Source organism: Neobacillus solisequens, from assembly GCF_051233465.1.
Classification (GTDB): domain Bacteria; phylum Bacillota; class Bacilli; order Bacillales; family Cytobacillaceae; genus Neobacillus.
This window is the reverse complement of the sequence record NZ_JBKFGJ010000003.1, coordinates 57,672-288,357: the sequence shown is the minus strand read 5'-3', so window position 1 is coordinate 288,357 and position 230,686 is coordinate 57,672. Positions and strand designations below refer to the sequence as shown.

Sequence of the window (230,686 nt, the reverse complement as noted above, 5' to 3'; positions counted from 1 at the left end):
TAATTGGCTTACTTTGTTCTTCCAAAATCAAATTGTCTCTAGAACCTGAAACAACGAATAAATTGGCTTTGATATTCTTTAAATCTGCCTTTTTATTGCCAATCATTAATTCGCCTTTTACCAGTTTGTTTTCTTTAAACAATTCCTTTGCCAATTGACGGTAAGCTTCCCCGGTAAATGGAACCTGATCAAGGGTCCATCTATTCATCCTGCGCCATTTATCAACATATCGATGATCATGTGCACGATGCAACAGCATGGTATAATTGGTAAAATAAATGGGTGCTCCAATGGCTCTGAACATGCCTTCTACATATTGAGGAGGTACATTTCCATATACATCAATAAAGTGATCAATATTAAAATCACCCTGTCTTAATCCTTCTGCCCATTTATCTGGTCCCATAAATGGTCCAAAATCAATCGGAACGGTTGCAACAATTAAGTTTTTAATTGGCTCTTCAGCAATGGAAGCGTAAATAGAAGCGATGGTACCGCCTAAGCAATACCCAACTAAGCTAATCTCTTCTGCACCAGAATGACGGATTGCGCGTTTAACGGCTGTTCTTAGGTATTTTTCAATATACGTATCCAGCCCAATATTTTTATCCTCATATCCAGGAGTACCCCAGTCAAGTAAATACACTTCATAGCCCATATTTGTTAAGCCCTCAATCACACTTGCCTTAGGGGCAACATCTAAAATGTATGGTTTATTAAAAAGGGAGTAAACAAAGAACAATGGGATTTCGTATTTTCTTTCCTTTGCAGGGTAATGCCAAAGGACGGATTTATTTTTTCTCCACACTTCGGTCCTGGGTGTGTGTCCCATTTTAGGCTCAGGTTCTGTCAATGCCTTATAAATATTTTTCCATCGGCTCATTTCTTTTTCATAATCTAATCCTGGAATTTTTATTGGTGATTCAACAGCCACTTCTTTCCCTCCTTTTTACGATTATTTAGATGAACCTGTTCCTGTTAACTCAGGTTCTGCTGTTTTTTCCATGAACTGTTTCAATGTTACAAACTCTTCCTTAAATTGGTTTAATTTCAGCAATTCAAATTTCATTTCTTGTAGCTCTGCATGGAGGCTCTTCGTATCTGCCACTTCTTTTTTGGTCTTCGTTAATTCTGTTTTTAATTGCTTTGACAGTTTAATAACTTCCTTGGAAATCTCAACAACACTTTCAAGATCTTTGCTCTGAGATTTTACCGAATCCTGCAGTTCCCAAAGCTGCTCCTCGAGGGCTTCGATTTTCTCCTCTGCCTGAATGGTTAGATTGGCAACATTGGTAATATCACTTTTAGTAGGCAAATTAAGGACACTGGCCATCATTTCTTGGTTCTTTTTTAATTGCTCTAAATACCGAGAATGAAGCTCTGTTCCCATATTGCTTACTTTTACAAATTCATTGTTATTGGTCCATAGATAGATAAAATCATTGATTTGTTTTTCCCATAACAAGCTCATCTTATGAAAAGCCTCAAATGGATCAAACGTTTTGTGATCAGACATGATTGGGTCACCTCTTTAAGATTTGGTTAATTCTGAAACGTTTTGTATATATTTTTGAAATGGAAAAATGGCTGACTTTACTTGCTTGGAAACTAAATCTACAATAACCTTTTGGTTCTCGTATAATACAGCTGTTGTTTTCTTTACACTATCAATATACTTTTGACGCGCTTTCTTTCTATAATTGATATATTGCTCAACTGCATCCAAATATTTGTCAAGCGCCTGCAAATTATTTAATGACTGAATGGGAGTTAACAAAATCGATGCTGTTTTATTTTGAATATCATCGACAACTTGATTGATTTCCTCATATGATTTAACCGGGAAAAAATGCTGGAGAGAGGTAGTGGTTACCATAAGCTCTTCTCTCGCAGCCTTTTCCCATTCCTTTAATTCCCTTCCAAATTGTTCACTAACAGTTTTTACATTTTCTTGATTTCTCTTTACTGTTTCAACATAGCTTTTAACCATTTCCAAAAATTTTTCGTCACGTTTGTTATAGCGTTCTGCCCATGCATCTACTTCATCTAACCCAATTTTCCAGACTAGATCTAAACTTGAAAACTGCTTTTCTACTGTATTTTCTTTTTCCGTCATAATCGATTCTCCTTTATTTCACATCTGATTTAAATAATTGTTTTAATTCAGCCAATTCTACTTCTAAAGTTTCTATTTTATTTTTCTGAATATCACTTATTTCCTTTTCCAAAACCGCTAATAATAGTTCTAACGAGCTTTTGAATTGTTTGATGCTGCTTAGGTTTGCTTTTTGTTCCTTATTAATTAAAAAAATCACTTCATCTTGAAGATCTAGTTTTTCCTCGCAATCTACTAATCTGACCGAAAGGGAGGCTAATTCATCTTTATTCGCAAGATTTAACTGGTTTAACCACCTAGTTGTTAATCTTTTGTGACGCTTTAAACGTTTTAGATGTCTATCTAAAGCTCTCCCATATGCGGTCGTAAATGTGCGGTTATTGGTTGACTGATGAATCTGTTTATTGAGTTCTTTTTCTAATTCTTTAAAAAATTCAATAGGATCTTCGGGTAATTTTTCCATTGGAAACCCTCTAACTGACTAGTTGGTATGTTTTGTTTAAAAAATATATCTATTTCCATCAAAACATATTTTTGCACTCCCTACAAGTCAGCCAATTTTAAATTCGGAAAAATTTCAGAATCTTTACTGAACCCCTGCAGTTGTTCCTCCATCTACAACCAATACATGTCCGAATACATAATCAGAAGCAGGTGATGCTAAAAATAATGCAGGTCCCTTCATATCGTCATCTGAACCAAAGCGTCCAGCTGGTGTACGTTCAAGGATTTTCTTTCCAGAATGGTCCAAAACCATCTTTGCCATTTTTGTTGGGAAGAATCCTGGGGCAATCGCATTTACGTGAACATTGTAAGGAGCTAGCTTAACTGCTAAATCTTTCGTAAAGGAGATCACTCCGCCCTTACTTGCAGAATATCCAATTGCATCCATAATGGAAGCATCCTGACCGCCCATTCCTGCAATAGATGCGATATTAATCATTTTTCCAGATCGCTGTTCGACCATCACTTTTCCAACTGCCTGTGAAAAAAGGAAAACAGCCTTTAAGTTAATGTCCATTACCTTGTCCCATTTATCTGCAGGCATTTCCAAGGCGTTAGCTCCCCAGCTGGTTCCACTGTTATTAACCAAGATATCAATTCTCCCAAATTCCTTCAGCGTTTCGTCGACAACATGCTGTATATCTTCTTGATTGGATACATCACATTTTAAAGCAAGAGAGCGAACACCCTTCTCTTTAAAGACCGCGGTCAATTGTTCACAAGCATCTAGATTCCTCGAGCAAATCACCACATTGGCTCCCGCTTCTGCATAGGCAATGGCAATTTGTTGCCCTAAACCCCTGCCGCCTCCAGTGACAATGGCTGTTTTGCCCTTTAAGCTAAATAAGTCCTGTATTTGCATTCCTAAATTCCTCCCTCAACAATCAAACTTTTAATTTTGATTTTTCTTGATCTCTCAGTACTCTTCGTAATAATTTTCCTACTGATGACTTTGGCAATTCTTCAAGTATTTCTACCTCTTTCGGTGCTTTATATGGGGCAAGATTGTCCTTACCAAACTGTTTAATTTCCTCTTCTGTAATAGAATACCCTGGCTTCACTTTCACATAGGCTTTGACTGTTTCTCCGCGATATGGATCCGGAACTCCAACAACAAGTGCTTCTTCAACCGCTTCCAATTGATATAGAACTTCTTCAATCTCACTTGGATAAACATTGAAGCCGCTTGCGATAATCATGTCCTTCTTACGATCAACAATATAGAAATAACCGTCTTCATCCATTTTGGCGATATCACCAGTGTGGAGCCAACCATCTTTAATAACTTGTGCCGTCTCCTCAGGACAATTCCAATAGCCCTTCATGACTTGAGGACCTTTAACAATCAGCTCGCCTGCTTCACCTACTGGTGCATCCACATACCCTTCGTCCGTTTCCCAAACAATTCTTATCACTGTGCTTTGGACAGGGATTCCGATACTTCCATATTTTCTTGGAACGAATGGTGGATTAAAAATAACGGTCGGTGAAGCTTCTGAAAGGCCGTAGCCATCAAAAAGGGTCGCACCAGTTCGCTTTTCAAATAATTTAGCTGCCCCCACAGGAAGAGGCGCTCCACCGCAGCTTATATAGTAGAGCTGATCAAAGCCGCTTTCCTCTAATCCAGGTTGTGCATTTAAGGCAAAAAACATGGTTGGTACACCTGACATTTGGAACGGCTTTTCTGTTTTGACGATTTCCATAACTTCCTTTGGATCAAATCGAGGTAATACAATTTGATTAGCGCCTTCACGGATTCCACACAACGCCACACTAGAGAGGCCGTAGACATGGAACATTGGGAGGACGGTGATCATTTTAAAATCTTCAGGCTTGTTATCACATGCTTTATAAGCAAAATCACAAACCATATTAAAATTAGATAATAGATTGCTATGAGTCAACATAACACCTTTAGAGAGTCCTGTTGTTCCTCCGGTATACTGTAAAATGGCAACGTCTTCATCTCGATCAATGTCGATATGAGGAATTTGGATTTGTTGATCAAGGAATTGATCAAAATATACATCACCTTCCGGTAAACTGACTCTTTCTCCACCGAAGCTGACAACAATAATTTTTTTAAGAGAAGTATTCGTTTGAATTTTTTTTACTTTTGAATAAAGCGCATCAAGCACTATCATATACTCTGCACCTGAATCATTTAATACGTGCTCTATTTCTCTTTCCACGTACATCGGATTCACTTGTACAGCGATTCCACCCAATCGAAAAATGGCAAATAAGGAGAAAATATAATGAGGAGAATTAGGCAACATAATTGCCAAACGATCACCTTTTATGAATCCTGATTTATGTAATGCTGACGCCAACTGATTTGTAATAGCCAAGGTATCGTTATAAGTAATTTCCCTTCCGAAAAAGGTAAAGGCAGGTTTCGTATTGTAACGGTTTACTGCATCTTCAAGGAAATTATAAAGGGAATTATGTTCGATACTTACATGTTCAGTAATTCTTGGATCATAAAACTTTAGCCACGGCTTTTGCTGATAAACCATAAAACTCAATGCCTCCCAATAATAATATAAGATTAATATTCCAAATTCACAGGATGCAATCGTTCTTGTTGTCGGTCTTGTCAAAACTATTAGAATATTAATATAATTTTAATTATTGTAGGAAAATGTAGATTTGTAAACCCTTCCTTCTCGACAAATTCCTCCATCTATTCTCAAATATTCGTTTGTAAATATTACCAAATATTAAACAATGTTCCAACCTAACCAGCTTTATTCAACAGAAAAAACCCAAGGGAAATGTAGAATTCAGTCGAAATATTTTACCTACCCCCCTTTAACTACACCTCCCATACTAAAAACCCCCACAGATAACACCATTACCACCGCAAACGCTTACAAAATCACTCCCCCCTAGTTAATATATTCCGATAAGACTTTAGATGGTGCCAGGCACCACTAAAAGACATTTGTCCACACCAGGCGGACATTCATGGAGAGTGAGCTTATGATTTTGTCTGCTAGTTTGGTTTTCTATTTATTTGGTTCTTCGTGTTCAAGCTAGTTCATATAATCTACTAATATTGGTAAATGAGGAGTTGTGATGGGATGCCTGTTACGAAGGTTAATGGGATTGATCTTTATTATGAGGTTCATGGTGAAGGTGAACCGTTATTATTGATTATGGGTTTATCACTTAGTTCAAGGTCTTGGTTTAGGTCGGTGCCTGTTCTGAGTGAACATTATCAGGTTATTATTTTTGATAATCGTGGTGTTGGACAGAGCGGGAAGCCAAACACGCCATATTCAATCGAGCTGATGGCAGAGGATACTAGAGCTGTTCTGGATGCTGTAGGTGTTGAGTCTGCACATGTATATGGTATTTCTATGGGAGGAATGATTGCTCAAAGATTTGCACTCAAGTACCCGAATCGAGTCAAATCTTTGATATTAGGGTGCACGACTTCCGGTGGAGCAACACATGTTCAACCGGGAGCTGATGTTTCGATGTTAATGATGTCAAGGGCATCTTCTACAGCAACACCGGAAGAAATGGCCTGGGCCACTGCACCCATTTTATACAGCCAATCCTTCATAGAAAATCACCGACAGCTAATTGCCGAAGATATTGAAAAGAGAATTGAACAACCTATCCTTCCACATGCCTATGTGCTGCAGCTTCAAGCTTGTATCGGACATGATACTTCCGAAGAAATCAACACGATTCAAAAACCTACTTTAATTATTCACGGAAATGAGGATAAATTAGTCCCATATGAAAATGGCGTTGTTTTAGCTGAAAAGATTCCGAATGCTGAGTTTCTTACCATTCAAGGGGCAGGACATATTTACGTTACAGAGGCCATAGATTTGGCTAATCAAAAGGTGCTGGAATTCTTAAACAAGCAGCGATAATCATTTCATGACAAACCTATTAAAAATGCCCGATCGGATGTGATCGGGCATTTTTCTACACATGGATTTCCGTGTCAGAGACTTTTTAAAATCTTCCAGATTTAAATATCGAAAAAAGCAGCCAAAGAAAGAGAGTTGTGGCAATGCCTAGTCCCATTTCGACTATAGGAATCTTAGTTAACAATGGTGCTGACTTTCCTGAGAGTGAAGTCCCAATTATGATACCAGCCAGTAATATGCAAAAGGATAGCAGGATAATACTAAAGGATATTCTGTTACTGGTGCGGTTTAGCCTTTTCAAAAGCATGTCTGCCTCAGGAGTTGATAAATCTATTTTCATTTTACCCTTTTTCATGATAGAGGTAATTTCCTTGATCGTTTTGGGTAATTCGTTTATGATTTCCCCATAATCATTCACCTGATTGCGCATTTTTTCCGCCATATTTTTAGGATTCATTCGCTCCAGTAATAATCTCTGACCAAACGGTTGGGCAATTTTTATGATACTTAATTCAGGATCCAGCTTCTCAACAACTCCCTCGATGGTCAACAGTGTTTTACCCATAATGGTTAAATCTGTCGGCATTTTTATCTTATGGTGATAGGCTACTGAAAACAATTCATTTATCGCCTCTCCAATGCTCATGTCACTAAAGGGAACGTTACTGTATTTCTCCCGAAGGTGATCCGCATCTTCTTCCAATTTCTTCATATTCACATCTTCTGGAACCAACCCCATGCTGGTGATAGCCCGAATGACTTCAGTAGTACTCTGATTCATCATCGCAATCACAAATGAGGCAACATTATTTCTCATTTCTTTACTGAGGCGTCCGACAATGCCAAAATCCATAAATGCAATCACTTCATCCGGCATAGCAAGGATATTACCCGGATGGGGATCTCCATGAAAAAAACCATCCATTAATATTTGCTTTAGAATTGCATTAACTACTGCTTCACCGAGTTTTTTATTGTCATAACCTGCTTGAAGCAGCTGTTCAGTTTCATTTAGTTTTATTCCTGAAACAAATTCCATCGTTAAAACCTTAGATGTTGTGCATTCCCAATATATTTTTGGAATAAATATCTTGGGATCATCTTTAAATTGGGTGGCAATTTTTTCGCAATTTCTGGCTTCATTTTCATAATCCAGTTCCTGTCTAATGGATCTGGCCAATTCTTCAATAACCTCTCGGACCTGATACCTTCTTGCCCACTCAATCCTTGCCTCTGCAAGTCTAGCCAACTCAAAAAGAATCTCTAAATCCGTTTCGATCAAACTTTTAATATTTGGGCGTTGTACTTTAACAGCTACCTTTTCTCCCGTAACGAGTACCCCATAATGTACCTGTCCTATTGAAGCTGCTGCAATCGGAGTCTCATCAAATTCTGCAAAAGAACTCTCCAAAGTATCAGCTAATTCTGCTTCAATAATCTCTTTTACCTCATTAAATGAAAAGGGTGGAACTTGATCTTGAAGTTTAATTAACTCCTGAATAATATCTTCAGGTATAATATCAGGTCGTGTGCTGGCGATCTGCCCGATTTTTATAAAGGTTGGACCAAGTTCCTCCAAAAATAATCTAATTCTTTCACCCGTAGATTTGTTCGCAATTGTTTTATTGCCTTCCACAAAGAGCCTTCTAGGCACAGACAAAATATCGAGAATTCCCAATTCCTTCATGATATACCCAAATCCATGGCGGGTAAAAGCATAGACAATATCACGAGAGCGCCCGATATGACGAATTCTTTTCTTAATCATTTCAGATCCCACCAAGTAGTTTTTCTTGATAAAACCATCTCATGGTTTATGGGGGCATTTCAAGGTTGTTTCCATTATTTCTTAAAATGTTCACTATTTGGCAAAAAGGGACGACTCCTTTATAAGAATCGTCCTTAAAACATAGATTACTTATTGATCATGTCAAAAACCTGTTCGACATCCTTATCGCCGCGTCCAGAAAGGTTTACAATCAATAGATCATCCTTTGATAATTCCTTCGCCAATTTGATTGCATAGGCAACGGCATGAGAGCTTTCAAGTGCAGGAATAATACCTTCTGTTTTACTAAGTAACTGAAACGCTTCTAATGCTTCTTGACCAGTAATGGTTACATAGTCTGCTCTACCACTGGTTTTTAAGAAACTATGCTCCGGACCAATCCCCGGATAATCTAGACCTGCCGCGATGGAGTACGTTGGTTTAGGCTCACCGTTTTCATCTAATAAGGTAATGCATTTAAATCCATGAATTACAGCCGGAACACCTTCTGTCAATGTAGGAGCTTCTGCTGGTTCTACCCCAATTAAGCGTACATTTTTTTCATCGATATAATGTGCAAAGGCTCCAATTGCATTACTTCCGCCACCAGCGCATGCAATTATAGCTGTTGGCAGTTTTCCTTCTTTTTCTATGATTTGTCTTTTCGATTCCTCACTAATGATAGATTGAAAATGTTTTACCATTGTTGGATATGGATGTGGTCCAACAGCAGAGCCAAGCAAATAGAACGTATTGGTATAGTTTTGCACCAAATCACCCAATGCCTCATCTACTGCATCTTTCAATCGTCCCTGCCCTTTTGAGACCGGGACCACCTTTGCACCAAGCAGCTCCATTCTAAATACATTCAATGCTTGACGTTCTGTATCCAGCTTGCCCATATAAATGACACATTCCATTCCAAACATAGCGCAAGCGGTAGCAGTTGCTACACCATGTTGTCCTGCTCCCGTTTCCGCAATGATCCGCTTGGCTCCCATCCGTTTTGCTAATAAAATCTGCCCAAGGGCATTATTAATTTTATGTGCACCAGTATGATTCAAATCTTCACGCTTTAAATAGATCTTTGCTCCATTTACTTTCTTTGTTAAATTTTGCGCAAACGTTAACGGGTTTTCTCTACCGATATACTCTTTTAGATAATATTTATACTCAGTTATGAAATCCGGGTCATCTTTATATTTTAAAAATTGTTCCTCCAACTCATCTAACACGGTCTGCAATTCTTCGGGGACAAAACTTCCGCCAAATTCACCAAAATACCCTTTACTTGCTACACTCGTATTTTCCATTCTCCACTCGACTCCTTCTCCTCTATTTTTTCAACCTACATTATACTATTATCTGAATTTTCCATCAAATAATCAATATCAAAAAAATACTTATCATGATAATAAAAAATGCAATAGCCACGTATATATACCGACTATTGCACCCTATACCTTTATAATTTTCTTCTAAATACTTTAAAATCAAAAATTTCCGGATTAAAGAACTCTTGCGACCATAGAATAGGGAAGTTACCAGCACTGTAACCCACCTCATCCAAGAAAAGAAGGACATCACCCTCATTTATTTGAAAAATATTCGCCAACGAGTCGTCTGCTTTTACCGGTTTAACATGTGATAAATCAGATTCAATTTGGTCAGAACATTTTTCCTTCATGAATTCAAAAATGGATCCTTCAAAATCGCGAATATCATATGGAGCCCGAATAAGTTTAACCGGTATTTTATCAATAATATGTACCGCAGGAATTCCATCTGCACATATAATACTTTCTACCTGTAAGATTTCTTCATCTGGATTGAGACGAAGCAACTCTGATACCTTTTCATCTGCAAGTTTTCTCTCGAAGTGGATTCCTTCAACCGAAGGCGTGTATCCCTTCTGAACCAAAACTTCTAAAATCTCTTGATCAATGTCAAGCCGTGCAGTTGCTTCAAGAACATGTTTATTAATAATCGTTCCAATGCCTCGACGCCTGCTAATAAAGCCTTTCGATTCCAAATCAGAAAGAACATCCCTTACTACCGTTCTGCTTACTCCCAAATTTGCAGCCAGGTCAGCTTCTGGAGGTAGTCTGTCTTGCTGACTTTCCGATAATTGTTTAATTAGCTGAATAACTGCTCTTTTTACTTTTTGAAAAAGTTGTTCATTATCAATTTTTATAAAAATCCCTTTATCCACGATAATCAATCCTTTTATGGATGTTTCTCTTATTTCACTTTAAGTGGCCCATGATTATAATCATAATATAATAAGAAATAAAATCCAATTTATCATAATAGATTTTTTTCAGATTTGCAAGTCAACTAACAACCTACCTACATTGGATTTAATTATATTCGATTTCAATAAAAGAAAAAAGACTTACCTTGTGAGTAAGTCTAAAAAAGTAGCTATAGTTTTCTGCGGAACACCACAAAATCAAATAAATCTGGATTAAAATATTCTTGTGACCATAAAACAGGATAATTTCCTGCGCAATACCCGACCTCATCTAAAAACAGAAGCATTTCGCCTTCCACGATTCGAAAAATATTGGCTAATTTGTTATCTGCTTTTACAGGTTTAATCCTAGAAAGATCTGTTTCAATTCGATCAGAGCATTTCTCTTTTAAGAAATCAAAAATGGAATCCTCAAAATCTTTCATACTGTAGGATCCACGAATAATTTTCACGGGAATCTTATCAATGATGTGTACAGCAGGAACTCCATCAGCACATATCACCTTTTCAACCCGCAAAATTTCTTCGCCAGGATTAAGATGTAACAGTTCAGCAACCCACTCATCGGCTTCTGTTTTTTCATAATGGATCTGTTCCACAGATGGTTGATAGCCTGTCTTGGCCAAAATTTCCTTTATTTCTTGGTCTATATCCAAACGGGCCGTTGCTTCAAGTACATGATGGTTGATGATTGTTCCAATTCCTCGTCTTCTGCTGATAAATCCCTTTGATTCCAGATCTGAAAGTACATCCCTTATTACAGTTCTACTCACCCCTAGTTGGGAAGCTAAATCAGCTTCAGGTGGAAGCCGATCTTTATTTGTAAGCGACAATTGGGATATTAGCTGTATGACAGCTCTTTTTACCTTTTCAAATAGCTGTTCATTATCAACTTTGATCAATAAGTCCATTTTAACCAATCCTTTACGGACGTTTCTTAGGCTGTTGCTGGTAATAAAGTGAATATTGTCTCCACCTAGAATAATCTCTCCTGCAAATCTAAGGAATTTGCATTTGAATAGTTTTTCAGCTTCAAATAGTAGTTGTATCAATTTTATGTAATTGTGATCACAACTTTTTATAATCCTTGTCACACGGTTAATCTTGATTCTGATTACATCATAATGAGTTCCCTGTTCAATATCTGTTCTATTTTTTCATGGTATTTTTCTTCTTCCTCTTTTGTTCCTACTCTAACCGTTGGGCAAGTTAAATAGACGAGCAAGCCCATTTGTGCAGTTAAACGGTTTTCAGCCTCATCAAAAACAATAGACGCAGGGGAATCAATCACCTCATCCAGTACTTCTACATTCCTCGATGCTGGCAGGCAATGCATAAACTTGGCCTGTTTACCGGCCATTTCCATTACTGCACTTGTGACTTGATAGGTTGGCTTGAAAGCGGCAACCCTTTCTTCAGCTTCATCCTCCTGATCAACCCACCACCACAAATCGGTATAGATAAAATCAGCGTCCTCTACCGCATTCATGTTATCTGTAATGGTTAAAGATCCACCATTTTCTCTAATGTTGCTCTCTGCAATTCTTACCCATTCTCCTGGTGCTTGATATTTTACTGGGGCAATTTGAGTAAAGTGCATACCCATTTTTGTTGTCATATGCATAAGTGAACTGCAGACATTAGTCCGGTCACCAATGAAAACTACTTTTATATCCTCAAGTCCTTTTCCAAATGGCATGTGCTCTATCATTGTAAATACATCAGCTATTACCTGCGTAGGATGGTTATAATCTGTTAATCCGTTTATTACGGGGACATCTGCAAACTCGGCTAAATCAGTAATCGTTTTATGAAATAGGGTTCTGGCCATGATGACATCTGCCATTCGTGATAAAACCTTAGCTGTATCAAATAGTGATTCCCTTACTCCTAGATGAATTTCCCCCGGTTTTAAATAGAGAGCATGTCCTCCTAAAAGGGTCATAGCTGTCTCAAAAGAAACTCGTGTACGTGTTGAAGGTTCTTCAAAGATCATGGCTAACGATTTGTTTCGCAACAATTGTGGAATAGCCCCCTGCTTTCTGGATTCCTTCAAAGTACTCATCAAATCAAAAATCTGCAGTAATTCTTCCTTTGAAAATTCCTGGGTGTCAATAAAATGGCGAATCTTTGACATAATTTTCAACCTCCTGAGTTTTGCGTAATGCACTCACATTTTCTTGAGGAATACCTTTGTGCCTTATCGTTCATGTAAGTAGTAAGCCAAAGAATATTGATTCATTTCACTTTATAAAGCTCTCTATTTATATGATAATACACCCACTTCTTTAAACAATACATAATAGGTATTACTTATTACTATTTTGTTATTTTGTCGTTTTTCAGTCACGTAATGTTCATAAAAAAAACCTACAAGATAAACTTGTAAGTTCTTTATATCTATATCTTATGCTAGAACTGGAGCGCCCTTTAACGAGACAACTGTCCCAGCTTTACCTTCGATTGCTTGTAGTGCTTTGTCAAGTGAGGTAATGATTGTTTTTCTTTCCGGGCTGGTTTCTGCAAAGCTAATAGCTGCTTCTACCTTTGGAAGCATGCTTCCCGCAGCGAAATGTCCATTTTCAATATAACTTTTTAATTCATCTACACTAATTTCTTCTAATTTCTTTTGAGTTGGTTTATTAAAATCAATGAAAACGTGATCAACCCCAGTAAGGATGATTAATGCATCTGCATCGACAAGCTCAGCAAGCTTCTGTGAAGCAAAATCTTTATCGATGACAGCTTCAACTCCAAGCAATCCCTTCTCTGTTTCTACCACTGGAATTCCGCCTCCGCCAACAGAAATGACAATATTTCCTTGATCAACTAGGGAATTAATGACTTCGTACTCCTTTATACTGACTGGTTTTGGTGATGGAACTACCCTTCTCCAACCACGACCAGAATCCTCTTTAAAGCAAGTATTTGTTTCCTCCATAATTTTCCTAGCTTCCGCTTCTGAATAGAAAGGTCCTATCGGTTTAGAAGGGAGGACAAACGCAGAATCATTTTTATCCACTAGGACTCTTGTTACAACCGTTACAACATTCCGAGCAATCCCTTTTTCTTTAAGAGCCTTGTCCATCGCATTTTGCATCCAGTACCCAATCATTCCTTGAGTCATTGCCCCACAAGTATCTAGTGGCATTGCAGGGTTTTTTTCTGAATCTGCTGCCTTTTGCTGCAATAAAATATTCCCTACTTGAGGACCATTACCATGAGATATAATGATATCAATACCATTTTCAATAAGATCTACCAATTGCGTTGCAGTTTTTTCTAATGCTTTTTGCTGGGCCTCGGCAGTAGCATCTCCTGACTGAATGGCGTTACCACCTAATGCAATAACAACTTTTTGTCTTTTCATTTTAATCGCCTCTTTTTATTTGGTATGTTTTCTTTGGAAAAGGAATAATTAGTATAGGTTGGAAAATTTTATATTCTTCCTTTTGGCTGCTGTTGCGTAATGCAGTGAATATTTCCACCTCCCAAAATAATTTCTCGAGCGTAAACTCCGACTATCTCTCTATCAGGATATATTTCTTGTAGTTTTGTCATTGCGAGCTCATCATGAGGATCATTAAATAATGGCATGACCACTCCACCATTTGCGATATAATGGTTAATATATGAACCTGCTAAACGATCCCCTGCTTGGCGTGGCATCGTTCCATCCATTGGATGTACACCTTCTGCTTCTTCAGGCGTAATAATTATTGGGTTAGGTTGATAGATTGTATGAATTTTAAGTCTACGGCCTTTTGCATCTGTAGTATTGGCCAATACATCGTATGCTTCTCGTGAAATGGCATATTGTGGATCATTAATATCATCTGTCCATGTTAGTGCTACTTCACCAGGACGAACATAACAAAGAAGATTATCAACATGTCCATTAGTCTCATCATTGTAGACTCCGCGTGGAATCCAGATGACTTTTTCGACACCTAAAAACTCCTTTAATAAATATTCGATTTGTTCTTTTGTCAGATCAGGGTTGCGATTTGGATTCAACAAACATTCCTCAGTCGTAATACAAGTTCCCTCTCCATCAACGTGGATAGATCCTCCTTCTAAAACAAATGGTGCATAATAAAGGGCTTTCCCTTCAATATCACACACTTTTGCAGCAACTAAATCATCCTGATCCCAAGGAAAATATAATCCCCCTCTTAAGCCACCCCAAGCATTGAAATCCCAGCTAACCCCTCTAATTTCACCACCATTGTTAACTACGAAAGAAGGCCCAACATCACGCATCCATGAATCATTATTAGTCATTTCAATGACACGGATATGTTCAGGAAGCATTCCACGTGCAACCTGCCAATTTTCAGGAGAAACACACATCGTCACTTTTTCAAATCTGGAAATAGCCTTGGCCACTTCAACAAAAGCTTTTTGGGCATAATAGCCACCATACCGCCAGTTGTCACCTCTTTCTGGCCAGATCATCCAGCAGCCTTCATGCAACTCGTATTCCCCAGGCATTTTGAATCCTTCGCTCTTGGGAGTTACTGTTTCTAATTCCACCCGTGCCAATGTAGCTAACATAATATTTAACCTCCTTAATTATTAATTAATTTACTTCCTACCCTGGAACCTAAGCAAAAAGAACCATTCTATTGCTACTGATGCAGGTACAAGATCTATAAAAAGACAGCATAGAGTGTAAATGGTGTAATTTGTAAATTTATCAAGGATTTCTTTTTAGTTTTCTTGAGACATGATCAACATCTCCCATTATGTAGAAAACAATTACAAAAACTACTATCCATTAATTGTTTTTATCTTGAGATTTCGTTATTCCGGTAAACGACATCATAATGTGAATGATTTCCAGCCTACGTACCGAATCACCTCCCCGAGTTAATTGCGCTATCATTTTTTTAGAAGAAAAGAATTTGTTAAATAAGGACCCTTATGAGTTACCTCGGTTAATACGTTTATCAAGTAACTCTACCTTTATAATAATATATTTATTTTTATTAGCAATACGTAATAGGTATGACTTATTACTTTGTCGTTTTTCTGCCTTAATTTCTTCAATAATTGTTCAAAAAATTCATGTTGAAATAATGAAATCAGGTGTGCCTGACTTACTGGATTTTTAAAATGATTTTTAGTTTGAAAGATTATTGATTAATTCTTTTAATAAATTTGGCAGAGTGTTTAGCGTATAAGGTAAATAAAGCCGTTCTATCTTTTTATGAGCGTCTTTGCCGATTGGGCCCAAATTAACGATAGGAATATTTAAAAAACTGGATTGTTCGAATGGGTATACGAAGTCCACACCCCAGCCGGCAAAGTTTGACGATAATACTTCCATATCTTCCTTTGTACCCTTAAAGCCAAATTCACTTAAATCTGAGATGCCCTCATATACTTCACCAATTGAAATTGACATATTATATTGAGAATGTGCGAGTTCTACTATTCTTTCAGCCGCTCTGACAATTTTAATTTCATTTGCTGCTATTCTTTCATTAAATCCAGAAGGGCAATATGGAGGAAGAAAGCCTATAATAACTGTTGGACCATTTAGCCCTGTTATGTCAACAAGGTGATTGATTAGTTTCATACCACGGTCCTGAAGTTCAAGTTCTTGAGACAGCCCTTCTAGAAATGAAGAAGTAATGTGTTGAGCTGTATCCCCAGTTTTCTGTTCTGCCAGATGAAGCAATTCGCTAAATTCAAGAACACGGGTGGTAAACTTTTTCTGTTTCGTGCGAGTTTGCTGTTCTTGCCAATTTTGTTGATAAACAGCCAGGGATTTCTCTAAAGCTTCATTAGCTGCAGCCTTCATTAATTCGAGGACCTCCAAAGGGGTCTTGGTGACAAATAAACAATTATAATACATTGCCACACGTTCGATTATAGTTACCGAATAAGTCGGTTTTAAGTCATATACCCTAAGGCAAGTTAACGGTGGATAGGTTACATTCTTAAATACATCAGCAAACTTCCCACTCCCTTCCAAAATATTCCCAAGTTGAAAAGCAATTAGGGATGCAGGGATCCCTTCAAAGTATTCTCCAACATGAGTCTCCCTTCCAATTACAAACGAAAATGGTGTATACATACCAACTGTTCCAAGATGAACCCACCCATGATTTTTATTCTCCTGGGTAATACTTGGTTCACTGTCTATACAGCAAATAAACTCATACCCTTGCTTCTTTAGTTCAGCCAGATAGTGGACTGCCTCATGGATGCCAGATGCATTATTCTCTTCATCTGCTACGGCTAGATAAAGCAAGTTGACTTCCAGTTGCTCCAACTTTACTGCAAATTCAGACAATACAGCAGCTTGAACGACTAGACCCGATTTCATATCTGCTGTCCCACGGCCAAAGAGCCATTCCCCCGAATCTAGGTCCTCTCTTGCCTCAGTTGCAATCATTTCATCCTTCATTAAATTTGTATAAGTTTCAGGGTCAAACGCCTCTTCTCGTAAATGACCGCACACATCAGTATCCACTACATCAAAGTGCCCCATTAAGATAATGGTTCTATTCGTTTTCTTTTTAGGCTTCACCCAAGCACAAAGATTAGATCGGCCTAAACGATCTTCCCGAATGGGCTGAATAAAGAGATCTTCCGGGTGCTCTTGAAAATATGGCCATTGCTTTAATTCTTCAAATAAAAACAACGGTGCCTCTTTTTCCCCTGCCGAGTCAGTGACACTCTTAATCTGGCAAAAACGCAGTAAGGTTTGATAAATGGATTCTGGTGAATTATTTAGTATTTTTGACATTGTTCATTTGACTCCCTTCCATAAGTCTGCATTTATGCATTTGTAGTGTAAATGTAAAACTTAATTAATAGATTTACGTATTGACATGATTTTTACTATAGGCTTTGTTAAACTTGTCTGTTGATTTCCGCTCCAGGTGCTTCGCTTTCCGTGGGCGTTTCGGCGAGCCTCCTCGGCGCTTGCGCCTGCGGGGTCTCTCCAGAACCGTACTCCCACAGGACATTGATTTTCTTCCTGGAATTCGCCCACGCACGAAGGAAATGCGTTAGCATTTTCGAGGAGTCTTCGCACCTTCCGCTCCAATCAACAGAGTGGAAAAATCAACACTGTTCTTTAACACAGCCTTACTATAAAAAAAAGCTATCCCACTCAAGGTCTCAAATGACCCCTACTAGTGAAACAGCCTTTGTATATTAAAGAGAGAGGATTTTAGAATGTTGCAACTAATTCCTTTTCAGGTTCAAATGTTGCTGCCAACAGTCTTTCCAATTCGAATTTAGACTCTGTTACCTTTTCTGCATCAGGCTTATCTAAGCCTAGAAAGTATACAAGTAATCCGCGCATAGCAGTAAGTCTGTTTTCAGCTTCATCAAATACAATTGAAACATTAGAATCAATTACTTCATCAGTCACTTCTTCATTGCGTGATGCTGGTAGGCAATGCATAAATTTAGCCCCTGGTTTTGCCAGTTTCATTAATTCAGATGTTACTTGATATTTAGGATAGAAGATGGCTAATCTTTCCTCTTCAGATAGTTCTGCATCGTATAATCCGTACCATACATCTGTGTATACGAAATCTGCATCTTTTAGTGCTTCTTCTGCATTATCACTGATAAGGAAGCTTCCGCCAGATACTTTGCAGTTTCCTTCTAATATATTTCTGTGGTTTTCACTTAATTGGTAACCTACAGGTCCGAATTGAGCAAAACGCATTCCTACTTTTGTGGAGATAAATCCAAGGGATGCACAAACTTGGGTGGCGTCACCAACAAATGCTACTTTGCAGTCTTCGATTCTCTTTCCTTCAGGAAGGTGCTCAATCATTGTGATCAGGTCTCCGATTTCTTGTGTAGGGTGGTTATAGTCGGACATAGCATTAATAATCGGGATGGATGCATATTTTGCCAAATCTACAACTGATTGATGTCGATCAACACGGGCCATCACGATATCCACTAATCTTGAAAGAACGCAACTAGTATCTTCTAAAGTTTCGTGACCGCCGAGTTGGATTTGTCCTGGTGCAAGATATTGAGCATGTCCACCTAGTTGTTCCATAGCCGTTTCAAAAGAGACACGGGTTCTAGTAGAGGATTGTTGGAATACCATTCCCAATGTTTTATTTTTTAGAAGCTGTGGATAGTAGCCAGCTTTAATACATTTTTTTAGTGACAATGATAGGTTTACAATTTTCATTATTTCTTCTTTAGAGTAGTCGTTGGTATTGATAAAATGTTTCACTGTCATGATAAACACCTCCAAATAATATTGTTAATATGGATCACTTGAATTACTTTCTTTAAGTAACTCTACTTATATAATAAAACACATCGTTAAATTAACAATACGTAATAGGTATTACTTATTACTTTGTCGTTTTTCTGCCTTATTTTCTTCAATAAATGTTCAAAATATGGAACTTTGACAAAATAAAAACCCCTTTCAACAGGGGTTAATAAAGATACCATATTTATTCATACCTTAAAGATTCTATTGGATCGAGTTTAGATGCTTTATTTGCTGGTAGGATTCCAAATACTACTCCGATTACCATTGAAAATAGGACTCCTCCTAACACCACTTGCCATGAAATTAATGATGGCCATCCAGCAAAAAAACTAACAATAGTGGCTGCTCCCCACCCTAGTCCGATACCGAGAATTCCACCAAGGAGCGTAAGTGTCATCGACTCAATTAAAAACTGGGTTAAAACCTGGCCTCTGGTAGCTCCCAATGCCATACGTATACCTATTTCTCTAGTTCGTTCAGTTACGGAAACAAGCATTATATTCATGACACCGATGCCGCCAACAAACAGAGAAATTCCCGCGATGCTCCCAATAATTAAGGTCATAATGCTTGTAACCTGACCAATTCCTTGAGCAATTTCTTCCATATTAATCACTTGATAAGATTTTTCCGTATTATGCATTTTGTTTAATAGGTTTGCTGCTTTTTTTCCAGTTGCCTGCATTTTCTCAGCAGACACAGCTTGGATGGTTACTTGAGTATAGTCACTACTTCCGTAGATTACCTTCCAAGTCTGGAATGGCAAGTAAACCTCCATAGAGCCAAATGCAAGCAAACCTGTGGGTTTTTCAAGCACACCTATAATTTCAACAGGCTGATTAGCCACCGTTATGATTTTTCCTAGCGGATCTTTCCCTTTAAAAAGTTTTTCCTGCAGTTTTGAACTAATAACAGCAACTCTTCTTCCTCCTAAAAAATCTGCTGAAGAAAAATTCCTTCCCTTTTCCACCTTTAAATCATTCAATTTCATGAATGCCTGATTAATACCGGTTGAACTGACATCAGCAGTATCGGTTTGAAACCTTGCTGCAGACATTTGGGTACTAGATGCAACTACTTGCTTTATTTCTGGCAGTTGTTCAAGAGCACGTATATCTTCTTGTTTAAAGGGTGCTTGCATTAGAGCATTGCGATTTGCCCGCATTTCCTCATCAGAAGGTTGATAAAACATCTCCATGGTATTACTTGTACCAGCGATTTGTGATTTCAACATTGCTTCTCCACCTTGTCCAATGGCGACGACAATGATTACTGCCCCAACCCCAATCACAATCCCAAGCATTGTCAAAATACTGCGCATCTTATGTGCTTTTAATGAGCTGAATGCCATCAACAAATTTTCCACAAAGCTCATGATAATGGACTCCTTTCAATGGCAGAAGCAGTCTGTATAAGTCCGTCTCTCACCATAATCGTCCTATGGGCATATGTAGCAACCTCAGGCTCATGGGTAACCACTACCACTGTGACACCTTCTTTATTCAGCTGGCTGAATTGCTCCATTATGGAAATGCTAGTTTTTGTATCTAATGCTCCTGTTGGTTCATCAGCCAGAATTAATTTCGGTTGATTGACAATTGCCCTGGCAATGGCAACACGCTGCTTTTGTCCTCCTGATAAAGCATTTGGTAAATGATCCATCCTATCGGATAATCCAACCTTCATTAGGGCTTCTGCCGCTCGCTCTTGTCTCTCCTCTTTGCCAATTCCTGCGTAGATCATCGGCAATTCAACATTTTTTAAAGCTGTAAGTCTTGGAAGCAAATGAAATTGTTGAAAAACAAATCCGATTGATTGATTTCTAACATTTGCGAGTTCTTTTTCACTGTAATTTGAAATATCCACGCCAGCAAGTAGATATCTTCCTGTGGTCGGTTTATCAAGGCAGCCAATAATATTCATCAAGGTGGATTTTCCTGATCCCGATGGACCCATGATTGCTGTAAATTCTCCATTTTCAATAGTGAGACTAATGCCATTTAAAACACTAATTTGTTCTTTACCCAGTGAGAAGGATCTGGTAATGGACTCTAACTGAATCATTTAATCGTCACATCCATCCCATCCTTCAATTTATCAGGACCATCTATAATGACTTGGTCGTCCTTTGATATTCCATTTAGGATTTCAATCTTTTCCCCAGAAGTGATTCCAGTTTTAACCTTTTTTTGTTTAGCTTTTCCGTCTTTTACTAGAAATACATACGGCTGATTACCATCATCGTGCACAGCTTCGATCGGTAAAACATTAGATTGCTTTTTATCCGTTTCAATTTCCATTATCATCTGGAATCCCGGCTTTAAGGAATTTACATCACCAGTTATTTTCACTGTAACGGGATATTGAACAGCTTGATTTCCAGTTTGAAGACTATTCTGATCAGATTGTGGCAAATAGGCTAGCTTATCAACCACACCACTCCACTCTTTGCCAGGGACGGCATCGGAGCGCAGGATTACTTTCTGCCCATTATGTACTTTCAATGTATCATATTCCGATAAAAGCCCTGTCGCAATCATTCCTTCCTGCTTTCCAATATGAATGTATGGGCTTAAAGCTGTAGTTTGGTTCGTTGTTTCCGGTTTTTTCGCTGTCAAAACAACCCCATCTATTTCACTCTTAATCTCCAAATCAAGTTGTTTTTTGCCAATGATATCTTTTTGTAGATTTGCTTGTTTTAAATCTAGACTGGCCAATTTTTTTTCGGTGTCCAAATTAGTATATTCAGCGCTAAGCTGATTCTTGGCTTCCACTTTCCCCACCTGTTCAGCCAATGTTTTTTCTTTATCATTTAATTGCTTCACTTGTTTATCGAGCTGAGCTATTTTTAAATTTGCTGACTCAATGGCAATTTTATTTTGCTCTGCTTCGAGATCCAGTTGGGAATTTTGAAGTCTGGCTATAACGGTTCCTTTTGTCACCTTCTGACCCTCAGTAACAAGGAGCTCCTTGAGTTCTCCCTTTTCAGGAGCAGGATAAACGAGCTGCTCCTCTTCTAATTTTATTGAGCCTGGAATCATGAGCAGTGAAGATATTGCCTCCTGTTTCATTTCAGCTGCCTTTACAGTTGGTCCTTTAGCAAAAACCTGGCGGTAGACACTGACAGAAATCATCAAAAGGAGCAATACTACGATTCCAATGGCCATCCATATTTTCTTTTTCATTATGTACGGGCAGATTCCTTACGTAATAGAATCTGCTCTTGTCTCCCCTCTTTTTATAAAAATAGTTTCATTGATTATAGTTTGGGCGCCCCTTGAAGAACAGTTCCCATTAAGGCAAAGCCAATTTGGATTAAAAACATGACAATTGCAATAGTCCAAGCTAGGCCCTTCGAAAATTCGGCTGTACGATTAAGACCAATCGCTGTTAAGATGGTTGACCAAATACCAAAAACCTCCAAAGAACCTAATACACCTGGCTTATCCAGATTCAGCAAACCTGCTACACTAGTAATATAAATTTGTGGATTTCCGCCAATTCCAAATTTAATAGCCATGTTTAGCAATAAACCAACTGCCCCAATAATTGAAATAAAAGCATTCATTGAAAATAATTGCTTAAACGTTACAGGAGAACTGGCAATTTTAGCGATAATTAATTGGATGACCGTGCTTATTAGAATTCCAAATACCGGAGTAAGGATTCCTGTAACTGCCATCGTTATCTTGGTGATGCCTAACACCATCTCTGCTTGATCTTTTGGGACTCCCTGATCAATTAAAGTGCTAACATCCATAGATGCAGCCATTAATCCCATGCCCACAGCATAAAGAACACTTACCACAATAAGCGGTACCCAGAATTTCGGTTTCCGTCTTATCCTTTCAAATTGAGTCCCAGGGCTAGCAAACATTCCAAATAATCTTGGACTTTCTTCCTTAACATTCATCTCTTTTTCTAATTCCATTGTTTAAACCCCCTATTTTCCAATTATGTAAATCTTTACAGTTCAATTATACGTTAACAGGAAAGAAAAAGTTTCATGTAATATGATCCCTTTATAGTAAAAAAAACGGACTGATATAGTTCAGACCGTTTATAGTTATATGTAATGAAACCAGAAAAGGTAAAAGAAACTAAAAGGTACACTCAGAATTAGAGCTTTTCTGTAGGACAAAAAGTGCAGGCGCATCATCGGAAACATGATAATGTTAAATAGAAATGACCATCCCAAACTCCAGCCATTTTCATATTTAATCACACCAAAAAAGTGACCCGCCAGCCACTCAACAAATGTGAAAATGAGAATCCATTTTACGATATGGAGGATTCTTTCTCGAGGAGTAGATGGATAAGTAGCCAGGTAAATAAGAATTCCCGGACTTGCAATGAAAAAAAGTAAAATAAAATCAGCAACGATTTCTGGAAAATAGCCTTTGCTATCCATATGCCAAAGATGAAAGTAAAAATGTGCAATACACTCATAAGCTAAATTGCCTACAGCAAAATACAACAAAGTTGGATAATAGCGATCTAGATGTCTCCATGCACCTTTGATGATGGAAGCAGCAATGGATGTAACGGCAATGGCCAAAACAACTATTTTCGACACCTCCTTCATTTCATAGTCATTTTAGTGTTATTATTTCCATTTTCCTTCCATTTTTTCATAAATATAAAAAAATAGGGAGAGCACCCTGTTTGAGCGCCTCCCTTATTAACAATTTATATTTATAATTTTTATGGAACCATATTTCCAGCAGCCTTATAAAGCTGATACCATTCTTCCCGTGTCAGTTTGATTTCTGATCCTTTACATCCTTCTTTCAACCTTTCGGAATTTGTTGTTCCGAGGACTACCTGGATATTAGCAGGATGTCTGGTAATCCAAGCAACAGCAATAGCTGTTGTGCTTACACCATATTTTTCAGCCAATGTATCTAATGTTTTATTTAACTCCGGATAACGTTTCAGATCTCCAAGGAAGACTCCTTCGAAGAATCCATGTTGGAATGGTGACCACGCTTGAATGGTTATATCATGTAAACGGCAATATTCTAGAATACTGCTATCCCGATTTATGGACTGATCTACATTCATATTTAAGGCGATGCCGGAATCAATCATTGGAGTATGAGCAATACTGAATTGAAGCTGATTGACTACTAACTTGTATGGAATTGATTTTTGCAATAACTCAATTTGAGCAGGATTAAAATTTGAAACACCGAAATATTTTACTTTACCAGCAGTATGAAGTTGCTCAAAAGCTTCTGCTACCTCTTCAGGCTCCATTAACGGATCCGGTCTGTGTAATAATAAAATGTCCAGATAGTCTGTTTTTAATCTGTCCAAAATGCCATCAACAGATCGTAAAATATGGTCTTTTGAAAAATCAAAATAGCCCTCAGGCACTCGAATGCCACATTTACTTTGAATAATCATGTTTTCACGGATGTTGGGAGTCATTTGAATAGCATTTGAAAATACTTCTTCACTTTGCCCTCTTCCATAGATATCGGCATGATCAAAAAAATTGATCCCTTCTTCCAGGGCAGTACGGATTAATTTTTCGGCTTCTTGCAAATTAAGCTGGGGTAAACGCATATTGCCCATGATGATGTTTGAGGTTTTTAGTTCAGTGTTCGCGATAGATATGTACTTCATTCTTATCCCTCCCAATCAAAATTCTTTTTCATTATACTATTTTAAACAAAAGGTCGTATAAAATATGGCTCTTTTTCAAATAAATAAATTGAACTAAACCGCCTTTACTACTTCACTTTACCTTGGAAGGGGCTAGAATAATGTGGCGAACCCGAAAGAAACCCTATTATGGAGCATTGCCCTTCCAGGGTTTGGGCAATTTTTAAACAAGAAATATCTAAAAGGTCTGTTATTTGTTATATTAGAGTTTCTTATTAATGTGAAATCTAATTTCAATACCATTATTTTACTTAGCTTTCATGGGAAAATCGATCAGGCAATTGGAACGACAAATTATCAATGGCTAATGTTTTACCCTTGTTTATATTTCTTTTCCATGTGGGATGCTTTTAAAGATGCTGGTGGAGGAAGAACTAAACATGCTTATTTGCCCTTCGTCTTTTGCGCCTATTTTGTCACTGTTGGATGTATCTATTCCCCTAACCTTAAGATCTTTGGGATTTTATTTGGACCTGTTTGGCTGCCCATTTTATTCGTAATACCGGGGATCTTGGTAGGATTTCTTATAAAAACCATTATTTATAAAAAAGATCCTACATGAAGTTAGGATCTTTCACCTCAATTCTTTACAACTATGAAGTTACACGGATCGCTTCACTTTTGATCTCTTCATTACCACATGCCCCTAAAATAAGGAGTTATCCTTCTATTTTTGTAACTAAAAGAAGTTTTCCTTCTTTATCAATATAACCCCATCCGCTAAATGACGAACAAATATACATATTTTTTAATAAACCCATATTCCGTAGTGTTCTACTTGTTTCTTACTTTTTGAACCAAATCCTAAGTCGATTATTTTATCAGGAAACATGCTGCTTCATCGGCAATGATAATCACATTTTCATGCTTTTGTAAAATTGATGCCGGGAAATCTTCAGTTATCGGCCCATTTATTAATTTTGACAAAGCCATTGCCTTGTTCTCTCCGGAAACCATTATTACGATCTTTTTGCTTTCCATAATTGTTCCTATTCCCATCGTAATTGCTTTGGTTGGAACTTCGCTTATATCATTAAAAAAGCGGGCATTGGCCTGAAGGGTTGAAGGCGTTAGATCGATAACATTGGTTCTGCTTGAAAACGATGTTCCCGGCTCATTAAAACCAATGTGGCCGTTGATTCCCAGCCCTAAAACCTGGATGTCAATTCCACCTGCATGACGGATTTTTTCTTCATATATTTCACACTCCTTGAGTGGTTCCGCTGCAACTCCATTTGGAACATGAGTCTGCTCAAGAGGGATGTCAATATGATAAAATAATTTTTCATTCATGAATGAATGATAACTGTTTCGATCCTCATTCTTCATCCCCACATACTCATCTAAATTAAAGGTGATGATGTTTTTAAACGACACCTTTTTATGTTGGTATTTTTCAATTAAAGATCGATACAGTCCCTCTGGTGTAGAGCCAGTGGCTAAGCCCAAAACTGTATTGCCGCCTTCTTCTATCATTTGCTGCACAATTAAGGCACACGCTTTTTGACTCATCTCTTCGTAATTTTTCACCTTAATTAATTCCATTTTACTCATCCTTTTCTTAAAGATATGATCATGTCATCATGTTGTCATTACCAGTATAGGTGAGCATTGAAATAGATCAACGCTCCTCCTGGTACACGTTATAGATTTAATTCAGTGGTATACTCATACTTATTTCCTCGTGCCACAGAGAAGGTATACTCAATCGCACGCCCATCAGAAAAAGCGACACGCTCAATCCGCAAGGCAGCGGAACCAACCTTTTCATGCAAATAAGCGGCCTCTTCTTCAGACATATTTACTGCTCTGAAGTTTTCTTTTGCCTTGCTGATTCGATAGTTATACTTTGAAAGGAACAATTGATACATTGCTTTTTCTTTGAAATCATTCTCTGATAAGTTAGGAAAATACTTTACAGGCAAATAACTGGTTTCAAAGATGATTGGCTCTTCGTCCACTAAACGAAGTCTGGACATTTCAAATACTTCCTCACCCTCATCTAGCAATAGGATAGCCGTTGCCTTTCCGAATACCTGCTTAATGGCAAAGTTAATCATCACAGCCCGGGGATGTTTCCCAAGTTTTTCCATTTCTTCAGTAAAGCTATACATTTTGACTAAGCTCTGTGTAAAAGTGGTCGGTGAGACAAAGCTTCCTTTTCCATGTTCCTTATAAATATAGCCTTCCTTCTCCAACTCAATCATAGCCTGCCTGATGGTTGTCCGGCTTATATCAAATTGGTCACACAATTCCCGTTCGGAAGGAAGTTTATCATGCTCCTTTAACTCACCCGAATTTATTTTATGAAGAATAATGTCGATTAATTGAGCATAAAGGGGAATGCGGCTTTTTTTATCAATCACCCTACAAACCTCCTTTTAATTAGTCATGTTGTCATTACCAGTTGCTTTAAAAATAATATATCAGAAATCCTAGGTATAAGCAATGAGCTCTTCAAAATTACGCTGTTAGCCTACAATGTTTAAAAATCTGACACTAATAGTGTTATGGATTTTTCGGAACATCTACTTAATGGAAATAATCATCATGTAGATAAATGAATGCAACGAAAAAAAGACTACTTCAAGCAGTCTTTTTTCAAAGCGCCGACTTCCGAGGGATCTACAGGTTTAGAACCAAATGACCTGTTCATGGATCGAAACTGTGACCTCAACCATGTCAACTACTAAACAAGGGACTATTTTAATGTCAACTTATAGTTGCACAAAGATATCAAATCAGCATATAGTAAATATTTTCTTATTTAGGTGAATTCTTTTATGAAAAGGTTATCCTTTCTTTGTTCTTAGTATCATATTCTCCTTCTGTAGAGCACGAATATGTTTCTGAAAGAATTTAAGTCGTTGAAATTCTGTCATTTGAGGGAGAGTTTCATGAATGAATTCCAGGGCATATTTCTTTTTCCAACTATAAAGAGTATTAATATTTATACCCGTCTCTCTTGCAACCTGTGCTACTGACTTGTTCTGTTCCATCATCATTTTAACAATCCTTTTTTTCAATTGCTTATCACATATTGATTTACTCACTAGCACTCACCTCCAACATTTTGTAATGGACGTTATCTGATCAGCATTTGAAAGAAAGGTAGTGTAACATGAGTCATTATCTTAAACTATAGACTTATTATCCACCATATCTAATTAATACTATCTGAATAAATCAAAAAAACACAGGTTTTGTCTAAGCTCCCAAAAGTTCTTTCTCCTTTTCAACAGGGGACAATTCTAGATGTTTTTTCTTTCTTTTATAAACGATTGTTGAAACAAAGATACTTATTTCATAAAGTAAAATTAGAGGGATCGCTACTGAAATATGAGAGACGAACTCAGGTGGTGATATCATACTTGCAATAATTACTAAGATAAAACAGGCATATTTACGAAACTTAGCAATTGTTAAGGGATTAACAATTCCTAAAGATGTCAAGAACATCATAACTAACGGCAGTTCAAATGCCACTCCAAAGGGTAAAGTAATGTTTAATAAAAAACTAAAGTATTTTTCTGCCGTAAAGGTGGTAGACATTATACCGCTGCTTAAATTTAGTAGAAACCTTAAGATATTTGGAAATATAAAAAAATATCCAAATACTAAACCACTAATAAAAAGGATAAATAGAGCTGGTATATAAGCTAATGTCGTCTTTCTTTCAGAGATTTTTAAAGCAGGTTTTACGAAAAGCCACAATTGCCACGCTGCTACTGGAATTGTACCTACAAGAGCAACAATACCCGCTAGATTAAAATATACCCTTACTATATCACTTGGCCCCAATGCTAAAAGTTTGTAATGAAAATTTCCCATTAAAAATTGATAAATATCTTTTACATAATTAAGCCCCAGAGCCATGAAAATGATGAAAGTAACAGCAGTAATGATTACTCTATTTCTAAGTTCATCTAGATGCTCAATAATACCTTGTACTTTTTCCATTTCATCCAAGCTGCATCACCACGCTCAAAATTCTCAATCAATTTTTGGAGAATAATCCTCCCCCCTTATAGGTATTAATTCAGGAGTTAAGGGGGGAATATAGAAATGCTTCTGAAAAAAAGTTAAAATGGCCTTTATTCACCTGTTTTTACAGCAATAGCTACTAATCTTGCTCTATTTTTTTGAACTAAAGGAATCAGGTAATTTTTCCATCCATGAGAATTCATGACAATTGGCACAATAAACTTTTGAAGGTTCATGCATCCTATGGCATTTGTTACAATCCAATTGCCCATTATGTGAATCATGTGGATTGGAGTCCTTAAAGTTTGTTTTCGCTTTGACTTTTTCATAGTCGTGGCATTTTAGGCACATGCTCTTTGAAAACTCCCTTGTTTTCATTGGATCCTCATAGTCACCAGTTACATATTTCACACCTTCCGAGCTCTTTTTGGCCAGTGAATCCTGATGGCAATCGTGGCAAACCACATCCTTCTTTTTGTGTGCATTAGCCAGCAGGTTACTATGTTCATAGGAATCATACATAGGTTCCATATTATGACATAAGGTGCTACAAAAAGCTGGATTATCACTTGCCTTTATAACACCAAATCCACTAAGCATTAACAAAACAAATACAGACAGAAGAATGAAGATAAGCCTTTTACGCGATAATTTTTTAAACAGCTTTTTTTTCGATTTTTGTTCGCTTGTACTATTTTCTGTCGCCATTTCTATCCCCCTATTTTATTAAAAAATTGTATAAATTTAGTAAGATTCACTTTAATATTTTTAATTTTCAGTCAACGAAAAATGGTAAACTGTTTTATTAATTGCTTGGGATACACTCATATGTAAAAAACTCTCTAATATTTCCCTAAGCTTATTTGTGAGTATTAATTTGCAAAATTAACAAAGAATACTGGAATCACAAAGAAATCCTATTCAACCTATGATAGATCTTTTGGTCCTACTTCCTTTTTTTCTACTTCTTGCTTATCTTTATCAGTTTCTTCCACTAAATCACTAGTTAAATGACGGGCAGAATTTTTAAATTCAATTAATGTTTGACCCACAGCACGGCCCAATTCAGGAAGCTTTTTTGGGCCAAAAATGATAAAAGCAAGAACTAAAATTAAGATTAAACCAGGGATCCCTATATTGGTAAACATAAAAATCAACTCCTCTTCTTTGACAGATGCTTCTTAAAAACAACCCTTGATATAAGGGGAATTTGTCCAAACCGATGATGGCTATTAGAAAAAGGCCACCATAATTTAATAGTTATTTTACTTTCCCATAACATATTCTGCGACGAGCCTTCCGCCAGTTGCACACCAGCCCTGCTGAGCTCCAGAAAGGATGCTGACATCGTAATCAGGACCATAGATCATACCTGTATCGTTCCCAAGAGCAAACAGTCCTTGTATTGGCTTTCCTTTGTTGGTTATAACCCGTAGATACTCATCGACACGAAGACCACCGACGGTAGTGTACATAGCCAGTTGTAGCTCAGCCACATAGAACGGAGCCGTTTTCATAGGATGAAGAATCGAGGCTGGCGCACCAAACTCAACATCTTTACCAGTGGCGCAAGCATTATTGTATTTATCAAGCGTTTCCTGGAGTGTTTTGACGTCACAACCTATAACTTTAGCTAGTTGTTCAACGGTATTACACTTATGAATTTGACCTTTTTTAATTCCCTGCTCGACCACTTTATAAGCCTCAGGAAATGGCTCACCTGTATTTGCTCCTTCGTTTTCAAAGCCGACCATAATTTCTTTATCATGGAAATAATCCAGTAATGATTGATCAAGCATTGAGAATACTCTTTGCTGAAGTCTCATCGCATTACAAGTAACAGTAAAGTCTCCCGCATAGTTTTCGTTAATGAATCGTTCCCCACGCTCGTTAACACGAAGAATTGGTTGCATTGAGAACAAAAAGGGAACTCCACCACCAAAAGGCTTGTAACCGACTACCTGAGGATATCCATACATGACCGTACCAGGAAGATGAAGAGCAGCATCTAACTCTTCTGCCCATTTAATACCATCACCATCTCGGCCTTCAGGCAGACCATAGTTACAAATAGGATCTGAGTCCATATAAGTGAATCGCTTAAACATCTCTTTATTGTTAGAGTATCCGCCAGTGGCAAGGACTACATTCTTAGCTTTTATGGCGTATTCTTGGTTTTTATCCTTATCTTGGACATATACCCCCTTGACGGTACCATTTTCAACAATAAGCCCTGTTGCAGGATTTGATATTCTTATTTTAAGACCATGCTTCTTACCATACTTGATAAGTGGTTTGTGAACAGCTTGGCCAGTATAGGCAAATTCACCGTTTACCATCCCTAGATGCCATGATGGATAGGATGTCGGTGCACAAGGATCTGCCGAAAGGAACTCGACACCACAATCGAAATGGAGCCAGTCGATTGTCTTTCCACTTTCTCTTATAAATCTCCGAAAAACTATGGAATCTGCAGACCAATGGGCATATTCCATGCTTCGTTGTAGAGCTTCATTAAGATCAAAAGGTTTGCCACCTTCACCCATGTTTTTATTCATGTAGGAGTTTAGCGCTCCGATACCTTCTGTTAATGCCGAGGTACCACCAATAGCAGGCATTTTCTCAAGTAAAATGACTGAAGCCCCCAGTTCGGCTGCACGAACGGCTGTACATAAACCAGCTGTACCACTGCCAACTACCACTAGATCACACTTTTCAGTTCGGACCGGGTTATGGGTGACTTTGGTATCTTTTTTATTTTCTTTATTATCAGCACATCCCCCCAAGAGGCTGATAGATGCAACTCCTACAGCACCAATGGCAGTGTTCTTCAAAAAATTCCGTCTGCTAATTTCGCTCACAGTAAACACTCCTATTTATCTATATATTTATTATTAATAACCTTCATGGCTAATAAACAATTCTACGCAGAAAGATAGATCTGAGGATTTCATCTATCGAAAACAGTTATATTTTCTTTACTTCCTTGCTTACTTCTTTACTTACTTCCTTAATTTCTTCCAGCGTATCGCTGGTTAACTCATGTGCTGACTTTTTGAACTCCCTTAGTGTTTGACCAACAGCACGGCCCAATTCTGGAAGCTTACTCGGTCCAAATACAATAAGAGCTAAAATTAGAATTAACATTAATCCCGGGATTCCGATATTTGATAGCATATGAACAGCCCCTCTTTAAACTATTTTTTGAACTTCTATGACAACGATTTTCCAGAAAAGAAATAGTTGATTACGGAATAGGATCAGACGGGGTCAGTCAGATTGGCATGAAATGGGTGGAAGTCTTTTTTGTTTAGCAATTTCCCCTAAAGTGCACCAGACGAGAGATCCCATTGCAGAATAACTACAGCACTAACTGGTGTCATGTAATAAACCCTTGATCTCACTCCTTTGTAAGTAAACGTTATGGTTCTTCATTGAAGTACGCTAAATTTTTAATTATCCAATACACCCCATCTAGACCAAGTATAGGAGATTTTGTTTTTAGGATAAATTGTACAAAAGTGTACTTTGAAAAAGAAAATACCACTTTAGTGGTATGGATTTTTGGGAGATTCCTATTTTCAAATAGAATGTTGGAGTTGGTTCAGAATAAGATTATGAGGTTGGATGGAAACTATAAAGTACTTCTTCACGATGTAAACAATCAAGAACTGTGTGCTAGTCCAAATAGTCATATTTTCATCAATAATTGATAATTTTTGCACCTATAATATATGGTAGACTACCATTAGGTTTTTTTGATTTTTGAAGATATTATGTTTTTAAAATCTGTATACATGTTGGTGACAGATATTCAATTTCATGAATGTTACAGTAAAGTTATTTCATTAAGAAAGGTGATAGATTTGTCTTCACTCACAAATAAAGAATGGTTGGTTATGTCAGATATCATACTCACCATAAATACTGCCAGCGATGATGAAATGAGAATGTCATTTTTGAAGAAACTAGAAGGTGTGATTCATTTCAGTTGTGGTGTCTTTTACATGGGCAGCAATACTGATAACCAAAAAAAGCTTATCAACCCCACCTTCTATAAGCATCCTTATCAAAAAGTAAGTAATCCTAATGACCTGTGTAATGAATACAATAAATTCCAAAACAGGGATTATGGCAACTATATGTATTGGCTACATAACTCAATAGTTTATCGTGATTCAGATATGTTACCAAATTCCGTTATTCCTGAAAGTACTGAAATGTATCAAAAAATTTACAGTCCCCTTGGAATGCATTATGGATGCGGGATTACTCTAATTTACGATAAAGTTTTCTTAGGAGAAGTTATTTTATTCAGAGAAAAGGGACATCCGGATTTCACTGATAAAGACTTATTTATATTAAATTATTTACAACCCCATTTAACGCACCGAATGTATCAACTACATCCTCAAGGAAAGTATCAAATTAATGCTAAAGGTACTATTTGTAAAGAATACGGGTTGACCCAAAGAGAGTTTGAGATTATTACTCTTATTTGCAAGGGATACAGTAATAAAGAAATTAGCATGAGTTTATTTATTTCCGAAGAAACAATCAAAAAACATACCCAGCACATATTTAGTAAAATGAATGTCAAATCGCGTTCAAAACTCATTAGAAAATGCACAGAGGAACAATTTAAGTTAAATATTTTAGATTAATTTTTAACTAGTTTACGTATTCTGAATGGTTCTTACTTTCCAGAGTGCTTCACAAATGGCCTTGAATTTAGTATTAAGCCGGAGTAAAGAAAACAAAGCTCAAACCCCTGATTTATCAGTACAATGGACTCCTGGTGACCCTCTGGAGAAAAATTCTTTTGTAGATTGGAAAGGTTATTGTTAAAAAAGAGAGGTAAATCGAGGAATTTATAGGTTGGCTAATTCATAAAAAGTACGCATGGAAATGAAAATAAAAAAGACCACTTCCGAAGAAGTGGTCTTTTGTCAAAGAACCCTTTGTTCCGAAGGGTTCTACGGGTTTGGCACCCAATGACCTGTACAGGGATCGAACCTGTGACCTCAACCCTGTCAAGGTTGCGCTCTCCCAGCTGAGCTAACAGATCTTAATCAATACAAAATTAATTATAGTTATTAAACGAAAAAAAGTCAATAGAATTTTCATAACAGAACATACGTTCGAACAATACTTGAATATAGAACTAACGTTCGTATATAATAATACATAAAGACAAGGAAGGTGTGACAATATGGATGGATTGTTTTTACGTTCGCTAGAGGAAAAGACACCACTGGAGATGATATATCTTGCTGACAATCAAGAAATCACTCAGCGGAAACTTATTATAACAGAAGTGAATGTTGGCTACATTCGTGCCTATTGCCTTCTTAGAAAACAAGTACGCACCTTTAAACGTGATAATATACTCTCCATCATGCCGGAAACATATTCCACAATGCGGATTCTGCACTAATTCAAATTAATCCCCTTCCCATTACCTTACCCTTTCAACACACATATGTTAAAATGCAATTGTATCAGTAGAATCAGGGGGGAAACTTATGGAATACCCAAAAGGTAGCATGAAGGAAATAAGTTTTTTTAGTATGGAACTTCAAGAGGAATTGCAACTGTTAATCTATCTACCTGCCAATTTTTCACCGTTATATAAGTATTCATTACTCATTGCCCAGGATGGCAGAGATTACTTCCAACTAGGCCGTATTGGTCGTATTGCTGATGAACATCTTTTTAATCGGGAAATGGAAAATTTAATCATTGTTGGGGTACCCTATAAAAATGTAGAGGATCGTCGTCAAAAATATCACCCTAAAGGATCTCAAAATAAACAGTATATTCGTTTCCTTGCCCACGAACTAGTACCATTTCTTGACCAGGAATTTCCAACTTATCAAATGGGGACTACCAGAGCATTAATCGGAGATTCTCTTGGGGCCACTGTTTCACTAATGACAGCTATGCAATATCCGCATACATTTGGAAAAGTGCTCTTGCAATCACCTTATGTGGATCAACATATTTTCGAGTTGGTTAAGAACTTTTCAGAACCACAGCTTATCGAAATATATCATGTTATTGGTAACCAAGAAACAGAAGTACATATGACCAACGGAAAAGTTGGTGATTTTTTAACTCCAAATCGCAAGCTATCCACACTTCTATCAAATAAGTTTTTTTCTTACTTTTATGAAGAATTTAATGGAAACCACACTTGGACCTATTGGCAGCCCGATTTAAAAAGAGCACTTAAAAAGATGTTCTAAACTAAGGCTTTGTTAAAGAATACTGTTGATTGAAGCGGTAATAAACATACAAATTCAACAAAGCCTAAACTAAAAAAACGGGCAGGACGGATTATTTATTATATTTAGAAAATTTGATATAATTGGACGAGTTCTTTTCAAATACGATACTCAAATATTGTAAATTGGGGGTATTCATCATATGAAATTTGGAGTTGTTATTTTTCCATCAAAAAAGCTTCAAGACTTGGCAAATTCCTTTCGTAAACGCTATGATCCACATTACGCTCTAATTCCTCCACATCTGACATTAAAAAATGCTTTTGAAGCAACGGATGAGGAAGCAAAAGATTATGCTGAAAAATTAAGGCAAATCGCTCAAAACACTAATCCATTCAACCTAAAAACAACAAAATTCAGCTCCTTCTTTCCCGTTAATAATGTCATCTATTTTAAGGTAGAACCTACAGATGAACTTACTGGACTTCACTCAAAAATCAATAGTGAATTTATTGATCAAGATCAGCCATATGCATTTGTTCCACATATCACTATTGCGCAAAAACTTTCAAATGATGAATATTCTGATGTTTTTGGCGCGTTAAGCATGAATAAGGTAGAGCATGAAGAAACGATTGATCGATTCCATCTTCTTTATCAATTGGAAAATGGATCTTGGTCCGTATCGGAAACTTTTCGTCTTGGAAAGAAATAACCATTGTGACAGTAAAAATAGTTGAAAACAAAAAAAGAACTGAATGATGCCCTACTGTTCGAAAGGTTGTATTCGTAGATGAGCAAAACGTGCCGGTTGAAGAAGAAATTGATCAATTTGAAGAGGACTCTACTCATTTTGTCATGTACCACGATGGTCATCCGATTGGTGCCGGGCGTTTCCGAATTCTAGATGGGATTGGAAAAGTAGAACGAATTTGCGTGTTAAAGGATGCTAGACAACTCGGGGCAGGTAAACAAATCATGAATACGATAGAAACTTATGCAAATCAAAAGGGTATTCATAAGTTAAAGCTTAACGCGCAAATACATGCTATTCCTTTCTACTCCCGTCTCGGCTATACAACCTCCTCTGAAGAATTTTTAGATGCTGGTATTCCTCATAAAACGATGATCAAAACCATCTAACTCAAGAATGCACCTGCCAAAATTGGCGGGTGCATTTTTTGGTAATTAATTTTTCCCCTTTTTGATACCTACATGTTTTGTTATGATTAAAGTTGTCTCATTTTCTATATTGGAGTTTTTAAACATGAAAACAGCTATTTACAAAAATCAATTGATCTTCCTTGATCATTTACAACGTGATGAATTTCAAAAAATCTATCTTGCCGGAAAGAATAACGAAATAAAATGTCCAACTTGTAACGAACGAATGCAACTTTTTCTAGGAATTCAGGAACAGCCACACTTTTTCCATGTCCATTCTCCTGAAAAGAAATGCCAAGAGCCTGAGCATGAGAAAACCTCAACACCCGTTAGCGTTCAAACCATCGAAAGGAACGGTTTTATCCTTCCACAAAGCCGGACCATTACTGTCCAAGATAATAATGTTCAATTGTTCAGTCCCGCTAAACCAGTTCGTCACACAGTTCCTTTCATACCTCCAAATACATGGGACCATAAAGTCAGTGTTCCCTATTTTCAGGAACTCGCCGAACAAGGTGTCAGCTTAGATCAAAATCAAGCTTCCGCGGTAACCATGACAGAGGGTTCACTATTAGTACTTGCTGGGGCTGGTAGTGGCAAAACCCGCGTTTTAACAGCAAGAACCGCTTATATGCTCATTGAAAAACGAATTGACCCGCGGTCTATCATGCTAGTTACCTTTACATCGAAGGCTGCAGCAGAAATGAAAGCCCGGTTATTATCTTATCCAAACGTTAACAAACAAGCTGTTCATCAGCTGGTTACAGGAACTTTCCACAGTATTTTTTACCGAATTCTAATGTACCATGATGGTGCTAATTGGGCATCAGATAAACTTCTTAAAAAAGATTGGCAACGCGATAAAATCCTTAAAGAAGCCGGGAAACAGCTCGATTTGTCAGAAAAAGAATTTGCGTATGATTTAGCACTTCAACAGATCGGATTATGGAAAAATACGATGGTAATGCCGGATCAGATAACTCCATCTTCAGAATGGGAAGAAAACACAGCCCAGTTATTCAAACTATATGAAACGTTTAAACAGCGGGAAGGTTTATTTGACTTTGATGATATGCTCATTGGCTGCTATCGACTGCTGCAAACATCTGCTGATTTGCTTGAATTTTATCAGGAGCGTTTTCATTATTTTTTGATTGATGAATTTCAGGATATTAATAAGGTCCAATATGAATTAATTAAAATGTTATCAATGAAACATAAAAATGTTTGTGCAGTCGGTGATGATGATCAGGCTATTTATTCCTTTAGAGGAAGTGACCCTAAGTTTTTGCTGGATTTTGAACAGGATTTTCCATTAGCCGAAGTGATTAATCTGGACCAAAATTACCGTTCATCCCATGAAATCGTCACTGCAGCAAACCAGATGATTGCCGCTAATAAAGTTCGTAGAATTAAAAAAATGAAAGCACAGGTATCAAATGGCCTGCTTCCCTATTTATTTTTCCCTTATGATGAAGAGGAGGAAGCAACCATGATTGTGACGGATATTCAGCAACAAATTACGGATGGTGCCAACCCATCGGACTTTGCTATTTTATATCGGACTAACGCTGCTTCACGGGCAGTATTTGAACGATTGGCAATCTCCAATCTTCCGTTCAAACTGGATCTGGATGCCGAGGCCTTTTACGACAGGTATATTGTCAGATGTACCCTATCTTTTTTAAGAGTCAGTATCCATGAGGATGACACCCAGGGTATATCAGAAATATTGCCATTATTATTTTTAAAGCAAACTGCACTTAAAGAATTAAAAGCTTTGAGTATCCTCCAGGATTGCAGTCTCCTTGAGGCACTCTCTTACATTAAAACAACCCATTCTTTTCAAGAAAAAAAATTAAAAAAAGTTGTACCGCTCATTCGTTCTCTAAAAGCATTGGCTCCAGTCAAAGCGATTGAAAAAATTGAGAAAGATATTGGATTTCTAGATTTTCTAAAAAAACGCGGAAATGAATCTAATCAATTGGAGAAAGGCTCTGATGATTTAAAGGATTTAAAAGTTGCCGCAAAAAGTTTTGAATCCATCGATTCCCTTCTCGCCCATGCAGAGCACATGTCTGCAATGAATCGAGAAATGAAAAATTTAAGTAAACACTTCCGTGAGGCCATTACCCTAAGCACCATTCACCGAGCGAAGGGTCTTGAGTATAAGACGGTCTATCTGATTGGGGCTGTTGATGGAAGTCTTCCGCATGACTATGCATTAGAAAGCTCACGTAATGGAGATTTTGCCCCATTAGAAGAAGAAAGACGTCTATTCTATGTTGCGATGACACGAGCCAAAGAACAGCTATACATTTCCGTCCAAGAGAACAGACGCGGAAAGAAAAGCTATCGTTCACGATTTCTGGCTCCGCTGCTAAAAGCAAATAAACATTAAACAAAAAGGCCCATTTCCTTTAAGGGAAACGGCCTATTTGTTTATTTTTTGTTCATCATATTTGATATGGTATTGAAATCCAAGCTTTTACCATCTTTTACAATCGTATTAACGATTTGATCTTCCAACTCTTTACTTACCGGTTTATTAGCTAATTGAGAAACCTTACGGATAACCCCGCGCACTGTTTTTTCATCTTTAAAATTAGCATTCTGTAAGGAATTCGCTAAATCAAAAATATCTTGCATATTTACGCCAGTTTTCTTTTCTATGTTTTTAAAGAAACCATTATCCATGTTTTTAGATTCACACTCCTTCATAAACTACTTTATTGTATGAAGGAAGTGGAATTTGGTGAAAAAAATGCAAAGAAAGGGCTGGCCAAATTTTAGCCAACCCCATCTTTGTTAAGCTAGGGATTAATACCAGCTAGCTCCAACAATGATTAATAGAATGAACAAGACAACGATTAAAACGAAAGTTGAGCCACCGCCATAACCGCCACCGTAGCCATATCCGCCGTATCCGAAACACATAGATAAATTCACCTCTCTTTAGTAGTTTCAATAATAAGATATGAAATCACTAAAGAAAGTGTATAGGCACGGACAAGCTTATTCATAAATAGACTAAAAAATGAGCATTTATCCTTTCGGCTTGAACACAAGGGCGCCTATGAAACCAAATATAATCGCAGCTGAAACGCCTGAGCTTGTTACTTGAAACATTCCGGTTAACACACCAATGATTCCATGGCTGTTGGCATCCTGAAGTGCACCATGCACTAATGAATTTCCAAAACTTGTTATTGGAATCGTTGCTCCGGCCCCTGCAAAATTGACCAACGGTTCATATAAGCCAAAGCCGGACAATACAGCGCCCATTACAACCAACAAGCTTAAGGTATGGCCAGGAGTAAGCTTCGCAACATCAAACAGTAGTTGACCTATAACACAAATAAGGCCACCAATCACAAATGCCCAAAAAAACATTGCTAACATAGAACCACCGCCACTAATTATTCATTTCCATTGCAACTGCGTGAGCAATGCATGGTATTGATTCTTTTTGCTGAAAAGTTAGCGGAGACAACAAGGCACCCGTTGCCACCAACAAAATCCTTTTATAAGTCCCTTTTTTCATTTCATTCAGCAGGTGACCATATAAGACAGTGGCTGAACAGCCTGCACCACTCGCACCTGATTGAACTGGCTGATTATCCTTATAAATAAGAATTCCACAATCCTGAAACTGCTTTCTTTGCAGGTTGAGTCCACTCTTATTTAACAATTCAAAGGCAACGTCATGTCCAACCCTGCCTAAATCACCAGTAATAATCAGGTCATAGTAGGAAGGATCGAGTTGCATATCTCTAAAATGGGCCATGATCGTGTCAGCCGCCGCCGGTGCCATGGCACCACCCATATTAAAAGGATCCGACAACCCCATATCAATGACTTTCCCGATCGTGGCTGAGGTAGTTACGGGATAATTTTCCCTTGGATCATTTGGCTGGAGCAGTGCTGCACCGGCTCCAGTTACCGTCCATTGGGCGGTAGGAGGCTTTTGGCTCCCATATTCGGTTGGATAACGGAATTGTTTTTCAACTGCAGCATTATGACTTGAAGCACCAGTCAATACATACTTCGCTCCCTGATAATTTATGACAAATGAAGCGAGTGCCAAGCCTTCCATAGAGGTAGAACAGGCACCAAATAGTCCAAAATAGGGAATTTGCATGGTTCGGGCAGTAAAACTTGATGGTGTTATTTGATTAATTAAGTCACCAGCAAATAAAAATTGAACTTGTTCCTTCTCCATATTTGCTTTTTTCATAGCAATTTTAATGGCTTCTTCCATTAATACACGATGTGCTTTTTCATAAGAGTCTTGCTCCATCCACAAGTCCTCATACAATAAATCAAAATCATTGGCCAAATTACTATTTGCCTCAAATGGGCCCCCAGTCACTCCTGTTGCCCTTATCATTGGCCGTTTGTCAAATACCCATGTTTGATGCCCTTTTAGCAATTATATAACCCCCCAAATTGAGAGCAGTGTTCTGATTAATGCCACTATAAAGGCTGAAAATACCCCAAAAAGCAATACGGCCCCTGCAAGCTTAAACATATTTCCGCCGACTCCGAGTACAAACCCTTCCGTCCTATGCTCAATGGCTGCTGAAATAACCGCATTCCCAAAACCAGTCACTGGCACTGCACTTCCAGCTCCAGCAAATTGGCCAATCCGATCATAGACACCAAACCCTGTTAACAACATGGAGATAAACACCATCGTGGCTACGGTTGGATTTCCGACACTTTGTTCTGTAAAATTGAAAAAATAAATATAAAAGTAACTGATGGCTTGGCCAACTACGCAAAATAAACCGCCCACGAAAAATGCCTTTATACAATTTTTTAACACAGGCCTTTTTTTCTCGTGCTTTTGCTGCAGTTGTTGGTAACTTTGCTGTTGTGGCGTCATTTCTTTTTGTTTACTTGCCATCCTCATTCTTCCTTTCCTTACTTTATATCCTCTGTCATTTTAACGATTTCATTAAATCTTTTATCAGCATCTTTCCGAGAAATTTTATCGGCTTGCATTTTTTCATCCAGCCTGACTACCTCAAGGAAAATTTTATAATCACTCGAAACAGTAAATTTTTCCTTTGGGTATCTTTTTTCTAAAAGCTTAGTTACTCTTTTTTCAATTTTCTTCATTTTAAAACGTTGTAAATGTTTGACCTTGTAAGCAACAAGGGTACCCTTATGTCCCTTTATAACAGCAACATCGTATAATTCCGGTAATGAGCTGACCAAATCCTTTATTTCCTTCACATTATCTTTGTTTTGTTCATGATCAGTAATGACCGGATTCGGGTTTGTGGTCTTAATCAGTGCCAGTTGACTATCCTTAACCTGCTGATTTTGACTGCAGGAAGTAAGAAATAATAATAAAGCAAATGCAATCCATTGATTTGTTTTTTGCATCTAGTCCCTTCCCCTTTTAATGAAGTATCCTGCCATATAGTTTTTTCGACATTCCCTAAATTTATGACCTAAATGGAAAAATAAAAAAAAACTGCCTTTAAATCAGCAGTTTCGAAATGATTATTTACTCGTTTTCTTTCCGCAGCCGCAACCGCCCTTTTTGATTGGTTTGGAAGGCTGATAAACCTTAGATGATGCTGCTTGCAAGCTTTTCTTCTTATTCACCTTACTCTCTCCCTTTTAATACAATTGATTAGCTAATAAATAAGATATGAAAAAAGTGCAAGTCTTGTCTAAGGCAAAAAACCTTATTTATCCAGAAAGAATTGTACAATTGTTTCAATAATTGAGGCTAAACCAGCTATAGCTAGTATTGAAATAATGGGAATAGTTATTTGGGAAAAAAAATAATGGAGAAATACGATAACTGAAGTGGTCCATATGCCCGTGCACCAATAGCAGCTAAGTAGCTCTCCAAAAAATCGCTTTATCCCTGTTTGTTTAGGGATGTAATAGGTTTCAAGTTCTCCATTCTCAGTTTCCTGCTGAATTTCATCAAAAAATGGGTTTCGCAGAAATTCAGTAATTTTATCATAAACCAGTAGTCTTGTCAGACGAAAGCTTGCCAACGATAGCAGAATCAATTGTAAAAAGCTTAATTCCATGTCCGTATGTCCTTTCTTTATCGAGTTGAAATAATATCCGCCTAATTTTGTTAAAAAAGGCAATTGTCCGTAACCCATAAGGGCTAAGTGAAATATGTTAGTAATGTAAGATATATATATTACGGATTAAGGAGGAAAAATAATGGGTTGTGGAAGAAATCATCACGATGACTTCAATAGTGGCAATTGCGTATGCCAAGTAGTTCGCGCCATTAATGATCTTCAACAAAACGTTGCGGGTGAAGAATGTCAAGCGTGCACCAGCTGCTTTAACGAACCACTTGGTTCACTTGTATCACCTGTGAGAGAGGCCGTTGATACTCGTGTTTTTGTATTAAAAACAGCAGATGGATCACCATTCCATGCGTTCTTTAACGACGACTTCAATGCATGTGTTTCTATCTATTTCCGCGTTGAAGATGTATTTGACAACTGCTGTGCAACGCTTCGTGTATTAGTTCCTGGTAAAAGAGAAGGTGGAAACTTTGTACCGGTGAATCTTGTATCCGGAGATGATAAATGCTGCATTAATCTTTCAAGAGTCTGCCAAGTAACGAGTTTTCGTGCCAGCAATGATTGTGTAACAGTTGACTTGAGCTGCTTCTGTGCCATCCAATGTATCGCAGATGTAAACTTGGGAATTTGCAATTAAATAAATTAGCCAGTCGGTTAGTCGGCTGGCCTTTTTTTGTGCTTATCAAAGTTTATTTTTTTAACCCGATCATCATGATACTTTTTATTTCATCAACGCATAAGGTTTTGGTTTTTTCATTATGAAATTGGATGATAGCTTCATCATTTTCATAACCAATTAAATAGCCCTGATAACTTTCCTTATCTGTATAAAAAACACATGGGACCATGGGCAGAACCTTCGGATAATGAATCAAATAATCTAATTGCTCAGAAACATTCATTTCCTTAAAAGGTTTTACTCGATTCATGGAGGAATGAGGTTTGACTTTCTTGGAAGAAGTGGTTGTTTCCAAGGTATTATCTTCTGAAGAGGTGACCTGGACGGGAACTCTCTCCTCGACTTTTGGTTTTTGATCAAACTCAGGGACATCATCCATGTTCTTTTTATTCTTAAAAACCTCTTGCATATTGTAGTTAGACGGTGTCCTTGAAAAAGGTTGATAAATATACATTAACGGCCCTTGTTCCTTTCTTATTGCCATGAAAAGCACCTCCTTTTACAGTTTCCTACACTTTATATGTATGCGAAAAGCCCAGAGGTGTTAATAAAATAGATAAATTCATACAAAAAGCCCGCAAACAATTGCGGGCTCTCACAACAAATGATTAAAGAATATGGAATCCTGAATCTACATGAATATTTTCACCGGTAATACCACGGGAAAGGTCACTGAACAGGAATACTGCAGTATCCCCGACCTCTTCTGGAGTTGTAGGTCTACGTAAAGGTGCTTTTTCTTCAATTTCTTTTATAATTAAATTAAAATCACCTACACCCTTTGCAGACAAAGTACGAATCGGTCCTGCAGATATAGCATTAACTCGAATATTGTCTTTTCCAAGATCAGCTGCTAAATAACGAACGCTAGCTTCAAGAGATGCTTTGGCAACACCCATAACATTATAGTTTGGAATGGCTCTTTCTCCGCCCAGGTACGTTAAGGTTACAATGCTGCCACCCTCTGTCATCAAGGCACGTGCTTCTTTTGCCACTGCGGTCAATGAATAAGAACTGATATTTTGTGCCAGTAAAAAGCCATCACGAGTTGTATTCATGTATTCACCTTTTAATTCCTCAGTCTTAGCAAAAGCAATACAGTGGGCAACACCATGAATGGACCCTACAGCCTCTTTAATTTCAGCGAAACATTTGTTGATATCTTCATCACTTGTCACATCACATGGTAACACCAATGTTCCTTCCGCTTCTAAAGACTCTGCTAATTCCCGGACACTTTTCTCTAGTCTTTCTCCTGCATACGTAAATACAAGTCGAGCCCCAGCATTATGAAGAGAACGTGCAATTCCCCATGCTATACTGCGTTTATTGGCAACACCCATAACAACATATGTTTTTCCAGCTAATGATATCATTTACGAAAGTCCCCCTATATATCAACTGATATTAGTACTTGGTACTAATTTTACACTACTTTTAAAAAAATGAAAAGAGCAGCTGCTTCAATAATAATTTTTATCAGGCTTCTCACAAAACTCCAATTCCTGAATTAAATCATCCACATACTCCTTCGATCCCGTAACAATGAGGCGATCATTCAACTGCAGTTCCGTATCGCCATGTGGGACGATTGAATCATTGCCTCGAAAAATTCGCACAAAAATAATATCTCCCATGAACGGAAATCTTCTAAGCGGCACTCCGTCAAATTGGTCATTATTCATCACTATTTCGTATAGACCCGTTTCCTGGTTCGTTAGAATATTAATCACTGTCGGCGACTCTATTAACGCACGCAAAAGTGTTTTGGTCGACATAAATGATGAAAATACTTCAATCCCATGTTCTCGTAAACTCTCTTCTAATTCAGGAATCTCTATTCGGGCTATGACCCTAGGAACTCCTTTCGTTTTAACAGCTCTGGCCAGCTCAGCATTTAACTGATCAGTGCCTGTTGATATCACGACAATCTCTGAAAGAAAAATGTTAGTTTCCGCAATCGATTCTATTGAATAATCATTTATTTCTACTATTTCAAATAAGGAATTGGTCATTTGTTTTTCTCCATCTCTCAATTTTGGAGAATAGACAATTGGCTCATAAAGTCCCGACTTCAACTCGCGTGAAATCGGAAGAGTGATTTGGTTTGCTCCCAAAAAAGCAACTCGTACCTTTTTTCCAGCAAGGATCTCTTTTGGGAATAATTTCTTAAAAACGATTGGCGTAAAAATGGAAGTAATGACAGCGACTAAAATTAATGTCCCCTTCATTTGCTCAGAGATTACGCCAATTCGTTCTCCTATTGTTGCCGCCGCAATAACCAGTGATAGGGTTGAGGTTAGTAAAAATCCAGAAGCAAGAACAGTTTTTGTATCATACCAACGCTTTAAAAGATAAACTGGAACAAGTTTTGATAGTAATAAACCAATCAGTAAAAAAGGGATTAGCATTAATAGTTTTTTCTCAGAGAACAATGACCAGATATCAAGTTCAACCCCCACCATTACAAAGAAAATGGGAATGAGGAACCCATATCCAAAGGAATCAAGTTTATGAATTAATTCCTGATTCGGAGAAAGTAAGGAGACCAGTACTCCAGCCATAAATGCACCTAGAATATTTTCTGCCCCGACTGTTTCTGACAACCCAACTAACACGATAATCAAGGTAAAGACGGCTCTTGTACCGATTTGCACCGTCCCTGTTGCCAACGATTCCATAAAAGTTCGGTTTTTAAATCTCTTTCCAAGTAAATACAAAATCATACCACCGATAAATAAAAATAACAGCAACCATGTACTGCTATGCCCTGGTTCATAAATAGAAACAAATACAGCGAGAAGGATCATCGTTACCAGGTCAGCAATGACTGCGACTAATAAGATAATTTGCCCAATAACCGTCTTCATCAGATGGGCTTCCTTCAGGGTTGGCACGACAACACCTAAAGAAATAGTTGATATGATCAAGGTCATTAAGAAGGCATTATCAATAAATCCTACTAGTACAAATAAGTAGGATAATCCCAGTGAAAAAATAAAAACTCCAATAAAAATCAATGAAGCTGCAGTGAAAGAATTAGGCTCCCTTTTTCCATTGGGAAGTTTCCCACGTTTATTGCTTCCTGTAAAAGCAGTAAAGTCAATTTCAAGTCCGCTTAAAAACATCAAAAAAATAAATCCTAATGTAGACAGAGTGGAAAGCCACATATCTTCATGGACAACATTTAACCCACTTTTTCCAATGATTAAGCCTACAATAATCTCTGCAACGACAACTGGAATAAAATTCAGCTTAAAACGATGCAGAATGATTGGGGTCAGAAATGCCACTGTAACAACAATGAGTAATGAAAATACAGATACGTGCTGTTGCAATTTATATCGCCTCCCATTTGTTTAGCTCATAATGATTTGTTAATCTAATAAAAACACTTAAAAAAGGAGCATATTTTCCATGCAAATTGATATCATCGGAGATATACACGGATGCTTCAATGAATTTAAGGAACTCACAATAAAATTAGGTTATTCCTGGAAAAATGATATTCCTATTCATCCCCAAAATCGGATACTGGGATTTGTCGGTGATCTGACTGACCGTGGACCTAATTCTTTAAAAGTGATTGAGGTCGTTTGGCAACTGGTGATAAACAAAAAACAAGCTTATTACGCACCAGGAAATCATTGTAATAAATTATATCGTTATTTTCTTGGGAATAAAGTCCAAATTGCTCACGGACTAGAAACGACCGTCGCGGAATACGAGGCATTAAATAAATCTGACAGGCATTCCATTCGACAAAAGTTTATGAACCTTTATGAAACTGCTCCACTGTATTTATCGCTTGACCAAAACCAGTTGATAATCGCCCATGCCGGCATTAAAGAAGAACTGATTGGTAAAGACAATAAGAGAGTGAAAGATTTTGTACTGTATGGAGATATTACAGGTGAAAAGCACCCAGATGGAACACCCGTCAGGAGGGATTGGGCAAAGAATTATCGTGGCATGAACTGCATCGTTTACGGACATACTCCTGTAAAAGAACCAAGAATCATTCATAATACTTATAATATCGATACTGGTGCGGTATTCGGCGGTAAACTTACTGCCTTGAGATACCCCGAAATGGAATTGGTTTCTGTTCCTTCTACTATGCCATATATTGAAGAAAAGTTTAAACAATTTGATTAAGATGAAATGAAAGGCTGACAATCAGCGATTGTCAGCCATGATAACTTCTTGCATATCCTCAGGAAGAGATGCTGTAAACATCATTTCCTCCTTTGTAAAAGGGTGTATAAATTTGATTTTTTTACAATGAAGTGCCTGCCTCGAAATCAATTCATGATTTCCACCATATAATTCGTCACCCAAAAGCGGATGTCCTAAGTAGGACATATGAACTCTGATTTGATGAGTCCGGCCTGTTTCAAGTTCAAGCTCAAGATGAGTAAATCCAGGATAATGCCTGACTACCTTATAATGCGTACAGGCATATTGACCATCTTCACGAACTTCTCTTTCAATAATACTAGTAACCTTACGGCCAATCGGTGCCGTTACTGTACCTTGATCAACAGAAATAACCCCTTCAGAAAAGGCTTCATAGGTCCGCCTCACGACTCCATCCTTTTGCATCTTACTAAATAAATGATGCACGTGGCGGTGTTTGGCAATTAACACAATTCCTGATGTATCCCTGTCAAGCCGGGTTACAATATGGGCGGTTGCTTGTATACTTTGTTTTTCATAGTAACCTACTAATGCATTTGCCAGACTACCAGTAGGATGTTCTCGTGAAGGTATGGTATTCATATAAGGAGGTTTGTTTACCACCATTAAATACTCATCTTCATACAATATCTTTAGTGGAAGGCTTTCCCCTTTTACTCCTTCACTTGGATTTTCAGGTGGGAACCTTACCAATAAAACATCATCAACCTCAAGCTTATATCGAACATTAACGTGCTCTCCGTTTACAAGAATGCTTCCGCCTTTAAACTTTATATCGGTTAAAGCAGCTCTGGAAATTTCCTTTTCCTGTAAAAAGTCTCGAATCAATTTTCCTACACTAAATTGATCAATCATCCACTGCATTTGAAAACTTTCTGTCATCTGTTCTCCTTAACACTAATCAGAAATAAATGAGTCATGAACCCTTTTCCAAAATGGAAATGGCCTAAAACGGGCAAAACGGATTTTTTCTTCTGGTACCCTAAATTGGATCGACTTTACATCTTTATGTAACAGAGTAAGGTGATCAACTGTTACCTGAAAATCTGTTCGGTTTACCGGCTTTAACATACAGGTATGATGTGCTGGCAAGATCAGCGGAGATCCCACTGTTCTAAACACCCGATTGTTTATGGATGCCATCTCAGCCACTTGCAATGCTGAAATCGATGGATGGATGATGGCTCCTCCCAGTGCTTTGTTATAAGCAGTACTACCTGAAGGAGTGGAAACACAAAGTCCGTCACCACGAAAACGTTCAAAATGCTGTCCACGAATTTCCACATCCATGACAAGAGTACCTTCCACACTTTTAACTGTAGATTCGTTCAATGCCAAATATCTTGATTCCTTACCGGCATGGGAATATCGTATAATCACTTCAAGAAGCGGATATTCAACAACCTGATATGGAGTTTTGGCAATGGCAATAACCAGCTTTTCAATTTCATCAGGCGTCCAATCCGCATAGAAGCCCAAATGCCCTGTATGAATCCCTACAAAAGCAGTTTTATTTAAACGGCTGCTATAGCGGTGAAAGGCATATAATAATGTTCCATCTCCGCCAATCGATATCACAATATCAGGCTGGTCTTCGTCATATTTTAGATCAAAATCAAGTAAATAGGTGCGCATTTTATGCATTAAAATATTTGAGTTTTGATCTCCTTTTGAAGTGATCGCAAATTTCATTTTGATTTACTCCTTGTATTAAAATACTTGACATGCAGGGACAGGTTTAGTCTTAGTCTTCTTGGGCGGATTCCTTTTTTCGTGTAAAAAATGCTTGAGCATCTTGGATTTCCCCACGGATTAATGACATTTCTTTATCAAGACGGAAAGCTGCTTCAGCGGCATGTTGAAGCCGCAATTTAATATCTGCTGGGAAAGCACCTTTATATTTATAATTTAATGAATGCTCAATTGTAGCCCAAAAATTCATGGCTAATGTTCTAATTTGTATTTCTGCTAAGATTTTTTTTTCACCTTGAATCGTTTGTACTGGATATTGAATAACAACGTGATAGGATCTGTATCCGCTTGTTTTTTCATGAGAAATATAATCTCGTTCCTCCACAATTTCAAAATCATTTCGAATTCGTAATAATTCCACAACCCGATGGATATCTTCGACAAACTGGCACATGATACGTAATCCGGCGATATCCTGCATTTCTTCTAACCTGTCAAGGGGAATACCTTTTTGGTTCGACTTATCCAAGATACTGGCAATAGGTTTAACCCTTCCAGTTACAAATTCAATTGGAGAATGGGATGCATTAAGTTCAAACTGCCCCCGCATACCTTTTAATTTTATCTTTAATTCATCAATCGCCTGTTTATAAGGAGCTAAAAATTGGTCCCATTGCTTCATGATTACACCTCTTTATGTCCAAAAAATTCTCTCCACCTTAGTAACCATTTCATCTCCATAATTGTGATTTCCCTTTATATTGTTAATGATAAACTCAAATTCATCATGAAAATGAACTAGTTCTATTTGTTGATTATTCCATTCAATCCAAATAGGCAATTTCTCTTCATAAGCTATTTTTAAATCTGGCCATATTTGTTCATTAAGACTGATATATGTATATTCTTCATCGGTTTCCATTAAGTAGATAAAACTAATATGATCGGAATCCACCAGAATTTGACCGGCCGGAACTAACCCCTCCAGTGACCCGTTTCCATGCAATAACAGTTTAATATCAGTAAGATTTGCTTTTAAAACTTCCATTCGTTTTTTCACTTTTTTTTACCTCCAATATTCACTTACTTATTTTAGCATAATTCAGCCATTTCTCTCAAAGTTTGAAGTATTGGGGATAAAAATGAGATAATAAAGTCATGGTATCGGAGGGAAGGATAAAAATGTCGCAAAACGTAGAAATTGAATTTAAAAATATACTTTCTGAATCAGAATATGAAACATTAAAAAAAGCGTTTCAAATCCCCGATTCGCAAATATTTCTTCAAGAAAATCATTATTTTGATACTCCAGAATTTGGTCTTAAAGAACAAAATTCAGCGTTAAGGATCAGAAAAAAACAAGCTCATTATGAATTAACGTTAAAACAGCCTGTTAAAAAGGGGCTGCTTGAAACCAATCAAGAGTTGAGTGAATCAGAAGTTACCCTGGCTCTTAACGATGGAATTCTTCCATCTGGCGAAATTAAAAGGATCCTGGAAAGCATTAGAATACCTTTGGAAAGAATAGAGTACTTTGGTTCGCTATCAACCTATAGGGCCCAAATTGAATATAAGAACGGTTTACTTGTTTTCGATCATAGCGTCTATTTAAATACGGAGGACTTTGAGTTGGAGTATGAAGTCCAAAACTATGAAGCAGGAAAAGAGAATTTTATACTTTTGCTCGAACAATATAAAATTCCAAATCGCAAAACGAAAAATAAAATCCAACGTTTTTATGATCAAAAAACACAAGAAAAATAAATACTATATCAACGGTGTTTAAATGGTTTTCAAAGCAATTCATTTGAGATATCGCTAGGGCATTGATAAAATAAAGAAAACTCAATATGTCATTTATTTGAGTTGTATACATGATTTAAAGAATTTTTGAGGAGTTGTCAACATGATTGGTAACAAACGTACACCCTTTGAGGTTATTGGGGAACAAACACTCCATCGTCTTGTAGACACTTTCTATGGTCTAGTTGAACAACATCCTGACCTGGCACCTATTTTTCCTAACGATTTCTCAGAAATTGCTCGTAAACAAAAGCAATTCCTTACTCAATATTTAGGTGGACCGCCATTGTATACAGAAGAGCATGGTCATCCTATGATGAGGGCTCGCCATTTACCTTTTCCGGTAACTCCTACTCGGGCAAAGGCATGGCTCTCTTGCATGACTCAGGCAATGGATACAGTTGGTCTTGAGGGACAAATAAGGGACGAGTTTTATTCCCGACTTTATTTAACAGCTCAGCATATGATTAATACACCTGATGATGAAGTGAATTTTGGTGACGATTGTGAATAATTATTGGTCAAAAGAATCTAAAGCGTCTTGCCATGGCAATGATCGAAAACCGATTGAAATTTATATGTTTATTGACCCACTATGTCCTGATTGTTGGACACTTGAACCCATAATGAAAAAATTACTTATTGAATACGGGCGTTATTTTTCATTGAAGCATGTGCTAAGCGGAAAAATTGCCCATTTAAATCTTACACGGAAAAAGATTTATGATAACTTTTCAGATATATGGGAAAAGGCAGCTTCTAGGACCGGGTTGGTTTGTGATGCAAAGTCTTGGAATGAGAATCCTGTTGATGCACCTTATCATGTTTCAATCGCGCTTAAAGCTGCTGAGTTGCAAGGAAGACGTGCAGGAATTCGCTTTTTACGAAAGGTCCAGGAAGGATTGTTTTTAGAAAAGAAGAATCTTTCTTCTTTTGAAGAATTACTTAAATGTGCTGAGCGTGCCGGTTTGGATGTAAAGGAATTTGCCAATGACTTTCATTCCGAAAGTGCTGCTAAAGCCTTCCAATGCGATTTGCAAGTTACCACTGAAATGGATGTACAAGAAATTCCAACACTTGTCTTTTTTAATGAAAACACAGAAGACGAAGGGATTAAAATTACTGGCAGCTATCCATATGAGGTATATGTGCAAATTTTAGAAGAAATGCTATCGGAGAAACCGGAAAAAGCAACGCCCCCACCATTGGAAACCTTTTTAAAGATTTTTACATTTGTTGCAACAAAGGAAATTGCCGTCGTCTACAATATGTCCATATCCCAAATTGAAAGGGAAATGAAAAAATTGCTTCTTAAACAAGTTGTAGAACAGATCCCAGCGAGATATGGAACATTTTGGCGTTACATTGAGGAATAGACATTGTCAGTGTATTTTCACTGAACACTGTCTATTTTTTTATTGACCAAAACAAAAATGCCTTGCAGAATCTCTATCTGCAAGGCATTTTTCTAATACGAACAAAGGGGATGGGAGAAATTTTTCACGGTCAAACAAAGGGGTATATGTTTGTTGTGATCAACTTCACGCATTTAATATACCATGGTAAACAAGATGATGACAATAAGTATGTGCTTTATTTCACATAATTGTCAAATTATCATAAATTCACGAAATCGACAATAGACATAATAATAGCGGTTGTACTAAATATTATTTATAGGGTGGTTATCATGAAAAGAAGATTCCCTTATTTGTTAATGGTACTATTTTTTTTGATTGCTTTTTCACTACACATCTTAGCTTTAATCCATATTTTTCCTTTGATCGTTAGTATTCCATTATTATTTATTGCCATATTACTTCCGATCGGTTCCATCAGTCAACGAAAAAGATTTAAGGGGTTTTAAAGGGGATGGTACACATCAGGTACCATCCCCTTTTACATCTTGTTTACTGTAATAACTGTTCAAGCTCCGCCAACTTTTCTTCAAATACCTTACATGCATTTTTAATTGGCTCAGAGCTTGTCATATCGACTCCCGCTTTTTTCAGTACTTCAATTGGATAATCTGAACTTCCGGCACTTAAAAAGCCAATATAGCGCTTAACAGCAGGCTCCCCTTCGTCAAGGATTTGCTTACTTAATGCGGTTGCTGCTGAAAATCCTGTTGCATATTGATAAACATAGTAATTGTAATAGAAATGAGGAATCCTTGCCCATTCCAAACCAATTTCTTCATCAATGATAATATCCTCTTCACCAAAATACTTTTTATTTAATTCATAGTACATTTGTGTTAATGAATCTGCCGTTAAAGCTTCATTATTTTGTACCTTTTGATGAATGAGATGTTCGAATTCAGCAAACATTGTCTGTCTGAACACTGTCCCTCTAAAACCTTCTAGATAATGATTAAGCAGATAGATTCGTTTTTGTTCATCATCGATGGTTTTTAATAAATAATCGTTAAGGAGCGCTTCATTACAGGTTGATGCCACTTCTGCAACAAAAATGGAATAATCTCCATAAGCATATGGCTGAGTTTTTCTTGTGTAATAACTATGCACAGAATGACCGAATTCGTGTGCTAATGTAAATAGATTATTGACATTATCCTGCCAGTTCATCAAAATATACGGGTGGGTACCATAAGCGCCTGAAGAGTAGGCACCGCTTCTTTTTCCCTTGTTTTCATGAACATCCACCCAGCGATTTTCAAATCCTTCTTGAAGAATTTTCGTATATTCTTCTCCAAGCGGAGCCAATCCCTTAAGAATAAGATCCTTTGCTTCCTCATATTTAATTTCCATTTTTACATCCTTTACTAAAGGAGTGTATAAATCATACATGTGAAGCTCGCTTAAACCCAATACCTTTTTACGAAGCTTTATATAGCGTTGCAATAAATGAAGGTGATCATTTACTGTGCTCACTAGGTTATCATAAACGGATTCCGGGATATTATTCGCAGCAAGGGCTGCTTCCCTTGCTGATTGATACTTCCTTACTCTGGCGTTGAAATTATCATTTTTAACATTACCGCTTAATGTACTAGCAAACGTATTTTTAAAGCTGCCATATGTTTTATAAACAGCTTGAAAAGCATCATGTCTTACCCGCTGATCTCCACTTTCCAAAAAACGAATATAGCGCCCATGAGTGATTTCTACCTCTTCTCCGTTCTCATCTTTTATGGTCGGGAAGACTAGGTCAGCGTTATTAAGCATACCGAACGTATTACTAGAAGCATTCATCACCTCTCCTGCTTCAGCTAAAAGTGCTTCCATATCTGCTGTTAATACATGGGGTCTTTGCTGATTAATTTGTTCAAGAGCATGCTCATATAGTTTTAACTCTGGTTTTTCTTTTAAAAACTCTGTAATCTTTTTTTCATCAATGGATAAAATTTCAGGGACAATAAATGCAAGTTGGCTGGATGCTTGTGAATACAGGTTTTTCATCCGATCATCCAACCCTTGATAGAAGGAGTTGGTCGTATCCTGATCATACCTCATATGTGAGTATGTATAGAGCTTGCCAATCCGTTCAAGCAATTGATCTTGATACTGTAGAGCTTGATAAAGTGTCTCTGCATTTTCACCAAGTTTTCCTTCAAACTCCTTAATTCCCGGAAACATACCTTTTACCTCTTGAAATTCAGCTTCCCATTGCTCATCAGATGCAAATATATCCTCTAATTTCCATGTATCCTCAACTGGAATTTCACTTCTTGCAGGCAATGATTTTACAGCAGAGTCATTTGCCATTTATTACTCACCCTTTCATGTGAATTTGATTGATTACCCTTAAATATATTCTTCTAAATTCCGCTTTTTTCCTCTTATTGTTTACTACTTTATTATGCCCATTGCTGAAATTTCATAATAACCAATTGTTCTTTAGCAAAAATAACTGTTTTACTTCCTCCCTTTCCCGGTTTGTTTTCGGGACTACTATTTTATTTATTATCACAAACGAAGCATCACCTTTTTGGGTTATTAAATTTAATCTACATAATAATTGAATATATTCCATTACAGGCTTCATCGGATTCACATCAGGAATTTGCGGTAAATTTCGCAATAGGATTTCTTTTCGGTTAATCCTTTTAAAAACATGCCCGTATATCTCCTTTATAGAAATTAAAGCTCCTGGTTCCTTATTCTTTATGAAATCGAGAAATAGATAGGATTGCCAAATAACTGGTGGTGTTTGGATGAAAAAAGAGTGAGGAACAGGAAGACCTAATTCAGGAGGCAACAGAAAAAGATTAAGATTGTGCCTGTAGAGTTCGCATAAAAACGGATTTCTAATAGTATCAGAGCGCAGTGCCCAATTCCGGTTATACTGCTCAAGTTCATTCACCCATCCTGTCATACTTACTTGGCTACGGCTTTGTTTGGGTGATAATAAATTTTCAATTTTGATTGTATTCAGCGGGAATTGCACTTGCTGGGTGAAGGTATTTTTAATCGAATAGGGTTTGAGGGATTGAAGCAAATGAAAGACTTTTGTCTCTGGACAATAAACGGGAATTTGGTAAATGTAATTGGAGGTTAGTTGTAAAAATAAATAGGCAAAATTGGTAAGTGAAAGTTGGTTTTTTTTCTTCTTTTTTATATTCGGCAAAGATACAATCCAAAGCGGTGAATATCCATTTTGAAGATAGTATGTTGTTCGCTTTATAAAAAGTTCTTCCGATATCATGGAGCACTGAAATTCTAATGCGTATCTATGCCCATTGTACGTAAACATGACATCAGGCCGTTGCTTTAGATCCTTGTCATAGTATTCTAATACACATGGTATACCTTGGCTTTTGATCCATTGAAAAAGTTGAAGTTTACCTTTCATATGGTATATGGTTTCCCCTTCATGACATTCACTGCAGCAGTGTTTATTCTGATGAGCAAAATGAAAAATACGCTGATCTCCTAATTTAAGTACAACTGGCTCTCCACATATTGGACAATAGAATTGTTCCAACCTGCGAAGCTCCAATAGTTCCTCTTTTTGGTGATCCCCGCCTAGAGTAATAGGTTCACCAGTTTTTGTTTTAGCTGTTAACAAAAGAATCTTCCTCCTTTCTATCCTTACCTATTCGACAATTTTTTTCAAAAGTCCTTTCCTTAAAAAAATAAAACTCGCCAAATTGACGAGTTTCGTTTTTTATAAGAGAGGGGATAGTAATCGTGCTGTTGATTCCAATAATTTAAAGCCTAGATGGCGTTCCTGAAATGTTTTATACTCTAACAGTTTTGAGTAATCCAAATCATTAATAAACTCAGCCACAAGTTTTTGAGTGCTTTTTGTTTTAAACAAGAAAGCATTTACCTCAAAGTTTAAATGAAAGCTCCGCATATCCATATTTGATGTGCCAATTGAGGCCAATTCCCCATCAACGATGACAATCTTACTATGCATGAATCCGCGTTCGTATTCATAAACCTTCACTCCCGCCTCCAGAAGCTCCGGGAAGTACGATCTAGAGGCGTGGAAGACAATCCTTTTATCTGGACGATTCGGGACAAGCAGTCTTACGTCAATACCACTTAATGCAGCAATTTTTATTGCAGAAAAAATGTCTTCATCTGGGATAAAATAAGGAGAAGCAATCCAAACCGACTTTTTTGCCGTGCTAATCATCGAAAAGAAGATATTCTTAATAACACTCCATTCATTATCAGGGCCACCCGCAATTAACTGAACACCACCGTGACTACGATCATCAACCTGCGGCGATAAATACTCAGCTGTCAAAAAACTATGATTGGTCATATAATACCAGTCTTGTAAAAAGATCAATTGAAGCGTTCTTACCGCTTCTCCTCTAAGCATTAAATGGGTATCTCGCCAAAATCCAATGTCTTTGTCTCTTCCTAAATATTCATCACCAATATTTAATCCGCCAACAAATCCTACTGTTCCGTCAATGACAATGATTTTACGGTGATTTCGAAAATTAAATTTATTATTTAAAAATGGTAATTTAACAGGACCGAAAGGCAATGCTTCGATTCCAGCATTTTTTAAATCATGAATATACGCCGAAGAGAGCTTCCAGGAGCCCACGGCGTCAAACATGAAGCGAATCTTAACCCCTTCTCGCGCTTTTTCGATGAGAATATTTTTTATCTCCTGTCCGATTTGGTCATGTCTGACTATGTAATATTCTAAGTGTATATGATGCCTTGCTCTTTTTAATTCCGCAATGATATGACGAAAAGTTTCCTCTCCATTTGTTAGCACCTTTGTGGCAGTATCAAAAGAAATGGGACTGTTCCCTAGTTTTTGGGCAAGGGTAAATAATGTTCCTTGATGTTCACCCATTAATTTTCGTTTTTCTTCATTTCGTGGGTCATCCTCACCTTCTACCGTTAAAAATGCCTGTTTATCAAGGAAATATTTTTTACGAAACATTTTTTCTTTTCGATAATTGCGACCAAATAACAAGTAGAAAATAAACCCCACGAGCGGGAAGCTTCCTAAAACTACCAGCCATGTTATCGTTTGGGTAGGATGGCGATTTTCCAAAAAGATTACAAAGCCAATAAATATGACTGAAAGCGTAATTAAAACACTAAGAAATCCAAGTACTCCACTTTCCAGCCTATCCTTAAATAAAAATAACAAACTGGACAGCACAGATAGAAATAGGATTACCCTAAATGTATTTTTCAGTGCTCTCACCTTCCAGATCCTTTATTTTTTCATTCATGTAAAATACCGATTTCAAAATTGAAATCGGCAGTTTTTTAGCTAAAATGTTTTCGAATTTCCTCGAATACCTGTTCAGAAATGATTTCTTTCCCATATTCTTGAACGCGATGAATCGTAACTTGAGTTTCATATCCAAATTCAAGCAAAACACTTAAAATGTCATCGATTTCATCTTCTTCGAATAAATCTTCTGGGAATTCTGTATATAAGTAATATTTCCCTTCGAAATAATAAAGTTTGGTCATTAACTCGTCTAAACCAGGGCGTTTCGAAAGCATGATAACATCTTCAAATTCCCTAAAGACAAGCATAAACTCTAATGAATCATCCTCAATCAATATTTCATCATCATCTGAGTAATTTGTATTGAAATGCTGATCCAAAAGTTCTTCTATTTTTTCATCGACCGGTAAATCTTTACTTTTTTCACCAGGAATCGGAAGTTCAAATTTTTGACCATCTTTTGAAAGCTGTGCCTTTGTAACCAGTACTTCCAACCCTTTATCAAGTGCCTGAACCTGAATCCACAATGGACCTTCAACAGCAAATTCTTCCTCATCATGGACTTCATCCATCATTTCCCAGAAGAGTTCTTCACTACGTTCACGATTGTACCAAATTTCCTCCCGGTCAAATCCTCTTTCTTCTATATCACCATAAGAAATATAAAATTTTACGGTATTTTCATTAATTCGTTCAATTTCCATATCAACCTCTCCCTTCCGTCGTCGATAATTGAAGGGACTAAATACCCCCAAGCAGATAACCTATAGCATTGACTCATATAAAAAGGTTTATACAAACTGAACTTTAGACAAAAAACTAAGTACTCTTGTACTTTCATTTTATGACAAAAGCTGTGATTAGGGAAATAAAAATATCTAAAATCACTAAAACCATCATATAGCCTAGTTACATAAACCAGAGGATCATTTGGGAGTTCATATTCATCAAGATATTCCTTTTATTATAACAAATAAACAAAAAAACTACAAATATTTATGCAAGAAAAAGACCTTCAAATGTGAAGGTCTTACACTTAGTTTACCATACGTTGTGCTTCACGCAATTGGTAAGTACGCACCTTTCTTGGTAGAAAGCGGCGAATCTCATCTTCATTATATCCAACTTGTAAACGTTTCTCATCAATAATAATCGGACGACGCAATAATCCAGGATTTTCTTTGATTAATTTAAATAAATCCTGTAAGGGCATTGAATCTAAATTTACATCTAATTTTTGAAATGTTTTTGATCTGGTTGAAATAATTTCATCTGTTCCATCTTCAGTCATACGAAGAATTTCCTTAATTTCTTCTAACGATAATGGTTCAGAAAAAATATTTCTTTCTTTGTATGGAATCTCATGTTCTTCTAACCATGATTTTGCCTTCCGACATGATGTGCAACTTGGTGAAGTGTATAGTGTTACCATCCGTCTTCACACTCCTCTAATATTTACAATAATGTATTAACCGTAAAATCAGGATACGTAATAATATTTAAATAATCATTAATTAAAATAATTATAAATAAAAAATTTATATTATTTATTATACACCACAGATTTAAAAAAAGGTATCCCTTTTTAAAAATTATTAATAGAGTTAATCGGTATAAAATAAATCATTTCACAATATATTAGACGAATAATTAACTAAAAAGTTTCATACTTTTTTATTTTTTTATCTTGATTTTTACAACTATACTTTAATGGTCAATATAATGTTCGCTTTTTAGAATGAATCTTATGAGGGTCAATAAAAAAATATACTGATTTTTTTTACTATTTAATGTTATTCTTTCATTAATTCCTCCATTTATTCTCATTATATTCTCAATTAGGATTATTCCACTGAAAACGCATTCATCTATAAAAACTTTTAACAAATAAGATTAATTCCCTTTCAATATGGTAAAAGTTCTTTTAAAATAAGGAGTAGGGGATTATTCTTTTTAGGCAATGAAATGTTTAGCTTATTTATGGAGGGATATAGATGGGAGCTTACATAGTGGATTTAACTGTTGTAGCTGTTTTAATTATTGGAATAACAGCTATGATGGGCGTTATTACAAATACCATCGGAGAAAAAGTATTTGGCGGAAAGCGCCGAAGTGAATTTGTAGATCAAAGTGCAAAATATCAAACTGGCTGGAAAATGGTCGGCGGGAAAAAGCACTAAATAAAAGCGGTGTTCCTTCAATGAAGGAACACCTTTTAATTTTATTACAACCGATTAGGAACTTCTAACCAGTCGTTAAAGTATTCCTGTGGCACTTGAAAGTAATCCTTGGTAAACCGTATAAATTCGGCAGTATCTACTTCTTTATATTTAAACCGTTTGTAGTAGTCAGCAAGGTATTCACTGAGGACGGTTTTAAAATCTTTATCCCTTATCCGATATTTATCCTGCACAAGCGAGAATAATTTTAATGCAGGCTGCCCATAAATATACCCTGAATTTTTGTTTTCAGATAGGGGGACATTGGAAACCTGCCTGCCTAACCCAAGTTCTTCAATTTTTTTCATTCTATTGATAGAAAGGCTCTGTGACTGATACGCCCCCTCATGTTCTCCTAAATAATAGAAAACATTTGTAGCAAATTCGCTCATCCCTTCATCAATCCAAGCTTCATGATAGGGGTCGTTAGAAACCACTCCCGAAAAATATTGGTGGGCGACTTCATGAACAACATCCATGTTAAAGAAATGTTCATCTTCAATATATGGATTTACAGTAACAATTCCCGGGTATTCCATATTCTCCCCTTTATCAAGGACAATATCAAGTTGGGATAATGGATATTCTCCAATTTTGTCCTGATAAAAACTTAAGGCCCTTTTGGCCAATCCCAATACTTCCTGTGGTTTTTTATCTTGATCCTTCTTGGTATACAACCGGACTTCAACTCCATTTACATCGGTTGTATAAGTTTGCATCCCTTTCACAATAGCAATAAAAAACTCTCTGACTTTTTCAATTTTTACCTCTCCACTGTTTTCTTTAGAACCTGCATCCCGGTCAGCTGTTGAAATTATCGAATATCCTTTGGGAATATCATACTGAACAGAGTAATCAGAAAAATCAGTATGGTACGTTTCAAGTCCTTTTTGATAATCCTCTTTATTCCATTTTCCATTTTGGTAGGTGGCAAGCATTGGATACCATTGAGCTAAATAGTAATTCTGCTGAACTTTGGAAAATCGGCTTCCCTCTTCTGGAACAGTGAAGCTATAAGTCACGTTAATCTCAGCATGATCATCTTTACCCATATTTTTATCGAGCTTAATCTTTAAGGAATCACGTTTTAAGCTATAGACCGCCTTTTGATTATTCACTTTAATTTCTTTTATAATCAGCTTGGAGGCACCCGATTCTGAAAAAACGTTTGGGATGAAGTAAAAGACAATATCTTTCCATTCATTTTTAGATTTATTGGTAACGTTTATATTTGCAGTTGAATGGAACAACCCATTTTTGTTCATTTTAAGTTTTAAATCGTATTTAGCAGCACTGAAATTTTTTACACCAATATCATCATCCTTGTGAATCGTTACATACCAGCCAGCACCGACAAATAAAACAAATAGGAATATTAAGCCTATCATTTCTCCTTTAACTAACCATCCTTTTATTTTTTTAACATATGTCTTCCGTTTAGGCATTACATTAGGCTCAAAGCCAGTTTTGATCCATGGTGTTCTCGAATAGTTTGATTGAAAGCGATTTTTCAACCCATTTGCCAGTAAACTGAGGGCAATAATGGTAAAAACCAAAAACAATAATGGAATATAAAGAATATGGGATGTACTATAGATATTTCCCCTTGCAGAACCTACCAGTCCGGCGATTTCTTTCGTAATCGACAAGTAAATCGGTCCTTCCAAGGGATCCTTTCTCACGATGGTGCCGCCAATAAAAATATGCATTAGCGCGAGTTGCCCCATTAACGTGATAACATGGATGACCTCAAGAACAAACATGACCAGCAATGATTCTTTTAACTGTGGAAAAATATGCTTCCAGACCATTCGATGTCTAGATGCGCCCAAAGTTTGTGCTGCTTCAATAAAAGCGGACTTTGAGATTTCTTTTGACTTCTTTCTTACCGAAGAAATGATACTCGGAGTACTGACTGCTGCTGCGAGAATGATAAAGTAATAGATTAACTTATCGCTATCTACTAACTGATTGAAAGTAATCGGATTAAGGAAGAAAAATAGTATCAGAAATAGTGGAATATAACTCCATGCTGTTTCAAATGCTTCAATCCATTGTGGAGTTTTTCTCAACATTCCTGCATATAATCCAATAAAAGAACCGACTGTCATTTTAATTATGGTCACCGCTATAGAAATAAAGAGCGTATATCGGATCCCGTATAATACCATTGAATAAAGATCATAACCCCATTTATCCGTTCCAAGTGGATAGTCCTTGGACTCAAACGGATCAAGTGGTGGTGCATATATTTTACCGTTATCATAACTTGTTTTTAATGTTTCTGTTAAAGTGTGCGGAGCAATTGATGGTCCAAAGATTGCTAAAAATATAAGAACCATACAAAAAATAAAGCCAATATATAAGGAATAATTCACTGAAAATAACTTTTTCTTAATCATGGACTATTCCTCTTTTAAACATGAAGAGTACGATTCTAACAGAAAGGAAAACAATTAATGAAATCAATAGCATTGAAAATAAACCTATCGCTATGGGCTGAAATTGACTGCTTTGAAAGATAAATTTCGTAATCCCTCTGACATTTAATAAGTATTCAATAATAAACATATTGCCTACCGCTAGTGAAATAATTTTTGTTAACTCAGCAATGATAAACGGTTCAATGTTTTTGTATACATGGTGGAGATTAATATAATTTAAGTCCATTCCTTTTGAGACAGCTGTACGAATATAATCTTCACCACTTATTTGATAGTATTTAACGGCTACTAATTTAAACAAATATAAGGTAGGAGCTAAACTTGACAAACAAATTGGAAACCACAAATTTAAAGCTCCCCCATCTACCTTCAAGGAAAGTACTCTAACCCCAGTTATTTGGTAAAATTCAACAGCAATAATCAATCCAAAAATGATTAGAATAAAATCAGGAATGGACGAAAGTATGTTAAGCAGTATATTGATCAAGCGAGAAAGTTTGAATCGACTTAAGAAGACTCCAAATAGTAAACTAAAAATTACGGCTATGATCACACCACCCAGTAAAATGATCAAGCTAGTTGTAAAGTTGTAAGGTATGTCACCGGAAATTTCCCTAGTTTGACTGCCAATCGTATATGTACCCAAACCCCCGCCAGCAAGTGTTTGAAAAAATTCCTTATAAATTTGCCCCAACCTTGTAAAATCCCAATCAATACTTTTATCAATAGGATTAATGTGAATCACCCAAGGAATAGCAGCAAGAAATAATACTAATAGAATAATAAATACAACTTGTTGAAGAACCCTCATGTCCAACTCCCTTCTTTCCTCTATATAAAATTAGTTACTTTTACATTTTCCTTTTTTTGTAGTATAATGTCAATAATATTCAATATTTTTTGAAAACACTTTTAATTCAGAACAACAAAAAGCTTGCAGAATACTGTCTACTCTGCAAGCCAAAACACTAAAGGTGTATTATTTTTTATATTTAGCTTTATATTGTTCGAACTCTTTTTCTGAGCAATATATTAGGTGACCAGGGGCAATTTCTCGCATTGCTAATTGTTCGTTCTCCTGATAATGATGAATACTTGGATCGTACATGATTCGATGACGTTGTCTTTCAGTATCTGGATCTGGAAGCGGAATAGCTGACAATAAGGATTGTGTGTAAGGATGCATTGGATTCTTATACAAATCCTCGGATGAAGCTAATTCAACTAATTTACCGAAATACATAACACCAATACGGTCACTAATATATTTCACCATTGATAAATCGTGGGCAATAAACAAGTAAGTTAGCCCTTTTTCTCTTTGAAGCTTTTTCATTAAATTTACTACTTGCGCTTGAATTGATACGTCCAAGGCGGAAATAGGTTCGTCAGCAATGATAAATTCTGGCTCAACTGCCAATGCCCTAGCGATTCCGATTCTTTGCCTTTGACCACCCGAAAATTCGTGTGGGTACCGATTAGCATGCTCTTTGTTAAGACCTACCGTTTCCAATAAGTCATATACATGCTCCATCCGTTCCTTTTTACTCTTGGCTAAACCATGAATATCAATTCCCTCGGCAATAATATCCGCAACTGTCATCCGAGGATTCAAGGAAGCGTATGGATCTTGGAAAATCATCTGCATTTTTCGATTAAATTTCTTTAATTCTTTAGCAGATTTCTTTCCGTGAACATTTTCACCATTAAACAGGACTTCTCCATCAGTGGCATCATATAAACGAATAATCGTTCTTCCAGTTGTGGATTTTCCACAACCAGATTCACCAACAAGTCCAAGGGTTTCGCCTTTGTAAATATCGAATGATACATCGTCAACTGCCTTTACTTGGTTTGGACGACCTTCATTAAAATACTGCTTTAAATGTTTTATTTCAAGTAGTTTCTCAGCCATCTATTTTGCCCCCTTTACAAATACAGGTTTTTCAAAGGTTGAGGGCAGTTTTCGCAACCGTCTTTGTACCGCTTCAGGCGGATTAATTTTCGGTGCGTCTGGATGTAAAAGCCAAGATTTAACAAAATGAGTTTCTGAGATTTGGAACATTGGCGGTTCCTCTTCAAAATCAATCGCAAGAGCATATTGATTTCTTGCAGCAAACGCATCCCCTTTTGGTGGGTTTGTTAAGTCAGGTGGTGTCCCTGGTATCGCAGCTAATTCTGCTTTATCATCATTATCCAAGCTCGGCATGGAAGCAAGAAGTCCCCATGTATATGGATGACGCGGGTCATAGAAAATTTCATCTACCGTTCCCACCTCAACAATCTGACCGGCATACATAACTGCTACACGGTCAGCAACATTTGCCACAACCCCTAAATCATGGGTAATAAAAATAATGGATGTATCCATTTTCTGTTGCAAATCCTTCATAAGCTCAAGAATTTGCGCCTGAATCGTAACATCAAGTGCTGTTGTTGGTTCGTCAGCAATCAATAATCGCGGATTAGCAGCCAAGGCAATCGCAATCATCGCACGTTGTCTCATACCACCGGAAAATTCATGTGGATATTGATTAACACGTTTTTCTGGCATTGGAATACCAACAAGTTTAAGCAATTCAACAGCCCGGTCTTTCGCTTGCTGCTTAGGCATATTTTGGTGCTTAATTAAAACTTCCATAATTTGAATCCCGACTCTCATCGTTGGATTTAATGATGTCATCGGGTCTTGGAAAATCATACTAATATCTTTTCCGCGAATCTTTTCCATTTCCTTATCGGTTTTCGTAACTATATCATGACCATCAAATAAAATTTGACCAGACGTTATTTTACCTGGAGGCATCGGAATTAATTTCATAATAGTTTGAGTCAAAACGGATTTCCCTGATCCTGACTCACCAACGATCGCAAGAGTTTCCCCTTTTATAAGATCAAAACTTACATTGCGGACGGCTTTAACTTCTCCTCCATAAACCTGGAATGAGACCGATACGTCTTTTACTTCTAGTATTTTTTCCATATTCTCACCCCTTATTTCGCAATCTTGGGTCTAATGCATCCCGCAATCCATCACCGACAACGTTAAATGCAAAAATGGTTAACGCAATCAGTGCAGCTGGGAAGAATAAGCGCCATGGAAAATATTGAAGTGCTGGCAAACCGTCAGATGCCATCGTTCCCCAACTTGCCAACGGAGGCGTTAGACCAAGACCAAGGAAGCTTAAAAATGATTCTGTAAAAATAGCAGAAGGAATGGTAAGTGTCATTGTCACCAAAATGGATCCCATTGTATTTGGAATCAAATGGCGAAGCATGATTCTTTTAAGGCCCGCTCCTAGTGTCTTAGCAGCTAAAACATATTCCTGATTCTTTAGAGAAAGAACTTGTCCACGGACAATCCGCGACATATTGATCCACCCTGTAATGGTCATAGCTAAAATCATTGTTCCCAAATCTTGTCCCAATACAACCATCAATAAGATAACAAGAAGTAAGTATGGTACCCCGTATAAAATATCAGCAACCCTCATCATAAATTCATCTACACGGCCACCTTTATAACCTGCCAAACCGCCCCAGAATACACCAATTGTGAAATCGACAATGGCTGCAGCTATACCTATAAATAAGGATATACGTGCACCTTGCCATGTACGAGCAAACATATCACGGCCAAGATCATCCGTTCCAAACCAGTGATCTCCACCTGGTGGCTTGTTTGTGTTCATCAAATTATTGGTTGCATAATCATACTTAGTCATATATGGGCCAAAGATTGCCATGAAAATAAGGATAATTAATAATACAACTCCAAACATGGCAAGCTTGTTCTTTCGAAATCGAATAACAACATCTTTCCAAAACGAAAGACTCGGTTTTGAAATTTTCTCAGCATCGGATGCTTTCGCACCAACAACTTGAAATTTTTCTTTTGATATTTGCTGCATTATTTATTCTCCTTTCTTCCCGCCAGCCAATTTAATGCGTGGATCGATAAGTCCGTACGCAATGTCGACAAGGAGAATCGAAAATAGTAGGATTATACTGTAAAAGACTGTAACTCCCATAATTACCGTATAGTCACGGTTTGCAATACTTAAAACGAAATGTGAACCTAAACCGGGAATACCAAATATCTTTTCAATTACGAAACTACCTGTAATGATCCCGGCAGATAAAGGACCCATATAGGAAACAACCGGCATTAAAGCATTACGTAACGTATGCTTTATAATCATTGCACCTCTGCTTAATCCTTTTGCTTTCGCGGTTTTGATATAGTCATTGCTTAATACTTCAAGCATACTTGAACGAGTTAATCTAGCGATAAAAGCCATTGGTGTAGACCCAAGTGCCAAAGCAGGCAAGACGGTGTAACTAAAAGACTCCCAACGTGCAACTGGAAATAAGCCTAATTTAATCGCAAGGAAATATTGTAAAATGGTTGCCATAATAAATGAAGGAACCGAAATTCCCAATACAGCAATAATCATCGCCGTGTAGTCCTGCCACTTATTATGCTTCAATGCCGCGATCACACCCAATAAAATACCCACTGCAACCGCAAGAATGATTGCTTCAACCCCTAAAGCTAAAGACACAGGGAATCCATCATTAATCAGTTCATTAACTGTGCGTGCTTTATATTTGAATGATGGACCAAAATCCCACTGAACTATTTTAACTAAGTAATCACCGTACTGAACATACCAAGGTTGATCAAGACCATAGTGAGCATTGAGACTCGCTTGGATTTCAGGAGGTAACTGCTTTTCTCCGGTAAATGGATTACCCGGTGCAATTCTCATTAAGAAAAACGTTGCTGTAATAATTAAATATAACGAGAGTAAAATGTACAGCAAACGTTTGCTAATGTACTTAACCAATAGACACACCTCCAATATTTAACAAAATGCCATAAGCGAAAACGAAGGTATATGGATTTCACTCCATATACCTTGTTCTCATTAGTTTAATTGTGGATTATTATTGAAAATAAGCCCACTTTAATTGAATATCGCCAAGTCCAGAAATTACTACACCTTTTAAATTCTTGGATTGAACCCAAACATCAGAGTAGAAGTAGATTGGAGCAACTGGCATATCATTGATAAAGATTTTTTCTGCATCTTTAAGCATTTGCGCACGTTTCTTCGCATCCGCTTCTTTTTGAGAGTCAATTAACAACTGTTTGAATTTAGGATTTTCCCAGTTCGTATCATTGTTTCCGCCTTTTTTGTCACGGAACAATTCAAGGAAGTTGATAGGATCGTTAAAGTCACCCAACCAACCCATACGGCCAACTTGGTAATCTCCACTGTGAAGTTTATCAATGTAAACTTTCCACTCTTGGTTATCAAGTTTTACGTTAATACCAAGCTCTTTTTTCCACATATCTTGAATTGCTTGAGCAATTTTTTGGTGAGCTTCAAGAGTATTGTAGGAAAGAGTGATTTCTGGAAGATCAGATGCTGATTTTAAACCAAGATCTTTTAATCCAGCTTCTAAGTATTGTTTTGCCTTTTTAACATCATTATCCTTAAAGTAACCTTTTTCGTTCTCTTTAAACATGGATGGAGGAACAGCTGCCATTGCTGGAATTTGTCCGCCTTGAGTAATGTTTTCAACGATTGCTTTACGGTTAATAGCGTAAGCAAGTGCTTTACGGATATTTACATTGTTCAAAGGTGGTTTTTCAGTATTGAATTTATACCAGTAAGTACCAGCGATTGCTTGAACTTTAAGAGAGCCATCGCTCTTTAACTGTGGAAGAACGTCAGTTGGAAGTTCGCCAAGTGGTGCACCAGCCCAATCAAGTTCTCCGTTTTTGAACATAGAAAGCTCAGTGTTTGAATCGTTAACCATGTTGAATTCAACTTTTTTAAGTTTTACATTTTTAGCATCCCAGTAGTTATCGTTCTTTTCAAGAACAATTTTATTGCTGTGTGACCATTCAGTCATCTTGAATGGGCCGTTAGAAGTATACTTGTCACCAGCGTTGGTATGCCAGTTCGGATCTTCCTTAGCAATTTTGCTGTTTACTGGATAGTAAGTATAGAAAGCAGTTAATTCTAAGAAATATGGAGTTGGGTTCTCTAGTGTTACTTCTAAAGTTTTATCGTCTACCACTTTTACACCAAGTGTGTCAGCAGCAGCTTTTCCTTCGTTAATTGCTTGTGCACCTTTAATATAATAAAGTTGATAAGCATATTGTGATTCGTTTTTAGGATCAAGTGCCCATTTCCAAGCATAAGCGAAGTCTTCAGCAGTTACAGGATCACCATTTGTCCATTTAGCATCACGTAGTTTAAACGTATAAGTAGTCAAGTCATCAGAAGTTTTGATTTCTTTTGCAATCGCAGGTTCTGGCTTGCCGCTTTTACCAATACGAGTTAAACCATCAAAAGTTTGACGCAAAATACTACCTGAAGTAGAGTCATTTGCTAAGCCCGGATGTAACGAGAACGGTTCTGTTCTAATATTAGCCCGGAAAACTTGTGCAACATCCTTTTTACCGGATGTACCATTTTTGTCTTTGTCCTCAGATGTATCTTTGCCGCCGCTACAAGCTGCAAGAAACATGCTTAGTACTAGTGATAATACTAAAAGCAGTGAAAGTTTTGATTTTTTCACTAGTAGACCTCCCTTTTCTATTATTCTGAAAAATTACTACATTCTCTATTATACATATTTTCGGGATAATGTACATACTTTTTAGAATTTAATTTACAGTTTAGATACAATTTTTGCGATTGAGTTACATTTACTCATGTTATAATAAATTTTTGTACGGTTTTTTCTAAAAAAGTATGTTAAATTTCCTAACAAATCAATGTTTTTACGCTTTAAAGTATCCATTACCTCTTTATAAATCAGCTAAAAATGGCAGCGGTTACATAGATTTGACTATGTTGTAATAATGATATTTTTTTTATAATCATGCAAATTTATGCTATTTCGATATAATTTTTTATTTATTTTATATTATATTAATTAGGGGGATTACTTTTTTAATAAAAAATTTTTTCTATTGCTTTCCATCAACTTGAAATTATATTTTCTATTCTTTATAATATCTATAATTAAATAGTTATTTAAAGCGATGATAAAGAGTAGTACGTATTTTAAATCGTCTAAGAGAATTTGTGGCTGGTGAGAACAAATACGATCAAATACGGAATGGACTTTTGAGTGCTTTCTGAACTATAAGTAGGAATTGACGTTTTCCTTGCGTTAAAAGGAATTCAAGATGAATGATTATCATCTTGAAAATGAAGTGACTCTTTTTAGAGTAATTAGGGTGGTACCGCGAGCCATTCGTCCCTATTTTTGGGGATGAATGGCTTTTTTTTATTTATTTTTAGGGCAATTGTTAAGGAGTATTATTGATTTTCATCATCGTTGATTGGAGCGGAAGGCACGAAGACTCCTGTGGGAGTACGGAACAAGAGGGACCCCCGAAGGCGCCAAAGCGGCGAGGAGGCTCACCTGACCGCCCACGAACCGCACGTGCCTATAGCGCAAATCAACCTCCTTTTAACAGAGCCGATATATTTAGGAGGAAAATCATGAAAAAGACGATTTTTTCAGGGATTCAGCCAAGTGGGACTATTACACTTGGGAACTATATAGGAGCTTTGAAGCAATTTGTGGAATTGCAAAATGAATATAATTGCTTCTTTTGTATAGTTGACCAGCATGCCATCACGGTTCCTCAGGATCCGTTGACCCTGCGCAAAAATATCCGAAGTTTAGCTGCCTTGTACTTGGCAGTTGGGTTAGATCCTGAAAAAGCTACATTATTTATTCAATCCGAAGTTCCAGCACATGCTCAGGCCGGATGGATCATGCAATGCATTTCTTATATTGGCGAATTAGAGCGTATGACACAATTTAAAGACAAATCTGCCGGAAAAGAAGCGGTTTCTGCTAGTTTACTTACCTATCCCCCTTTAATGGCAGCCGATATTTTATTGTATAACACTGACCTCGTACCAGTTGGAGAAGATCAAAAGCAGCATATGGAATTAACTCGTGATTTAGCGGAACGTTTTAATAAGAAATACAATGATATTTTAACGATTCCTGAGATTCGGTTACCTGAAGTTGGGGCCCGAATTATGTCACTGCAGGAACCAACTAAAAAAATGAGTAAATCTGATCCTAATCCAAAAGCATTTATTACTCCTTTGGATGATCCAAAGCAAATTGAGAAAAAGATTAAAAGTGCTGTTACCGATTCTGATGGAATCGTTAAATATGATAGGGAGGCAAAACCAGGCATTTCTAATTTATTAGCTATCTATTCTATTCTTGGTGAAAAATCCATTTCTGAGTTAGAAGAAATGTATCAAGGAAAAGGTTATGGTCAATTTAAAGGTGATCTAGCTGATGTGGTAGTAAATTTCTTTAAGCCGATTCAGGAAAGATATTATCAATTAATTGAGTCAAGTGAATTGGACGATATTTTAGACCAAGGGGCAGAACGAGCCAATCAGGTTGCAAATAAAACCCTAAAAAAAATGGAAAAAGCCATGGGACTTGGCAGAAAAAGAAAATAAGAAATAAAAAAAGCCTGAGCCACAAAAGGTATGAGATCATACCCTTTGGGTCAGGCTTTTAGTTTACTTTAGGACCATGCTCCATTTCCCAAAGCTTTTCAAAAAACGGCTGTCCTTTTATTAAATTTTCACAAAAGTTTTCATGCTTCTTTGACCAGCCAAATTTAATTTCCTCAAAAAGTTGTTCCCACGCATCAGCAAAATTCATTTCCTGGATTATTGAATACCGCTCTGGGCACCATTCAGTAAACCAGTAACGAACTTCCGCTTCATTATTAGATGAAAACAGCTGATCAAGGGCCATAAACAATAATTGCTTGATTTGGCGTTCTTTTCTGGTAAGTCCTCTCATTAATATAGGTTCTGGTGAAAGAATATGAAAATCTTTTTGCTTTGTCTGTGGATAAAATTGATATTCCTTTGCCTCCTGATTACTGATCATTTCGTAGGCAAGCTGCTCTTGTCTTGGAATAAGCCGGCTTTTTCGGATTGGGATATTATAGCCAATTGTATCGATAGCTAAAATTCCGGATCCATCTGTAACCACAAAGCAGTAATCTAACTGGATTCTTTCATGATTTTTTCTTAAATATGCTTTTTGATAGATATCATCTAGAAGTTGTTGTGGTAATTCTGATAAATCATTTTCAATGTAATGAAATAATACGGGCTCCACCTTTAACAATGGTACCTGATCTAACAGCTCTACTGCATCGTCCTTTCGCCATTCATGAAAATGACAGACATTATAACCGTTTTCTTCCCCTTCAAACCAATTTACCCAAACATCATGAAGATATAACATTGCACAACCCCTCACTTCAATGAAACTGTTTGTCAATCAGTATGGGCAGTCATTAGTTAAATTATTCCTCAAGATATATTTTGCTCCAATTACTTTGTAAGATTATTTAAGTGCATTATAAAAATCAATCGATAAATTCAAAGGGATGATCCTAAAACGGACCATCCCTTTGAATATTGCTTATTCTTCTTCCGCAGTTTTATTTGTAACTCCCACTTTTGCCCAGATATATGGATCTGCCGAGTAGTTAGCTTTTAACTCAGTTACCCGGTTATTAACAGCTGAAATCGTAGAGCGGAACAATGTTGGAATGACAGGAAGTTCATCATTCATATAATCTTGCCATTCATCATAAACCTTTTTACGGTAATCATGATCAAATGCTTTTTCAGAATGACCATCTTTTAATAATTGATCATTTTTCTCGCTGACATAGCGTGAATAGTTAAATGGTACATCACTGCCATACAATCCATAAGGATCCACGTCAGTACCAGTACTCCATGCGGCTAAGAAAATATCCACTTTTGGATCGTCTTCCTCAACCATTTTATAGAAGGAGTTAAACTCTGCCAAGCGGCCGTCAACAAGCTGAACATCAAGACCAACATTTTTCCAGCTTTGCATATAGAATTTAGCAAGAGGTTCAGCGATGTCACCACCGCTCATAGATAAGAAATTGATTTTAAATTTCTTTCCTTTTGGATCTTCACGAAGTCCATCCTTATCCACATCTTTATAGCCGGCTTTATCTAGTAATTTCTTGGCTTTTTCCGGATCATAGCCAATTGATTTAGCATCAGGATTGTACCAGCTTGGGAATGAAGGCGGAATTAATGATGTAGCTGGGAAACGCAACCCGTTATAGAGCTTTTCTCCAACAGATTTCTCATCAAGTGCGTATGCCATCGCTTGCCGTACACGCTTATCTTTAAACTTCGGATTATCCATCACATTTACGCCTTTGTCTGCATCCCAATGTCCTAGTTTAAAGCCAAGATAGTTGTATGCTAAGTCAACTTGACCAATGAATTGGAAATTTTTCGATCCCTTTGCAGCCGAATATTGATCTACAGGATACTCAGCTACATCTACTTCACCTTTTTTGAGTGCTTGGAGAATCACTTTCGGGTTCACTACTTTAGCCACAATGGTTTTCAGTTTTGGTTTTCCACCAAAATAGTTGTCATTGCGTTCAAATTCTACAGATTCACCTGGTACCATCTTTTTAATTTTGTATGGACCAAATCCGATTGGTTCTTTGTGAATTTTATCAGATGTTGCTAAATCCTTAATTGGAACGTCACCTAAGTAATGTTTAGGCATTGCATATGGCCATAAGCCGGTCAGTAAAGACGGGTTGGCATTATCAAATGTAATGGAAAGAGACTTATCATTAATGATTTTAATACCGGAAATGTTTTGGGCTTTTCCTTCATGGTATTCTTTCATCCCAATGATGCTCTGTATAATGGCATCCCCATAACGGACTCCGGTGTAGTCCTTATTACCGATTACCAAGAATGAATATTCATAGTCTTGTGCCGTAACAGGCTTGCCATCTGACCAGTTTACATTGTCTTTAATAGTAACAGTAATTGTTTTCTTGTCTTCTGACATTTTGTAGGTGGCTGCGCCATCATTTGTAAATTCGTAGTCATCATTGGTTGAGAATAACGGAACATCAAAAAATTGAAGCACTTCGGCATCTGGTTGACCTTCATAATATGCATAGTTTAATGTACCCTCAAATGGAGTATCATACACGAGTGCATAATTTAACGAACCATCTGCAACTTCCTTTTTATTATTCTTCACCTGCAATGGGAACTTACTAATATCTTCTTTAGGCTTATCAGACGATGCTGACTTCTTACCGTCCCCTCCTGTTGAACCGGAACATGCTGATAACAGCATCGCCAAGACAACGAGGAGAGTAAAAACCGTAAAACCATGCTTCTTCTTCATCCTTTTCTTCCCCCTTTTTATCCTAGTCTTTGTCTTGCATCAGCTGCACGTTTAAACGCTTGACCGATGTAATTTATACACAACATCATGACTAAAATGAGCAATGATGCAGGTAACCAAATCCACCATTTATTAGCAAGTACATCAGGATTGGATGCATAGCTAACAAGGGTCCCTAAACTTGGCGTACTTTCCGGCAGACCGAATCCCAAAAAGGTTAGTCCCGATTCGATCCCAATATTTCCTGCCAGGTTTAGGGTTAAATTTACAATAATAATAGAACTTAAATTAGGCAAAACCTCACGAATAATAATTTTCCAATCTGGTGTCCCCAAGGTTTTTGAGGCACTTACATAATCTAATTCTCTTTCCGCAAGGGTTTTGGAACGAATTAATCTTGCCTTACCTGTCCATAAAAACATACTCAAAATTAAAATAAAGGTAAACACATTGTATTTTGGAGCAATCGTTACAAAGACGATAATCAACATTAATGTTGGCAGGATTAGAAAGAAATCAATAATCCGCATTAAGATATTATCAACCTTGCTACCAAAATAGCCTGCACATAGGCCGACTGTTAGTCCAATTATTCCTGTTAATATAGTTATGCATAATCCGATGGTAAATGAATTTTTAGCACCTATTATTAACTGTCCCAAAATATCTCTACCGCCATAATCAGTTCCCAGCCAATGTTCTGCTGAAGGAGGCGAATAAATTGATAACAAATCGACTGTAACGATCTTTTCCTGGTCCAGTAAAAGGGATGCCGAATATACAATAATCAGGATAAGTCCCAAAAGAATAAGTGATCCTAACGCTAGTTTATCTTTCACAATCTCAGTCCAAAGAATGGACCATATGCTATGCTTTTTCTGATTTCCAACACTTTGTTGTTTGGGGCTTGCTATTTCTGATTTCATTTTTGTCCCTCCCGTCTTTAATCGATTCTGATTCGTGGGTCAACAGCACTTAAAATGATATCGGACAAAAGCGTACCAACTAGAGTTGCCAATCCAGATAACATTACTAATGCTGTTACAACACTGAAATCACGTTGCGCGATGGAGGTGACAAATAGTTGTCCAATACCCGGATATCCATAAATTGATTCTAAAAATACGGAACCTCCGATTATGGAGACAATGTCATAACCGAGAAAAGCTGCAATCGGTAATAATGAATTTCTAAATATGTGCCGTGTATATACCTTTGATTCACTAACACCTTTTGCTCTTGCTGTTTTTACAAAATCTTTAATTTTAGTATCGATTATTTCGTTACGCAAATATTGAACCGTAACAGTTGTACTTACGATGGCACCTGAAAATGCTGGCAAAATGAGGTGATTTACTTTACTTAAATAATAGGCAAATGTTCCATTTTCAACTTGAATATCTACACTCCCACTTGTAGGAAACCACCCTAGAATAAAGCCAAATACAAATAATACCAGTAATGCAAAAATAAATAACGGGGTGGCATAAGTTAAATAATTATAGCCAACGATCATCTTATCAGCCCAGGTATCTGTCCACCTTCCCCCAATGATTCCAAGTGGTATAGCAATCACATAACTAAGGATCAGGATGGCGAGTCCCAATAGAGCTGTATTCACCATTTTACCTGCAATTAAATGAGTAACTGGCGTTTGATGGATGATGGACAGGCCTAGATCACCGTGCAGAAGGCCTTTTATCCATCTGCCATACTGTATGTATACGGGGTCAAACATACCTAATTTTTCCTTTAATTCATAAAGTGTTTTTGTATCCATTTTTGGATTGCTTGCCAATCTGCCTGTTAGGGCATCCCCAGGCATGGCCTTGGCCAAAAGAAAAATTAAAACACTTAAAATTAGTAATTGAGGGATCATAACTAAAAGTCTGCGTAAAATAAATTTCAACATTTTTTCTTCCTCCCTCTATGGCAGTGCAACTGAATGGGTGTTAGAGATTGGTTTTAACTCATACACTTTTCCCTCAGTATCAAAATATTTTTGGTAGGATTCTTTATACTCTGTATTAATTTCAGAGCGCAATTTCTTTTGCCACTCTCTGTTCTCAGGATTAATATCAGGTATGGCTGAAATGAGTCTCTTTGTATATATATGCTGTGGATTATTGTATATATCTCCACTTGTCCCCTCTTCAACGAATTGTCCGCGATACATAATTCCGATACGATCACACATATGACGAATAATCCCCAAATCATGACTAATAAATAAGTAGGTTAAATTAAACTCCTTTTGAATATCCCGCATAAAATTCAAAACCTGTGCTTGTACAGATACATCAAGGGCAGAAACTGGTTCATCTGCAATAATTAACTTTGGATTTAGTGTAAGCGCGCGAGCAATTCCGATCCGTTGCCGCTGCCCTCCGGAAAATTCATGTGGATATTTACTGATTGAATCAGGGCTAAGGCCTACCTTTTCCAAATAGAATTGGACTTTTTGTTTTTCCTCGGCAGGTGATAATTTTTCATAGTTTCGGAGCGGTTCCGCAATAATATCAATCACGCGTTTTCTTGGATTTAACGATGAATAAGGATCTTGGAAAATCATTTGAATATCTTTACGATAGCTATGAAATTCACTTCGTCTTAATTTTGTCAAATCCTTACCTTCAAATAAAATTTCTCCTGATGTTGCCTTATTTAGACCAATAATCGTTCTTCCTGTTGTTGTCTTCCCGCATCCTGACTCGCCTACCAATCCATATGTCTCACCTTGTTTTAGTTCAAAACTGACACCGTCAACCGCCTTTACATGGGCAACGACTCTTTTGAAAAAACCACCTCGGATTGGATAATAGATTTTGAGATTATTTACCTTTAGAAATTCCATCGTTCATGCCCCCAACGTTTAATTCAGGAAAGTAAAAATTCTTATAGCAGGTGCACCTTACAAAGTGATTTGGCCTTACTTCACGTAAAATGGGGTGTTCCTCATGTTCATGCTCATCGATCCATGTTATTCGATTTTTAAATCGGCATCCGCTTCTTGGTAACTTTTGTAGAGAAGGGACAATCCCTTGAATAACATGCAAGCGGTCTTTATTGGAAGTGGCGGATGGAATAGAATTAAATAACGAGCGGGTATACGGGTGTAAAGGATCCTTAAACAACGTTTTAACATCCGCAAATTCTACAATTTCTCCCGCATACATGACCGCAACTCGGTCTGCCATTTCGGCCACTACTCCAAGATCATGGGTGATTAATATAATGCCTGTTTTCATTTGCTTTTGAAGTTCCTTAAGCAGGTCCATAATTTGAGCTTGTATCGTTACATCAAGTGCAGTAGTTGGTTCATCAGCTATGACCAACAATGGGTCGCACGCTATGGCAATCGCAATGACCACCCTCTGCCTCATCCCTCCAGATAGTTCATGTGGATATTGTTTATAGGTTCTTTCAGGATTAGGGATACCTACTTTTTTTAATAAATTAATAGACTTTGCTCTTTTTTCATTATTAGAAAGATTGGTATGAAACGTTAAGCTTTCCTCAATTTGCTTTCCGCAAGTCATCAATGGGTTAAGTGCTGTCAAAGGATCCTGAAAGATCATGCCAATTTCTTTTCCACGAATTTTATTCATTTCAGCGGTTGACAAAGAAAGTAAATCTTTCCCTTTAAAATGAACACTACCTTCTAATCTTGTTCTTTCCTGCGGATGCAACCCCATGATGGATAGGGCTAAGGCACTTTTACCACATCCCGATTCACCAACAATGGCAACTACCTCATTCTCATTAACAGTCAACGTCACATCATCAACTGCAGCAAAAAACTCATTTTGGATTCTAAATGAAGTTCGCAGATTTTGTATTTGTAATAGCGATTTACTATTCAAAATAAATCCCCCTATTAAAAATTCCTTTTATTAAATAATTTTTCTCATCTCTTAGGATAACTTTTAATCAATTAACTAAAAATTAACTATATTTACATAAAATTCTATGACTGAATTGTTATAATTGCAATACTTTTTTGACAAATAATTAATAGTGAGGTTTTTTTCAAATAAAAAAAGCCTGATACAATCGGCTTTCTCGAAACATTTATTTTTTTAAATTTAGATAATTGGTTGCCGGTGTGGAAAATGATAGTTTTGTAGAATAATGGTTCTTTTTATAGTATTTTTCAACAATGTTATATCCGGCAGCATAACCGAGTAAAGGAGGGACTCTTCCACCACCATATAATAAGGCATCATGATCTCTTTCATTTTTTTTAATACCTAATTGTTCTTCCAAAAATCTTTCCCAGAAAAGATTGATTTCCCGCTCCGAATACATATGGCACCAGTTGGCCAAATACTCTTCTCCACAAGTAGATAGAACTGCATACTCTGCAAGACCCTCGATTATTATGGAATCCAGTAATGTATATTCCCCCAACTTCTTATTGATTCCTGTTAAACGGCAAACATGATGGTATTCATGGACAAAAAGTGCTTCAATTTCTTTCTGATCTTCATAATCAGACAGGAACAGGAACATTTTATCCGGAAAGGATACCCCTGATTTATTGCGGTCATCCTGTCTAAACAAAAAACCTCCTGAAGATTGTAGTGGAAATAGAAAAATCGGAATGTCCGGTCCAGACCATTTAGATTTATATTTCTGCAATAAACGCCCTACTTGTTCCCACGCTTTATAATCTACCATTCTCTGGTAATTCCTTTTTGTGGACCAGGATGGTCGGTACATACCGAAGTTCATTAGCTGATTATAAATGTTTTTTGCACTTTGTCCTTTAAAATTGGGAAGAAGTCGTTCGCAAATTTTTACAGGACGATCAAAGTCAAGTTTTAGCCATTCGTCTGTTCGGATAATCCCCATTCTTGCACCCCGTTCTTTGTTACTATTGATTATTTTATGAAGTTACGGAAGCGATGTTACCGAAAGAGGGTATAAAAAAATAGACCAGAAAGGTCTATTTTTTTAAAAATTATTGGTATTTCTTAAAAAGAATAGTGGCATTATGACCGCCAAATCCTAATGAATTGCTCATTACTACATTTATTTCTTTTTGTCTTGCTTCATTTGGCACATAGTCCAAATCACATTCCGGATCTGGTGTTTCGTAATTCATAGTTGGAGGCAGGATACTGTCTCGAATAGCTAGAACGGAGAATATAGCCTCGACACCCCCGGCAGCTCCTAATAAATGACCTGTCATTGATTTAGTCGAGCTCATTGCCAATTTATAAGCATGCTCACCAAAGACTTCCTTTACCGCTAGTGTTTCAAACTTATCATTATATTCTGTGCTGGTACCGTGGGCATTGACATAATCAATATCTTCCGGTTTTAAGCCCGCATCATGAATCGCCATTTTCATTGCCCTTGCCCCACCTTCACCGCCTGGGGCTGGAGCTGTAATATGGTAGGCATCACCAGTTGCTCCATATCCAACAATTTCAGCATAGATTTTTGCACCACGCGCAAGTGCGTGTTCTAATTCTTCTAATACCACAATCCCAGCACCTTCACCAATGACAAATCCATCACGATTTTTATCAAACGGTCTGCTTGCTGTTTTCGGATCTGGATTGGTTGAAAGAGCTGTATTGGCACAAAATCCTGCGACTGCCATTTTTGTAATAGGAGCTTCTGTTCCTCCGGTTACCATTGCATCGGCATCACCGCGTTGAATGACCTTAAAAGCATCTCCAATAGAGTTTGTACCTGTGGCACATGCTGTAACAGTACATGAATTAAATCCTCTTGCACCGAGCGTAATGGAGACCTGACCTGTTGCCATATCCGGAATCATCATTGGAACAAAGAATGGGCTAACGCGGCGATAACCACGTTTTAGGAATACCTCATATTGCTGCTCAAATGTTTCCATTCCGCCAATTCCGGAACCGATCCATACTCCGACACGATGAGAATTTTCTTCGTTAATAGTAAGATTCGCATCCTTTACAGCCATTAAGGCGCCTGCAACGGCATATTGGGTAAAACGATCCATTTTTCTTGCATCTTTTTTATCAATAAATAATTCAGGATTAAAATCTTTTACTTCAGCAGCAACTTTTGCTGAATATTCATCTGCATTCAATCTAGTAAGAGGGCCAACTCCGGATTTTCCTTCCAAGATCCCTTTCCAAGTTGTATCGACATCGTTACCAAGTGGAGTCACCGCTCCAAGGCCTGTAACAACTACTCTCCGCTTTTCCATTTTTACATCTCCTTTATATACCTTTTCCTATAACCTCATAACAAGTATTTCAAAATTTCTTTAATTAAGGATTATTTTCCCCAACGAATAGCGATGGCTCCCCAGGTTAACCCTCCGCCAAATCCCACCATTACAATTAGATCATCATCTTTAATTTTTCCTGCTTCCAATTCTTCTACAATCGAAATGGGAATCGACGCTGCTGAAGTATTACCGTATTTATTTACGGTTTTTGACATTTTTTCTTCTGGCAGCTCTAATCTCTGTCTGGAGGCCTCCATTATGCGGATATTCGCCTGGTGAGGAATCAGAAAATCAACATCTTCCTTTTTTAAACCAGCTTTTTCGAGGACGTTTATACAGCTTTCCCCCATTTGTCTAACCGCAAACTTAAATACTTCACGACCATTCATAATGATATATTCGTCCTGGTAAAGATGTTTACCGCCAGTACCATCTGCACCCAGCTCAAAAGAAAGGATTCCTCTATCTCCAGACACCGGGCCTATGACTACTGCTCCCGCACCATCTCCAAATAATACAGCTGTATTACGATCGTTCCAATCAGTAATTTTTGAAAGCTTTTCAACTCCCACAACTAGGACGTTTTTATAAACTTGAGACTCAATAAATTGTTTTGCCGTTACAATTCCATACATAAAACCCGCACATGCGGCACTAATATCCATTGCAGCAGCTTTTTTTGCACCCAAACGTTCCTGGATTCGGCAAGCAACCGATGGGAATGGCGAATCTGGAGTTATAGTGGCCACTAGGATTAAGTCAATCTCTTCAGAAGTAACACCAGCATCTTCCATAGCCTTTTGGGCAGCGAAAAATGCCATATCAGATGTATCCACATCATCTGCAGCTATTCTTCGTTCCTCAATGCCAGTTCTAGTACGGATCCATTCATCAGATGTATCCACCATTTTTTCCAAATCTAAATTCGTGAGCACTTTTTCTGGTAAATACCTTCCAATCCCAACAATACCAGCTCTCATCGTAACATCTCCTTTAAATTCATCCAAGCAATTCAATTTTATATCAATTATTATGACTTGGTACTAATTTTATCAAACATAACCTTATTTAAGCAATAGGTTTATTCTGTTATCTACTCCGCTAATGAACATACCCTTTTTTAGAATGGCTCATATTCTAAAAATAATAGATTTTTTTCGAAAGGAGGATGGACTTAATGGATCATAATGAGTGGGAAGAACTGAATGACATCGAAAATGTAATCGATCAGGAGAAGCTTGAATCTAACAAGGCTTCACAAGACACTTGGAGCCAAGACCCATTCACGGCACTCATGTTCGGCTCACCGACTACCATTCGTCAAACTGGAACTTACTCTCCCAATCAACAACAGGAAACTATTAAAGACAGTCATAATTATATTGATTTAGATGAACTTATGGTGCATATTGATACCCTATATTCTTCTTATCAAGAATTAAAGCCTATATTTCAAAAAATTTATCCTTTTATTGAACAATTTTTGAAAAAAAAATAGCTGCCCTTATGGCAGCTGTTTCATTTACTACTATGTATATCTATTTTGGTAGTTCTCCAGTTTCTTTATAATTATTAATTGCTTTATTCATTTTTTGGATAAACGCTTTACTTACTAACGGGCTGTATTTCCCTAATGAAATGACATCATCTTGAAAGTCATATGAAAGGTTACCGGATTTCAATTTTCCGTCATTAAACTGGTCAGCCACTTTTTCATATAATTTGTCAACCTGTTGAATCGTACTCGTAAGTACCGTCGATTCACCCAAATCGGACTGATCAGATACAAAACCGATAACATATAGTCCGCGTTCTTTCACATTCTCAATAACTGGAACATTGAATCCGTCACCAGCAGGATAAATGACATCAACACCTTGATCCATCATTTGGTTAACTAACTGGACAGCCTTTTGGTCATCATCCCAATTTCCGACGTATTCAATATTCACTTTACTATTTTTATTTTCAGCCATTGCTCCTTGATAAAAACCTTCGATTTCAGGTTGCCATTCATAAGCACCCAGAACGCCGACCTTTTTTGTTTTTGACATATGAGCTGCAACCATCCCCCCAAAAAAACCCATTGCATGAGCTTTAAAGCTTAGGCTGGTGGTATTGCTATTCTTGGCATCTCCATTAAAACTGACGAAGCGGATGTTCGGATATTCTTTTGAAATATTATTGAAGTATTCCGCATACTCTGAACCGTGCCCAAAAATGAGATTAACACCCTTTTGGTCAAATTCTTTTACGGCACGCTCTACCACTGATTGAGAGTTCATCCCTTCCTTATAATAGACATCAACTTTTAATTTTGATTGTATCTTTAACAGGCCCTTAAAGCCCTTTGTACCCCATACCTGGTCATTAATCGTTTCAGGGACCAGTAATCCTACTTTTTGCAGTTTACCTGGCGATTTTGTTCCCTCGCATGCTGCAAGTAAAAATAGGCATAAAAGTATAATGGAGAAACGTTTTAGCATCTAATGCAACTCCTTCGTGCGGCAGCAGCTATTTCGATAACACGTTTCTTGTGTTTTTAGACAGCATACCAATGACAGTTCAACATTCCATTTTTCACTTATATTCTAACCTTTAGATAAAAAAATGAAAAGTTTAATTACCACCTTTTTCTGTTTCACTATTGATCATGCTTGATTGATCCAGCCATCTTTCGTGTTCTATTTGAATTGAGAGAGATTCTGAGATCGATGAAAGCCTTTTTACAGAAACAGTGGTGAAATCGCCATTCACCTTTATGTTCCTCAAACTCTTTTGATGGTTGAACGATTCACCTGCTTGTAAAAACCGTGCACATTCTTCCCAATAATGTTCCTTGCCGCTTTCCAATAGAAAATTCCCAGAGTTCCCGTTTTCAATCAGTTCCATCAAAGTCTCCACAGCGTCATCCACAAAAATAATATCTTTCGTCCACTCTCTTGTTGACTTCATCTTATTCATACTTTTACCAAATTTGGAGCGAATCACTTGCTGAAATAAAAATGTGGAAGGCTGCCAGGTTCCATATAATGAAGGTAAATGAAATAGTTGAGCATTCGTGCTAGGATTTCTGAAACTTTCTATTAGATGGCCATTTACACCAATTTCTTGCATTTGCATAGGCATTGGCAAAAATAGGACCAAATTTAACTGTTCTTGATGTTCGATATACTCCATAATAGGTTTTAATATTTTATTATCAGCTAAAAGGGCTTCCCGATGAAGCATGTAAAAATCATAATAGGAAATCATGAGGGTTATCTTTGTTGTTTTATCAGAGGCATGACCAAGTTTAAATATTGACTGTTCATGGAAATTAGCATTTCTGCCAACTTCCATTCTTTTTTCATCCAAAAAAGGGATCTTATCCATTTCATTTAACAAGATCCCTGTCACTTCAATTCCTTTATTTAATAAAGTGTTACAAACATGAAAGCCCAAAAAATGATATGCACCTATCACAATGGCCTTGTCCATACACGCTTCCTCCCCAACCATAATCTTTACTGAATCCTATGCGATTGAATAAAGAATTATATCTTTGGAGAGGTTCCGATTATAGAATGGTTTCATACTGTCTGTAGAATTTTTTGCAGATGGATCCAAGCTGTTGTTTTTTTTCCGAGACAATAAAAGTGGGGGATATGTTTGAGTTTTGCAAGAAATACTTATATTGCTTTGATTGATTATACGATTTTGCACCTGAAAGGATATGAATGATTTTAACGGGGATTTCAGTGTCAAGCTGTTCCGTATCATCCAAAGCTGAAATGGTGTTTTCAAGAGATTGCTGTTCCAGCTTATAGGCAGCGGTTAATTCTCTCATTAATTTTTTATAAAAAAATTTATGCTCTTTTTCCTGTTCCAAGTGAAATTTTAATGAAAGAATAGGGTTTATTAGAATAACCGATCGAATTTGTTCTTTCATTTTTTCCATTAATTTAACAGCCACTAAACTCCCCATACCCTCTGCCAATATATGAATTTTATGATTAATAATTTCATGTCTAATAACATATTGGTATAATCTCTGAGCCAGTTCGACAGCGTTCTCGCTCCCCCAATTTCGCCCATAAAGATTTGAGGAAAAAATGGTGTATCCCTGTTCTTTTAACTTATCAACGATCGCCAGCTTTCCCTCATTTTGAGTCCAAAAACACTTATTTTCTTCCACGAAATGCCTTTCATCGCCGATTATTAAGACCCCGAATCCAGTTGGCTTTTCAGGGTAATAGACAATATTCCACTCAGTATCAATTTGAAAACTGCGGCTCTCCATAGGCAAATCTCCTTTTACATATTTCCTCAGAATATTGTATGTTTCTTCACACAGGATGAAAGGGGCTTTGCCTATTTTTAATCATATTAAATTCATGAGAATGGGTCAGTTTTACATTTAAATATTTATTATTTTTAACTAATATGATAATATTAAAAAGGATTAAAATAGGCAGGTGAAAATGAATGCGTTATTTTTGGACATTTTTTTGGACTTTTCTATTATCGGAAATGCTTACATACGTAGTTAGTTCTATGAGTGGGGTTGAATTTAATTACCAATTAGGAGCAGTTATAGCGGTTGTCATTACTGTTCTGATTTTTGTTCTATCTGCGGTAATTCCAAATGAGCCTGTAGAGAAACATTAATTATTAAGGTATTGGTTTTGAAAGGTCTTCCAACAAAATTGGAAGACCTTTTTTTTCGCCTTATATTTAACTCTCCAATTGGTGAGTTTTCTATTATTATATTACAGTATATGAATGGTTACTTCATGATTTTGCATTGTAATTTCGACAGTGGAGCCATCATGGATGTTACCTGCAATAATTTCTCTGGCCAACTTGGTTTCAATGGTCCTCTGAATGTAACGCTTAAGAGGTCTTGCTCCATAATTCGGATCAAACCCGTTAATGGCGATAAATTCCTTAGCATCCTCACCAATTCTGAAATGGATTTGTTGTTCCTTTAATCTCTTTTCCAATTCATGAAGCATCTTTACAACAATTTCTTTAATCTCTTGTAAAGATAATGGTTTAAAAATAATGGTTTCATCAATTCGATTAAGAAACTCTGGTCTGAAATGGCTTCTTAATTGACTCATTACCCGGTCTCTTGCAAGATTAGAAATTTCTACTTCATTTTCGGTTCCTTCTAATAAATACTGAGAGCCAATATTTGAGGTCATAATCACTACAGTATTTTTAAAGTCAACTATGCGACCCTGTGAATCCGTAATTCTCCCATCATCGAGTACTTGTAACAGTATATTAAATACTTCAGGATGTGCCTTCTCAATTTCATCCATTAAAATGACGGAGTACGGTCTTCTTCGGACAGCTTCAGTCAACTGACCGCCTTCCTCATAGCCAACATAGCCCGGAGGTGCCCCAATCAATCGTGATACTGAATGCTTTTCCATATATTCGGACATATCGATCCTGATTATATGTTCTTCGCTGTCAAATAGAGACTCTGCTAAAGCCTTTGCCAATTCCGTTTTCCCTACCCCTGTTGGACCTAAAAATAAGAATGAGCCAATTGGCCGGTTAGGGTCCTTGATGCCTGCCCTGGCACGAAGAACAGCATCTGTTACTAAGTTCACTGCTTCATTTTGCCCGATTACACGTTGATGAAGAATGGATTCAAGCCTTAATAATTTTTCTCTTTCTCCCTCTACTAATTTTGTCAGCGGGATCCCAGTCCAACGAGAAACAATATTGGAAATTTCATCACCTGTTACTTCTTCGCGAAGCAGGCGATCCTCTTTATCAGTTTTACTCTCAAGGTCTTTTAGTTCTTTCTCTGCAGCTGGAATAAGTCCATGACGAAGCTCAGCAGCCCGGTTTAAATCATATTTATCTTCCGCCTGTTGTAAATCACGACGGAGTTTTTCGATTTGTTCCCGTTTTTCCTGTAATGATTGAATGGATTGTTTTTCTTCCAACCATTTTGCTTTCATCGAATTCGCCTGATCTTTTAAATTGGCTAATTCCTTTAATAAGGATTCCAGTCTCGCTTTACTAGCTTCATCTTGTTCCTTTCGTAAAGCGGCCTCCTCAATTTCTAGCTGCATCACTCTTCGTGTAACTTCATCCAATTCCGTTGGCATTGAATCAATTTCGGTACGAATCATGGCACATGCTTCATCAACCAAATCAATCGCTTTATCGGGGAGAAAACGGTCCGTTATATATCGATCTGATAAAGTCGCAGCTGCCACTAAAGCATGGTCATGAATTTTTACGCCATGATGGACTTCAAATCGTTCCTTTAAGCCTCTTAGAATCGAAATTGTGTCCTCTACTGTAGGCTCTTGAACAAGTACTTGTTGAAACCTCCGCTCCAAAGCAGGATCCTTTTCAATATATTTTCGATGTTCATCTAAAGTAGTTGCTCCGATACAATGGAGCTCCCCTCTTGCCAGCATTGGCTTTAACATGTTCCCGGCATCCATTGCACCTTCTGTTCTTCCTGCCCCAACTATGGTGTGAATCTCATCTATAAATAAGAGGATCTGCCCTTCACTTTTTTTGATTTCGTTAAGAACAGCTTTTAACCTTTCCTCAAATTCCCCTCTAAATTTAGCTCCGGCAATCAATGAGCTCATATCTAAAGCAAAGATGGTTTTATCTTTTAACCCTTCAGGTACATCTTTTCTAACAATCCGCTGTGCCAATCCTTCTACAATGGCGGTTTTCCCTACCCCAGGCTCACCAATTAGGACCGGATTATTTTTGGTTTTGCGCGAGAGAATTCGAATGACATTGCGTATTTCTGCATCACGCCCTATTACGGGATCTATTTTTCCAGACTTAACCTCTGCAACCAAATCCCGGCCATACTTTTTAAGAGCCTCATAGCCTGATTCAGGATTTTGTGATGTCACCCTTTGATTCCCCCTAATTTCTTTTATAGCTTTTAAAAGATCGTCTGGTTTTTTACCAAAGGTTTGAATCATATTTCTCATGACTGACTCATTAGCATTAACTGCTGCTAAAAGAACGTGCTCAACTGAAATATACTCATCAGCAAAGGACTTGGCAACTTCCTCAGCCTCCACTAATAATTTTTGCAATTTCCCAGTAATATAAAGTTTCCCTTGTTCTACACCTGCCCCGGAAACTTGCGGTTTTTTGAGAAGAGCCTCTGTCAGCATTTTTACAACTTGTTTTCCCGGGATCCCCGCCCGTTCTAAAATAGACGCAATAAGACTATCCTCTTGATCCATTAAAGAGAGAAATAAATGAGCCTCATCTATTTCTTGATGATTATGTTTAATGGCAATAGACTGGGCATTCATTATTCCATTTTGGAGCTTTTCCGTCATCCGATTTAGATCCATTAGATCATCACTCCCATATTATTTGACCTTTTTTGACCTTTGTTTTTATTATAAAACATGTATTTCGAATTGTAAAATTTATAAAAGCCATCCTGATATTGGATGGCTTAGTTGAATATTTATGGTTTACGCTGATAGGTCCACACACGATCATCATTAGAGGTTTCAGGAAATCTGTCTCCCGCTTTCAGTTTTAATTTTTTAGGGTTATTGACGTTGCTTCCTGTATCTCCAACTTCAATATATATACCGTTATTAGGAGCCTTTTGCCCCGACCTAAACTGGCGATTTTGACCCATATTCTTCCCTCCTTAGCTTTACACCTTTATTATTACCTTTTACAGTAACCCCATTATAGGAATTTATTTGTATTTTTCTATTCGACATATTTCCCGAGAAATAGGTATAATAAATTATGAAGATTATATGAACTTATAACACATTTATTGCGATTTAAACCTAGTAAACAATATAATTATAGTAATATCCTGTAAATTCAGTTGTAACTGGTATTACCTTTAAAGGTGGTTTTATGATGTATTCAGTAAAAGAAATACCAGCAACTTTAACACATATTTTTGAATCAGCTCAATATGTCCGGAAGATGGAAAAAGGGGACTTTTTATTTCAAGAAGGTATGCAGGCAAACGAAATGTACGTTATAAAAAGCGGCATCCTACAACTCAGTAAAATTATCCCCGATGGTAGAGAGCTTACCTTAAGAATGTGCACTAAAGGTGATTTTGTTGGTGAATTGAATTTATTTTCCCCTGCATCGAAATATTTATTAAGTGCCCGCGTCATAGGTAGTGGTGAAGTGGCAGTCATCATGAAAGAAGATTTAGAAGAGAAACTATCTATGGACTTACCTACAGCATTTGAATTCATCAAGTGGATGAGCCAGCAATACAGAAAAACACAAACAAAGTTTCGCGATCTTGTCCTGCATGGAAAAAAAGGAGCCCTGTACTCCACGCTAATTAGGATCAGTAATAGTTATGGTGTTAAAACAAACAAAGGCATTTTAATTGAATTGCCCTTAACCAATCAAGAATTGGCGAATTTTTGTGGAACCTCCCGTGAAGTCGTGAACCGATTATTGAGCGAGCTAAGGAAAGAAGAGATTATTTCCATTGATAAAGGATCGATTACGATTCATGATATCGATTACTTAAGAACAGAAATTGATTGTGAAGATTGTCCTGTTGAAATCTGCAGGGTTGATTAAATGTAAACAAAAAAATCGGTGGCCTCACCGATTTTTTTGTTTACGAATATTTTCAGAAATGCTTGTTTGCAAAAAATCAATCGTCCAATTTATAACAGCTTCGTCATGTATGGAAAATAGTGGTGTTACGCTGATATCAGTTTTATAAATCTCTGTATCTTCCCAGCAGATAACCGCTTTAATATTTGTTAACTGTAATAAGGGTAAATCATGATTATTTCTTATCATTACCAATTTGGGATAATCCTTTTGTTTATGTCCTTCAATCAAAATCACATCTGGTTGGAAGAAACTTAACAATGCAATCTGGTGGTCCAATTCATTTAGATTATTTTCACATTGAAGGATGAGCCGTCCATCCCCTTCAACAAGGGTTGCAATAGCTCCTGCAACGATATGTTTTTCTGAATCCTTTTCTGCCAGCAAATCAGGTTTTCCACCATGTCCATGGTGTTTGATTGTAGCAGATTTGATCCCTTGTTCTTTTAGTTTTTGGATTATTTTGGAGATAAAAGTTGTCTTTCCACTGTTCTGAAAACCGACAATTTGAATAATAACCGGATTTACCAAGGCCACTCACTGCCTGTTTGGTCCTCCAACAATAATACTTCTACCTCGTCTCCTTGTGAGAATCCTCTTGTCCCTCCTGGAAGAATGGTTAATGAATTCGCTCCAGCTAAACTCATAATGATATTCGATTTATCTACACCGCTTGGAGTCACCTTTAATCTACTATCCTCAATATGAAGGGAACTACGGACAAATCTGGTGAATGGATTTGCTTTAGAAAAATCTGCATCTAAAATGGCCTTTTCCCTGCGTAAGTGTGGTTTTCCCGAGAAAAGCATTCCTCGAATAATTGGGCGAACAAATAATTCAAAGCCTACATAGCATGCCGATGGATTACCTGAAAGACCAAATAGGATTTTTCCTTTAAAATGGGCAACTGTAGTTACACTTCCAGGCCGCATCGCAACTTTATTAAACAGCACCTCTGCTTCTAATTTCTCATAAATTTCTGGCAGGTAATCATAATCCCCCACTGATACACCACCGGTTGTGATTAAAAGATCCACTTTGTTTAAAGCATTTTTAACCGCTTCAAAGCATGTATCAAATTCATCTGGCAGCTTTCCAAAATAATGGACAACTCCACCTGCTCTTTCAATTTGGGCAGCAATCATATGAGAATTGCTGTTGCGGATTTTCCCCGGAACTAGCGCTTCATTCACTTCCAGAAGCTCTGTTCCAGTAGCAAACAGTCCTACAAGCGGCTTTTTAGCTACTGGAACCAATGAATACCCGAATGTCGCAAGCATCGCCTGGATACCAGGGTTAATTAACGTACCCTTTTTAACCAATACTTCTCCCCTCTTCGCATCCTCACCTGCAAAAGATACATTATCACCCTTTTTAAAAGGGCGCTTAATTGACATAAAGGGAGTTCCTGACTTTTCATATGCTTGCGCCAATTCAAACATTACTACAGCATCAGTTCCTTCCGGCATCATAGCCCCCGTCATAATTCTGACTGCTTGGTGTTGTGTAACCGTTTTGTCGGAAACCATCCCTGCACCGATATGATCAATAACTTCAAATTCAATTGGATTAGTAGCAGAAGCTTCGATTGAATCTATGGCCCTAATAGCAAATCCATCATACGGTGCTCGATCAAAATGGGGTACATCACAAGTGGCAATTAAATCCTCCGATAAAAAACGACCAAAGCTGTCATCTATGGAGACATACTCCGTTAACCCATGTAATCGATGGTCCATTATTTTTTTTACTGCTTCCCCTATCGGAATAGATTGTCTTCTTTCAAACAAATTCATCGGCTCCTATCTTCAAAACTCATATCTAATCGATATTATAAGCCTATCAAATAAGACACTGAGTTATCAAATATCACAAATTAAAAAGATTTTGACCAGAATACAAAAAAACACCTTTATTGTGTGATTCAGGTCACCTAATTACTTTTGATTATCGATTATGCTTAACTCAGTTAAAGAATTTTAGGAGGTTTTAACGTGAAATTCCCTATTACTGCTACTTCATTAGTTAAAGATATTGTTAATCAATTACCTAAGACAAGTGACGTTTTTAAGCGTAATCGCATTGATTTTTGCTGTGGAGGTAATATTCCACTTTCTGAAGCTGTTGAAAAAAACGGGCTGAATATGGATTCATTATTGGAAGAGTTAAACGATGTATTTGAAAAATATGAACATGTTGAAAAAGATGTAGCTGTTTGGACAGATTCAGATTCCAATACAATCATTGATCATATAATCACGAATTATCATAGAGCTTCACAGGAAGAATTAGCGCTACTTAGCCCTTATGTAACAAAGGTATCAAAGGTTCATGGCGATCATCATCCCGAGTTATTAAAAGTATTTGAACTGTTTTATGAATTTAAAAAAGAGTTAATGGAACATATGGAAAAAGAAGAGCAAGTTGTTTTTCCATTGATCAAAAAACTAGCAGATGGTACAGTTGAAAATCGAGAAGAAGCAATTAACATGATTGTAGAACTTGAAAAAGAACATGATCATGCCGGTGAAATTCTCCGACAAATTCGTGAGGTCACTTCTGATTACGAACTGCCAATTGATGCTTGCGGAACATATCGTTTAGTATATGCACGCTTAGAAGCATTAGAAGGATTAACATTCATGCATGTCCATTTGGAAAATAATATCTTATTTCCACGATATCTTAGCTAATGAGCAAAAAAACTCTCTTCGAAGTCAGAAGAGAGTTTTTTTTTAACCGCCTATATAGGACATTTCAATTTTTTTGCGCTGTTTATTGGTTTCCGCCGTTCTTTCATCAGAATATCGATCAGCCCGGTCATTCCAAATAGCAGAAATCCGTCCTGCCAATTCCTGATCAGTTGCTCCGTTTCTCATAAAATTGCGGATGTCATGACCATTACCATTGAATAAACAGGTGAAAATTTGGCCATTCGCAGAAAGACGAGCACGAGTGCAGCTTGAGCAGAATGATTCGGAAACAGAGGTGATAAAGCCAACCTGAACATTTGAGTCTGTATAACGATCATGCTTTGCAACTTCACCAAAATATGCTGGATTGACTGGTTCCATGTTGAAATGTTCTTTTAACAATTGATGTATTTGTTTCTTTGTAACAACATCATCCATCTTCCAGCCATTTGTAGACCCTACATCCATATATTCAATGTATCGGAGCTCCAAATTATGATCTTTACAGAATTTGGCCATAGGAACGATCTCAGAATCATTCAAACCCTTTTTTACAACCATATTAATTTTTACGCCGAGGCCGAACTTTTTCGCTGCTTCAATACCTTCAAGGACGGGACCAGTCCCGATCCCTCGCCCATTTATTTTCCCAAATAATTCATTATCCAGACTGTCAAGGCTGACATTCACTCTTTTTAGTCCAGCCTTTTTTAATTGTTCAGCAAATTTAGGAAGAAGGACACCGTTTGTTGTTAGGCCAATATCCTCGAGCCCCTCAATTGCGGATAGTTTTTCAACAAGAACGGGCAAATCTCTTCTTAAAAGTGGTTCACCACCGGTTAAGCGAATTTTTTTTACCCCAAGATAAACAAATATTTTGGCAACACGTTCAATTTCTTCATAAGTCAGCAAGGCACTTCTGGGGAGAAATTCAAAATCGGGGCCAAATGAGTCCGCAGGCATACAATACTGACAGCGGAAATTACAGCGATCAATAACCGAAATCCTTAAATCACGTAATGGTCTATTTAGTTTATCTGTAATCATGTTTTTTTCCATTAACATCAACTCCATTTGGTCCTACAAACTATGTTATATTTATTGTATCAGATGATCCTGTAAAAAGGCGTTACATTATTCACTATAACAATACTTTTTATTGGTAAATTAGTGTTTATTATATTTAATCCCATTGACTCTTCTTTCATTTTTAAGGCACAATAGACTACTTACCACGCAGCTTTGTTATAACTTTCAAATAGTTTTCACTATATTGTCATTGTTTACATCATTTTTAGATGCTTTCCTAGGATAAAATGTTACTAAATAGATTATTGAATATAAAAAATATCCATTTCTATAATGGTATGAGGTGATTTTGTTTGACAACTACCATAAAACCTACTCATTCGATTGAAATAAAAGAATTACTTAACTTTGCAGACCGCAGATTTAAAAGCGAACGGGGCAGATTTTTATTTCAAGAAGGAATGATTGCGGATGAATTATATGTTATTATTTCTGGCAAAATTCAAATCAGCAAGATTACGTCAGATGGCCGTGAGCTTTCATTAAGAATTTGTGGAAAAAATGATATTTGTGGCGAACTAACGCTATTTACGGATAGTCCAAAATATTTATTAAGTGCGCGGGTCCTTGAAGAAGGTGAGATTGCCGCAATTAAAAAAGATGTGATTGAAAGTGAAATCTTCCAGAACAGTAAGCTTGCATTTGAATTTATGAAATGGATGAGTGATCATTTCCGTAAAACCCAAACAAAGTTCCGTGATCTAGTTTTGAATGGTAAACGCGGTGCCCTTTTCTCAACTTTAATTCGGATGTCCAATAGTTACGGTGTTCCGAAGGGTGATGAGATATTAATTGATCTGCCACTAACGAATCAAGAATTGGCTAACTTCTGTGGTACCTCACGCGAAAGTACCAACCGGATTTTAAGTGATTTAAAGAAAGACAAAATTATTTCGATTAAAAAAGGGAAAATATCTATTTTAAATCTCCAATATCTAAAAGATGAGATTGGCTGTGAAAATTGCTCAGCCGTCTATTGTAATATTGAATAGCAAGGGAAGCAGCTCCTCCAGGACCGCTGCTTCCTTTTTTTATGAATGTTTTTCTCTCAGTGCCTTTGGAATATAAACACAGAATGGTTCACTTTCCAAATAGTCGCCAGTCATCGCATATGCTCTTGATCTCGAACCACCACATACATAACGGAATTCACATACACCACATTTTCCTTTAAAACCATCTGGATTTCTTAATGATTGGAAGATAGGCGATTCGCGGTAAATTTCAGCCAATGGGGTTTCACGAACATTCCCGGCTTTTACTGGTAACAAGCCACTTGGATAAACATCGCCAATATGAGAAATGAATACAAAACCATTTCCATCATTTACCCCTTTTGGAGCCCTTCCTAATCCATCGATAGAACCAGTTAATCCTTTTTCGGTCAGAGCTGATAAGTAATTGATTTCATCTGTTTGTGCTTTTGCTTCGCGCATTTTTTGCTGAATCACCACGCGACGATAATGCATGGCTTCGGTTGTTTTAATATCAAACGGCACTTTTTTACTGAGGTCATATAACCAGCGCAACACTTTCTCATGTTCAACTGGAGAAATCATATCAGTTACCTGTCCTCTTCCAGTTGGAACAAGGAAAAAGACACTCCAAAGAACACAGTTTAGTTCCTCAACCAATTTAGCCATTTCCTCTAAATGGTCGTAATTATATCTTGAAACGACCGTATTGATTTGAATCGGCATTTCCAGTTCATGTAAGTACTTAATCCGTTCCATTGTCAGATCAAATGAACCGGACGTTCCACGGAAATGATCATGAATTTCGGCAGTGGGCCCATCCAAGCTAAATGCCCAGCGAGAAAGACCTACTTCTTTTGCTTTACGCATGGCCTCGATTGTAACATTTGGGGTAGCACTTGGTGTCATCGAAACGCGCACACCTTTTTGAACGGCATATTTCGCAATTTCAAACACATCTTCCCTCATCAACGGGTCGCCACCTGTAAAAACAAGCAAAGGATTATTCATATCATATATTTGATCAATTAAGTTTTTTCCCTCTTCAAAAGAAAGTTCACGGGGATCTCTTGTATATTGAGCATCAGCGCGGCAATGCAGACATTTTAATTGACATGCACGAGTTAGTTCCCAAATCACGATAAACGGATCTTTATTAAAATCCCGATTAAAATTCATTCTGAAACTCCTCCTAAAATTTAGGCTATTTCAACTAAAAAGCCTCGATTACTTTGTATTATAAACAGGTTAAAAGGTGAAAAAAGTGAACTACCTCACAATGTGCCTGTTAGATATGTACGTTTTGTGAATGGAAATAGAGAATAAAAAAGGCAGGAGAGCACTGAAACAGGGGGAATTTTGTAATGCCTCTAAAAAAACAGTTCAATCCTTTAAATCAAATCACTTACAGGGTTGATGAAAACCAATTTTCCTGTGGACTAATCTCGTTCCGTCTTTCATCCCCCCGATGAAAGACAGTTTTTTTACTGACCAGTTGAGTTTTGTCCTTCATCACCATGATAAAGAACAGTTTTCTTTTTGCCCAGTTGAATTTTGTCTTTCATCTCCACGATGAAGGACAGTTTTCTTACTGACCAGCCGAGTTTTGTTCTTCATCACTACGATAATGAACAAATAAAAAAACGCATTAGAATTCTTTTGAGAACTCTGATGCGTTTATCCTTTAAGGGTAAAAATGTTTTAAGAAATAGTCAAAACCTCATATTTACTTGCCAATTCGATAAAGTAGTCCATGCCACTAATCTTGCCAACTGTTAATTTTTCAGTTACCGCAAAATGATCAGCGCATGTTTTGCATCCTAAAATCTTGACTCCTTTATCCTCCATTTCTTTTAAATGGACAGAGACTAATGACTCCTCAGTCATTGTTAAGACTCCACTGTTCATACAAAACACAGCAACAGGAAGTTCTTCTTTTTGTTTTAAAATGGTAAAAAACGTTTCGAGGATGCTTTCCCCAAGGGCTTCATCCCCTCTGCCAAGCTGATGGGAACTTACTAAAATGACTTTATTTTTCATCTTAACGAATTCCTAACGCGATTTTTGCGTAACGCGACATCATGTCTTTGTTCCATGGTGGATTCCAAACGATATTGACTTCAGTATCTTTAATTTCAGGAATATCTGCAATAGCTCGCTTAACTTGATCAACAATGGTTCCTGCAAGTGGACATCCCATCGCAGTTAATGTCATCGTGACTGTTACGATTCCATCATCATCCATTTCAACATTATAAACTAAACCTAAATTAACTATGTCAACCCCAAGTTCAGGGTCAATTACAAGCTCTAATGCACCCATAATATTTTCTTTTAACTCTTCGTTCACTTTTGCTTCACTCCTCTAACTTTTTGCTGTATTTATTATAACAAAACAAATTGATAAAACCATTTCTAAGAGCTTGAACTGCTTTTTTCTAAAAGGCTCAGTTAAACTTGTATGTTGGTTTCTGCTCCAATCCACTGGGTACAAAACTCATCAGAGTTGTTTAACGTAAGTATCAAATAAAACAGCTGTACTCCTTATTCCTTAGTATAGTAAAATAAAGAATCTTTAGGTGTGAATTTTTTTACATGCTCTATATAAATTGTTAACATAGTATTTATAATTTAATTACAGTTTGATTCATAAATTACTTTTGTAAGCTGATCAAGAAAATCCGATTTGAGAAGGGGTTCATATGGCAGAAAAACATTTAATTGCACTGGATTTAGACGGAACTTTACTAAAGGATGATAAAACAATCTCTTCAAAAACGAAACATGTAATAAAAGAGGCAAGAGAAGCCGGCCACATCGTGATGATTGCCACTGGAAGACCATACCGTTCTAGTGAAATGTATTATAAAGAACTTGAATTGGATACGCCAATCGTAAATTTTAACGGGGCCTTTACACATCATCCGCGTAATCCTGGCTGGGGATTTTATCACGAACCATTGGATATTAAAGTGGCGAAGGATATTGTTGAGGCTTGCAGAAGCTTTCAATTTCACAATATTATTGCAGAAGTAATGGATGATGTGTATTTTCACTATCATGATCAGAAATTATTAGATATTTTTAGCTTTGGCAATCCAAGAGTGACAACAGGTGATTTAAGCAATTTTTTAACAGACTCCCCTACAAGCATGCTGATTCATACAGAAGAAGAACAGCTCAAAAAAATCCGTAATCATTTAGCCGAGGTCCATGCGGAAGTGATTGAGCAACGCAGCTGGGCTGCTCCCTGGCATGTAATTGAGATTATTAAAGTAGGATTGAATAAAGCAGTTGGTTTGAAAAAAGCAGCAGATTATTTTGGGATCCCACAGGAAAGAATAATTGCCTTTGGTGATGAGGATAATGACTTGGAAATGCTTGACTTTGCTGGTTATGGTGTTGCGATGGGGAACGGAATCGATGAGGTAAAATCGATTGCCAACGATGTAACAGTTACCAATGAAGAGGATGGCGTTGCTAAATATTTGGCAGATTTGTTAAAACTAAAATATTAAGGTCTTATCACCATTGTTTACCTAAATGAACCTCTTTCAAATAGAGCATACTACATATGAGGCAGCCAAGCTGTTTCAATATGAGCTTTTTAAGCATATTGGAGGGATTCGAATGGGTAGATCAAACAAATCAAAACGCTTTGTCCAGCAAGGAAAAGATTCTGTAACCAAGCATGCAGAACGAATTCCTTATCACATGACCTACGCTGAAGCAGAAGCTCAGAAGATGGCCAATGTACAGGATTCCTCGCTTGGAGGAATATAACAAATGGGCAACCAATTATTCCAAGAAGCACGTAGATTTGTTGAGATGGCGAAATCAGCCAGCCCTGCAGACCGCGATTCGACCGTCGCCAAAGCAAAGAATGCTTTAAGCTCTGCTTATGCGAACTCGACCCTCGCGGAACAAAGACAGCTCCAAGAAATGCAACAAGAGCTTGATCAGATTACTTAATGTAAAAGGAAACGGAAGCGCCAAGACGAGGTGCTTCCGTTTCTGTTTTAAAACCTTTCCAGCAGCATCGGAAAAGAATTTTGTATTTCTCCACTCTTGTCCTTCTCATACAAATGTAAAATCAACGATCCATTACCAGGCAGCTTTTCCCTTGGAATTTGGATTTTCAGACTAAACGGGCGCCATTTCTCCTCTTTTCCTTTTAGCAAAACCCTTTCCTCTTTCACTAATTCATTATGTCCATCCTCAACCGTGTAAAAAAACTCTTTGGATGCTGGGTTTAATTCCCCTGTTATCTGATAATTCCCTGTAGTTCCTGTTACCTTAACTAACCTAAACACAGTGGAATCCTCAGTCAAAATGGGGATAAACAATAAGATGATGGCTAGAATTGATTTCATATGCTCTCCTTCTTGGTCAGTCTTTGCGGAAAAAGCCGTATACTCCCGTTGTTTGGACGACATTTGTAAAGGCGTTCGGGTCTACTTCTTTGATAATTCGTTCTAAGTCAAAGAGTTCATAACGGGTAATGACAATCATGAGCATGTCTCTAGTTTCATTGGAGAACGCTCCTTTAGCGGGAATCATGGTGATTCCTCTTACAAGTTTGGAGTGAACAGCATTCTTTACCTCTTCAGCTTTTTTTGTAATGATAAAAGCGGTTAGCTTTGCATGTCTTGTATGGATCGTATCAATAACTCTTGTAGAGGCATATAAAAATACCAAGGTATAGAGCGCTTTTTCCCAGCCATATAAAAATCCAGCTGCCAGAACAATAAAGCCATTTAAAATGAGCATATAAGGCCCAATCGGTTTATCTTTCATTCTCGAAAGAACCATAGCTATAATATCAAGTCCGCCTGTGGAAGCACCCCATTTTAAGGTTATGCCCACCCCGACAGCGATAATGACTCCGCCAAAGACCGAATTCAATAAAATGTCATGCGACACCTGTTTTACCGGAATCAAATCTAAAAATAACGAAGACAGAACAACACTGATAAAGCTGTAAATGGTAAAGGATCTTCCTACCTTTTTCCATCCAAGTATGGCGACCGGAATATTTAACAATAACAGCAACACCCCCATCGATAGATGGATCGGAGTAAATTCATGTAACACTCTGGTCAACAATTGTGCAATTCCGGTAAACCCGCTGGAATACACATTTGCTGGAATCAGAAATAAATTCATACCTAGGGCATTCAATAATGCCCCAATGATCACAACGAAAATTTTTTTTGTTTCCAGCCAAACCATTGGAAAACCCCCTTATTTTTTCTATAGTCTAGAAAGGTAATTGTATTTTTTGCTTGAAACCTATAAACTTAATGTGATTAGGAATATTTTGAAAGCAGGTGAGCTTCATGCCGGTAAAAATACTCGCTGACAGCGCATGCGATTTACCAAAAAGTTTTTATGAAGAACATAACGTTACATTACTTCCTTTGCAGGTTCAGATAGACAACCAACAATATGAAGATGTAAAAAACATTGATCCCCAAAAAGTATATGAGGCAATCCGCAGCGGAATAATTCCAAAAACATCACAAACCTCACCATTACTTTTTGAGCAAGTCTTTACAAAGATGGCGGAAAACAAGGAAACAGGAATATACATAGCCTTTTCTTCGGAATTATCTGGAACATATTCAACCGCTGTTATGATTTTTGACCAAGTCAAGGAAAAATATCCAGATTTTGATTTAACGATTATTGATACCAAGTGTGCATCGCTTGGTTTTGGCTTGATTGTCATGGAAGCACAAAGACTTGCAGCCGCAAATAGATCAAAAGAAGACATTATAAAAGATGTAGTATTTAGAAGTCAGCACATGGAGCACCTGTTTACCGTTGAAGATTTGGATTATCTGGCAAAGGGTGGCCGTGTTTCAAAGGCATCCGCTTTTCTCGGAGGGCTTTTAAATATTAAACCAATCTTAAATGTCGAAGATGGCAAACTCGTTCCGATTGAAAAATTGCGTGGCAAGAAAAAAGTAATGCGACGCTTAATTGAGCTAATGAAGGAGCGCGGCAGCAATTTAGAGAGTCAAATCATCGGAATCAGTCATGCTGATAACCTAGAAACTGCGCTGGAAGTGAAGGCGATGATTGAAGAAGAATTCCATCCAAAAGAAGTTTATATCTCCTCTATCGGTTCAGCTATTGGAGCTCATACGGGGGCTGGGACAATCTCGATCTTCTTCTTAAATCAATTACCATAATAACGAAAGTGGGGTGCCAGAATCGGCACCCCACTTTTTATTTATGATCTGTCTTTTTAGAATATTGGTTTTTCCCGGCTTGACGATTTTTTTCGCGCATCATATTTTTTTCATGTCTAAGTGCATTATTGTCTTGAGCTTTTTTATCGTTATCAGATGTATGCGGCATCTCTATACCCCTTTCAAATTGACTTCAGCCATAGTGTCTGTCAATTTGAAAAATTGTATGTAAGCACGTTAATCTTTCTTGACGTAAGTCCATGTACCTTCTTGATAGACTCTGCCGTCCTTCATTAATTTTCCTATAGCACGCTTAAAAGCACCCTTGCTTAGGTTAAATCGCTCCTGGATGTCTTCTGGATGGCTTTTGTCCGTATATGGCATGGCACCGTTTCGGCTCATTAAATATTCATAAACCCGTTCGGCATCCAAATCCTGAGCCTCTTGCTTTCTCGCCAGTAATGATACATTGACGGTACCATCTTCCTTTACATCAATAATCCGCCCTTCGACTTTTTCACCAAGGCGCGGTTCTTGGTTACGCTGCGATTCATGGATAAATCCTTTGTATCCTTCAATTGTATAAATCCAACTGCCAACTTTGGCAGTCCTATAAATATGACCTTGAACATTCTTATTAAAATCTTTTCTTGTCGCTTTAACAGTCATAGATTGAATCACTGGATCGGTCGCAGGCTTTGCATATAGTAGAAAGTTTTTAGCTGCTTTCAATGTAATATACAGGAGATCCCCAGGATTGGGCCACACCGACTTATGTAGCGGAAGGTCATCAATCCCTAGCAGGATATCCTTAGGTAAACCGATATCAAGAAAAACACCGATTTTGGTATTTACATCCGTTACCTTCACCCAGGCATACTTTCCTACGCCTACATCGGGAATATGAGTGGAAGCCGTTGTTCGTCCTTCTGAATCATTGTAAAGAAAGACCTCTACTTCCTCTCCTTCTTGTAGCTCACGATCTGCTTCATTTTTATGTAGCAGTACATCTTCATTTCCATCTGTTAAAAAATAGCCGAAATCAGCGATTCTGGCCACTGTTAATGTAGTTGTTTGACCAATCAATTCTTTTAGAGACATGTTGAACTCCCCTTTTCTTTTTGGAGCTGAGTTTCCTTTATGTTGTAATGGACTGCTATATTTTACTATAATGAAGGCATAAAGGGAAACTTTTGCCGATTTTTTCTGGTACATAGAGTGAATATGGAGGTAGTTAATATGTCAAAAGATAGTTCATTTGATATTGTATCCAAAGTAGATTTTTCTGAAGTGGCCAATGCCATCACCCAAACAATGAAGGAAATTGGAACACGTTATGATTTTAAAGGCAGTAAGAGTGAGGTTTCACTTGATAAAGAAGAATTGGTTCTGATTTCTGACGATGAATATAAAATGGATCAATTGAAGGATGTCTTATTTAGCAAGTTAATTAAACGTGGTGTTCCAGTTAAAAACCTTGATTACTCAAAGGTTGAAAAAGCATCCGGAGGCACCGTTCGCCAACGGGCCAAGCTTGTACAAGGGATCGATAAAGAAAATGCAAAAAAAATTAACACGATTATTAAAAACAGTGGAGTGAAAGTAAAAAGCCAAGTCCAGGATGACCAAGTCCGAGTCAGCGGTAAAAACCGAGACGATCTGCAAAAAATCATTTCATTAGTCCGTGAAGCTGATTTAACCGTGGATGTGCAATTTATTAATTATCGCTAAAAAAAACGGCAGGAGTGATTCTTCCTGCCGTTTTTTTTTAATTGATTTGACCTCGTTTTGACCGTCTTATAATTAATAAAAGAAATATTAGAACTAGTAAAGCAGCAATCGCTATAGCTGATATAAAAGTTACATTTAGCCCTGTTTTTTCAGCAAGTACATAAATTTCAGAATTATCACGGTCAATAATGATATTGTATTTCCCCTTATAGCTGCGGACAAGATCACCTGCCAGCAAACCGCGAAGCTCTTTGTTCCCTTCTACCTGTTCACTAGTTAACGTTACTTTTTGTGATTTTTTCGTGTTATTAATCGCAATAATCGAGGTCTCGCCCTTGTAAACACGCTTATAAACCATCATGCCCTTTTGATCATATAGCATTTCCATGGATCCTCTTGTTAACGAAGGCAGTTGATCTCTTAGCTCACCAATTTTCGTCATGTATTCTATAAGATCCTTTTCCGCTCGGAAATTCATCTGCCTGCGGTTATCCGGAATAGGCCCGCCTGTTAAGGCAATTTCAGTACCATAATAGACAAAGGGTATTCCAGGTGTGGTATAGGCGTAGGTTAGTGCCGTTTTCCAACGGGCTCCGGGAAATTGCCGTTGCTCGACAATATCTCTCGTAAACCTTGTTGTATATTCGTTATCGAAAAAATTCACATTTATCTCTGCATTTTTATCTTCACTCAAAGCTAAACCGACAGATTGATCTGTAGTGGCAAATACTAAACGAGTTTGATTAATTTGGTGGTAGTCAAACATACTGGTAATCCCGGCATTTTCATATGTGCCGGTGTTCACTGTTGATGTTTCAGGAGTACTCATTCCAACTAGGTAAAACCCCTTTTTCTCCTGTTTTACCGCCTTGGAAAAGTCACTCCAGAAACTCAGCGGTACAGCATTGATTTCTGGAAGACTATAGCCATCAATATCCGTTTTATGGATCCACCATTTGGCCGCATCAATTAAATACTGTTTCACCTCTGGATTTCCTTGATTAAGATCGGGAAGACCATCCACCCAGCCATCCTCAACCTCTTTCTGATTATTCCAATCTACTATAGCCTTCTCCTTATGGAACCAGTCCTGCTTGCCAGAAGCGCGTGTCCATGGATGGCTTTTTGCAACGTTATTAGCAACAAAGTCGATGATGACCTTCATTTTTCTTTTGTGTGCTTCCTTTACTAGCTTCTCCATGGTGTTTAACGAACCAAAATGCTCGTCCACTTTATAGAAATCCTTCACCCAGTACCCGTGATAGCCATTGTCTGCATTGTCAAACACGGGCGAAAGTTTGATAGCCGTGAAGCCCATATCCTTTATGTAATCCAGTTTATCAATTACTCCCTGTAGATCTCCACCATTATAATTGACTGGATCCTTTGAATTCACACCATGGTCATTTGTTATGTCACCATCATTAAAACGATCTACCATAATGGAGTAAACAGTCTCGTCCTGCCAAAGTCGTTGTTCCTTTTCGACTTTTGCCGATACAGGTGCAGATGTAAACAGCAGAGCAAAAATTAAAAGTACAATTATTTTTTTCATAAGATCCCCCCGTTAAAAAGGGGAAGAGGATTCCCTCTTCCCCACACCTATTTTAATCTAATAAAACATCAAATTCCAAATATAAGTCATTTATTTTATTGGACTATATTAATATTATAGTCTTTAAACCATGTGTGTAACTGAACAAAGTAGGCCAATAACTGCGGTCCCGTCATCAATTGGCCAAACCATGGCTCTCTAAATGATTTTCCCCCTGACTCCACAATCGCTTCAAGTTCATCCTTTTGAAAAAATTCATGTAATGCTGACGATTTATCTTGTAATATATCCCTCATTAATTTTTGAATTGCTACTGTATATTCCGGATTATGAGTCTTTGGATAAGGGCTTTTTTTCCGGTAAAGAACATCTTCAGGTAGAATTCCTTCAAAAGCTTTCCTTAAGATACCTTTCTCCCTGCCACGATACATTTTCATTTCCCAAGGGATGTTCCAAACATATTCCACCAGGCGGTGATCAGCAAATGGCACCCTAACTTCCAAACTTGCCCCCATACTCATCCGATCCTTCCGATCTAGCAAGGTGGTCATAAACCAAGTCATATTAATATAAAATAATTCCCTCCGCTTTGCTTCTTCTATGCTCTCCCCAACCAACTTTGGAGTTTCGGCAATTGCTTGATTATATTGTTCAATACCATACTCATACAGATGTAATTGATCTTGCCAATGCGATTTTAATAGCCTTTCTCGTTCGGAGACTGAACGCATCCATGGGAAACCAGGACGCTCTAAATCCTGCCGACGATGAAACCAAGGATACCCTCCGAAAATTTCGTCTGCACATTCTCCGGATAAACTAACAGTGAAATCCTTTTTTATTTCGCGGCAAAACCAAAGCAGGGATGAATCAATATCCGCCATTCCTGGTAAATCTCTGACATGAACAGCCTCTATTAGTTCATTAGCTAATTGTTGCTGCGAGATGACTTTATAATGGTGTTTTGTAGCAAATTGATCGTTAATTTGCTTAATAAATTTTTCGTCTGATTCTGGCTGAAATTCATTAGCAGAAAAATGCCGATCATTTCCTTCATAATCAATGGAATACGTGTGAAGTTGACCTTTATTTTGATTGTTAAAACCTTGAGCAGCAATGGCTGTTATGATACTTGAATCAAGTCCCCCTGATAAAAAGGTACAAAGCGGCACATCGGAAACAAGTTGTCTCGTAATCGCATCTGTAACCAAAAAACGGACTTTTTCTGCCGTTTCGCCCAAAGTATCCTTATGTTCTTCACTTTTCACATTCCAGTAACGCCAAATCTTTAACCCACTTTTTGATAATGTTAGCGAATGGGCCGGTCTTAATTCTTTAATGCCTTTAAAAACACCAGATCCTGGCGTTCTTGAAGGTCCTGCACCAAAAACCTGGGCAAGCCCTTCTTGGTCAAGCTCTGTTTTCACTTCGGGATGTGCCAAAATCGCTTTGATTTCTGAGGCAAAAATGATTCCTTGATGATGCTCCTTGAAAAAGAGCGGTTTGACCCCAAGCCGGTCACGTCCTATGAACAATTGCTCCCGTTTACTGTCCCAAACAGCAAAGGCATAAATCCCATTAAGATAGTCCACACAGCTTTCTGCCCATTCTATATAGGCTGTTAACAGGACTTCGGTATCAGAATGACCTTTAAAGGAATATCCTTTAGTAAGGAGAATTTTGCGGATATCCTCGGTATTATATAATTCGCCATTATAACAGATCGTGTAATGGTGCCCATCCATTTGCTTTGTCATAGGCTGTCTCCCACCAGCAGGGTCAACCACGATTAGCCTCTTATGTCCAAAGCCAACATGGGTATCAGCCCAAATGTTCGTTTCGTCTGGGCCTCTTTTTGATAGTGTCTGGGCCATTTTTTCAAGTGTATCCGTATGTTTTTTCATTACTGTTCCAAAATCAATCCATCCTGATATCCCACACATTGCTTTCTCCCCTCCACTAAGTCAGCTGACCATAGTTTCAAATTGTAGTTTTAATGTATTCAGCCCAGATGAAATGGTTAATTGTCCAAATGGCAAAATTGTTTGTAATGGTTTTCATTTAAGATGGTTATAAAAATTCCTAAAGATGTCTAAAAAGAAAAGTGAAAGCATCTGGCACGGAGGTTAAAGATGAATCGACAGCAACGAAATGATCTATATGATCTGCAAAATAGAGCTTTTACCGAAGGAACGGTAGAACAAATGAATGACCAATGGATTTTTTTTGATGAGGAAACAGAGGAAGCTTCGATGTTGGAGGATTTCCTTCAGCAGGAAATTGAAATCTTTCGTATGAATCGCTGGAAAAAAGGCGTTCTTCACGAAGACGGAAAAATAAGGATAGGCAACGAAGTAACCATGCTACGTGACCATGATAGAGTCAGAATAAAAAAGCACCTAATCTATTCGCTAGAACGGCTATTAGATGGAATAAATGATGATGCTTTTATTCAATTTGTGACCACATTAAATTCTTTGCATTTTTCCATTTTTGATTGCATTTATTGTTATAATCATCTATCCTTTCTTTCGGATGAAACACGAAAGGATGGTGTTAATTTTATGGTTTTTGATAATCAGGAAATGATTTGCAATGTACAGCACCACTTTTGTTATTACGAGAAGGTAAATGATCGATTTGAGTTCACGTTAAATACCGGAAAGCGATTAGTTATTGAAAAATTAATCAGTTAAAAAAGGCATTGAACAAGTCCATGCCTTTTTTCGTTCTACCCTTTATTATGGATTCAAGATTGACATTGGCAATTTATCGAATCCAAGATATAAAACTAACAGCCATGCAACAATAAACTGAATCCAAAATACTGACGTTCTTCGGTTGTTAGCTATACGGCTAAGAATCATTTCAAATAATCCGATAATCCATAGTCCTGTAACTGCTTTTAAAATGTACCAAATGTCAATTTTATACACCATAAACAGAAGACCAACACCTGATGCAATAATTAATAAGTATAATACGCGCAAAATCATTTGAATGACTTTAAATCCTTTTGTTTTCCCACTTTTATGTAATGACAAGGCAACAAAAAATAATATGAGAGCCAACGCCCAAGCTGTAACATGACCGTGAATCATTTCTTTCCCTCCTATACCATTTATCGGAATTATCATACCATAGGCCTGATTAAAATGCGAAGAAATGAACTGTATTGATGTTTGATATATAAGAATCTTTATTTGGGCGAATGAATCACGTTATATTCGCCTATACATAGGATAATAAGAATAATAAAAAAAGGGTGTTGTCTATGCCAGCAATTGTTGGAGTTGCACAGGTCATCACACTCGGGAACAGTTCTGTGTTTCATATTGGGGATGTTTATAAAATTATGCCGTTTTCCGCAGCCAAAACATTTTCTGGAGCTGGTTCCTTTAATACCGGAGATCGACTGGATGTTCATAATCGCTTTAGCAATACGAATACGTATGATCCTGATACAATTGATCAACCCAATGCATTTAATATGTAATGAATGGGTGGGATTTTATGAATTTTTATATTCAACAGTCCATTCATATCAATTTTATTAAAATTGGCGGCGTAACCAATTCTTCTATTCTGCAAATTGGCAGTGCCGGAATAATTAAGTCATCTGCCTTTTTGTATAACACAGGTGGCTTTACTAAACCAGCACCAGCTACAATCAAACCAGGGGAAATAACTATTACAGCACAACCCGGTTCGGAATCACTTGCTCCTGCTGTACCTTTGCAGGCCCCTGTAAGAACAGAGTAAAAGGATAAATAGTTCTAACAAACATTGTGATAAATCTAAGCATCTGGACATATAATTTAGTTGCCTATTTATTTAAAGTTAAAGGATATCTCCGGGTGAGGTGGTGTATAATGTATCAAGATTTTTCTCAATATCTGCAATGGCTGCAAAACTGTATACAGGCCCATGAGGCCCGAATTGCCTCACTTGAGAAAACAGTTCAAGGTTTACAGAATGAAATGAAACAGCTAAACGAGAAAAAAATGATTCATGTTGACCGGATTGAATATAAATTCGACCAACTTAAGGTAGAAACTTTGGAAGGAACATTAACAATAGGGTTAAATCCAAATGATTTATCTGGAATTGAAGACTTTGCCATACAAAATCAGGCCATAAACTCTCCATTATCCCCGCAAGCACAAATGCAGCGATCAATGAAAATTGAGGATGCCATTTATCAATATTTAGATAAAGAATTGCCGCAGATCATTGAAAATGAACAAAAAAACTTGAACCTTCCACCTAATGACTCGATCTATTCCTTTATTAAAAACGATATAGTGAACCAGATCCCTAAAAGAATAGACCATCATTTGAAAACAACTCACCAAACGGATCGAACGATGGATGAGACCTCGATGGATGAACACATAATTGAGATAGTAAAACAAGAAATTGCCAACGGGGTGCATTTGTTTTTAAGCAATCTTCCAGAAAACATGAAGGGAATGAATCCATAATGATTTTTGAGGTCTATAACCGTGAGCTTTGTGTCGGAAACATAAAAATCACTGGGGTTGCCAGTTCCTCTATGGTGTTAATTGGAGATACAGAAACCATACAACTCGCTTCTGCATTTGATACCCCAGCAGAATCGTTAATTATTGGTCCATTTGTTCCACTGGCACCGGATGTGACACAGGGTTATGCTACAACGAATATCTAATGTCGATAACTTACATGTAATGATTGCATCATTCTCTTCCATTCTTCAGGTAGGAGACTCCTGTGTTGTTAACGGCTTTTCTAGAGCATTGGCAGTTCAACGGGAAGCTGAAATTTTTTACGGCAATGAAGGCAATTTTCCATCCTTTAATATTTCTTCCAGACATATCCCACTTCCACAAATTTATGAAAATGTCTCTACTTTACCACATCATGTTAAACCGATTATAAAAGTAAAGAACGTTAATATTATTGGGATATCGAACTCCTCTGTTGTTCATGTTGGCTCCACGAAACAGATATCTCTGGAAGCAAGAGTGAAGCATATTCGCCAGGAGCTACCTTATGGACATGAACAAGACATGGTATAGCCGCATATGTTAACATATGGCAAATACCCAGATTGTTAATGGAAAAGGATGTTACGTATGCCAGCTATTATAGGCCCCGTTCAAATTATGAATGTTACCGGAGGAATTGTACAATTTGGCGATACCCTCTATATTTCCCCAAAATCAGGCTCCAAGACATCCGGAGGTGCAGGCGGTTTTAATACAGGTGGTGTGGTTGTCACCAACAATGGCATAAGCGGCACCAATGTACTTGACTCGAAATTAGTGGATCAACCGATCGTGGGTAACAATTAAAAAATGACATAAACCTTGTGGGGTCTATGTCATTTTTTTATTGTTATTCTATTTCTAAAACATGAGCTCCATCAAAGAAAAATAAATACTTTTTTGCAACCTTATTTTTCCATATTTTCTCAATTGCTCTTGCATATAAATCAATCTGAACTTTATACCGTTCCTCAAGAATAGGTTTTGCTTGTTCGAAACCACCTCTAAATCGATCGGTAATTCCATCAGATTTATAGTCAATTAAAACAAGGCCTTGTTCATCCTCCAAAATGCAATCGATGATCCCTTGAATAAAGACAGATTCACTAGGACCTTCCCAATCAGGATAAACATCCTCAGCTTGCAATGAAAGGGTGAATGGAACTTCCCGGTGAACAGCTGCTGCCTGAAAATACCTTTGCCCTAATGACGTTTGAAAAAATTGTGCAATTAAGGATGCATCTAGGACCTGGGACTGCTCCTGAGTTAATAATTCATGATTGACCATCCATCTTAGCTGCTCTTCAATTGACGAAATCGTAACTGGCATCGTCAAATCAACATGCTGCATGACCATATGCATGGCAGTTCCCCGTTCAGCAGGACTCAAGGATTTTTCCTGCATAAATTTCGGCCGTTTTAACATTGATTTTTTACCATGCCGCACTAAATCTGTTCCACTTTGTTCATCAACTATTTCTGCATAGCGTTTGATTTCTGAAACGGATTGCTTAGAACGGCGAGAAGATGCACTTTGAAAAGAATACTCCCAAGAAAGCCTTGATTCAATTTCTTCAGCATTTTGAGAAATAGTAGGAATCATTTTCCCTTGTTTAACCATTTCCAGTACATCATCTTCTTCAGCATTTTTCTCCTGATCCTGTACCTTCATTTTGTCAGCAGTAACGATCGATAGCTTCCATGATGACGGATGATGGGTAATTTCTTCCGGGACCAACACACTTGGATCTTTACCATCCCGTAGTACTAGGCAGTCCTGATGGCGAATTAAAGCAGGACCTATCCAATCCAAATAACTCATCGCCCCAGCACGTTCATAGTCCTTCAATAACCATTCACAATGATCAACTGAATCATTCCATTGCTCCACGTTTCTGGAGACATCCTTTAGTGTAGCCGTCATGTAAAGCTTTTCTTTTGCTCGGGTCATAGCCACATAAAGCACACGCATTTCTTCTGCGAGCATTTCCATTTTCTTTTTTCGCTTAAAGGCAATTTGCGGTAGGGAAGGATACGTAATCCGCTTTTGCACGTTTACATATTTCGCAGCAAACCCAAATTCTTTATCAAGCATAAAAGATTTGCGGATATCAGTCATATTGAAGTTTCTTGCCATCCCAGCCATAAACACGACTGGGAATTCGAGTCCCTTACTACTGTGGATCGTCATGATTCGAACAACATCCTCTTGTTCACCAAGTGCTCTTGCTGCCCCCAGATCGTCTCCCCTATCTCTCATTCTTTCGATGAATCTTAAAAACCGGAATAATCCTCTGAAGGAGGTTTGTTCATATTGTCTTGCCCGATCATATAATGCCCTTAGGTTTGCCTGACGCTGCTTTCCTCCTGGCAATCCACCGACAAAATCATAAAACTGGGTATCTCGATACAACTGCCAAATAAGCTCAGATAAGGCTCCTTGCCGTGCTATCGTTCGCCATTGATTTAGATGATCATAGAAACGGCGGATTTTATCGTAAAACATCGCAGCCTCATCGGGCTGTTTTCGGCAAATCGAAGACACTGCCTCCCAAAACGAACCACGCTTATGATGAATCCGAATCCTCGCCAATTCTTCCTCATTCAGCCCTACAATCGGTGATCGTAATACAGAAGCTAATGGAATGTCCTGGAAAGGATTATCAATTACCTTTAATAGAGACAGCATAATTGCCACCTCAGTAGCCTCAAAATACCCAGTCGACAGATCCGCATAAATTGGGATACCTTGCTGCTTAAACTCTTCCATAATTTGAGGTGCCCAAGTCATGGAACGAAGCAATATAACAATATCACGATATTTAATCGGACGACTTGATTTTGTTTTTGTATTAAAAATTGGAGCTTGTGCCTCCACCAACTCTTTTATTTTTGCAGCCATTACTCTTGCTTCAAGCTGAGACTGTTCAAGGTCTGTCTTATCGAATTCAGGGCTGTCTGTCTCAGTTTCTGAACCGGATTCTTTGTCCGCTTCATTTTTTTCATCATTTTGATCAATTAACAGCAGTTCAACTGGAAATGGCTCATCCTCTGGGTAAGGGGCCCCATTTCTTAGTTCTGCGGCCTCATCGTATTCAATCTCCCCTACCCTTACTCCCATCATTTGCTTAAACAAATAATTGGTTGCATCGAGAACTTCTTTTCGACTGCGAAAGTTGCGGGCCAAATCAATTCTAAGCCCGGCCGATGCCCCATCTGGTTGAAATCGATTGTATTTTGTCAAAAATAGATTAGGTTCAGCCAAGCGAAACCGGTAAATCGATTGTTTCACGTCACCAACCATGAATAAATTACCTTGCTCTTCTTCTTCCTGAGCCACCAGTTTCAAAATAGTCTCCTGCACCATATTCGTATCCTGATACTCATCCACAAAAACCTCTTTAAAATGCCTGCGGAAAGCTAGAGCTGCATCTGAAGGCAAAAATATCTTTCCCTCAGAAATGTCTCCCGTTAATATTTTAAGACAATAATGTTCCAAATCAGCATAATCAACAAGACCTTTTTCTTGTTTTGCTAACGTAAATCGTCTGGAAAATTCCTTTACGAGATAAACGAGTGTCTCAATTAATGGGAGCATGTCCCTCATATCCCTTAAAAAACTTTCCGGTTTTCTTGAAAAAAGCTCATCCTTAAGTTCTTGTAATTTTTTCTTTGCCTTGTCTCGAAGCTTTTGAGCTTTATCTGTTAAGTCTTTATCATACGTGTCACCTTTCACAGGTTTCGCTCTTGTAAAAGACCACGTCTGCATCGCTTCATATAGAGTGTTCCAAGAATCCTGCTTAGCCTGAATCAGGGTATCAATAACATGAAGGTCATCTAAAAAGTTCTCCGCTCTTGGTGCTGGACCACCAGGAAGTTTGGTTAGTTCAAGGCCACGTTGGATCATCTCTTTAGCCGCCTCAAGTTGAAGTTCAATATCAAAGAGCAAGGCTTGAATAAATGGCAACTCCTCCATTTTTTTTACATCATCCACCTGATACATGGACACAATAGACTGCAAATATTGCTCGGGAAGCGGATTTGCCTGGGCAAAATCATAGATGCTGCGGACAATATCTATTAAACCTGCATCACTCCGGTCATTGGTAAAAGAATCTACCAGATTAAAAAATCCATCATTGTTCTCTTTCCCGTATTCCTCTTCAAACAGGCCATCCACTACTTCGTCTCTCATTAATTGCGCCTCGGTCTCATCGGCAATGCGAAATCCTGGATCAATATCGATTAAATAATAATACCTTCGGATCACTTCCATACAGAAAGAATGAAGCGTAGAAATAGATGCCTTATTTAATAGACTTAATTGCTTACGCAAATGCCGAGATCCCGGATTTTCATCAATGGATTTTTCTAACGCTTCACCGATACGATGGCGCATTTCTGCTGCAGAGGCATTGGTAAACGTCACCACTAACAGTTCATCAACATTTATTGGATTCTCTTCTGCGAGAATTTTCCGGATAATTCTTTCTACAAGAACAGCTGTTTTTCCAGAGCCTGCTGCTGCGGCAACAAGGATATCCCTTCCCCCGGCAATAATCGCCTTCCATTGATCATCTGTCCATGTGACATCTACCGGTTTAGGGGCGATTATAAGTTTACTCATCTTCTTGGATCTCCTTTCTGATCAGTTCCAAGACATTTTCCTTCGAATAGGGTGTGAGAACCCGAAAACGATTTTGTTCAATCGATTCATCAAATTGGCAAACAGATTTATAGGAACAAAAAGTACAAGGTGTTTTATCTTTTAATTTATACGGAGCAATATCAATTTTTCCCTCTGTAATAGCGTCACCTGTTTTATGATAGATACTGCGGACATATTGTTTTAACGACTCAAATTCTTGTAAATTGGCAACCTTTGATTTCTTCGACAGCTGCCCATCCTTTTTTATACCTGCAGCAATAATATGAGAATCCCCTGAATCAAGAGATTGGTCCATCAGTCGAATCACTTCTGGGTCACTAAGCATTAAACCATTCATTTTAAATTTTTTCATGATTTCTTTCTCAATCTCATCCAACGACAGCAGTTTAGTTGACTGAATAAAAGGATTGTGTACATGAAAATAAAGTACACCAGCCGGACTCGCTTTCATTTCTACCAGTTCATTTGAATGTGTAACAACAATATCTAGGTACGTCAGCATTTGTAAGGCAAGTCCATAATATACTTCGGTTAAATTGACGTCTTTTTCACTTGATTTATAATCAATGACACGTAAGAAAGTGCTCTGATCTTCAGCTTTTGCCTGGTCAACCCTGTCAATCCTCCCCGCCAATTCCATTCGCTTTCCATTTCTCAAGGAAAAAGTTAACGGCGGCAGCTGTCCCTTTGAACCAAAACTTAACTCTAATCCTATCGGAGAAAAACCGCTCACCTTGGCATGCTCACTTAAGACAAGGGAAGCCCGGGTTATGATTTGCTCCAATTTCCTTTTAATGTAATGATGGCGTTCTGAACTTAACAGAATTTCATTTTGCAATTTAGGTGCGATTGTCTTCACTGCTTCTTTTGAAAGGACTTCACATTGCTGTTTCGATAAATTTGCCCAAGACAATTTTTGCTCATTAATAATATCCGATATTTGTTTCAATGCGGCATGGAATAACTCCCCAATATCTGGGGCTTCTAATCGGAAAATCTGTCGCTCATACAGCTTTAAACCGTGTTGGGCAAAATGTGAAAAGGCACAGCCATTAAATAATTCCATCCTTGAAACGCTGGCCTGTATAACGTCCCCATATAATTTATCAGCGGATTCCTCCGATAGTTGAACCGCTTGATTCGTATAATAAAGACTTGAAAAGACCTTTTGAGCCATTTCTTTCCTATTACTTTTTAGATAGAAATTATAAACATCCCACCAAAAATCAAATACAGGGTAATTCCGTTTTTTTAATTGTAATTGTGCATTCAAATAGGAAATGGTAGTCGTAAAGTTGGAAATAAAGTCAAGCTGCTGTTCAGCCGGTAGCTCGGCTGGGTCGGTCACATAATATTGCTCATTTACATTAGGGTACATATCTTTGATTCTTTTAATATAAGATGACGGTATTAAGGCTTTCCCTTCTTCATTAGCAAGTGGGTAACTGATGTACATCCATTCTGACGCTGCCGTAAACGCCTTATAGGCCAAGAAATGTTCATCTAGTAAACGTGTCTTACTTCCCGGAGCCACATGAATTCCGGCAGTTATTAGCCACTCCCTGTCATCATCAGCAAGAATCCCTTCATCGGAAAATTTTGCCGGCAGAACTCCTTCGTTAACCCCTACCACAAACACTACTTTCATCTCATTTAATCTTGATTTCTCCAAATCTCCAACAAGCACCTGGTCAAGCGCTGGGGGAATTAGAGAAAAATTCAATGATTCAAAACCAGCTTCTAAAATGGCAGCAAACGTTTTTAGATTAACTTGTTCATCCCCTAATATCTCTACATATTGATCAAGGAGGTCGACTACGGCATTCCAAACCTGTTCATGTTCGCGTGCCCTAATAAGATTGCCAACCTCTTCGGCCGCCGTTTTCCAGGCTTCCAGTTTCACTGGTACATCTAATTCTTCCAAAAATAAATAGACAGCCTCACATAATTTACGACCAGTGTCCGCTTTTTTCATACGTCTTGAGAGCCTCAAGATTGGTGCCGTAATCATCAGCTTTAATTCATTTAATTCTTGTTCAAACGCCTTTTCCACATCTGTTTGAATACCTGAATCCAATTCAAGTCCCCTGATACGTCGATAACTCCATCGCTCCTTGCTTGTCCATCGGTTCCCTTTAATTCCATAGGCAAGACAATAGTTTTCGAGTTTGTCCATCTTCTCACGCATTTTATCCGCGGTTGCTTGTAGTGGATACATCAATTCCGTTTTAATCATCCTAAATACTGGTTCATAGCGCCAATAGGAATTTAATACTTCCAGAGAGGAACGAATGAGTTCAATTAATGGATGATTTAACATCGTCCGTTTCTGATCGATAAAATAAGGAATTTGATAATCATAAAAAACAGGTTCGACAATTTCATGATAGTCTCCACCATTTCTGATTAATAAAGCTATATCCCTGTAACGGTATCCATGTTTACTTACCAACTTCCGAATTTCTCTCGCAATCCCCTCGATCTCAGCTCTGCGATTTGCCGCTTGATTCAACTGTATTCGAGTCTCACCCGGGTATGGGACAGCAGGACGTGAATCAAAAAATTTTTCCAGATGAGCTAATGAAGAATGATTCCATTTTTTCTGTTCATTCAACATAACCGGTTCCTCTATATAAATCCCTTCTGCATCAGCCAGTTCAAAAATAGAATAAGTGACCTCTTTAGCAGAACGGAATAAATCAAGCTCATCAGGTACCGTATTAATAGATAATGTATCAGTTGTCATGGCAATGGAAACTCGTTTGCATCTTTTCATTAATTCAAGGATGATCTGATATTCCTGAGGGGAAAAACTGTAGAAGCCATCAATATAAATTTCGGCATCACGCAAATAACTTGATGAGGAAATTTTTTCAGAAAGTAGCCGAAAATAATCTTCTGAATCAATATACTTACCAAATATCTCCTCTTCGAAGCGTTGATAAATGACTTCTAAATCCTTTAGTTTATCAAGCAAAACTTGGGTAGAGGAATCCCCTGTTTCACAAGATTGCCTCGCCCTTGTTACTAATTCCTCGGGGACAATACAATATCGTTTAAATTCTATAATCATTTGCTCCAATTGCTGAACAAATCCATTTTTATCAGCAGCCCGTTGAAAAAGGGTTAATTGTTCTTTTTTTTCATCGATGATTTTCCGAATTAACATACTCATACCGACGCTGCTTAAATGCATGCGGCTGATCCCCCCGGTTTCTTGGAGAATTCTCCAAGCCAAGCGTGAAAAGCTATATACCTGTGCCCGAATCATGCCCCCAATTGCAGGATCCGTAACCAGTCGATATTCCGACATAAATGTCATCTGCTCAGGAACAATATAAATAATCGGGGCTCCATTCGGTTTTTCTACAAGCCGTTGTTCAATTTCACGCAAGAACCCTGAGGTTTTTCCGCTGCCCGTACGTCCGATTACCATTCTTAATGACATATGTTAATACGCCTTCCCTTCGTAAACTCTGTATTTTCCATTCTACCATATTTATGAGCACAAATGTTTGGAGCTTGGACCATAGGTTGGCACCAAAAATGGAAATGCTGACTAAAAAAGGAACAAAAAAAAACGAGCGTCTGAATGTTCCAGACCTCGTTTTTTTTAGTCCCTTATTATTACAAATGGACCTTATTCCGGATGAATTTTTGAAAGTTTGGCGTTTGGCAGAGATGAAGATACCTTTTCTTTTTTATGATAAAAAAGAAAATAGGAGCCTATTATCATGACTGTAAGAATGGAAGTTAGGAAGAATTGTGAACGCATAGAACCTATAAAAGCTTGTGCCGAATAGATTGTGATCAAAACGAGGATCGTGGCATAGGTTAAATAAGGGAATAGCCACATTTTTACTTTTAAAGAACCGGGATTTTCCTTCTCTGCCTTTATGCGCATTCGTACATGAGAAATAGCAATAAAAACATACATAATCAAAGTAACTCCACCGGAACTATCTGCTAAAAATACAAATAATGTATTTGGTGAGATGAATTTAAATAAAGTAAATACATAAGTAAATACGACACAAATAAATAATGCCCAAATAGGTACTCCTCTTTTGGTAACAATCGTGGTAAACTTTGGAGCATCCCCTTTTAATCCAAGTGAGTACAGCATCCGCGAACCCGTATATAATCCTGAGTTTAAAACGGAAAGCATGGAAATAAAAATAATAATATTCATGATTTGCCCCGCTGCCGGAAGTCCTGCCATATCAAAGACACTGGCAAATGGCGTTTCAAGTAACTTTTTTGCCCCCTGTGGGATGACCATTACCAATATTAAAACAGAACCAATAAAGAATAGCATGAGACGCCAAACGACAGAATTGATGGCTCGAATGATATTCTTTTCCGGATTGGTTGACTCACCAGCTGCTATTGCTGCTACCTCGCTTCCGGAAATGGAGAAGGTAATAAAAATGACCCCAAGCAGGACAGGAGTAAATCCATGTGGGAAAAAGTCTGCTCCTGCCATCATCTCTGATAACCCCTGCGCTTTCACCCCTGGAACAAGCCCCATAATAATAGCAGCACCCAGGCCTAAGAAAATAACAATAGCCGCTACTTTAATAAAAGCTAGCCAATATTCAAATTCACCGTATACCTTTACTGAAAAGGCATTAGATATTGCCATGATAATCGGAAAACACACACTGGCTAACCAAATCGGTATGGATGGTACCCAATTATGCAGCATTGTTCCCAGCAATACTGTCTCGATTGTAACGATGATTGTCCAATTAAACCAATAAAGCCAGCCAATTGTAAAACCGGCCCAAGGACCAACTGCTTGATGGGCATATGTTGAAAACGACCCGCTATCAGGGTTAACGACTGCCATCTCTCCAAGCATCCTCATAATTAAAACAACCATTAAACAGGCAATTATGTAGGATACAATGGCACCTGGACCCGATGAATTAATCATTGTCCCACTACCAACAAATAGTCCGGCTCCAATAACCCCACCGATTGAAATCATTGTTACATGCCTTGTTTTTAGGCTATGTTGAAGCCCTCCATGTGGATTCTCCATATTACATCCCCTTTTTGTTTGTTAAATTTTTGGCTATGTTAAAGAATACTGTTGATTTTAAACCCTGTTGATTGGAGCGGAAGGCACGAAGACTTCTCGAAAATGCTAACGCATTTCCTTCGTGCGTGGGCCAAATCCATGAAGAAAATCAATGTCCCGTGGGAGTACGGTTCTTGAGAGACCCCGCAGGCGCAAGCGCCGAGGAGGCTCGCCGAAACGCCCACGAACCGCACGTGCCTGGAGCGGAAATCAACATACAAGTTGAACAGAGCCAAATTTTAAAAACACCCCTAACAAAAGCGCTTTCAAAATGGAATAGAAGCATTTTCGAATTAAATAATAAAGCAAGAATCATGCCAAAATTACAAACCTTTTATTTAAGCTTTTTACTATGAAAATATTTAAAAATAATTTATTTATGAATCAAAATGACTATTTTTTGATTTATTTATTGATTATTGAGTCAATTCTGAATTATATTTTACACATAACTAATAAATAATAAGGGGGGACCCTATGTCTATTGAAGAAATGATTCTACATAAAATAATCGAAACTTCTAATAACAACATAACGATTACCGATGGCAACGGGATTATTTTATACACAAATAACACACATTGGGCGGTTTATGAGGGTGAGACACAATCCTACATTGGAAAATCCATATATGACCTTGAAGAGTTGGGAATTCTTTCACCATCGATAACAGCCCTCGTACTAAAAGAAAAACAGCCCGCTCAAATTATGCAGAACACCAAAACCGGTAAAATTATTATGTCCACAGCCTTTCCTATCTTTGATGAAAAGGGCGAAATCATTCGAGTAATTAGTTATGCCATTGATCAAACAGAAATCAGACTTCTTCAGGAGCAATATGAACAATTAGAAGAAAGAGTTAAAGGCTATCAAAAACAAGTTGAAGAATTAAAGGAAAAAGAGGATCTCTTTTATCGAAGCAAAGAAATGCAGCAAATTTCCAAAACAATCAAACGAGTTGCCAATACTGACGCCACTGTTTTGTTTTTAGGAGAGTCCGGAGTCGGAAAAAGCATGTTTGCCCGAAAACTTCACACACTGAGCCATCGTGACAAAGGACCATTTATTGAGGTGAATTGCAGCACGATTCCACCAAGTTTATTTGAATCTGAAATATTTGGATATGAAGCAGGAGCTTTTACAGGCGCTCAAAAAAGTGGGAAACAAGGATTAATTGAACAGGCTCATAACGGAACCTTATTTTTGGATGAAATAGGTGAGCTTCCCTTATCGATGCAGGCAAAATTGTTAAAAGTATTGCAAGAGAAAAAGCTTATGAGAATTGGGAGTAGTAAAGAGCAACAACTTGACTTCAGACTTATTACTGCTACCAACAAAAACTTAGAGGAAATGGTTCAAAGTGGGGATTTTCGTTTAGACCTATATTACAGATTAAATGTGATTCCACTTTTAATCCCCCCTTTACGTGTTCGAAAAGAGGATATCTCCTTTTTGCTAAATCATTTTAGTAGAAAGATAAACAGGAAATATAAAACTTCCAAAAAACTGCACCAGGCTACATTTGAAATCTTACTCTCATACAAATGGCCAGGCAATGTACGTGAGTTAGAGAATTTAATTGAAAGACTCATTTTAACAACTGAAGACTCTATGATCCGTCCCTCTTCACTGCCATCTTATATGATTGGACAAGCCTCCTTTGATCATGAAAACACCTCTATCCTCGATCAATTTTTATTAGAAAGCAGCGACCTCAAGGCTTTACTGGAACGAGTGGAAAAATGGATGATGTTAAAAGCATCCAAGCAATGTAAATCAACATATGAAATGGCTAGATATCTTGGAATTAGCCAACCTTCTGTCATACGAAAGTTAAAGAAGTATAAGGAAGATTCAATAAATATCTAAAAGACCGAGCTTGAAGGCCCGGTCTTTTTCATTGTGGTTCTTTAAAGATCAAAAATTTACATCCATTTCATTTAACGGCCAGTAACGCAAGTCCACTTTTCCGACAACCTGACTGGTAGAGATAAATCCAAAGTGACGGCTATCCCAGCTTTCTAAGCGGTTATCCCCCATAACAAATAATTTTCCCTCCGGCACAGTAGCCTCACCAGTAATTTCCTCCAAGTTAAAATCACCGGTAATTTTCACTCCGTTTGCCTTTCTTTTGTACTCGTCCAAAAATGGCTCCTTATATTTATGACCATTGATATATAATTGATCATTGCGATATTCAATTTTATCTCCTGGTAAACCAATAATCCTTTTGACAAAATCTTCATCAGCATTTGCATGAAAAACAATGACATCAAAGCGATTGAGTTCCCCAACTTGGTAGCCCAACTTATTCACTACAAGTTTATTCCCCTCCTGCAGAGTTGGCATCATTGATTCCCCTTCAACCACGTAATTAGAAAAGAAAAACGTGCGTATAAAGACAAAAATGATAATCCCGATTGCAAATGCTTTAAACCACTCAATACCTTCCCTTTTCCATTCACTTCCCATGGAATCCCCTCCGTTTTTGCATCCCTTTGCTTTTACTTATTACCCCATTATGGTCAGTTCCCATACTCTTATTCAATCTTACTTCAATTCTTTTGCCTACATACCAAAGAATAAAGATAATGGCTAATACAATCACTGTTCTATATGGCTGAAGGATTAATGAGCGAATATCATAGCCAATAAAGCTGATGGTAAAAATCATGACCATTTTACCGATGCAAACGGCCAGCATATATTGGGCCTTGCTAAGTTTCGATAGACCTGCAACAATATTAACCACCGCTGAAGGTGTGAAAGGAAAACAGATCATTAAAAAGACTGGACCAAAGCCGTGACGTTCCACCCAATCCATCAATTTACGGACTTTTGGGTGTCTGGGTAAGAAACCTAACAGCTTCTGTTGTCCATATTTTCGAATGATCGAAAAAACCAATAAGGCACCGATAACAGCCCCAACCCATGAATATAAAAATCCTAGCCAAAGTCCAAAGGCATTTGCATTTGCCATAACAAATATAAACAAAGGAAGAAATGGCAAAAATGCCTCTAATACGATGAATAAGATTCCCGGAATTGGCCCCAGTGCCCGATATTGCTGGATTAGTTCCATAATATTGTGTAGTGTAAACCATGCTTTAATTGTTTCAAAATCCATCCGTTTTCTCCTTATTTCTCTTTATAAATTCTATTCTAGTCGATAGATAAGGATTATTTTGTAATAAATTGGTGAAGGGCTTCTTTATTTTTTTCAAGGTCAATATCCAATATAGAGCCTTCCCCGCTAATCCTTGGCTCAGTAAAGCTATTATCAATAGGGATACGCAATGTTTCGACATTACCTCGTTTATCGGAAAAAAAATCTTTCCCCATAAATAGAATATCGGAGGTTTTCATATTTGTATTCACATAAGGAGATACTACTCCAATTAATTTTGGAAGCTTTGCAATTGTCGTGAATGCGCCTAACTGGTCTCCAATAGCCTTGACAGCCTTTTGCTGGCGTTGGACCCTGCCAAAATCTCCAATAGCATCATGGCGAAATCTTACATAACTCAGCATTTGTTTTCCGTTTAATCTTTGCAGCCCCGGCTCCAGCGGTGTTTCAACATAGGCTGACATCTTCTTTTCTACATCTATTTCTACCCCATTTGGAAATGCCTCGTCAATTAATTGTACAAATCCTTGAAAATCCACAATGGCATAATACTGAAGGTCAATATCAAAATTTCGTTTAATGGTTTGTCTCATCAATTCAGGACCCCCACGGGCAAAAGCGGAATTGATCTTATGCTTACCATAACCTGGTATCAAGACGTAGCAATCCCTCATAATGGAAGTTAATTTAAATGTTCCTTTATCCTCGTTATAGTGTGCAATCATAATCGTATCTGCGCGAGATTTTTCATCACCGCGAGCATCACTTCCCAACAGTAATACATTTGTATCACCATATTGATCTTTCTTTCCTTCGAATGTGTACTCTTGTTGGTGTTGCCCTTTCCCATCTTGATTGATTTGTTTTAAGGACTTGTTAACCCCTTGCTGATATTGAAAATACGAATAAGCAACTCCTGCAGCGATTAATAATAAGAATACCAGGAAAAAGGCTGCCCATTTTCCCCTTTTTTTCTTGCGGTGCCGATCAGCTCTCATTTTCATCACCTATTAACATCCGTGTATTTTGGTTCCAAAAGATAAGACTGTATTTTAATTTTTTTCGTTTCTTCTTTCATTTATTTTCCCCTAGGATATATCCTTCTATTAATAAAAACTTTCTCACGAAATGAGACTAATTGGCAAATAAAAAAGCTCGGGAGGTAGCCGAGCTTTTAGTCACAGTTGAAACTCTTCATTGTTTTTAGTAAAATAAGAACATAAGTTCTGTCTTTAGAAAGGTGCGAGGAACTATGACCAGAATTCCAGATCAGGATCGGGATATCATGGAGAAGGCCATTTATTACCCTATGGTCTTAACTGTCTTAAACCGGGACCTGGAAGTAGTCAATAAAAGTCCTTTTAAGTTAAAAAAGCCATATTTGGAATTAATCGAAGAAACGATGAAGGAAATTCAGAAGGAATTAGCCCAAGTCAAACAATACATGAAAAAGAATAAACTGAAGGTACTTGAAACTAATCGAGACGAAGCCTTTACTATGTATATGTTTATTTATAAAGGCTATGAAGAAAACCATAATTACTTTAATCCACGGATTCGCAATAAGGTTCAAGAATTAATGGAGACCTATTTATTAAAAAAACATTTGCCCCAATAAAGTGAACAGAGGGTTATTCGATGTATTCAAGAGCACCCTCAGATGCTTTAAATAAATTTTGTTGGTTTGTTACGTATAACAGCTTTTTATTTCCCTCAATTCTTTGTAAAAGCTTGGTTTTTAAATAGGATGTTCTAAGCATTTGTCCTTCAATGGTACTAATGGGAACTGGAAATTGGAAGGATTGTTCGTTTCGAAACGTGATGAATGTTTGGTTAGGGGCTATACGCTCAAATTTTTCTATATGCTCGTGTGAGAACCAAATACAATCAGGATGGTTAGGAGAAGAAGTGGGAAAAAAGAAAAGGCGGTTGGTTGGTTCAATTGTTATAGGGATTTTCCGATTATAGCCAATTAGCTGTCGCGTGCCCTTTTTCCTGCTTTCATAATCCACGCCAAAATATTCACAGCTTCTTTTGATAATCTCCAATGGCTTAAATGGAGCTAAGAATTCGGAGTCTGTTTCCACAATCCTAGTAAAGATTTTACTCCCGTATTTCATTGGTGCCAAATACATGGTGGATGAATGTACCTCATACTCTTTAATTTGTTGCTTCAAATTATTCACTCCTATTTTTATGAATTTACATAACATTTTAACATTTCTAACATTTGATTCCTCCAGTTTCACAAAATGTTGCCAATTTGTTCACAAATTCTATGCACAGAAAATGTTGTCAGAAGATTGAAAATTAATTGATATTATCATAAAAACCCCATATAATAGAAAAAAGCGTCAGAGGTGATAATCATGAATGAAAAGCCGAACACCGAATTAATGAAAATCGGCGCCATGAAACGCAATAAGATGAAAGAAAATTTCGTTCAGGACCTCTACATTGAAATGCTCTTGTCGGAAATCCAACTTACTGTGGAAAAGGAAAAATTACTGAAAAAAATTGACTCGGCCATTGATCATCAAGACCGAATGACATTCTTTCGGTTGACTGGTGAACTAAGAGAAATAAATAAGCGCTTCGGAACGTAATACCATTAAAAAACCCGCCAATTGGCGGGCCTTTAGGCAAAATCAGAGGCGTAGTTGCACTTATGCCTGATAGGAAAATTCATACTTTCCTATCTGACCAAAAACGGACCTGTCGTTACTTTGACAGGTCCATTTTTCGTATCGATTAAATTATTGACAATTCATGTTTGTAGATGTGCGGACAAATACTGAAACGCCAAAGTCTCCAAACATTTCTTGGAATACACGCTGAAAACCGTTGTTTAACAGGCAAGTTCTTGCTGCAGAAAAACGGTCGCCAGGCTGTAGGCAATTTTCACAAGGGTGGGCACTGCCAATAACAGTAGCCGCAACAATAGTACGTGAACCATTTTGATTTCTTCTCCAAAGAATAGTGACGACATCAGGAGCTGTTTGATTTTCGTTTTGCAAAGCAATCCCTCCTTTCGTTCCGATAGTATAGTAAATGAAATTTATGAAAGCTTGTCTAGTAAAAATGCGTATTTTCTTGCCCTTTTACAAATAAAAAGGCTAAAGACCTTATTTTGTCTTTAGCCAGTTTTTTATTTGTTTCGATGCTCAATTTCATATTCTTCAAGTTTTGATATACGGTCTAGCATGGAAGGATGGGTATATCGGAAAATCTTCACAAGTAATGGCGGATTTACTTGAGATAATCCTGAGCGGGTTAACTCCTGAAACGAAGTAATGGCCGCCTCTGGATTTTTAGTAAGCTCAATAGCATATCTGTCAGCACGATTTTCCTCATATCGTGAAATGAAATTGGTAAATGGGCTAGAAGCAAACATCAGCATCGATATGACCATAAAAAATAGTGGCAGAGAGCGAATATCCTTCACATCAGCCATTTTCAATTCTTTTCCCCAACGGCTGCTGACCCAATTCATTAATCGATACGTTATATATAGCCCAAACAGCGATAGCACTAAATAAATGCCGATTCCCCAATAAATATGTTTCTCAACATAGTGGCAAATCTCATGAGCCATGATAAAAAGAATCTGATCATCATTTAGTTTGTTAAGGGTGGTATCCCATAAAACAATCCGGGCATTGGAACCAATTCCATTTACATATGCATTCATTGAATTGGTTTCTTTCGCCATATTTACTTCGAAAACATGTTCCGCCGGAATGTGTGCTTGATGGGCCAACGCTAATATTTTCGTTTCCAATTCCTTATTTTTAAGTGGATAGAAATCGTTATACAATGGGTTAATCACAACGGGTTCAATAAACGTCATAAACAAAGTAAATGGAATTGACAACAACCACCCGTACAGCCACCAGCGTTTGTTACTTTTTTTCATAAGCCAGTAGAGCACTGGAACAATGATGAGCCACGTTCCGTAATTAAGCCAAAAATCAATTAGCTCATCTTTCATCCACGAAGGGAAAGACTGGGTGGAAATATGGTAGGACTTCGAAAAAGTATAACTCATGTAATTTAGTGGAAATGTCGCCAAATAGGCAAATAGGGACAACCAAAACAGATAGATGGGCGTCCTTAAAAGTTTATATTTTACAGATTGATCTGCCCAACGCTTGAACGCTTTGGAAAAACCAAATAATAAAATCAGAAAATATAAAAGCCATTCAAACGGGGTTGAAAGGAAAAACAAGAGATTTCTAATCTTGGAATATTCTTCACTCAGCATCAATTCCCGTCCATTCAAAAATGTAGCAGGATCAGCTTTTGTTCCTTCATATTCAAAGGGAAGCTTTGGATCTGCAAAGTGAAACAAATACCAATAAAAAAACAGTCCATATATGATATAGGCCAAAACCGCAAAGAACCCCATTTTCCGCGCCATACTTTGTCCCCCTTTTTGTACAACCTCTCTGTAATTAGTTTAGTAAAAAAAAGGTTATTTAGAACATAAAAAATAGCCGGAGGACTTAATCCGGCTACAAAAAATAAGAGTATAAAGCTAATACAGCAATAGAACCAAGGACGACCACTATCACATTCGCTCCCAAAAAAGCAGCAATAAATGCAGCAGCTGCCCCTACTACTCCATACCATACATCGCCTTTTTGAATCAATAAAATAGCCGGAAAAATCAACGCCCCCAAGGTTGCATAGGGAACATTTTTTAATACACCTTGTACAAATGCGGGTAATTCCTTTCCTTTAAACAGCATAAATGGCAGCATGCGAGGAATATATGTAACCAACCCCATTCCAATAATCATCCAGATGATTTCATTCCGCATCATGTCCACCCCTTTGTGGTTTTTTCAAAGCTTCAACCACTTCAATGATGATCGCTGATAGAAGTGTAGACGTTACAATCGCCCAGCCTTGCGCCATAAAATGCCCTACCGTCAGAATGGAATTAAACACCGCTCCAAGCGCCGCCAAAAAAACGACCTTAACATTTTTTTTCATCGAAGGTACCAAAAGTCCGATAAACATCGCATACAAAGCAACCCCCATACTTTCCTGCAAAGTTTTAGGAAGACTGGCTCCAATAAGATGACCGACTCCAGAAAAAATCACCCAACTAGAATAGGATACCGTGATAAGACCGACCATGAAACCGGATGTGACCGTTTCTTCCCTTGTGGCTGCAACGGTAAAAGTCTCGTCAGTAATACCAAATGAATAAAGCATTTTATTTAACAAGAGATCTTCCTCGGTTCTCTCGTTTAATGTTGCGCTCATTAAAAAATGCCGGATGTTGACAATAAACGTGGTGAGGATAATTTCAAAAATTCCCGTCCCATAGGTAATTAGACTTAAAGAAATATACTGTGAGGCCCCTGCAAAGACAATTAAGCTCATTAAAACAGTCTCATAGATTGTAAGTCCTGAAGACTTCGCCAAAAGACCAAAAGTAAGTGCAATGGGAAAATAGCCGATTCCAATGGTTATCCCGGCCTGAATCCCTTTTCTAAATTGTGTTGCTTCTTTTCCTATTGCAAAATCTGCCAACCTGATCCCCCCTGGTGCATATCCTCATATAACAATACATTTTAGCAAACATTCTGACAAAGATAAACTAATAAAGCATGGCAGAAATCTCCGCCATGCTTTTGTTTATTTACCTTTAAAGTCTGGTTTTCTTTTTTCAGCAAAGGCATTCAATGCCTCGATTCTATCTTCAGTAGGAAGGGTAACCTCATAGGCTTTTCGTTCAATTTGGAGCCCTGTGGCCAAATCAGTGTTCATTCCATTCTTGATGGCAAATTTGGCTTGTTGAAGGGCAATCGGGCCATTCGCTAGCAACTGTGTACAAAAGGTCATCGATTCTTGCATAAGCTGCTCTCTGTTCACTACCCTCATAACCAATCCATAGCTTTTTGCTTCTTCAGCTTGTAATCTTCTCGCTGTTAATATAAGCTCAAGGGCTTTTGCCTGACCAATTAATCTTGGCAATCTTTGAGTTCCTCCTGCCCCTGGGATAATAGCTAAGCTGGTTTCAGTCAAGCCCATTACCGCATCATTCGCTGCGATTCGAAAATCACAGGCTAAAGCAAGCTCCATCCCGCCACCAAAAGCAAAACCATTTATCGCTGCAATCGTCGGCTGCGGCAACTGGTCTATCGCATTAAAGACCTCATTGATTTTATATAGATTACGTTTTACCGCTGCATCACTAAGGGTTTTTCGCTCTTTTAAATCAGCTCCAACACTGAAAGCCTTATGCCCGCTTCCGCTAAAAATAACCGCTCTAACATCGGGGTGAACCCGAACTTGCTCTACCTTCTCCCCTAGTTCAACAAGTGTTTCATAATTAAATGCATTTAATGATTCCGGACGATTAATCGTTAAAACAGCAATGTATTGACGAATCTCCAAAACGATATTATCCATTTAAAATCACCCCTTCACTATTAAATTCGAAAAAGGCAGACCATAAGCCTGCCGTTTCAAAATAAAATTTTCAATTATTAAACCTGCTGTGTTACTTGCTTTTTGAGTGCACGCCGCAGAATTTTTCCTGTTGTATTCTTTGGCAGTTCTTCTAAAAATTCAATCGTAGTAGGAACTTTATATTTTGCAAGATGTTCTTTGCAATAGGCAAGCAGCTGTTCTGCTGTTACATCAGGATTTTTGCTGACCACATAGGCTGCCACGGCTTCACCCTGATTCGGGTCAGGAATTCCTAGCACAGCGACTTCAACTATGTCAGGATGATTATAAATGACTTCTTCCACCTCTCGTGGATACACATTATAACCTCCAACAATAACTAAGTCCTTCTTTCTGTCAACTATATAAAAATATCCTTGTTCGTCCATCCTGGCCATATCACCTGTATAAAGCCATCCATCTCGAATTGTAGCAGCCGTTTCTTCTGGCATTTTATAATAGCCTTTCATGACATTCGGTCCACGGACAATTAATTCACCGACTTCACCGACAGGAACTTCCTCGCCAAGCTCGTTTACAACTTTGTTTTCGACATTTAGAATCGATGTTCCAATAGAACCAGCCTTCCGTGGACGATCCAACGGATTAAAGCAAGTAACCGGAGATGCTTCGGATAATCCATACCCTTCAGAGATCAAAACATTAAATTTCTGTTCAAAATTCTTTAAAAGTGCAACCGGCAAAGATGCTCCTCCTGAAATACAGAGTCTTAGTGACTGTAAATCTTCCGGATTTGATTCAGGAAATTGATATAGGAAATTATACATAGTTGGAACTCCGGCAAATACGGTTGCTTTGTATTCTTTAGTTATTCTGAAAATTTCTTTTGGGCTGAATTTTGGTTCAATTAAAAGGCTGGCACCACTTAACAATGGTGCATTTAAAGCAACGGTTAAGCAAAATACATGAAACATCGGCAAAACAGTAATGACCTTATCATCACTGTTCATTTTTAAATAATCACCGATATCTTTAGCATTGCTGTAGAGATTTTTATGAGTAAGCATGGCACCTTTTGGTTTTCCTGTTGTGCCTGAGGTATAAAGTATAATTGCGTTGTCATCATCTTGAAGTTCTGGGCCTTTGAAAGTGATGTCTCCAGAGGCTACTGTGTCTGTAAACGATTTCATTTTTGAGTAAACGGAAAGGTTTTCTACACCCGGTTGTTCTAATCCTTTTTGGTCTGTTTCACAGATAATAAAGTGCTCTACTTTTGGCAGATGGGTGTGGACTTTTTCTGCGAGTGGAATCATCATGTCGAGACCCACAACTACTTTTACATCTCCGTTATTCAGGATATATCCAATTTCATCTTGAGTGTAAATTGGATTTACTGGAATAACAGTGGCGCCTAATCGTAATGCTCCGTATAAGCTGATCACAAAATGCGGTGAGTTCCCCAACAACAGCGCAATATGATCCCCTTGTTTGACCCCTAATTTCTCCAGACCGGATGCAAACTTCGTAATAGCAGCATCTAATTCAGCATATGTGCTTGATTTGCCCATAAAGTAATAAGCAATCTTCTCAGCCGAATTTTTGGCAGTCTCATGAAGCTGTGAAGTTAGATTCATGTTTATCTCCCCTTTGGTGAATGAATACTCATTCACATTTTTGTAACAATTTTCTAAATATATTATATTGAAAGAACCTTAAGTATTCAAGTATAATTCTCGATATTTTCAGAAAAGTTACACAGTGCGTTTAGATAAACAAACAGCACCCCAAAAAAAAAGTGTGCTGTTATCTATTTAATATAGTAGGTTAAGAAATTCCTCTTTCGTTATATTTCCAAAATAATGACTAATAGTAACATCTGCGAGAGCTTTTTCGATTTCACCCTTGTCATAGCGAATGTCCTTTAGTTTAGCTTCAATTTCACTTACATCGCCTACACCAAAAAAGTCGCCATATATTTTGCAATTCTCGATGATTCCTTTATTGACTTCTAATCGGACATCAATCGATCCGACAGGGAAACGATGAGAATGCTGCAGGTTACATTTAGGTGATTTTCCATAGTTCCAATCCCAATTTTGGTAGCGTTCTTTGGAAAGCTGATGAATCTTTTCCCAGTCCTCATCAGTAAGAACATACTCGGCAATTTCACTCTGTCCCTCAAAGATTGATTTTAAAATTAAAGAACGAAACTCTTCGATATTGATTCTTTCGGTTAAAAATTCGGATATATTAGCCACCCGGCTTCTTACAGATTTAATCCCTTTTGATTCAATTTTATCCTTTTTTACCTTTAAAGAAGAGGCGACATTTTCCATTTCTGAGTTAAACAGAAGCGTTCCATGACTGAACATTCTACCTTTTGTAGAAAACTGTGCATTACCGGAAATCTTCCTGCCTTCTACTTCGACGTCATTCCTGCCACTTAGTTCGGCATTTACCCCTAATTTTTTCAGAGCTGATATGACCGGTTCTGTGAATTTACGGAAATTATGAAAGCTTTCTCCGTCATCCTTGGTTATAAAGCTAAAATTTAAATTCCCGAGATCGTGATAAACAGCTCCACCTCCGGACAATCTGCGAACAACAATAATCCCATTCTGTTCTACATATTCTGTGTTAATCTCTTCAATGGTGTTTTGATTTTTTCCAATAATGATGGATGGCTGGTTTATGTAAAATAATAGATAGGTTTCATTAATATCAAGATTTTTCAGGGCATATTCTTCGATGGCGAGATTAATTTGCGGATCTGTTATTCCCTTATTGTCGATAAATAACATTGTTACTTCCCCTTTTACAGTGTAATAGTCTTAAATTCTTCAGCTAGCTCTATTATACCAGTAAAATGCTGCGCTGCCTCAGTCGTAAGATCAGTAAGGTTCCCAAAATGCGGCAGATGGGTCAGAATTAATTTCTTTACCCCTGCTCTATTAGCAAATTGACCTGCATCCAAACTATTCATATGACCGGCAGACTTTCCACTTTGGTTGCCATAAAAATTACACTCACATAGTAATACATCAGCTGCTTGGCTAAATTCAATAAATTCTTCTTTAAAAGCACTGTCTGCTGTATAAACAAGCACCTTTCCGTCAGCTTCGATTCTCATCGCGTAACATGGCACTGGGTGATCTGTTTTTAAAAAGGTGATTTGAAACGGGCCAACGCTTAGCTTCTGATTCGGATCATATGCATGACCTTGGGTAATATTTTTATAGGTTAATTTTGCAAATTCTTCTTGATCAAAATGGTGGCCATATACAGGAAGTGTCGGGAATTCTTTCCCTAGAAAACCTTGAATCAATCTGGCATGCTGAAGAACGCCAATGTCAGCAATATGATCCGGATGATAATGGGAAAGAACAAGAGCATCTAACTCCTCTGGCTCCACAATATTTTGCAGCTTGGCCAATACACCGCTTCCGCAATCAATTAGCAGTTTAAAATGATCATGTTCAAGCAAGTAGCCTGAACTAGCAGCGTTCTTTTTGGGATATCCACCCCAAAAACCAATGACTGTCAACTTCATGTCTCATTCCTCCAATTTCATTTTCTACTCCCTAATATACTCCAACTTGTGCTCTATTCATAATTTTGGTATTGAAAAAACCAGCCAAATGAATGAATTGGCTGGTCTTTTGATTATCACTCGCTTATAAGTGTCTTATGTTTAGATTTAAGTTTCATTGAATAGGTAACGATCGTTAATAACGCAAACCCTAAAGTAAAACTTAATAAAATCATGAAGTTTTCCCACATAAAGCTGTAGTCGCCGCTTGAGATTACTGCTTTAAAGCCACTTACTGTATAAGTCATTGGTAAGAAAGCATTAAAGTGCTGTAAGAAATTTGGAATTAATTCAAGCGGGAACGTTCCTGCACTTGTTGTTAGTTGGAATATTAGAATGACAATGGCAACAAAACGCCCGACATCAGCCAATGCAGAAACAAGTAATTGAATTAACGTTACAAATGTCAAACTGGTCAAAATCGAGAATAGCATAAATTTAGGCTCACTTTGAACGTGCAGATCCAATCCCCAAAGAAGGATGGCGTCAGCAACTAATGCTTGAACGATACCAACCGCTGCCATAATCGCAAATTTACTGAAAAACCAGTTAAAACCGCTTGATGGTCTTATAGCTGCTTCACGAATTGGGAAGACAATTGATAATAGAAGTGCACCAACAAATAAACCTAATGATAAGAAATATGGTGCAAATCCTGTTCCGTAGTTTGGCACTTTATTTAATCTATCTTTTTCTAATTTTACCGGTTTCGCCATCATATTATATGTTTTATTATCAGCATGAACCTTTGAGGCCTGTTCCGCACCATCAGAAAGTTTAGTAGCAAGTTCATTTGCCCCGTCAGATAGCTTAGTTGTACCGTCTTTTAATTGGTTGGAACCATCGGCTAATTTCCCAGCCCCATCCGTGATTGCTCCAGAACCAGCTGTTAATTGGTTCATCCCACTTGCCAAGTCAGTCGCACCGTTTTTGAGTTCATTTGAGCCAGTTGCAAGTTTACCTGCACCAGCTGTTAATTGATCTGAACCGCCAGATAATTGAGTCATCCCACTTGCCAAATCGGTTGCACCGTTTTTGAGTTGATTTGAGCCAGTTGCAAGTTTGCCTGCACCAGCTGTTAATTGATCTGCACCGCTAGATAATTGAGTCATCCCATTTGTTAACTGTTGGGCACCAGTGTTTAAAGCAACTGAACCTGTATATAATTGATGAATCCCAGATTGCAAATCTTTTTGTCCAGTATTGACTGCCCCAATTCCGTTAATTAGGCTATCAAAATATGGATTGGTTTGATTTCGAATTTGCTCCTCTAAACCTGTGGTAGCTCCCAATAATTTTTGATTAACTCCAGTTTTAAATTGCTCGAATCCTGAATCCAAACCTGGTTTAAGGTTGGCAGCAATTTGTGCTTGAAGCTGTTCCTGTGTTGGGGCAGCTGCTTGGGCTTGTGCAAATACACCTTGCACAATTGCTGGGTTGGCACCATTCTTTATTAAAGCTTCAGCTAATTGCTGCATACTTGCTGACTGTTGGGCCAATGTCTGTTTAGCAATTTGTTGGGAGAGGCTGGCAGTCAGTTGTGATTCAAAACTGTCAATTCCTTTATTAAGCTCTCCTACACTGCTGGACAATTGAGTTTTCATTCCTTCAGCAATCCCTGCAGGAAGTTGTTCTTTCAATTGTTCAGCACCTTGGTAGACCTTGTCAGTTCCCGAAACTAGTTCAGGAAGCTTGGAATCTACTGTTGCTAGACCATTTTTAACTTGACTTGAACCTTCAGTCAATGTTTGTGAACCTGAAGATGCCGTTTTCACACCTTGGTCGAATTCAATTGATTTTTCCGCAAGGGTTGCAAGCCCATTGAATAATTCATTCGAACCGGAGGATAGTTTACCAGCACCAGCATTAGCCGTTTTCATTCCGGTATTAAATACAATTGATTTTTCCGCAAGGGTTGCAAGCCCATTGTATAATTCATTCGAACCGGAGGATAGTTTTCCGGCACCTGCATCAGCCGTTTTCATTCCGGTATTAAATTCAATCGATTTTTCTGCTAATGTCGAAAGACCATTATTTAACTCTTTTGAGCCATTATCAAGTTCGACAGTACCGTCACTCAATTCTCCTGCACCATCACTTGCCTTTTTGATACCGTCTGCAAGTTCAGACACCTTTTCGAATATCGTTTCAGCATAAGTTTCAGTTACCTTTTCGGAAACAGCCGTTTTGATTCTATCAATGGCAGTCCCGCCAATCTGAGCTGAAAGGAAATTGTAGCTCTCATTTGGTCTATAAATTAGCTCCAATTTTTTTGGATTTTTATCCATGAGAGTTGTTGCGTTTTCTGAAAAATCCTTTGGTATTTCAATTAACATGTAATATTTTTGATTTTTCAGATCCTGATATCCTTGATCTTTATTGACAGTTTTAAAATCAAACTGTTTACTGTCTTTTAATTTTTTTACAAGATCATCACCAAGTTTCAGGTGTTCTCCTTCCATTTCAGCTCCCTTGTCATTATTGACAATTGCAACCGGCAGGTGATCCATCTTGCCGTAAGGGTCCCAGAACGCCCACAAAAACATCCCGGCATATAAAACAGGAATAAACATGACTGCGATAATCGGAATTAAGACTTTCTTATTTTTGAAAATAGTTGAAAGCTCTTCCTTCAACAGGATGTTTTTCATATCGGATGCCTCCTTTATTTTTATTGACCGTTTTATTCATTTGGTCATTATTCTGTAAAGAATTAGGATTATCAAAGATGACAATCCTTAAAGATGCTGAAATTGACCAAATGAACATTTCAGTCATTTATTACTTTTCGAGTATACTCTCTTTTTCATAGATTGGCAATAGCTAAAATGCAAAAAAAAGAGACTGTTTACTAACCAGCAGTCTCTTCGAATAAATCTTATCCTTTTAAATAATCTAATACATCTTTAACCGATGCTTCCCCCTGATCAATACAGTCAGGAATTCCTACACCGCCATAGGATGCACCTGCGAGGAAAACACCTGGCAGTTCTTCTTTCATATACCGCAAAATTTTATTCAGCCTTTGTTTGTGGCCTACTGTATATTGTGGCATAGCATTTTTCCAACGAGAAACAATCGAAAATTCCGGATTCATTGTAATGTCCATCGTTTTCTTCAAATCATCGAGTACGATGCGGATGATCTGATCATCCGAGAGATCCACAATTGTTTCGTCACCGGCCCTACCAACATAACAACGAAGCAGTGCTTTATCCTTCGGAGTGGAATGCTCCCATTTTTTATGGGTCCAGGTACATGCTGTTATCGAATAGTCACTATTTCTTGATACTACAAATCCGGTTCCATCAATATCCTGCTTAATTGCATCTATCGGAAAGGCCATTGATACTGTAGCAACCGAAGTGGATGGAACTGACTTAAAAGGCTCAAAAAAGTTATATTCTGAGAACATGGATTGCGTCACTTTATGTGGAGTGGCTGCAATAATAGAATCAGCCGTAATCATTTCCCCATTATTGAGATATAGTTCGTACTTCCCATTAAATCTGTTTATCTGCTCCACCCTATGCCCTTTTAAGATGATGTTTGGGTCTAGATGAGCCTCAATTGCCTCAGCAAAGGATTGCAAACCAGTTTTAAACGTTAAGAATCCGCCAGTGGTTTTTTCTTTTGTAACAGCTTCCTTTGGCTTTGCCGGAGCGGACTTTTTCATCCCTATGATCAGGCTTCGGTATTTTTGTTCCACCTCATAAAATTGCGGGAATGTCGATTGTAAACTTAATTGATCAATATCACCTGCATAAATCCCGGATAATAATGGTTCAATTAAATTTTCTACAACCTCGTCTCCCAATCTCCTGCGAAAAAATTCTCCTAAAGATTGGTCTTTCCCACTTTCTGATCGAGGTAAAATAAAATCAGCCGCAGCTCTTAACTTACCGGGAAGAGAAAATAGACCAGTAGTGATAAATGGTCCAATTTCTGTTGGGATTCCCATGATCGATCCACCGGGCATTGAATGCAGTTTCTCATTAGCTAAAACATACGATTTTCCCGTGGAATTGGGTACTAATTTGTCATCCATTCCAACCTCTTTTGCCAGTCTGATCATGCTGGTCTTCCTTGCCAAGAAGGAATCAGGACCTCTTTCAATTGTAAAACCGTCCTTAACAACGGTTTGCATTTTCCCTCCCAGACGGTGTGAGGCCTCTATCAATTGAATATCGATTGGAAGGCTGTGCTCACGTATCATTTTTTGAAGGTAAAACGCCGCTGTCATTCCGGCAATACCTCCACCAATTATAACAACCTTCTTGTGTTCTTCCGTCACGGGCTTCACCTTCTTCCTGTTATTTCCCTCTTTACATTATTGACTAATATGTTTCAAAATGACGGTAGCCAATGTGTCAATAAATTCTCTCTGAGCATTTGGCATTTCTGGTCGATAATACTTTGCCCCAATTTCATCTGTTACCGCTTTACATTCGATATCATTATCATATAAAACTTCAAGATGGTCACATACAAATCCTACCGGAGCATAAACAAAGGCTTTATACTTTTTCTCATGATATAAATCCCTTGTTAAATCCTGTACATCGGGACCCAACCAAGGTTCAGGCGTATTGCCTGCACTTTGCCAGCCAATTTCAACATTTTTCACACTAGCCTGTTCAGCAATTAAATCAGCCGTTTCCTTTAGCTGCTGAGGATACGGATCTCCAAATTGGATAATTTTCTCAGGGAGGCTATGTGCAGAAACAATTAGAACGGCATTTTCTTTTTCATCAGCTGGCATACTGTCGAATATACCCCTAACTCTCTCTGCCCAATATTGAATAAATTTAGGTTCTTGATACCAGCTTTCAATTGACGTAATAGTCAATCCCCCCAGCTTGGTAGCTTCTTCTATCGCTCTTCCATTATAGGATTGCACACTGAAAGTTGAGAAATGTGGGGCTAGCACGATACTTACCGCTTCTCTAATTCCATCGGTATGCATTTGTTTCACTGTATCTTCTATAAATGGATGAATATGTTTTAAACCCAAATACATTTTAAAATCAATTTCATCCTGTACGCTATTTAAATGTTGCTCAAGCAGTTCAGCTTGTTCTTGAGTAATTTTGGCCAGAGGTGAGATTCCCCCAATGGCTTCATAGCGATTTCGTAAATCTTCTATCATTTCAGGGCTAGGTTTTCTGCCACGCCGAATATGAGTATAGTATCCCTCTAAATCATCCAATGTATAGGGCGTGCCATAAGCCATTACTAGCAACCCCATTGTCTTCTTTGCCATGTTTTACACCTCAATCGTATGTTTATCCCTTAACTGTGGATAGGGTCACGAAGTGTCAGTTAACTACCATTCTGACTTTCATGACCCTTTTTGCAGCTTATATTATTGTGCCAAAAAATTGGCCCACTTACCAATATTTACGCTTAGCTGAGGTGTTTTTATCCTTTCAACTTTTCAGTAGAATATTCATGGATAAACGCAGTTAATTTTTTCAACATTTCTGGATTTACAGATGGGAATACTCCATGACCTAAATTAAAGATGTAACCAGGCTGGGCCATACCTTGATCTAAAATGGCTTTGGCCTTTTCTTCGATCACTTCCCAAGGAGCAAGAAGAATGGCGGGATCAAGATTTCCTTGAACCGTCTTTTGGATACCCATTTCTCTTGCCTGCTTAATAGGCAGTCTCCAGTCCAAACCCACCACATCCAAAGGAAGATCATTCCATTCCAACGCCAAGTGGCTTGCCCCTACACCAAACATGATTAGCGGAACATTTTCTTCTTTTAAAGAGGTAAAGATCCTGTTCATGATTGGTTTAATGAAAAACCGATAATCTTCTACATTGACCGCTCCAACCCAAGAATCAAATATTTGTATCGCTCTTGCACCGGCATTGATTTGGGCTTTTACATAGGTAATAATCATATCGCCAAGCTTGTCCATTAACGCAAACCATGCTTTTGGTTCCGCATACATAAACGCCTTGGTCTTATTATAATTTTTCGATGGCCCGCCCTCGATCATATAGCTGGCAAGTGTAAACGGAGCACCTGAAAACCCGATTAATGGTACAGATAACTGCTCTTCTGTTAACAGTTTGATGGTATCTAATACATATGGAATATCTTGCTCAGGATGAATTTCTCCTAGTCTTTCAACATCAGCTAAGGAACGTATTGGATTATCAATAACTGGTCCAATTCCACCTTTTATTTCAACATTTACACCTAATGCGGGCAGTGGTGTCATAATATCTTTATATAGAATAGCAGCGTCTACGTTATATTGTTCTACAGGAAGGCGTGTAACATAGGCACAAAGCTCTGGTTGATGAGTGATTTCAAATAAAGAATACTTTTCTTTAATTTCCCGGTATTCAGGCTGCGACCGTCCTGCTTGCCTCATATACCAAACAGGAACATGATCCGTTTTCTCTCCTCTGGCCGCTTTTAAAAATGTTTCATTGATTGGTTTTTTCATCCCATTTCGTCCACCTTTCGAAGACATGTATGTATTCATTCTAATATAATGATGATAATTTTAAAAACTTTCAACCCCTATACACACTGTCTCCAATATACCTATTAATCCTATTTGTGTATAGCCATATGATACTAATTGACAAAAAATAGTTGGTTTTTATCGTTGAAATCTCTGTTTCAATTCCATCACTTGTATGAAGGATCTTAATTGAAATAGACTATTCATAACAAAGAAAGTGAGGAGCTGATAGGATGAATGTTTTTATAACTACTGGAACGTATGATTTTTTAAAGAAAATCGAATCAAAGTATCCGAAAGAACTGATTTTGACCTTGGTCAATTCAACTGGAGCCCTATTATTTCATGAGACTCCAGGAAAAACAGTTTTTCAGGCACCAAGAAAGTATGACATTTTTGCGGCTGAGGGGAACCTAACAAAAGAAGGCTTTGTCGTCATGAATCATCTTCCTGTCACCGATGAGGGCAGGCCCTTAATTGAGTATGAGATAAAAAAAGGTGTAAAAGCTTTTGGAACAACGACTGGTTTAAAAGCAATGAGAGCCCTCCGACCAGGATCCACCAATACGTATATATTTATGACGGTTTGGGTCAATGAAGCATCCTATGACGATAGGAAGGACACCAACCATCCTTTTGTCAATCTCAGTGACCCCAAAATTTTAGCCGGACCCGCCTACATTCATACATATTCCATAACTGAATAACTAATACTGCCTTCGGAATGGAGTTTATATCCATTCCTTTTTTTATTTTTTCTACTCACCACTAGATGTCGTTTTCATATTCTGTATTACATCCATAAGGGCATTTACCCAGCTCCTATAGGAAGAAAGGAGGTAAAAACAAAATGATTGTTGAATTAACTGCTCTCCATTGGATTTACGTTGTTTTCATTGCTCTTATTATTGGATTCATGGTTATGAGAAGGGACACTACGATTATATGTATTGTGGGTATATTCCTCATTGCCATAACTGCTACGGGAAGTTTAGCCCACGCTGTTAGTAGTATTTTTAATAGTTTTGGGTATGCCATTACTGAATTATTGTCTACGATTTTGGTCATTTCGATTATTGTTGCGATGAGTCACACCTTAACTGCTGCCGGGATTAATGATGTGATGATCTCCCCGTTCCGACGATTGATTCGCAACCCGCCCATGGCCTATTGGACAATTGGTATCTTGATGATGGTCATATCCTGGTTCTTCTGGCCATCTCCAGCAGTTGCACTATTGGGCGCTGTCCTGTTGCCAGTAGCTATTCGTGCAGGATTACCAGCTCTTGGGGCCGCCATGGCCATGAACCTTTTTGGACATGGAATTGCCTTATCAGGTGATTATGTCATTCAAGCCGCTCCAAAACTCACCTCAGATGCAGCAGGAATTCCTATTCAGGATGTAATTAATGCCAGTATTCCATTAGTATTTATTATGGGTCTTGTCACCACTGTTACAGCTTATTATTTGCTAAGGCGCGACATGAAGCGTGGGGTTCTTACCACCGCATCTACTGATTTGTCTCCATCTCAAGAGACATCCTCCGACCAACCAGTTCTGCTTTCCCTCGCCCAAAAACGATTTTTTGCCATTTTAGTACCTCTCCTATTCGTAGCCGACGTCATCGCTATGACCAACTTGAACTTAACAGGTGGAGATGCTACTGCCATAATTGGCGGAACTTCTATTCTAATTTTGATTTTAATATCATTATTTAGCTATAAAAACAAAGGTCTTGAAAAATCAACCAGTCTTCTAATTGAAGGATTTCAGTTTGGCTTTAAAGTATTCGGACCTGTTATTCCGATTGCCGCTTTCTTTTATTTAGGAGATTCCGGTTTCACAAAAATTATTGGAGATTACTTACCAAAGGCCTCACAAGGCATTGTCAATGATTTAGGTGCTGCTCTGGCAAGTATAGTTCCATTAAGTAAAACGGTTGGAGCCATCACTCTGACAGCTGTAGGAGCTATTACAGGGCTAGATGGATCTGGATTCTCCGGAATCTCACTTGCTGGTTCTGTGGCAAGTCTATTTGCAGCAGCGATTGGTAAAGGTGCCGCTACCTTAACAGCATTAGGACAGATCGCAGCCATTTGGGTTGGTGGTGGAACTCTAATTCCATGGGCTTTAATCCCGGCAGCAGCAATTTGTAATGTAGATCCCTTTGAGCTGGCCAGACGAAACCTTGTTCCAGTAGTGGTTGGTTTAATTGTAACGACCATTGCCGCGATTTTCCTCATATAACAAAAGAGGCCATTCGAGGCCTCTTTATTATTTTACTAACCATTTAGATTTGATAAATTGATATAACCAGATCCACAGCGACACCCAAATAAATCCAAACGCGTACCCACCTAAAACATCTGATGGATAGTGGACGTGAAGAATAATTCTGCTGGCTCCAATCAACAGTAAGAGAATCCCAGCCAGAAAACCAACGATTATTCTTCCAGAAATAGACTTCATTTCTTCTATTATTAAATAGGCTATTAAGAAATAAATAATCATGCCTACCATCGCATGACCACTTGGGAAGCTGTAACTTTTTACGATGACTAAGTGTTCCAAATCGGGCCTTGGCCGTTCAAAAAGATTTTTTATCCATTTGCTGACTTCATTGCCGATTCCAGTTGCCAATGCCAACAGAGCTGCCCCAAGATAATTTCTTTTTTTCAACAATAACCAAGCTAGCATTAGGAGGGCAATACCACCGATTTCCTTTTTATTACCCATTCTCGTAATTGTTATAAAAAACGGAATGACGGAATCCGGTACATGTGAAAACCATGCTGTTACCATTTTATCTATCCAAAAAGGACTGTGAATCGCGACTTTTAATGTGGTAAATATCATTGCCAAAACAGCAAGGACAATAAAACCAACATTCCATTTATTTTTTACCTTCATTTCCTTTTCCCTTTCTTTTTTTAAAAGTATAAAGAATATTAAGTTAAATATCTATATAATAGTATAAAACAAATTATTTAGGGATGGGGGTACATAAATGTTAAACAATTTATTCGTTAAATTAGAGAATTACTATGAAGAGATGATTTCTATTCGGCGGTATTTACATCAGCATCCTGAATTGTCATTTAAAGAGTATGATACAGCTAAATTTATTCAAGGTTATTATGAGAAGTTGGGGATTGAAGTAAAGGGGAATGTCGGTGGAAATGGGATAATTGCACGGATTAACGGTAATAAACCGGGTAAAACAGTAGCACTCAGGGCTGATTTCGATGCTTTACCGATTCAGGACGAAAAGGATGTGCCTTATAAATCGTTAATTCCTGGAGTGATGCATGCTTGTGGCCATGATGGACATACTGCGACCTTATTGGTTCTGGCCAAGTCGCTTTATGAATTAAAGGACGATCTGGAAGGGAACTATGTCTTTATACACCAGCATGCAGAGGAATACGCACCAGGCGGGGCCAAGCCAATGATCGAGGATGGGTGTTTGGATGGAGTTGATGTTATTTTCGGCACCCATCTTTGGGCAAGCGAACCGGTTGGAACGATTCAATATCGCGTCGGACCTATCATGGCGGCAGCTGATCGCTTTGAGATTGAAGTGCAGGGCAAAGGTGGACACGGAGCACAGCCTCATAAAACAAAGGATGCGATTGTGACTGCCTCCCAAATTGTTTTAAACCTGCAGCAAATTGTCAGCCGTAAGGTAAATCCAGTTGATTCTGCCGTTGTAAGTGTCGGCTCCTTTACTGCTCAAAATGCTTTTAATGTGATTGCCGATAAAGCCAAGTTGATTGGTACAGTTCGGACTTTTAATGGAGAGTTACGAGATTTTATTGAGGCGGAAATGGAGCGAATTATTCATGGGACTTGTTATATCTCCAATTGCAGCTACAAGTTTGACTTTGTTAGAGGCTATCCAGCTGTAGTGAATCATGAGCGGGAGACTGAGTTTCTGATCTCTTGTGCCCAGGAAGTTCCTGAGGTTTCAGTGATAGAGGAAACTGAACCGCAAATGGGTGGGGAAGATTTTGCCTATTATTTGGAGAAGATTCCTGGGACCTTCTTTTATACCGGTGCCCGGCCATCCGGAGAGGACACTGGATACCCTCATCACCACCCTAAGTTTGATATTGATGAAAGAGCGATGCTAATCGCAGCAAAGACATTAGGTACTGCTGCTGTGAAAGTGCATCAATCGGAATAATTGGGGAATTTTGATTTAAAAGTTTGGAGAAACTGGTGAAAGGCAAGTTCGTTTGCTAAGTAACTAGTTTTTTTATTTTTTAGATCATGAAAGACAATTCGATCAGATTCTTTACTTACTTTGGCTTTCATCACCTTAATGAAGAACTTCCTATTCCGCTTTTTTATTTGCTTTGACTTTCATCACCTTGATGAAGGACATTCCACTCCCCTTTTTCACCTGCTTTGTCTTTCATCCCCTCGATGAAAGACATCCCACTCCCCTTTTTCACCTGCTTTGTCTTTCATCCCCTCGATGAAAGACATCCCACTCCCCTTTTTCACCTGCTTTGGCTTTCATCCCCTCGATGAAAGACATCCCACTCCCCTTTTTCACCTGCTTTGGCTTTCACCCCTCGATGAAAGACATCCCACTCCACCTTTTCATCTGCTTTGGCTTTCATCACCTCGATGAAGATCATCCCGCTCCACTTTTTCACCTGCTTTGTCTTTCATCCCCTCGATGAAAGACATCCCACTCCATCTTTTCATCTGCTTTGGCTTTCATCACCTCGATGAAGATCATCCCGCTCCACTTTTTCACCTGCTTTGTCTTTCATCCCCTCGATGAAAGACATCTCACTCCACCTTTTCATCTGCTTTGGCTTTCATCACCTCGATGAAGATCATCCCGCTCCCCTTTTTCACCTGCTTTGTCTTTCATCCCCTCGATGAAAGACATCCCACTCCCCTTTTTCACCTACCTTGGCTTTCATCACCTCGATAAAAGACATCCCACTCCACTTTTTACCTATCTATATCTTTCATCCAAATACAAAGGATCCACATTGCAAAAAAACCCTCTGAACTCTCCTATAGTTCAGGGGGTTTTCCCAATAACCGCAGTCGATAGGCGTTCATCGCGGTCTCACCTAAATGCTTTAGCAGATTGTTATTGGCATAGGCACCAACAAAAGCGCCAATTCCAGGTACGAGCTGCAGCATTTTTGCCAAGTCAATATAATCACGGTACTCTTGTTGAAACTTGCGCCAGTCCATATCGGCAAGGACTTGCTTTCGGCTCTCCCAATTCTCAATTTCCTCTAGTGTATTTCTACGGATTTCATCACTAGAAAATGCAAGCTGAAATATATGAAGAATAAATAATCTTTCCTCGTATTCCTTTGTATCAAAACCATAAATTGCAGCAGCCTCAAACAGAAATTTCATCTTGATGGTCAGCAGTAATGGGAAATCAGCTAATCCAAGTAAAATTCCGCCTGCCCCGGTCCCAGCCCCTTCAATCATGGCTGTTTTTTGAAAAGCAGATATTTTTTTTCGAATCCCTTCATCCCTTTGCTCCAAGGTTAGCCCCTGTCCCTGACTTTTTTCGGTGGTAACGTTCGAACCAAACAAAGTAGCTTTTACCATCCCCTTGATGCTCTCAGTCATTACCTCATGCACTTTTTCAGGAATCCACTCATTGATCTTACCTTGAGCCTTTTTAGAAAGCCGGTTCATCATCCCTGAACGCCGCGTTATCTTATGCTTCCATTCTTGTACTTCATCATACACTTTCAGTTCATACTCATTCATCCCAATCCCCCGCCTTTATCATTCATGTATCGATAAATACGGAGAAACATGCCTAAAGGTTTCGAAAAAATAACCTTTTAAAAATAGGAACTATTTTCTATTTAAACGATTTTTGCTGTATACATACACGAATGCCCAACTGAACAAGAGCCCGCCTATCCACTCGACCAAAGCAAGGACTATTTCACCTTTTACTACAATAAACAAAGCAAAGATGCTCGTCTGGATTGACAAGATCATCATTAATAACGAGTGAAAAGCAGTCATTTTATATTTCATTTCAACAGGGTACAAATCGACCCATAGTTTATTTTGATGGTGGTTCCATAGTGGGATTAACTGGAAGCCGGTTAGATATAAAAATAATATCCCTAATAAAATTGGGCCCCATCCAAACGTAATAAAATAAATAGCTACAGCGCCGATCACGGTTAACCGGATAAATAAGCCCAAGTAGTCAGATGACCGTAAAAACGTGCGTGAATATAAATAAAGATAGGTTTTGTCTTGAGCAAAGCGGATGCCCGTTAAAAGAAAATCGAGCCACTTCCTCCTCTTCACCGTTTCCTTTAATTTTGGAACATCAGTAAACAGGTTGGCCAAGCGGTAAAACGACGCCATTCTTTTTTCTTCCTGATCTATTAACAAATCCCATTTTAACCCCATTTTTCTCGTCCGAACATAAAAAGTTCGCCAATAGATAAGCATGATAATTCCAATGGCTAAAAGGATCAAAAAGTTAGCCTGCTTTAGTAAGAGAAATAAGAAGGTTGTATTTACCAAATAACGAACAACAAGGTCCCATCTATGTACGGCTGCTTGCACAAAATATTGAATCTGCCAGCTGGCTGCCATATTCCACGTTTTTATTACCAAAATGACAATAAAAATTGGCAGAAATAACCTAAAGCCACTACTGCTGATACGGGCATACATTGGCATTAGGACCGCCAATACCATTAAAAGGATATACCCTTGAAAAACCAGGCTGATGATACCTGAGCGCAGAAAATAAACTTTCAATTTTTCTTCGAGCGGAAGGATAAACACCTTGTCCGCTTCCAGTAAAAAATTATATACAGGACTATGAGTCATAAATAAACCGATAATGACCGCCATGATGATTTCCACAGGAAAATCTTGCGATAAATTTTTTACCCATTGTTGATAATAATAGGCTCCACTGCCAATTAAAAAGAGTAGAACAATGACTAAATGGCCGTTAAAGATATACTTTAGATAATTGGATACTTCTTTAAAATTTGCTCCTGCCCGATCCTTCCACCACTTTTTATCATCAAACATATTTTTCTTCCTTCGTCAATTGAATATAGATATCATCCAACGATGCCCCTGGCATAGAAAATTGTTCTCTCAATTCCATCAGTGTCCCTTTTGCCCGAATTTTCCCTTCATGTAAAATGACAAAGCGATCACAATATTTTTCAGCAGTTGCCAAAATATGGGTCGACATCAAAATCCCGGCACCATTTTCTTTCATCTTTTTCATTAAATCCAACAAGGATTGGATTCCCAATGGATCCAGTCCGACAAATGGCTCATCCACAATATAAAGCGATGGCTGTACAAGAAAAGCACACATTATCATAACCTTCTGTTTCATTCCTTTGGAAAAATGAGAAGGAAACCAGTTTAAACGTTTTTCCATCCGAAATTCTGTCAATAAGGAAGCAATCCGTTGTTCGTAAACAGACTTCTCTAATCCGTATGCCATTGCAGTTAACTTTAAATGTTCAGCTAAAGTTAATTCTTCGTACAGTACCGGGGTTTCCGGAACAAAGGTAAACATTTTTCGATACGTTTCTTTACCTTCAATAAAGGATTTTCCATTTATTTTTATGACACCTTGGTGCGGCTCCATTAATCCAATAATATGTTTGATGGTAGTACTTTTCCCGGCTCCATTCAGGCCAATTAGCCCGACCAGTTCACCTGCTTTTACTTCAAAGGAAACATCTTTTAACACGGGATTTCTGGTATAACCGCCAACCAGATTTTCAATCGATAATAAAGACATTCACAACGTCCTTCCGTTAGCTTGTTTATATATATTTTAGCAAAATGTTTCTAAGAAAAAAATTTAATTGTATATTTCTTTTGGAAACGGACATCATAATATTCGAAGGGGATATCCACTTGATGAAGTGATTCATCGAAAACTTGAAATGAGGTGTCTACCAAAGACAGTTTCTTTTCAAAAAGGTCTAGCTTCTAAAACGTTTCAAATAAGGAGATGGTTGTGTTGTACCAAGTGCAAAGTAACCATTTAGAGTTCAATTAACACCAATGTTTTTGGAAAAAAAACTAAAAATGAGGTGTTTGTCGCAGATCACCATTTGTTTTAGAGGTTGTATTTACCGATAAAAACAAACAGGGGATGGTCAGCTTGAACAAAGATGTTTCTTTATCATAACACTCTAATGAAAAAATGAGGTGTTTATCAAAGAACACTCCTGAAAAACGTCCATTTTTGAAGCAGTTCCCCTTCGAGAAGGCGGGATTCCAAGCGAATCCTGCCTTTTTCTTTTTTCCCTTAAAGTTCTATGGTAAAATAATACAAACTATTTTAAGAAAGGTTGTGTAGTAAATGAGCGATTGTATTTTTTGTAAAATTGTTAATGGAGAAATTCCTTCGGCTAAAGTATTTGAAAATGATCATGTTCTTGCCTTTTTAGATATCAGCCAAGTGACCAAAGGACATACATTGGTTATTCCAAAAGTACATAAAGAAAATCTATTTGAGCTAACTCCTGAGATCGCCCGTAATATATTCGAAGTGGTTCCGGAAATTGCCAATGCCATCAAAACAGAATTCGAACCGATCGGCTTAAATTCTGTTAATAATAACGGTGCCGAAGCAGGTCAATCTGTATTTCACTTTCACTTGCATTTAATTCCAAGGTATGGAAAAGGTGATGGGTTTGGTGCTGTTTGGAAAAACAATCAAAGTGATTACACACCACAGAAATTAAAAGAAATGGCTGAAAGTATTTCCAAACATCTTTAAATAATTTTATAATTATCTGAAAATTATTTCTTTATTAAATTTACATTCTTATGGTATAATGTTCATAAGTTCTTCGCTGTAGGCAATTAGAGCACTGCAGGAGGAAAATTTTAGATTAGATTAGTTGAGGAGAGAAGAGAAATGAATACGAAAAATCTTGTTGTCTTATCACTTTTAGCAGGAATTGGGGTAGTTTTACACACAGTCATGCCGGCATTTTTAACAATTAAACCTGATATGATGCTTGCCATGATGTTCCTTGGGATTATATTAATTCCGGAAATAAAAAGTGTATTGCTTTTGTCCATTGTAACCGGGGTTCTATCTGCATTAACAACCGGGTTTCCTGGCGGCCAAATTCCAAACATTATTGATAAGCCAATCACAGCATTAGTTTTCTTTGGATTATTTTTAGCTTTGAAGAAATTTCAAAAGAGCATTATTAGTGTCGCTGTATTAACGGCAATCGGAACGGCTGTTTCCGGCTCGGTCTTTTTGACAGCTGCATACTTTATCGTAGGTCTACCAGCTTCTTTCACCGCACTTTTTGCTGCTGGGGTTTTACCTGCTGTTGCCCTTAACACGATCACTATGGTTATTTTGTACCCAGTGGCTCAATCCATTGTAAAAAGAACTAAATTAACATCAACTTCCGCTATTCAAAAATAACCGGCGGGATCCTGATTAAGAAAAGAACCCCCTTAGGGTTCTTTTCTTAGATTAGGCAGTTTATGAAAAATAGACTAGCATAAAAGCTATTAGTAAGCAGATTCCACCTGAACCTGCCAATTTTAATGCACGTTTCTTAATCACTTGTTTGGGCGGATAAACACCTGGTCTTGTTAAATCTAATAATAATTTACCTGTACCAAATAGAAGAACCGCACTTAATATAAACAAAATTACAGTTATGCTCTTCATTTTGTTCCCCCTGCAGGATATAAGATTCAAATAATGCTGTAACTATTTATATGAAGGATCGTCCATTCCTATGAAGATGTTTCATATATATTATTTAAAAAAATTATTTTATAAACAAGCTGTCGTTATGTGTAGGAGGTAGATAAAATAAAGAAAGATAACTTTTACTAGGTTCATTTTTAAATAAAATAATAATTTCTAAAATTTTGTGAATTTTTTCTTTATTATTTTTTATTTTATTGGCATAATGATAGTAGAGTAATATAAAAGTAGGTGAAAATGGGGATGTCAGAGAAACAATATTCAATGAAGGAAGCGATGCTTTTTAGCCAAAGAATTGCCCAATTAAGTAAAGCCCTATGGAAATCAATCGAAAAAGATTGGCAGCAATGGATTAAACCGTTTGATTTAAATATTAACGAACACCACATTTTATGGATTGCTTACCACCTTAATGGCGCTTCCATCTCAGATGTTGCCAAATTCGGTGTGATGCATGTCTCAACAGCTTTTAATTTTTCAAAAAAATTAGAAGAAAGAGGTTTGTTGAAATTTTCCAAAAAGGAAAACGATAAGCGTAATACCTACGTCCAGCTTACACCAGAGGGCGAAGAGATTTTACTTCAACTAATGGAGACCTACCATCCAAATAGTAATGCTGTCTTTGCTGGTGCCTTACCGCTACGTGACTTATATGGCAAGTTTCCTGATATTATTGAAATGATGGCGATTGTCCGTAACATTTATGGTGATGATTTTATGGAGATCTTTGAACGTTGTTTTAATAATATTGAAAGTAAATTTGTTGAGGAAAACGGTAAACTCAAAAAATCTGAAAAAACCGAAGAGGAGCTTGCTTAAGCTCCTTTATGTGTATTTTGCAAGTTCCTTAAACAGCGGTTCACAAATTTTTTGCGTTAAACAAGCCTGGATCACACTTCTGATTTCTAATTTCTCGGGTAATCCGGCAGCTAACTCTAGATAAAGCGGATGAAAATACACATATCCTTCCGTTCTTTGTTCTTCTAATTTTTTGCTCAATTCGTCACACAGAGTTAGGAACCTCTTTAATTCATGTTCTGATATTCTATTTTCAACTAACAGTCGGTAAAATTCGAGACGTGGATCATCTATAAGCTTCAATAAGAGCCGTTGATGAAATTCAAGCATCTCAATTTTATCAATTAGAATATCATATTCATTCATACATTACCCTCTTTTCCGCCCATAAATAATCTCTTGTTTATTATTCACTTTTTTATGGATGGGGTAAACAAAAAACTCTTGAGAACAGCAATTTATTCAAGGGTTATTTTTTCTTCGTTTTTTTATATCTATCTTTTTTTGAATATATTTGGTATTGTAAAAAGGGAAATTGAACAAAAGGGAGGGAATCAAAGATGATCTCCATTTTTATCGTCTTGGCCATTTTTATTTTATTTTATGTAAATAAATTAACCAGTACACTTTGCATTCAAAAAGAAATTCCGGAGGATCGCCAACACAAAGTGTTTCGTACCATTAATGTACTGATTACGATTCTTTTGATTTCATCGTATTTAGAAATTTTGTATACATAACGAAGAACTTGGAATCTCAACTAACAAAAAAATACAAGCGATGAGCATATTCTCATCGCTTTTTACTTTTTTACCAAACCCAAGCAGCACCCACGATAATCAATAAAATGAAAAGAACTACGATTAACGCAAAGCCTGCACCGTATCCACCTGCTGCAGTCATTTTTTTACCTCCTTTTTCACTTTCTAAAATATACTATTCACCCGCTTTTCATTTGACTAGGCACTTGTATCAATTTTCGATAAGTTCTGAAGAAGTTTATAAATTTAGTTAGGGTTATTGAAATATTTTTGCAGTAGTTACCATTTATGTTATAGTAAAGGATGTGGACAAACCCATAGAATTTACTTTTTAGGAGAGATTGTTAATGAAAAAATGGTTATTAGCCTTGACGTTAGCTGGTGGAGTTCTTGCATTAACTGCTTGTAATTCATCCGGATCTGACACAGTCGCTGAAAGCAAGGCTGGAGATGTAAGTCAACAGGAATTATACAACACAATGAAGGACAAGGTTGGAAATCAAGCGCTTCAACAATTGATTTATGAAAAAGTATTATCTAAAAAATATAAAGTCACCGATGCAGAAGTAAACAAAAAGGTAGCTGACCTAAAGGAACAATTAGGTTCCAATTTCGAGGCTGCACTTGCTCAGTATGGTTATCAAAATGAAGCAGATCTTAAAAAAACCATGAAGCTTGGCATGCTCCAAGAGAAAGCTGCCATGAAAGACATCAAAGTAACAGATAAAGAATTAAAGGATTATTACAATAACTATAAGCCAGAAATTAATGCTCGTCATATCCTTGTGGCTGACGAAGCAAAAGCAAAAGAAGTTAAGCAAAAACTTGACAGTGGAGCTAAATTTGAAGATGTAGCTAAGGAATATTCCACAGATACAGCAACTGCCCAAAACGGCGGTGACCTAGGCTGGTTTGGTTCAGGCAAAATGGACCCTGATTTTGAAAAAGCTGCCTATGCCTTAGATGTCAACCAAATTAGCGAACCAGTAAAATCACAATTTGGTTATCACATTATTCAGGTTACAGATAAGAAAAAGAAAGAATCTTATGCAAAGATGAAAGATCAAATCTTATATGAAGTTAAATCTTCCAAATTAACAAGTGACATCATCAATAAAGCAATGAATCGTGAAATGAAAGCGGCAGGGGTTAAAATTGATGATAAAGACTTGAAAGATGCTCTAAAACCATCTACTTCTGCAACTGGACAATAATGTAAAACCAAAGAGAGGAGGCCCCTGAAATGGCCTCCTCTTTCCTATTCACTAACTGCATCAGCAGTTTTCCTCAATTCTTTTTCCTTTTCGAGGCGTTCCATATAGATCTCCCCTTCACGTTCAATATCCTCTTGTTCCATCTTTCGTTCATCCCTGCCCGTTTTAATCGCCATTAAGGCACTCACTATTATTCCAACCACAACAGCATAGACCCAAATAGGAATAGTCATATTCTCTTGCTCCCTTCATAATGGTTGTCCACTTTTTACTATATGGATATTCAGTCTTTAAGAGAATATTCCTCCATAAAAAAAATAACCCGCGTTTGCAGGTTATTTATGAAAAACAGGTTTATAAAATGACCGATTATCCAGAGCAAAAATCCGATCTGTAAATTCTCCCGGCTTTACTCTTTCCAAAGCACGGTCCAGCATATTCATTTTTGCATCCAAATTATCGATATAGTGAAGTATCTCCGCTTCTTTAATCATTGGTGGTTTAGGGCTGCCCCATTCTGCTTTTCCATGATGGCTTAGGACAAGATGCTGAAGAATCAACACCTCTTCCCCGGTGATTCCTAGTTCTTCAGCTGCTTTGCCAATTTCATTAATCATGATGGTAATATGTCCGAGCAGGTTTCCTTCCAGAGTGTATACGGTGGAAATAGGACCTGATAGCTCCATAACTTTTCCCATATCATGCAAAATCACACCAGCGTATAGCAAATCCTTATCTAGACTTGGATATAATGAGGCAATCGCCTTAGCCAGATCTAACATGCTGACAACGTGGTAGGCAAGTCCAGACACAAACTCATGATGGTTTTTAGTGGCTGCCGGGTATTCCAAAAAGGCTGTTTGATGTTTCTTAATTAAATGGCGGGTAATTCTCTGGATATTCGGGTTTTTCATTTCAAAAATATATTGTGTAAGTTTGCTGACCATTTCATCTTGGCTTAATGGTGCCGTTTCGAGAAAATCCTCCAATTTCACATTGTCTGACGGTCCGGCTTTACGAATTTGCCGAATTTTTAATTGATTCTTTCCGCGGTAACTTTGCACATCTCCAAGGATTTTTACGATATTCTGGGCAGCATAGGTCTTTTCATCCTCATCATTAGCATCCCAAAGCTTTGCTTCAATCTCCCCACTTTGGTCCTGAAGTATTAAGGTTAAAAAAGGTTTACCGTTACTGGCAATTCCTTTTGTTGAGCTTTTGATTAATAGATATAACTCTATCTGTTCCCCGACATCAAAATGTCCAATTCCTTTAACCAACTCATACACGCTCCTTCCCATTAGTTTGAGTATAACATATCGGCCTAATATTCTATGAAATTATCTGAACAGTACCTTTTTCCAGTGAAAGAATCGATTCCTTTTGGAAAAGGGGGAGCAAGTGACTGTGACATGTAAAAAATAAGATCTGATTCTGCTTGATTTGTTGTAACAGATTGATGACTTTTTCCGTTCTGCCTGCATCAAAATTAACAAAACTATCATCGATCATGATAGGGAACGGATATTGATCATAGAGCGTTGTCACAAGGGCTAGTCTAACAGATACATAAAGTTGCTCTGTGGTGGCCTGACTCAATTCATTTGCTTCAAAAAGGGTATGATCATCTCGTTCTACTAAAAATCCTATTCCGATTGGATGAAGATGAATTCTCTGATAATGCCCATTGGTAAGAAAGAAAAAATAATCCTCTGCTTTTTTCAACATTCTCGGTAAGTAATCATTCTTATATTTGTCAATCGTACTTTTTAGGATTTTTTGCGCTAAGGCGTATACCGTCCATTCCTTAGCAGCTTCCTCTAACTCATATTTCTTCTGTTTAAAATGGTGAAGAATATCGGAATAGGTTCCACCTTCTTCTAATAATTGTAATTCATGCTTTATGGATGCTTGTTCTTCCTGCAGATTTTTTAGTTTTGCACGTAATTTCTGTGATTCTTGATTGCATTCACTGATTAATTCATCAGTTTTGTAGACGTTTAGCAGCACTTCTCGTTCTTCCTCTGTTAAGATTGTATAATGAAGCTGTTTTTGTAATGCAGTCAATTTTTCCTTTAGCTCTTCTGTTTTATAGGCCTTTTCGCCCAATTCATAAAATTGATGCTCAGTATCAGTGCCTGCTTCTTGAATTAATTTTTGATATTCTGCTTGTAACAGGTCCAGCTCATTGGCTCTATGCTTGATTTCTGCCTCAAGACCTTGCATCAGTTTCTCTTTTTCTCGGCTCAAAATGAGGTTTTCCTGGGCTTCTTTCAGCCTATTTCGCAATAAATAGGCTGTATTATGGAGATCCAACCCTTTTTGAGGAAGATAAAGTTCTTCATAGTTCCTCATTTTATTTGCAATAGTCGCCTTTTGCTGGTTAAGTTTTTCAAGTCGGCTCAATAATTGTTCCTTTTCTCGTAAAATGGTTTTACTTTCCTCAATCCACCTGAACGCTTCTAATAGATAAGAAGAAGCAATATTTTCTGGTATTTTCAGCTCCTTGCTTATGACATTGAGTTGTTTCTTATTTTCCGCATAGGCATGCTCCCATTCTTCATATTTGGCGATAACTTTTTCGAACTGGGCCTGCTGCTGCTCAAGTTTGATGAATAATAAATTCAAATGGTCACGGCATTTACGATCAAGCTTTAATTGTTCTTCCAACTTTGTAATATTTGTAAATGATACATCTTGAAGCCTTTCCTTAAGTTCTTTCTCCTTGTCCAATAAATCATGCATCGTTTTGTCTACGACAATTTCTAAAGGCATTTTGAAACTTTTGAATATGAGAACGGCAAAGAATACAAATGAAATTACTCCAACCAATGCTAAGATCCATTGTTTCGTCAGTAGCCCGTAACAAATCATCACAGCAAAAATACATTCAAAGAAGAAAAACTGAAAACGCTTCTGCTTTTCCGTCTTTACTTTAGTTGCTTTTTCCCGTTCAGAAGTCAGCCGAAGAAAATCAATTTTATCCTCGATGGCCTTTAGCTCAGCCTGCAAGTTTTTTAGGTCCCCTTCTTTTACTTGTTTCTCTAAAAGAAGACGGTCTTGTTCTGGTAAACAGGATTTTTGGGCTTTTTGTACCTCTAGTTCCATTTTCTCTAAAGCAGCCTTTTCAGTTTCATACTGAACTTCGAGATCCTGATTTTGATCTGAAAGCCTTTTTGCCAACCGAGAAAGTGCTTCAACCTGATCCCTCATATATATATTGGTGTTTATTTCCAGTAGATCCTGTTCATCAATAGATACATGTAATTTATCTTTCAGTACTTTTAACTTTTCATCAAACTCTGTTTGTTTTGCCTCCAAACGCTCGGTTTCGAGCTTCAATTGATTATAAAGAGGAACTTGATCAAGCAGAGTTAACAATTCACCCTCATTTTCAAGAAGTGCATGATCAGGAACACACGATTTCAACTCATTTTTTACCATATCAATACGTTCCGACAGACTATTGATTTCAGCTTGGATAGGAAGGATTTGCCCATTTAATTTCTCCAGGCGTTCAATTCCACGGGTGGGAAACTGAATTTCTCCCTGCATAGACAATTCAGTTTTTATCCATTTTTCTTCTTTTACAATGGATTCGATTCGATTCCATTCGTTTAATTTTTCAACTTTATTTTGAATTTCTGACACCAACTTGTTTGTCTCGTCCATTTGCTGTTGAATGGATGCTTTTTGCTTCACTAATGTTTCATATTCCATATTTTTTGAAGCAACATTTTTTAACTCGGAATTTATTTTGGCAAGTTCCTGTAATTTCTCATTAAGCATAGGCTTTTTCCCACCAGGCTTGAATCTGGCATCTAATTCTTTTTGAAGATAGTTTTCAGTTCTTGCCAATTGCTCAGTTCCAAGGGTACCAGCTGAAAATAAAAATTTGCCTAAAGCCTCTCCCTTCATTTGGTGTATATTTTGCAATCCGTTCAGATTAAAGGAATAGATGGACTGAAATATTCCTTTGTCAAAATTAGCAATTAGTTCTTTCAGTAGCTCCTCGTTGCCAACCTTCCCATTATCCAAGACTACTTTTACATCCCCTGCTGCCTTTCCTTTCACCCGTTCAATCGTGGCATATCCTAATTCTTCATGAAAAACTCTTAAATTACCGCCATATTTCGTACTATGTTTTGGCTCATATCGGAGCTCAGATTGCTGTTTAGTTGGAAAGCCAAAAAGAATAGCATGAATAAAAGCCATAATGGTTGATTTGCCTGCTTCATTTTGTCCATAGAAAACCTGAAAATCGGCAAACTGATCAATCTTAAGATTTTCTAATTGGCCAAACCCATAAATATGCATGGATACAAGTTTCAACACCACACCAGCTCCTTTCTATTGTTGATATAATAAATCAATTAATAATTTCTCGGCCTTCTTCAATAACTCTTTTTGTTCTTCCATTGACAATGGTGATAGAAATTTTTTGCCTACATGATGATCATATAAGGAATTTCTGCCAATCCCTGCCTCTTCCAACTGCTCGATCGTTGAAAAAAGCTCTGAATAGAAATTCGCTTCTTTTTTTAGCTGCTCCTTATCGATTTCCATCTTTTCCTGAATGGTTAATTCCACAACCCAAACGAAGGACTGCTCGTCCTTCTCATCATCCAATAGCAGCTCTAATAACTCTGCTTCCATTGTCCTTTTCTCCTGAACATCTTCTAGTAAAATATTATTTAACGTGAGATCTAGGAAGGTCCCAATCCCCTCTTTTCGACATTGGTTTATGGTAGATTGACATAAAAAAAGGATGTCCTGTAAACTATCTGCGGAGGAAGCATCTACCTCAATGGTCTCCCACACAATATCCGAAGATTCAATAAAGTCAGCAGTAGGTTCCAATTCTGTCAATGATATATGATAAAATCCCTTTGCCCCGGTCTCCTTCTTATTTCTACCCTGGATATTTCCTGGATAAATGATTGGTGGCATTTCGGAAAGAATAGTTCGCTTATGAATATGCCCCAAAGCCCAGTAGTCAAAATCTTTTTCCTGCAGGTCCTTGACTAAAAATGGGGCGTAATTATCGTGCTCTGTTCCTGCCCCTTCATTTCCATGCAAAATGCCGATATGAAAATCGGCTCCTTCCGTCTTTTGATAGTTATCTATTTTTCTTTCATACACATGTCTAGTCGGATAACTAAAGCCGTAAAGACGTACTGTGACCCCCAATTTAGTCGTATGTAATTTCGATTCTACCTCCGGTTTAAATATATGAACATTTTCCGGCATGTCAAGACGGACCCACGAACCATTTAAGTGGTCGTGATTGCCGTGAATGACATAAACAGATATCTCTTTTTCTGCCAATTTCAGCATCTCCATACGAAATCGTGATTGCGCCCTCAGACTCCTGTCCTCTCCATCAAACAAATCCCCTGCCAAAATAATAAAATCAACCTCAAGTTTAATCGCTGCCTCAGTGATTTTTTTAAAGGCAGTAAAAGTACTTTCTTTTACTCTGTTAAAAAGCTGGATCGGCAAATGCTGCAAGCCAATCATCGGGCTATCTAAATGGAGATCTGCCGCATGAATAAACGATATCTTTTTCATAAAACTTCCCCTTAGTTTGTCTTTTCTTTATTGTACCACCATTAAAATACGAATGCACGTTCTGTATAATAATATATTAAAAGCTTTACCGAAATCGGTAAAGCTCAAACAAGTTATTCATTTTTTGTTAATTGCAAGGCCTTTTTAATATCTTTAAATGAATTTGATTTTCCATACATGAGGACTCCTCCGCGATAGACCCTGGCTCCAAATACCGCTAAAACAATAATGGTGGCAAGTAAGAGACCTATGCCTACAATTGCTTCCCAAGTTGGAATCGTCAGCATCCCGACACGCAAGAACATAATCATTGGGGTAAAGAATGGGATATAGGAAGTAACAGTGATAAACGATGCATCAGGCTTGCCTAGGCCAAACATCGCAATCATGAAGCCAGCCACCACTAACATTGTCATCGGTGTAATCATCTGTTGGACGTCTTCAATTCTACTCACCAGTGATCCCAAGAAAGCGGCAAGAGTTGCATAAAGAAAATAACCAAGAATAAAGAAAATGACTGCATATACAATCGTAGCTGTAGGTACATCCCCAAATCCATAAACACCAAAGAAACCATCTTTTAACGAATCAAGATTATGCTTGAAAGAGAAATAGCCTACTATTAAAAAAGCTGCTAATTGTGTCAAACTTAATAATCCAATTCCTAGGATCTTGGCAAACATTTGTTTTATCGGAGAAACACTTGAAATAAGGATTTCCATCACCCTAGATGATTTTTCCGTGGCAACTTCCATAGCAATCATATTGGCATACATAATAACGGCGAAATAGATAACGAACAGGAGAACGTACACGAGCCCTCTTGCCTGATTTAACTCTTCCTCTGTTTTTGCATTCTTCTCCAGCGCTTTCTTTTCAAAGGTCACCGGCTTATAGAGCTTTTGCAATTGATCCTGACTTAGGTTGATTTTAGAAGCGGCTAGCATTGTTTTTAACTGCTGCAAGCCCGTTTGTAAGTCAGTCGATATGGTTGAATCTGCTATGGTCATCGCCTTAAAGGTCGCTTCAGGCAGCTGATCTTGGTCAAATCGTAACTGGACCGCACCAGTGTAATCACCATTTTTTACCGCTTTCTCCGCGGCTTGCTCATTTTTCTTATAATGAACAAGCTCCAGATCTTTATTAATTGCACTCATTTGCTGTTTGAACGGCTTGTATAGCTGTCCGGTTTCATCCAGCACTGCAATCTTATCTTTGCCACCTTTATCAAAGAAATCGATGATTTGATTAATATTAGTCAAGCCTAATACGATCAGTACCGTTAGCAATGTTGTAATGATAAAGGATTTTGTTTTCAATTTATTTAGATAGGTATGGAAGAGAATAATCCAAAAACTATTCATATGAATTACCTACTTTCTCAATAAAGATATCATTTAATGAAGGCTCTTCCAGTGCAAATTTTCGAATAAACCCTTTGTTCACAATTTCTTTTAAGATATTCTCCGCTACACTTTCACCTTCAATCTGCAATTCCATCCCCTCCATTGTTGACCTCGTTTTGACCACTCCTGGAAAGTCTTGTAGATAATCTAGGGCGAAATCAGCATGAATAATGAGATTTTTTTTACCGAAATCACGTTTAATTTCTTTTAAAGCACCTGAAACAACAGGATGCCCTTTTTGTAAAATGCATAAATGTTCGCACATTTCTTCGACATGATGCATCTGATGGCTGGAAAACACGATAGTTGCTCCATTTTCCTTTAATGACAGGACCGCACTTTTTAACTGTTCAACGTTTACAGGATCTAGTCCACTAAACGGTTCATCCAGAATAATTAACTTTGGTTTATGTATAACTGCTGCGATAAATTGAATTTTTTGCTGGTTTCCTTTGGAGAGTTCTTCGACCCGTTTATCCTCATATTCAGGTACCTTAAACCGTTCCAGCCACATCCGTAATTCCTTAAGCGCCTCGCTTTTGGCCATTCCTCTTAATCTAGCTAAATACACTATTTGATCTCGAACTTTTAGTTTTGGATAAAGCCCACGTTCCTCAGGAAGATAACCAACAAGATGGCTTGTGGAGTAATTTATCGGTTGGTCATCCCAAGTAACCTTTCCTTCGCTTGCATCCAGTAAGCCTAGAATCATCCTAAAAGTTGTTGTCTTTCCAGCACCGTTTGCCCCTAAGAAACCAAACATCTCTTTTTCGGGTATCGTTATAGATAAGTTATTTACAGCAGTAAACTGACCAAAGCGCTTAGTTACATGTTCCAGTTTCAATACCATTGAACCGCTCACTCCTTTCTATAGTACTACGATTATACCATATATTGGTTTCGTATTTTCTCTTTGCTAAATTGATGGAATTATGCAAAAATAATAGTAAGCATCTTTTTAAAAAAGGGGTATGTAAAATGAAAACGTATAAATTAACTGTTTTTGAAACAAATGGTGAGAAGCTTTTTGAGGAATCCTTTCAGGCTGAACATGACGATGCCGCAAAGGCACAAGGGGAAAAACTTTTATCTGAGAAAAATTTTCTTGAAAAGACCCATCGGTGTACTTCACCCAGTGGAAAACTATTGCTTTTTCATTCCTAAAATCCCTGCCCCTCTTGCATAGTGAGAGGGGCTTTCTAAACAAGTAAAAGTCCATCTAAATTAATAATTTTAATTTTTTTTTGTTTCTTTTGTTCAATATATCCTTGGTTTTCTAATTCAGCTAATTTACGACTGATTGTTTCAGGCGTTGTTCCTAAATAGGATGCTAGATCTTTTTTACTCATAGGCAAGGTAATTTCGTTAGATTGATCATGACTTATACATTCAGCCAAGAAGAGTGCCAATCTTGTTTCAACCTTTTCTGTCGCAAACCTTGTCGTTTGTTTTTCTGATTGCTCTAACCTCATCGAAAATTCTGCCAGTATCTTTAACGAAATCGATGGGAATTTTAATAATAGTTCTTGGAAATCTGATTGCCTAATCATACAAACATCGGTTGCTTCCACAGCCTCTCCAAATGATTCGTGAAAGTCCTTTTTAAATATAGTAAGTTCGCCCGTGAAATCTCCTGGATTTAATATTCGAACAAGCTGTTCTTTCCCGGACTCAGAAAGTCGATAAATTCTAATTTTCCCCTTATTTACAATATAAAGCGTATCAGCCTGATCACCAGCCCTGAAAATAATTTCTCCCTTTTGGTAATTCGCTGATTGAGTTAAGGACCTAATTTCTTCCATGTGTTCACAGTCTAAATGATCAAATATTGGGACTAACGAAACACATGAATGATGACCACATTCCAAATTTTTATTTTCAATACTCACTGTCTCCCACCCCTATTTTATTTATTGTGAAGGATTATGGAGTAACTGTACCGATTAAGCCGAATGATTTTTCAACAAAGGATCTTCCGTATTGGATACATAGCTTCTTTTCCTCAGATGATGGCGCTAAATCGATTTTTAACCCCTTTAGTTTGATATCTGCACCTATTTCTGTTAATTTTTCAATTAGAAGATCCACTGCTCTTCCCCGGTGCTCATAGGAAGAACTGCAGGAACCAAAAACTGCTGTCTTTTTTCCACTTAAGTGCAAAGGATCCATTTCTTCATAAAAATCAAGAAACTCATCAGGCAGATCTCCATCTCCCCAAGTGTAGGCTCCTATCAAAATTCCATCGTATGATTGAAGGTCTGCAGCACTTACCTCTATAATATCCTTTCGAACCAAAACAGCACCAGCTTGGATAACACCATCTCCAATTAAATGAGCCATTTCCTCTGTATTGCCTGTCATACTTGCATATACAATTAGTATTTTTGCTTTCATGAATATTAAACCCCTTATCTGGCATGGATATTGTGAAACTTGGTAGTTGCTTGAAACCTAATTAATCTTGTGGCATTCAGAATGACTAATAATACACTTCCTTGGTGAACGAACATTCCGGAAGCCAGATGAACAAATCCTGTTAAAACACCTATTAAGAGAACAAAAGCAATGCATACTGCAAAGAATGTATTCTGTTTAATATTGCGAACAGTAGCTTTTGATAGTGCGTAAGCATGTGCGAGTTGTGTAAATGAATCCCCCATTAAAACAATCTCAGCTGTCTCCTTTGAAATGTCTGTTCCTCCCATGCCCATTGCTATCCCTATATCTGCTGTTGCTATTGCGGGTGCATCATTAATTCCATCTCCCACCATCGCTACAATTGAGCCCTTTTCTTTTAATTTTTTCACGAAATTCACTTTGTCTTCTGGTAATAATTCTGCGTAATACTCGTCTATTTTTAATTTATTTGAAACTAATTCAGCTGTATGTTGATTATCACCAGTTAAGATGACAACTCTTTTTATTCCATTTTTTTTTATATCATCAATTACCCTCTGTGCATCCTCACGAATCTGGTCAGTAATGGATATAATACCAGCAATTTTTCCATTCAATGCCGCAAAAATAGCGGTATTCCCCTCCTTTTCTCTGGCAACCGCATAGGCTGCAATATCTTTTGAAAAATGGATATTTTCCTTCTTCATGAGTCTTTGGTTACCAATTACTAAATGACCCCCCTTTGCTTTTGCCCGAACTCCATATCCTTTTATCACTTCAGCAAATTCATATTCGTTTTTTAGGTTCAAGTTTCGAGTCCTTGCTTCCCTAACAATCGTTTCTCCAAGAGGATGTTCTGAAATCATTTCAGCCTGTGCCACTAGCCTTAATAATTCATGAGAATCGATTGATTGAAATGTTTTAATGTCAGTAACCACTGGCTTTCCTTGTGTTAATGTACCTGTTTTATCAAAAATAACAGTATCTGCTTTAGAGAATTTCTCCATTCCATCAACACCTTTTACCAGTACCCCGTTATTGGCTCCATTACCCATACCAGCAACACTTGAAACCGGAGCACCAATTACTAGGGCCCCTGGGCAAGCAATCACAAGGAAGGTGATGGCCATTTCGATATTTCTCGTTATTCCAAATACTAGAATGGACAAAAACATAATGGATGGTGTATACATCTTTGAAAATCTATTTAAAAATCTTTCTGATTTTGTTTTTGACTCTTGGGCTTCCTCCACTAATTCAATAATTTTCGCAAAAGCTGTGTCCTCCCCAACCTTTTCCGCTATCATTTCAATATAACCATTTTCAACAATTGTGCCGCTAAAGACTGGAATTCCGGCTGTTTTCACTACTGAAACAGATTCACCGGTTATCGTTGCTTCATTAATGAATGCATGACCTGTTACAATTTTTCCATCAACCGGGATCTTGCCGCCGGAACGAATAACCAATCGATCTCCGACCACTACTTCTTCTACTGATATCGTTACATGATTACTATTACGGATAACCACCGCCTCTCGGGGCGCCATATCCATTAGTTCTTTTAAAGATTCTCGTGTTTTCTTCAGTGTCCGAGCCTCCAGATACTCCCCTAATAAGAATAGGAATGTAACGATGGAGGATTCTGTATATTCATGAATAGAAATTGCACCTATCACGGCCATACAGACCAATAATTCTATACTGATAATTTTCACTCTTAACGACCGATAGGCTTTAAAAAATATAGGAACACTGGCTATTAAAGTGGAAACAATGGCCAAAACTCTTTGTGCCAGGACCATATGCATATGCCCCGCCAAGAAACTGGTGATGATCAAAAAGCCTGCAACAACGATAAGACGGTTTTTATTTTTTGGAATTGCAGCTTTCATTCTTTCACCTTCGAAACTTTGGATGATAAAACCATATATCCTAATCGATTTAAAGTTTCCTTGATACTACCTGCGCTAGTTTTCCCTTCATCAAATTGCATTTTAATTTTCCCAAGATTAAAGTAAACTTTTACTGATTCCACCCCGGCTTTTTTGGAAAGGCTGGATTCTATTTTAGAAATACAGGATGGGCATGTGAATGGTTCTAACTGAAATACTGCTTTTATCATTTGATTCTCCTCCTTTTGGTTATACCCTTATCTTAATGACTCAACCATTAAAAAAACTTGACCAAAATCAAGTTTTAAATAAAAGTGCATAAAAAAAGCAAGTAAGTAAAAGATCACTTACTTGCCTTGCTTTGAATTTTGTTTATTCCCCTATAAACCTAGGTTTTCTCTTTTCAAGAAATGCCGTAATTCCCTCTTTATGGTCAGCAGTTTCACGCATTTTTTGCTGACCGTATTTTTCAAGTTCTAGAATTTTTAGAAGCTGCGGACGATTTTTCTCAGCCAAGATTTTTTTCGTTTTAATCATGGCTAGGACCGGACGGCTTAACCAGTCGTTAATTCTTGTATGTACAGCATCCTGCAAATCTCCATTTGAAACCTCTTGAATGAGACCCAATGACAACGCTTCCTCTGCGGTCATCATTTTCCCATCCCAAATGACTTGCTTTGCCTTTAATTCTCCTAATCTCTTTTCTAAAAAGAAGTGGGCTCCTCCATCAGGAATTAAACCGATTCCGATAAAGTTCATTGCCAATTTGCTGTTTGCATCAGCAATGATATGATCGGTGGCTAATGCCAAGCTGAATCCCAATCCTGCTGCAGCCCCTGTTACAGCACTAATCGTCAGCTTCGGAATACTATAGAGAGTTATAATTAATTCGCTGATATAATCCATCACCGGATAGAAATCGCTTTCATTCATGTTCGAAAGCATGGTTTTAATGTCTCCCCCAGCTGAGAAGGCTCTACCGTTCCCAGTTATAACGACAATATCCACTTCATCCGATTCCCCGATTTCCTTAAGCCTGTAAACTAACCCCTTTATTACATCTACATCCATTGCATTTAGAGCTTCCGGACGGTTTATTTCTACCGTTGCCACACGGCCATCCACGCGTAAATTCACTTTATCTGTTGTAAAATTTAATACCATTTTTACCCCTCCTCTCCTTTATTCAATTCCATTATATCGGATTGAAGTTGAATTTTCCAAATAAATCAAAAATTTATAATAAAGGATTTCTACTTTGCTTTGATTTACTACACCTTTTAAAAAAATCTCGGAATGGTTCTTCACGCAAAAAGGCCCCCGCCTGTTAAGCATGGGAACCTTTTTCTGAAAAGAGTTCGTTTAATATAGTAATTTTTTGTTCTGTATATGCCTCAAAAGCATCATTATAGGACTTCGGATCTTTCGGATTTGCAAAATGAGTAATTTTTCCCGTCAAAGGGTGAATAAATTTACTGGATGCACCGCAGCCCAAACCGATAATGGTTTGAAGTTCTTCCATAATAATAATATTGTAAATACTTTCTTGATTTGGCAAGCTATATCCGACATTCTCCAGATTTCCAAGAATGTTCTTTTGTCTATATAAATAGTAAGGTGCATAGCCGTGTTCTGCAGTCCAATCCTGAGCCAGCTCCATCATTTTTTCAGCTTCAGACCGATCAGCTACTTTGTATTTCTCTTTATTTTTTGTCATTTCGGAAGCACGTTTGAAGGATAAGGTATGAACAGTCAATGATTCTGGCATCAGCTTTTCGGTTTCTTTTAAAGAATGTGTAAATTCAGGGATCCCTTCGCCTGGCAGGCCAATAATCAAATCCATGTTGATATTGTTCATGCCCATTTGCCGAGCCAAGTGGTATTTTTCGATGGTTTCGGTAACCGTATGGTGTCTCCCAATTGCCTTTAACGTTTCCTGGGTATAGGATTGTGGATTAATACTGATTCTGTCAATCTTCCACTTTTTCAAAACCTCTAATTTTTCAGGAGTAATGGTATCCGGACGCCCAGCTTCAACGGTTATTTCGCGAATCTTTTCTACTTCAGGGAAAGAAGTGTACATTTCTTCATAAAGCATATCCATTTCTTCAGCAGTAATACTTGTTGGTGTCCCGCCGCCATAATAGACTGTTGTAATCCGAATGCCTTTTTCCTTTAGCCATTCGCCGATTTTTTTCATTTCATAGTGTAGACCGCCTAAGAAGGAATCTACTGATCCTTGCCGGCCATTGATCGCGTAGGCGGGGAAGGTGCAATAAGCACATTTTGTCGGGCAGAATGGGATACCGATATAAATACTCACTTCTTTTTGTAAAGAATACAGGTCAGGTATTACCGCCAATTGCCGGTCGATAATATGCTGCATGAGATTGATTTTTTCATCGGTAATAAGGTATTCCTCTTTCAATTGCTTGTGGGCAATAGTTTGCGGAATGCCTTCCTTGGTGCTCTTGTGCAGAAGCTTTGTTGGTCTGACACCGGTTAAGATTCCCCATTTTTGTACTATGCCGGTCCAATCCTGCAATACAGAAAGATAGACATGGGAAACCGCGACTTTGATTTGTTTAAAATGTTCTTTTTCCGAATCAGTTTCAATCAATTTCTTTTGATATTGGTTAACATGAGTTTTTCCGTTGGAATCCTTTAATTCTGCAGAAACAACAATCTGCTCTGAAATTCGCATATGAAAATATATAGTTAAATCACCATCATCGGATCCTGACAGATCAATTTTTGTCTCTTCAAAAAACAAATTGGCAATCAGCTGAAGCGGCCGTTTAAATCTTTCATCCTCTAACCCTAGTATGGAAATTCGCAAGTGTTATCACCTTTTCAAATTAAGCTCCCTTAAGTGTACAAAATCGCTAAAATAAGGTCAATATAGTGGAAATGATTATCAGGTTTATTTGGTCTAGGTGATGTAATACGCAGGAATTAATCACATCAATTTCTCGCAACTATCTTAGTTTCTTGGTTATCATTTTCTGAATTTGGCTCGGCTTCGAACTCGCTCTTGCTTCCTAGGCTCCTCCTTGTCTGAAGTCCGCTCAGCTTTGGACTCGCTCTTGCTTCTTTTGGCTCCTCCTTGTCTGAAGTCCCCTCAGCTTTGGACGCGCTCTTGCTTCTTTTGGCTCCTCCTTGTCTGAAGTCCGCTCAGCTTCGGACTCGCTCTTGCTTCTTTGGATCCTCCTTGTCTGAAGTCCGCTCGGCTTCAGACACTGCCTTGCTCTTTTCACCTTACCTTGTCCGAAGTTAACATTTCTGCTTTGGACGCGCTCTTGCTTCTTCTGACTCCTCCTTGTCTGAAGTCGTCTCGGCTTCGGACTCGCTCTTGCTTCTTTGGCTCCTCCTTGTCTGAAGTCCGCTCGGCTTCAGACACTGCCTTGCTCTTTTCGCTTTGCCTTGTCCGAAGTTAACATAGCTTCGGACTCGCTCTTGCTTTTTTGGCTCTTCCTTGTCTGAAGTCGGCTCGGCTTCAGACACTGCCTTGCTCTTTTCGCTTTGCCTTGTCCGAAATTAACATAGCTTCGGACTCGCTCTTGCTTCCTTGGCTCCTCCTTGTCTGAAGTCGGCTCAGCTTCGGACTCGCTCTTGCTTCTTTGGCTCCTCCTTGTCTGAAGTCCGCTCGGCTTCAGACACTGCCTTGCTCTTTTCGCTTTGCCTTGTCCGAAGTTAACATAGCTTCGGACTCGCTCTTGCTTTTTTGGCTCTTCCTTGTCTGAAGTCGGCTCGGCTTCAGACACTGCCTTGCTCTTTTCGCTTTGCCTTGTCCGAAATTAACATAGCTTCGGACTCGCTCTTGCTTCCTTGGCTCCTCCTTGTCTGAAGTCGGCTCAGCTTCGGACTCGCTCTTGCTTCTTTGGCTCCTCCTTGTCTGAAGTCCGCTCGGCTTCAGACACTGCCTTGCTCTTTTCGCTTTGCCTTGTCCGAAGTTAACATAGCTTCGGACTCGCTCTTGCTTTTTTGGCTCTTCCTTGTCTGAAGTCGGCTCTGCTTCAGACACTGCCTTGCTCTTTTCGCTTTGCCTTGTCCGAAATTAACATAGCTTCGGACTCGCTCTTGCTTCCTTGGCTCCTCCTTGTCTGAAGTCGGCTCAGCTTCGGACTCGCTCTTGCTTCTTTGGCTCCTCCTTGTCTGAAGTCCGCTCGGCTTCAGACACTGCCTTGCTCTTTTCGCTTTGCCTTGTCCGAAGTTAACATAGCTTCGGACTCGCTCTTGCTTCTTTGGCTCCTCCTTGTCTGAAGTCGGCTCGGCTTTGGACGCGCTCTTGCTTCTTTTGGCTCCTCCTTGTCGAAGTCGGCTCAGCTTCAGACACTGCCCTGCTTTTTTCGCCTTGCCTTGTCCGAAGTTTCCTCGTCTTCAGACTCAACCTCGCTTTTTTCGCCTTGCCTTGTCCAAAGTTTGCCCTTTGATTTCCAAACAAAAATACCACAGGCATACACACCCATGGTATTTTTCATAATAACTACTTTTTAATAATTTTCATTTTCCGCAAAAACTCGATTGGCTGTTGCTTTCGGAAGTGTTCTTTTACCATGTAGGCAACGCCTTGTTCGTTTTCCGAACGTGTGACCCAGTCGGAGGCCCGTTTAACATCATAGCCAGCATTCCACATGGAGACACCTAGACCTGCCGCTTCAATTAACGGGATATCATCCAAGGAATCCCCAATATAGACCATTTCTTTCAGCGCAAAGCCGAGATGGCTTCCCAAATGAGCCAAGCCATCCAGTTTGGATACGCCTGCAGGTACAATATCTAAACGCAGGGAATCCAGCTTAATTGCCTGAATTTCGGTAAACATCTTTTCGATCGCAGTTCTTGCATCCTCCAGGTCTCTTGGTTTTTCAAAATAGGCCTCAATTTTAGGAGGAGCCACTTTTTGTTCATGTAAATATTCACTCAGGGTTGGCACAAATTGCTGAGAATAGAACATTGGATCCCCCGAGGTAAACACCGTTTTAGCCAGAAGATTATTATGCAATTTAAATTTATTCGCTAAGGAAAATTCCTCATGCACAAGCCGGATTTGACAAGGTAAGGTCTCAAGTAATTGGACCGTATCATAGGTGATTTCTTCATTGATCCGCTTAACCAAAAGTGGCTCAGAATCAGGAGCAGCAATATAGGCTCCTTGATGGGTAACTAACGGTAATTTTATCTTTAACGCCTTTGCCACCTTTTGGGCAGATGGGAAGCAGCGTGACGTAACAAGTGTTACATAAATCCCTTTCCCTTGTACATATTCAACGGCATCTTTTGTTGCCTTGTGCATTCGGCCATTGGTTTGTAACAGCGTGCCGTCAATATTCAATGCTAGCATGCGGTAAATCATCCTGTTGCCCCCTGTTCTTCGTGAAGTTACTCCTATATCAGTTTTATGTGACCTCACTTATTTATAGAACAGGGCAGTGAAAGATGGACTAGATTTTAAGATTAAACTTCGCCGTACAACTCAGCAAGAGGCTTCATGATTAATTGATTTAGTTCTCCAATAATTATACTCATGCGTTGTTCTGCCTGCATAAGGCGGGAAATTTTTTCGTTTTGTTGAACTTGTGCCACAGTAGTCTGAGCCTGTTGGACCTCTTGTTCGGAAATATTTTGTCCCATCATTTGTTTTTGCTGCAGGTTTAATTGAATTTGCCGGAAGTGATCAAACATTTGCTTTGCCTGAGGATCCGCGTTCACTTCATTATAAGCTTGCTGTAATTGTCTATACTCATCACTTTGGCGAATTGCCGTTTCTAATGCATATGCAGAATCATATAAATTAACTGCCATTTGTAGGTCCACTCCTTTTTTAATACAATTCTTCCCAACTATAACAAACTATTCGCTTGATTGCGAGAATGTTCAATTCACCTTCTATCCAGTATTTTCATACCATACTTATATCAGCAAATGCCTATTCTTAAATAAATGAGGAGTGATTATGTCTGTTCCATTAATCCCTGTCACCATTGTTCCTCAAAAACAGGTAGATGAGTGCTACATCCAATTATCTGAACAATTATACAAACAATTGCAAATAGAGACGGAATTAACACTTATACTGGGAAGGTCTTCAATTCAAGTCCGTGTTCATACTAAGCCAATGCTGGGCAATGAAATCCATATGTCTGAAAAAATTTTCATTGAACTATCCCTGCCAATAAAAAAATATCAATTTCTCACAAAATATGATTCATCCAGCCATTCAATGAAACTAGGACCAATCATTGGGTTGCTTATGGAATTCTCCCCGACGGAAAAAAAACCATTTTCTCGATTACAGCAATTTTGCGAAGAACTTCATCAAGTAGTTTCTGAGAAGGGCGGTTTTTTTTACGTTTTTTCTTGTGAATCATATGCCCAGACTGGTTACTACTATGAAGAAGGCAAATGGCTGTCGGCAAAACTTCCTTCACCCGATGTGATTTATAATCGTGCCTCCCGCAAACTTGAACAAATACCGAGATTTAAGAAGTTTCGTACAGGGCTGGAACAACAGGTGATCCCGCTTTTTAATGATCGATTCTTTTCAAAATGGGAGGTAAATGAGTGGCTTAGAGAACAGCCACACCTACAAAATTATCTTCCTGAAACACAAATTTTATCAAAAGAGAGCTTCGAACTATTCGTACAGCAATATGATACTGTTTTTATCAAACCAATTCATGGCAGCCAAGGAAGACATATTACAAAAATCGAGAAGTCCACCTCTAATCATTATTCCTTTCAGACCTCCATTATGAATCGAACGGAACAAGATTTACCATTTGATCAGCTCTATCGAAAAATTCTCAGTTTACTGGGTAAGTCAGTTTATATTATCCAAGAAGGTCTTTCCCTCGTCACAATAGATTCTAATCCCTTGGATTTTAGAGTACTATGCCATAAAAATCATGAGCATCAGTGGGTTATTACTTCGATTGTTGCCAGAGTCGGGGCAGAGAACGAGATCGTCTCCAATATTGCAAGAGGTGGAACCACCACAAAATCTTTGGAGGTATTAAGGTTTTGCTTCGGGCCCAAAAAAGCCTTGGAAGCTCTAGACATGATAAAAGAATTGTCACTTAGGATTGCTCAAATAACCGGATTGCGTTCCAAGGGGATTACAGGTGAATTGGGAATTGACATTGGTGTGGACCTAAACGGCAAACCATGGTTAATTGAAGTAAACTCAAAGCCCTCTAAATTTAACGAGGAACCAACCGGTAAAATCAGGCCTTCTGCAAAGGCCATCATTCGGTTTTGTACAATATTATCTTTTGACTATAACTGTTGAAAATGAGGTAGAAAAAATTGATAGCATTGGGAATCATGTCATTGCATTTAGATAGTGAAGCTTCTTATATTACAGAGATGGCGCGGCACGCCGAACAATGTGGGATTGAATGCTACCGGTTTATTCCGTATGAAATCAATCCACATTCATTAAAAGTAAATGGGAGAAAATTCAATAACCAAACCGGAATTTGGGAGGACACCGAGTTTCCCATTCCCGCCATTCTTTATGACCGTTGCTATTACGGAGATGACGAGCATTCAAAAAAATGTTTGCCGGTCGTATCCTGGTTAAAAAGCAGAAATGATATTACTTTTTTAGGCTATGGATTACCGAATAAACATGAGCTTTACGAGACACTAAAAACCTCTGTTTTGTCTGCCTATTTGCCTTCAACAGAATTAGTTGCCCAACCGGAGATGGTCTTGGCATCGTTGAAGAAAATGAAAAAGGTGATCATTAAGCCTGTCAATGGCTCTCAAGGCTATGGAATTTACTATATTAAAATAAACGAAAAAAGCTATCATGTTAAAACGGAAAAGAACAAGAAAATCATATCACGCATCTTTCCAAATGAACGAAAACTTCTGCATTGGTTAAAAACCTTAATTGCTCAGCACAAGTACCTGTTACAGCCCTACCTGGAGTTATCGAATAGTGCTTTGCAGCCATTTGATGTTCGCGTATTGCTGCAAAAAAACGAAAATGGAATTTGGGGTGAGATGGGTAGAGGGGTTAGAATCGGAAATTCCGGCGGGGTGTTATCCAATTTAAGTGCAGGTGGTACCGTTATACCTTATATGGATTGGGCATCTTCTCTATCCGGTAAAACGGAATTTATTCATCAAGAAATTGATTACATTCTGAATGAGCTGCCACATTTGCTGGAGCATCAATTTTTACCATTATTTGAGCTTGGCATAGACATCGGCATCGCTAAAAACGGATCAATCTGGATTCTTGATATGAACTCCAAACCTGGTAGAAAGGTGATTCTGCAAACCCGACCGGAAATATCCACTCAACTTTACCGTGCTCCCCTTCTCTATGCCAGGCATCTTGCCCAGACCGGTCATACAGAAAGGAAGACCTTTTATGAGAAAACGCTATCTCATTGAAATTGTGCAAAACGACCAACAGATCGTCTTTTGCCCTCCCTCAATTATTCAAAACAAACAACTAACTCGTATTGCCTTTGGATCCAAGTCCTTTGAGGTGGAATTTCTCCCCCATCCAGATAAAAATAATTGTATCGTCATTAGCCGGGACATTCAAAAGCAGCTTACTATCCCAAATCTACCGATATCCTTACATGTTTTTACGGATCAACAAACACTGTATATAGGTCCCCTTGTCGGCATCTTCACATCCGGGTTTACCCAAGAACAGGAGCAGCCCCTTGGTGAAAGGACTGAATTTTTTTCAAAGCTGTTATCTCTCAATAAGACAGTTGGCGCGTTTGCCTTTCTTTTTGGTGAGCCGGATATCGATTGGGAACAGGGAACTATAGAAGGACTTTTTTTTCATGACAATGCCTGGAAAAGAATGGTGGTACCTTTTCCAAATGTCATCTATGACCGCCTTCCCAATCGGAGAAGTGAAAGTATTCCAAAATTGCAACGAGTCAAGGAACGCCTTCAAACGGAATATTTGATTCCATGGTATAACCCTGGTTTTTTCAATAAGCTGGAAATTTATGAAAGATTGCATCAAGATGCTTCCGTTGAGAGATATCTACCAGAAAGTCATCCGTTTACCTCGTTTTCATTAATCGAAACGATGCTGTCTAAGTATGGGCATGTCTATATTAAGCCAAAAAACGGCAGTCTTGGCTTAGGAATCCACCAGATTATTTATGACAAACATTCCGACGAATATTACTGTCGTTACCAGGATCAGGAAGAAATCAATCGACTTCGAAAATTCCCTAGTCTTGAACTGTTATTTAAATGGGTTTTTGCTAATAGGCCATTAGAAAATATGCTGGTACAGCAAGGAATTCATTTACTTCGTATCGACAAACAGGCCGTGGATTTTCGTGTTCACACCAATAAAGATGATTTCGGTAATTGGCAGGTATCAGCGATTGCTGCAAAAATTGCCGGTCCCGGCAGCGTTACGACCCATAAGCGAAACGGTGGAAGAATCACTACCTTATCAGAAATTTTTTCGCAGGAGGAATGTGATGTATATACCGAGAAGCTCACACAGGCAGCTCTTCAATTAAGCAAAGTACTGGAAGAAAATATTGAAGGCATTATTGGAGAAATTGGTTTTGATTTAGGAATTGACCGTAATGGTGAGATTTGGCTCTTTGAAGCAAATTCCAAGCCAGGAAGGTCCATCTTCAGTCACCCAGATATGAAGCATTTTGATTTTTTAACGAGAAAGTTATCACTGGCTTTTGCCATCTTTTTGACAGAACAGTCTCTCCTCCACCCTGAGGAGCTATTTAAATGAAGCAGAATGTACGACCGCTTATTGGAATTATGACGGCAACCAAATCAGATGGGACGATTGCTGGTAATGCCTCTCTCTTTAAAAGGCTGCAGAAAAAGCTTATTTCACAAAATGGAATAAGCTTTATTTTTACCCTTGAGGGGGTTGGGGAAGACCAGATTACCGGCTATCAATTTGACCCGAAAGACGGGCTTTGGAAAAAAGAGATATTTCCCTTCCCTGATCTCGTTTATAATCGGATTCCACTTCGTAAGGTGGAACAAACCAAGGCGTTTCATCGCTTCATTGAAACATTAATTGAAAGAAAGATCCCTTTTTTCAATCCAAGCTTTATTGATAAATATCAGCTTTATATCCTATTTAAAGACCACCCCTTCTTAAAACAATATTTACCCCAAACCATCCTTGTCCAACAAGAGCATGCTCTATTTTTATTTTTACAAAAGCACAAAAGTATCTACCTAAAACCTGCTAGTGCTTCCAAGGGTAAGGGGATTTATCGAATCAAGCTTTTGCAAGATCAGATACATGTAGAAGGAACAAAAAATTTACTTACCCATTTTCCATCCTTTCAGCTATTTTGGCAGGAATGGCAGGAACACCTGTTAAACAATCCCTATTTAGCCCAGGAAGATATTCATTCCGCGGAATACGAGGGAAATCGCTATGATTTTCGCATTCTTGTTCATGTAAAGAATGGGGTTTACTCCTTAACTGGAATCGGAATCAGACAATCACAGGATCAGGGAATTACCACGCATATACCTGCAGGTGGGAAGCTGCTTCCCTATCATTTGATAAGATCAAGTTTCCATGAAGAATTTATAGAACGGATTATCGAACCAATTGGAGAAGCTTTGACAGAAAAAATAGGGTACTTCGGGGAATTTTCAATCGATGCAGGAATCAGTAAAAACGGAAAGTACTATATTTACGAGGTCAACTCCAAACCAATGAGCTTTGATGAACCGGAAATTGAAGAAGTCAAAATAGAGCGGCTATGTCAATTGTTCCAGGAGCTGACAAAATTTCGACCTAACCAAAAAAATACTATTTAAATCCTCTCTCAAACAAGGTAATCTTAACTTAACGAATGCTGAATGAGGGGGATGAAAACATGATTATGCACTTTCAGTTTAAACCTTTATTTGAAAATAAGGAAATTCCCGGCTGGAACATTTCTTTCTATCATAAAAAACAGAGGTATACTGGGGTCTATCACCAAACCGGCAAAATTGAATGGACCTCTACAGTCCCGGAACAGGATGAAATGGAGGCTTTAACCAGTCAAATACACGAATTAATGCTCTACCATGTTTATGAGTAATCGCATTTTTGTATGAAACATGATCCTTTTCGGAAAACTAATGCTAGTTATTTCGAAAGGATGAATGCAAATGAATGAAAAAAAAGAGAAACTCACCAATGATGGATCCGCCTTTGAGGGCAGAGATAAAGCATACATTGATATAGACAGAATGATTAATGAAGGCATGTCCGGTGGGTCGGTGCACGCACGCCAGGAAACGACCAACATTGAAGAGGCGCGTGACCTGACTGAAGAACAACCTCCATATGAATGCGACTAAACTGAGCAGATTCACTCGCTCAGTTTTTATTTTTTTATCATCTTGCATACCTGTTATAATGAATACAATAGGAATCATAATGGAGAATGATGATGTTAAAAAAATTATTATCTTTATATAAAAATTCATACTTACTCACCAGCCTGCCCGAGAAACCTTTAGAATCCCATTTTGTCTTTTTCGCTGGTTCATCTAATCAATGGATTTCTATACCAAAAGAGATGGTAAGCGACAAAGAAGTTCATTTGTTGAATACACTGTTTGAACTGGTGGAATATCACCCCTCTCAATCTTCATTAGGTGAAGACTGGCATCGTTTTTTACTGCAAAACGGTCCGGTACCGAGGCAAGCCTTTGATGGTCAATATCGATTTATACAGTTCCATATTAATGGGAATGCAATTGATCACCAGGAGATTGAAGCTGCCCTAAAAGGATTTTTTGTTGAGGATGTAGTGATTGTTTGGGAAAGTAGTACAGATGGGGTAGTGGTTGAAGCAAAAAAACAAATTTCACTTTCCGATGAAGAATTAGTATCGATTTCGGAAACGTTAGAGAGTGACTTTTTCATAAAAACTTCATTCTATATTGGCAAGCTTTACTACTTTTCAACAGAACTGCCCAATCAATTCCTTCAAGAAAAGGACTTCTTCCAGTTTGGCATCCAGAGGATAGTGAACACACCTATTCTTACCTATGAAAGAGTGTTTCCAGCTTATTTGGCTGCTCATTTACCAAAAGAGTTGAAGCAAAAGATTAGCAAAGACATGATCGAACTCTTTGTGCATGATCCTGAATTATTTGATTCCATTAAAGTGTTTTTGGAGAATAATTCAAATGCCAGTCTCACAGCAAAAAAATTGTATATTCACCGCAATACCCTGCAATATCGTCTTGATAAATTTGTTGAAAAAACTGGTATCGATTTAAAGGATTTTTACGGCGCATTTACAGTATTTTTAGCTTGTCAGCTGTTTGAACAAGAATCCTGACAAATTGCCTAAAATAGCGTTTTCATTTTTTGTGCAACCTGTCTATATGGTTTTTTTACCCACCCCTGTAAACTAAAATCATTAAGTGATCAGGGAGGAAATGAAAGTGGCTGAATTAAAATTAGATCATATTTATAAAATTTACGATAATAAAGTAACGGCAGTTAAAGATTTTAACCTACACATTGATGATAAAGAGTTTATTGTATTTGTTGGTCCTTCTGGATGCGGAAAATCAACCACACTTCGAATGATTGCCGGACTTGAAGAAATTTCTAAAGGTGATTTTTTCATCGATGGAAAAAGAGTGAATGATGTGGCTCCGAAAGATCGTGACATCGCGATGGTATTCCAAAACTATGCTCTTTATCCACATATGACAGTTTACGATAATATGGCGTTTGGATTAAAGCTCCGTAAATTTGCGAAAGATGAGATTGATCGCCGTGTGAAAGAAGCTGCAAAGATTCTAGGCTTGGAAGCTTATCTAAGCCGGAAGCCAAAAGCTCTATCTGGTGGTCAACGTCAGCGTGTTGCATTGGGTCGGGCAATCGTCCGTGATGCCAAAGTATTCTTAATGGACGAGCCATTATCTAACCTTGATGCCAAGCTTCGTGTACAAATGCGTGCTGAAATTGCCAAGCTGCATCGCCGTTTAAACACCACTACTATTTACGTAACTCATGACCAAACAGAAGCTATGACTATGGCCACTCGTCTCGTTGTCATGAAAGATGGTATCATTCAACAAGTAGGATCTCCTAAAGAAGTATATGAAAAGCCGGAAAATGTTTTCGTTGGTGGTTTTATTGGGTCACCTGCAATGAACTTCTTTAAGGGAACGCTTCAAGATGGCAAATTTGCTATCGGGAACACGACCATTGTGGTACCAGAAGGAAAAATGAAATTCCTTCGTGAACAAGGGTATATTGGCAAATCCATGATTCTTGGAGTTCGTCCAGAGGATATCCATGATGAGCCTGTTTTCCTTGATGCTTCCGCTGGAACTGTTATCGCTGCTAATATTGATGTTGCTGAGTTAACCGGTGCTGAGTTAATGATCTACTCCAGCGTTGAAGGACAAGATTTTGTAGCACGTCTTGATTCACGCAGTGATGTTAAACCTGGCGATAAAGTAGATCTTGCTTTTGATTTAAATAAAGCTCATTTCTTTGATGCAGATACAGAAGTCCGTGTACGTCCCGAGACTGAATAAGGTCATAAAGATAAGCCTCGTTTCTTGAAAACGAGGCCTATTCTTTTATAAAAATAATTTCTTCGTGAAAGCATCTTGGACATTGATAGACATGTGGACATTTATGCGCTGAATGGGTATCAGGATAACCATCCTCCAGCTTCATTAAATCAATCTCCATATATGGACTGTAATCGTCATAAAAATCCATTAATCTCCCTGAATCCATCATCGATTCTCCACAATTTGAACAACCTAAATTAATCACACGCCAACCATTGCAAACCGGACAAATTGACATCATTCTCACCTACTGCTTTATGTTTACTCATAGTTTGTGTTGAAAAAAAGACCCTATGTAGTGGAATAAATTACTAATAGAACTTCCGAATAACTCCTCGTGATTGAATCATAATAAAGATTACAAACAGCAATTACACACCGATGGATGAAACCAACAAGGGTTATAACCGGTGCAAATCCGGTTCATCCAACCATTCATTCAAAACTTAAATTATGGGTTAGGCCAAGGAGGCAATAGTTTATCTATATGGTTCAATTCCATTCTAACCCCAAATTTATTAAGAGGAGTGTTATCAACTATGGCAAGTAACAACAACTCTAACCAACTTTTAGTACCAGGAGTTCAAGAAGCACTTAACCAAATGAAGTATGAAATTGCTCAGGAATTTGGTGTAAACCTTGGAGCTGACACTACTTCTCGTGCTAACGGTTCTGTAGGTGGAGAAATTACTAAGCGTCTAGTTTCTATGGCTGAATCTCAACTTGGCGGTTTCGGACGCTAATCTTTAAGTAAACTTAGTTCATACCAAATTCATAATATGGCTTAAGCCCCCTCCACTCTTGGCGGGGGCTTTCCTTGTCTTACACCATTTTTTCCGGCTTGATCCATTCATCAAATTGCTGCTCTGTAACAAAGCCGGTTTTCAGTGCTGCCTCCTTTAAAGTAGTGTTTTCTTTAAAAGCAAGCTTGGCAATTTGCGCGGCCTTTTCATAGCCAATGTATGGATTCAGGGCGGTTACTAGCATTAGCGAGCGCTCTACATGCTGCTTGATTACCGCCTCGTTTGCTTCAATTCCGACTGCACAATGTTGATTAAAGGAAAGAATTCCATCTGCCAAAAGCCGAACAGACTGAATGAAGTTATAAATAATGACTGGTTTAAACACATTTAATTCAAAGTTGCCTTGAGATGCTGCGAAGCTGATGGTAGCATCATTTCCAAAAACTTGTGATACTACCATGGTCATTGCCTCACTTTGTGTTGGATTCACTTTTCCCGGCATAATAGAGCTTCCTGGTTCATTTGCCGGAATAGAGATTTCTCCAATTCCACTCCGAGGTCCGCTTGCTAGCCAGCGCACATCATTGGCAATTTTCATTAAATCTGCTGCTAAAGCCTTTAAAGCCCCATGCACAAAAACAAGCTCATCATGACTGGTTAAAGCATGAAATTTATTTTCTGAGGATTGAAATTGATATCCGGTTAAAGCTGAAAGCTGCTCAGCTACTTTCTCGCCAAATTCCGGACCCGCATTGATTCCAGTTCCAACTGCTGTCCCTCCAATGGCTAAATCCAATAATGACTTACATGCTTCAGAAATTAGTTTTTCATTTTTCTCTAGCATAAATCTCCAGCCGCTAATTTCCTGCCCCAATGTCAGTGGGGTTGCATCCTGCAAATGAGTTCTTCCAATTTTTACAATATGAGAAAATTCCTTTTCTTTTTCTAGCAGTGTATTCTTCAACGTTTGGATCGCTGGAATAAGGTCTTTTACAATTTGGACGTAGGCTGCAATATGCATAGCCGTTGGAAACGTGTCATTAGAGCTTTGCGACATGTTGACATCATCATTAGGATGGATCCGTTCGTTGTTCCCCTGTTCGGCCAGCCAAGAATTAGCCCTGTTGGCAATTACCTCATTCACATTCATATTGGATTGCGTACCACTGCCAGTTTGCCATACGGCTAACGGGAAATGGTCATCGTAACTTCCAGCTAATATATCATCACTTATTTTTTTTATAGCCTCCATTTTGGATTGGCTAAGCTTTCCGGATTGTGCATTCACCATGGCTGCCGCCTTTTTTATCTGTACTAAGCCATAAATAAGTTCCATCGGCATTTTTTCACTGCCAATTTTAAAATTCTGCTTGCTCCGCTGTGTTTGTGCCCCCCAGAATTTATCTACTGGAACCTGAATTTCACCAATTGTATCCTTTTCTACTCGATATTTTTCCAATTTTCCCACCCCCTATTTTCACTTACGTACATATCTATTCCCATATACATACATTTTATTAAACTTTTTACAGCCTTTTAAGCAAAAAAAAGAGCAGACATTTTGTCTGCTAGATAGGGTTTAATGTTTAATAATAGTATAGCCAATAAAATAAGTAAGGATTAGCAAACTGCCAATCGCTAAAACAACTGAATAATCCGACATGAACATCCCACCTCATTTTCGATTTTTCCAGTTAAACATTTTTAAATTATCACATCGCAAGCATATTTCCAGTGATAAAAATTACACTATCACTACAACTAAATGAACATTTCGCGACAAAAAAGTGACAGGCACCCTATACGAGTACCTGTCACTTATTGAGGTTATGCTCCTTTTTGAAGCTGATACATCTGGTAGTACATTCCTTCTTTGGACATTAGTTCGTCGTGGCTTCCTCTTTCTACGATGACACCACGGTCCAGTACAAGAATTTGGTCTGCATTTCGGATTGTGGATAACCGGTGGGCAATAATGAAGGTTGTACGTCCCTTTTTGAGAACGTCCATTGCTTCTTGGATGACTGCTTCGGTTTCCGTATCAATACTGGATGTTGCTTCATCAAGAATCAGGATGGCCGGGTTAAAAGCCAAGGCCCTGGCAAATGAGATTAGCTGGCGTTGGCCGCTAGATAAGGTACTGCCCTTTTCAATGACTGGCTCATAATACCCCTTCTCCAAATGACTAAATACTTTATCTGCCCCTACATCCTTTAAGGCCTTTTCAACTTTTTCTCTTGTAATCAAGGGATCATTTAAGCTGACATTTGAAGCTATGGTTCCCGTAAATAAATAGGGATCCTGCAATACAATCCCCATGTGTTGACGCACCGTTTGTCGCGGGATGCTTTCAATGTCTTTACCATCGATGACAATTTTACCTTTTTGACTATCATAAAAACGAAATAGCAAATTCATAATTGAACTTTTCCCGGAACCGGTATGGCCTACGAGAGCAATCGTTTCACCCTTTTTAGCCTCAAAATTGATATTTTTTAAAACATACTCCCTATCCTTATAACCAAAAGATACGTGTTCAAATCTAACATTCCCTTTGATGCGCGGGATCCGTTCCTCACTAACATTCTCCCCCGGTTCATCCATTAACTTGAATACCCGTTCACCTGCAATCAGTGCCTGCTCCAGATTAGCCAATTGATTTACGATACCTTGAACAGGTTCGAATAGACGGTTAATGTAATCAACAAAGGCATACAGCATGCCAAGTGAAATCACATTTGCCGGCAAAAGCGATTGAGCTCCGAAATACCAGATAAACGCAACAAAGATCAGATTTCTTAAGATCCCTACCAGGTTGTGAGAGGTTAAAGCATTCAAGCTCAATAATTTATTTTGATACGTAAATTGCTCTCGATTCAATTTTTCAAAATCTGATGTTGTTTCCTTTTCTCTACCGAATGCTTGAATAATACTCATGCCTTGAATCGATTCGTTAATCATTGCATTAATATCACTATTGCGTGATCGAATAATCCGATTATATTTTGAAGCGAATTTGCGGTAGATGATCATCCACAAATAAAGGATGGGCAATAATAATAAACAAATCGCGGCCAGTTTTGCGTTCAGGATAAACAAAGCAACATAGATACCAGTAATATTGATGGCACTAGTAAAAAAGGTAGCCAAAACCGTCACATAAAGCTCCCGAATCGCCTCAGTATCATTCGTAATCCGTGCAACTACCTTCCCAGCAGGAAGATTATCAAAATATTGAATCGGTAACCTTTGAATATGGTTAAAGACATCTTCACGCATTTTTTGAATGATCCGGTTGGCTGTTTTTTGCAAGATGAACCGCTGCCCAAATTGAAAAATGGCAGAGACGATCAGCAGTCCAAAATAAAGCGCTAATAATTGAAGGATCCCGGAAATTTCAGGCTGATAGAACTTTAGTATTTGTGATCCACTAATAACCTCCGCAGGATAACTAACGCTGTTATCTCCCTTCTTAATGATCACCTTATCACCTGTAAACCTTCTTTTCCCATCAAAGTCCAGCTTCTGGTGAATGGAAACAAACGTTGCCCCAACTTGAAGAATTTGAATGTGTTCCCCTTTGTCATCATTCTTCCGAACATATTTCTCTCGTTTATAATATTTTCCATTAAATTCAACCGTTTTATCACCTTTACTGGTCTCATACCAAACGGATTCAATGCCTAAAATATGCTGATCAATCACATTTTTAGCAACAAACGGTCCCACCAAGTCAGTGACAACAGAGATTGTCAGCATGACCAGAGCAACAATGATCATTTTTTTAAAATCTAAGGCATAATGAAATAATCGTTTTCCGGTGGTCATACTGATACCTCCTCTTCCCATTTGTTTTCAATTTGCTGGCGATTAAATTGCTCTTTATACCATCCATTTTGTTCGAGTAGCTGTTCATGCGTCCCTTCTTCAATAATTTTACCTTCCTCCAGGACAATGATATGATCAGCATGCTGCACGGCAGACATCCTGTGAGTAGTTATGATCGTCGTCTTACCTTGACGTACTTCCCGAATATTATCGATTATCTGTTTTTCTGTTTTAGCATCCACAGCCGATAACGAGTCATCCAAAATGAGAATTTCCGGATTCTTGATCAAGGCCCGTGCAATGGAAATCCGTTGCTTTTGCCCTCCGGAAAGTGCAACACCCTTTTCTCCTACAAGTGTTGCCAAGCCTTCAGGCAGCATTTCCAAATCTTTTTGAAAAGCTGCGAGTTCAATGGCTTGCTGTAATTCTTCCTCGCTTGCATCTTCATGACCGAACAAAATATTCTCCCTGACACTTCTAGAAAAAAGTACATGATCCTGTGGAACATAGCCAATCCAACCACGGACCTGTTCTAAAGTTTGCACCTCTAACGGAACATCCGCTATCGATACTTCGCCCTTTCCAGGTGGATATTGTCTTAATAACTGTTTAATGATAGTCGTTTTTCCGCTGCCAGTTTTTCCGACAATTCCTAACGTTTGACCTTGTTTCAGGTTGATCGTCACATTCTGCAGGTTATTAGATTGGGCAGAAGGGTAACGGAAGGTAACCTGTTTGAAATCAATTCGTTCTGCAGTAGATACTGCAACCGGATGTTCAGGATTCCCTACATCTTGGTCATAACTAAGCGTTTCGTTAACACGATCTAACGAAGCATTCCCCCGCTGCATCACATTGATCAACTCACCGACAGCAAACATGGGCCATATCAACATCCCCAAATAGACATTGAATGCTACAAGGTCCCCAAGTGTTAGCTCTTGGTGAAACACTAAGTAGGCACCGTAGCCTAGCCCAATTAAATAACTAATTCCCACAAGAATCTTAATCGTTGGGTCAAACAAGGAATCAATTTTTGCAACCTCTACATTCTTCCTGTACACATCTTCCGTCAACTGATGAAATCTTTGACTGTCAGCCATTTCTTGAACATAGGCTCTAATTACTCTTACACCGGCAATTGACTCCAGCACGCGATCATTCAATTCTCCAAATGCATCCTGGGCTTCCATAAATCTGGTATGAATTCTTTTCCCATAATATTTCATTAATATCGCCATTAATGGCAGTGGGATAATCGCTGCGATTGTCAGCTTCCAACTGATAAAAATCCCCATTGTCAGCAACAATGTCAACATCCATAGACTAGAATCTGCAAGTGTTAAGATTCCAAATCCCGCTGTTATGGAGATGGCTTTTAGATCATTCGTTGCACGAGCCATCAAATCACCTGTACGATTTTTCTCATAAAAAGTGGGAGTCATTTTTAATAAATGCTGCATAAATTGAGACCGCAGCTTTCGTTCAACCAGAAAAGCTCCACCAAATAATTGATACTGCCATACATAGGTAATTCCATAAGAAGAAACCATGATTAAAAACAAATAGCCTATATAACGGAAAAGCTTCACTTGTGACATCTCACCGACATGGATATCATCTATGGCCATCCCAATTAATTTTGGCGGCAATACATCCAAAACCCCAACAATGACCAATAAAGTTATCGCCATAGCATAACGCTGCCAATTTTCTTTAAAAAACCAACTTAATTTTCGTAATACGGAAAACATCGATGTCCTTCCTCCTTATTGTCATACTAACCGCCCTCAAGATCTCCTTTGCTTTGTGCCAGTCTAATTTGTTTAATGAATTGCATAATCGTTCCTCCTCTTGTGTTTTCAAATAAAAAATGGAGTATACCACAACACACTGCGGTATACCCCACTAATTAAAAAAGGGACAAAAAAACACAAGTTACGCAGCTCAAAAAGAACGCAACCTGTGTTAGTCATAAAATCCTCTATTCAATCATCATTTAAAACGAACAATTCTCAGGACAGGTTACGGTTCCATATTCAATTGTAGTCATGACTCTATTTACATTTCTCATTTTCGTAACCCTCCTTTTCCATTTTTTTCTTACTCTGTAAGGTTAACATCAGCTAAATTGAAAGTCAATTCCTATTTTTTAGAAATCATTCAAAATTGTTCTTGGCTCAAAGTCCATACGCACTCCTTAATGTCCTTTACCATGTCCATTGTTTTTCCACTTCTTTTGCCATTTTTCTTTTTGCTTATTCCACTTTTCTTCCCACTTTTGGACCTCATTGTTAAAGTTCTCTTGGAAATGATCAAAGATTTGTTCTTTTTTTCTCTGTTGAATTAAGGTTTCAATATGAGAGACATGAAACTTTTCAACAGGTTCATTTTTTAATGCTGCCTCCATTGCCTCACGGAATACAACGGGTGCACCTACATTGCTTGAAGGAATTAGATAGTGCTCTGAATCCGTTTTATCATAACCTACCCAGATCGCCCCTACCAATTGAGGAGTATAGCCGACAAACCATTGATCCTTTAATCCATTGATACCTTGAATCGGCACCTGGGTCGATCCGGTTTTTCCCGCTGTTTCTCGGCCGGGTATTTGGGCTGCTTTCCCGGTACCCTGCTCAACTACACCAAGAAGCATCGTAGTTATATGATTAGCTACTGCTTTGGTTGTGACCCGAATCTTTTTTCCTTTCCATTCTGCGACCACCTTTCCATCCCCGTCCACTATTTTCTTAATCACGTGCGCCTTGATTCTAGTGCCTTGATTAGGAAAAACAGAAAAGGCTTCTGCAATATTTACCGGTGCAACTCCTTTATGCAATCCACCAAGAGCAACTGCTAGATGATGATCCTCTTTTTCCAACTGAATGCCAAACCGATTCACTGCCTCCAAGCCCTTTTCAATCCCAACTTCATTTAACAGCCAAACAGCTGAGACATTTTTCGATTCCTTCACTGCCTCATACATCGGGACTTCACCCGCGTATTGGTGATCGTAGTTGCTAGGCTGATAGGTACCGAATTTCATCGGCTCATCTTTCAGCATATCAGTTATTTTCCAGCCTTCTTCAAGTGCCGGTGTATACACGACCAAAGGTTTAAAGGAAGAACCTGGCTGCGCCTTCAGTTGTGAGGCCCGATTATAACCTCTAAAGGCATGTGTGCCCCTTCCCCCTACCAATGCTCTGATTCCTCCCGTTGCAGGATCCAATAGAACCCCTCCACTTTGAACCAAATCATCTGTTCCTTTAGGAAAAAGGCTTTCATTTTGATAGGTGTTCTCCATGGCAGACTGCATACCAGGATCTAATTCCGTATAGATTTTGTAGCCTCCTGTTAATATATCATCTTGGGATAGCCCATATTGATGAATGGCTTCATCTAATACTTGATCAACATAATATGGATATTTGCCACGGAAAGGGTCTCCACCTTTATCATTTAGCACCACCCTTTCATTTTTAGCATATTCATACTGGGTTTTGGTAATGTAGCCCTGCTGTTTCATTTGATCAAGAACAACATTTCTTCTTTGTATAGCCTTAGCCAGATGATTATAAGGATTAAGTGCGGAAGGCGCCTTAATCAGTCCAGCGAGCATAGCCGATTCACTAATGGATAAGTCTTTGACATCTTTGGCAAAATACTTGCTCGCGGCCTGCTTAATCCCATAAGCCCCATTACCAAAATAGATTTGGTTTACATACATTTGCAAGATTTCCTGCTTGGAATACTTACGTTCAACAGCCAGCGCCAAAAATACTTCTTGCATTTTTCGCTTCATTGTTTTTTGCGAGGTTAACAAGGTATTTTTAATTAATTGCTGTGTGATAGTGCTTCCTCCCTCAGCCATTTCCCCTGCAACGACATCACGGAAAAGAGCTCGGGAAGTCCCGATCAAATCAACACCATTATGCCGATAAAACCGTCTGTCCTCAATCGCAACCAGCGCATTTTTCATCTGGGTAGGTACTCTACTAATCGGAACCCCTTCATTTTTGTTGGCTGAAACTTTACTGGCAATTTCTCCATTTTTATCATAAAAAATGGTGGGCTGCGGCAGCTCATTTTTTAAAGCGGATATATCAGCACTTTTTGAAAAGAAATAAACGAGTCCAAAAAAAGAAAGTACCAATATCAAGGCAATTAACACTATAATCTGCAGTAAATGCCATTTTTTTATTTTCTTAATAAAAACTTTAATAGAATTCAATTTCATAAGCCCTCCAAGGAAGAAAAAACATTTTTTATGTTGTTCATAGGCAGGTATAGAGTTCGAAGTTCTGCTTTTTTTTATGACGGTTTTTACTAGTATACAAAAAACTGACCCAAAAGAATCGTTTAACGATCATCTCTTGGGTCAGTATTTTCCTCTATTCTTTTATTCTTCTTTATCAAACCACAGCAGTTCTTTGTCATCAACATCGCCATTATAGTTAATGAGAATTTCATCTCCTGCTTTTATATCCCTATAGGCATAAAAGTCAAATGTATGATTCTTAAAATTAATCTCATATGTCGCATTAGGTTCATATGAATGGTTAAACAGCATACCGTACCCTAAGAGGATCGCAGTATGATTAATCCCGTACTCAAATGCGTAATCGGCAAGTAAAGTTTGCTCAATGTGTTGATGCTGATCGTTTGGATAAGCAATGACAGGTGCTTCATGGATAAGCTGACCTTTTTTGATATCACAGGTAGCAAATACCCCTCTATTGAATTCCCCATCACTTAGTGGAGATGTTTTGATTTCAATCATATTTTTCGCCTACTCACTTTTTTGTATTATTCTTTCTAACTATAACAGTAACCTACACTGTTTTTCTATATACATATACAAATTGTTTGAAGTCAGGGTCCATTTTTTACTCTTTCGGTTAAATTTATTTAAACCTCATCTGATATTCAGCTTTGAATGTTTTACCCGCTTCAATTAGATTCATGCCAAACTTTTCTTTTAGGTTTCCAGTCGTATTATAGGTATCAGCAATGCCGTACCATGGCTCAATACAAACAAATGGAGCCATAGTACCTTTTTTGTCGTTATATTTAGACCAAATTCCAACAAAGGGGAAGTTTTCAAATATGACCTCTACACCGTGACTGGACTTATTTGAGACTAGTGAAATTTGATCAATATGGCTGTAAATGATAGCATCATGTTCAAATAGAGAATCCTTTAGCCTTATTGTTGCAAGATTATGGGCTATTCCTTTCTCATAAATAAGAGAATCCTTTAGCTCATATTCCATTACATTCTTATTGGCAGCAGGTGTTACGTTTAACTGATAGTCCTCAATTGCCTCACTTTCTAAAAGAGGAAGCCTAAATGCCGGATGTGCGCCAATAGAAAAATACATTTTTTCCTTGTTTTGATTTACAATCTCCCATTGAACAATAAGGCTGTCCTTTTTTAGAATATAATAAATGATGGCTTTAAATTCATAAGGATAAACAGAAAGGAAGCGTCCTGCAGATTCAAACCCTAAAGAAACACTTGTCTCTGTGTGATTCTCCACGTGAAATAAAACATCCCGCAAGAAACCATGCTGTGACATTTCGAAAGTCTTACCATCAAGTTGATAACGATCCTCTTTTAATCGTCCGACGATTGGAAACAAGACTGGTGAGACGCGGCCCCAGTAATCGTTATCCCCAGTCCACATGTAATCTAATCCGTTTTGCTTATGCTGCACTTTGCGTACTTCAGCACCACTTAGTTCTATTTCTGCCTTCAGCCAATCATTTTCAATGGCAACCATACTATTAAATCCCTCGACTCTCTGCTTTTAAAAAACTTTGATTTTATTGAAAAACACCCTCGTTTTAGAAAGAGAATATTATTTATTTTAATTTAAGAACTACCAAGTTTACAATATTAAATAGAATGCATCTTTTTCACAGTAAAAATTAGTATTACTTATTTATTAATTTTCTGATTTATGATATTATTCTAAAAAAAGAAGAGGTTTTTAAAATGAATTCAACATTATCAACAACAACAACTAAAACAAGGGCCATAGTGATCAATGCACTTTTCATCGCATTAACCCTTGTAACCACCATGTTCATCAACATCAGGCTCCCCTTAATGGGTAACGGAGGTCTAATCCATTTAGGTAATGTTCCTCTATTTATAGCAGCTTTGGTGTACGGCAAAAGAACAGGAGCCATCGCCGGTGCCTTTGGAATGGGCTTATTTGATATTATTTCCGGTTGGGCGTTATGGTCACCGTTTACTTTTGTTATCGTAGGTACAATGGGCTTCGTAGTCGGACTTATTGCTGAAAAAACACCTGGAAATAGGATTCTTGCATATAGTTTAGCCGTTGCAACAGCAGTAATCATCAAAGTAGTTGGTTACTATTTTGCTGAAGTCATCCTTTACGGAAACTGGATCCAGCCATTCGGCTCCGTCCCAGGAAACATTATGCAAGTTGTAATTGCAGGAATTATTGTTGTACCTCTTGTGGGTCGCTTAAAGAAAAGAGCATAATAGATATATTTTATACTATTTGTTATGAACAGTAAAAAAAGATGGGATAACCCCATCTTTTTTTCTATTCTTCACTTATAGTTATTTCCTTAAATCGCAGTTTTGATTGTTTTTCATCCATAGAGCTAAAAATACGATAGTTTTTATCATCTAGAATTCGAAAATGCTTGCTAAGGATGTTTTGCTGTAAAATATATCCGTTTTTCTTGGATACCACCCGCCACCAGACACGGCCGCCTAGGGTTTTTGATCTGCGTACATCAATTTCATCACGGGCTACAGTTTCCAACACTTCCAAAGGCTCGCTTCCAAATAGAAATTGGACCGTTTCGGTTTCCCGAAATAGTGCACAAATTGAGACAACAGTAGACCAGTTGGCAAGTACCCTGCCCTTTTCAATTTGAACAAGTGTTTTTTTCGAAACCCCGATAATATCAGCCATTTTATCCTGAGTATATCCTGCTTCCGTCCTGATTAAACGAAGTTTTTCTGAAACACTTTTGATTATTTCATCTCTGGTCATCTTTGAGCCCTTCCTTCAATAGCCTATAGTGTAATATTACACAAGTTTAGCCAATTTTTAAAGTAATAACCTATAACAGTGTAAAAATTTTCTAATTGGCTATTTTGGATTACATCATGCATGCAAGTGTTTTAAATGACAAGACTCTTCTATCGGAATTCTCTCCTCTTATTTTGCTCCTACCCGACCTTGAGCCCTTCTTGATCTCATCAGACATCATTAGTTAATTGAAAAAACTGCAATCCAGAACGGACTGCAGTTTCTCCAATATTATTTATTTTGCGGAGGCAAGCCGCATTGACTTGAGCATGAATTATTTAGATCACACGCGGCACATTTTCCTTTTTTGGATTTATTGATAAACTTCACAAAAGCCCATGCTGCGTAACCAAATATGGCTGCGCCAATAATGATACTGGCGATCATATTTTCCATCTCCTTTAATTATACAAATCCGAACATCTTTCCACCTTGATAGATGATTAGTGATAAAACATAGGCAATCAACAGTGCATAAACGATAGAAAAAGCTGTCCATTTCTTCGACCCAGTTTCTTTATAAATGGTTGCTGTTGTGGCTAAACATGGAATATACAATAAGATAAATACCATAAAGCTATAAGCTGCCAGCGGTGTGAAATAATTGGACATTAGCCCTTGCAGTGTGCTGTCTTTAGGTACAAAATAAATGATATTCATGGTGGATATAATGGATTCTTTAGCTAGGAATCCCGTAATCAGGGATGCGGCAGCCTGCCATGTTCCAAATCCAATTGGTGCCAACAAAGGAGCAAACACTCCACCTATTGCTGCCAAGAAACTGTGATCCATATCGACTTTTAACCCATCAGGGCCAGCGTACGATAGCAGCCAAATAAAGACCGAACCGGCAAAGATAAAGGTTCCCGCTTTTCTAACAAAGCCCTTTCCCTTATCCCATGTACTTCTCCAAAGCGATTGAAACTGCGGGAGACGATATGGCGGTAATTCAATAACAAAAAGTGATGTTTCTGATTTTAACAAAGTGGAAGAAAAGATTTTGGCCAAGATTAAAGCAACCACAATTCCTAAGACATAAAGGCTTAAAACAATGGCAGCCTTATGTCCAGCAAAAAAGGCCCCCACAAATAATGCGTAAACAGGTAAACGGGCTGAACAGGACATTAATGGTGTTAGCAAAATCGTTACTAGACGCTCTCTTGGAGTCTCAATTGTTCTGGCCGCCATGATTCCAGGAACATTACAGCCAAAACCAATCATCATCGGGATAAATGCTTTACCATTCAATCCGACCGATTCCATAATCCTGTCCATAACTAAAGCCACACGTGCCATGTAACCTGAATCCTCTAATAAGGAAATGAAGAAGAACAAAATAAAAATTTGCGGTACGAATACTAGTACACCACCAACTCCGGCAACTAAACCTTCAATAACCAGCGCGTGAATAAACTCTGAAGCATGAACTGCACTAAGTACTGATTCAAATACATTTGTAACCGGACCCGTTAAAAAAGCATCCAATGCATCGGATAATGGTGTACCTAACCAATCGAAGGTCAACATGAACATAAAATACATCAGCAACAAGAAAATCGGCATGCCCAAATATTTGTTGGTGACGATCACATCTATTTTTTCAGATAGCGGAATGACAGCATCCTTTTTCATAGCAACATCTACAGCTATTTTCTCAATTGCCTCTTTGCGTTTGGAATAAATAAAGTTTGAAAGGGTTTTAGAATCATATTGTTTCTGCAACTCTTCATTCAAATTTAAAAGAATGGCATTCAACTTTTCAGAGTTAGCAATCCCATATAAATAATGTTTAACATATTCATTACCTTCAAAATATTGAATGGCTAGGAATCGATGCGAGTGCTCTGTTTTCCCTGTGATTTCCCTTGAAACCTCAGCAATGGCTGCCTCGACCTCTTTTCCGTAATAAACAAGGTTCTTTTTAGTAGGCTGGATGGATTTAGTAGAAATTACGTCAACGAGTTTGTCACAGCCCTTGCCGTTTCTGGCAACAACCGGTACAACCGGTACTCCAAGAAGAGTTGCTAACTTTTGAACATCAATATGAATACCGCGCTTATTCGCCACATCCACCATATTCAAGCCAATGAGAACAGGCTTCTCAAATTCAAGCAATTGCAATGTTAAATGCAAATTACGTTCGAGCTGAGAAGCATCCAATATGTTCAATAATCGATCTACCGAATCGTTTAAAAAGAAAGAGGTTACGACCCCTTCATCTTTAGATAACGGGTTAAGTGTATAGACACCTGGCAAATCAATTAAATGGCCAATATTATTTTTAAAGACGCCAACTTTCTTTTCAACTGTCACACCGCTCCAGTTCCCAACATACTCATAGGAGCCTGTTAGATTGTTAAACAACGATGTTTTTCCGGTATTCGGGTTACCTATAAGAGCGATTTCCATTATACTTTCACCACTTCTATATGAACGGCTTCTTTGCGACGAATTCCCACACATTGACCGCACGATTCGATCATGATTGGCCCACCAAAAGGCATCACACATTTTACACATACTTCAGAGCCTTCTGTAATGCCCAAATCAAGCAAACGTCTTTGTACAAGGTGACTTACATGAGAAATATCGATGATTTTCCCTTTTTCCCCTGCTTTTAATGAATGAAACATGTATTATCACCCAATCTCTAGTTAATTGAGAATGATTCTCTTTCTGTATTGTAATTTTAACATTTTTTTCGCTAATGGGGATAATAATTTTATGACAAAGTTTCGAAAAAAAAAGAAAAGCGGCACGGCTTTTCCTTTTTTATCCTATTAATGCTGATATACAAATAATTTTTTCGGCATTGCGGCGACAACTAAAACAACGATAATGGCACTTACAATAAAACTTGGCAGCATATACGTTCCATTATATAGCAAGGAGTAAATCATAACCGGCTGACCTTTTGGAGCGTATTCACCAAAGAAAACGGCGCCAGAGATTACATGGCAGATATAGCGAAGCAAGCTCCCGATAAAGGCACCGAATACAGAATAATACATCCAGACTTTATTTCCTTCTTCAAGGGATTTATTAATTTGTCTAATAAAGATCCCTGCAAAACCTACAACGGTAAAAGCAAGGAAATAATCAAGAAATCCTTGTACGATAAAATAAATTTGTGCAAACCCCATTACAACCTGTAATAATCCTAAAATAAATCCAGTAAGCAGCCCACCTTTTAATCCCCAGCGGTATGCCATGAGGAATATCGGTACCATTGCAATGGATATGGATCCTCCCTGCGGCCAAATTTTCAACGAAAGCAGATTAGCTGCAAAATCCAAAAGGTATGCCAATGCAGAAAATATCGCTACCTCGGTAATAAAACGTGTCTTACTTCTAGTATTGTTCACTCCAGCTTCCCCCTTATATATTTTGAAAATAAAAAAAGCAATGCAAGACGTTAGGAATGTCTGCATTGCTTTACATTTTCGGCAAAACCACATCCCTACGCTAGCGTTAACTAACAGGTTCAAAGGGTTAGAACTCGTACGTTCACTCTCAGCCGCCCAATTGCAGCTCCCCTTGTGGACACATTATTCATTTGATTTCCTACTCGAATATACAACGTTTTATACACTTTTACAAGAAAAAAATCCTAACGGCCCACCCTTAGCATGCATATGATGTAAAAAATCTTACAGGAGAATGACTATGTTTACATTAAAGGTAGATCAAGAAATAGAACTGCAATTGTTTCAACGTCAGCATGCAATAAGACTCTTTCAGCTGGTGGAAGAGAATCGTGAACACTTGCGAAAGTGGCTACCGTGGGTGGATGGTATGACCTCTCCATTTCACTTCGAGTCCATTATTCCCGTTTGGCTCAATCAATTTGCTGACAACAGTGCTGTAAACTTGGGTATTCTATATAAGGGAGAGTTGGTTGGTTCTATTGGTCTTCACCAAATTGATTGGTACAATTTTCACGCCAGCATTGGCTATTACCTTGCCAAAAAAGCTGAAGGCTACGGAATCATGTCCCGTTGTGTACGTGCTCTGATGAACTATGCGTTTTTTGATTTAGGCCTAAATCGGTTGGAAATCCGCTGTGGAGTGCAAAATCATAAAAGTCGAGCTATTCCGGAGCGGTTACGATATGTTAAAGAAGGCGTTATTAGAGATGGCGAGCACCTAAACGGTTATTTTCATGATACAATCGTATACAGTATGCTTGCTCGTGAGTGGAATCGCCCCCAGACTTAAGCACAATAGAAGCTGCCAAGTTGGCAGTTTTTTCTTTTCCAAATCGTTTTTATTTGCTCCGTACCTATTTTTTTGAAATAATAAAAAGGGACTTTTAAAAAAGGTTCAAGTAGAAATTGAAACAAAAGGAAATAATGAGACAAACAGTAATTTCGTAAGCGAGGTGCGTACCTTACCATTGTAAGGTGACCAATGATTTGGATGAATGTATTTGTTATTATACTCTTAATCGCCTTTACGGCATTTTTCGTGGCATCTGAGTTTGCCATTGTCAGGGTTCGGACAACCCGGATCGATCAGTTAATTTTAGAAGGAAATAAAAAGGCAGAATCGGCTAAAAAAGTCATTTCAAATATTGATGGGTATTTATCTGCTACACAGGTTGGGATTACCGTCACTTCCCTAATCTTAGGTTGGCGCGGGGAATCCACTGTGCGCGAGATGCTAGAACCCATCTTTCACTGGATTCAGCTGCCTTTATCCGTTAAGCATGTATTGTCCTTCATTCTTTCTTTTGCCATCATCACCTTTTTTAATGTGGTCATTGGTGAACTTGCACCAAAAACATTTGCCATTCAAAAATCAGAAGAAGTTATTATGATTTTTGCAAAACCACTAATTTGGTTTTATAAACTGATGTATCCGTTTATTTGGGTTCTCAATCGATCTGCCCGCTTTGTGACTGGAATGTTTGGCATCAAACCTGCTTCGGAGCATGACATCGCCCTCTCCGAAGAAGAGCTACGGATGATCCTCTCGCAAAGTTATGAAAGCGGAGAAATTAATCAATCTGAATTTAGCTATATGAACAATATTTTTGAATTTGATGACAGAATTGCTAAGGAAATTATGGTGCCAAGAACTGAGGTTGTTACCCTGTATAAGGATGCAACATTAGAAGAGATTATCGAGACGGTTAAAGAGGAAAGATATACACGGTATCCTGTCATTGAAGGCGATAAGGATAATATTCTAGGAATTATCAATATTAAGGAAGTATTAACCGATTGCATTCAACAAAAATGCAGTGGTGAAAGACCACTGATGAATTATTTAAACCCTGTTATTCATGTGATTGAAACAATTCCAATTCAAGAGCTTTTGGTGAAGCTTCAGAAAAATCGCTCTCATATGGCGATTCTTTCTGATGAGTATGGCGGTACAGCCGGGATCGTCACGATTGAAGACATTCTTGAAGAAATTGTTGGCGAAATCCGGGATGAGTTTGATATGGATGAGCTTCCTCTTATTCAAAAAACAAATGAAAACCACTACATATTAGATGGGAAGGTATTGATCAGCGAGGTCAATGATCTGTTAGGAACTTCCCTTGAAGAAGAAGATGTTGATACTATTGGAGGATGGTTTCTTACCCAAAAGTTTGATGTTCAAAAGGGTTCGCAAATCGAAAGAGAAGGCTACATATTTGAAATTCGAGAAATCGACGGGCATCACATATCGTATATCGAAGTAAAGAAAAGTGAAATGTCTTCTGATTAAGAAGGCATTTTTTTAATTTCACCATTCATATTGCCCATTTTTCCCCATAAACTATAAATAGGATGACCTATATAAACCAGAACGTTTGACTGTACAGTTCTTATTTATTATAATAAAGGTTAATTTATAAAATATTGAGGTGGTAAAATGGGGCTGTCTATCGAATTGGCGAACTAGCAGAACGGGCAATGGTTTCAAAAAGAACCATTGACTACTATACGTCTCTCGGACTTTTAAAGGCAGAACGTTCCAAATCCAATTACCGCATCTATTCCGACGAATCGATCCAGGACTTAAAGTTTATTGAGGAATGCAAAAGCCTGCATTATCCGTTAGACGAGATTAAGAGAAAGCTAGAAATACGTAAAACAAAAAGTTTCCAAGCTTCAGAGGTTGATAAGCATGTTTGTTCTCTCAACCAGCAAATGAAGCAGCTTCAAAGTGATTTATTTGATTTAATACCTATTTTAGAGGATTTAGATGAGCAGCAGAAAGAAAACTTAACCAGCAATTTAAGCCTGCTTAGAAATCTCTTGAAAAGTTCTCTTATGAAGGTTACAACTTAATTTTTTAAAATACCGGGAGGTGACACCTTACTCGTCTTAAAACGAGCTAAGGAACTTATTTGGACATATTTAACTTGGTTTTGATAGCCATTTTAATAGCATTAACTGCGTTTTTTGTAACTTCAGAATTTGCGATTGTCAAGATTAGAGGTTCAAGAATCGATCAGTTAATGGAAGAAGGTAATCCGAAGGCCGTTACAGCAAAAAAAGTGATTTCAAATTTAGATGAATACCTGTCAGCCTGTCAGCTTGGAATAACCATTACTGCTCTAGGCTTAGGTTGGATTGGCGAATCAACCATTGAGCATTTACTTGGTCCTATATTCCTTGCTTTACACATTCCTGAAAGTGCTACTCGGGTTTTATCCATTGCGATTGCTTTTGCCACGATCACCTTTTTACACGTGGTTGTAGGGGAGTTAGCTCCGAAAACATTAGCAATTCAAAAGGCTGAATGGATCACCTTAAACGTGTCCCGTCCACTGATTATTTTTTATAAGGTGATGTACCCTTTTATCTGGGTTCTTAACGGATCGGCACGTTTGGTATCACGTCTTTTCGGTTTAAAGCCAGTCTCTGAAAATGAAATTGCTCATACTGAAGAGGAACTTCGTATTATCCTATCAGAAAGCTATAAAAGTGGTGAAATTAACCAATCAGAGTTTAAGTATGTAAATAAAATCTTTGATTTTGATGACAGAATTGCCAAGGAGATCATGGTTCCACGAACCGAGATTGTCTCATTATCTAAAGACGATACAATTGAATCGTTCTTAAAGGTTATTCGTGAAGAAAAATTCACCCGTTATCCTATCATTGATGGTGATAAAGACCATATTATCGGTTTGGTAAATATTAAAGAAATTATGACAGACATGATTGGTAATGAAAAGTTAACAGCTAAGACTTTGGAAAATTATATTCGCCCAATCATTAGAGTAATTGAGACGATTCCAATTCATGATTTACTGGTTAAAATGCAAAAAGAACAAATGCATATGGCCGTGTTAATGGATGAATATGGCGGTACTTCAGGACTTGTGACTGTTGAAGATATTCTAGAAGAAATCGTTGGTGAAATTCGCGACGAATTCGATATGGATGAGATATCAGAAATTAGAAAAATAAAGGAAAATCATTTCATTATTGATTCCAAAGTTTTAGTTAGTGAAGTAAATGACTTACTTGGGGTTGAAATTGATGATGAGGATGTGGACACAATCGGCGGCTGGATTCTGACTGAAAATTACGAGGCCAAAGAAGGCGATATCGTCGTCCATGATTCCTACTCCTTCAAGATTCTTGAAATGGAAGAACACCATATTAAATATATCGAGGTTATGAAATTAGAACATGATGGGAGCGATACCGTTCAACACATGGCGGTTTCAAATCCCGGCGTTCTGTCAAGACAAACCTAATTTTTAGGTTTGTTTTTTTTTTGCCCCTTTATCAGGACAAATGACTATTCCTTTTTTTGGTAAGTTCATATTCTATATTAAAGGAGGGGTTGTAAATGCAACAAGTATCCATTTTATATTTAGCTTGTATCTTAGCCGGTTTTGCACTAATTAAAATGCCAGCCATTTCATTCCTATCAGGACTGTCATCATTCTTTCATATCGTTGGCTCTCTAGCCATCTTAGTATTTGCATTTGCCGTTCTATATCAAGGCGTCAAATCATTATTAAAATTGTAAGCGATCACATTAATATCATAAGCCAGGATTTTGTTCGATCCTGGCTCCTTTTTATTGGATGAAAAAATCATTCTAAAAATAAAAAGCCGCAATGAAAGCTGCAGCTTTGGTATCCTTTATCTTGTTTTCAGCATTAAGATTTCTTCTTCTGCTTTCGCGATTTTTACCAGATGGGTATCCAATCGGCGGTTAATTTGGAGAATTTCGCCATTTTGGGCACCCTCGATCCGTTCAAGTGCTTCTTTAATATCGGAAAGATCAATTTGGTTTACGGCCACCCTGTGCTCAATGCTATCTACTTTTTCTAAACGAGATAATCTTTTTTCTATATTTTCAAGAGTTTCATTAAAAGTATGAATTAAAGATTTTATATCATTTACATTTTCTGTTAACTTTTCAAATGCCTTTTCCATCATCAAAAACTCCTTTCTAATGACATAATCATAGCATCATTTCCACTATAAAGATGTTACAAAAACAGTAACACTTGACGAAAAAAGTGTTTTTGGTCAATCAGTTTTCCAAACCCTCAATACATAACCACCACAGCCACATTTATCAATGAATTTTATACTCACCTGATTTGGGAACAATTTTACAATTAATGGCTGAAGATAATCGACTGGATTTCCGAATGTCGAAGAAGTTACTAAATTGATAAAGCAGCCCTCCTTTGTTTCCTCCACTGCTAAAATGGCATCTTTTATAATTAAATCAATATCATATTCATACTCATCATGTTCCAAATCTTTAGTCCAATCTTTGTTCATATCTTCCCCTCTATTTTTTTTATTTACTAATATTAAAACGTAAATAATTGAAAAAGGTAATGATTTTCTTCACACAAAATATGAACAAATACTTAAATTATTTCCTGCTTTAGAACCTATGTGAGATGATCTTTAAACAAGGGAACCACCCCAAAGGGATCCATTTTTCTAGTTTCTTTCTAATCTCCTCATCAATTTAATGTTTCCTAAGTTATTAAAATGGATTATACTTTAAACAATGATTATGTTTTCTTTTCAGAAAATTTTTAATAAATCGCAGATTATGTTACAATAGTAAAATTTTAGTATATAATAAAGGTAGGACTAATGTAACATCTTTTGGTTTTCAACTTTGATTTCCTAACCTTATTGAAGAAAGGGGGTGGACATCATGGGACATGAAAGACCACAGGTGGAACTATTTAACTTAACCTTTGACCTATCCATATTATTTACCAGTACCGTTGCCGCTATCTTTGTTTTCCTTATTGCCTATTTATTTACTCGGAACCCCTCGGTCAACGTACCGAAAAAATGGCAAAATTTTATGGAATGGGTTATTGAGTTTGTTAAAGGAATTATGAATACGACAATGGGGACATCCTCGAATCTATTTATATTATCGACTGGCGTTTCCCTCTTAATGTATTTGTTTATTGCTAACCTCATGGGAGTACCTTTCTCCGTTGTAATCACAGAAGAACATTCCGTAGCTTGGTGGAAATCCCCAACAGCAGATGCGCACGTTACTATGACGTTAGCCATCATGATCATTGCCTACACCCATTTCATTGATATCCGAATGCATGGATTTAAGCATTTTTTCCTAAGCTTCTTTAAACCCTTTACATTTCTCTTCCCTATAAATGCCGTGGAACAATTATCAACAACACTTACCTTAGGACTGCGATTGTTTGGAAATATTTATGCCGGAGAAATCATGTTAACCTTATTAGCTGGAGCAATAACCCACGGATTTGTCTTGGCCTTTCTTGCAGCACTACCAATGATAATCTGGCAGGCATTTTGCATTTTCATTGGAGCTATTCAAGCGTACATTTTTGTAACCCTCACCATGGTGTATATTGGACACCGTTTAACGATTGACGAATAGAAAGGAGCTGGTTACATTGGGCGACCTTACGTTATTTGGTTTACCAGTTTCATTAGGTACCATGCTATATCAAGCGTTCCTGTTTACCGTTCTTGTCTTTATTTTAAAGAAACTGGTATTAAAAAAAATGGTCGGAGTTCTCGAAAAACGGAAGCAGCATATCGAAAATCAACTGTCACTGACAGAACAATATAAAAAAGAAGCAATAATAAATCTTGAAGCGAGCGAAGAAATCCTTAAATCTGCAAAATTAGAAGCATGGGAAATAAGGAAACACAGTGAAAAAGAAGCAAAATTAATCCTGCATTCTGCAAGAGAAGAGGCTAAGCGCATCCTAATAGAGGCAAAAGGAGAAGCATATCACTCCCAACCACTGTCCTTTACACCTTCTGAAAAAATGAAGGGGGCATAATTATGAAACACAAATTTACAAAAAATCTTGGCAGGATTACAGAAAATCTGGAATTAGGGTTTGAGGAAAAATGGATTTATGTACATTATTCAAAAGGATCTGAAGAGAAAACAGCCTGCCTATTAAAAAATGAAAACAAAACTGATAAAGAATATCTTGATTATTATTTTGCAGAAAATCCGCTTTCTGTAGAGATGGAAAAAGAGGTTATGAAATTTATTGAAAAAGAAAAAACTAGGGATGATACACATTGGAATGAATTTTCGGCTTTTCTCATGAAAACCCTCTCGTTAAATATGGTTTTCGGAATTTCTATTGCCCTTTGTGTATTTGGGGGTTATAAATTAGGAAGTTTCCTGGATGAAAGATTTTCCCTTTATCCAACCTGTACATTAATCGGGACATGTTTAGGAATCATTTTAGGTGGAGTTACTGTTTTTTTCTTAATTCAAAAATACTTTATTTTACCATCAAAACAAAAAAAGGAAAATGAGCAAATGCAAATAGAAAACGAAAACACACTGGAACCTAACCATCCAATTATTGATGTGGATATTGATGATGTTCGGAAGGCTGTACGGCAATTCTCTGATAAATTACCTAAAGGTGTCTATCGGACCATTCTTGTTCAAGAGGATAATAGCATTGATTTCACGCAGATCGTCCACATTTTGGGCGGCATACCTGCTAAAAACTTCTACATGTCCAAGGAAACATATGATTTATTCGAAGAAGATGAAAAACATATCCCTGCTGAAATGGATATGGTTCAAAGGGCTGTCGATCAATATGTAAAGGAAAATAGAGAATACCCGATGCTACAATATGACCCCCACCGGAGAGTTAATTACTATCAACTGCTTCAAGATAAGTATTTAAAGAAAACGCCGGATACTCAATTTTATATTACTGACCTTGATGGTCTTGTCACTCACATCAAGCCCCAGAAAAAAAACTCCTCTCTTCACTAAGAGAGGAGCTTTTTTTGGCTGTTTAGACCTAATACCAAAAGTCAAACATCCAATTATTTTTACCAGGTTTTGCTGGTTTATCTGGTGTTTTGGTAACTATTACTTCTGTTGCACGACTTTCATTTCCTGCAGCATCTGTTGCTGTAACGGTTATCTTCGTATTCACGTCTTGTTTGGCAATAGTGATTTCAAATTGGCCTTTACTATCTGCTTTTGTACGGCCGATTTCTTTACCATTTACCTTCGCAATGACAATAGATCCCACCTCAGCCTTTCCGGTAATTACTTTATCGGACTTTCTGACTGAATCTACGCTCGGTGCTAAAGGCGGAGTACCGTCTTTTACCGTTACAGACGAAGTGGAACTTACATTGCCTGCTTTATCTGTTGCCGACACAACCACAACTGTACCTACCGACTGTTTAGCAATGAAAATCGTAAATTGACCTTGAAGGCTTGTAGTTGTATGTCCAATTTCCTTGCCATTCACTAAAGCTATTACGGTTGATCCGGCTTCTGCGGTTCCAGAAATAACCACATCCGCATCTGTAAGTGTATTTAAGATCGGAGCTGACGGTGCTGTAACATCTTTTACCGTTATTTGGGCAGCCGTACTAGTATTACCCGATCCATCTGTTGCTGTTACCTCAATGATTGATTCCGCTGTTTGCTTTGCAATTGGTATGATAAATTTACCGTCTTGAATTGCTGTTGTATGGCCAATTTCCTTGCCGTTAACGGTGGCAACTACAGTTGATCCACTTTCTGCTGTTCCAGTTACCATCACGTCTGCATCTGTAACGTCATCAACAATAGGTACATCTGGTGCAGTTATATCTGTTACTGTAAGTTGTACGGCTTCACTTGTATTTCCTGCTGCATCTGTTGCTGTTACAGAGATTACAGTACCTGCTGCCTGCTTGCCAATTGTCATTTCAAAATGCCCGTTTTCATCAGTGACCATATGACCAAGTTCTACATCTCCATTCTTCACTAGAACAGTGGTCCCAGCTTCTGCTGTCCCCTTAATCATTGTATCAGCATCTGTGATTGGATTAACCACAGGTGCATCTGGTACTGAAGTATCCGTTCCAACCAGTTCCCTTGTATCCCTAACTCGAATACGATCACCTTGAGCAAAGGATCCAGATAATCCTACTGCTTCGAGAGTGTCCCCTGTTTTGAGTACAGGAACCGTTGCTTCCGGATGCTGGTTGACAATGTATCCATCAGTAAAGACCAATACATCTCCTGAACCATCATTAATGACATAAGAATTTTCGTCAAACTTCGAAACAACTTTCCCTTTTACTTTTACTAGGAAACCTTTGTTTATATCAGCGGTAGCTTCACCCGTCTTCACTTCTTTAGGTTGAAGTGGTTCACCACTACCCAGTTTAATCACATCTTTTGCAAAGTTGGTAAACTCTAATTCTTTGTTGTTTTCGAAAGTTTTAATATGCCCATATACACGGACCTTATCGCCTGCTTTTAATGAACCGTCTGGAACTTCCTGGAATGCCATGATTCCGCCAGTTGCATCCTGTAAGTAGAAAGCATCAAAGAATACTCCTGCACCAGTGGTGACAGTTCCTTCCACCACAACATTATTGCCATCCCCCATTTTACGGACATCAGCAATATTGGAAACCGTTGTTTCACGGTGTGCAAGCCAATTTACTGCGTTAAGAGCAAGTTCATCATTTCCTTTTGCATTAAAGGATTCATCCAATTGTTTATCATTCATAAAATTCATACCTGAAACAACAATACGTCCAATGCCTACTTTTTCTGAAGCAACAGCCGGAATTGCCGAACCACCGGCATTATCAGAAATTGCATCATATACGTAGTATCCTGCTGCTACACTGCCTTGGTAAGTGGTTTCATTACCACTTGCTAAAATGGTCACTGTATCACTGTCTGTCAGTGGCTGGTGCCATACTTTTTCCAAGCTCGAGCCACTATAGTATTCAAGCGTATCCGCACGGTCAGTGATATAGTTAGAAACTGGATGTAAATGAATTCGAACAGCAAATTTAGTCTTTAACGGATCAGACCAGAAGTTACCTTCTTTCGTATCGTCATTAATTCCATCATTGTTTATTTGAATGGTTGCTCCCATTTGCTGCAGCAAATCATTATTAATATCAGTATTATTATTATAGTTACTTTTATCTGTTAGGAACAATGAACCGCCATTTTTAACAAAGTCTGCTACCGCTGCATTCTCACTTGCAGTTAGATCCACTTTTGGATGGGTTAATACCAAAACTTTAACATTTTTTAACAAATCAGCAGTTAAAGGCTGTTTGTTTTCCACTACTGTATAACCTTCACGCTGAACAAGTGATGTAAAGGCATTGAAATTATTTTTATAGGTTCCCGGATCAGTAGATGTATTTTCATTTTGGTGAGCTGCATCGATCATGACCGTCATTCCCAAAGCTTGTTTGATCGTAACCTGTTTTTCAAATTGATTATCTTCCGGACTGTCCCCTGATGGTGTATCTACAACAGCAATTAATTTGTGGTCCCCGGCAATCGGGCTATTCCAAATAATGCTGGCTTTGCCTACCCCCTTAGAGGCAATTTTATCAATTTTGGTAGATCCGATTAAATTACTGTCGTTAACTTGGTCATAGTAAAACTTCACGTTTAAATTGGTTAGTTCTGTTTTACCCAGGTTGCTGACTCCTGCTTCCAATGTCGCAGGGTTTCCAGAAACAATGGCATTGCCAGCAACGTCAAGGCCACTTACACGAACATCCACATCTTGTTCTTTTGTCCAAATCGGAGCAGAATAGATTTCCTCTCCGTCCATTTGAGTTACCTTCACAACAAACCATTGCTGTCCACCAGTAACTGTAACAGCAGGTTTCCAAGAAAAATCCTTCGTCATAGGTTCAATTGAATCAACAACTTTTGAACCGTTTGTAATTAGTTCAACTTTTTTAATACGATCATCGGATTGATAGGTAGATGGAAGGAAATTATATTCTGCCATCGTTTTAGATTCTGCAACAGGATCTGAACCCTTAATATCAAATGTTAAAGACTTGCTATCAACGGTGGAACCCATATATTTTCCATTTGCTAACATATCAAGGGTAAAGTTTGGATCCTCTTCAAAATATACCCGCATATTTTGCATAGAGTGTAACAATGAGTTTTGCGTTAAGTCATTTGAAACAATAACGGTTCTATTAAGAGTTTGTCCCCATGTGCCATCATGGTTGTCCTCCCCGTAAGTTGGTGAAACGTGCCAGCCTAGATCAAGTGCACTAAAGAATTTCTTTTCGGCATTCACATATCCATAATGTCCTGACCCATTTCCTACTTCAAGCATCGTAAACAGCTTGTCTACTCTTTGATCATAAGGCATGAAATTGTTAAATGCATTTGCAGACATATCAGGGTGGTTAAATTGTGCCGCAATATTATCGTAGGTAATGACCCAAGCATAGTATTGATTTAAGTCCTGATATTTGCCGCTGTTCATTTTACGGTCAATAAAGTTGTCTGTTCCGAAGACGTTTGAGTGTCCCCAAGTAGTTGAGGTCATTTCAAATGCAGGGAACACAACATAATCCCCGTCTTTTGTATATTGTTTGGCAAGATCTTTTGTCAACTGCCAATTATCCCCGCCTGTACGCTCAGGCATTCCATTATGAGTAACGGTATCTTTATCTGCTAGGGTTGCATCAATGTCATGTGAGTGGTCTGAAAACGCAAACCAATCATAACCATGAGCTTTACCAGCTTTTAATGCCTCTTCAGGTGTCCCTGAAGCATCATGAGATATATTGGTATGGTTATGGGTAGTCCCACGATAATGATTACCACCTGTAAACGGCTTTGCCACTTCGAAGGTCCAGGAAGCATTGCTGTGATTTCCTTTTGTATCCCAGGCCTCAACTGCCAGAGTATGTGTTCCGATGGTTAGTTCGTTAGCTAAAGGAAGCTGCACTTGCTCATCCGTAACAATGGCCGTACCGCTTACCTCTTCCCCATCTAGCTTGATAGAAAGCTTCGACTTTTCAAGGCCGCTTGGTTCATTTACTAGGAAGCTTATATCCGGAAGCTGAGTTTCTACAATAGATTTATCGGCTGGCTGAAAACCACTTAATACAGGTGCGAATGTATCATCAACTAATTGAACAGCATTTGGCTTATCAGCGGTTCCCACTGTTTTAGTTTCGGATTTATTTACTGCTTTAATATAATAAGCAAATCCATTGGCAGGAACAGAACCAGATGGTAATACAGCCGTATATTTATTTTGATCTCCCTTTGTCATATCCAAGGACTGATAGGCAGAATCCCCAGTACCTTTATAGAAAACCGTAACTGTCTCAGCGCCCTCAGCTGTTGCCACAAATTTAATATCATTTCCATTGTAAGCCGTAGTCATTGGTGTATGTGTTAAGGCGAGAGCAAAATACTCTGTTACATCATCCACATTCCGTGGAAAGATTTGATATCCGCTGTCAAATGGTGCTGTTGAATCATACTGACCTACAATGCCCGTAATATCATAATAACTATTCACTTTAAAAAGATTAACCGGGTCTACGCCTGTTGTTGTCATTACCCTCACTGTTGTCGCCTTACCGGAATCATCAGTAAGAGTAACGTTAGTCCCACCTCCAGATGGAGTTGCCGGTACATTAGTTACTTTACCTCTGATTTTTACCAGCATGCCTTCTTTTGGTTCTCCGGTTGTTGAATTATTCAATTCTGTTATGGAAAAATCAATTGGAGTTATGGTGTCCCCATCACCCTTTAATTCAATAGAGGAAGGTTCAATCTCTGTTAAACCTCTGTAAAATTTAACGGTACCCGTTACTCTAACCTTACTGCCAACAGTTACCGTTTGAGAACTGTTGAAAATATTCACTCCACCTGTGGCATCTTGAATATAGAATGTATTGGCACCAACGATATTATTAGCAACTGTTACAGTACCTTCAACGGTAACTGTTTGATTTAACAACGACGGCTGGCCTTGACTGTCATTGGCACGTACGTCTTTAAGTAGAGTAACTCCTTCTTCAGGTGTCGGTGGAATGACTATTTCTGGTTCAATTGGTGTTGAGGAATTTTGAGGGTTAGGATCTGCCTGAACAAAATCTGTTGCATTGTCATTTGTATCCCAGCCATTTCCTTTTCCTGCCCCAATAGTGGTTGGATCAGTTCCATCATTCGCTTTTCTTTCAACACTTTTATAGTTTGAAGGTGCCGGTGTTGGACCACTGCCATCAAATGGACTTGTAGAACCAAAAGCCACATAATCGATTACATTTGTATCATCTTTGCCAGTTATTGTTGTAATATTTTTTACTAGAGCAACTTTGCCTGCTGCACCACCCATATTGATAGTTCCAATAACTTCAGGGGTAGGAAGATCAGCCGTTCCTCCCGCTCCTTTAGCTTCCTGTATTAAATAGTATCCATGGGCTTTAATAACACCAGTTAGTTTAGTATTTCCAGTAAAAGCAGCTGTTGCACTCGATCCGGCATATTGAACCGACCACCCATCAATAGTAATATCCGAATCGGTTGGGTTATAAAGTTCAATAAAATCATTTTTATATGTAGCTCCGCTATTTCCTCCTCCTCCATACACTTCACTAATGACAACGCTTCCAATTGAAGCTGCCTTGGCAGTTATTCCTAGATTCGGCAGGAATGTTCCACCAAGTAATAGTGCAGAAAGGGCCACGCTACTATATTTCTTTATGCGCCTTTTCCTCATACTACTCCCCCATTTTCTATATTAATTATGTAACAATTTAAATTTATCATAATTTTAATAGATTTAATATTTATTTTTAGTAAAAGTAGTGTAACACATACAAAAAAATAGTTTACAAAAATAATATTGTAATTTCATATAGTAAAACCTCTAAAAAACTTTATAATAAAGGGGACTAACACATATACCCAGGGGGAAGGACCATTGCGTTATATAAAAAACCTTTTTATACTTTTGTTCATAGCCTTATTATTATTTCCAAAAAACACCTCCGCCCACGCCTTGAGCGCTGCTTTTACCAATATTCACTTAACTCAAGAAAAAACCGAATTAATCTATTCCATAGATTCCTTATCAGTTATTGAGGGGGTAGGAGGCGATAAAGACAATGATAGTACTTTAAATAAACAGGAATTGGAAGCGATTAAATATCGTCTACAAGAGTGGGTAGAAGATAGTGTTGTTCTTGAAGTAGACGGAAAAGAACAAGAGGGAACACTAAAAAGTCTTAAGCTTGAGCAGAAAGGTGAAAAGGAAATGGTGACCCTTCTATTTACATACCCAGCCTATTCAGCAGGAAAAACAGTGAAATTACTTGATGGAATTTTTTATACAGGGCAAAATGCCAGTACTTATAATGATTTTATAGCAGTAGATTATCAAGGTCAGGTCAGCGAGGCGGTACTGAATGGTAAAAATAGAGAATGGACCATGCTACTAACAGAAGTGCAGCAGCAGCAAGGGGCATCAGATCATCAAGTATCTCCCCCTAATCAGCCCGAAAAATCAACTACCTTATCTTCTAACTGGTTTTCCTTTTTCAAACTGGGGATGCTTCATATTCTAACTGGGTATGATCACCTTTTATTTCTTTTTGCTCTATTGTTAAGAAAGCAAACTTGGAAGCAATATGCCGCGATTGTTACGTCCTTTACGATCGCCCATAGTATAACTCTTAGTCTTGCCGTGTTAGGTGTGGTTACCCTTCCATCAAGATTTGTTGAATCTGTCATTGCCTTTAGTATTTGTTATGTTGCTTTAGAGAATATTTTCCGAAAAGAGATCAAGCACAGGTGGACTCTGACTTTCCTATTTGGATTAATCCATGGACTTGGGTTTGCTAGTATTTTGCGGGAGATGGCGATTCCAAAAAGCCATTTAGCTGTTGCCTTAGTTAATTTTAATTTGGGTATTGAAGCCATCCAGCTAACTATTGTCTTGGTTCTCCTCCCAATCCTTGCGTTCATTCAAAAGCAAAAAAAATACAGCATGTATGTAAAAGTTGGGTCAATCATTATTACCCTTTTAGGGGGATTTTGGCTCGTTGAACGCATCTTTTTTTAAATCCATCTTATTGCTTTGTTTCCTTGACGCTCGCCATTCGGCGAGTTTCTTTATTTTTCCCACAAAAATTGAGATAATAGTGTTAACCATATTTCATTAAATTGTGAGGTACAAAAATGTTAAAAGAGAAAAAAAACACGCAGCATTTAGCAACCATTTCACTTATTGTGATGGCTGCTGGTTTTCTGATTACGATTCCTCTGGAGCCATCGATTTGGAGAACCATACTTCAAGGCGGTTTTGAAGCTGGCCTTGTCGGAGGACTTGCTGACTGGTTTGCGGTAACAGCCTTATTTCGCCATCCTTTGGGTCTTCCCATTCCACATACAGCCCTTTTGCCAAAAAACCGTGAAAAAATCATTGCGAAAATTATTTCTATGCTAGAGAACGATTGGCTGACTAAAGAAAGCATTCGTGAAAAAATCGATTCATTCCACTTGACCAAACGAATTTTTGGAGTGGTCGAAAAAGAAATCAATGAAGAGCCTGCAAAAAAAAATATCATTATCGGGGTCAAGCATCTCATTAAAATGATAAAAATTGAAAAAGTGGCTCCCATTGTAGAAAAGGAATTAAAAGACCAACTTCATCAATTGGATATACAGAATTATTTCCCGCTACTTATTGACCAGGTTTCTGCACGAAACTATGATGAAAAAACATTAGACTTTGTTTTAAAGGAGATAAATGACTGGGCCAATCAGGAGGATACGAAATACCGTCTTGGCGGCATGGCTGTAGAAATGATTGAAAATATTAAAGCAGATGGATTCATGCAATTTGCTTTACGATCCTTTAGTAATTTGGTAAATGAAGAAAAGCTGGGTAATATTATTCAAAGCTTGATTCTTAAAGGGGTCGATAGTTATCGAGATCCATTTAACCAAAACCGGCAAAATTTACTTCATCATATCCAACAAAAGCTCCAAAATTTGAAGACGGATGAAAAACTATACCAGGAATTAGAACAATTTAAACAGCACCTCATTACTAATTGGGATCCAGAACCTAAAATTATCGAATTATTAACACAGGCCCAAGAAAAAGCAATCATGTATGTGGAAGAACCTAGTTTCTACGAAGAATACCTATTGCCAATGATGATGGATGGACTAAATGGTTTACAAGCTGATGAAGATAAGATGGAAAAACTAGAGGCTTGGCTAAAGCAGCAAATCTCAGGCTTTGTCGATAAAAATCATTCTAAAATTGGTAAACTGGTCGAAGAAAATCTTAATAAATTAGATAACAAAACTCTGATTCACATGATAGAGTCAAACGTTGGAAAAGATTTGCAATGGATCAGGGTTAACGGAGCTGTTTGCGGCTTTTTGATTGGCCTTGTCTTAGTAGGTATTAAAGCTTTGTTCTAAAACACAAATAATCCCCTCAGGCTCCTGAGGGGATTATTTGCTTATTAAATGGATGCTAATTCTTTTTCTAATGCTTTTTCTACAGGTACATATTTATATCCTAAGTCTTTTGCAACTGCCTCATAAGTGATTTCTCCGTTAGCAACGTTAACACCTAATTTTAATGCCGGATTGTCAACAATAGCCTTAAAGACCCCTTTATTAGCGATTTGCAGTGCATATGGTACAGTCACGTTTGTTAATGCGATTGTAGATGTCCGTGGTACGGCACCAGGCATATTGGCAACGGAATAGTGAATCACTCCATGCTTCTCAAACGTTGGGTTATCATGAGTCGTTACATGATCAATTGTTTCAACGATACCGCCTTGGTCGATAGCAACGTCAACAACAACGGATCCTGGTTTCATTGTTTTAATCATTTCTTCAGTCACAAGCTTCGGAGCTTTTGCACCAGGAATTAACACAGCGCCAATTAAAAGATCTGCTTCCGCAACAGCTTCCGCAATATTATATGGATTAGACATTAACGTTTTAATTTGATTTCCGAAAATATCATCAAGCTGGCGTAAACGATCTGCGCTCAAGTCGATAATCGTAACATCAGCACCTAAACCAATAGCCATTTTAGCTGCGTTAGTACCAACAATCCCACCGCCGATGATGGTTACTTTTCCACGGTTAACCCCAGGTACACCTGCAAGAAGGATTCCTTGGCCCCCATTATTTTTTTGAAGGAATTGTGCTCCAATTTGAGCTGCCATGCGGCCAGCTACTTCACTCATTGGTGTTAATAACGGCAGAGTTCTGTTAACAGCAACGGTTTCATAAGCAATGGAGATAACCCCACTATCCTTTAGTGCCTGTGCTAATGGCGGCTCCGCTGCAAGGTGTAAATAAGTGAATAAAATTAATCCTTGACGGAAGTATTTGTATTCACTCACAAGAGGTTCTTTTACCTTCATAATCATGTCGGCTCTTGTCCATACTTGTTCAGCACCATCTAGAATTTCAGCACCTGCTTTAGCATAGTCCTCATTTGTGAATCCGCTTCCAAGGCCAGCGTCTTTTTCCACTAAAACTGAGTGACCGGAGTTCACGAATGACACAACTCCCGCTGGGGTAAGTGCTACCCGATTTTCGTTGTTTTTAATTTCTTTAGGTACACCAATAAACATTTCCCTGATTCCTCCCTAAATTCACAATAAGTAACATAATATGGATACAGTATAAAATGATTGTTTGTGAATTTCTTTGTTAAGAAAGGAAAAAGATTTAATTTCTTTTTGGGAAATTTCACAAAAAGTTCAATTCCCCTGATATTTCTCCAGCTTCAAATCAATAAATAAATTCATTTTTTGATTTGGATCCTTAAAATTGATATCACCGATTTCGGCAATCCGTTTCAAACGATAAGTTAAAGTATTGGCGTGAACATTAAGTTCTTTTGCAGCATCATGGATATTTTGGTCGCTATTTAAAAAGACCTCCAGTGTTTCGGCCAGATTGCTTTGATGCCTAAAGTCATAGTCATGCAGTTTCTTTAAGGAATAATTTTCGTATTCTCCATTTTTTCTTTTTTCAAGAAGAAGTTCAAAATACTGATATATTCCCAATTGATGATAGCTGTTAATTTCCCTTGTCTCATTTGGAAATTTATTTTTGATTGCTAAGACAGATCGTGTTTCCTTATACGCTTTTCGAATTTTTTGATAATCTTCATAAACACCGCTATAAACGGGTGTGATCCCGTTTACTCCATAACGATCATTTAACTTAGAGATAAAGTTCTCACTAAAATGTTGCAGTTCTTGTAATGGATACTGAATGTTGTCAGCAGAAACAAGTAAGATTAACTGATTATGATCAATCGTATAAAGAACTATTTTTAAGCGCTGATTTGTTTTTAACAAGTAGATAATGTTTTGTTCATCTTTTCCGCCAATTTCCTGTTGAAATTGAAAAACAGCTATAGCAAAAGAAGCGGCGGGAGAAATTTTTAACGTTTGGAAATTCTCGAATATTTCATTGGTTGATGTTAGGTGTCCTGTTAATAGCTTCCAGAAAAATTCTTGAAACCGCTCATCTTTATTGCTTTTTCTGGTGCGAAGCTGAAGGAGTTTATTCTTGACTGCATCAGCAGCCTTTTTTAACAATTTAAAATCCACTTCTGATAATGTCTTATCAATTTCTAGGGCCCAGATAAACCCTAAAACTTCTTCATGCTTCCAAATTGAAATGGCTACTCTGCTTCCAAGTCCTATATCATTCATGGTTTTCACCCGAATCGGATCTCTTGTTTTGAGAAGAGCTGGAATGGTTCCTTCTTTCCAAAGCTGGTTGATTACCTTTTCTGGCACTCTTCTTCCAATAATCGTTGATATTCTGGCCGGATCAGTTCGTTCATCATGCGTACTGTAAGCAAGGAGACGGTGATTTGCATCTTCAATCGTTATCGGGCATGTCAACACCTGACTAATAAGATCGGCAAATTCATCTAAACTATCAAATGAAATCTTAAACGGGTCATGTTGGTTAAAAGACATATAATGTCCTCCATTTTACTATAAGAATAATGTTATTTTGAGAAAAATTATCGGTGCTTTGTTTAATTTTACAAAAAATTTGCCTAAATTTCATGTTTTTCTATAAAATAAAAAAGTAGATGGCTTTGTCGAATATTTTTGAAAAAATTATATTTTGATAGTATTGACAAATAGTATAACATAAATAATAATTTGGTTATACTATTCAAATAATTGTGCTATCAAAAAAAAATGAGGAGGTCAGAGGATGAGTAACGGAAACAACGGAAAAGAACTTCACCGCGGGCTGGAAGAAAGACATATTACCTTAATGTCTTTGGGAGCTGCAATTGGAGTTGGCTTATTTCTAGGATCGGCTACAGCTATTAAACTAGCAGGCCCAGGGATTTTACTTGCTTATGCGTTTAGCGGTATGATCATGTTTTTTATCATGAGGGCACTTGGTGAAATGGCCATTCAAAAACCGGTCGCTGGCTCTTTTAGCAGTTATGCACGTGATTATCTTGGTCCGCTTGCCGGATACATAACAGGTTGGAACTACTGGTTCTTATGGGTAGTTACTTGTATGGCTGAAATTACCGCTGTTGGGATTTATATGGAGTATTGGTTTCCTACAGTGCCTCGTTGGGTATGGGCTTTAGCAGCGCTAGTCATGATGGCAACCGTTAATATTATTGCTGTTAAGGCATACGGAGAATTGGAATTTTGGTTTGCACTTATTAAAATTGTCACTATTCTTGCGATGATTGCAGTTGGTGCAGCAATGATCTTCTTCGGGTTCGGAAACGGTGGACTTGCTACAGGAATTTCTAACCTATGGGAGCATGGAGGTTTATTTCCAAATGGCATAAAAGGCGTTCTTCTTTCCCTTCAAATGGTTATGTTTGCCTATTTAGGAATCGAAATGATCGGTGTAACAGCCGGCGAAGTTAAAAATCCGGAAAAATCCTTGGCCAGAGCGATTGATTCCGTTTTTTGGCGGATCCTAATTTTTTATGTCGGCGCGTTGTTTGTGATTATGTCCATATATCCATGGCAGGAAATTGGGACAAAAGGCAGCCCATTTGTTCTCACATTTGAACAAATCGGGATTAGAGGTGCCGCAGGAATCATAAACTTTGTTGTGCTAACTGCAGCACTTTCCTCCTGCAATAGCGGAATTTTTAGTACAGCACGCATGCTATTTAACTTGGCACAGCATGGCGAAGCTCCAAAACGTTTCGGAAAAGTAACTCGAAATGGTGTTCCAGGCATGGCCGTATTAGCGTCAGCCGCTGCATTATTGATCGGGGTTGTATTGAACTATGTGGTCCCTGCAAAGGTGTTCACTTGGGTAACCAGTATTGCCACATTTGGGGCAATTTGGACCTGGGGGATCATCTTGCTGTCACAGATTCGTTACCGAAAGACTTTAAGGCCTGATGAAATAAAGCAACTAAAATATAAGGTACCATTATTCCCAATCAGCTCTTATGTTGCTCTCGCATTTTTGGCGCTGGTCATCGGTTTAATGGCTTATGATGCGGATACCCGAATTGCCCTATTTATCGGTCCTCTTTGGCTCATTTTCTTAACTGTATTTTACTATGCCAAAGGGTTTCATAAACGAGTTCCTACTGAAACTGAAGATAGCAGTCAAGCTGTTTAATTGGAAGCTCATTATTGAGCTTCTTTTTTTGCCCCAAAAAGAGGAAACCGGTTAAAACATCCATTTTTTCACATACTAACATTGTTACTTAAAGGAGGTAATATTGATGAAGAAATGGATAGCATTACTAGCCGTTGGTGTACTACTATTTTCTTATTCCCCCCTCCAAGGCCAAGCCCAAACAATATATGACCAAAATACAATGTCTGTTCTTTGGTTTCAACGATCTGGTGAAGCTAAAGCCTTATATTATCAAGGGTATAATCTTGGCAAAATGAGATTGGATGAAATCCTCGCCAAAAAGCAATGGGATCAAAGATTGAAACCAGCCATTGTTTTGGATATCGATGAAACAATTCTGGATAACAGTTCCTATCAAGCACAGTTTATTGTGTCAGGACAAGGAAATCCGCTTGATTGGACGGATTGGTTCAATCGTGCAAAGTCAAAACCGCTCCCTGGAGCACTCGACTTCTTACATTATGCAGATTCAAAAGGGATTGCTATTTACTATATTTCAAATCGCTTTGAATCTCAAAAAGATGCGACGATTAAAAATTTACAGGCAATCGGTGCGCCACAAGCTATAAGTGATCATATTTTACTGATGAGAAAAAATGAACCAAGCAAAGAAAATCGTCGAAGACAGGTGTCACAAAATCATGATATTGTCTTATTGTTTGGTGATAACCTCGGAGATTTCAGTGGTTTTGATCATCTGGATGCAAACGGAAGAGTTCGAGCCGTGGATCAGCATAGGGAAGAGTTCGGCAGAAAACTGATTGTCTTCCCTAACCCAATGTATGGAGATTGGGAAACTGCCATCTATCGAAACAAAATAAATTCATCCTTAGAGGAATTATCAAAGCTTAGGAAAAATAACCTGATTATTTATCAACCAGACTGATTACAGCCGCTCTTAGTGAGCGGTTATTTTTTTGTCCAATATACCATATTTTTCGTTGGACTTAATATTAATAGAAGAGTATAGTAGATTCCATGAGTTTTTGAGTTTAAACTACCAAAGTCATTTTTATGTACTTTGTAAAGGAGGAAAGCTCATGGATAGATTACTGCAACTAAATACCATATTTATCAGTATAGTGATAGAAGCTATCCCTTTTATTGTAATTGGAGCTTTTGTCTCTGCATTGATTGAAGTATTTGTCTCTGAAAACGTGATTCTTCGACTGATGCCTAAAAATAGATTCCTATCTGTTATTACGGCTAGTTTGATTGGGGTTTTATTCCCTGGTTGTGAATGCGGGATCGTTCCCATTGCGGCGAGGTTAATCAAAAAAGGTGTAGCTCCATATGCCGCGATTTCCTTTATGCTTGCAGCACCCATAATCAATCCAATCGTACTTTTTGCCACCTACATTGCTTTTGGTGAAAGTTGGAAAATGGTTTTTAGCCGGGCTGGATTAGCTTTAGGTGTTTCCATTTTAGTTGGGATTGTTTTATCTTTTGTCATTAAAGAGAACCCGCTTAAGGAAAATATTGAAGTTCATGTTCACGACCATTCCAACCAAAATAAAATACAAAAACTATTTAGTGTTATCAATCACACCATTGATGAATTCTTAAGTGTTGGAAAATTCTTGGTCATGGGTGCATTAATTGCTTCCGCTATGCAAGTGTATGTACCAACAAAAATTTTACTTACTTTGGGTAATACGAAGGTAACAGCTACTCTTGTTATGATGGCCTTGGCCTTTATTCTGTCTATTTGTTCGGAAGCAGATGCTTTTGTAGCCTCTTCATTTCGGAATAGTTTCGCTCAAGCACAAAGTTCTATTGTAGCCTTCCTAGTATTTGGTGCTATGTTAGATATAAAAAATGTTCTAATGATGACTGGATATTTCCAAAAACGACTTATCATCATATTAGTTTCTTTAATTACCTTATTTGTATTCATTGGTTCACTTCTTTTGTAAAGGAGGAATGATTCGTGTTTCGTGTGATTATTTTATTATTGTTTACCAACTTATTTTTCTCGCTGCATCTGACAGGGAACATTTCTAAATATATTAATATGAAGTATGCCTTTCTTTCTAAAAGCATGGTTGTCGTGTTATTCTTGCTTACTTTGGCTGAGGCAATAAGGTGGTACCGTTCGGACAAAAGTAAGCAAGAAGACCCCCTCCATTGTCAATGTGACTCCGAGCACCATCATGAGCATCCTAAAAAAAAGGAACCCAAAAGTAAAAAGGTTAAAAACTTTATCGCATACACGTTTGTGTTAATTCCTGCCCTTACAGGTGTTCTATTGCCAGTTGCTACCCTTGATTCAAAATTAGTGGACGCAAAAGGATTTCAATTTCCTACTTTAGAAGACGGAAACGATCAATATGGGATGCACCAGGTATTGAATCCGGATATGAGTCCATTCCTTGGGAAGGATGCCTTTTTAGATTTAGTCAGCAAGGAATCGAAGTCCTATAAACCAAAAGATCATATTACTTTAACGGATCAAGATTATTTAGTTGGGTTGGAAGTTATTTATAATTATTCTGGGGAATTCGTCGGTAAAAAGATTACGATGAACGGTTTTTCTTATAACGGACCTAAATTAAACGGCAACCAGCTTTTCTTACTCCGTTTCGGGATTATTCATTGCGTGGCTGATTCTGGAGCATTTGGAATGATGATACAGTTTCCAAATGATATAAAGATCCCAAATGATCAGTGGTATCAGGTCACAGGTACTTTAGATACAGTGTATTACGAACCGATGAAGACACGAATTCCAGTTCTAAAAGTATCCAGTTATAAAACCATCAGTAAACCGAAGGATCCTTATGTTTATCGAAATAGCTTAAATTAAAGGAAGACACCCGCCAAGGTGTCTTCTTTCATTTCAAAAAGGTTGAATAAGGACTAATTACTTTTGATATTCTTTAGAATATTAATCGCAAAGATGATAATCCCCAATACCATTAAAGTTCCTCCAGCCGCTACTGCAGGTCCTGCTGAGTCTACTCCTGACACTAAAAAAGCCAAGCCAATCATCATAATGGGCAATGCGATATTATGGAGCCAAAAGTGAACCTTTGCCAAGGTGGTTTTCCCCGCACTTGGGAAGACGACATAAATAAGTCCCGCAAGAGTCATAGCTGTCCAGCCAAGCAGATTAATATGCACATGAACAGGTGAAAACGAAAATTTTTCCGTCATCGACATGTACATACCTAAACAGACCCCAATTACGAAGTAACATACCGAGATCTTAATAAACTTGACTCCCATATTCGTCCCCCTTTTTTAGATAAAAAAATAGTGACTGTAGTAGTAAATATGTAGGAATTTAATAAAAAAGAACTAGGAAATAATACGGACAAAGCTGTTTTTTGGGGTATGGTCAGATGGAAGATATTACTACCAACTCCGGCTTCTAATCTATCCTACATATATCTCATGAAAGATTGTTCCTCCAGCTCCGGCCTCCAATTTGTCCTTCATACACCTCATGAAAGACTGTTCCTCCAGCTCCGGCCTCCAATTTGTCCTTCATACATCTCATGAAAGACTGTTCCCCTAGTCCGGGCCTCCAATTTGTTCTTCATACATCTCATGAAAGACTGTTCCCCTAGCCCCGGCAGTCAATTTGTCCTTCATATATCCCATGAAAGACTTTTCCTCCAACTCCGGCCTCCAATTTGTCCTTCATACACCTCATGAAAGACTGTTCCTCCAGCTCCGGCCTCCAATTTGTCCTTCATACATCTCATGAAAGACTTTTCCTCCAGCTCCGGCCACAATTTGTCCTTCATACACATCATGATAGACAGATCCTACAGTTCCGGCCTCCAACTAGTAGTTAAACCTTATCTTAGAGAAATCAGAAAATAAAAGGGCTATCCGCGCAAGGGGGGATAGCCTTTTCTATCTTATAAATATTTACGATGAACTGCCTTACCATCGTATGAGTAGAGCATATTCCTTTCCTCAATGACTGTTTCCATGTGAACGGGTCTGCCCCATAACTGATGTATATATGGCAGTACTTTTTCCAGGTATTTCACATCCAGTTCAACGCCTTCAAACCAATGTTTTAAATATAATTCTCCATTCTTCATATAGTCACCATCATTGACGGTAATGTAAGGGAATCCACCATTGACACGCATGTTGACCAATTGATCACGTATGTGCTCCCATTGCTTATCCACGACCTTGTAATCCCGGCCTTGCTTTTGGAATAAATACATATCCTCACGCATGACTAAATCCTTGGTTAAATAATTGCGCAGAAATGAGATATCGGATTCGATTTCTCGTACTTCGAAAAGTTTCTCCCGTCCAGAATTAGGTTTCACTCCGCGCCTTTTCATTTCCTCCGTAGGATTATTATAACGTTCTTCTATATCTTCCAGTATTTTCAGACCAAGGTAATAGGGATTAATTCCGGTCTTAGAAGGCTGCACCACACCGGCGTTTAATTTTGCAAATTCAATAGCCTCTCCGCTTGTTAAATTCATTTCACGTAAGATTCTTTGATGCCAGAATGACGCCCAGCCTTCGTTCATGATTTTAGTCTCAAGCTGTGGCCAAAAATAAAGCATTTCCTCACGCATCATCGTTAATATATCGCGTTGCCAATCTTCCAGCTCTCTGCTGTACGATTCAATAAATAATAATATGTCCTTTTCTGGCCGAGGCGGAAATTTCTTTCTTTTTGCCGGCTTTTTGTCTTTCTTATCTTTATCATCTAGCTTCCAAAGATCATCATATGGTGTAGCTGAACGCGGATTCTCATTCTCTTCTTCTTCATCCTCCAGGGACCATGTTAATTTGGGTCTCATCAAGGAAGGATCGATATGCTCATCTATGGATAATACCGCATCTAGGAATCGTTCCACTTCCTTTTTCCCATACTGGATTTCATATTGATGAATTCGTTCTGCTGTCGCTGACATGCTTTCCACCATATCACGTTTCGTATTTTGGAAACGAACATTGTTTTTGAAAAAATCACAGTGGGCTAATACATGGGCGACTATAAGTTTGTTTTGGATTAAGGTGTTAGAGTCCAATAAAAAGGCATAGCATGGATTTGAGTTAATAACTAATTCGTAAATTTTGCTAAGTCCCAAATCATAGTGAAGTTTCATTTTGTGGAATTGCTTTCCAAAGCTCCAGTGTGAAAACCTGGTTGGCATACCATAGGCTCCAAAGGTATAAATAATTTCTGCAGGACAAATTTCATAACGCATTGGATAAAAATCGAGGCCAAAGCCGGTAGCAATTTCAGTAATCTCTTTGATAGCGTAATCAAGAGCTTTTTGGTCTTCCCCATTCATCAGCCATTCCCCCTTTTCCTCTTAACACAATGTATGAGGAAAATTCAGGAATGATGAAACAAGATGATAGGAAACTTCTTAAGGCGAAAGTTTTCTTGCCTCTTCTGCTAGGGTTAAACCGACTAATTTATTACGTTTCCATTCTGATAAAAACACCGATAAGGGAGGACTTGTCTCTCCGACTAAATAGCTTAATTCAATGGTCATGGCTGGTCTATGGTACTTGGTGATAAACCAATCAGTAAATCCGCCTCCGACTGCTTCATAATTAGGTTTAGACAATTTATAACCCGTGATCCTGGAAATTCTTCTAGCAATGAAATAATCGCGGAAAGTTTGTCTTCCATTATGGTAATGCCAAAAGATTTCTCTTCCTGCTGTATGATAGGCAACGGCAATAGATGGATTTATTTCCTTTATAAAATTTGTTAAAGCCTTTACTTCGTTGGCTTCTAGTGGTTTGATCCCCTTATAGTACTGGTAGTACGGATGGGATGGACCTGCGTCTAACTGCTTCCAACCAGCAGGGTATTGCCTATTTAAATCTATTCCGGTTCCATTAGCTTTCCACCTGTTAAAACGTCTTAATCCGTCATTCATTACTTGTAACCTTCTTTGATGAGCTATTGGAAATTCGCTTAACCTATTCTGTTGAATCGTTACACCATCAGGATTAAGCATGGGAATAAACCAAATTGATACTTCATCAAGAATATCTGTAGAGACCGATCCGACCTTATCTCCTTTACTATAGGCAGAGGCATATGTTTCCAGCATTTTCATTAAGATCATACTGGTCAGCCATTCTCGCCCGTGATGAGCACCGATACATACAATTTGTTTCTTCCCTTCTCCCAGTTTGGCTGCCCAAATTTCCCTTCCAAAATGACTAGAACCTATTGATTTTACCTCAATATTGTATTTACCCTTTATTTTCGCAAGGTCTCGTTCCATTACATCAAATGTATAAGGCTTATTGACTTTGACTATGTTAGCTTCTGCTACTTCTGTTGAAAATAAAGTAAAAATCAGTAATAAAACAAATGGTCTAATCATAAATTCCTCCAAAATATACAGGTAAAAGTTGAAAACCGCTTAACAAGTGGGTGACAACATTTTCTGTGAAAGTTCTTTCGAGAATGTCATACAATAATCACAACTCCTAATAAGGAGGAGAGATTAAATGAACAAATGGGATTATGATCGTGCGTTGTACTATACACACCGATCAGAATGGGATAATTTGCTAATATTAATGGTTCGAACATCAGACCATTTTTTATCAAAAAAAATTGAGCATTTCCTGCATGCTTATAATTTTGAACGCGACTATTCTGTTATCGAAAAGAAACTTTACAGCCTACTTCGTTACATTGACCATGCTAACGAAAACATAGACACCGATGAGTTACCGATGTATAGTCTTTCCTAAACTGACAAGTGAATACCAAAATTGCTGTGGCACTTTTTAACAACCGGGCCTATAGAATTCCACCAAAAAAACACACGGCTTGAATAAAGCCGTGTGTTTCTATGTTCCTTATTGTTGAACCTCTTGTAATTTTCGCTCTACGAGATCCATAAAATCCTTTTCAATTTCCTGCAGCTTATTTTTACTATTCTCAAGACTATTACTGTTAACGCCAAAGTAAAATTTAACTTTTGGTTCCGTACCTGATGGTCTTAGACATACCCAAGTTCCGTCTTCGAAGATATATTTTAAAACATTGGATTTGGGTAGATCAATTTTTTCTTCGCTATTTGCTGTTTTACGAATACTGGTCAAGTAATCTTCAGCAATGGCTGTGTTTAATGTCCCCAGCTTTTCCAGTGAATCATTTCGGAATGAAGTCAAGAGGCGCTGAATCAATTCTGCTCCCTCTTTTCCTTTTAGCGTTAAAGAGCGGAGCCCTTCTTGGTAAAAGCCGTATTTTTCAAATACTTGCATCAACCCTTCATAAAGCGACATTCCCTGCTGCTTATAGAAAGCACAAACCTCTGTTGCCAATAGAGCAGCTTGGAGAGCATCTTTATCTCTAGCAAAATCCTTGATTAAATAGCCGTAGGATTCTTCATATCCAAATAAGAACGTCTGGCTGCTCGTTTCTTCATATTGTTTAATTTTTTCAGCGATAAACTTAAATCCAGTTAATACATCAACGGTTTCCAATTCGAATGCAGTAGCGATTTTCCGCCCTAATTCAGATGTTACAATCGTTTTACATACAGCTCCATTTTGTGGCAAGGTGCCTTTTTTCTTTTTCTGAGAAAGAATGTAGTCGAGCAGTAAAGCACCAGTTTGATTACCTGTTAGCACGACATATTCTCCCTCAGGATTTAGAACAGCTATGCCTAAACGGTCAGCATCAGGATCTGTCGCAATTAAAAGGTCAGCTCCCACTTGTTTACCGTCACGGATGGCTAATTCAAACGCTGCGTGCTCTTCTGGATTCGGACTTTTCACTGTTGAAAACTCAGGATCCGGCCTTTCTTGTTCTTTAACTACAGTAACATTGTCATATCCTAATGCAGCAAAAGCAGCTCTTAACGGCTTGTTTGCGGTTCCATGTAAGGGTGTAAACACAACCTTTAAATCTGTTTCCTTGGCAAGGTTCGGATTTTCAGATACTGTTTTTAATTTTTCAATATATTCTTGATCAATTTCAGAGCCGATCGTCTTGATTAATCCCTTGGCACGTAAAGCTTCTTCACTTTCTACTTCAATCAATAATTCATTCTTAAAAGAATTAACCTTCTCAATCACTAAATCGGCTTCTTTAGGAGGCAGCTGTCCCCCATCTGAACCGTATACCTTGTAACCATTATATTCAGGAGGATTATGACTAGCTGTAACCACAATTCCAGAAAATGCATGTAAATGTCTTAAAGCAAATGATAATTCCGGTGTTGGTCTAAGCTCGTCAAATACATATGTTTGTATGCCTCTTGTTGCCAAAGTTTTGGCTGCTTCCATGGAAAATTCCGGAGATTTATGACGGGAGTCAAACGCAATAACCACTCCGCGTTTTTTCGCTTCTTCCCCATGGTCTTCTATGTATGAGGCTAAACCAGCTGAAGCTTTTCGGACGGTATAAATGTTCATACGGTTCGTGCCTACACCGATTTCTCCACGCATTCCTCCGGTACCAAACTCTAAATTTTTATAAAACGCTTCTTCCAAGTTCTTATCATCATGTTTCATCTTTTCTAAAAGAGCTTTTAATTCTCCATCTAATTCTGAAAATCGAATCCAACTCTCTGCTGTTTCTTTCCAATCCAAATTTGTTCCCCTCCAAGTTTTCTCATATTTAATATTATTTCTAATGATTCAATTCAACTATTATATTACCGCAAATGGGAAATTTTTAAGAGTAAAAACCAGAAAAAAATGCACATGATTTTTAATAAATTCATGTGCAAGATATTTTCATGACTAAAGCACTAATACATTAAACGGACAAATGGGTAGTTTGGTCTTTCCTCATCCTTTGTTTTTTTGACTTTTTAAAATGAAATAATTCATATACAACCGGAATGACGACAAGCGTCAATAATGTTGCAATGGACAAACCACCAATGACGACAATGGCAAGACTTTGTGACACAAGGTTACCAGTTTCAGCCTTCTTAAATAATAGTGGAGTCATGGCAGAAATGGTCGCCACGGCTGTCATAAGAATCGGCCTCATCCGGATGGCTGCTGCTTCAACCAGCGCATCTCTGATTATCATGGTCTTCTCGTTTTGTTTCACCCTGTCTAATAGAACAATTGCGTTTGTTACAACTATTCCAATCAGCATTAATGCACCAAGAAGAGCTGTAATATCAACGGTTATTCTGCTAATTAATAAACCAAGGATCGCTCCGACTGCTGCCAAAGGCAATGAAAACATGATAGAAATCGGCGCACGAATCGTTTTAAAGGTTATAACCATGATTAAGAAAACGATTCCGATTGACACGCCCATAGTGATGAATAAATCTGTAAAATCGTCCGCCTGTTGCGCACTTGCCCCTCCAACCAGTACCTCAACTCCATCAGAGAGCTTCAACCCTTTATTGTCCTTTTTATCTCCAAATATCTTTTTGTTTATTTCAGAAGAAATATCGGATAGTTTTTTTGCATCTACTGTAGCAATAATCCGGATATATGGGTCTCCATCCTTATGAAACTGGTTGGACGGTTTTTCTTCGACATGTAAGCTCGCCATATTAGAAATAGGCACCATCCCTGTTGCAGTCATGATCGGGATATTTTTCAAGTCTTCCGGTGATTTAGGGTCTAATACCGGCTCCAAATAAACCATGCTTTGCTGGTCATCTAGATTCATTGTACCTATTGGCGTTTTATTCAGCATAACGGAAAGCTGCTGTGATAATTGAACAGTATTTCCTTTTGCAGGATCAACCTCTAATGAATAAACAGTCTTTTTGTCTTCTTCATTTGTTGCGATTTTTTCAATACCCTTAATGCCTTTAATCGATTCTTTGATTTTTTGAGAAGCTTTTTCTAAGTCCTTTATTTGGTCTCCAACTACATCAATTGTAATTTGCGGGGAACCTGTGCTAGTAAGTGATGCGGCACCAGCAGTTAGAGTAGCATTAGAGAATTCATTCTTTTTCGCATTCATTTTTCTGATCACTTTATCAGTATCTTTTTTATTCTTTAGAATAATATTCATCGTTGCTTTTGTAGGAGATCCCACTTCCCCAAATTTCGCGGCATCTGCATTATTACCGAGCAAGGTAAATTCTGTTTTAACCTCTTTTTGCTCTAAGATAAATTTTTCAAGCTCCAAAGTTCCTTCTTTTACTTTTTCAATTGGAGTGTTATTCGGATAGTTCAGCTCTACCGCTACAAACTCAGCCGACGAATTATCGACTGTTCCTTTTGGCATTTTAAAATACACACCGATGGACCCAACGAATAATAATAATGATAAAGTTAACACAACCCATTTATGATTGAGTGACCAAGTTACAAATTTCATAAAACGAATGGATGGTTGATGTTCTTTGAGTTTAGCTTTTCTCAATAAGCCAGAACTCATTAACGGAACGACAGTTAGAGCAACAATTAAGGACGAAAGTAAAGAATAAGTCAACGTTAAGGCAAAAGGCATCAAGAAATCCTGAAGACCGCCATTAACGAGACCAATTGGTAAAAATACTGCAACTGTTGTTAGTGTAGAGGCAGTGATTGCCGAAGATACTTCCTTTGTTGCGTCAATGATCAATTGTACAGAAAACTTTTCATTTTGCATTTTTCGAAAAATGTTTTCAATTACTACAATACTATCATCCACTAAACGTCCAACAGCGACTGCAACTCCTCCCAATGTTAAAATATTTAATGTTACACCGGATCGCGCCAATAAGAACAACGTGAACGCCAGTGATAATGGGATAGAGACAATCGTAATAAATGTTGAGCGAATGTTCCGTAAAAATAACATGATGACGATGGTAGCAAACAATGCGCCTACTAGTACTTCCTTCATCATTGAGGATACTGATTTTTCGACCATATCTGCTGTGGCAAAGATTACGCTTGTTTCGGTTTGATTATATTTCTTGTTTAACTCTTTTGTTGCTTTTCGAAGTGCTTTGCTAATGGTGACGGCATTAGACTGGCTATCCTTTGTAACAATTAAGATTAATCCATCCGATCCGTCAACCCGAGTTAATGTATCTTCCGGTTTATGTACCTCAATTTTAGCAATATCCTTCAGACTTACGCCCGGTATAACATTCAAATTTTTAATCTTATCTAGACGATCAATATTGCCAATTACTTTAATATTACTATCTTTTCCTTGAATTGTTTTTTCGCCTACTGCCACCGCATTATTTTGCCCTTGCAATACAGTCATTACATTCTGCAAAGGAACCTGTTTTTGAGCCAATAGCTCATTATCAACTTTTACTGAGACGTATGAACTGGACATTCCATATGATTGAATGGAAGCAATCCCTTTTATGTCTTTAAAATGTGGAATTATTTTTTCTTGTGCAAGTTTTAAATTCTCTGGAGTTAGACCATCTTTAAAGGTTACTGCTACATCTGCAATTGGGATCATGGAGGTGTTTAATTGAACAATCGTTGGTTTAGAGACATTTGTTGGTAATGAAAGGGTACTAATGGATTCCTGGACTTCTTGCTTGGCCTCTTTCATATCAGTTTTAGAATCAAAATTGATATCTATTTTTGAGTACCCATCACCAGTTGTTGAAAAAATATTCTTTTTGCCTTTTACCCCCGCAACAGCTGTCTCGATTGGTTTTGTTACTTCTGTTTCCATTGTTTTTGAGTCCGTTCCCTGACCCATCACCACCACGCTTACCTGTGGATTGTCTGCCGATGGCAAAAATTCCATTGGTAACGTAAAATAACTGACAATGCCCATCAACAAAACCAGGACTGTCATTAAACTTATGGCTGCCCTATTTCCTAAGGCCCATTTTGTTATACGTGACATATTCATCCTCCTCTGGTTACTTTTTCCTACAACCAAAAGAATAGTACCATAGAAGTATCAAAAAATGGTAATTTATTGAAAATTAAGTTTTTTACAAAAAACTACAATTTTTGAATAAAAAAAACCAGGGATAACCCCTGGTTAGGTATTAAAAGATTAAATTTAAAATCAAATAAACGAGGGCTGCAAATATGGCGGTAATTGGTAGCGTTATTACCCAGGTAATCAACATGCGCTGAGCCGTATCCCATTTAACGCCTTTTAAGCGGTGGGAAGCACCTACACCGAGAATTCCTGATGAGATAACGTGAGTCGTACTGACTGGCAAATGAATAAACGTTGCTCCAAAGATAATGGATGCACCAGTTATATCAGCGGCAACTCCGTTAATGGGACGGATTTTCATAATTTTTCCGCCGACAGTTTTAATAATCTTCCACCCACCAATTGATGTACCAATACCCATTGCAATCGCACAGGATGCTTGAACCCAAAACGGTACGTCTGCATTATGCGGAAGATACTTATTGGCAATCAAAGCCATTGTAATAATCCCCATCGATTTCTGTGCATCATTTGTACCATGTGAATAAGATTGCAAGGCTGCGGTTGCAATTTGAATATATCGGAAATTTCGATTTGTTTTTGTTAAATTGAAGTTTTTAAATACAACCTTAAAAATACTATAAACAATATAACCTACAACAAAAGCTAAAATTGGTGAAAGAATAAGTGCTTCAATAATTTTAATAAAACCACCATAGTTTAGCGCATGAAAACCTTCTGCGGCAATGGCAGCACCGGCAATTGACCCGATAATGGCATGTGATGAGCTACTTGGAATTCCAAAATACCAAGTAAGTAAATTCCAAAATATTGCTGATAATAAAGCAGCCAAAATCACGACTGAGCCATTATGAAGGGTGAATGGATCGACTATATCCTTTGATACTGTTTTGGCAACTCCGGTAAACGTCATTGCCCCAACAAAGTTCATGATCGCTGCCATCAAAATAGCTTGACGCGGTTTCAATGCTTTCGTTGATACTGAAGTGGCAATGGCATTGGCCGTATCATGAAATCCGTTAATAAAGTCAAATGCAAGGGCACCGATGACAATTAATATGGTAAGTATAAAAATGAGACTCATTAGTTTGCTCCTTAGGCATTTTTCATGATAATGGTTTCAAGAGTATTTGCAACTGTTTGACAGAAGTCTGCAATATCCTCTAGGTTCTCATAAATTTCTTTGTATTGAATAATCCGAATCGGGTCTTTTTCTACATTAAATAAATTTTTAATGGATTGACGTAATATATTATCACATTTTGATTCATAGTCTTTTATTTTGATGGCGTGTTCCCGGATTTGCTGCAGTTTTTTATTGGACATTAATTCTACTGCTAAGTCAATTTCGACAACACTTGCTTGGATAGCTTCCACAAATTGCAGCATGAAATGGTCTGCTTGCGTGATCGAATACATCTCAAATAATGCGGAAGTTGCTTCAAGACCATCTAAAACATCGTCCATACTCATAGCAAGGTGCAAAATATCTTCACGTTCAATCGGGGTAATAAATGCATCATTTAAGTCTTTAATGACTTCGTGAACAAAGGAATCTCCTGTTGTTTCATATTCCTTCATTTTTTCTGAGAAAATTTTTAAGTCACTGACATTGTTCAATTTATATTCAGTGAAGAAGGTAGCACCTTCCTTTAAATTAGAAGAAATATTGCTAAGTAACATAGAAAATTTGTCATTTTTTTTGAAAGCCATTTAAAATTCCTCCATTTTTTCGTAACAGGTCTAATGCACTAACGAAGATTATTTTAACTGAAAAATACCTAAAAAAGAAAAAATCAACGTTAAATTTACAAAAACTTAACATTAGAATTTTCAAAAAATATTTCTATCGTAGTTGTTTTTTTACTGTTTCCTTTCCATTTTTTATTTATGTAAAAGAATTGAATTACCCAGTAATTATTCTTTTATGAGTATAAAGTTCGTTTTGGGGTATTTTAAAGGTACGGGCAGGTAAATGACTCTGCCTTGGCAGCTCAGACGCTTAAAAAAGAATTAAGTGAAGAAATGAATACTGAAAAGGAGTGTTCTATAGTGAGCTTTATATGGTCTTTAATTGTTGGAGGTATAATTGGCTGGTTAGCCGGCATGATCGTAGGCAGAGATGTGCCTGGTGGCATCATTGGTAATATCATCGCTGGTTTCGTTGGTGCATGGCTAGGGACACTGGTATTGGGAGATTGGGGTCCAAATGTGGCGGATTTCGCTATAGTACCAGCAATAATAGGCGCAGCTGTTTTAGTGCTTCTCTTAAGCTTTATCATGAGAGCTTTCCGAAAAGCCAGCTAAAATAAATGTGGATGGAAAAAGCCTCCCTAATCGGGAGGCTTTTCATATAGAATAAAGGTCAAGTTGATCAAAAATCTCTGGTTGATCCTTAAAAGGAGCATAACAGACAACCTTTTCCTTTGTGAATGGATGGTTAAATTCTAATTTTACTGCATGAAGTGCTTGTCTTTTGATGATTGGCTTACCTCCATATAGAATATCACCTATTAACGGATGTCCAATATGTGATAAGTGCACCCTAATTTGATGAGTTCTTCCTGTCTCAAGCCAGCATTTCACATATGAAAAATGTTTGTTGCGATCTTCCTTGATGACTTGAAAATGGGTAATAGCTGCTTGTCCAGCCGGTGATACCCTTCTTCTTGTGGCATGGTGCCTGTCACGCCCAATCGGTTGATCAATACGGCCTGTCTTTTGTGAAAATAAACCATGAACCTTGGCAAGATAGGTACGTTTTATTTCTCTCTTCTCTAACATTTTACTTAAAATCGCCCCAGCAAGTGCATGCTTGGCAAAAACAATGGCACCGGTCGTATCTCGGTCAAGGCGGTGTATTTGATGAATGCCGCTAAACTCCCCATTGGACTGTAAATAGTAGTATGCGGCATTTAAGAGTGAATCTGTTTCCAGATTTGGGTCATTAGGGTGAGTATTTTGAAATGGTGGCTTATTTAAGACTAAAACATGATCATCTTCGAAGAGAATGTCAATTTCAGCAAAAGCCGGAATAAGATTCATTTCCTCTGCTCCAAACATCTGAATTTGCAGTTTTTCCCCTTGACGAAGTGGAGCATTCCAATCGATTTCACTGCCATTCCTGCTTACCTTCTTCTCCATCCTAAAACGGTGTATTAATTTTTTAGGCGCTTCCCAAATGTTTCGAAATACCACGTCCATGGAAGCCCCGTCCCATTCCTTTGGAACTTCTATTTGTAACCAATTTCCTTTTCGAGCTGATTTAACCATATATGCTCCTTTACCTATCCACTAATTACCACAGTAAATACGCGATATTTATGTTATTCTGTACATATATAATACGACAGAAACAGGCAATGTCAAAAGGTGGGTTATTAGTGAAAATAGTGTTTGCCTCGACTCCAAGTCAGGAAGAAGAAATTTGTGAGCTCGTCAGGTATATATACTCTAATGTTTTTCCCAGATATTTTACCGATGAAGAAATTCATCAATTTGAGAAATTAAAGGTGTTGCATACCTCTACTAAGCACTTCGAGGAAATTGGAACATTAAAAGATGCTTTTCAAGTCATGACTTGTATTCAAACCATGATTTCTATTTTAGAATATCCTTGTTTTGATGAACAATATGCTGATATTTTCAATAGGAATGCAACAAACCTGAATGAGTTTGGCATGTTTTTTCCATTTGATTATGAGCAATTTATGACTACGAAAGACTTAAGGAATTCAATGTTGAGTATTTATTCCAAGGCTGATAATGAACTCATTATTTAATAAAAAACTCGCCAATGAACTGGCGAGTTTTCTTTTATTAACGATAAGTTTCCTTCATTAAATAGTAGGATTGCTTCAAGCGTTCGTAATATGACGGTTCATTCCATTCTTCCCAGCGATACAAATAAGCATCATTTTGAACAATTTGGCTGTTCCTTTGAGTTGGAAGGGTGGATTCTACTCCAGCTTGGGAAGTTGTAACAACTGCTACCCTAATACCATCCGTTGATACGCCTTCGGTCAATCCTGTTTTCCAGATATCCCCCATTACTTCTTTTAAACTTGGATCTCTAAAATTAAGCAATTGCCACGGAATCCGACCCTCCATGACTGTATGATCGTTGCTGATGCTTACATCTGTTAATGAATTGAAATCCTTATGATCAGGATTGTCATTTCCAAATTTCAATATCCCAGTTTCATACTCTTCAAATGGAATTTTCGTGTTCGTAGATGGAATGGTTAATTCCTTATTTAAGGCAAGTCGAATAGGATGAAAAACTCCATTATTCTTTTGATTTACATTTGGTTCTTTCTTTATCATATTTAGGAGCTGGGCATATTGGTAATAGAAGGTATCGTAATAACTGTCCACCATGATCCGAGATTCCCTTGGACCGTTGAGCTTCACCAAGAAGTCCACTCCAAAATTTGTGTTCACCTTTGCGTTTTCAGACATTGAAATCGACGTTTGACCTTGATTGGCGATAGTATCCAGCAATAAAAAGGTCCCCTGTTTTTGGAAATCAATAGGGCGATTAAATTTTAAAAGGAAATAGAAGTACCCGCTATCAGACGTCATCCTGACTTCCTTTAAAGGATCCTTAGTTGATTTTGTTGTGTAACCTTTTTTTACTCCTGCAAGATCCCAATCAGTCATATTCCCGTCCACGATGATTTTTGTTTCTTTATTGGCCGGTTCAAAGCTAAGCAAACCAAAATGCTGTTCATTTGTCTGTTGATTGTTCCAATATGGACGGCGATCGGGATTATCAAAATCCATCGTATTCCATGTACGTTTAAACCACTCATCCTGCCACGTGAACACCAGACCCCCAGCATAACCCTCTGAAACAATAGAGCGGAATAATTTCTGATCGATATGTCCTTGCTCCGTTTCTGAATGAAAGCCCTGATTCATTCCATACACATTTTTATGGGTCAATCCTCTAGATGAAGGGACACCAAACTCGGCAACGATAACAGGCATATGATGCGAGCTCTTAAGTTCATGCAGATACCCTGCATAATTGTTTTTCTCTCCAAAATGATCCACATAGTCAAGATACTTCTTTTCATAATTCAAAAAATCAGGATAATATGGATATATGTGATAGGAGGCAAAATAACCAGCCTTTAATTCTCCTGTTGGAGTGATATGGTTAGGATTCACTGAGACTAAGTCTTCCGTTTCAAGCGGTTCAGCCGGGTGTTTTAATAGATCTGTGGTTACCCAGTTTGTGAAACTTAGGGTATGCTGCCATTGATAGTTGTCTACTTCATATTTTGCAGCATAATCCAATAGACCTGCTAACCAAATTTCAAAAGGTTGTGCATTATTTGTTTGGAAGTATACCCCATTATATTGTTTTACATTACGATGCTTTTCATTTGTATTGCTAACCATGCTAGGGTCCCACTCAGTACCTATAAGCATCCCAATCACATATTTTGAAATATCATATTTATAAGTTCCTGAAGCATGCCCAGGGCGTTTTGGAAGATTTGCGTTTCCATGGATGATATCAATCATATTTTTAATTTCTAATTTTGCATCATCAGTATTTACCTGTTCAAAGGCATCCTGGGTATGGATAAGATTCTCCTCGTTTACCCATGTTCCATGGAACAGATACAAAGGCTTTTTGGCAATTTGATTATATTTATACAAGGCCTCATAAAACTCAGGTGGATGGAGTGTATACACTCTTATCGCATTCGCATTCATTGCGCCGATTTCTTTAAACCAGCGAAAATACTCATCTTTTGAAATAGCGGTTTCACCTGGAAAATATCCTGGTTTCCCGATCCCCATATTTACCCCTTTAATTAAAAAGTTCTCCCACTTACCATTCTTTTTAATTTGAATAAAAGAATCTCCAGTTTTACTATTGGTAGTAATTCCTGCTTGTTTCGTTAATTCAATTTTTTCCTGCGGGAATTGCTGATGGAGACCATTTTTCAAGATATCCTTCATCATTGGCACATAGGCTGTCCAGTAAAACGAATCTTTTTCTCCAAAATATCTCTTCCAAAGATCAATCCCCTTTGTCTGGTAGATATTAGGAATGTCAGGTTCATCTGCATAATCCCCAGAAAAGTAATAAGACGAGTATTTGGCATTTTGATGATAAATAACAGCAGGAAATTTGTCAGGAATTCCATAGGCCTCAAGCCGCTTTTTTGCAGTTTCTGATATCGGAAGTTTATAAGACGCTAAAACCTCATTTGTATCTCTTGGTTCAACAATGTCGAACCAATATTGATATGTCCCTGTAAATTCATTTTCAAAATGAGCTTTTCCTTTTTTCGTCAAATTAAAGAGAAGGCCACTTTTACGAACATCCTTTTTCTCCACAGCGACGATATAATTATTCTTACTAACAAAAACAAAACCCTCACCTTTAAAAGACCACTTTTTTTGCTGCTTCTTATAATTTCGTTTAACCCATTCAGGCACTTCATTACTATTTAGGTCTGAGAAATAACGACCGGTCCATCCCGTCCATTCCACATTTAAAAGGTTTGAAATTTTATCTTTCACCACTTCCTCTGTTGGACTGGCAAATGTATTAAATTCGGCAATTAACGTTTTCTTATTCTTAGACTGAATAAGTGTCGTTTCTAAACGTTCAGCTTCCTCAGCTGTTAGCCCACCATAAATTTTTTCTGATCGTTTCCCAGTAGGGTTTATTCCATTAAAATCTTTTTTATACACTCCATATTGATCTGTTAAATAAAATACATCATAGTTTTTTAAATTCTTAGGTAGGGGAACTATTTTGTACTTATTTCCTGATTCAGGATAAAACCCTTTATAGTCGGATACGCTGGAATAGCGATTGCCATGTAGCAAATATTTAGAGTTGTTTAAAACCCAAACTAACCCTTTATGCTCCCGAAATGTTTCATTTGGAACTGTTTTATCTAAGATCAACACATTTAACTGTTTTGATGGTTGAATAGCCCATAACCAAAATGGACTTACAATAAGAATTAAGAATAAAATTACATATATTATCAAGAAAACCCTTTTTTTCATTCGGATACACCTTTTCTCTTCATTTCTCCCCAACTTGTTTCTCCTGTAACAATTTGCCAAACCCCCTCACAACGCCACAATACAGTCATCGGTCTGAACCAAATGGTTTCTGTTAGAGAATATAGGAATAACTTTATAAGATCAGATACCTTCGGATATTTAGTTAAACTCCATTCTTCAAGAAGGACAGCCGACATCGAAAATATCGATCCATAAATACACGACAGTAAGAATAATAAAATTGCAAATTCAATATAGATTCCCCCAAAAAGGAGGCATAGTACCATAAAGATATAACCAGCCAACTCAATGATTGGTCCAAAAAATTCTACAATCCAAAAATAAGGAAACGCGAGCATACCAATGGAACCATATTTTGGGTTAAAGGTGATTTTCCTATGTGCCCACAGACTTTCGAACAATCCCCGATGCCAGCGGCGTCTTTGTCTACGTAAAAATTTTATATCCTCAGGCACTTCAGTCCAACATACAGGATCTGGTACATAAACAATTTTTTTCTTTAATTTTTTCTCTTTTAACAATCGGTGCATTCTTACTACAAGTTCCATATCTTCCCCTACGGTATCCACTTTATAACCACCAGCTTCCATAACCCAATGCTTTGAGAAAACACCAAAAGCACCTGAAATGATCAGAAGAAGATTATGCCTGCTTAAGCCAATCCGTCCCATTAAAAAGGCGCGCAAATATTCGATTATTTGCATAATAACAATGGGATTATGGGACAATCCAATTTTATTAATGTATCCATTTTGAATTTGACAGCCATTTGCTATCCTTACACTGCCACCGGATGCTATCACTTCTTCATTTGAATCGATAATGGGTTTCATCACTTTTAAAAACGCGTCCTGTTCCAATACAGAATCCCCATCTAGTGAACAAAAGTAGGGATAATGAGAAAAATTCAGACCTACATTAAGAGCATCTGCTTTCCCGCCATTTTCTTTATCGATTAAAAAGAGATTTGTAAGAATAGTGGATTGATATATTTTTTTGATTGGTTTAGCATCCAATTGTTTTCTTACTACCCTATTTATTTCTTTCATATCATAATGTTCAATCATTTTTTCCAATGTTCCATCAGTCGAACCATCATTAATGACAACTACTTCAAACGTTGGATAATTAATACTTAATAAGGACCGGACACTCTGGATAATCCCCGCCTCTTCATTGTAAGCGGGAACAAGAATGGAAACTGGTTTTGTATAGATATCTTCTAAATAATCTTCATAAATTTGATCACGGTCAAGATGATATTTTTTGCGTAGTTGAAAGATTGAGATCAATAATATGACAGAATAAAAGATAATGACAATTACCATGTAAACAGCGATAAACCATGCAAATGCCTTAACAATCTCTCCCCATTGTATAAAATGCATTGCTATTCTCCTTTATTCAGCCATTCAAAGGCCATATCCTTTGCGAATGGATCCTGTGATGTAAGTAGTACCTGTTCCAATAATTCTTTACCCTGTGTAAATCTACTAATGGCCTGTCCAGCCTGAGATCGGACCCACCAAGATGGATCTTGCAATAGTTCCAATAGTCTCGGAATACCTTTTTCCTCCTGTATCTGCCCAATTAATTTTACAGATACCATTCTTTCTTCCCATTTGGGTGAGTATAAAAGTTCTAAGAACGGATCCACATATTGGACATAACCGATATTCGCTATTGCTTTGAGTGCCCTCAATTTTACCTCACCATCATATTTTGAGAAAATATCCTCCAAAAAAACTATATACCTTTTCTCTTTTTTAATTGAAATAACCTCTAAAATAGCCCGTTTTAAGGGTTTACTACTTCTATGAAAATGAAGAACAAACTGATTAAATTGTTGAGAGGATGCCCGTATCAGTATATTTCGATACTCATATTCAGATAAATTCGAGAACTTTGATGTTAATAATTCAAGGAGTTCCGGATAATCAAAAGATGCAAGAACTCTTAATGCTTGTACGAGCTCATCATGCGTCTGCCTTTTCTTATTAATGAAGATAGAGATATCTTTTAAAAAGGAAACCATATATAAATCCTCTATTTGATGCAGCATATTCATTCGAATACTCCATCGTTTACTTTTAAGCTGCCTTCGGAAATAATCAGATAGAAAATATTCAGCAATGTTAGCTAACTGTTCCTTTTCTTCTATTCCCTCCGTAATTTTGGAATATTTACTTAGCAATTCTTCAATAGCTATTAATTGAAGATGAGTAGTTGAAGTTAATCCACTAAAGTTTCCTCCATTTGTCAAAACATTAAAAAGAACTGGATTATATTTTTCCTTCAATTCATTAATCTTAGCTCTTTTCCTATTAACAATCATTTTTCTTAAAATTAAGTACAATAGTAAAAAAATTAAAGTACTTAAACTTGAAACGGTGAGAATGGACAGAAAGAGCAATTCATTTTTAAACATTTATTTTTCAATCCTTTGTACTATTTGCTCGATGGTTGCTTTAATCCCTTTTATACTAAAAGGCTTTGTTATATATTCACTGGCACCAAGCTTCATTGCTTTTTCGATATTTCCTTCACTTTTTCTCTCTGAAAGCATCATTATCGTCGTATCCTCTTTGATATTTTTAATTTTTTTTAATACTTCAATTCCGTCCATCATCGGCATTGTTCCATCTACAATCACAAAGTGCTTTCCTGGTTTATCTAATTGCTTTAAATCAAAAAACTGGAACCCATTTTCAAATTCAGTAATGTAAATTTCCCAGGGATCCAAATTGATTAATTCGATAATTCTTTTTAAGGTCGACCGTATAAAGCTGTCATCATCAATAATAGAAATATTTAATATCATATGATTTTACTCCATTCTTTCATAAAAAATTTACAGTAAAAGTCTATTATATGAAATGATT

At 37.8% G+C, this 230,686-nt stretch carries 225 protein-coding genes, 1 tRNA gene, 1 riboswitch and 1 other annotated feature (1 of these 228 running past the window's edge); of the genes, 73 read left to right on the top strand and 153 right to left on the bottom strand.

Annotation, left to right across the window (positions count from 1 at the left end; genetic code table 11):
• From ACI3K6_RS05630 to ACI3K6_RS05605, 6 genes are all read right to left on the bottom strand, one after another.
• A protein-coding gene (locus ACI3K6_RS05630) for an alpha/beta fold hydrolase (protein WP_435554066.1) crosses the window boundary here: on the bottom strand, window positions 1-934 show its 5' portion. It extends 128 nt beyond the left edge of the window; the window shows 934 of its 1,062 coding nt (coding positions 1-934); it begins with the start codon at window positions 932-934; the stop codon falls past the left edge of the window.
• A gap of 21 nt (window positions 935-955) precedes the next feature.
• On the bottom strand, window positions 956-1,516 hold the full coding sequence (locus ACI3K6_RS05625) for a polyhydroxyalkanoate biosynthesis repressor PhaR (protein ID WP_435554065.1): 561 nt from the start codon (window positions 1,514-1,516) through the stop codon (window positions 956-958).
• Between the two features lie 15 nt (window positions 1,517-1,531).
• On the bottom strand, window positions 1,532-2,116 hold the full coding sequence (locus tag ACI3K6_RS05620) for a hypothetical protein (RefSeq protein WP_435554064.1): 585 nt from the start codon (window positions 2,114-2,116) through the stop codon (window positions 1,532-1,534).
• A gap of 13 nt (window positions 2,117-2,129) precedes the next feature.
• On the bottom strand, window positions 2,130-2,579 hold the full coding sequence (locus ACI3K6_RS05615; RefSeq protein ID WP_435554063.1) for a hypothetical protein: 450 nt from the start codon (window positions 2,577-2,579) through the stop codon (window positions 2,130-2,132).
• A 123-nt stretch (window positions 2,580-2,702) separates the two neighbouring features.
• Window positions 2,703-3,482, bottom strand: a complete 780-nt coding sequence (locus tag ACI3K6_RS05610; RefSeq protein ID WP_335477726.1) for an SDR family oxidoreductase — start codon at window positions 3,480-3,482, stop codon at window positions 2,703-2,705.
• 22 nt (window positions 3,483-3,504) lie between these two features.
• Window positions 3,505-5,139: a long-chain-fatty-acid--CoA ligase gene (locus ACI3K6_RS05605; RefSeq protein WP_435554062.1), complete on the bottom strand. Its 1,635-nt coding sequence runs from the start codon at window positions 5,137-5,139 to the stop codon at window positions 3,505-3,507.
• A gap of 567 nt (window positions 5,140-5,706) precedes the next feature.
• On the opposite strand from ACI3K6_RS05605, the gene ACI3K6_RS05600 reads away from it, so the two are divergent.
• Window positions 5,707-6,513 (top strand): alpha/beta fold hydrolase, encoded by an 807-nt coding sequence (locus ACI3K6_RS05600; protein WP_435554061.1) that lies wholly within the window; start codon window positions 5,707-5,709, stop codon window positions 6,511-6,513.
• Between the two features lie 85 nt (window positions 6,514-6,598).
• Here ACI3K6_RS05600 and ubiB read toward each other — a convergent pair whose 3' ends face one another.
• The 15 genes from ubiB to ACI3K6_RS05525 all read right to left on the bottom strand — a co-directional run bounded on the left by ubiB (window position 6,599) and on the right by ACI3K6_RS05525 (window position 24,438).
• Window positions 6,599-8,281, bottom strand: a complete 1,683-nt coding sequence (gene ubiB / locus ACI3K6_RS05595) for a 2-polyprenylphenol 6-hydroxylase (protein WP_435554060.1) — start codon at window positions 8,279-8,281, stop codon at window positions 6,599-6,601.
• Window positions 8,282-8,427: 146 nt separating this feature from the next.
• Window positions 8,428-9,594 (bottom strand): tryptophan synthase subunit beta, encoded by a 1,167-nt coding sequence (gene trpB / locus ACI3K6_RS05590; RefSeq protein WP_435554059.1) that lies wholly within the window; start codon window positions 9,592-9,594, stop codon window positions 8,428-8,430.
• A gap of 152 nt (window positions 9,595-9,746) precedes the next feature.
• Entirely contained in the window at window positions 9,747-10,493 is a 747-nt protein-coding gene (locus ACI3K6_RS05585) for a GntR family transcriptional regulator (RefSeq protein ID WP_335474503.1), read from the bottom strand.
• A 212-nt stretch (window positions 10,494-10,705) separates the two neighbouring features.
• Window positions 10,706-11,446 carry a GntR family transcriptional regulator gene (locus tag ACI3K6_RS05580; protein WP_335474501.1) on the bottom strand — a complete coding sequence of 247 codons (741 nt, stop codon included), beginning with the start codon at window positions 11,444-11,446 and terminating at the stop codon, window positions 10,706-10,708.
• 203 nt (window positions 11,447-11,649) lie between these two features.
• Window positions 11,650-12,672: a putrescine carbamoyltransferase gene (gene ptcA / locus ACI3K6_RS05575; RefSeq protein ID WP_435554058.1), complete on the bottom strand. Its 1,023-nt coding sequence runs from the start codon at window positions 12,670-12,672 to the stop codon at window positions 11,650-11,652.
• Between the two features lie 270 nt (window positions 12,673-12,942).
• Window positions 12,943-13,905: a carbamate kinase gene (arcC, locus tag ACI3K6_RS05570; protein ID WP_335474497.1), complete on the bottom strand. Its 963-nt coding sequence runs from the start codon at window positions 13,903-13,905 to the stop codon at window positions 12,943-12,945.
• A gap of 68 nt (window positions 13,906-13,973) precedes the next feature.
• Entirely contained in the window at window positions 13,974-15,092 is a 1,119-nt protein-coding gene (aguA, locus tag ACI3K6_RS05565) for an agmatine deiminase (RefSeq protein WP_435554057.1), read from the bottom strand.
• A gap of 568 nt (window positions 15,093-15,660) precedes the next feature.
• Window positions 15,661-17,295 carry a M20/M25/M40 family metallo-hydrolase gene (locus ACI3K6_RS05560; RefSeq protein WP_435554056.1) on the bottom strand — a complete coding sequence of 545 codons (1,635 nt, stop codon included), beginning with the start codon at window positions 17,293-17,295 and terminating at the stop codon, window positions 15,661-15,663.
• A gap of 429 nt (window positions 17,296-17,724) precedes the next feature.
• Window positions 17,725-18,765 (bottom strand): putrescine carbamoyltransferase, encoded by a 1,041-nt coding sequence (ptcA, locus tag ACI3K6_RS05555; RefSeq protein ID WP_435554055.1) that lies wholly within the window; start codon window positions 18,763-18,765, stop codon window positions 17,725-17,727.
• Between the two features lie 223 nt (window positions 18,766-18,988).
• Window positions 18,989-20,182 carry an ABC transporter permease gene (locus tag ACI3K6_RS05550; RefSeq protein ID WP_435554054.1) on the bottom strand — a complete coding sequence of 398 codons (1,194 nt, stop codon included), beginning with the start codon at window positions 20,180-20,182 and terminating at the stop codon, window positions 18,989-18,991.
• On the bottom strand, window positions 20,179-20,871 hold the full coding sequence (locus tag ACI3K6_RS05545) for an ABC transporter ATP-binding protein (RefSeq protein WP_435554053.1): 693 nt from the start codon (window positions 20,869-20,871) through the stop codon (window positions 20,179-20,181). Before ACI3K6_RS05545 ends, ACI3K6_RS05550 begins: the two co-directional genes overlap by 4 nt.
• On the bottom strand, window positions 20,868-21,992 hold the full coding sequence (locus ACI3K6_RS05540; protein ID WP_335481411.1) for an efflux RND transporter periplasmic adaptor subunit: 1,125 nt from the start codon (window positions 21,990-21,992) through the stop codon (window positions 20,868-20,870). Before ACI3K6_RS05540 ends, ACI3K6_RS05545 begins: the two co-directional genes overlap by 4 nt.
• Window positions 21,993-22,066: 74 nt before the next feature.
• Window positions 22,067-22,738, bottom strand: coding sequence for a YknW family membrane protein (yknW, locus tag ACI3K6_RS05535; protein WP_435554052.1), 672 nt, complete (start codon window positions 22,736-22,738; stop codon window positions 22,067-22,069).
• A 135-nt stretch (window positions 22,739-22,873) separates the two neighbouring features.
• Window positions 22,874-23,392, bottom strand: coding sequence for a hypothetical protein (locus ACI3K6_RS05530; protein WP_335481415.1), 519 nt, complete (start codon window positions 23,390-23,392; stop codon window positions 22,874-22,876).
• A 119-nt stretch (window positions 23,393-23,511) separates the two neighbouring features.
• A complete protein-coding gene (locus tag ACI3K6_RS05525) occupies window positions 23,512-24,438 on the bottom strand; it encodes an aldo/keto reductase (RefSeq protein WP_435554051.1) in 927 nt (308 codons plus the stop codon).
• 142 nt (window positions 24,439-24,580) lie between these two features.
• On the opposite strand from ACI3K6_RS05525, the gene ACI3K6_RS05520 reads away from it, so the two are divergent.
• Window positions 24,581-25,039 (top strand): hypothetical protein, encoded by a 459-nt coding sequence (locus ACI3K6_RS05520; RefSeq protein WP_335481419.1) that lies wholly within the window; start codon window positions 24,581-24,583, stop codon window positions 25,037-25,039.
• 251 nt (window positions 25,040-25,290) lie between these two features.
• Here the strand turns inward: ACI3K6_RS05520 and nagB are convergent, their stop codons facing one another.
• The 8 genes from nagB to tatA all read right to left on the bottom strand — a co-directional run bounded on the left by nagB (window position 25,291) and on the right by tatA (window position 31,638).
• Window positions 25,291-26,022: a glucosamine-6-phosphate deaminase gene (nagB, locus tag ACI3K6_RS05515; RefSeq protein ID WP_435554050.1), complete on the bottom strand. Its 732-nt coding sequence runs from the start codon at window positions 26,020-26,022 to the stop codon at window positions 25,291-25,293.
• Window positions 26,023-26,120: 98 nt separating this feature from the next.
• Window positions 26,121-26,843, bottom strand: a complete 723-nt coding sequence (locus tag ACI3K6_RS05510; RefSeq protein WP_435554049.1) for a GntR family transcriptional regulator — start codon at window positions 26,841-26,843, stop codon at window positions 26,121-26,123.
• A gap of 426 nt (window positions 26,844-27,269) precedes the next feature.
• Window positions 27,270-27,530: a transposase gene (locus tag ACI3K6_RS05505; protein ID WP_435554048.1), complete on the bottom strand. Its 261-nt coding sequence runs from the start codon at window positions 27,528-27,530 to the stop codon at window positions 27,270-27,272.
• Between the two features lie 154 nt (window positions 27,531-27,684).
• Window positions 27,685-28,437, bottom strand: a complete 753-nt coding sequence (gene tatC, locus ACI3K6_RS05500) for a twin-arginine translocase subunit TatC (RefSeq protein WP_435554087.1) — start codon at window positions 28,435-28,437, stop codon at window positions 27,685-27,687.
• 174 nt (window positions 28,438-28,611) lie between these two features.
• Entirely contained in the window at window positions 28,612-29,169 is a 558-nt protein-coding gene (locus ACI3K6_RS05495; protein WP_435554047.1) for a cytochrome c3 family protein, read from the bottom strand.
• Between the two features lie 218 nt (window positions 29,170-29,387).
• Window positions 29,388-29,609 carry a twin-arginine translocase TatA/TatE family subunit gene (locus ACI3K6_RS05490; RefSeq protein ID WP_435554046.1) on the bottom strand — a complete coding sequence of 74 codons (222 nt, stop codon included), beginning with the start codon at window positions 29,607-29,609 and terminating at the stop codon, window positions 29,388-29,390.
• Between the two features lie 117 nt (window positions 29,610-29,726).
• Window positions 29,727-31,322: an FAD-dependent oxidoreductase gene (locus tag ACI3K6_RS05485; RefSeq protein ID WP_435554045.1), complete on the bottom strand. Its 1,596-nt coding sequence runs from the start codon at window positions 31,320-31,322 to the stop codon at window positions 29,727-29,729.
• A gap of 106 nt (window positions 31,323-31,428) precedes the next feature.
• Entirely contained in the window at window positions 31,429-31,638 is a 210-nt protein-coding gene (gene tatA / locus ACI3K6_RS05480; RefSeq protein WP_435554044.1) for a twin-arginine translocase TatA/TatE family subunit, read from the bottom strand.
• Between the two features lie 722 nt (window positions 31,639-32,360).
• On the opposite strand from tatA, the gene ACI3K6_RS05475 reads away from it, so the two are divergent.
• Window positions 32,361-33,125 carry a response regulator transcription factor gene (locus ACI3K6_RS05475; protein WP_435554043.1) on the top strand — a complete coding sequence of 255 codons (765 nt, stop codon included), beginning with the start codon at window positions 32,361-32,363 and terminating at the stop codon, window positions 33,123-33,125.
• 331 nt (window positions 33,126-33,456) lie between these two features.
• On the opposite strand, the gene ACI3K6_RS05470 is transcribed toward ACI3K6_RS05475, so the two are convergent.
• Window positions 33,457-33,529: transfer RNA gene (locus ACI3K6_RS05470), tRNA-Val, on the bottom strand.
• Window positions 33,530-33,673: 144 nt separating this feature from the next.
• Here ACI3K6_RS05470 and ACI3K6_RS05465 point away from each other — a divergent pair.
• The 5 genes from ACI3K6_RS05465 to ACI3K6_RS05445 all read left to right on the top strand — a co-directional run bounded on the left by ACI3K6_RS05465 (window position 33,674) and on the right by ACI3K6_RS05445 (window position 38,253).
• The gene (locus ACI3K6_RS05465) at window positions 33,674-33,898 is read left to right on the top strand and encodes a hypothetical protein (RefSeq protein ID WP_435554042.1); all 225 of its coding nucleotides are present in this window, start codon (window positions 33,674-33,676) and stop codon (window positions 33,896-33,898) included.
• 88 nt (window positions 33,899-33,986) lie between these two features.
• A complete protein-coding gene (locus ACI3K6_RS05460; RefSeq protein ID WP_435554041.1) occupies window positions 33,987-34,709 on the top strand; it encodes an alpha/beta hydrolase in 723 nt (240 codons plus the stop codon).
• A 181-nt stretch (window positions 34,710-34,890) separates the two neighbouring features.
• The gene (locus ACI3K6_RS05455; RefSeq protein WP_435554040.1) at window positions 34,891-35,403 is read left to right on the top strand and encodes a YjcG family protein; all 513 of its coding nucleotides are present in this window, start codon (window positions 34,891-34,893) and stop codon (window positions 35,401-35,403) included.
• Between the two features lie 89 nt (window positions 35,404-35,492).
• Window positions 35,493-35,831, top strand: a complete 339-nt coding sequence (locus ACI3K6_RS05450) for a GNAT family N-acetyltransferase (RefSeq protein WP_435554039.1) — start codon at window positions 35,493-35,495, stop codon at window positions 35,829-35,831.
• A gap of 124 nt (window positions 35,832-35,955) precedes the next feature.
• Complete coding sequence (locus ACI3K6_RS05445; protein WP_435554038.1) at window positions 35,956-38,253, top strand: UvrD-helicase domain-containing protein; 2,298 nt, start codon at window positions 35,956-35,958, stop codon at window positions 38,251-38,253.
• A gap of 41 nt (window positions 38,254-38,294) precedes the next feature.
• Here ACI3K6_RS05445 and spoVIF read toward each other — a convergent pair whose 3' ends face one another.
• The 7 genes from spoVIF to ACI3K6_RS05410 all read right to left on the bottom strand — a co-directional run bounded on the left by spoVIF (window position 38,295) and on the right by ACI3K6_RS05410 (window position 41,911).
• Window positions 38,295-38,549, bottom strand: a complete 255-nt coding sequence (gene spoVIF, locus ACI3K6_RS05440) for a sporulation-specific transcription regulator SpoVIF (protein ID WP_335481194.1) — start codon at window positions 38,547-38,549, stop codon at window positions 38,295-38,297.
• A 123-nt stretch (window positions 38,550-38,672) separates the two neighbouring features.
• A complete protein-coding gene (locus ACI3K6_RS05435; protein ID WP_435554037.1) occupies window positions 38,673-38,789 on the bottom strand; it encodes a YjcZ family sporulation protein in 117 nt (38 codons plus the stop codon).
• A 108-nt stretch (window positions 38,790-38,897) separates the two neighbouring features.
• The gene (gene spoVAE / locus ACI3K6_RS05430) at window positions 38,898-39,254 is read right to left on the bottom strand and encodes a stage V sporulation protein AE (RefSeq protein ID WP_335481191.1); all 357 of its coding nucleotides are present in this window, start codon (window positions 39,252-39,254) and stop codon (window positions 38,898-38,900) included.
• A gap of 13 nt (window positions 39,255-39,267) precedes the next feature.
• On the bottom strand, window positions 39,268-40,284 hold the full coding sequence (gene spoVAD / locus ACI3K6_RS05425; RefSeq protein WP_335481193.1) for a stage V sporulation protein AD: 1,017 nt from the start codon (window positions 40,282-40,284) through the stop codon (window positions 39,268-39,270).
• Window positions 40,285-40,761 (bottom strand): stage V sporulation protein AC, encoded by a 477-nt coding sequence (gene spoVAC / locus ACI3K6_RS05420; RefSeq protein WP_435554036.1) that lies wholly within the window; start codon window positions 40,759-40,761, stop codon window positions 40,285-40,287.
• A 17-nt stretch (window positions 40,762-40,778) separates the two neighbouring features.
• Window positions 40,779-41,246: a YhcN/YlaJ family sporulation lipoprotein gene (locus tag ACI3K6_RS05415; protein ID WP_435554035.1), complete on the bottom strand. Its 468-nt coding sequence runs from the start codon at window positions 41,244-41,246 to the stop codon at window positions 40,779-40,781.
• 308 nt (window positions 41,247-41,554) lie between these two features.
• Entirely contained in the window at window positions 41,555-41,911 is a 357-nt protein-coding gene (locus ACI3K6_RS05410; RefSeq protein WP_335479039.1) for a DUF1360 domain-containing protein, read from the bottom strand.
• A 142-nt stretch (window positions 41,912-42,053) separates the two neighbouring features.
• Here ACI3K6_RS05410 and ACI3K6_RS05405 point away from each other — a divergent pair, with 142 nt between their 5' ends.
• Entirely contained in the window at window positions 42,054-42,563 is a 510-nt protein-coding gene (locus ACI3K6_RS05405; RefSeq protein ID WP_335479042.1) for a CotY/CotZ family spore coat protein, read from the top strand.
• A 52-nt stretch (window positions 42,564-42,615) separates the two neighbouring features.
• Here ACI3K6_RS05405 and ACI3K6_RS05400 read toward each other — a convergent pair whose 3' ends face one another.
• The 3 genes from ACI3K6_RS05400 to ACI3K6_RS05390 form a co-directional block, all read right to left on the bottom strand.
• Window positions 42,616-43,089: a CotO family spore coat protein gene (locus ACI3K6_RS05400; RefSeq protein ID WP_435554034.1), complete on the bottom strand. Its 474-nt coding sequence runs from the start codon at window positions 43,087-43,089 to the stop codon at window positions 42,616-42,618.
• A 124-nt stretch (window positions 43,090-43,213) separates the two neighbouring features.
• The gene (fabI, locus tag ACI3K6_RS05395) at window positions 43,214-43,981 is read right to left on the bottom strand and encodes an enoyl-ACP reductase FabI (protein WP_335479048.1); all 768 of its coding nucleotides are present in this window, start codon (window positions 43,979-43,981) and stop codon (window positions 43,214-43,216) included.
• 87 nt (window positions 43,982-44,068) lie between these two features.
• Window positions 44,069-45,943, bottom strand: a complete 1,875-nt coding sequence (locus tag ACI3K6_RS05390) for a monovalent cation:proton antiporter family protein (RefSeq protein ID WP_435554033.1) — start codon at window positions 45,941-45,943, stop codon at window positions 44,069-44,071.
• A 79-nt stretch (window positions 45,944-46,022) separates the two neighbouring features.
• Between ACI3K6_RS05390 and prpE the strand changes: the two genes are divergently transcribed.
• Window positions 46,023-46,763, top strand: coding sequence for a bis(5'-nucleosyl)-tetraphosphatase PrpE (gene prpE / locus ACI3K6_RS05385; protein ID WP_435554032.1), 741 nt, complete (start codon window positions 46,023-46,025; stop codon window positions 46,761-46,763).
• A 21-nt stretch (window positions 46,764-46,784) separates the two neighbouring features.
• Here the strand turns inward: prpE and ACI3K6_RS05380 are convergent, their stop codons facing one another.
• The 4 genes from ACI3K6_RS05380 to ACI3K6_RS05365 are packed head-to-tail and all read right to left on the bottom strand — an operon-like array spanning window position 46,785 to window position 49,557.
• Window positions 46,785-47,687, bottom strand: a complete 903-nt coding sequence (locus tag ACI3K6_RS05380; RefSeq protein WP_435554031.1) for an RluA family pseudouridine synthase — start codon at window positions 47,685-47,687, stop codon at window positions 46,785-46,787.
• A 15-nt stretch (window positions 47,688-47,702) separates the two neighbouring features.
• Window positions 47,703-48,497 (bottom strand): NAD kinase, encoded by a 795-nt coding sequence (locus tag ACI3K6_RS05375; protein ID WP_335479057.1) that lies wholly within the window; start codon window positions 48,495-48,497, stop codon window positions 47,703-47,705.
• A 52-nt stretch (window positions 48,498-48,549) separates the two neighbouring features.
• The gene (gene yjbM / locus ACI3K6_RS05370; protein WP_435554030.1) at window positions 48,550-49,179 is read right to left on the bottom strand and encodes a GTP diphosphokinase; all 630 of its coding nucleotides are present in this window, start codon (window positions 49,177-49,179) and stop codon (window positions 48,550-48,552) included.
• 12 nt (window positions 49,180-49,191) lie between these two features.
• Complete coding sequence (locus ACI3K6_RS05365) at window positions 49,192-49,557, bottom strand: UPF0738 family protein (protein ID WP_435554029.1); 366 nt, start codon at window positions 49,555-49,557, stop codon at window positions 49,192-49,194.
• A 122-nt stretch (window positions 49,558-49,679) separates the two neighbouring features.
• Between ACI3K6_RS05365 and ACI3K6_RS05360 the strand changes: the two genes are divergently transcribed.
• From ACI3K6_RS05360 to ACI3K6_RS05345, 4 genes are all read left to right on the top strand, one after another.
• Complete coding sequence (locus ACI3K6_RS05360) at window positions 49,680-50,261, top strand: CYTH domain-containing protein (protein ID WP_435554028.1); 582 nt, start codon at window positions 49,680-49,682, stop codon at window positions 50,259-50,261.
• 142 nt (window positions 50,262-50,403) lie between these two features.
• Complete coding sequence (locus ACI3K6_RS05355) at window positions 50,404-50,814, top strand: globin domain-containing protein (RefSeq protein ID WP_435554027.1); 411 nt, start codon at window positions 50,404-50,406, stop codon at window positions 50,812-50,814.
• Complete coding sequence (locus ACI3K6_RS05350) at window positions 50,798-51,676, top strand: ClpXP adapter SpxH family protein (protein ID WP_435554026.1); 879 nt, start codon at window positions 50,798-50,800, stop codon at window positions 51,674-51,676. Before ACI3K6_RS05355 ends, ACI3K6_RS05350 begins: the two co-directional genes overlap by 17 nt.
• Window positions 51,677-51,990: 314 nt before the next feature.
• Window positions 51,991-52,167, top strand: coding sequence for a hypothetical protein (locus tag ACI3K6_RS05345; RefSeq protein WP_435554025.1), 177 nt, complete (start codon window positions 51,991-51,993; stop codon window positions 52,165-52,167).
• A 43-nt stretch (window positions 52,168-52,210) separates the two neighbouring features.
• Here ACI3K6_RS05345 and pepF read toward each other — a convergent pair whose 3' ends face one another.
• From pepF to spxA, 5 genes are all read right to left on the bottom strand, one after another.
• Window positions 52,211-54,028, bottom strand: a complete 1,818-nt coding sequence (gene pepF / locus ACI3K6_RS05340) for an oligoendopeptidase F (RefSeq protein WP_435554024.1) — start codon at window positions 54,026-54,028, stop codon at window positions 52,211-52,213.
• A gap of 112 nt (window positions 54,029-54,140) precedes the next feature.
• A complete protein-coding gene (locus tag ACI3K6_RS05335; RefSeq protein WP_435554023.1) occupies window positions 54,141-55,331 on the bottom strand; it encodes a competence protein CoiA in 1,191 nt (396 codons plus the stop codon).
• A gap of 99 nt (window positions 55,332-55,430) precedes the next feature.
• Window positions 55,431-56,942 (bottom strand): cardiolipin synthase, encoded by a 1,512-nt coding sequence (cls, locus tag ACI3K6_RS05330; RefSeq protein ID WP_435554086.1) that lies wholly within the window; start codon window positions 56,940-56,942, stop codon window positions 55,431-55,433.
• Between the two features lie 74 nt (window positions 56,943-57,016).
• On the bottom strand, window positions 57,017-57,688 hold the full coding sequence (mecA, locus tag ACI3K6_RS05325) for an adaptor protein MecA (RefSeq protein ID WP_435554022.1): 672 nt from the start codon (window positions 57,686-57,688) through the stop codon (window positions 57,017-57,019).
• Between the two features lie 332 nt (window positions 57,689-58,020).
• Window positions 58,021-58,416 carry a transcriptional regulator SpxA gene (spxA, locus tag ACI3K6_RS05320; RefSeq protein ID WP_335482378.1) on the bottom strand — a complete coding sequence of 132 codons (396 nt, stop codon included), beginning with the start codon at window positions 58,414-58,416 and terminating at the stop codon, window positions 58,021-58,023.
• 562 nt (window positions 58,417-58,978) lie between these two features.
• Between spxA and ACI3K6_RS05315 the strand changes: the two genes are divergently transcribed.
• The gene (locus tag ACI3K6_RS05315) at window positions 58,979-59,164 is read left to right on the top strand and encodes a hypothetical protein (protein WP_435554021.1); all 186 of its coding nucleotides are present in this window, start codon (window positions 58,979-58,981) and stop codon (window positions 59,162-59,164) included.
• A 44-nt stretch (window positions 59,165-59,208) separates the two neighbouring features.
• On the opposite strand, the gene ACI3K6_RS05310 is transcribed toward ACI3K6_RS05315, so the two are convergent.
• The 7 genes from ACI3K6_RS05310 to ACI3K6_RS05280 form a co-directional block, all read right to left on the bottom strand.
• Window positions 59,209-61,605 (bottom strand): ABC transporter permease subunit, encoded by a 2,397-nt coding sequence (locus tag ACI3K6_RS05310; RefSeq protein ID WP_435554020.1) that lies wholly within the window; start codon window positions 61,603-61,605, stop codon window positions 59,209-59,211.
• Complete coding sequence (locus ACI3K6_RS05305) at window positions 61,598-62,458, bottom strand: ABC transporter permease subunit (protein WP_435554019.1); 861 nt, start codon at window positions 62,456-62,458, stop codon at window positions 61,598-61,600. Before ACI3K6_RS05305 ends, ACI3K6_RS05310 begins: the two co-directional genes overlap by 8 nt.
• A gap of 168 nt (window positions 62,459-62,626) precedes the next feature.
• Window positions 62,627-63,562 carry an ABC transporter ATP-binding protein gene (locus ACI3K6_RS05300; protein ID WP_435554018.1) on the bottom strand — a complete coding sequence of 312 codons (936 nt, stop codon included), beginning with the start codon at window positions 63,560-63,562 and terminating at the stop codon, window positions 62,627-62,629.
• Window positions 63,563-64,630: an ABC transporter ATP-binding protein gene (locus ACI3K6_RS05295; RefSeq protein ID WP_435554017.1), complete on the bottom strand. Its 1,068-nt coding sequence runs from the start codon at window positions 64,628-64,630 to the stop codon at window positions 63,563-63,565.
• Window positions 64,631-64,634: 4 nt separating this feature from the next.
• Entirely contained in the window at window positions 64,635-65,558 is a 924-nt protein-coding gene (locus ACI3K6_RS05290) for an ABC transporter permease (protein WP_335475598.1), read from the bottom strand.
• A gap of 3 nt (window positions 65,559-65,561) precedes the next feature.
• Window positions 65,562-66,497, bottom strand: coding sequence for an ABC transporter permease (locus ACI3K6_RS05285; protein WP_435554016.1), 936 nt, complete (start codon window positions 66,495-66,497; stop codon window positions 65,562-65,564).
• 100 nt (window positions 66,498-66,597) lie between these two features.
• Window positions 66,598-68,193 (bottom strand): peptide ABC transporter substrate-binding protein, encoded by a 1,596-nt coding sequence (locus ACI3K6_RS05280; protein WP_435554085.1) that lies wholly within the window; start codon window positions 68,191-68,193, stop codon window positions 66,598-66,600.
• Between the two features lie 511 nt (window positions 68,194-68,704).
• Window positions 68,705-68,939, top strand: a binding site (T-box leader).
• A gap of 240 nt (window positions 68,940-69,179) precedes the next feature.
• Here ACI3K6_RS05280 and trpS point away from each other — a divergent pair.
• The gene (gene trpS / locus ACI3K6_RS05275) at window positions 69,180-70,172 is read left to right on the top strand and encodes a tryptophan--tRNA ligase (RefSeq protein ID WP_335482094.1); all 993 of its coding nucleotides are present in this window, start codon (window positions 69,180-69,182) and stop codon (window positions 70,170-70,172) included.
• Between the two features lie 58 nt (window positions 70,173-70,230).
• Here trpS and ACI3K6_RS05270 read toward each other — a convergent pair whose 3' ends face one another.
• The 9 genes from ACI3K6_RS05270 to ACI3K6_RS05230 form a co-directional block, all read right to left on the bottom strand.
• A complete protein-coding gene (locus ACI3K6_RS05270; protein ID WP_335482096.1) occupies window positions 70,231-70,977 on the bottom strand; it encodes a YjbA family protein in 747 nt (248 codons plus the stop codon).
• A gap of 180 nt (window positions 70,978-71,157) precedes the next feature.
• Complete coding sequence (gene opp4A, locus ACI3K6_RS05265; RefSeq protein ID WP_435554015.1) at window positions 71,158-72,945, bottom strand: oligopeptide ABC transporter substrate-binding protein; 1,788 nt, start codon at window positions 72,943-72,945, stop codon at window positions 71,158-71,160.
• Window positions 72,946-72,962: 17 nt separating this feature from the next.
• Window positions 72,963-73,871, bottom strand: a complete 909-nt coding sequence (locus ACI3K6_RS05260) for an ABC transporter permease (RefSeq protein WP_335482100.1) — start codon at window positions 73,869-73,871, stop codon at window positions 72,963-72,965.
• Between the two features lie 17 nt (window positions 73,872-73,888).
• Entirely contained in the window at window positions 73,889-74,857 is a 969-nt protein-coding gene (opp4B, locus tag ACI3K6_RS05255) for an oligopeptide ABC transporter permease (RefSeq protein WP_335482101.1), read from the bottom strand.
• A gap of 15 nt (window positions 74,858-74,872) precedes the next feature.
• On the bottom strand, window positions 74,873-75,799 hold the full coding sequence (locus ACI3K6_RS05250; protein WP_435554014.1) for an ABC transporter ATP-binding protein: 927 nt from the start codon (window positions 75,797-75,799) through the stop codon (window positions 74,873-74,875).
• Entirely contained in the window at window positions 75,777-76,808 is a 1,032-nt protein-coding gene (locus ACI3K6_RS05245) for an ABC transporter ATP-binding protein (RefSeq protein ID WP_335482106.1), read from the bottom strand. The genes ACI3K6_RS05250 and ACI3K6_RS05245 overlap by 23 nt, the downstream gene beginning before the upstream one ends.
• A 208-nt stretch (window positions 76,809-77,016) precedes the next feature.
• The gene (locus ACI3K6_RS05240) at window positions 77,017-77,799 is read right to left on the bottom strand and encodes a DUF2268 domain-containing putative Zn-dependent protease (protein WP_435554013.1); all 783 of its coding nucleotides are present in this window, start codon (window positions 77,797-77,799) and stop codon (window positions 77,017-77,019) included.
• A 109-nt stretch (window positions 77,800-77,908) separates the two neighbouring features.
• Complete coding sequence (fabF, locus tag ACI3K6_RS05235) at window positions 77,909-79,147, bottom strand: beta-ketoacyl-ACP synthase II (protein WP_435554012.1); 1,239 nt, start codon at window positions 79,145-79,147, stop codon at window positions 77,909-77,911.
• A gap of 71 nt (window positions 79,148-79,218) precedes the next feature.
• Complete coding sequence (locus ACI3K6_RS05230) at window positions 79,219-80,151, bottom strand: beta-ketoacyl-ACP synthase III (RefSeq protein ID WP_335482112.1); 933 nt, start codon at window positions 80,149-80,151, stop codon at window positions 79,219-79,221.
• A gap of 197 nt (window positions 80,152-80,348) precedes the next feature.
• Between ACI3K6_RS05230 and ACI3K6_RS05225 the strand changes: the two genes are divergently transcribed.
• Window positions 80,349-80,669 carry a hypothetical protein gene (locus ACI3K6_RS05225; RefSeq protein WP_435554011.1) on the top strand — a complete coding sequence of 107 codons (321 nt, stop codon included), beginning with the start codon at window positions 80,349-80,351 and terminating at the stop codon, window positions 80,667-80,669.
• A gap of 40 nt (window positions 80,670-80,709) precedes the next feature.
• Here the strand turns inward: ACI3K6_RS05225 and ACI3K6_RS05220 are convergent, their stop codons facing one another.
• From ACI3K6_RS05220 to ACI3K6_RS05210, 3 genes are all read right to left on the bottom strand, one after another.
• Window positions 80,710-81,657, bottom strand: coding sequence for a BMP family ABC transporter substrate-binding protein (locus ACI3K6_RS05220; protein WP_335482116.1), 948 nt, complete (start codon window positions 81,655-81,657; stop codon window positions 80,710-80,712).
• A 133-nt stretch (window positions 81,658-81,790) separates the two neighbouring features.
• Window positions 81,791-82,651: a hypothetical protein gene (locus ACI3K6_RS05215; protein ID WP_435554010.1), complete on the bottom strand. Its 861-nt coding sequence runs from the start codon at window positions 82,649-82,651 to the stop codon at window positions 81,791-81,793.
• Between the two features lie 79 nt (window positions 82,652-82,730).
• Window positions 82,731-83,453, bottom strand: a complete 723-nt coding sequence (locus tag ACI3K6_RS05210; RefSeq protein ID WP_435554009.1) for an alpha/beta fold hydrolase — start codon at window positions 83,451-83,453, stop codon at window positions 82,731-82,733.
• 185 nt (window positions 83,454-83,638) lie between these two features.
• On the opposite strand from ACI3K6_RS05210, the gene ACI3K6_RS05205 reads away from it, so the two are divergent.
• Window positions 83,639-83,821, top strand: coding sequence for a YjzD family protein (locus tag ACI3K6_RS05205; protein WP_335482122.1), 183 nt, complete (start codon window positions 83,639-83,641; stop codon window positions 83,819-83,821).
• Between the two features lie 101 nt (window positions 83,822-83,922).
• On the opposite strand, the gene clpB is transcribed toward ACI3K6_RS05205, so the two are convergent.
• Together clpB and ACI3K6_RS05195 are read right to left on the bottom strand one after the other, a co-directional pair.
• Window positions 83,923-86,517, bottom strand: coding sequence for an ATP-dependent chaperone ClpB (clpB, locus tag ACI3K6_RS05200; RefSeq protein WP_435554008.1), 2,595 nt, complete (start codon window positions 86,515-86,517; stop codon window positions 83,923-83,925).
• Between the two features lie 119 nt (window positions 86,518-86,636).
• The gene (locus tag ACI3K6_RS05195) at window positions 86,637-86,816 is read right to left on the bottom strand and encodes a YjzC family protein (RefSeq protein ID WP_335482126.1); all 180 of its coding nucleotides are present in this window, start codon (window positions 86,814-86,816) and stop codon (window positions 86,637-86,639) included.
• A 236-nt stretch (window positions 86,817-87,052) separates the two neighbouring features.
• On the opposite strand from ACI3K6_RS05195, the gene ACI3K6_RS05190 reads away from it, so the two are divergent.
• Window positions 87,053-87,745 (top strand): Crp/Fnr family transcriptional regulator, encoded by a 693-nt coding sequence (locus ACI3K6_RS05190; RefSeq protein WP_335482128.1) that lies wholly within the window; start codon window positions 87,053-87,055, stop codon window positions 87,743-87,745.
• 24 nt (window positions 87,746-87,769) lie between these two features.
• Here ACI3K6_RS05190 and mobB read toward each other — a convergent pair whose 3' ends face one another.
• Both mobB and ACI3K6_RS05180 read right to left on the bottom strand, forming a co-directional pair.
• Window positions 87,770-88,321, bottom strand: a complete 552-nt coding sequence (gene mobB / locus ACI3K6_RS05185; protein WP_435554007.1) for a molybdopterin-guanine dinucleotide biosynthesis protein B — start codon at window positions 88,319-88,321, stop codon at window positions 87,770-87,772.
• A complete protein-coding gene (locus ACI3K6_RS05180; RefSeq protein ID WP_435554006.1) occupies window positions 88,309-89,580 on the bottom strand; it encodes a molybdopterin molybdotransferase MoeA in 1,272 nt (423 codons plus the stop codon). The genes mobB and ACI3K6_RS05180 overlap by 13 nt, the downstream gene beginning before the upstream one ends.
• A 198-nt stretch (window positions 89,581-89,778) precedes the next feature.
• On the opposite strand from ACI3K6_RS05180, the gene ric reads away from it, so the two are divergent.
• Window positions 89,779-90,477, top strand: coding sequence for an iron-sulfur cluster repair di-iron protein (gene ric, locus ACI3K6_RS05175; protein ID WP_435554005.1), 699 nt, complete (start codon window positions 89,779-89,781; stop codon window positions 90,475-90,477).
• Window positions 90,478-90,519: 42 nt separating this feature from the next.
• Here ric and moaA read toward each other — a convergent pair whose 3' ends face one another.
• On the bottom strand, window positions 90,520-91,536 hold the full coding sequence (moaA, locus tag ACI3K6_RS05170) for a GTP 3',8-cyclase MoaA (protein ID WP_435554004.1): 1,017 nt from the start codon (window positions 91,534-91,536) through the stop codon (window positions 90,520-90,522).
• 323 nt (window positions 91,537-91,859) lie between these two features.
• Here moaA and ACI3K6_RS05165 point away from each other — a divergent pair, with 323 nt between their 5' ends.
• Window positions 91,860-92,558, top strand: a complete 699-nt coding sequence (locus tag ACI3K6_RS05165) for a Crp/Fnr family transcriptional regulator (RefSeq protein WP_435554003.1) — start codon at window positions 91,860-91,862, stop codon at window positions 92,556-92,558.
• Between the two features lie 39 nt (window positions 92,559-92,597).
• On the opposite strand, the gene ACI3K6_RS05160 is transcribed toward ACI3K6_RS05165, so the two are convergent.
• From ACI3K6_RS05160 to ACI3K6_RS05150, 3 genes are all read right to left on the bottom strand, one after another.
• The gene (locus tag ACI3K6_RS05160) at window positions 92,598-93,719 is read right to left on the bottom strand and encodes a TIGR04053 family radical SAM/SPASM domain-containing protein (RefSeq protein WP_335481584.1); all 1,122 of its coding nucleotides are present in this window, start codon (window positions 93,717-93,719) and stop codon (window positions 92,598-92,600) included.
• A 522-nt stretch (window positions 93,720-94,241) separates the two neighbouring features.
• Window positions 94,242-94,580: a DsrE family protein gene (locus ACI3K6_RS05155; protein ID WP_435554002.1), complete on the bottom strand. Its 339-nt coding sequence runs from the start codon at window positions 94,578-94,580 to the stop codon at window positions 94,242-94,244.
• A gap of 1 nt (window position 94,581) precedes the next feature.
• On the bottom strand, window positions 94,582-94,890 hold the full coding sequence (locus ACI3K6_RS05150; RefSeq protein ID WP_335481578.1) for a metal-sulfur cluster assembly factor: 309 nt from the start codon (window positions 94,888-94,890) through the stop codon (window positions 94,582-94,584).
• 352 nt (window positions 94,891-95,242) lie between these two features.
• On the opposite strand from ACI3K6_RS05150, the gene ACI3K6_RS05145 reads away from it, so the two are divergent.
• From ACI3K6_RS05145 to ACI3K6_RS05135, 3 genes are all read left to right on the top strand, one after another.
• Window positions 95,243-96,058 (top strand): Cof-type HAD-IIB family hydrolase, encoded by an 816-nt coding sequence (locus tag ACI3K6_RS05145; RefSeq protein ID WP_435554001.1) that lies wholly within the window; start codon window positions 95,243-95,245, stop codon window positions 96,056-96,058.
• 112 nt (window positions 96,059-96,170) lie between these two features.
• A complete protein-coding gene (locus tag ACI3K6_RS05140; protein WP_335481572.1) occupies window positions 96,171-96,323 on the top strand; it encodes a hypothetical protein in 153 nt (50 codons plus the stop codon).
• A 3-nt stretch (window positions 96,324-96,326) separates the two neighbouring features.
• On the top strand, window positions 96,327-96,512 hold the full coding sequence (locus ACI3K6_RS05135) for a DUF3813 domain-containing protein (RefSeq protein WP_435554000.1): 186 nt from the start codon (window positions 96,327-96,329) through the stop codon (window positions 96,510-96,512).
• A gap of 47 nt (window positions 96,513-96,559) precedes the next feature.
• On the opposite strand, the gene ACI3K6_RS05130 is transcribed toward ACI3K6_RS05135, so the two are convergent.
• Window positions 96,560-96,913, bottom strand: a complete 354-nt coding sequence (locus ACI3K6_RS05130) for a Gmad2 immunoglobulin-like domain-containing protein (protein WP_435553999.1) — start codon at window positions 96,911-96,913, stop codon at window positions 96,560-96,562.
• A 16-nt stretch (window positions 96,914-96,929) separates the two neighbouring features.
• Window positions 96,930-97,772, bottom strand: coding sequence for a YitT family protein (locus ACI3K6_RS05125; RefSeq protein ID WP_335481562.1), 843 nt, complete (start codon window positions 97,770-97,772; stop codon window positions 96,930-96,932).
• A gap of 107 nt (window positions 97,773-97,879) precedes the next feature.
• Between ACI3K6_RS05125 and ACI3K6_RS05120 the strand changes: the two genes are divergently transcribed.
• Complete coding sequence (locus ACI3K6_RS05120) at window positions 97,880-98,737, top strand: DegV family protein (RefSeq protein ID WP_435553998.1); 858 nt, start codon at window positions 97,880-97,882, stop codon at window positions 98,735-98,737.
• Between the two features lie 37 nt (window positions 98,738-98,774).
• Here ACI3K6_RS05120 and ACI3K6_RS05115 read toward each other — a convergent pair whose 3' ends face one another.
• Together ACI3K6_RS05115 and ACI3K6_RS05110 are read right to left on the bottom strand one after the other, a co-directional pair.
• Window positions 98,775-98,906, bottom strand: a complete 132-nt coding sequence (locus ACI3K6_RS05115; protein WP_081810752.1) for a DUF3941 domain-containing protein — start codon at window positions 98,904-98,906, stop codon at window positions 98,775-98,777.
• Between the two features lie 68 nt (window positions 98,907-98,974).
• Entirely contained in the window at window positions 98,975-99,838 is an 864-nt protein-coding gene (locus tag ACI3K6_RS05110; RefSeq protein ID WP_435553997.1) for a CvfB family protein, read from the bottom strand.
• 138 nt (window positions 99,839-99,976) lie between these two features.
• Here ACI3K6_RS05110 and ACI3K6_RS05105 point away from each other — a divergent pair, with 138 nt between their 5' ends.
• Window positions 99,977-100,468 (top strand): YajQ family cyclic di-GMP-binding protein, encoded by a 492-nt coding sequence (locus ACI3K6_RS05105; RefSeq protein WP_435553996.1) that lies wholly within the window; start codon window positions 99,977-99,979, stop codon window positions 100,466-100,468.
• Window positions 100,469-100,505: 37 nt separating this feature from the next.
• On the opposite strand, the gene ACI3K6_RS05100 is transcribed toward ACI3K6_RS05105, so the two are convergent.
• Together ACI3K6_RS05100 and asnB are read right to left on the bottom strand one after the other, a co-directional pair.
• Complete coding sequence (locus ACI3K6_RS05100; protein ID WP_435553995.1) at window positions 100,506-102,023, bottom strand: alpha-amylase family glycosyl hydrolase; 1,518 nt, start codon at window positions 102,021-102,023, stop codon at window positions 100,506-100,508.
• A 95-nt stretch (window positions 102,024-102,118) separates the two neighbouring features.
• Complete coding sequence (gene asnB, locus ACI3K6_RS05095; RefSeq protein ID WP_435553994.1) at window positions 102,119-103,966, bottom strand: asparagine synthase (glutamine-hydrolyzing); 1,848 nt, start codon at window positions 103,964-103,966, stop codon at window positions 102,119-102,121.
• Between the two features lie 189 nt (window positions 103,967-104,155).
• Here asnB and ACI3K6_RS05090 point away from each other — a divergent pair, with 189 nt between their 5' ends.
• The gene (locus ACI3K6_RS05090) at window positions 104,156-104,719 is read left to right on the top strand and encodes a DUF2777 domain-containing protein (RefSeq protein ID WP_435553993.1); all 564 of its coding nucleotides are present in this window, start codon (window positions 104,156-104,158) and stop codon (window positions 104,717-104,719) included.
• Between the two features lie 45 nt (window positions 104,720-104,764).
• Here the strand turns inward: ACI3K6_RS05090 and ACI3K6_RS05085 are convergent, their stop codons facing one another.
• A complete protein-coding gene (locus ACI3K6_RS05085; RefSeq protein WP_435553992.1) occupies window positions 104,765-105,124 on the bottom strand; it encodes a YisL family protein in 360 nt (119 codons plus the stop codon).
• A gap of 173 nt (window positions 105,125-105,297) precedes the next feature.
• Here ACI3K6_RS05085 and ACI3K6_RS05080 point away from each other — a divergent pair, with 173 nt between their 5' ends.
• The 6 genes from ACI3K6_RS05080 to ACI3K6_RS05055 all read left to right on the top strand — a co-directional run bounded on the left by ACI3K6_RS05080 (window position 105,298) and on the right by ACI3K6_RS05055 (window position 107,359).
• Window positions 105,298-105,519, top strand: coding sequence for a spore germination protein (locus ACI3K6_RS05080; RefSeq protein WP_435553991.1), 222 nt, complete (start codon window positions 105,298-105,300; stop codon window positions 105,517-105,519).
• Between the two features lie 17 nt (window positions 105,520-105,536).
• Window positions 105,537-105,785, top strand: a complete 249-nt coding sequence (locus ACI3K6_RS05075; RefSeq protein WP_335477527.1) for a spore germination protein GerPB — start codon at window positions 105,537-105,539, stop codon at window positions 105,783-105,785.
• Window positions 105,786-105,895: 110 nt separating this feature from the next.
• Complete coding sequence (gene gerPC, locus ACI3K6_RS05070) at window positions 105,896-106,507, top strand: spore germination protein GerPC (RefSeq protein WP_435553990.1); 612 nt, start codon at window positions 105,896-105,898, stop codon at window positions 106,505-106,507.
• Complete coding sequence (locus ACI3K6_RS05065) at window positions 106,507-106,713, top strand: spore gernimation protein GerPD (RefSeq protein ID WP_335477530.1); 207 nt, start codon at window positions 106,507-106,509, stop codon at window positions 106,711-106,713. Before gerPC ends, ACI3K6_RS05065 begins: the two co-directional genes overlap by 1 nt.
• On the top strand, window positions 106,694-107,083 hold the full coding sequence (locus ACI3K6_RS05060) for a spore germination protein GerPE (protein ID WP_435553989.1): 390 nt from the start codon (window positions 106,694-106,696) through the stop codon (window positions 107,081-107,083). Before ACI3K6_RS05065 ends, ACI3K6_RS05060 begins: the two co-directional genes overlap by 20 nt.
• Before the next feature lie 57 nt (window positions 107,084-107,140).
• Complete coding sequence (locus tag ACI3K6_RS05055) at window positions 107,141-107,359, top strand: spore germination protein (RefSeq protein ID WP_335477534.1); 219 nt, start codon at window positions 107,141-107,143, stop codon at window positions 107,357-107,359.
• A gap of 43 nt (window positions 107,360-107,402) precedes the next feature.
• Here the strand turns inward: ACI3K6_RS05055 and addA are convergent, their stop codons facing one another.
• From addA to ACI3K6_RS05040, 3 genes are all read right to left on the bottom strand, one after another.
• Window positions 107,403-111,179 carry a helicase-exonuclease AddAB subunit AddA gene (gene addA, locus ACI3K6_RS05050; protein ID WP_435553988.1) on the bottom strand — a complete coding sequence of 1,259 codons (3,777 nt, stop codon included), beginning with the start codon at window positions 111,177-111,179 and terminating at the stop codon, window positions 107,403-107,405.
• A complete protein-coding gene (gene addB / locus ACI3K6_RS05045; protein WP_435553987.1) occupies window positions 111,172-114,669 on the bottom strand; it encodes a helicase-exonuclease AddAB subunit AddB in 3,498 nt (1,165 codons plus the stop codon). The genes addA and addB overlap by 8 nt, the downstream gene beginning before the upstream one ends.
• Window positions 114,670-114,861: 192 nt before the next feature.
• A complete protein-coding gene (locus ACI3K6_RS05040) occupies window positions 114,862-116,268 on the bottom strand; it encodes an amino acid permease (RefSeq protein ID WP_435553986.1) in 1,407 nt (468 codons plus the stop codon).
• A gap of 173 nt (window positions 116,269-116,441) precedes the next feature.
• Between ACI3K6_RS05040 and ACI3K6_RS05035 the strand changes: the two genes are divergently transcribed.
• Both ACI3K6_RS05035 and ACI3K6_RS05030 read left to right on the top strand, forming a co-directional pair.
• A complete protein-coding gene (locus tag ACI3K6_RS05035; protein ID WP_435553985.1) occupies window positions 116,442-116,663 on the top strand; it encodes a hypothetical protein in 222 nt (73 codons plus the stop codon).
• 121 nt (window positions 116,664-116,784) lie between these two features.
• Window positions 116,785-118,176, top strand: coding sequence for a sigma-54 interaction domain-containing protein (locus ACI3K6_RS05030; protein WP_435553984.1), 1,392 nt, complete (start codon window positions 116,785-116,787; stop codon window positions 118,174-118,176).
• Between the two features lie 48 nt (window positions 118,177-118,224).
• Here ACI3K6_RS05030 and lepB read toward each other — a convergent pair whose 3' ends face one another.
• The 3 genes from lepB to ACI3K6_RS05015 are packed head-to-tail and all read right to left on the bottom strand — an operon-like array spanning window position 118,225 to window position 120,432.
• Window positions 118,225-118,779 carry a signal peptidase I gene (lepB, locus tag ACI3K6_RS05025; RefSeq protein WP_335477691.1) on the bottom strand — a complete coding sequence of 185 codons (555 nt, stop codon included), beginning with the start codon at window positions 118,777-118,779 and terminating at the stop codon, window positions 118,225-118,227.
• Entirely contained in the window at window positions 118,769-119,434 is a 666-nt protein-coding gene (locus ACI3K6_RS05020) for a TVP38/TMEM64 family protein (RefSeq protein WP_335477689.1), read from the bottom strand. Before ACI3K6_RS05020 ends, lepB begins: the two co-directional genes overlap by 11 nt.
• Window positions 119,435-119,487: 53 nt before the next feature.
• On the bottom strand, window positions 119,488-120,432 hold the full coding sequence (locus ACI3K6_RS05015) for an LCP family protein (RefSeq protein WP_335477687.1): 945 nt from the start codon (window positions 120,430-120,432) through the stop codon (window positions 119,488-119,490).
• A 254-nt stretch (window positions 120,433-120,686) separates the two neighbouring features.
• Between ACI3K6_RS05015 and ACI3K6_RS05010 the strand changes: the two genes are divergently transcribed.
• Window positions 120,687-121,052, top strand: coding sequence for a YhjD family protein (locus tag ACI3K6_RS05010; RefSeq protein ID WP_435553983.1), 366 nt, complete (start codon window positions 120,687-120,689; stop codon window positions 121,050-121,052).
• Window positions 121,053-121,065: 13 nt separating this feature from the next.
• Here ACI3K6_RS05010 and ACI3K6_RS05005 read toward each other — a convergent pair whose 3' ends face one another.
• Entirely contained in the window at window positions 121,066-121,620 is a 555-nt protein-coding gene (locus tag ACI3K6_RS05005) for a competence protein ComK (protein WP_335477695.1), read from the bottom strand.
• Window positions 121,621-121,803: 183 nt separating this feature from the next.
• On the opposite strand from ACI3K6_RS05005, the gene ACI3K6_RS05000 reads away from it, so the two are divergent.
• Window positions 121,804-122,040: an IDEAL domain-containing protein gene (locus ACI3K6_RS05000; protein WP_435553982.1), complete on the top strand. Its 237-nt coding sequence runs from the start codon at window positions 121,804-121,806 to the stop codon at window positions 122,038-122,040.
• A 150-nt stretch (window positions 122,041-122,190) separates the two neighbouring features.
• Here the strand turns inward: ACI3K6_RS05000 and ACI3K6_RS04995 are convergent, their stop codons facing one another.
• From ACI3K6_RS04995 to hemE, 12 genes are all read right to left on the bottom strand, one after another.
• Entirely contained in the window at window positions 122,191-122,451 is a 261-nt protein-coding gene (locus tag ACI3K6_RS04995) for a hypothetical protein (RefSeq protein ID WP_435553981.1), read from the bottom strand.
• A gap of 131 nt (window positions 122,452-122,582) precedes the next feature.
• Complete coding sequence (locus tag ACI3K6_RS04990) at window positions 122,583-123,854, bottom strand: M48 family metallopeptidase (protein ID WP_435553980.1); 1,272 nt, start codon at window positions 123,852-123,854, stop codon at window positions 122,583-122,585.
• Window positions 123,855-123,948: 94 nt separating this feature from the next.
• A complete protein-coding gene (locus tag ACI3K6_RS04985; protein ID WP_435553979.1) occupies window positions 123,949-124,257 on the bottom strand; it encodes an AzlD domain-containing protein in 309 nt (102 codons plus the stop codon).
• Window positions 124,247-124,978 (bottom strand): AzlC family ABC transporter permease, encoded by a 732-nt coding sequence (locus ACI3K6_RS04980; protein WP_435553978.1) that lies wholly within the window; start codon window positions 124,976-124,978, stop codon window positions 124,247-124,249. The genes ACI3K6_RS04985 and ACI3K6_RS04980 overlap by 11 nt, the downstream gene beginning before the upstream one ends.
• 105 nt (window positions 124,979-125,083) lie before the next feature.
• Window positions 125,084-125,860: an enoyl-CoA hydratase-related protein gene (locus ACI3K6_RS04975; protein ID WP_435553977.1), complete on the bottom strand. Its 777-nt coding sequence runs from the start codon at window positions 125,858-125,860 to the stop codon at window positions 125,084-125,086.
• Window positions 125,861-125,937: 77 nt separating this feature from the next.
• The gene (locus tag ACI3K6_RS04970; protein ID WP_435553976.1) at window positions 125,938-127,494 is read right to left on the bottom strand and encodes a fatty acid--CoA ligase family protein; all 1,557 of its coding nucleotides are present in this window, start codon (window positions 127,492-127,494) and stop codon (window positions 125,938-125,940) included.
• A gap of 177 nt (window positions 127,495-127,671) precedes the next feature.
• Complete coding sequence (locus ACI3K6_RS04965) at window positions 127,672-128,661, bottom strand: lipoate--protein ligase (protein ID WP_435553975.1); 990 nt, start codon at window positions 128,659-128,661, stop codon at window positions 127,672-127,674.
• A gap of 14 nt (window positions 128,662-128,675) precedes the next feature.
• A complete protein-coding gene (locus tag ACI3K6_RS04960; protein ID WP_435553974.1) occupies window positions 128,676-129,410 on the bottom strand; it encodes an MBL fold metallo-hydrolase in 735 nt (244 codons plus the stop codon).
• 116 nt (window positions 129,411-129,526) lie between these two features.
• On the bottom strand, window positions 129,527-132,100 hold the full coding sequence (locus ACI3K6_RS04955; protein ID WP_435553973.1) for a YhgE/Pip family protein: 2,574 nt from the start codon (window positions 132,098-132,100) through the stop codon (window positions 129,527-129,529).
• 227 nt (window positions 132,101-132,327) lie between these two features.
• Window positions 132,328-133,743 carry a protoporphyrinogen oxidase gene (gene hemY, locus ACI3K6_RS04950; protein WP_435553972.1) on the bottom strand — a complete coding sequence of 472 codons (1,416 nt, stop codon included), beginning with the start codon at window positions 133,741-133,743 and terminating at the stop codon, window positions 132,328-132,330.
• 36 nt (window positions 133,744-133,779) lie between these two features.
• Window positions 133,780-134,712 (bottom strand): ferrochelatase, encoded by a 933-nt coding sequence (gene hemH, locus ACI3K6_RS04945; protein ID WP_435553971.1) that lies wholly within the window; start codon window positions 134,710-134,712, stop codon window positions 133,780-133,782.
• 158 nt (window positions 134,713-134,870) lie between these two features.
• A complete protein-coding gene (hemE, locus tag ACI3K6_RS04940) occupies window positions 134,871-135,917 on the bottom strand; it encodes a uroporphyrinogen decarboxylase (protein ID WP_435553970.1) in 1,047 nt (348 codons plus the stop codon).
• A gap of 254 nt (window positions 135,918-136,171) precedes the next feature.
• Between hemE and ACI3K6_RS04935 the strand changes: the two genes are divergently transcribed.
• Window positions 136,172-136,645 (top strand): antibiotic biosynthesis monooxygenase family protein, encoded by a 474-nt coding sequence (locus tag ACI3K6_RS04935; RefSeq protein ID WP_435553969.1) that lies wholly within the window; start codon window positions 136,172-136,174, stop codon window positions 136,643-136,645.
• Window positions 136,646-136,788: 143 nt separating this feature from the next.
• Window positions 136,789-138,186 carry a hypothetical protein gene (locus ACI3K6_RS04930; protein ID WP_435553968.1) on the top strand — a complete coding sequence of 466 codons (1,398 nt, stop codon included), beginning with the start codon at window positions 136,789-136,791 and terminating at the stop codon, window positions 138,184-138,186.
• 27 nt (window positions 138,187-138,213) lie between these two features.
• Here the strand turns inward: ACI3K6_RS04930 and ACI3K6_RS04925 are convergent, their stop codons facing one another.
• Window positions 138,214-138,849, bottom strand: coding sequence for a phosphatase PAP2 family protein (locus ACI3K6_RS04925; RefSeq protein ID WP_435553967.1), 636 nt, complete (start codon window positions 138,847-138,849; stop codon window positions 138,214-138,216).
• Window positions 138,850-138,946: 97 nt separating this feature from the next.
• On the opposite strand from ACI3K6_RS04925, the gene ACI3K6_RS04920 reads away from it, so the two are divergent.
• On the top strand, window positions 138,947-140,125 hold the full coding sequence (locus ACI3K6_RS04920) for a M20 family metallopeptidase (protein ID WP_435553966.1): 1,179 nt from the start codon (window positions 138,947-138,949) through the stop codon (window positions 140,123-140,125).
• A gap of 851 nt (window positions 140,126-140,976) precedes the next feature.
• Here ACI3K6_RS04920 and ACI3K6_RS04915 read toward each other — a convergent pair.
• The 3 genes from ACI3K6_RS04915 to ACI3K6_RS04905 form a co-directional block, all read right to left on the bottom strand.
• Entirely contained in the window at window positions 140,977-141,699 is a 723-nt protein-coding gene (locus ACI3K6_RS04915) for an EcsC family protein (protein ID WP_435553965.1), read from the bottom strand.
• Window positions 141,700-141,789: 90 nt separating this feature from the next.
• Window positions 141,790-143,004: an ABC transporter permease gene (locus ACI3K6_RS04910; RefSeq protein ID WP_435553964.1), complete on the bottom strand. Its 1,215-nt coding sequence runs from the start codon at window positions 143,002-143,004 to the stop codon at window positions 141,790-141,792.
• The gene (locus ACI3K6_RS04905) at window positions 142,997-143,737 is read right to left on the bottom strand and encodes an ABC transporter ATP-binding protein (protein WP_335481918.1); all 741 of its coding nucleotides are present in this window, start codon (window positions 143,735-143,737) and stop codon (window positions 142,997-142,999) included. The genes ACI3K6_RS04910 and ACI3K6_RS04905 overlap by 8 nt, the downstream gene beginning before the upstream one ends.
• A 570-nt stretch (window positions 143,738-144,307) precedes the next feature.
• On the opposite strand from ACI3K6_RS04905, the gene ACI3K6_RS04900 reads away from it, so the two are divergent.
• Window positions 144,308-144,727 carry an HIT family protein gene (locus tag ACI3K6_RS04900; RefSeq protein ID WP_435553963.1) on the top strand — a complete coding sequence of 140 codons (420 nt, stop codon included), beginning with the start codon at window positions 144,308-144,310 and terminating at the stop codon, window positions 144,725-144,727.
• A 141-nt stretch (window positions 144,728-144,868) separates the two neighbouring features.
• The gene (locus ACI3K6_RS04895; RefSeq protein ID WP_335481925.1) at window positions 144,869-145,396 is read left to right on the top strand and encodes a tryptophan transporter; all 528 of its coding nucleotides are present in this window, start codon (window positions 144,869-144,871) and stop codon (window positions 145,394-145,396) included.
• Between the two features lie 60 nt (window positions 145,397-145,456).
• On the opposite strand, the gene ACI3K6_RS04890 is transcribed toward ACI3K6_RS04895, so the two are convergent.
• Window positions 145,457-145,648, bottom strand: a complete 192-nt coding sequence (locus ACI3K6_RS04890) for a membrane protein YhzF (protein ID WP_335481928.1) — start codon at window positions 145,646-145,648, stop codon at window positions 145,457-145,459.
• Window positions 145,649-145,933: 285 nt separating this feature from the next.
• Here ACI3K6_RS04890 and ACI3K6_RS04885 point away from each other — a divergent pair, with 285 nt between their 5' ends.
• Entirely contained in the window at window positions 145,934-146,509 is a 576-nt protein-coding gene (locus tag ACI3K6_RS04885; RefSeq protein ID WP_335481931.1) for an HTH-type transcriptional regulator Hpr, read from the top strand.
• 6 nt (window positions 146,510-146,515) lie between these two features.
• On the opposite strand, the gene ACI3K6_RS04880 is transcribed toward ACI3K6_RS04885, so the two are convergent.
• Window positions 146,516-146,854: a DUF1878 family protein gene (locus tag ACI3K6_RS04880; RefSeq protein WP_435553962.1), complete on the bottom strand. Its 339-nt coding sequence runs from the start codon at window positions 146,852-146,854 to the stop codon at window positions 146,516-146,518.
• A 194-nt stretch (window positions 146,855-147,048) separates the two neighbouring features.
• On the opposite strand from ACI3K6_RS04880, the gene ACI3K6_RS04875 reads away from it, so the two are divergent.
• Window positions 147,049-147,228: a hypothetical protein gene (locus ACI3K6_RS04875; RefSeq protein ID WP_335481938.1), complete on the top strand. Its 180-nt coding sequence runs from the start codon at window positions 147,049-147,051 to the stop codon at window positions 147,226-147,228.
• Window positions 147,229-147,298: 70 nt separating this feature from the next.
• Here ACI3K6_RS04875 and ACI3K6_RS04870 read toward each other — a convergent pair whose 3' ends face one another.
• On the bottom strand, window positions 147,299-147,391 hold the full coding sequence (locus ACI3K6_RS04870) for a YjcZ family sporulation protein (RefSeq protein ID WP_335481941.1): 93 nt from the start codon (window positions 147,389-147,391) through the stop codon (window positions 147,299-147,301).
• A 205-nt stretch (window positions 147,392-147,596) separates the two neighbouring features.
• Here ACI3K6_RS04870 and ACI3K6_RS04865 point away from each other — a divergent pair, with 205 nt between their 5' ends.
• Window positions 147,597-148,463 carry a peptidylprolyl isomerase gene (locus ACI3K6_RS04865; RefSeq protein ID WP_435553961.1) on the top strand — a complete coding sequence of 289 codons (867 nt, stop codon included), beginning with the start codon at window positions 147,597-147,599 and terminating at the stop codon, window positions 148,461-148,463.
• Window positions 148,464-148,507: 44 nt separating this feature from the next.
• On the opposite strand, the gene ACI3K6_RS04860 is transcribed toward ACI3K6_RS04865, so the two are convergent.
• From ACI3K6_RS04860 to ACI3K6_RS04835, 6 genes are all read right to left on the bottom strand, one after another.
• On the bottom strand, window positions 148,508-148,696 hold the full coding sequence (locus tag ACI3K6_RS04860) for a sporulation YhaL family protein (protein WP_335481947.1): 189 nt from the start codon (window positions 148,694-148,696) through the stop codon (window positions 148,508-148,510).
• Window positions 148,697-148,798: 102 nt separating this feature from the next.
• Window positions 148,799-149,743, bottom strand: coding sequence for a 3'-5' exoribonuclease YhaM (gene yhaM, locus ACI3K6_RS04855; protein WP_435553960.1), 945 nt, complete (start codon window positions 149,741-149,743; stop codon window positions 148,799-148,801).
• Window positions 149,744-149,795: 52 nt separating this feature from the next.
• Window positions 149,796-152,798 (bottom strand): ATP-binding protein, encoded by a 3,003-nt coding sequence (locus ACI3K6_RS04850; protein WP_435553959.1) that lies wholly within the window; start codon window positions 152,796-152,798, stop codon window positions 149,796-149,798.
• A 15-nt stretch (window positions 152,799-152,813) separates the two neighbouring features.
• The gene (locus ACI3K6_RS04845; protein WP_435553958.1) at window positions 152,814-154,034 is read right to left on the bottom strand and encodes a metallophosphoesterase family protein; all 1,221 of its coding nucleotides are present in this window, start codon (window positions 154,032-154,034) and stop codon (window positions 152,814-152,816) included.
• A gap of 113 nt (window positions 154,035-154,147) precedes the next feature.
• Window positions 154,148-155,398, bottom strand: coding sequence for an ABC transporter permease (locus ACI3K6_RS04840; protein WP_435553957.1), 1,251 nt, complete (start codon window positions 155,396-155,398; stop codon window positions 154,148-154,150).
• The gene (locus tag ACI3K6_RS04835; protein ID WP_435553956.1) at window positions 155,391-156,290 is read right to left on the bottom strand and encodes an ABC transporter ATP-binding protein; all 900 of its coding nucleotides are present in this window, start codon (window positions 156,288-156,290) and stop codon (window positions 155,391-155,393) included. The genes ACI3K6_RS04840 and ACI3K6_RS04835 overlap by 8 nt, the downstream gene beginning before the upstream one ends.
• A 128-nt stretch (window positions 156,291-156,418) precedes the next feature.
• Here ACI3K6_RS04835 and ACI3K6_RS04830 point away from each other — a divergent pair, with 128 nt between their 5' ends.
• Complete coding sequence (locus ACI3K6_RS04830) at window positions 156,419-156,604, top strand: YhzD family protein (protein ID WP_335481959.1); 186 nt, start codon at window positions 156,419-156,421, stop codon at window positions 156,602-156,604.
• Between the two features lie 35 nt (window positions 156,605-156,639).
• Here the strand turns inward: ACI3K6_RS04830 and ACI3K6_RS04825 are convergent, their stop codons facing one another.
• The 9 genes from ACI3K6_RS04825 to ACI3K6_RS04785 all read right to left on the bottom strand — a co-directional run bounded on the left by ACI3K6_RS04825 (window position 156,640) and on the right by ACI3K6_RS04785 (window position 165,537).
• Entirely contained in the window at window positions 156,640-157,329 is a 690-nt protein-coding gene (locus ACI3K6_RS04825) for a Crp/Fnr family transcriptional regulator (protein WP_335481962.1), read from the bottom strand.
• 34 nt (window positions 157,330-157,363) lie between these two features.
• Entirely contained in the window at window positions 157,364-157,834 is a 471-nt protein-coding gene (locus ACI3K6_RS04820) for a flavodoxin (RefSeq protein ID WP_435553955.1), read from the bottom strand.
• A 14-nt stretch (window positions 157,835-157,848) separates the two neighbouring features.
• On the bottom strand, window positions 157,849-159,732 hold the full coding sequence (locus ACI3K6_RS04815; RefSeq protein WP_435553954.1) for a heavy metal translocating P-type ATPase: 1,884 nt from the start codon (window positions 159,730-159,732) through the stop codon (window positions 157,849-157,851).
• Window positions 159,729-159,962, bottom strand: coding sequence for a heavy-metal-associated domain-containing protein (locus ACI3K6_RS04810; protein WP_435553953.1), 234 nt, complete (start codon window positions 159,960-159,962; stop codon window positions 159,729-159,731). The genes ACI3K6_RS04815 and ACI3K6_RS04810 overlap by 4 nt, the downstream gene beginning before the upstream one ends.
• A 142-nt stretch (window positions 159,963-160,104) precedes the next feature.
• Entirely contained in the window at window positions 160,105-160,896 is a 792-nt protein-coding gene (locus ACI3K6_RS04805; protein WP_335481970.1) for an enoyl-CoA hydratase, read from the bottom strand.
• A gap of 163 nt (window positions 160,897-161,059) precedes the next feature.
• The gene (locus ACI3K6_RS04800) at window positions 161,060-162,571 is read right to left on the bottom strand and encodes a coproporphyrinogen III oxidase (protein WP_435553952.1); all 1,512 of its coding nucleotides are present in this window, start codon (window positions 162,569-162,571) and stop codon (window positions 161,060-161,062) included.
• A gap of 813 nt (window positions 162,572-163,384) precedes the next feature.
• Complete coding sequence (locus ACI3K6_RS04795) at window positions 163,385-163,756, bottom strand: hypothetical protein (protein WP_435553951.1); 372 nt, start codon at window positions 163,754-163,756, stop codon at window positions 163,385-163,387.
• 462 nt (window positions 163,757-164,218) lie between these two features.
• Window positions 164,219-165,088, bottom strand: coding sequence for a Cof-type HAD-IIB family hydrolase (locus tag ACI3K6_RS04790; RefSeq protein ID WP_435553950.1), 870 nt, complete (start codon window positions 165,086-165,088; stop codon window positions 164,219-164,221).
• A 101-nt stretch (window positions 165,089-165,189) separates the two neighbouring features.
• Window positions 165,190-165,537 carry a YlbF/YmcA family competence regulator gene (locus tag ACI3K6_RS04785; RefSeq protein WP_435553949.1) on the bottom strand — a complete coding sequence of 116 codons (348 nt, stop codon included), beginning with the start codon at window positions 165,535-165,537 and terminating at the stop codon, window positions 165,190-165,192.
• Between the two features lie 151 nt (window positions 165,538-165,688).
• Here ACI3K6_RS04785 and ACI3K6_RS04780 point away from each other — a divergent pair, with 151 nt between their 5' ends.
• The 8 genes from ACI3K6_RS04780 to ACI3K6_RS04745 all read left to right on the top strand — a co-directional run bounded on the left by ACI3K6_RS04780 (window position 165,689) and on the right by ACI3K6_RS04745 (window position 173,280).
• Window positions 165,689-167,023: a YheC/YheD family endospore coat-associated protein gene (locus ACI3K6_RS04780; RefSeq protein WP_435553948.1), complete on the top strand. Its 1,335-nt coding sequence runs from the start codon at window positions 165,689-165,691 to the stop codon at window positions 167,021-167,023.
• A gap of 17 nt (window positions 167,024-167,040) precedes the next feature.
• Window positions 167,041-168,141 carry a YheC/YheD family endospore coat-associated protein gene (locus ACI3K6_RS04775; protein ID WP_435553947.1) on the top strand — a complete coding sequence of 367 codons (1,101 nt, stop codon included), beginning with the start codon at window positions 167,041-167,043 and terminating at the stop codon, window positions 168,139-168,141.
• Complete coding sequence (locus tag ACI3K6_RS04770) at window positions 168,119-169,483, top strand: YheC/YheD family endospore coat-associated protein (protein WP_435553946.1); 1,365 nt, start codon at window positions 168,119-168,121, stop codon at window positions 169,481-169,483. Before ACI3K6_RS04775 ends, ACI3K6_RS04770 begins: the two co-directional genes overlap by 23 nt.
• Window positions 169,480-170,541, top strand: a complete 1,062-nt coding sequence (locus ACI3K6_RS04765) for a YheC/YheD family endospore coat-associated protein (RefSeq protein WP_435553945.1) — start codon at window positions 169,480-169,482, stop codon at window positions 170,539-170,541. Before ACI3K6_RS04770 ends, ACI3K6_RS04765 begins: the two co-directional genes overlap by 4 nt.
• A gap of 59 nt (window positions 170,542-170,600) precedes the next feature.
• A complete protein-coding gene (locus tag ACI3K6_RS04760; protein ID WP_335480995.1) occupies window positions 170,601-170,810 on the top strand; it encodes a YheE family protein in 210 nt (69 codons plus the stop codon).
• Window positions 170,811-170,880: 70 nt separating this feature from the next.
• Window positions 170,881-171,072, top strand: a complete 192-nt coding sequence (locus tag ACI3K6_RS04755; RefSeq protein WP_335480993.1) for a hypothetical protein — start codon at window positions 170,881-170,883, stop codon at window positions 171,070-171,072.
• Between the two features lie 92 nt (window positions 171,073-171,164).
• Window positions 171,165-172,064 (top strand): PucR family transcriptional regulator, encoded by a 900-nt coding sequence (locus tag ACI3K6_RS04750; RefSeq protein ID WP_435553944.1) that lies wholly within the window; start codon window positions 171,165-171,167, stop codon window positions 172,062-172,064.
• A 106-nt stretch (window positions 172,065-172,170) separates the two neighbouring features.
• On the top strand, window positions 172,171-173,280 hold the full coding sequence (locus tag ACI3K6_RS04745) for an ABC transporter ATP-binding protein (protein ID WP_335480989.1): 1,110 nt from the start codon (window positions 172,171-172,173) through the stop codon (window positions 173,278-173,280).
• Window positions 173,281-173,317: 37 nt separating this feature from the next.
• Here ACI3K6_RS04745 and ACI3K6_RS04740 read toward each other — a convergent pair whose 3' ends face one another.
• On the bottom strand, window positions 173,318-173,560 hold the full coding sequence (locus ACI3K6_RS04740; RefSeq protein ID WP_335481013.1) for a hypothetical protein: 243 nt from the start codon (window positions 173,558-173,560) through the stop codon (window positions 173,318-173,320).
• Window positions 173,561-173,861: 301 nt separating this feature from the next.
• On the opposite strand from ACI3K6_RS04740, the gene ACI3K6_RS04735 reads away from it, so the two are divergent.
• Window positions 173,862-174,065, top strand: a complete 204-nt coding sequence (locus ACI3K6_RS04735) for a small, acid-soluble spore protein, alpha/beta type (protein ID WP_435553943.1) — start codon at window positions 173,862-173,864, stop codon at window positions 174,063-174,065.
• Between the two features lie 79 nt (window positions 174,066-174,144).
• Here ACI3K6_RS04735 and fumC read toward each other — a convergent pair whose 3' ends face one another.
• The 6 genes from fumC to ACI3K6_RS04705 all read right to left on the bottom strand — a co-directional run bounded on the left by fumC (window position 174,145) and on the right by ACI3K6_RS04705 (window position 183,676).
• Window positions 174,145-175,524, bottom strand: coding sequence for a class II fumarate hydratase (gene fumC / locus ACI3K6_RS04730; RefSeq protein ID WP_435553942.1), 1,380 nt, complete (start codon window positions 175,522-175,524; stop codon window positions 174,145-174,147).
• Window positions 175,525-175,892: 368 nt separating this feature from the next.
• Complete coding sequence (locus ACI3K6_RS04725) at window positions 175,893-177,893, bottom strand: ABC transporter ATP-binding protein (protein WP_435553941.1); 2,001 nt, start codon at window positions 177,891-177,893, stop codon at window positions 175,893-175,895.
• The gene (locus ACI3K6_RS04720; RefSeq protein WP_435553940.1) at window positions 177,890-179,647 is read right to left on the bottom strand and encodes an ABC transporter ATP-binding protein; all 1,758 of its coding nucleotides are present in this window, start codon (window positions 179,645-179,647) and stop codon (window positions 177,890-177,892) included. The genes ACI3K6_RS04725 and ACI3K6_RS04720 overlap by 4 nt, the downstream gene beginning before the upstream one ends.
• A gap of 446 nt (window positions 179,648-180,093) precedes the next feature.
• On the bottom strand, window positions 180,094-182,130 hold the full coding sequence (locus tag ACI3K6_RS04715; RefSeq protein WP_435553939.1) for a transglycosylase domain-containing protein: 2,037 nt from the start codon (window positions 182,128-182,130) through the stop codon (window positions 180,094-180,096).
• Window positions 182,131-182,292: 162 nt separating this feature from the next.
• Complete coding sequence (locus tag ACI3K6_RS04710; protein ID WP_335480979.1) at window positions 182,293-182,673, bottom strand: SET domain-containing protein; 381 nt, start codon at window positions 182,671-182,673, stop codon at window positions 182,293-182,295.
• A gap of 124 nt (window positions 182,674-182,797) precedes the next feature.
• Window positions 182,798-183,676, bottom strand: a complete 879-nt coding sequence (locus ACI3K6_RS04705) for an aldose 1-epimerase family protein (RefSeq protein WP_435553938.1) — start codon at window positions 183,674-183,676, stop codon at window positions 182,798-182,800.
• Between the two features lie 215 nt (window positions 183,677-183,891).
• On the opposite strand from ACI3K6_RS04705, the gene ACI3K6_RS04700 reads away from it, so the two are divergent.
• The gene (locus tag ACI3K6_RS04700) at window positions 183,892-184,410 is read left to right on the top strand and encodes an ECF transporter S component (RefSeq protein WP_435553937.1); all 519 of its coding nucleotides are present in this window, start codon (window positions 183,892-183,894) and stop codon (window positions 184,408-184,410) included.
• 64 nt (window positions 184,411-184,474) lie between these two features.
• Here the strand turns inward: ACI3K6_RS04700 and ACI3K6_RS04695 are convergent, their stop codons facing one another.
• The 5 genes from ACI3K6_RS04695 to thiT form a co-directional block, all read right to left on the bottom strand.
• Entirely contained in the window at window positions 184,475-184,933 is a 459-nt protein-coding gene (locus ACI3K6_RS04695; protein WP_335481011.1) for a helix-turn-helix transcriptional regulator, read from the bottom strand.
• 270 nt (window positions 184,934-185,203) lie between these two features.
• Window positions 185,204-185,359 (bottom strand): FeoB-associated Cys-rich membrane protein, encoded by a 156-nt coding sequence (locus ACI3K6_RS04690; RefSeq protein WP_435553936.1) that lies wholly within the window; start codon window positions 185,357-185,359, stop codon window positions 185,204-185,206.
• An 18-nt stretch (window positions 185,360-185,377) separates the two neighbouring features.
• Window positions 185,378-187,381, bottom strand: coding sequence for a ferrous iron transport protein B (feoB, locus tag ACI3K6_RS04685; protein WP_435553935.1), 2,004 nt, complete (start codon window positions 187,379-187,381; stop codon window positions 185,378-185,380).
• Complete coding sequence (locus ACI3K6_RS04680; protein WP_335480971.1) at window positions 187,381-187,605, bottom strand: FeoA family protein; 225 nt, start codon at window positions 187,603-187,605, stop codon at window positions 187,381-187,383. Before ACI3K6_RS04680 ends, feoB begins: the two co-directional genes overlap by 1 nt.
• A 147-nt stretch (window positions 187,606-187,752) precedes the next feature.
• Window positions 187,753-188,337, bottom strand: a complete 585-nt coding sequence (thiT, locus tag ACI3K6_RS04675; RefSeq protein WP_435553934.1) for an energy-coupled thiamine transporter ThiT — start codon at window positions 188,335-188,337, stop codon at window positions 187,753-187,755.
• 75 nt (window positions 188,338-188,412) lie between these two features.
• Window positions 188,413-188,520: riboswitch (TPP riboswitch) on the bottom strand.
• Between the two features lie 118 nt (window positions 188,521-188,638).
• On the opposite strand from thiT, the gene ACI3K6_RS04670 reads away from it, so the two are divergent.
• The 5 genes from ACI3K6_RS04670 to ACI3K6_RS04650 all read left to right on the top strand — a co-directional run bounded on the left by ACI3K6_RS04670 (window position 188,639) and on the right by ACI3K6_RS04650 (window position 192,955).
• The gene (locus ACI3K6_RS04670) at window positions 188,639-189,190 is read left to right on the top strand and encodes a GNAT family N-acetyltransferase (protein ID WP_335480967.1); all 552 of its coding nucleotides are present in this window, start codon (window positions 188,639-188,641) and stop codon (window positions 189,188-189,190) included.
• A 192-nt stretch (window positions 189,191-189,382) separates the two neighbouring features.
• Complete coding sequence (locus ACI3K6_RS04665) at window positions 189,383-190,690, top strand: hemolysin family protein (RefSeq protein WP_435553933.1); 1,308 nt, start codon at window positions 189,383-189,385, stop codon at window positions 190,688-190,690.
• A gap of 164 nt (window positions 190,691-190,854) precedes the next feature.
• Window positions 190,855-191,256 carry a MerR family transcriptional regulator gene (locus ACI3K6_RS04660; RefSeq protein WP_335481009.1) on the top strand — a complete coding sequence of 134 codons (402 nt, stop codon included), beginning with the start codon at window positions 190,855-190,857 and terminating at the stop codon, window positions 191,254-191,256.
• Window positions 191,257-191,315: 59 nt separating this feature from the next.
• Window positions 191,316-192,677, top strand: a complete 1,362-nt coding sequence (locus tag ACI3K6_RS04655; protein WP_435553932.1) for a hemolysin family protein — start codon at window positions 191,316-191,318, stop codon at window positions 192,675-192,677.
• A gap of 95 nt (window positions 192,678-192,772) precedes the next feature.
• On the top strand, window positions 192,773-192,955 hold the full coding sequence (locus tag ACI3K6_RS04650; protein WP_335480961.1) for a hypothetical protein: 183 nt from the start codon (window positions 192,773-192,775) through the stop codon (window positions 192,953-192,955).
• Between the two features lie 116 nt (window positions 192,956-193,071).
• Here the strand turns inward: ACI3K6_RS04650 and ACI3K6_RS04645 are convergent, their stop codons facing one another.
• Both ACI3K6_RS04645 and ACI3K6_RS04640 read right to left on the bottom strand, forming a co-directional pair.
• Window positions 193,072-193,368 carry a hypothetical protein gene (locus ACI3K6_RS04645; RefSeq protein ID WP_335480959.1) on the bottom strand — a complete coding sequence of 99 codons (297 nt, stop codon included), beginning with the start codon at window positions 193,366-193,368 and terminating at the stop codon, window positions 193,072-193,074.
• 96 nt (window positions 193,369-193,464) lie between these two features.
• Window positions 193,465-193,725, bottom strand: coding sequence for a CGCGG family putative rSAM-modified RiPP protein (locus ACI3K6_RS04640; RefSeq protein WP_435553931.1), 261 nt, complete (start codon window positions 193,723-193,725; stop codon window positions 193,465-193,467).
• A gap of 391 nt (window positions 193,726-194,116) precedes the next feature.
• On the opposite strand from ACI3K6_RS04640, the gene atpB reads away from it, so the two are divergent.
• Genes atpB through ACI3K6_RS04625 form a run of 3 tightly spaced genes read left to right on the top strand, consistent with a single transcriptional unit; the run spans window position 194,117 to window position 196,222 of the window.
• Complete coding sequence (gene atpB, locus ACI3K6_RS04635) at window positions 194,117-194,839, top strand: F0F1 ATP synthase subunit A (protein WP_435553930.1); 723 nt, start codon at window positions 194,117-194,119, stop codon at window positions 194,837-194,839.
• A 16-nt stretch (window positions 194,840-194,855) separates the two neighbouring features.
• A complete protein-coding gene (locus tag ACI3K6_RS04630) occupies window positions 194,856-195,251 on the top strand; it encodes an ATP synthase F0 subunit B (protein ID WP_435553929.1) in 396 nt (131 codons plus the stop codon).
• Between the two features lie 2 nt (window positions 195,252-195,253).
• Complete coding sequence (locus ACI3K6_RS04625; protein WP_435553928.1) at window positions 195,254-196,222, top strand: AtpZ/AtpI family protein; 969 nt, start codon at window positions 195,254-195,256, stop codon at window positions 196,220-196,222.
• A gap of 28 nt (window positions 196,223-196,250) precedes the next feature.
• On the opposite strand, the gene ACI3K6_RS04620 is transcribed toward ACI3K6_RS04625, so the two are convergent.
• Complete coding sequence (locus tag ACI3K6_RS04620) at window positions 196,251-201,980, bottom strand: DUF4350 domain-containing protein (RefSeq protein ID WP_435553927.1); 5,730 nt, start codon at window positions 201,978-201,980, stop codon at window positions 196,251-196,253.
• A 204-nt stretch (window positions 201,981-202,184) separates the two neighbouring features.
• Here ACI3K6_RS04620 and ACI3K6_RS04615 point away from each other — a divergent pair, with 204 nt between their 5' ends.
• Both ACI3K6_RS04615 and ACI3K6_RS04610 read left to right on the top strand, forming a co-directional pair.
• Window positions 202,185-203,324 (top strand): HupE/UreJ family protein, encoded by a 1,140-nt coding sequence (locus ACI3K6_RS04615; RefSeq protein WP_435553926.1) that lies wholly within the window; start codon window positions 202,185-202,187, stop codon window positions 203,322-203,324.
• A 116-nt stretch (window positions 203,325-203,440) separates the two neighbouring features.
• A complete protein-coding gene (locus ACI3K6_RS04610) occupies window positions 203,441-204,697 on the top strand; it encodes a DUF445 domain-containing protein (protein WP_435553925.1) in 1,257 nt (418 codons plus the stop codon).
• Window positions 204,698-204,741: 44 nt separating this feature from the next.
• Here the strand turns inward: ACI3K6_RS04610 and ald are convergent, their stop codons facing one another.
• Window positions 204,742-205,875 carry an alanine dehydrogenase gene (gene ald, locus ACI3K6_RS04605; RefSeq protein ID WP_435553924.1) on the bottom strand — a complete coding sequence of 378 codons (1,134 nt, stop codon included), beginning with the start codon at window positions 205,873-205,875 and terminating at the stop codon, window positions 204,742-204,744.
• Between the two features lie 129 nt (window positions 205,876-206,004).
• Window positions 206,005-207,243: a PucR family transcriptional regulator gene (locus ACI3K6_RS04600; RefSeq protein ID WP_335481326.1), complete on the bottom strand. Its 1,239-nt coding sequence runs from the start codon at window positions 207,241-207,243 to the stop codon at window positions 206,005-206,007.
• 247 nt (window positions 207,244-207,490) lie between these two features.
• Here ACI3K6_RS04600 and alaP point away from each other — a divergent pair, with 247 nt between their 5' ends.
• The 4 genes from alaP (at window position 207,491) to ACI3K6_RS04580 (ending at window position 211,718) form a co-directional block, all read left to right on the top strand.
• Window positions 207,491-208,891 (top strand): alanine permease AlaP, encoded by a 1,401-nt coding sequence (gene alaP, locus ACI3K6_RS04595; protein WP_435553923.1) that lies wholly within the window; start codon window positions 207,491-207,493, stop codon window positions 208,889-208,891.
• A 100-nt stretch (window positions 208,892-208,991) separates the two neighbouring features.
• Window positions 208,992-209,798 carry a 5'-nucleotidase, lipoprotein e(P4) family gene (locus tag ACI3K6_RS04590; RefSeq protein WP_435554084.1) on the top strand — a complete coding sequence of 269 codons (807 nt, stop codon included), beginning with the start codon at window positions 208,992-208,994 and terminating at the stop codon, window positions 209,796-209,798.
• 154 nt (window positions 209,799-209,952) lie between these two features.
• Entirely contained in the window at window positions 209,953-210,828 is an 876-nt protein-coding gene (locus tag ACI3K6_RS04585; protein ID WP_335481331.1) for a permease, read from the top strand.
• A gap of 14 nt (window positions 210,829-210,842) precedes the next feature.
• Window positions 210,843-211,718, top strand: a complete 876-nt coding sequence (locus ACI3K6_RS04580; RefSeq protein ID WP_435553922.1) for a TIGR03943 family putative permease subunit — start codon at window positions 210,843-210,845, stop codon at window positions 211,716-211,718.
• 53 nt (window positions 211,719-211,771) lie between these two features.
• Here the strand turns inward: ACI3K6_RS04580 and ACI3K6_RS04575 are convergent, their stop codons facing one another.
• The 3 genes from ACI3K6_RS04575 to ACI3K6_RS04565 form a co-directional block, all read right to left on the bottom strand.
• Window positions 211,772-212,140 (bottom strand): cytochrome-c oxidase, encoded by a 369-nt coding sequence (locus tag ACI3K6_RS04575; protein ID WP_435553921.1) that lies wholly within the window; start codon window positions 212,138-212,140, stop codon window positions 211,772-211,774.
• 641 nt (window positions 212,141-212,781) lie between these two features.
• Window positions 212,782-214,194, bottom strand: coding sequence for a SpoVR family protein (locus tag ACI3K6_RS04570; protein ID WP_335475650.1), 1,413 nt, complete (start codon window positions 214,192-214,194; stop codon window positions 212,782-212,784).
• A 78-nt stretch (window positions 214,195-214,272) separates the two neighbouring features.
• The gene (locus ACI3K6_RS04565) at window positions 214,273-215,250 is read right to left on the bottom strand and encodes a M14 family zinc carboxypeptidase (protein WP_435553920.1); all 978 of its coding nucleotides are present in this window, start codon (window positions 215,248-215,250) and stop codon (window positions 214,273-214,275) included.
• 127 nt (window positions 215,251-215,377) lie between these two features.
• On the opposite strand from ACI3K6_RS04565, the gene ACI3K6_RS04560 reads away from it, so the two are divergent.
• Window positions 215,378-215,626 (top strand): YhdB family protein, encoded by a 249-nt coding sequence (locus tag ACI3K6_RS04560; RefSeq protein ID WP_435553919.1) that lies wholly within the window; start codon window positions 215,378-215,380, stop codon window positions 215,624-215,626.
• A gap of 108 nt (window positions 215,627-215,734) precedes the next feature.
• Here ACI3K6_RS04560 and ACI3K6_RS04555 read toward each other — a convergent pair whose 3' ends face one another.
• The 4 genes from ACI3K6_RS04555 to ACI3K6_RS04540 form a co-directional block, all read right to left on the bottom strand.
• Window positions 215,735-217,474, bottom strand: coding sequence for a phospho-sugar mutase (locus tag ACI3K6_RS04555; protein WP_435553918.1), 1,740 nt, complete (start codon window positions 217,472-217,474; stop codon window positions 215,735-215,737).
• Window positions 217,475-217,643: 169 nt separating this feature from the next.
• The gene (locus ACI3K6_RS04550) at window positions 217,644-220,673 is read right to left on the bottom strand and encodes an efflux RND transporter permease subunit (RefSeq protein WP_435553917.1); all 3,030 of its coding nucleotides are present in this window, start codon (window positions 220,671-220,673) and stop codon (window positions 217,644-217,646) included.
• A gap of 148 nt (window positions 220,674-220,821) precedes the next feature.
• The gene (locus tag ACI3K6_RS04545; protein ID WP_435553916.1) at window positions 220,822-221,823 is read right to left on the bottom strand and encodes an inorganic phosphate transporter; all 1,002 of its coding nucleotides are present in this window, start codon (window positions 221,821-221,823) and stop codon (window positions 220,822-220,824) included.
• 11 nt (window positions 221,824-221,834) lie between these two features.
• Complete coding sequence (locus tag ACI3K6_RS04540; protein ID WP_335476811.1) at window positions 221,835-222,452, bottom strand: DUF47 domain-containing protein; 618 nt, start codon at window positions 222,450-222,452, stop codon at window positions 221,835-221,837.
• A gap of 339 nt (window positions 222,453-222,791) precedes the next feature.
• Here ACI3K6_RS04540 and ACI3K6_RS04535 point away from each other — a divergent pair, with 339 nt between their 5' ends.
• Window positions 222,792-223,046 carry a GlsB/YeaQ/YmgE family stress response membrane protein gene (locus ACI3K6_RS04535; RefSeq protein ID WP_335476812.1) on the top strand — a complete coding sequence of 85 codons (255 nt, stop codon included), beginning with the start codon at window positions 222,792-222,794 and terminating at the stop codon, window positions 223,044-223,046.
• Window positions 223,047-223,088: 42 nt separating this feature from the next.
• Here ACI3K6_RS04535 and ACI3K6_RS04530 read toward each other — a convergent pair whose 3' ends face one another.
• Window positions 223,089-224,012 carry an RluA family pseudouridine synthase gene (locus ACI3K6_RS04530; protein WP_335476813.1) on the bottom strand — a complete coding sequence of 308 codons (924 nt, stop codon included), beginning with the start codon at window positions 224,010-224,012 and terminating at the stop codon, window positions 223,089-223,091.
• 110 nt (window positions 224,013-224,122) lie between these two features.
• Between ACI3K6_RS04530 and ACI3K6_RS04525 the strand changes: the two genes are divergently transcribed.
• Complete coding sequence (locus tag ACI3K6_RS04525) at window positions 224,123-224,521, top strand: YhcU family protein (RefSeq protein WP_335476814.1); 399 nt, start codon at window positions 224,123-224,125, stop codon at window positions 224,519-224,521.
• Between the two features lie 37 nt (window positions 224,522-224,558).
• Here ACI3K6_RS04525 and ACI3K6_RS04520 read toward each other — a convergent pair whose 3' ends face one another.
• From ACI3K6_RS04520 to ACI3K6_RS04505, 4 genes are read right to left on the bottom strand one after another with little or no spacing between them, the layout of a single operon-like run.
• A complete protein-coding gene (locus ACI3K6_RS04520; RefSeq protein ID WP_435553915.1) occupies window positions 224,559-227,783 on the bottom strand; it encodes a hypothetical protein in 3,225 nt (1,074 codons plus the stop codon).
• Window positions 227,780-229,192: a glycosyltransferase family 2 protein gene (locus tag ACI3K6_RS04515; RefSeq protein ID WP_435553914.1), complete on the bottom strand. Its 1,413-nt coding sequence runs from the start codon at window positions 229,190-229,192 to the stop codon at window positions 227,780-227,782. The genes ACI3K6_RS04520 and ACI3K6_RS04515 overlap by 4 nt, the downstream gene beginning before the upstream one ends.
• 2 nt (window positions 229,193-229,194) lie before the next feature.
• Complete coding sequence (locus ACI3K6_RS04510; protein ID WP_435553913.1) at window positions 229,195-230,232, bottom strand: HEAT repeat domain-containing protein; 1,038 nt, start codon at window positions 230,230-230,232, stop codon at window positions 229,195-229,197.
• Window positions 230,233-230,625: a response regulator transcription factor gene (locus tag ACI3K6_RS04505; protein WP_435553912.1), complete on the bottom strand. Its 393-nt coding sequence runs from the start codon at window positions 230,623-230,625 to the stop codon at window positions 230,233-230,235. It abuts the gene before it with no gap.
• Window positions 230,626-230,686 lie beyond the last annotated feature (61 nt).

Bases quoted from the DNA above. Each gene is read 5' to 3' on its own strand.
- ACI3K6_RS05625 (WP_435554065.1), bottom strand. From the start codon at position 1,516: ATGTCTGATCACAAAACGTTTGATCCATTTGAGGCTTTTCATAAGATG.
- ACI3K6_RS05620 (WP_435554064.1), bottom strand. From the start codon at position 2,116: ATGACGGAAAAAGAAAATACAGTAGAAAAGCAGTTTTCAAGTTTAGAT.
- ACI3K6_RS05615 (WP_435554063.1), bottom strand. From the start codon at position 2,579: ATGGAAAAATTACCCGAAGATCCTATTGAATTTTTTAAAGAATTAGAA.
- ACI3K6_RS05610 (WP_335477726.1), bottom strand. From the start codon at position 3,482: ATGCAAATACAGGACTTATTTAGCTTAAAGGGCAAAACAGCCATTGTC.
- ACI3K6_RS05605 (WP_435554062.1), bottom strand. From the start codon at position 5,139: ATGGTTTATCAGCAAAAGCCGTGGCTAAAGTTTTATGATCCAAGAATT.
- ACI3K6_RS05600 (WP_435554061.1), top strand. From the start codon at position 5,707: ATGCCTGTTACGAAGGTTAATGGGATTGATCTTTATTATGAGGTTCAT.
- ubiB (WP_435554060.1), bottom strand. From the start codon at position 8,281: ATGATTAAGAAAAGAATTCGTCATATCGGGCGCTCTCGTGATATTGTC.
- trpB (WP_435554059.1), bottom strand. From the start codon at position 9,594: ATGGAAAATACGAGTGTAGCAAGTAAAGGGTATTTTGGTGAATTTGGC.
- ACI3K6_RS05580 (WP_335474501.1), bottom strand. From the start codon at position 11,446: ATGGACTTATTGATCAAAGTTGATAATGAACAGCTATTTGAAAAGGTA.
- ptcA (WP_435554058.1), bottom strand. From the start codon at position 12,672: ATGTCAAAGATTCGCCATTTTATTGACACCCAGGAATTTTCAAAGGAA.
- arcC (WP_335474497.1), bottom strand. From the start codon at position 13,905: ATGAAAAGACAAAAAGTTGTTATTGCATTAGGTGGTAACGCCATTCAG.
- aguA (WP_435554057.1), bottom strand. From the start codon at position 15,092: ATGTTAGCTACATTGGCACGGGTGGAATTAGAAACAGTAACTCCCAAG.
- ACI3K6_RS05560 (WP_435554056.1), bottom strand. From the start codon at position 17,295: ATGTCAAAAATACTAAATAATTCACCAGAATCCATTTATCAAACCTTA.
- ptcA (WP_435554055.1), bottom strand. From the start codon at position 18,765: ATGACAGTGAAACATTTTATCAATACCAACGACTACTCTAAAGAAGAA.
- ACI3K6_RS05550 (WP_435554054.1), bottom strand. From the start codon at position 20,182: ATGAGCTTTGTGGAAAATTTGTTGATGGCATTCAGCTCATTAAAAGCA.
- ACI3K6_RS05545 (WP_435554053.1), bottom strand. From the start codon at position 20,871: ATGATTCAGTTAGAGTCCATTACCAGATCCTTCTCACTGGGTAAAGAA.
- ACI3K6_RS05540 (WP_335481411.1), bottom strand. From the start codon at position 21,992: ATGAAAAAGAAAATATGGATGGCCATTGGAATCGTAGTATTGCTCCTT.
- yknW (WP_435554052.1), bottom strand. From the start codon at position 22,738: ATGGAATTAGAAAAAGAGATGAATGTTAAGGAAGAAAGTCCAAGATTA.
- ACI3K6_RS05530 (WP_335481415.1), bottom strand. From the start codon at position 23,392: ATGAAGGAGGTGTCGAAAATAGTTGTTTTGGCCATTGCCGTTACATCC.
- ACI3K6_RS05525 (WP_435554051.1), bottom strand. From the start codon at position 24,438: ATGAAGTACATATCTATCGCGAACACTGAACTAAAAACCTCAAACATC.
- nagB (WP_435554050.1), bottom strand. From the start codon at position 26,022: ATGGAATTAATTAAGGTGAAAAATTACGAAGAGATGAGTCAAAAAGCG.
- tatC (WP_435554087.1), bottom strand. From the start codon at position 28,437: ATGGAAAAAGTACAAGGTATTATTGAGCATCTAGATGAACTTAGAAAT.
- ACI3K6_RS05495 (WP_435554047.1), bottom strand. From the start codon at position 29,169: ATGGCGACAGAAAATAGTACAAGCGAACAAAAATCGAAAAAAAAGCTG.
- ACI3K6_RS05490 (WP_435554046.1), bottom strand. From the start codon at position 29,609: ATGTTTACCAATATAGGGATCCCTGGTTTAATCTTAATTTTAGTTCTT.
- tatA (WP_435554044.1), bottom strand. From the start codon at position 31,638: ATGCTATCAAATATCGGAATCCCGGGATTAATGTTAATTCTAATTTTA.
- ACI3K6_RS05475 (WP_435554043.1), top strand. From the start codon at position 32,361: ATGTCAGATATCATACTCACCATAAATACTGCCAGCGATGATGAAATG.
- ACI3K6_RS05465 (WP_435554042.1), top strand. From the start codon at position 33,674: ATGGATGGATTGTTTTTACGTTCGCTAGAGGAAAAGACACCACTGGAG.
- ACI3K6_RS05460 (WP_435554041.1), top strand. From the start codon at position 33,987: ATGGAATACCCAAAAGGTAGCATGAAGGAAATAAGTTTTTTTAGTATG.
- ACI3K6_RS05455 (WP_435554040.1), top strand. From the start codon at position 34,891: ATGAAATTTGGAGTTGTTATTTTTCCATCAAAAAAGCTTCAAGACTTG.
- ACI3K6_RS05445 (WP_435554038.1), top strand. From the start codon at position 35,956: ATGAAAACAGCTATTTACAAAAATCAATTGATCTTCCTTGATCATTTA.
- spoVIF (WP_335481194.1), bottom strand. From the start codon at position 38,549: ATGGATAATGGTTTCTTTAAAAACATAGAAAAGAAAACTGGCGTAAAT.
- ACI3K6_RS05435 (WP_435554037.1), bottom strand. From the start codon at position 38,789: ATGTGTTTCGGATACGGCGGATATGGCTACGGTGGCGGTTATGGCGGT.
- spoVAE (WP_335481191.1), bottom strand. From the start codon at position 39,254: ATGTTAGCAATGTTTTTTTGGGCATTTGTGATTGGTGGCCTTATTTGT.
- spoVAC (WP_435554036.1), bottom strand. From the start codon at position 40,761: ATGGCAAGTAAACAAAAAGAAATGACGCCACAACAGCAAAGTTACCAA.
- ACI3K6_RS05415 (WP_435554035.1), bottom strand. From the start codon at position 41,246: ATGCAAAAAACAAATCAATGGATTGCATTTGCTTTATTATTATTTCTT.
- ACI3K6_RS05410 (WP_335479039.1), bottom strand. From the start codon at position 41,911: ATGGAATTAAGCTTTTTACAATTGATTCTGCTATCGTTGGCAAGCTTT.
- ACI3K6_RS05405 (WP_335479042.1), top strand. From the start codon at position 42,054: ATGGGTTGTGGAAGAAATCATCACGATGACTTCAATAGTGGCAATTGC.
- ACI3K6_RS05400 (WP_435554034.1), bottom strand. From the start codon at position 43,089: ATGGCAATAAGAAAGGAACAAGGGCCGTTAATGTATATTTATCAACCT.
- fabI (WP_335479048.1), bottom strand. From the start codon at position 43,981: ATGATATCATTAGCTGGAAAAACATATGTTGTTATGGGTGTTGCCAAT.
- prpE (WP_435554032.1), top strand. From the start codon at position 46,023: ATGCAAATTGATATCATCGGAGATATACACGGATGCTTCAATGAATTT.
- ACI3K6_RS05380 (WP_435554031.1), bottom strand. From the start codon at position 47,687: ATGACAGAAAGTTTTCAAATGCAGTGGATGATTGATCAATTTAGTGTA.
- ACI3K6_RS05375 (WP_335479057.1), bottom strand. From the start codon at position 48,497: ATGAAATTTGCGATCACTTCAAAAGGAGATCAAAACTCAAATATTTTA.
- yjbM (WP_435554030.1), bottom strand. From the start codon at position 49,179: ATGAAGCAATGGGACCAATTTTTAGCTCCTTATAAACAGGCGATTGAT.
- ACI3K6_RS05360 (WP_435554028.1), top strand. From the start codon at position 49,680: ATGTCGCAAAACGTAGAAATTGAATTTAAAAATATACTTTCTGAATCA.
- ACI3K6_RS05355 (WP_435554027.1), top strand. From the start codon at position 50,404: ATGATTGGTAACAAACGTACACCCTTTGAGGTTATTGGGGAACAAACA.
- ACI3K6_RS05345 (WP_435554025.1), top strand. From the start codon at position 51,991: ATGAAAAGAAGATTCCCTTATTTGTTAATGGTACTATTTTTTTTGATT.
- pepF (WP_435554024.1), bottom strand. From the start codon at position 54,028: ATGGCAAATGACTCTGCTGTAAAATCATTGCCTGCAAGAAGTGAAATT.
- mecA (WP_435554022.1), bottom strand. From the start codon at position 57,688: ATGGAAATTGAACGAATTAATGAAAATACCGTAAAATTTTATATTTCT.
- spxA (WP_335482378.1), bottom strand. From the start codon at position 58,416: ATGGTAACACTATACACTTCACCAAGTTGCACATCATGTCGGAAGGCA.
- ACI3K6_RS05315 (WP_435554021.1), top strand. From the start codon at position 58,979: ATGGGAGCTTACATAGTGGATTTAACTGTTGTAGCTGTTTTAATTATT.
- ACI3K6_RS05310 (WP_435554020.1), bottom strand. From the start codon at position 61,605: ATGATTAAGAAAAAGTTATTTTCAGTGAATTATTCCTTATATATTGGC.
- ACI3K6_RS05305 (WP_435554019.1), bottom strand. From the start codon at position 62,458: ATGAGGGTTCTTCAACAAGTTGTATTTATTATTCTATTAGTATTATTT.
- ACI3K6_RS05300 (WP_435554018.1), bottom strand. From the start codon at position 63,562: ATGGCTGAGAAACTACTTGAAATAAAACATTTAAAGCAGTATTTTAAT.
- ACI3K6_RS05295 (WP_435554017.1), bottom strand. From the start codon at position 64,630: ATGGAAAAAATACTAGAAGTAAAAGACGTATCGGTCTCATTCCAGGTT.
- ACI3K6_RS05290 (WP_335475598.1), bottom strand. From the start codon at position 65,558: ATGCAGCAAATATCAAAAGAAAAATTTCAAGTTGTTGGTGCGAAAGCA.
- ACI3K6_RS05280 (WP_435554085.1), bottom strand. From the start codon at position 68,193: ATGTTTCTTGCAGCTTGTAGCGGCGGCAAAGATACATCTGAGGACAAA.
- trpS (WP_335482094.1), top strand. From the start codon at position 69,180: ATGAAAAAGACGATTTTTTCAGGGATTCAGCCAAGTGGGACTATTACA.
- ACI3K6_RS05270 (WP_335482096.1), bottom strand. From the start codon at position 70,977: ATGTTATATCTTCATGATGTTTGGGTAAATTGGTTTGAAGGGGAAGAA.
- opp4A (WP_435554015.1), bottom strand. From the start codon at position 72,945: ATGAAGAAGAAGCATGGTTTTACGGTTTTTACTCTCCTCGTTGTCTTG.
- ACI3K6_RS05260 (WP_335482100.1), bottom strand. From the start codon at position 73,871: ATGAAATCAGAAATAGCAAGCCCCAAACAACAAAGTGTTGGAAATCAG.
- opp4B (WP_335482101.1), bottom strand. From the start codon at position 74,857: ATGTTGAAATTTATTTTACGCAGACTTTTAGTTATGATCCCTCAATTA.
- ACI3K6_RS05250 (WP_435554014.1), bottom strand. From the start codon at position 75,799: ATGGAATTTCTAAAGGTAAATAATCTCAAAATCTATTATCCAATCCGA.
- ACI3K6_RS05240 (WP_435554013.1), bottom strand. From the start codon at position 77,799: ATGGGGATTATCCGAACAGACGAATGGCTAAAACTTGACTTTGATCGT.
- fabF (WP_435554012.1), bottom strand. From the start codon at position 79,147: ATGGAAAAGCGGAGAGTAGTTGTTACAGGCCTTGGAGCGGTGACTCCA.
- ACI3K6_RS05230 (WP_335482112.1), bottom strand. From the start codon at position 80,151: ATGAGAGCTGGTATTGTTGGGATTGGAAGGTATTTACCAGAAAAAGTG.
- ACI3K6_RS05225 (WP_435554011.1), top strand. From the start codon at position 80,349: ATGGATCATAATGAGTGGGAAGAACTGAATGACATCGAAAATGTAATC.
- ACI3K6_RS05220 (WP_335482116.1), bottom strand. From the start codon at position 81,657: ATGCTAAAACGTTTCTCCATTATACTTTTATGCCTATTTTTACTTGCA.
- ACI3K6_RS05215 (WP_435554010.1), bottom strand. From the start codon at position 82,651: ATGGACAAGGCCATTGTGATAGGTGCATATCATTTTTTGGGCTTTCAT.
- ACI3K6_RS05210 (WP_435554009.1), bottom strand. From the start codon at position 83,453: ATGGAGAGCCGCAGTTTTCAAATTGATACTGAGTGGAATATTGTCTAT.
- ACI3K6_RS05205 (WP_335482122.1), top strand. From the start codon at position 83,639: ATGCGTTATTTTTGGACATTTTTTTGGACTTTTCTATTATCGGAAATG.
- clpB (WP_435554008.1), bottom strand. From the start codon at position 86,517: ATGGATCTAAATCGGATGACGGAAAAGCTCCAAAATGGAATAATGAAT.
- ACI3K6_RS05195 (WP_335482126.1), bottom strand. From the start codon at position 86,816: ATGGGTCAAAATCGCCAGTTTAGGTCGGGGCAAAAGGCTCCTAATAAC.
- ACI3K6_RS05190 (WP_335482128.1), top strand. From the start codon at position 87,053: ATGTATTCAGTAAAAGAAATACCAGCAACTTTAACACATATTTTTGAA.
- ACI3K6_RS05180 (WP_435554006.1), bottom strand. From the start codon at position 89,580: ATGAATTTGTTTGAAAGAAGACAATCTATTCCGATAGGGGAAGCAGTA.
- moaA (WP_435554004.1), bottom strand. From the start codon at position 91,536: ATGGAAAAAAACATGATTACAGATAAACTAAATAGACCATTACGTGAT.
- ACI3K6_RS05160 (WP_335481584.1), bottom strand. From the start codon at position 93,719: ATGAATTTTAATCGGGATTTTAATAAAGATCCGTTTATCGTGATTTGG.
- ACI3K6_RS05155 (WP_435554002.1), bottom strand. From the start codon at position 94,580: ATGAAAAATAAAGTCATTTTAGTAAGTTCCCATCAGCTTGGCAGAGGG.
- ACI3K6_RS05145 (WP_435554001.1), top strand. From the start codon at position 95,243: ATGGCAGAAAAACATTTAATTGCACTGGATTTAGACGGAACTTTACTA.
- ACI3K6_RS05140 (WP_335481572.1), top strand. From the start codon at position 96,171: ATGGGTAGATCAAACAAATCAAAACGCTTTGTCCAGCAAGGAAAAGAT.
- ACI3K6_RS05135 (WP_435554000.1), top strand. From the start codon at position 96,327: ATGGGCAACCAATTATTCCAAGAAGCACGTAGATTTGTTGAGATGGCG.
- ACI3K6_RS05130 (WP_435553999.1), bottom strand. From the start codon at position 96,913: ATGAAATCAATTCTAGCCATCATCTTATTGTTTATCCCCATTTTGACT.
- ACI3K6_RS05125 (WP_335481562.1), bottom strand. From the start codon at position 97,772: ATGGTTTGGCTGGAAACAAAAAAAATTTTCGTTGTGATCATTGGGGCA.
- ACI3K6_RS05120 (WP_435553998.1), top strand. From the start codon at position 97,880: ATGCCGGTAAAAATACTCGCTGACAGCGCATGCGATTTACCAAAAAGT.
- ACI3K6_RS05115 (WP_081810752.1), bottom strand. From the start codon at position 98,906: ATGCCGCATACATCTGATAACGATAAAAAAGCTCAAGACAATAATGCA.
- ACI3K6_RS05110 (WP_435553997.1), bottom strand. From the start codon at position 99,838: ATGTCTCTAAAAGAATTGATTGGTCAAACAACTACATTAACAGTGGCC.
- ACI3K6_RS05105 (WP_435553996.1), top strand. From the start codon at position 99,977: ATGTCAAAAGATAGTTCATTTGATATTGTATCCAAAGTAGATTTTTCT.
- ACI3K6_RS05100 (WP_435553995.1), bottom strand. From the start codon at position 102,023: ATGAAAAAAATAATTGTACTTTTAATTTTTGCTCTGCTGTTTACATCT.
- asnB (WP_435553994.1), bottom strand. From the start codon at position 103,966: ATGTGTGGGATATCAGGATGGATTGATTTTGGAACAGTAATGAAAAAA.
- ACI3K6_RS05090 (WP_435553993.1), top strand. From the start codon at position 104,156: ATGAATCGACAGCAACGAAATGATCTATATGATCTGCAAAATAGAGCT.
- ACI3K6_RS05085 (WP_435553992.1), bottom strand. From the start codon at position 105,124: ATGATTCACGGTCATGTTACAGCTTGGGCGTTGGCTCTCATATTATTT.
- ACI3K6_RS05080 (WP_435553991.1), top strand. From the start codon at position 105,298: ATGCCAGCAATTGTTGGAGTTGCACAGGTCATCACACTCGGGAACAGT.
- ACI3K6_RS05075 (WP_335477527.1), top strand. From the start codon at position 105,537: ATGAATTTTTATATTCAACAGTCCATTCATATCAATTTTATTAAAATT.
- gerPC (WP_435553990.1), top strand. From the start codon at position 105,896: ATGTATCAAGATTTTTCTCAATATCTGCAATGGCTGCAAAACTGTATA.
- ACI3K6_RS05065 (WP_335477530.1), top strand. From the start codon at position 106,507: ATGATTTTTGAGGTCTATAACCGTGAGCTTTGTGTCGGAAACATAAAA.
- ACI3K6_RS05060 (WP_435553989.1), top strand. From the start codon at position 106,694: ATGCTACAACGAATATCTAATGTCGATAACTTACATGTAATGATTGCA.
- ACI3K6_RS05055 (WP_335477534.1), top strand. From the start codon at position 107,141: ATGCCAGCTATTATAGGCCCCGTTCAAATTATGAATGTTACCGGAGGA.
- addA (WP_435553988.1), bottom strand. From the start codon at position 111,179: ATGAGTAAACTTATAATCGCCCCTAAACCGGTAGATGTCACATGGACA.
- addB (WP_435553987.1), bottom strand. From the start codon at position 114,669: ATGTCATTAAGAATGGTAATCGGACGTACGGGCAGCGGAAAAACCTCA.
- ACI3K6_RS05040 (WP_435553986.1), bottom strand. From the start codon at position 116,268: ATGGAGAATCCACATGGAGGGCTTCAACATAGCCTAAAAACAAGGCAT.
- ACI3K6_RS05030 (WP_435553984.1), top strand. From the start codon at position 116,785: ATGTCTATTGAAGAAATGATTCTACATAAAATAATCGAAACTTCTAAT.
- lepB (WP_335477691.1), bottom strand. From the start codon at position 118,779: ATGGGAAGTGAATGGAAAAGGGAAGGTATTGAGTGGTTTAAAGCATTT.
- ACI3K6_RS05020 (WP_335477689.1), bottom strand. From the start codon at position 119,434: ATGGATTTTGAAACAATTAAAGCATGGTTTACACTACACAATATTATG.
- ACI3K6_RS05015 (WP_335477687.1), bottom strand. From the start codon at position 120,432: ATGAGAGCTGATCGGCACCGCAAGAAAAAAAGGGGAAAATGGGCAGCC.
- ACI3K6_RS05010 (WP_435553983.1), top strand. From the start codon at position 120,687: ATGACCAGAATTCCAGATCAGGATCGGGATATCATGGAGAAGGCCATT.
- ACI3K6_RS05000 (WP_435553982.1), top strand. From the start codon at position 121,804: ATGAATGAAAAGCCGAACACCGAATTAATGAAAATCGGCGCCATGAAA.
- ACI3K6_RS04990 (WP_435553980.1), bottom strand. From the start codon at position 123,854: ATGGCGCGGAAAATGGGGTTCTTTGCGGTTTTGGCCTATATCATATAT.
- ACI3K6_RS04985 (WP_435553979.1), bottom strand. From the start codon at position 124,257: ATGCGGAATGAAATCATCTGGATGATTATTGGAATGGGGTTGGTTACA.
- ACI3K6_RS04975 (WP_435553977.1), bottom strand. From the start codon at position 125,860: ATGGATAATATCGTTTTGGAGATTCGTCAATACATTGCTGTTTTAACG.
- ACI3K6_RS04970 (WP_435553976.1), bottom strand. From the start codon at position 127,494: ATGAATCTAACTTCACAGCTTCATGAGACTGCCAAAAATTCGGCTGAG.
- ACI3K6_RS04965 (WP_435553975.1), bottom strand. From the start codon at position 128,661: ATGTTATTTATCGACAATAAGGGAATAACAGATCCGCAAATTAATCTC.
- ACI3K6_RS04960 (WP_435553974.1), bottom strand. From the start codon at position 129,410: ATGAAGTTGACAGTCATTGGTTTTTGGGGTGGATATCCCAAAAAGAAC.
- ACI3K6_RS04955 (WP_435553973.1), bottom strand. From the start codon at position 132,100: ATGAAAAACATCCTGTTGAAGGAAGAGCTTTCAACTATTTTCAAAAAT.
- hemH (WP_435553971.1), bottom strand. From the start codon at position 134,712: ATGGCAAAGAAGACAATGGGGTTGCTAGTAATGGCTTATGGCACGCCC.
- hemE (WP_435553970.1), bottom strand. From the start codon at position 135,917: ATGAAAAAACCAATCAATGAAACATTTTTAAAAGCGGCCAGAGGAGAG.
- ACI3K6_RS04935 (WP_435553969.1), top strand. From the start codon at position 136,172: ATGAATGTTTTTATAACTACTGGAACGTATGATTTTTTAAAGAAAATC.
- ACI3K6_RS04930 (WP_435553968.1), top strand. From the start codon at position 136,789: ATGATTGTTGAATTAACTGCTCTCCATTGGATTTACGTTGTTTTCATT.
- ACI3K6_RS04925 (WP_435553967.1), bottom strand. From the start codon at position 138,849: ATGAAGGTAAAAAATAAATGGAATGTTGGTTTTATTGTCCTTGCTGTT.
- ACI3K6_RS04920 (WP_435553966.1), top strand. From the start codon at position 138,947: ATGTTAAACAATTTATTCGTTAAATTAGAGAATTACTATGAAGAGATG.
- ACI3K6_RS04915 (WP_435553965.1), bottom strand. From the start codon at position 141,699: ATGAATGAGTATGAACTGAAAGTGTATGATGAAGTACAAGAATGGAAG.
- ACI3K6_RS04910 (WP_435553964.1), bottom strand. From the start codon at position 143,004: ATGTTTGATGATAAAAAGTGGTGGAAGGATCGGGCAGGAGCAAATTTT.
- ACI3K6_RS04905 (WP_335481918.1), bottom strand. From the start codon at position 143,737: ATGTCTTTATTATCGATTGAAAATCTGGTTGGCGGTTATACCAGAAAT.
- ACI3K6_RS04900 (WP_435553963.1), top strand. From the start codon at position 144,308: ATGAGCGATTGTATTTTTTGTAAAATTGTTAATGGAGAAATTCCTTCG.
- ACI3K6_RS04895 (WP_335481925.1), top strand. From the start codon at position 144,869: ATGAATACGAAAAATCTTGTTGTCTTATCACTTTTAGCAGGAATTGGG.
- ACI3K6_RS04890 (WP_335481928.1), bottom strand. From the start codon at position 145,648: ATGAAGAGCATAACTGTAATTTTGTTTATATTAAGTGCGGTTCTTCTA.
- ACI3K6_RS04885 (WP_335481931.1), top strand. From the start codon at position 145,934: ATGTCAGAGAAACAATATTCAATGAAGGAAGCGATGCTTTTTAGCCAA.
- ACI3K6_RS04880 (WP_435553962.1), bottom strand. From the start codon at position 146,854: ATGAATGAATATGATATTCTAATTGATAAAATTGAGATGCTTGAATTT.
- ACI3K6_RS04875 (WP_335481938.1), top strand. From the start codon at position 147,049: ATGATCTCCATTTTTATCGTCTTGGCCATTTTTATTTTATTTTATGTA.
- ACI3K6_RS04870 (WP_335481941.1), bottom strand. From the start codon at position 147,391: ATGACTGCAGCAGGTGGATACGGTGCAGGCTTTGCGTTAATCGTAGTT.
- ACI3K6_RS04865 (WP_435553961.1), top strand. From the start codon at position 147,597: ATGAAAAAATGGTTATTAGCCTTGACGTTAGCTGGTGGAGTTCTTGCA.
- ACI3K6_RS04860 (WP_335481947.1), bottom strand. From the start codon at position 148,696: ATGACTATTCCTATTTGGGTCTATGCTGTTGTGGTTGGAATAATAGTG.
- ACI3K6_RS04845 (WP_435553958.1), bottom strand. From the start codon at position 154,034: ATGAAAAAGATATCGTTTATTCATGCGGCAGATCTCCATTTAGATAGC.
- ACI3K6_RS04840 (WP_435553957.1), bottom strand. From the start codon at position 155,398: ATGAATAGTTTTTGGATTATTCTCTTCCATACCTATCTAAATAAATTG.
- ACI3K6_RS04835 (WP_435553956.1), bottom strand. From the start codon at position 156,290: ATGGTATTGAAACTGGAACATGTAACTAAGCGCTTTGGTCAGTTTACT.
- ACI3K6_RS04830 (WP_335481959.1), top strand. From the start codon at position 156,419: ATGAAAACGTATAAATTAACTGTTTTTGAAACAAATGGTGAGAAGCTT.
- ACI3K6_RS04820 (WP_435553955.1), bottom strand. From the start codon at position 157,834: ATGAAAGCAAAAATACTAATTGTATATGCAAGTATGACAGGCAATACA.
- ACI3K6_RS04815 (WP_435553954.1), bottom strand. From the start codon at position 159,732: ATGAAAGCTGCAATTCCAAAAAATAAAAACCGTCTTATCGTTGTTGCA.
- ACI3K6_RS04810 (WP_435553953.1), bottom strand. From the start codon at position 159,962: ATGATAAAAGCAGTATTTCAGTTAGAACCATTCACATGCCCATCCTGT.
- ACI3K6_RS04805 (WP_335481970.1), bottom strand. From the start codon at position 160,896: ATGGTATTAAATTTTACAACAGATAAAGTGAATTTACGCGTGGATGGC.
- ACI3K6_RS04790 (WP_435553950.1), bottom strand. From the start codon at position 165,088: ATGATTTACCGCATGCTAGCATTGAATATTGACGGCACGCTGTTACAA.
- ACI3K6_RS04785 (WP_435553949.1), bottom strand. From the start codon at position 165,537: ATGGCAGTTAATTTATATGATTCTGCATATGCATTAGAAACGGCAATT.
- ACI3K6_RS04780 (WP_435553948.1), top strand. From the start codon at position 165,689: ATGTCTGTTCCATTAATCCCTGTCACCATTGTTCCTCAAAAACAGGTA.
- ACI3K6_RS04770 (WP_435553946.1), top strand. From the start codon at position 168,119: ATGAGAAAACGCTATCTCATTGAAATTGTGCAAAACGACCAACAGATC.
- ACI3K6_RS04765 (WP_435553945.1), top strand. From the start codon at position 169,480: ATGAAGCAGAATGTACGACCGCTTATTGGAATTATGACGGCAACCAAA.
- ACI3K6_RS04760 (WP_335480995.1), top strand. From the start codon at position 170,601: ATGATTATGCACTTTCAGTTTAAACCTTTATTTGAAAATAAGGAAATT.
- ACI3K6_RS04755 (WP_335480993.1), top strand. From the start codon at position 170,881: ATGAATGAAAAAAAAGAGAAACTCACCAATGATGGATCCGCCTTTGAG.
- ACI3K6_RS04750 (WP_435553944.1), top strand. From the start codon at position 171,165: ATGTTAAAAAAATTATTATCTTTATATAAAAATTCATACTTACTCACC.
- ACI3K6_RS04740 (WP_335481013.1), bottom strand. From the start codon at position 173,560: ATGTCAATTTGTCCGGTTTGCAATGGTTGGCGTGTGATTAATTTAGGT.
- ACI3K6_RS04735 (WP_435553943.1), top strand. From the start codon at position 173,862: ATGGCAAGTAACAACAACTCTAACCAACTTTTAGTACCAGGAGTTCAA.
- ACI3K6_RS04725 (WP_435553941.1), bottom strand. From the start codon at position 177,893: ATGACCACCGGAAAACGATTATTTCATTATGCCTTAGATTTTAAAAAA.
- ACI3K6_RS04720 (WP_435553940.1), bottom strand. From the start codon at position 179,647: ATGTTTTCCGTATTACGAAAATTAAGTTGGTTTTTTAAAGAAAATTGG.
- ACI3K6_RS04715 (WP_435553939.1), bottom strand. From the start codon at position 182,130: ATGAAATTGAATTCTATTAAAGTTTTTATTAAGAAAATAAAAAAATGG.
- ACI3K6_RS04710 (WP_335480979.1), bottom strand. From the start codon at position 182,673: ATGATTGAAATCAAAACATCTCCACTAAGTGATGGGGAATTCAATAGA.
- ACI3K6_RS04705 (WP_435553938.1), bottom strand. From the start codon at position 183,676: ATGGTTGCCATTGAAAATGATTGGCTGAAGGCAGAAATAGAACTAAGT.
- ACI3K6_RS04700 (WP_435553937.1), top strand. From the start codon at position 183,892: ATGAATTCAACATTATCAACAACAACAACTAAAACAAGGGCCATAGTG.
- ACI3K6_RS04695 (WP_335481011.1), bottom strand. From the start codon at position 184,933: ATGACCAGAGATGAAATAATCAAAAGTGTTTCAGAAAAACTTCGTTTA.
- ACI3K6_RS04690 (WP_435553936.1), bottom strand. From the start codon at position 185,359: ATGATCGCCAGTATCATTATTGGCGCAGCCATATTTGGTTACGCAGCA.
- feoB (WP_435553935.1), bottom strand. From the start codon at position 187,381: ATGGAAATCGCTCTTATAGGTAACCCGAATACCGGAAAAACATCGTTG.
- ACI3K6_RS04680 (WP_335480971.1), bottom strand. From the start codon at position 187,605: ATGTTTCATTCATTAAAAGCAGGGGAAAAAGGGAAAATCATCGATATT.
- ACI3K6_RS04670 (WP_335480967.1), top strand. From the start codon at position 188,639: ATGTTTACATTAAAGGTAGATCAAGAAATAGAACTGCAATTGTTTCAA.
- ACI3K6_RS04665 (WP_435553933.1), top strand. From the start codon at position 189,383: ATGATTTGGATGAATGTATTTGTTATTATACTCTTAATCGCCTTTACG.
- ACI3K6_RS04650 (WP_335480961.1), top strand. From the start codon at position 192,773: ATGCAACAAGTATCCATTTTATATTTAGCTTGTATCTTAGCCGGTTTT.
- ACI3K6_RS04645 (WP_335480959.1), bottom strand. From the start codon at position 193,368: ATGGAAAAGGCATTTGAAAAGTTAACAGAAAATGTAAATGATATAAAA.
- ACI3K6_RS04640 (WP_435553931.1), bottom strand. From the start codon at position 193,725: ATGAACAAAGATTGGACTAAAGATTTGGAACATGATGAGTATGAATAT.
- atpB (WP_435553930.1), top strand. From the start codon at position 194,117: ATGGGACATGAAAGACCACAGGTGGAACTATTTAACTTAACCTTTGAC.
- ACI3K6_RS04625 (WP_435553928.1), top strand. From the start codon at position 195,254: ATGAAACACAAATTTACAAAAAATCTTGGCAGGATTACAGAAAATCTG.
- ACI3K6_RS04620 (WP_435553927.1), bottom strand. From the start codon at position 201,980: ATGAGGAAAAGGCGCATAAAGAAATATAGTAGCGTGGCCCTTTCTGCA.
- ACI3K6_RS04610 (WP_435553925.1), top strand. From the start codon at position 203,441: ATGTTAAAAGAGAAAAAAAACACGCAGCATTTAGCAACCATTTCACTT.
- ald (WP_435553924.1), bottom strand. From the start codon at position 205,875: ATGTTTATTGGTGTACCTAAAGAAATTAAAAACAACGAAAATCGGGTA.
- ACI3K6_RS04600 (WP_335481326.1), bottom strand. From the start codon at position 207,243: ATGTCTTTTAACCAACATGACCCGTTTAAGATTTCATTTGATAGTTTA.
- alaP (WP_435553923.1), top strand. From the start codon at position 207,491: ATGAGTAACGGAAACAACGGAAAAGAACTTCACCGCGGGCTGGAAGAA.
- ACI3K6_RS04585 (WP_335481331.1), top strand. From the start codon at position 209,953: ATGGATAGATTACTGCAACTAAATACCATATTTATCAGTATAGTGATA.
- ACI3K6_RS04575 (WP_435553921.1), bottom strand. From the start codon at position 212,140: ATGGGAGTCAAGTTTATTAAGATCTCGGTATGTTACTTCGTAATTGGG.
- ACI3K6_RS04570 (WP_335475650.1), bottom strand. From the start codon at position 214,194: ATGAATGGGGAAGACCAAAAAGCTCTTGATTACGCTATCAAAGAGATT.
- ACI3K6_RS04565 (WP_435553920.1), bottom strand. From the start codon at position 215,250: ATGATTAGACCATTTGTTTTATTACTGATTTTTACTTTATTTTCAACA.
- ACI3K6_RS04560 (WP_435553919.1), top strand. From the start codon at position 215,378: ATGAACAAATGGGATTATGATCGTGCGTTGTACTATACACACCGATCA.
- ACI3K6_RS04550 (WP_435553917.1), bottom strand. From the start codon at position 220,673: ATGTCACGTATAACAAAATGGGCCTTAGGAAATAGGGCAGCCATAAGT.
- ACI3K6_RS04545 (WP_435553916.1), bottom strand. From the start codon at position 221,823: ATGAGTCTCATTTTTATACTTACCATATTAATTGTCATCGGTGCCCTT.
- ACI3K6_RS04540 (WP_335476811.1), bottom strand. From the start codon at position 222,452: ATGGCTTTCAAAAAAAATGACAAATTTTCTATGTTACTTAGCAATATT.
- ACI3K6_RS04530 (WP_335476813.1), bottom strand. From the start codon at position 224,012: ATGGTTAAATCAGCTCGAAAAGGAAATTGGTTACAAATAGAAGTTCCA.
- ACI3K6_RS04520 (WP_435553915.1), bottom strand. From the start codon at position 227,783: ATGAAAAAAAGGGTTTTCTTGATAATATATGTAATTTTATTCTTAATT.
- ACI3K6_RS04515 (WP_435553914.1), bottom strand. From the start codon at position 229,192: ATGCATTTTATACAATGGGGAGAGATTGTTAAGGCATTTGCATGGTTT.
- ACI3K6_RS04510 (WP_435553913.1), bottom strand. From the start codon at position 230,232: ATGTTTAAAAATGAATTGCTCTTTCTGTCCATTCTCACCGTTTCAAGT.
- ACI3K6_RS04505 (WP_435553912.1), bottom strand. From the start codon at position 230,625: ATGATATTAAATATTTCTATTATTGATGATGACAGCTTTATACGGTCG.